Origin of the sequence: Angustibacter sp. McL0619 (assembly GCF_049994355.1) — a bacterium.
In the GTDB taxonomy this organism is placed as follows: Bacteria; Actinomycetota; Actinomycetes; order Actinomycetales; family Angustibacteraceae; genus Angustibacter.
In genome coordinates, this window is sequence record NZ_CP188257.1 from 506,567 (window position 1) to 737,252 (window position 230,686).

At 71.2% G+C, this 230,686-nt stretch carries 182 protein-coding genes, 2 tRNA genes and 1 pseudogene (2 of these 185 cut by a window edge); 105 read left to right on the forward strand and 80 right to left on the reverse strand.

Translation table 11 applies throughout. The annotated features are described in order from the left end of the window. The 10 genes and pseudogenes from ACPPVT_RS02430 to ACPPVT_RS02475 all read left to right on the forward strand — a co-directional run. Window positions 1–1,247, forward strand: partial view of a serine hydrolase domain-containing protein gene (locus tag ACPPVT_RS02430; RefSeq protein ID WP_426567034.1) — the 3' portion only. The gene continues 133 nt to the left of window position 1, outside the view; 1,247 of the gene's 1,380 nt are visible here — the last part of the coding sequence; its start codon lies beyond the left edge, outside the window; its stop codon occupies window positions 1,245–1,247. A gap of 54 nt (window positions 1,248–1,301) precedes the next feature. Beyond that, window positions 1,302–2,897 (forward strand): ABC transporter substrate-binding protein, encoded by a 1,596-nt coding sequence (locus tag ACPPVT_RS02435; RefSeq protein ID WP_426565120.1) that lies wholly within the window; start codon window positions 1,302–1,304, stop codon window positions 2,895–2,897. Window positions 2,898–2,923: 26 nt separating this feature from the next. Beyond that, window positions 2,924–3,925, forward strand: coding sequence for an ABC transporter permease (locus ACPPVT_RS02440; RefSeq protein ID WP_426565122.1), 1,002 nt, complete (start codon window positions 2,924–2,926; stop codon window positions 3,923–3,925). Then, the gene (locus tag ACPPVT_RS02445) at window positions 3,925–5,835 is read left to right on the forward strand and encodes a dipeptide/oligopeptide/nickel ABC transporter permease/ATP-binding protein (RefSeq protein WP_426565124.1); all 1,911 of its coding nucleotides are present in this window, start codon (window positions 3,925–3,927) and stop codon (window positions 5,833–5,835) included. Before ACPPVT_RS02440 ends, ACPPVT_RS02445 begins: the two co-directional genes overlap by 1 nt. Further along, a pseudogene (locus ACPPVT_RS02450) lies at window positions 5,832–6,569 on the forward strand (ABC transporter ATP-binding protein); the annotation flags it as partial. The gene ACPPVT_RS02445 and the pseudogene ACPPVT_RS02450, both read left to right, overlap by 4 nt. A gap of 29 nt (window positions 6,570–6,598) precedes the next feature. Continuing rightward, window positions 6,599–8,008, forward strand: coding sequence for a serine hydrolase domain-containing protein (locus ACPPVT_RS02455; RefSeq protein WP_426565126.1), 1,410 nt, complete (start codon window positions 6,599–6,601; stop codon window positions 8,006–8,008). After that, window positions 8,005–9,165, forward strand: coding sequence for a M20 family metallopeptidase (locus ACPPVT_RS02460; RefSeq protein WP_426565128.1), 1,161 nt, complete (start codon window positions 8,005–8,007; stop codon window positions 9,163–9,165). Before ACPPVT_RS02455 ends, ACPPVT_RS02460 begins: the two co-directional genes overlap by 4 nt. Further along, window positions 9,162–9,980 carry a GNAT family N-acetyltransferase gene (locus ACPPVT_RS02465; protein WP_426565130.1) on the forward strand — a complete coding sequence of 273 codons (819 nt, stop codon included), beginning with the start codon at window positions 9,162–9,164 and terminating at the stop codon, window positions 9,978–9,980. Before ACPPVT_RS02460 ends, ACPPVT_RS02465 begins: the two co-directional genes overlap by 4 nt. A 2-nt stretch (window positions 9,981–9,982) precedes the next feature. Next, the gene (menC, locus tag ACPPVT_RS02470; protein ID WP_426567035.1) at window positions 9,983–11,101 is read left to right on the forward strand and encodes an o-succinylbenzoate synthase; all 1,119 of its coding nucleotides are present in this window, start codon (window positions 9,983–9,985) and stop codon (window positions 11,099–11,101) included. 56 nt (window positions 11,102–11,157) lie between these two features. After that, on the forward strand, window positions 11,158–12,858 hold the full coding sequence (locus ACPPVT_RS02475; RefSeq protein ID WP_426565131.1) for a PucR family transcriptional regulator: 1,701 nt from the start codon (window positions 11,158–11,160) through the stop codon (window positions 12,856–12,858). Window positions 12,859–12,996: 138 nt separating this feature from the next. Here the strand turns inward: ACPPVT_RS02475 and ACPPVT_RS02480 are convergent, their stop codons facing one another. Next, window positions 12,997–13,797 (reverse strand): ABC transporter permease, encoded by an 801-nt coding sequence (locus tag ACPPVT_RS02480; RefSeq protein ID WP_426565133.1) that lies wholly within the window; start codon window positions 13,795–13,797, stop codon window positions 12,997–12,999. Beyond that, window positions 13,794–13,919: a hypothetical protein gene (locus ACPPVT_RS02485; protein ID WP_426565135.1), complete on the reverse strand. Its 126-nt coding sequence runs from the start codon at window positions 13,917–13,919 to the stop codon at window positions 13,794–13,796. Before ACPPVT_RS02485 ends, ACPPVT_RS02480 begins: the two co-directional genes overlap by 4 nt. 590 nt (window positions 13,920–14,509) lie before the next feature. Between ACPPVT_RS02485 and ACPPVT_RS02490 the strand changes: the two genes are divergently transcribed. Together ACPPVT_RS02490 and ACPPVT_RS02495 are read left to right on the forward strand one after the other, a co-directional pair. Beyond that, window positions 14,510–14,585 (forward strand) — tRNA-Lys (locus ACPPVT_RS02490). Between the two features lie 111 nt (window positions 14,586–14,696). Further along, the gene (locus ACPPVT_RS02495; RefSeq protein ID WP_426565137.1) at window positions 14,697–15,323 is read left to right on the forward strand and encodes a TMEM175 family protein; all 627 of its coding nucleotides are present in this window, start codon (window positions 14,697–14,699) and stop codon (window positions 15,321–15,323) included. Here the strand turns inward: ACPPVT_RS02495 and ACPPVT_RS02500 are convergent. Beyond that, window positions 15,251–15,796, reverse strand: coding sequence for an AAA family ATPase (locus ACPPVT_RS02500; RefSeq protein WP_426565138.1), 546 nt, complete (start codon window positions 15,794–15,796; stop codon window positions 15,251–15,253). The genes ACPPVT_RS02495 and ACPPVT_RS02500 overlap by 73 nt on opposite strands. 9 nt (window positions 15,797–15,805) lie before the next feature. Continuing rightward, a complete protein-coding gene (locus ACPPVT_RS02505) occupies window positions 15,806–16,861 on the reverse strand; it encodes an HNH endonuclease family protein (protein ID WP_426565139.1) in 1,056 nt (351 codons plus the stop codon). 117 nt (window positions 16,862–16,978) lie between these two features. On the opposite strand from ACPPVT_RS02505, the gene ACPPVT_RS02510 reads away from it, so the two are divergent. Next, entirely contained in the window at window positions 16,979–18,289 is a 1,311-nt protein-coding gene (locus ACPPVT_RS02510) for a chloride channel protein (protein ID WP_426565141.1), read from the forward strand. Between the two features lie 65 nt (window positions 18,290–18,354). Continuing rightward, the gene (locus tag ACPPVT_RS02515) at window positions 18,355–22,305 is read left to right on the forward strand and encodes an Ig-like domain-containing protein (RefSeq protein WP_426565142.1); all 3,951 of its coding nucleotides are present in this window, start codon (window positions 18,355–18,357) and stop codon (window positions 22,303–22,305) included. Window positions 22,306–22,312: 7 nt separating this feature from the next. Here ACPPVT_RS02515 and ACPPVT_RS02520 read toward each other — a convergent pair whose 3' ends face one another. The 3 genes from ACPPVT_RS02520 to ACPPVT_RS02530 are packed head-to-tail and all read right to left on the reverse strand — an operon-like array spanning window position 22,313 to window position 25,308. After that, a complete protein-coding gene (locus tag ACPPVT_RS02520; protein ID WP_426565144.1) occupies window positions 22,313–23,284 on the reverse strand; it encodes an acetylxylan esterase in 972 nt (323 codons plus the stop codon). A gap of 15 nt (window positions 23,285–23,299) precedes the next feature. Further along, a complete protein-coding gene (locus ACPPVT_RS02525) occupies window positions 23,300–24,307 on the reverse strand; it encodes a LacI family DNA-binding transcriptional regulator (RefSeq protein ID WP_426565146.1) in 1,008 nt (335 codons plus the stop codon). Next, window positions 24,304–25,308 carry a LacI family DNA-binding transcriptional regulator gene (locus tag ACPPVT_RS02530; RefSeq protein WP_426565148.1) on the reverse strand — a complete coding sequence of 335 codons (1,005 nt, stop codon included), beginning with the start codon at window positions 25,306–25,308 and terminating at the stop codon, window positions 24,304–24,306. Before ACPPVT_RS02530 ends, ACPPVT_RS02525 begins: the two co-directional genes overlap by 4 nt. A 176-nt stretch (window positions 25,309–25,484) precedes the next feature. On the opposite strand from ACPPVT_RS02530, the gene ACPPVT_RS02535 reads away from it, so the two are divergent. The 5 genes from ACPPVT_RS02535 (at window position 25,485) to ACPPVT_RS02555 (ending at window position 32,731) form a co-directional block, all read left to right on the forward strand. After that, entirely contained in the window at window positions 25,485–26,774 is a 1,290-nt protein-coding gene (locus ACPPVT_RS02535; protein WP_426565150.1) for an ABC transporter substrate-binding protein, read from the forward strand. A 9-nt stretch (window positions 26,775–26,783) separates the two neighbouring features. Continuing rightward, a complete protein-coding gene (locus ACPPVT_RS02540) occupies window positions 26,784–27,803 on the forward strand; it encodes a carbohydrate ABC transporter permease (protein ID WP_426565152.1) in 1,020 nt (339 codons plus the stop codon). Next, the gene (locus ACPPVT_RS02545; protein ID WP_426565154.1) at window positions 27,800–28,675 is read left to right on the forward strand and encodes a carbohydrate ABC transporter permease; all 876 of its coding nucleotides are present in this window, start codon (window positions 27,800–27,802) and stop codon (window positions 28,673–28,675) included. The genes ACPPVT_RS02540 and ACPPVT_RS02545 overlap by 4 nt, the downstream gene beginning before the upstream one ends. A gap of 64 nt (window positions 28,676–28,739) precedes the next feature. Then, the gene (locus ACPPVT_RS02550; protein WP_426565156.1) at window positions 28,740–31,163 is read left to right on the forward strand and encodes a beta-glucosidase; all 2,424 of its coding nucleotides are present in this window, start codon (window positions 28,740–28,742) and stop codon (window positions 31,161–31,163) included. After that, complete coding sequence (locus tag ACPPVT_RS02555; protein WP_426565158.1) at window positions 31,160–32,731, forward strand: family 43 glycosylhydrolase; 1,572 nt, start codon at window positions 31,160–31,162, stop codon at window positions 32,729–32,731. Before ACPPVT_RS02550 ends, ACPPVT_RS02555 begins: the two co-directional genes overlap by 4 nt. Before the next feature lie 16 nt (window positions 32,732–32,747). Here the strand turns inward: ACPPVT_RS02555 and ACPPVT_RS02560 are convergent, their stop codons facing one another. The 3 genes from ACPPVT_RS02560 to ACPPVT_RS02570 all read right to left on the reverse strand — a co-directional run bounded on the left by ACPPVT_RS02560 (window position 32,748) and on the right by ACPPVT_RS02570 (window position 35,559). Then, window positions 32,748–33,830 carry a ScyD/ScyE family protein gene (locus ACPPVT_RS02560; RefSeq protein ID WP_426565160.1) on the reverse strand — a complete coding sequence of 361 codons (1,083 nt, stop codon included), beginning with the start codon at window positions 33,828–33,830 and terminating at the stop codon, window positions 32,748–32,750. 208 nt (window positions 33,831–34,038) lie between these two features. Beyond that, window positions 34,039–34,404, reverse strand: coding sequence for a nuclear transport factor 2 family protein (locus tag ACPPVT_RS02565; RefSeq protein WP_426565162.1), 366 nt, complete (start codon window positions 34,402–34,404; stop codon window positions 34,039–34,041). Window positions 34,405–34,467: 63 nt separating this feature from the next. Next, a complete protein-coding gene (locus ACPPVT_RS02570) occupies window positions 34,468–35,559 on the reverse strand; it encodes a class I SAM-dependent methyltransferase (RefSeq protein ID WP_426565164.1) in 1,092 nt (363 codons plus the stop codon). A 123-nt stretch (window positions 35,560–35,682) separates the two neighbouring features. Here ACPPVT_RS02570 and ACPPVT_RS02575 point away from each other — a divergent pair, with 123 nt between their 5' ends. Together ACPPVT_RS02575 and ACPPVT_RS02580 are read left to right on the forward strand one after the other, a co-directional pair. Continuing rightward, window positions 35,683–38,829, forward strand: a complete 3,147-nt coding sequence (locus ACPPVT_RS02575) for an ATP-binding protein (RefSeq protein WP_426565166.1) — start codon at window positions 35,683–35,685, stop codon at window positions 38,827–38,829. Continuing rightward, window positions 38,829–39,239, forward strand: a complete 411-nt coding sequence (locus ACPPVT_RS02580; RefSeq protein ID WP_426565168.1) for an SRPBCC family protein — start codon at window positions 38,829–38,831, stop codon at window positions 39,237–39,239. The genes ACPPVT_RS02575 and ACPPVT_RS02580 overlap by 1 nt, the downstream gene beginning before the upstream one ends. Here ACPPVT_RS02580 and ACPPVT_RS02585 read toward each other — a convergent pair. From ACPPVT_RS02585 to ACPPVT_RS02595, 3 genes are read right to left on the reverse strand one after another with little or no spacing between them, the layout of a single operon-like run. Then, window positions 39,224–40,474: an MFS transporter gene (locus tag ACPPVT_RS02585; protein WP_426565170.1), complete on the reverse strand. Its 1,251-nt coding sequence runs from the start codon at window positions 40,472–40,474 to the stop codon at window positions 39,224–39,226. The genes ACPPVT_RS02580 and ACPPVT_RS02585 overlap by 16 nt on opposite strands. Window positions 40,475–40,489: 15 nt before the next feature. Further along, the gene (locus ACPPVT_RS02590) at window positions 40,490–40,843 is read right to left on the reverse strand and encodes a PLD nuclease N-terminal domain-containing protein (protein ID WP_426565172.1); all 354 of its coding nucleotides are present in this window, start codon (window positions 40,841–40,843) and stop codon (window positions 40,490–40,492) included. Between the two features lie 10 nt (window positions 40,844–40,853). Then, entirely contained in the window at window positions 40,854–42,650 is a 1,797-nt protein-coding gene (locus ACPPVT_RS02595; protein ID WP_426565174.1) for an AMP-dependent synthetase/ligase, read from the reverse strand. A gap of 94 nt (window positions 42,651–42,744) precedes the next feature. On the opposite strand from ACPPVT_RS02595, the gene ACPPVT_RS02600 reads away from it, so the two are divergent. The 3 genes from ACPPVT_RS02600 to ACPPVT_RS02610 all read left to right on the forward strand — a co-directional run bounded on the left by ACPPVT_RS02600 (window position 42,745) and on the right by ACPPVT_RS02610 (window position 45,203). Further along, complete coding sequence (locus tag ACPPVT_RS02600; protein WP_426565176.1) at window positions 42,745–43,374, forward strand: hypothetical protein; 630 nt, start codon at window positions 42,745–42,747, stop codon at window positions 43,372–43,374. A 46-nt stretch (window positions 43,375–43,420) separates the two neighbouring features. Beyond that, window positions 43,421–44,941, forward strand: coding sequence for a metallophosphoesterase family protein (locus ACPPVT_RS02605; RefSeq protein WP_426565178.1), 1,521 nt, complete (start codon window positions 43,421–43,423; stop codon window positions 44,939–44,941). A 121-nt stretch (window positions 44,942–45,062) separates the two neighbouring features. Beyond that, on the forward strand, window positions 45,063–45,203 hold the full coding sequence (locus ACPPVT_RS02610) for a hypothetical protein (RefSeq protein ID WP_426565180.1): 141 nt from the start codon (window positions 45,063–45,065) through the stop codon (window positions 45,201–45,203). 3 nt (window positions 45,204–45,206) lie between these two features. Here ACPPVT_RS02610 and ACPPVT_RS02615 read toward each other — a convergent pair whose 3' ends face one another. Together ACPPVT_RS02615 and ACPPVT_RS02620 are read right to left on the reverse strand one after the other, a co-directional pair. Beyond that, window positions 45,207–46,280 carry a hypothetical protein gene (locus ACPPVT_RS02615; protein WP_426565182.1) on the reverse strand — a complete coding sequence of 358 codons (1,074 nt, stop codon included), beginning with the start codon at window positions 46,278–46,280 and terminating at the stop codon, window positions 45,207–45,209. Then, window positions 46,277–47,230 carry an ABC transporter ATP-binding protein gene (locus ACPPVT_RS02620; protein ID WP_426565184.1) on the reverse strand — a complete coding sequence of 318 codons (954 nt, stop codon included), beginning with the start codon at window positions 47,228–47,230 and terminating at the stop codon, window positions 46,277–46,279. The genes ACPPVT_RS02615 and ACPPVT_RS02620 overlap by 4 nt, the downstream gene beginning before the upstream one ends. 224 nt (window positions 47,231–47,454) lie before the next feature. Here ACPPVT_RS02620 and ACPPVT_RS02625 point away from each other — a divergent pair, with 224 nt between their 5' ends. Both ACPPVT_RS02625 and ACPPVT_RS02630 read left to right on the forward strand, forming a co-directional pair. Then, a complete protein-coding gene (locus ACPPVT_RS02625) occupies window positions 47,455–48,075 on the forward strand; it encodes a DUF47 domain-containing protein (protein ID WP_426565186.1) in 621 nt (206 codons plus the stop codon). Window positions 48,076–48,080: 5 nt separating this feature from the next. After that, window positions 48,081–49,073 (forward strand): anion permease, encoded by a 993-nt coding sequence (locus ACPPVT_RS02630; RefSeq protein WP_426565188.1) that lies wholly within the window; start codon window positions 48,081–48,083, stop codon window positions 49,071–49,073. A gap of 66 nt (window positions 49,074–49,139) precedes the next feature. Here ACPPVT_RS02630 and ACPPVT_RS02635 read toward each other — a convergent pair whose 3' ends face one another. The 6 genes from ACPPVT_RS02635 to ACPPVT_RS02660 all read right to left on the reverse strand — a co-directional run bounded on the left by ACPPVT_RS02635 (window position 49,140) and on the right by ACPPVT_RS02660 (window position 55,414). Then, window positions 49,140–50,207, reverse strand: a complete 1,068-nt coding sequence (locus tag ACPPVT_RS02635; protein ID WP_426565189.1) for a hypothetical protein — start codon at window positions 50,205–50,207, stop codon at window positions 49,140–49,142. A 142-nt stretch (window positions 50,208–50,349) separates the two neighbouring features. Beyond that, window positions 50,350–51,126, reverse strand: coding sequence for a phosphate ABC transporter ATP-binding protein PstB (gene pstB, locus ACPPVT_RS02640; RefSeq protein WP_426565191.1), 777 nt, complete (start codon window positions 51,124–51,126; stop codon window positions 50,350–50,352). 22 nt (window positions 51,127–51,148) lie between these two features. Then, window positions 51,149–52,063, reverse strand: coding sequence for a phosphate ABC transporter permease PstA (gene pstA, locus ACPPVT_RS02645; protein ID WP_426565193.1), 915 nt, complete (start codon window positions 52,061–52,063; stop codon window positions 51,149–51,151). After that, complete coding sequence (pstC, locus tag ACPPVT_RS02650; protein ID WP_426565195.1) at window positions 52,060–53,076, reverse strand: phosphate ABC transporter permease subunit PstC; 1,017 nt, start codon at window positions 53,074–53,076, stop codon at window positions 52,060–52,062. The genes pstA and pstC overlap by 4 nt, the downstream gene beginning before the upstream one ends. A 92-nt stretch (window positions 53,077–53,168) precedes the next feature. Further along, the gene (gene pstS / locus ACPPVT_RS02655; RefSeq protein ID WP_426565197.1) at window positions 53,169–54,266 is read right to left on the reverse strand and encodes a phosphate ABC transporter substrate-binding protein PstS; all 1,098 of its coding nucleotides are present in this window, start codon (window positions 54,264–54,266) and stop codon (window positions 53,169–53,171) included. Between the two features lie 176 nt (window positions 54,267–54,442). Further along, window positions 54,443–55,414 (reverse strand): NUDIX hydrolase, encoded by a 972-nt coding sequence (locus ACPPVT_RS02660; protein WP_426565199.1) that lies wholly within the window; start codon window positions 55,412–55,414, stop codon window positions 54,443–54,445. Between the two features lie 125 nt (window positions 55,415–55,539). Between ACPPVT_RS02660 and fabI the strand changes: the two genes are divergently transcribed. After that, on the forward strand, window positions 55,540–56,298 hold the full coding sequence (fabI, locus tag ACPPVT_RS02665; protein ID WP_426565201.1) for an enoyl-ACP reductase FabI: 759 nt from the start codon (window positions 55,540–55,542) through the stop codon (window positions 56,296–56,298). Between the two features lie 41 nt (window positions 56,299–56,339). Here fabI and ACPPVT_RS02670 read toward each other — a convergent pair whose 3' ends face one another. Both ACPPVT_RS02670 and mshD read right to left on the reverse strand, forming a co-directional pair. Then, entirely contained in the window at window positions 56,340–58,520 is a 2,181-nt protein-coding gene (locus ACPPVT_RS02670) for an RNA degradosome polyphosphate kinase (protein ID WP_426565203.1), read from the reverse strand. Window positions 58,521–58,575: 55 nt separating this feature from the next. Beyond that, window positions 58,576–59,622, reverse strand: a complete 1,047-nt coding sequence (mshD, locus tag ACPPVT_RS02675) for a mycothiol synthase (protein ID WP_426565205.1) — start codon at window positions 59,620–59,622, stop codon at window positions 58,576–58,578. 169 nt (window positions 59,623–59,791) lie between these two features. On the opposite strand from mshD, the gene ACPPVT_RS02680 reads away from it, so the two are divergent. After that, the gene (locus tag ACPPVT_RS02680; protein ID WP_426565207.1) at window positions 59,792–61,687 is read left to right on the forward strand and encodes a bifunctional metallophosphatase/5'-nucleotidase; all 1,896 of its coding nucleotides are present in this window, start codon (window positions 59,792–59,794) and stop codon (window positions 61,685–61,687) included. Between the two features lie 160 nt (window positions 61,688–61,847). On the opposite strand, the gene ACPPVT_RS02685 is transcribed toward ACPPVT_RS02680, so the two are convergent. After that, a complete protein-coding gene (locus ACPPVT_RS02685; protein ID WP_426565209.1) occupies window positions 61,848–62,576 on the reverse strand; it encodes a winged helix-turn-helix transcriptional regulator in 729 nt (242 codons plus the stop codon). Window positions 62,577–62,784: 208 nt separating this feature from the next. Here ACPPVT_RS02685 and ACPPVT_RS02690 point away from each other — a divergent pair, with 208 nt between their 5' ends. Genes ACPPVT_RS02690 through ACPPVT_RS02705 form a run of 4 tightly spaced genes read left to right on the forward strand, consistent with a single transcriptional unit; the run spans window position 62,785 to window position 65,492 of the window. Next, window positions 62,785–63,024 carry a MoaD/ThiS family protein gene (locus ACPPVT_RS02690; RefSeq protein ID WP_426565211.1) on the forward strand — a complete coding sequence of 80 codons (240 nt, stop codon included), beginning with the start codon at window positions 62,785–62,787 and terminating at the stop codon, window positions 63,022–63,024. A 52-nt stretch (window positions 63,025–63,076) separates the two neighbouring features. Continuing rightward, window positions 63,077–63,880, forward strand: a complete 804-nt coding sequence (locus ACPPVT_RS02695; protein WP_426565213.1) for a hypothetical protein — start codon at window positions 63,077–63,079, stop codon at window positions 63,878–63,880. Between the two features lie 5 nt (window positions 63,881–63,885). Then, the gene (locus tag ACPPVT_RS02700) at window positions 63,886–64,485 is read left to right on the forward strand and encodes a low molecular weight phosphatase family protein (RefSeq protein WP_426565215.1); all 600 of its coding nucleotides are present in this window, start codon (window positions 63,886–63,888) and stop codon (window positions 64,483–64,485) included. Further along, on the forward strand, window positions 64,482–65,492 hold the full coding sequence (locus tag ACPPVT_RS02705) for a hypothetical protein (protein ID WP_426565217.1): 1,011 nt from the start codon (window positions 64,482–64,484) through the stop codon (window positions 65,490–65,492). The genes ACPPVT_RS02700 and ACPPVT_RS02705 overlap by 4 nt, the downstream gene beginning before the upstream one ends. A 16-nt stretch (window positions 65,493–65,508) precedes the next feature. Here the strand turns inward: ACPPVT_RS02705 and ACPPVT_RS02710 are convergent, their stop codons facing one another. Together ACPPVT_RS02710 and ACPPVT_RS02715 are read right to left on the reverse strand one after the other, a co-directional pair. Continuing rightward, a complete protein-coding gene (locus ACPPVT_RS02710; RefSeq protein WP_426565219.1) occupies window positions 65,509–66,591 on the reverse strand; it encodes an LCP family protein in 1,083 nt (360 codons plus the stop codon). Between the two features lie 83 nt (window positions 66,592–66,674). After that, window positions 66,675–67,037 carry a DsrE family protein gene (locus tag ACPPVT_RS02715; protein ID WP_426565221.1) on the reverse strand — a complete coding sequence of 121 codons (363 nt, stop codon included), beginning with the start codon at window positions 67,035–67,037 and terminating at the stop codon, window positions 66,675–66,677. A 148-nt stretch (window positions 67,038–67,185) separates the two neighbouring features. On the opposite strand from ACPPVT_RS02715, the gene ACPPVT_RS02720 reads away from it, so the two are divergent. Continuing rightward, complete coding sequence (locus ACPPVT_RS02720) at window positions 67,186–67,686, forward strand: FABP family protein (RefSeq protein WP_426565223.1); 501 nt, start codon at window positions 67,186–67,188, stop codon at window positions 67,684–67,686. Then, complete coding sequence (locus tag ACPPVT_RS02725) at window positions 67,683–68,723, forward strand: YgfZ/GcvT domain-containing protein (protein ID WP_426565225.1); 1,041 nt, start codon at window positions 67,683–67,685, stop codon at window positions 68,721–68,723. Before ACPPVT_RS02720 ends, ACPPVT_RS02725 begins: the two co-directional genes overlap by 4 nt. Here the strand turns inward: ACPPVT_RS02725 and ACPPVT_RS02730 are convergent. Next, window positions 68,720–70,183 carry a polysaccharide biosynthesis tyrosine autokinase gene (locus ACPPVT_RS02730; RefSeq protein ID WP_426565227.1) on the reverse strand — a complete coding sequence of 488 codons (1,464 nt, stop codon included), beginning with the start codon at window positions 70,181–70,183 and terminating at the stop codon, window positions 68,720–68,722. The two genes, ACPPVT_RS02725 and ACPPVT_RS02730, sit on opposite strands and share 4 nt — an antisense overlap. Window positions 70,184–70,287: 104 nt before the next feature. Between ACPPVT_RS02730 and ACPPVT_RS02735 the strand changes: the two genes are divergently transcribed. Then, on the forward strand, window positions 70,288–71,127 hold the full coding sequence (locus tag ACPPVT_RS02735) for a 3-keto-5-aminohexanoate cleavage protein (RefSeq protein ID WP_426565229.1): 840 nt from the start codon (window positions 70,288–70,290) through the stop codon (window positions 71,125–71,127). Window positions 71,128–71,185: 58 nt separating this feature from the next. Then, a complete protein-coding gene (locus tag ACPPVT_RS02740) occupies window positions 71,186–71,761 on the forward strand; it encodes an aerial mycelium formation protein (protein ID WP_426565231.1) in 576 nt (191 codons plus the stop codon). An 18-nt stretch (window positions 71,762–71,779) separates the two neighbouring features. Here ACPPVT_RS02740 and ACPPVT_RS02745 read toward each other — a convergent pair whose 3' ends face one another. After that, window positions 71,780–72,337: a hypothetical protein gene (locus ACPPVT_RS02745; RefSeq protein WP_426565233.1), complete on the reverse strand. Its 558-nt coding sequence runs from the start codon at window positions 72,335–72,337 to the stop codon at window positions 71,780–71,782. A 110-nt stretch (window positions 72,338–72,447) separates the two neighbouring features. On the opposite strand from ACPPVT_RS02745, the gene ACPPVT_RS02750 reads away from it, so the two are divergent. From ACPPVT_RS02750 to ACPPVT_RS02795, 10 genes are read left to right on the forward strand one after another with little or no spacing between them, the layout of a single operon-like run. Next, a complete protein-coding gene (locus ACPPVT_RS02750) occupies window positions 72,448–72,960 on the forward strand; it encodes a helix-turn-helix domain-containing protein (RefSeq protein WP_426565235.1) in 513 nt (170 codons plus the stop codon). Between the two features lie 30 nt (window positions 72,961–72,990). Next, window positions 72,991–73,578, forward strand: coding sequence for a hypothetical protein (locus ACPPVT_RS02755; RefSeq protein WP_426565237.1), 588 nt, complete (start codon window positions 72,991–72,993; stop codon window positions 73,576–73,578). Window positions 73,579–73,636: 58 nt separating this feature from the next. After that, window positions 73,637–75,574, forward strand: a complete 1,938-nt coding sequence (locus tag ACPPVT_RS02760) for a polysaccharide biosynthesis protein (RefSeq protein ID WP_426565239.1) — start codon at window positions 73,637–73,639, stop codon at window positions 75,572–75,574. Then, window positions 75,567–76,532 (forward strand): hypothetical protein, encoded by a 966-nt coding sequence (locus ACPPVT_RS02765; RefSeq protein ID WP_426565241.1) that lies wholly within the window; start codon window positions 75,567–75,569, stop codon window positions 76,530–76,532. The genes ACPPVT_RS02760 and ACPPVT_RS02765 overlap by 8 nt, the downstream gene beginning before the upstream one ends. Then, a complete protein-coding gene (locus tag ACPPVT_RS02770) occupies window positions 76,529–77,761 on the forward strand; it encodes a glycosyltransferase family 4 protein (RefSeq protein WP_426565243.1) in 1,233 nt (410 codons plus the stop codon). Before ACPPVT_RS02765 ends, ACPPVT_RS02770 begins: the two co-directional genes overlap by 4 nt. Next, entirely contained in the window at window positions 77,758–78,726 is a 969-nt protein-coding gene (locus ACPPVT_RS02775) for an NAD-dependent epimerase/dehydratase family protein (RefSeq protein WP_426565245.1), read from the forward strand. Before ACPPVT_RS02770 ends, ACPPVT_RS02775 begins: the two co-directional genes overlap by 4 nt. 4 nt (window positions 78,727–78,730) lie before the next feature. After that, complete coding sequence (locus ACPPVT_RS02780) at window positions 78,731–79,744, forward strand: polysaccharide biosynthesis protein (protein WP_426567036.1); 1,014 nt, start codon at window positions 78,731–78,733, stop codon at window positions 79,742–79,744. Further along, on the forward strand, window positions 79,741–80,871 hold the full coding sequence (locus tag ACPPVT_RS02785) for an NAD-dependent epimerase/dehydratase family protein (protein ID WP_426565247.1): 1,131 nt from the start codon (window positions 79,741–79,743) through the stop codon (window positions 80,869–80,871). Before ACPPVT_RS02780 ends, ACPPVT_RS02785 begins: the two co-directional genes overlap by 4 nt. Further along, entirely contained in the window at window positions 80,868–81,995 is a 1,128-nt protein-coding gene (gene wecB, locus ACPPVT_RS02790) for a non-hydrolyzing UDP-N-acetylglucosamine 2-epimerase (protein WP_426565249.1), read from the forward strand. The genes ACPPVT_RS02785 and wecB overlap by 4 nt, the downstream gene beginning before the upstream one ends. Further along, window positions 81,992–82,918: a glycosyltransferase gene (locus ACPPVT_RS02795; protein WP_426565251.1), complete on the forward strand. Its 927-nt coding sequence runs from the start codon at window positions 81,992–81,994 to the stop codon at window positions 82,916–82,918. The genes wecB and ACPPVT_RS02795 overlap by 4 nt, the downstream gene beginning before the upstream one ends. A gap of 10 nt (window positions 82,919–82,928) precedes the next feature. Here ACPPVT_RS02795 and ACPPVT_RS02800 read toward each other — a convergent pair whose 3' ends face one another. Next, window positions 82,929–84,146 (reverse strand): hypothetical protein, encoded by a 1,218-nt coding sequence (locus tag ACPPVT_RS02800; protein ID WP_426565253.1) that lies wholly within the window; start codon window positions 84,144–84,146, stop codon window positions 82,929–82,931. Between the two features lie 61 nt (window positions 84,147–84,207). On the opposite strand from ACPPVT_RS02800, the gene ACPPVT_RS02805 reads away from it, so the two are divergent. The 9 genes from ACPPVT_RS02805 to dacB all read left to right on the forward strand — a co-directional run bounded on the left by ACPPVT_RS02805 (window position 84,208) and on the right by dacB (window position 92,032). Beyond that, entirely contained in the window at window positions 84,208–85,215 is a 1,008-nt protein-coding gene (locus tag ACPPVT_RS02805) for a hypothetical protein (protein ID WP_426565255.1), read from the forward strand. Window positions 85,216–85,228: 13 nt separating this feature from the next. Further along, a complete protein-coding gene (locus ACPPVT_RS02810) occupies window positions 85,229–86,011 on the forward strand; it encodes a class I SAM-dependent DNA methyltransferase (protein WP_426565257.1) in 783 nt (260 codons plus the stop codon). Window positions 86,012–86,103: 92 nt separating this feature from the next. Then, entirely contained in the window at window positions 86,104–87,396 is a 1,293-nt protein-coding gene (locus ACPPVT_RS02815; RefSeq protein ID WP_426565258.1) for a hypothetical protein, read from the forward strand. Between the two features lie 9 nt (window positions 87,397–87,405). Then, on the forward strand, window positions 87,406–87,744 hold the full coding sequence (locus ACPPVT_RS02820) for a DUF2516 family protein (protein ID WP_426565259.1): 339 nt from the start codon (window positions 87,406–87,408) through the stop codon (window positions 87,742–87,744). Window positions 87,745–87,749: 5 nt separating this feature from the next. After that, window positions 87,750–88,127: a phosphomannose isomerase type II C-terminal cupin domain gene (locus tag ACPPVT_RS02825; protein WP_426565260.1), complete on the forward strand. Its 378-nt coding sequence runs from the start codon at window positions 87,750–87,752 to the stop codon at window positions 88,125–88,127. Between the two features lie 70 nt (window positions 88,128–88,197). Next, window positions 88,198–89,199 (forward strand): GGDEF domain-containing protein, encoded by a 1,002-nt coding sequence (locus tag ACPPVT_RS02830; RefSeq protein WP_426565262.1) that lies wholly within the window; start codon window positions 88,198–88,200, stop codon window positions 89,197–89,199. Between the two features lie 79 nt (window positions 89,200–89,278). Then, a complete protein-coding gene (locus ACPPVT_RS02835) occupies window positions 89,279–90,226 on the forward strand; it encodes an asparaginase (RefSeq protein ID WP_426565263.1) in 948 nt (315 codons plus the stop codon). A 10-nt stretch (window positions 90,227–90,236) separates the two neighbouring features. Continuing rightward, window positions 90,237–90,662 (forward strand): D-aminoacyl-tRNA deacylase, encoded by a 426-nt coding sequence (dtd, locus tag ACPPVT_RS02840; RefSeq protein ID WP_426565265.1) that lies wholly within the window; start codon window positions 90,237–90,239, stop codon window positions 90,660–90,662. A 71-nt stretch (window positions 90,663–90,733) separates the two neighbouring features. After that, window positions 90,734–92,032 (forward strand): D-alanyl-D-alanine carboxypeptidase/D-alanyl-D-alanine endopeptidase, encoded by a 1,299-nt coding sequence (gene dacB, locus ACPPVT_RS02845; RefSeq protein ID WP_426565267.1) that lies wholly within the window; start codon window positions 90,734–90,736, stop codon window positions 92,030–92,032. Here the strand turns inward: dacB and ACPPVT_RS02850 are convergent. Further along, entirely contained in the window at window positions 92,016–92,840 is an 825-nt protein-coding gene (locus tag ACPPVT_RS02850; RefSeq protein ID WP_426565269.1) for a class I SAM-dependent methyltransferase, read from the reverse strand. The two genes, dacB and ACPPVT_RS02850, sit on opposite strands and share 17 nt — an antisense overlap. Window positions 92,841–92,865: 25 nt before the next feature. Here ACPPVT_RS02850 and ACPPVT_RS02855 point away from each other — a divergent pair, with 25 nt between their 5' ends. The 4 genes from ACPPVT_RS02855 (at window position 92,866) to ACPPVT_RS02870 (ending at window position 97,787) form a co-directional block, all read left to right on the forward strand. After that, on the forward strand, window positions 92,866–95,157 hold the full coding sequence (locus tag ACPPVT_RS02855; RefSeq protein WP_426565271.1) for a TIM-barrel domain-containing protein: 2,292 nt from the start codon (window positions 92,866–92,868) through the stop codon (window positions 95,155–95,157). 86 nt (window positions 95,158–95,243) lie between these two features. Then, on the forward strand, window positions 95,244–96,500 hold the full coding sequence (gene mshA, locus ACPPVT_RS02860) for a D-inositol-3-phosphate glycosyltransferase (RefSeq protein ID WP_426567037.1): 1,257 nt from the start codon (window positions 95,244–95,246) through the stop codon (window positions 96,498–96,500). Window positions 96,501–96,509: 9 nt separating this feature from the next. After that, entirely contained in the window at window positions 96,510–97,010 is a 501-nt protein-coding gene (locus ACPPVT_RS02865; RefSeq protein ID WP_426565273.1) for a YbjN domain-containing protein, read from the forward strand. A gap of 24 nt (window positions 97,011–97,034) precedes the next feature. Then, entirely contained in the window at window positions 97,035–97,787 is a 753-nt protein-coding gene (locus ACPPVT_RS02870) for a phosphoglyceromutase (RefSeq protein WP_426565275.1), read from the forward strand. Between the two features lie 139 nt (window positions 97,788–97,926). Here ACPPVT_RS02870 and ACPPVT_RS02875 read toward each other — a convergent pair whose 3' ends face one another. Both ACPPVT_RS02875 and phoU read right to left on the reverse strand, forming a co-directional pair. Next, entirely contained in the window at window positions 97,927–98,895 is a 969-nt protein-coding gene (locus ACPPVT_RS02875; protein ID WP_426565276.1) for a hypothetical protein, read from the reverse strand. A 191-nt stretch (window positions 98,896–99,086) separates the two neighbouring features. Further along, on the reverse strand, window positions 99,087–99,761 hold the full coding sequence (gene phoU / locus ACPPVT_RS02880) for a phosphate signaling complex protein PhoU (RefSeq protein WP_426565278.1): 675 nt from the start codon (window positions 99,759–99,761) through the stop codon (window positions 99,087–99,089). A gap of 122 nt (window positions 99,762–99,883) precedes the next feature. Here phoU and ACPPVT_RS02885 point away from each other — a divergent pair, with 122 nt between their 5' ends. Both ACPPVT_RS02885 and ACPPVT_RS02890 read left to right on the forward strand, forming a co-directional pair. Beyond that, window positions 99,884–101,107: a sensor histidine kinase gene (locus tag ACPPVT_RS02885; RefSeq protein ID WP_426565280.1), complete on the forward strand. Its 1,224-nt coding sequence runs from the start codon at window positions 99,884–99,886 to the stop codon at window positions 101,105–101,107. Further along, entirely contained in the window at window positions 101,104–101,784 is a 681-nt protein-coding gene (locus tag ACPPVT_RS02890; protein WP_426565282.1) for a response regulator, read from the forward strand. The genes ACPPVT_RS02885 and ACPPVT_RS02890 overlap by 4 nt, the downstream gene beginning before the upstream one ends. A 4-nt stretch (window positions 101,785–101,788) precedes the next feature. Here ACPPVT_RS02890 and ACPPVT_RS02895 read toward each other — a convergent pair whose 3' ends face one another. After that, entirely contained in the window at window positions 101,789–102,265 is a 477-nt protein-coding gene (locus ACPPVT_RS02895) for a hypothetical protein (RefSeq protein WP_426565284.1), read from the reverse strand. Window positions 102,266–102,562: 297 nt separating this feature from the next. Between ACPPVT_RS02895 and ACPPVT_RS02900 the strand changes: the two genes are divergently transcribed. The 4 genes from ACPPVT_RS02900 to ispF all read left to right on the forward strand — a co-directional run bounded on the left by ACPPVT_RS02900 (window position 102,563) and on the right by ispF (window position 105,431). Next, window positions 102,563–103,045 carry a CarD family transcriptional regulator gene (locus ACPPVT_RS02900; protein WP_426565286.1) on the forward strand — a complete coding sequence of 161 codons (483 nt, stop codon included), beginning with the start codon at window positions 102,563–102,565 and terminating at the stop codon, window positions 103,043–103,045. Window positions 103,046–103,128: 83 nt separating this feature from the next. Continuing rightward, window positions 103,129–104,211 (forward strand): PIN/TRAM domain-containing protein, encoded by a 1,083-nt coding sequence (locus ACPPVT_RS02905; RefSeq protein ID WP_426565288.1) that lies wholly within the window; start codon window positions 103,129–103,131, stop codon window positions 104,209–104,211. Next, window positions 104,208–104,921: a 2-C-methyl-D-erythritol 4-phosphate cytidylyltransferase gene (gene ispD, locus ACPPVT_RS02910; protein ID WP_426565290.1), complete on the forward strand. Its 714-nt coding sequence runs from the start codon at window positions 104,208–104,210 to the stop codon at window positions 104,919–104,921. The genes ACPPVT_RS02905 and ispD overlap by 4 nt, the downstream gene beginning before the upstream one ends. A gap of 9 nt (window positions 104,922–104,930) precedes the next feature. Then, window positions 104,931–105,431, forward strand: a complete 501-nt coding sequence (gene ispF, locus ACPPVT_RS02915) for a 2-C-methyl-D-erythritol 2,4-cyclodiphosphate synthase (RefSeq protein WP_426565292.1) — start codon at window positions 104,931–104,933, stop codon at window positions 105,429–105,431. A gap of 108 nt (window positions 105,432–105,539) precedes the next feature. Here the strand turns inward: ispF and ACPPVT_RS02920 are convergent, their stop codons facing one another. Both ACPPVT_RS02920 and ACPPVT_RS02925 read right to left on the reverse strand, forming a co-directional pair. Further along, on the reverse strand, window positions 105,540–106,175 hold the full coding sequence (locus tag ACPPVT_RS02920; protein ID WP_426565294.1) for an MBL fold metallo-hydrolase: 636 nt from the start codon (window positions 106,173–106,175) through the stop codon (window positions 105,540–105,542). Then, window positions 106,172–107,257, reverse strand: a complete 1,086-nt coding sequence (locus ACPPVT_RS02925; RefSeq protein ID WP_426565295.1) for an S-(hydroxymethyl)mycothiol dehydrogenase — start codon at window positions 107,255–107,257, stop codon at window positions 106,172–106,174. Before ACPPVT_RS02925 ends, ACPPVT_RS02920 begins: the two co-directional genes overlap by 4 nt. Window positions 107,258–107,310: 53 nt before the next feature. Between ACPPVT_RS02925 and cysS the strand changes: the two genes are divergently transcribed. Both cysS and rlmB read left to right on the forward strand, forming a co-directional pair. Then, window positions 107,311–108,771 carry a cysteine--tRNA ligase gene (gene cysS, locus ACPPVT_RS02930; RefSeq protein WP_426565297.1) on the forward strand — a complete coding sequence of 487 codons (1,461 nt, stop codon included), beginning with the start codon at window positions 107,311–107,313 and terminating at the stop codon, window positions 108,769–108,771. Beyond that, window positions 108,771–109,790: a 23S rRNA (guanosine(2251)-2'-O)-methyltransferase RlmB gene (rlmB, locus tag ACPPVT_RS02935; RefSeq protein WP_426565299.1), complete on the forward strand. Its 1,020-nt coding sequence runs from the start codon at window positions 108,771–108,773 to the stop codon at window positions 109,788–109,790. The genes cysS and rlmB overlap by 1 nt, the downstream gene beginning before the upstream one ends. A gap of 10 nt (window positions 109,791–109,800) precedes the next feature. On the opposite strand, the gene ACPPVT_RS02940 is transcribed toward rlmB, so the two are convergent. Both ACPPVT_RS02940 and ACPPVT_RS02945 read right to left on the reverse strand, forming a co-directional pair. Then, on the reverse strand, window positions 109,801–111,060 hold the full coding sequence (locus ACPPVT_RS02940; RefSeq protein WP_426565301.1) for a DUF4032 domain-containing protein: 1,260 nt from the start codon (window positions 111,058–111,060) through the stop codon (window positions 109,801–109,803). Window positions 111,061–111,113: 53 nt separating this feature from the next. Next, a complete protein-coding gene (locus ACPPVT_RS02945) occupies window positions 111,114–112,220 on the reverse strand; it encodes an ABC transporter ATP-binding protein (protein WP_426565303.1) in 1,107 nt (368 codons plus the stop codon). 205 nt (window positions 112,221–112,425) lie between these two features. On the opposite strand from ACPPVT_RS02945, the gene ACPPVT_RS02950 reads away from it, so the two are divergent. Continuing rightward, window positions 112,426–113,448 carry a LacI family DNA-binding transcriptional regulator gene (locus ACPPVT_RS02950; protein ID WP_426565305.1) on the forward strand — a complete coding sequence of 341 codons (1,023 nt, stop codon included), beginning with the start codon at window positions 112,426–112,428 and terminating at the stop codon, window positions 113,446–113,448. Window positions 113,449–113,571: 123 nt separating this feature from the next. On the opposite strand, the gene otsB is transcribed toward ACPPVT_RS02950, so the two are convergent. Next, window positions 113,572–114,363, reverse strand: a complete 792-nt coding sequence (gene otsB / locus ACPPVT_RS02955) for a trehalose-phosphatase (protein ID WP_426565307.1) — start codon at window positions 114,361–114,363, stop codon at window positions 113,572–113,574. Then, a complete protein-coding gene (locus ACPPVT_RS02960) occupies window positions 114,360–115,826 on the reverse strand; it encodes an alpha,alpha-trehalose-phosphate synthase (UDP-forming) (RefSeq protein WP_426567038.1) in 1,467 nt (488 codons plus the stop codon). The genes otsB and ACPPVT_RS02960 overlap by 4 nt, the downstream gene beginning before the upstream one ends. A 137-nt stretch (window positions 115,827–115,963) precedes the next feature. Between ACPPVT_RS02960 and ACPPVT_RS02965 the strand changes: the two genes are divergently transcribed. Beyond that, window positions 115,964–116,392 (forward strand): CBS domain-containing protein, encoded by a 429-nt coding sequence (locus tag ACPPVT_RS02965; RefSeq protein ID WP_426565309.1) that lies wholly within the window; start codon window positions 115,964–115,966, stop codon window positions 116,390–116,392. Window positions 116,393–116,415: 23 nt separating this feature from the next. Continuing rightward, complete coding sequence (locus tag ACPPVT_RS02970) at window positions 116,416–118,023, forward strand: serine/threonine-protein kinase (protein WP_426565311.1); 1,608 nt, start codon at window positions 116,416–116,418, stop codon at window positions 118,021–118,023. Here the strand turns inward: ACPPVT_RS02970 and ACPPVT_RS02975 are convergent, their stop codons facing one another. The 3 genes from ACPPVT_RS02975 to ACPPVT_RS02985 are packed head-to-tail and all read right to left on the reverse strand — an operon-like array spanning window position 118,024 to window position 121,979. After that, window positions 118,024–119,106, reverse strand: coding sequence for a winged helix DNA-binding domain-containing protein (locus tag ACPPVT_RS02975; protein ID WP_426565313.1), 1,083 nt, complete (start codon window positions 119,104–119,106; stop codon window positions 118,024–118,026). A 22-nt stretch (window positions 119,107–119,128) separates the two neighbouring features. Next, the gene (locus ACPPVT_RS02980) at window positions 119,129–120,310 is read right to left on the reverse strand and encodes a DivIVA domain-containing protein (protein ID WP_426565315.1); all 1,182 of its coding nucleotides are present in this window, start codon (window positions 120,308–120,310) and stop codon (window positions 119,129–119,131) included. Between the two features lie 40 nt (window positions 120,311–120,350). After that, window positions 120,351–121,979 carry a hypothetical protein gene (locus tag ACPPVT_RS02985; RefSeq protein WP_426565317.1) on the reverse strand — a complete coding sequence of 543 codons (1,629 nt, stop codon included), beginning with the start codon at window positions 121,977–121,979 and terminating at the stop codon, window positions 120,351–120,353. A gap of 107 nt (window positions 121,980–122,086) precedes the next feature. On the opposite strand from ACPPVT_RS02985, the gene ACPPVT_RS02990 reads away from it, so the two are divergent. Together ACPPVT_RS02990 and ACPPVT_RS02995 are read left to right on the forward strand one after the other, a co-directional pair. After that, window positions 122,087–122,434: a UBP-type zinc finger domain-containing protein gene (locus ACPPVT_RS02990; protein ID WP_426565319.1), complete on the forward strand. Its 348-nt coding sequence runs from the start codon at window positions 122,087–122,089 to the stop codon at window positions 122,432–122,434. A gap of 51 nt (window positions 122,435–122,485) precedes the next feature. Further along, entirely contained in the window at window positions 122,486–123,433 is a 948-nt protein-coding gene (locus ACPPVT_RS02995; protein ID WP_426565321.1) for an NADP-dependent oxidoreductase, read from the forward strand. Between the two features lie 67 nt (window positions 123,434–123,500). Here ACPPVT_RS02995 and ACPPVT_RS03000 read toward each other — a convergent pair whose 3' ends face one another. Further along, window positions 123,501–127,247, reverse strand: a complete 3,747-nt coding sequence (locus ACPPVT_RS03000) for a S8 family peptidase (protein WP_426565323.1) — start codon at window positions 127,245–127,247, stop codon at window positions 123,501–123,503. Window positions 127,248–127,527: 280 nt separating this feature from the next. Here ACPPVT_RS03000 and ACPPVT_RS03005 point away from each other — a divergent pair, with 280 nt between their 5' ends. After that, window positions 127,528–128,145 carry a TetR/AcrR family transcriptional regulator gene (locus ACPPVT_RS03005; protein ID WP_426565325.1) on the forward strand — a complete coding sequence of 206 codons (618 nt, stop codon included), beginning with the start codon at window positions 127,528–127,530 and terminating at the stop codon, window positions 128,143–128,145. 49 nt (window positions 128,146–128,194) lie between these two features. Here ACPPVT_RS03005 and ACPPVT_RS03010 read toward each other — a convergent pair whose 3' ends face one another. Beyond that, window positions 128,195–128,992, reverse strand: coding sequence for a CPBP family glutamic-type intramembrane protease (locus tag ACPPVT_RS03010; protein WP_426565327.1), 798 nt, complete (start codon window positions 128,990–128,992; stop codon window positions 128,195–128,197). Between the two features lie 83 nt (window positions 128,993–129,075). On the opposite strand from ACPPVT_RS03010, the gene ACPPVT_RS03015 reads away from it, so the two are divergent. Further along, a complete protein-coding gene (locus ACPPVT_RS03015; RefSeq protein WP_426565329.1) occupies window positions 129,076–129,771 on the forward strand; it encodes a hypothetical protein in 696 nt (231 codons plus the stop codon). Here the strand turns inward: ACPPVT_RS03015 and ACPPVT_RS03020 are convergent. The 8 genes from ACPPVT_RS03020 to ACPPVT_RS03055 form a co-directional block, all read right to left on the reverse strand. After that, window positions 129,753–132,092, reverse strand: a complete 2,340-nt coding sequence (locus ACPPVT_RS03020; protein ID WP_426565331.1) for an MMPL family transporter — start codon at window positions 132,090–132,092, stop codon at window positions 129,753–129,755. The genes ACPPVT_RS03015 and ACPPVT_RS03020 overlap by 19 nt on opposite strands. 37 nt (window positions 132,093–132,129) lie before the next feature. Further along, complete coding sequence (locus tag ACPPVT_RS03025) at window positions 132,130–132,669, reverse strand: TetR/AcrR family transcriptional regulator (RefSeq protein WP_426565333.1); 540 nt, start codon at window positions 132,667–132,669, stop codon at window positions 132,130–132,132. Window positions 132,670–132,760: 91 nt separating this feature from the next. Next, window positions 132,761–133,765 (reverse strand): hypothetical protein, encoded by a 1,005-nt coding sequence (locus ACPPVT_RS03030; protein WP_426565335.1) that lies wholly within the window; start codon window positions 133,763–133,765, stop codon window positions 132,761–132,763. 63 nt (window positions 133,766–133,828) lie between these two features. Then, a complete protein-coding gene (locus tag ACPPVT_RS03035) occupies window positions 133,829–134,296 on the reverse strand; it encodes an iron chaperone (RefSeq protein WP_426565337.1) in 468 nt (155 codons plus the stop codon). 121 nt (window positions 134,297–134,417) lie between these two features. Then, window positions 134,418–135,089 (reverse strand): GAP family protein, encoded by a 672-nt coding sequence (locus tag ACPPVT_RS03040; RefSeq protein ID WP_426565339.1) that lies wholly within the window; start codon window positions 135,087–135,089, stop codon window positions 134,418–134,420. A gap of 116 nt (window positions 135,090–135,205) precedes the next feature. Beyond that, the gene (locus tag ACPPVT_RS03045) at window positions 135,206–136,471 is read right to left on the reverse strand and encodes an ATP-binding protein (protein ID WP_426565340.1); all 1,266 of its coding nucleotides are present in this window, start codon (window positions 136,469–136,471) and stop codon (window positions 135,206–135,208) included. Window positions 136,472–136,805: 334 nt separating this feature from the next. Continuing rightward, entirely contained in the window at window positions 136,806–138,068 is a 1,263-nt protein-coding gene (locus ACPPVT_RS03050; protein WP_426565342.1) for a type II toxin-antitoxin system HipA family toxin, read from the reverse strand. Continuing rightward, complete coding sequence (locus ACPPVT_RS03055) at window positions 138,055–138,396, reverse strand: helix-turn-helix transcriptional regulator (RefSeq protein ID WP_426565344.1); 342 nt, start codon at window positions 138,394–138,396, stop codon at window positions 138,055–138,057. The genes ACPPVT_RS03050 and ACPPVT_RS03055 overlap by 14 nt, the downstream gene beginning before the upstream one ends. A 177-nt stretch (window positions 138,397–138,573) precedes the next feature. Here ACPPVT_RS03055 and ACPPVT_RS03060 point away from each other — a divergent pair. Next, a tRNA-Thr gene (locus tag ACPPVT_RS03060) sits at window positions 138,574–138,646 on the forward strand. A 25-nt stretch (window positions 138,647–138,671) separates the two neighbouring features. Here the strand turns inward: ACPPVT_RS03060 and ACPPVT_RS03065 are convergent. Next, entirely contained in the window at window positions 138,672–138,947 is a 276-nt protein-coding gene (locus tag ACPPVT_RS03065; RefSeq protein WP_426565346.1) for a tyrosine-type recombinase/integrase, read from the reverse strand. 639 nt (window positions 138,948–139,586) lie between these two features. On the opposite strand from ACPPVT_RS03065, the gene ACPPVT_RS03070 reads away from it, so the two are divergent. Together ACPPVT_RS03070 and ACPPVT_RS03075 are read left to right on the forward strand one after the other, a co-directional pair. After that, a complete protein-coding gene (locus tag ACPPVT_RS03070; RefSeq protein ID WP_426565348.1) occupies window positions 139,587–140,588 on the forward strand; it encodes a Fic family protein in 1,002 nt (333 codons plus the stop codon). Window positions 140,589–141,600: 1,012 nt separating this feature from the next. Continuing rightward, window positions 141,601–142,311: a lytic transglycosylase domain-containing protein gene (locus ACPPVT_RS03075; RefSeq protein WP_426565350.1), complete on the forward strand. Its 711-nt coding sequence runs from the start codon at window positions 141,601–141,603 to the stop codon at window positions 142,309–142,311. A 27-nt stretch (window positions 142,312–142,338) separates the two neighbouring features. On the opposite strand, the gene ACPPVT_RS03080 is transcribed toward ACPPVT_RS03075, so the two are convergent. From ACPPVT_RS03080 to ACPPVT_RS03090, 3 genes are read right to left on the reverse strand one after another with little or no spacing between them, the layout of a single operon-like run. Continuing rightward, window positions 142,339–143,736 (reverse strand): MFS transporter, encoded by a 1,398-nt coding sequence (locus ACPPVT_RS03080; protein ID WP_426565352.1) that lies wholly within the window; start codon window positions 143,734–143,736, stop codon window positions 142,339–142,341. A 1-nt stretch (window position 143,737) separates the two neighbouring features. Beyond that, entirely contained in the window at window positions 143,738–144,514 is a 777-nt protein-coding gene (locus ACPPVT_RS03085) for a VOC family protein (protein ID WP_426565354.1), read from the reverse strand. 46 nt (window positions 144,515–144,560) lie between these two features. Continuing rightward, window positions 144,561–145,583, reverse strand: a complete 1,023-nt coding sequence (locus tag ACPPVT_RS03090) for an aldo/keto reductase (protein ID WP_426565356.1) — start codon at window positions 145,581–145,583, stop codon at window positions 144,561–144,563. 78 nt (window positions 145,584–145,661) lie between these two features. On the opposite strand from ACPPVT_RS03090, the gene ACPPVT_RS03095 reads away from it, so the two are divergent. After that, the gene (locus ACPPVT_RS03095) at window positions 145,662–146,540 is read left to right on the forward strand and encodes a LysR family transcriptional regulator (RefSeq protein ID WP_426565358.1); all 879 of its coding nucleotides are present in this window, start codon (window positions 145,662–145,664) and stop codon (window positions 146,538–146,540) included. Window positions 146,541–146,546: 6 nt separating this feature from the next. Here the strand turns inward: ACPPVT_RS03095 and ACPPVT_RS03100 are convergent, their stop codons facing one another. From ACPPVT_RS03100 to ACPPVT_RS03125, 6 genes are all read right to left on the reverse strand, one after another. Then, on the reverse strand, window positions 146,547–147,731 hold the full coding sequence (locus ACPPVT_RS03100; protein ID WP_426565360.1) for a ferritin-like domain-containing protein: 1,185 nt from the start codon (window positions 147,729–147,731) through the stop codon (window positions 146,547–146,549). A gap of 3 nt (window positions 147,732–147,734) precedes the next feature. Next, window positions 147,735–148,580, reverse strand: coding sequence for a DJ-1/PfpI family protein (locus ACPPVT_RS03105; protein WP_426565362.1), 846 nt, complete (start codon window positions 148,578–148,580; stop codon window positions 147,735–147,737). Beyond that, window positions 148,577–149,251: a type 1 glutamine amidotransferase domain-containing protein gene (locus ACPPVT_RS03110; protein WP_426565364.1), complete on the reverse strand. Its 675-nt coding sequence runs from the start codon at window positions 149,249–149,251 to the stop codon at window positions 148,577–148,579. Before ACPPVT_RS03110 ends, ACPPVT_RS03105 begins: the two co-directional genes overlap by 4 nt. A 66-nt stretch (window positions 149,252–149,317) precedes the next feature. After that, window positions 149,318–150,043: an HAD family hydrolase gene (locus ACPPVT_RS03115; protein WP_426565366.1), complete on the reverse strand. Its 726-nt coding sequence runs from the start codon at window positions 150,041–150,043 to the stop codon at window positions 149,318–149,320. Beyond that, window positions 150,040–150,519 (reverse strand): DJ-1/PfpI family protein, encoded by a 480-nt coding sequence (locus ACPPVT_RS03120; protein WP_426567039.1) that lies wholly within the window; start codon window positions 150,517–150,519, stop codon window positions 150,040–150,042. Before ACPPVT_RS03120 ends, ACPPVT_RS03115 begins: the two co-directional genes overlap by 4 nt. Window positions 150,520–150,624: 105 nt before the next feature. Further along, on the reverse strand, window positions 150,625–151,398 hold the full coding sequence (locus ACPPVT_RS03125; RefSeq protein WP_426565368.1) for a cupin domain-containing protein: 774 nt from the start codon (window positions 151,396–151,398) through the stop codon (window positions 150,625–150,627). Window positions 151,399–151,686: 288 nt separating this feature from the next. Here ACPPVT_RS03125 and ACPPVT_RS03130 point away from each other — a divergent pair, with 288 nt between their 5' ends. Beyond that, window positions 151,687–152,598, forward strand: a complete 912-nt coding sequence (locus ACPPVT_RS03130; RefSeq protein ID WP_426565370.1) for a ScbA/BarX family gamma-butyrolactone biosynthesis protein — start codon at window positions 151,687–151,689, stop codon at window positions 152,596–152,598. Beyond that, a complete protein-coding gene (locus ACPPVT_RS03135) occupies window positions 152,592–153,503 on the forward strand; it encodes an NAD-dependent epimerase/dehydratase family protein (protein WP_426565373.1) in 912 nt (303 codons plus the stop codon). The genes ACPPVT_RS03130 and ACPPVT_RS03135 overlap by 7 nt, the downstream gene beginning before the upstream one ends. On the opposite strand, the gene ACPPVT_RS03140 is transcribed toward ACPPVT_RS03135, so the two are convergent. From ACPPVT_RS03140 to ACPPVT_RS03160, 5 genes are all read right to left on the reverse strand, one after another. After that, window positions 153,424–154,098: a ScbR family autoregulator-binding transcription factor gene (locus ACPPVT_RS03140; protein ID WP_426565375.1), complete on the reverse strand. Its 675-nt coding sequence runs from the start codon at window positions 154,096–154,098 to the stop codon at window positions 153,424–153,426. The genes ACPPVT_RS03135 and ACPPVT_RS03140 overlap by 80 nt on opposite strands. A 124-nt stretch (window positions 154,099–154,222) precedes the next feature. After that, entirely contained in the window at window positions 154,223–156,415 is a 2,193-nt protein-coding gene (locus ACPPVT_RS03145) for a putative bifunctional diguanylate cyclase/phosphodiesterase (protein WP_426565377.1), read from the reverse strand. Then, the gene (locus ACPPVT_RS03150; RefSeq protein ID WP_426565379.1) at window positions 156,416–157,051 is read right to left on the reverse strand and encodes a hypothetical protein; all 636 of its coding nucleotides are present in this window, start codon (window positions 157,049–157,051) and stop codon (window positions 156,416–156,418) included. An 82-nt stretch (window positions 157,052–157,133) separates the two neighbouring features. Then, the gene (locus ACPPVT_RS03155) at window positions 157,134–157,475 is read right to left on the reverse strand and encodes an S-adenosylmethionine decarboxylase (protein ID WP_426565381.1); all 342 of its coding nucleotides are present in this window, start codon (window positions 157,473–157,475) and stop codon (window positions 157,134–157,136) included. Between the two features lie 340 nt (window positions 157,476–157,815). Continuing rightward, a complete protein-coding gene (locus tag ACPPVT_RS03160) occupies window positions 157,816–158,685 on the reverse strand; it encodes an HNH endonuclease (protein ID WP_426565383.1) in 870 nt (289 codons plus the stop codon). A 143-nt stretch (window positions 158,686–158,828) separates the two neighbouring features. On the opposite strand from ACPPVT_RS03160, the gene ACPPVT_RS03165 reads away from it, so the two are divergent. Together ACPPVT_RS03165 and ACPPVT_RS03170 are read left to right on the forward strand one after the other, a co-directional pair. Continuing rightward, complete coding sequence (locus tag ACPPVT_RS03165) at window positions 158,829–159,428, forward strand: hypothetical protein (protein WP_426567040.1); 600 nt, start codon at window positions 158,829–158,831, stop codon at window positions 159,426–159,428. Window positions 159,429–159,511: 83 nt separating this feature from the next. Continuing rightward, window positions 159,512–160,054: an alpha/beta family hydrolase gene (locus tag ACPPVT_RS03170; protein WP_426567041.1), complete on the forward strand. Its 543-nt coding sequence runs from the start codon at window positions 159,512–159,514 to the stop codon at window positions 160,052–160,054. Here the strand turns inward: ACPPVT_RS03170 and ACPPVT_RS03175 are convergent. Next, complete coding sequence (locus ACPPVT_RS03175) at window positions 160,051–160,533, reverse strand: hypothetical protein (RefSeq protein ID WP_426565385.1); 483 nt, start codon at window positions 160,531–160,533, stop codon at window positions 160,051–160,053. The two genes, ACPPVT_RS03170 and ACPPVT_RS03175, sit on opposite strands and share 4 nt — an antisense overlap. A gap of 127 nt (window positions 160,534–160,660) precedes the next feature. On the opposite strand from ACPPVT_RS03175, the gene ACPPVT_RS03180 reads away from it, so the two are divergent. Next, window positions 160,661–161,425, forward strand: coding sequence for an IclR family transcriptional regulator domain-containing protein (locus ACPPVT_RS03180; RefSeq protein ID WP_426565387.1), 765 nt, complete (start codon window positions 160,661–160,663; stop codon window positions 161,423–161,425). 37 nt (window positions 161,426–161,462) lie between these two features. Here ACPPVT_RS03180 and ACPPVT_RS03185 read toward each other — a convergent pair whose 3' ends face one another. The 5 genes from ACPPVT_RS03185 to ACPPVT_RS03205 all read right to left on the reverse strand — a co-directional run bounded on the left by ACPPVT_RS03185 (window position 161,463) and on the right by ACPPVT_RS03205 (window position 168,028). After that, entirely contained in the window at window positions 161,463–164,216 is a 2,754-nt protein-coding gene (locus ACPPVT_RS03185; protein ID WP_426565388.1) for a helix-turn-helix transcriptional regulator, read from the reverse strand. 72 nt (window positions 164,217–164,288) lie between these two features. Beyond that, window positions 164,289–166,196: a putative bifunctional diguanylate cyclase/phosphodiesterase gene (locus ACPPVT_RS03190; RefSeq protein WP_426565390.1), complete on the reverse strand. Its 1,908-nt coding sequence runs from the start codon at window positions 166,194–166,196 to the stop codon at window positions 164,289–164,291. After that, complete coding sequence (locus ACPPVT_RS03195) at window positions 166,193–166,330, reverse strand: hypothetical protein (protein WP_426565392.1); 138 nt, start codon at window positions 166,328–166,330, stop codon at window positions 166,193–166,195. Before ACPPVT_RS03195 ends, ACPPVT_RS03190 begins: the two co-directional genes overlap by 4 nt. Before the next feature lie 130 nt (window positions 166,331–166,460). Then, window positions 166,461–166,844, reverse strand: coding sequence for a hypothetical protein (locus ACPPVT_RS03200; protein WP_426565394.1), 384 nt, complete (start codon window positions 166,842–166,844; stop codon window positions 166,461–166,463). Next, window positions 166,841–168,028, reverse strand: coding sequence for a PLP-dependent aminotransferase family protein (locus tag ACPPVT_RS03205; RefSeq protein ID WP_426565396.1), 1,188 nt, complete (start codon window positions 168,026–168,028; stop codon window positions 166,841–166,843). Before ACPPVT_RS03205 ends, ACPPVT_RS03200 begins: the two co-directional genes overlap by 4 nt. Before the next feature lie 319 nt (window positions 168,029–168,347). Between ACPPVT_RS03205 and ACPPVT_RS03210 the strand changes: the two genes are divergently transcribed. From ACPPVT_RS03210 to ACPPVT_RS03225, 4 genes are all read left to right on the forward strand, one after another. After that, window positions 168,348–169,028, forward strand: a complete 681-nt coding sequence (locus tag ACPPVT_RS03210; RefSeq protein WP_426565398.1) for a sigma-70 family RNA polymerase sigma factor — start codon at window positions 168,348–168,350, stop codon at window positions 169,026–169,028. Between the two features lie 199 nt (window positions 169,029–169,227). Next, complete coding sequence (locus ACPPVT_RS03215) at window positions 169,228–169,791, forward strand: hypothetical protein (RefSeq protein WP_426565400.1); 564 nt, start codon at window positions 169,228–169,230, stop codon at window positions 169,789–169,791. Window positions 169,792–169,862: 71 nt separating this feature from the next. Beyond that, window positions 169,863–170,402, forward strand: a complete 540-nt coding sequence (locus tag ACPPVT_RS03220) for an IclR family transcriptional regulator domain-containing protein (RefSeq protein ID WP_426567042.1) — start codon at window positions 169,863–169,865, stop codon at window positions 170,400–170,402. 33 nt (window positions 170,403–170,435) lie between these two features. Further along, complete coding sequence (locus tag ACPPVT_RS03225; RefSeq protein WP_426565402.1) at window positions 170,436–171,263, forward strand: hypothetical protein; 828 nt, start codon at window positions 170,436–170,438, stop codon at window positions 171,261–171,263. Here ACPPVT_RS03225 and ACPPVT_RS03230 read toward each other — a convergent pair. Next, on the reverse strand, window positions 171,171–171,779 hold the full coding sequence (locus ACPPVT_RS03230; protein ID WP_426565404.1) for a sigma-70 family RNA polymerase sigma factor: 609 nt from the start codon (window positions 171,777–171,779) through the stop codon (window positions 171,171–171,173). The genes ACPPVT_RS03225 and ACPPVT_RS03230 overlap by 93 nt on opposite strands. Window positions 171,780–171,950: 171 nt before the next feature. Between ACPPVT_RS03230 and ACPPVT_RS03235 the strand changes: the two genes are divergently transcribed. From ACPPVT_RS03235 to ACPPVT_RS03255, 5 genes are all read left to right on the forward strand, one after another. Then, complete coding sequence (locus ACPPVT_RS03235; protein WP_426565406.1) at window positions 171,951–172,844, forward strand: glycosyltransferase family 2 protein; 894 nt, start codon at window positions 171,951–171,953, stop codon at window positions 172,842–172,844. A gap of 80 nt (window positions 172,845–172,924) precedes the next feature. Next, the gene (locus tag ACPPVT_RS03240; protein WP_426565408.1) at window positions 172,925–173,905 is read left to right on the forward strand and encodes a hypothetical protein; all 981 of its coding nucleotides are present in this window, start codon (window positions 172,925–172,927) and stop codon (window positions 173,903–173,905) included. Continuing rightward, a complete protein-coding gene (locus ACPPVT_RS03245; RefSeq protein WP_426565410.1) occupies window positions 173,898–175,229 on the forward strand; it encodes an FAD-binding oxidoreductase in 1,332 nt (443 codons plus the stop codon). Before ACPPVT_RS03240 ends, ACPPVT_RS03245 begins: the two co-directional genes overlap by 8 nt. After that, a complete protein-coding gene (locus ACPPVT_RS03250; RefSeq protein ID WP_426565412.1) occupies window positions 175,219–175,650 on the forward strand; it encodes a GtrA family protein in 432 nt (143 codons plus the stop codon). Before ACPPVT_RS03245 ends, ACPPVT_RS03250 begins: the two co-directional genes overlap by 11 nt. A 1-nt stretch (window position 175,651) precedes the next feature. After that, complete coding sequence (locus ACPPVT_RS03255; protein WP_426565414.1) at window positions 175,652–176,794, forward strand: UDP-galactopyranose/dTDP-fucopyranose mutase family protein; 1,143 nt, start codon at window positions 175,652–175,654, stop codon at window positions 176,792–176,794. A 37-nt stretch (window positions 176,795–176,831) separates the two neighbouring features. Here ACPPVT_RS03255 and ACPPVT_RS03260 read toward each other — a convergent pair whose 3' ends face one another. The 4 genes from ACPPVT_RS03260 to ACPPVT_RS03275 all read right to left on the reverse strand — a co-directional run bounded on the left by ACPPVT_RS03260 (window position 176,832) and on the right by ACPPVT_RS03275 (window position 186,690). Next, complete coding sequence (locus ACPPVT_RS03260; RefSeq protein WP_426565416.1) at window positions 176,832–179,792, reverse strand: BTAD domain-containing putative transcriptional regulator; 2,961 nt, start codon at window positions 179,790–179,792, stop codon at window positions 176,832–176,834. A 94-nt stretch (window positions 179,793–179,886) separates the two neighbouring features. After that, window positions 179,887–182,817: a BTAD domain-containing putative transcriptional regulator gene (locus ACPPVT_RS03265; protein ID WP_426565418.1), complete on the reverse strand. Its 2,931-nt coding sequence runs from the start codon at window positions 182,815–182,817 to the stop codon at window positions 179,887–179,889. A gap of 95 nt (window positions 182,818–182,912) precedes the next feature. Beyond that, window positions 182,913–185,807 carry a BTAD domain-containing putative transcriptional regulator gene (locus ACPPVT_RS03270; protein ID WP_426565420.1) on the reverse strand — a complete coding sequence of 965 codons (2,895 nt, stop codon included), beginning with the start codon at window positions 185,805–185,807 and terminating at the stop codon, window positions 182,913–182,915. Between the two features lie 118 nt (window positions 185,808–185,925). Further along, window positions 185,926–186,690: an IclR family transcriptional regulator gene (locus ACPPVT_RS03275; RefSeq protein ID WP_426565422.1), complete on the reverse strand. Its 765-nt coding sequence runs from the start codon at window positions 186,688–186,690 to the stop codon at window positions 185,926–185,928. A gap of 544 nt (window positions 186,691–187,234) precedes the next feature. Here ACPPVT_RS03275 and ACPPVT_RS03280 point away from each other — a divergent pair. From ACPPVT_RS03280 to ACPPVT_RS03290, 3 genes are all read left to right on the forward strand, one after another. Next, window positions 187,235–187,426, forward strand: a complete 192-nt coding sequence (locus ACPPVT_RS03280) for a zf-HC2 domain-containing protein (protein ID WP_426565424.1) — start codon at window positions 187,235–187,237, stop codon at window positions 187,424–187,426. Between the two features lie 82 nt (window positions 187,427–187,508). Next, window positions 187,509–188,255, forward strand: coding sequence for an IclR family transcriptional regulator domain-containing protein (locus ACPPVT_RS03285; RefSeq protein WP_426565426.1), 747 nt, complete (start codon window positions 187,509–187,511; stop codon window positions 188,253–188,255). A 23-nt stretch (window positions 188,256–188,278) separates the two neighbouring features. Next, complete coding sequence (locus ACPPVT_RS03290; RefSeq protein ID WP_426565428.1) at window positions 188,279–189,250, forward strand: chitosanase; 972 nt, start codon at window positions 188,279–188,281, stop codon at window positions 189,248–189,250. On the opposite strand, the gene ACPPVT_RS03295 is transcribed toward ACPPVT_RS03290, so the two are convergent. Further along, complete coding sequence (locus ACPPVT_RS03295) at window positions 189,214–191,982, reverse strand: AAA family ATPase (protein ID WP_426565430.1); 2,769 nt, start codon at window positions 191,980–191,982, stop codon at window positions 189,214–189,216. The two genes, ACPPVT_RS03290 and ACPPVT_RS03295, sit on opposite strands and share 37 nt — an antisense overlap. Window positions 191,983–192,293: 311 nt before the next feature. On the opposite strand from ACPPVT_RS03295, the gene ACPPVT_RS03300 reads away from it, so the two are divergent. Beyond that, window positions 192,294–192,884 (forward strand): GNAT family N-acetyltransferase, encoded by a 591-nt coding sequence (locus tag ACPPVT_RS03300; protein WP_426565432.1) that lies wholly within the window; start codon window positions 192,294–192,296, stop codon window positions 192,882–192,884. Between the two features lie 46 nt (window positions 192,885–192,930). Here the strand turns inward: ACPPVT_RS03300 and eccCa are convergent, their stop codons facing one another. Next, a complete protein-coding gene (gene eccCa, locus ACPPVT_RS03305; protein WP_426565434.1) occupies window positions 192,931–196,995 on the reverse strand; it encodes a type VII secretion protein EccCa in 4,065 nt (1,354 codons plus the stop codon). 83 nt (window positions 196,996–197,078) lie between these two features. On the opposite strand from eccCa, the gene eccD reads away from it, so the two are divergent. The 9 genes from eccD to ACPPVT_RS03350 form a co-directional block, all read left to right on the forward strand. After that, window positions 197,079–198,446 (forward strand): type VII secretion integral membrane protein EccD, encoded by a 1,368-nt coding sequence (gene eccD, locus ACPPVT_RS03310; RefSeq protein WP_426565436.1) that lies wholly within the window; start codon window positions 197,079–197,081, stop codon window positions 198,444–198,446. 3 nt (window positions 198,447–198,449) lie between these two features. Continuing rightward, window positions 198,450–199,811 (forward strand): type VII secretion protein EccB, encoded by a 1,362-nt coding sequence (gene eccB, locus ACPPVT_RS03315; RefSeq protein ID WP_426565438.1) that lies wholly within the window; start codon window positions 198,450–198,452, stop codon window positions 199,809–199,811. A 65-nt stretch (window positions 199,812–199,876) separates the two neighbouring features. Then, on the forward strand, window positions 199,877–200,182 hold the full coding sequence (locus ACPPVT_RS03320; RefSeq protein WP_426565440.1) for a WXG100 family type VII secretion target: 306 nt from the start codon (window positions 199,877–199,879) through the stop codon (window positions 200,180–200,182). Between the two features lie 29 nt (window positions 200,183–200,211). After that, a complete protein-coding gene (locus tag ACPPVT_RS03325; protein WP_426565442.1) occupies window positions 200,212–200,505 on the forward strand; it encodes a WXG100 family type VII secretion target in 294 nt (97 codons plus the stop codon). A 71-nt stretch (window positions 200,506–200,576) separates the two neighbouring features. After that, on the forward strand, window positions 200,577–201,155 hold the full coding sequence (locus tag ACPPVT_RS03330; RefSeq protein ID WP_426565444.1) for a hypothetical protein: 579 nt from the start codon (window positions 200,577–200,579) through the stop codon (window positions 201,153–201,155). 1 nt (window position 201,156) lies between these two features. Continuing rightward, window positions 201,157–202,926 carry a hypothetical protein gene (locus ACPPVT_RS03335; protein ID WP_426565446.1) on the forward strand — a complete coding sequence of 590 codons (1,770 nt, stop codon included), beginning with the start codon at window positions 201,157–201,159 and terminating at the stop codon, window positions 202,924–202,926. Window positions 202,927–202,969: 43 nt separating this feature from the next. Beyond that, the gene (locus ACPPVT_RS03340) at window positions 202,970–203,404 is read left to right on the forward strand and encodes a YbaB/EbfC family nucleoid-associated protein (RefSeq protein WP_426565448.1); all 435 of its coding nucleotides are present in this window, start codon (window positions 202,970–202,972) and stop codon (window positions 203,402–203,404) included. Continuing rightward, window positions 203,401–203,766, forward strand: a complete 366-nt coding sequence (locus ACPPVT_RS03345; RefSeq protein ID WP_426565450.1) for a hypothetical protein — start codon at window positions 203,401–203,403, stop codon at window positions 203,764–203,766. Before ACPPVT_RS03340 ends, ACPPVT_RS03345 begins: the two co-directional genes overlap by 4 nt. A 420-nt stretch (window positions 203,767–204,186) precedes the next feature. Continuing rightward, on the forward strand, window positions 204,187–230,686 hold the 5' portion of the coding sequence (locus ACPPVT_RS03350) for a hypothetical protein (RefSeq protein WP_426565452.1). It continues 6,464 nt past the right edge of the window; the window shows 26,500 of its 32,964 coding nt (coding positions 1–26,500); the start codon lies at window positions 204,187–204,189; its stop codon lies off the right edge, out of view.

Consider the following 230,686-nt stretch of genomic DNA (forward strand, 5'->3'; position numbering starts at 1 on the left):
CGAGCCTCGGCACGGGCGTCGCAGTGGACGCCGACACGGTCTTCCAGATCGGCTCGATCACGAAGATCTGGACGACCTCGCTCGTGATGCAGCTGGTCGACGACGGTCTGCTCGACCTCGACCAGAGCCTGCTGGACTACCTGCCCGAGCTGGTGATCGCAGACAGCGAGGCCGCCGCGGCGCTCACCACGCGCCACCTGCTCACGCACACGGCCGGCTTCGAGGGCGACATCTTCACCGACACCGGACGGGGTGAGGACGCGATCGAGAAGTACGTCGCGACGCTCACCGACCTGCCCCAGCTCTTCGCCCCGGGGGAGACGTTCTCCTACAACAACACGGCCTTCGTCGTGCTCGGACGCCTGGTTGAGGTCCTGCGCGGCAAGCCGTACGACGAGGTGCTGCTCGAGCGCCTCGCCGGACCGCTCGGCCTCGAGCGCGTCAGCCCGAGCCCCTACGAGGCGATCCGGCACCGGGCGGCCACCGGCCACGTCGCCGACGACGAGGGTGCGATGACGCCCGCGCCGACCTGGGCGCTCGCGCGGTCCAACGCGCCGGCCGGGTCGATGCTGGCGATGACGGCGGCCGACCTCCTTGGCTTCGTGCGGATGCACCTCGACGGCGGCACCACGGCCGACGGCACCCAGATCCTCAGCGCCGAGTCCGTGCAGGCGATGCAGACCCGCCAGGTCGACCTGCCCCGGTTGTCCGGCATGGGCGACGCGTGGGGTCTCGGCTGGGAGCTGTTCGACACCCCGCAGGGAACCGCGATCGCCCACGACGGCGGCACGATCGGCCAGGCCGCGTTCCTCCGCGTGGTCCCCGAGGCCGGCGTCGCGATCGCGATGCTGACCAACGGCGGTGACTTCTTCGGGCTCTTCAACGACGTGGTCGCCCGGCTCCTCACCGACCTCACGGGCGTCGTGCTCCCCGAGCGTCCGACCCCGCCGGTCGACCCCGAGCAGGTGGACGTCAGTCGCTACCTGGGCCGTTACGCCGACACCATCTACGACGTCACGGTCACCCAGGACGCCGACGGCAAGGTCTGGCTCGACCGGGTCCCCAAGGACGTCATCGCGGAGATCGGCGAGAAGCCGATGCGCTTCGAGCTCGTCCACCTCGCCGGCGACTCGCTCATCTCGGTGACGGCCTACCACGGAATCCACGTCGTCTTCGCGTTCATCGGTGACGTCGACGGCAAGGCCAAGTACGTGCACTACGGCCGCGTTGTCTGTCGTGCCGACTAGCAAGACCCCCACCACCCCAACGGGAATGCCCACCCTGCAGAAAGAGGAACGCCCATGAGGCCGGTCCGCTCGAGCGCGCTCCTGGCGCTCTCCCTGTCCGTGGCCGCCGTCGGCCTCACCGCCTGCGGTGGGTCCGACGACGGCTCCAACGGCGCAGGCAGCACGTACGCCGACGGCAAGACCTTCACGCTCGCGTCAGCCACCGACCCGGGTGCCCTCGACCCGCAGGGCTCGGCGGTCAGCGCGGCCCTGCAGCTCGGTCGCTTCGCCTACGACAGCCTGGTCGCCGTCAACCTCGACGGCCAGGTCCAGCCGCAGCTCGCGAAGTCCTGGAAGGTCGACGGGAAGACCGTGACCTTCGAGATCGGCAGCGGCATCACCTGCGCCGACGGCTCCGCCTTCGACGCCCAGACTGTCGTCGACAACATCACCTATGTCGCGAACCCGGCCAACAAGAGCCCGCTGCTCGGCGTCTACCTGCCCGCCGGAGCGACCGCCACGGCCTCCGGCTCGACGGTGACCGTCACCCTTGCTGCACCCTCGCCGTTCGTCCTCAACGGCATGGCCAACCTCCCGATGGTCTGCGAGTCGGGGATGAAGGACCGCGCCGGCCTCAAGGACAAGACCGCCGGCACCGGCCCATACACGCTCAAGGAAGGCGTGCCCGGCGACCACTACACCTACGCGGTGCGCAAGGACTACGCCTGGGGCCCCAACGGTGCCAAGACTTCGGCGCCGGGCACGCCCGCCAGCATCGAGGTCAAGATCGTCAGCAATGAGACGACCGCCGCGAACCTGCTGACCAGCGGCCAGATCAACGCGGCCTCGATCCTCGGCCCGGACGCCGCGCGGCTCACTGCCGCCAAGGTGGACGCGGAGAAGACCGAGCTGCTCATCGGTGAGCAGTGGTACAACCACGGCGACGGCCACGCGACGAGTGACCCCGCGGTCCGGACGGCGCTCACCCAGGCGCTCGACGTGGCCGAGCTGCAGAAGGTGATCACGTCCAACACGGGTGCTCCGGCGAAGGGCCTGGCCATCCTCGCCCCGGCTGGCTGCACCGGCGACTCGGTCAAGGGCAACGTGCCCGGCACCGACACGTCCGCGGCCGCCGCCGCCCTCCAGGGGGCCGGCTGGGCCAAGGGCTCCGACGGCATCTATGCCAAGGACGGCAAGAAGCTCACGGTCAACTTCCTCTACGACAGCGTGCTGGGCACCGGCGGCTCCGCGGCCGCGGAGCTCGCGGTCAAGGCGTGGACCGGCCTCGGCGTCGACGTGAAGTCCAAGGGCGCATCGACCACCGACCTGCAGCCGATCCTGTTCGGCACAGGTGCGTGGGACATCGCCTGGGAGCCAATCAACGTCAGCACGCCCGACCAGGTGGTTCCGTTCTACTCAGGTCCCGGCCTGAAGGACGGCGGCATGAACTTCGCCAGCATCGAGAACGCCGGCTACTCCTCGAGCGTGCAGACGGCGATGTCGAAGAGCGGCGCCGAGGGCTGCCCGGACTGGCAGGCCGCCGAGGGTTCGCTCTTCAAGGCCGCCGACGTCGTCCCGTTCGCCAACAACGTCCTGCAGACGTTCCACAAGGGCGCGGACTTCAAGGTCACCGGCTGGATCGAGCCGACCAGCATCCGGATGCTGGGCTGAGCGGGGTCTGATAGCGCATGGCAACCATGACACCAGCAGCCGCTCCCACCCGGGCGGCATCGAGAAGCCGTGATCTGCCAGGCGGCAGATGGACGCGGTTCGTGCTGCGCCGCACGGGGCGGCTGCTGGTGTCGCTGTGGGTCCTGGTAACCGCGTCGTTCCTGATGATCCACCTGGTTCCGGGGGACCCGGTGCGGGCCGCGCTCGGTCTCACCGCGCCGGCCGACCTGGTCGCCGCCAAGCGTGAGGCGCTCGGGCTCAACGACCCGCTGCTCACGCAGTACGTCCACTACGTCAGTGACCTCCTGCACGGCGACCTCGGCGAGTCGATCGTCTCGCAGCTCCCGGTGTCCCAGACGATCAGCCAGCGCCTGCCCGCGACGGCCTCACTGGCTCTGCTCGCCTTCGTGGTCGCGGTCGCTGTCGCCATCCCGCTCGGGGTGGCGGTCGCGGTCGCCACCAGGCGCGGTCGCCGCCGTCGTACGGAGCTCGCCTTCGCCTCGACGAGCGTCGTGCTGGGCGCAGTCCCCGACTTCCTCGTCGGAGTCGCGCTCGTCTGCGTCTTCGCCGTCAGCCTCGGCTGGTTCCCGGTGGCGGGACGCGAGGGTCCCTCGTCGTACGTTCTGCCGGTGCTCGCGCTGGCCATCGGACCGGCCGCCGTCCTCTCCCGCATCGTCCGGGTCGAGATGCTCGCGGTGCTCGTTACCGACTACATCCGCACCGCGCGTGCCAAGCGGCTGCCCGCGACACGCATCCACCTGCGCCACGCACTCCCGAACGCGGTCACGGCGACGCTGACGCTCGGCGGCATGCTGCTCGCCTCGATGGTCGCGGGCACCGTGCTGGTCGAGAACGTCTTCGCGTGGCCCGGGCTCGGCAGCACCATCGTCGCCTCGATCGTCGCCCGGGACTACCCCCTCGTGCAGGGCACGGTCCTCGTGTACGGCGTCATCGTGCTGGTGGTCAACACCCTGGTCGACGTCGCGCTGGCGCTCCTCGACCCCCGCTCGACGATCGGAGACCTGTGATGGGGCGCTGGTCCCGCGTCGTCCGGACGCCTGTCGGCATCGTCGGCGTCGGACTGCTCACGCTCGTGCTGCTGCTCGCGGTACTCGCCCCGATCCTGTGGGGCGACAAGGCCGACGCCGTCGACACCAACAACCTTTTGGCCGGTCCGTCCGCCACGCACTGGCTCGGCACGGACAACCTCGGCCGGGACCTGTTCTACCGCGTGCTCGTCGCGACCAGGTTGTCGCTGACCCTGACTCTCCTAGCTGCGGCGCTCGGCACGGTCGTGGGCCTGCTGCTCGGCACGGCTCCGCTGCTGCTCGGCCGCCGGGCCGGACGGTCGGTCGCGACCCTGGTCAACCTGCTCGTCGCCTTCCCCGGGCTGCTGCTGGTGCTCTTCTTCGCCGTCATCTTCGGCGTCGGTGCGCGAGGTGCCGTGCTGGCCGTCGGTCTCGCCGTCGCCCCAGGTTTCGCGCGGCTGTGCCAGACGCTGGTCGCCGGCGTCGCGGAGCGCGAGTACGTGGCCGCCGCCCGGATCGCAGGGGTGGGCGGCTTCCGCGTCCTGCTGTGGCACGTGCTGCCCAACGTCGCCGAACCGCTCATCGTCAACGCCACGATCACCGCCGGAGGCATCCTGCTGAGCTTCGCCGGGCTGTCCTTCCTCGGCCTGGGCGTGCAGTCGCCCTCGTACGACTGGGGCAAGCTGATGCAGGACGGCCTGTCCGGCATCTACGTCCACCCGCTCGCCGCCCTCGCGCCCGGGATCATGGTGATCCTCGCCGGACTCGCCTTCAACCTCACCGGGGAGGCGATCGCGGGCGCGTTCGGCGTGCCCGCCGCGACCGGCCTGGGCAGGGTCGTGCCCCTGGGCGACCTGCACGTCGAGACCGAGCAGACCCCGGAGAGAGAGCTCGTGCACGACGACGATGGCGACCCCGAGCTGCTGCTCGACGTCCGCGACCTCCAGATCACCTTCCCAGGGCCTGACGGTCCCATCCGGCCCGTGCGCGGCCTCACGTTCGGGATCGGCGCGGGCGAGGCTGTGGGCGTCGTGGGCGAGTCGGGATCGGGCAAGTCGCTGACGGCCCTGGCGATCGCCCAGCTCGTGGAGGAGCCCGGTCGGGTCGATGCCAGCCACCTCGCGTTCTGTGGGACCGACCTGCTCGAAGGCTCCCACGACAAGCTGCTCGGCACGTCGCTCGCGGTCGTCTTCCAGGACCCGATGACGTCGTTCAACCCGACCATGCGCATCGGCACCCAGCTCGCCGAGGTCGGTCGCTACCACCAGGGCCTCGACCGGAGGTCGGCGTTCACCCGCGCCGTCGACCGGCTGCGTGCAGTCCGCATCCGGGAGCCGGAGCGGGGCGCCCGGCAGTACCCGTTCGAGTTCTCCGGCGGGATGCGCCAGCGCGCCATGATCGGGATGGGCCTGATGGGCAGCCCGCGGCTGATCATCGCCGACGAGCCGACGACCGCACTCGACGTCACGGTGCAGAGCCAGGTGCTTGCCCTGCTCCAGGAGGTGCGCCGCGAGGAGGGCGCGGCGCTCCTGTTCATCAGCCACGACGTCTCAGTCGTCGCCGACGTCTGCGACCGCGTGCTGGTGATGTACGCCGGTCGCATCGTCGAGGACCTGCCCACGGCGGATCTGCGGACCGGAGCCCGCCACCCGTACACCCGGGCGCTCGTCGCCGCGGTGCCCGACATGACCACCGACCTCGAGGCGCCGCTCGCCACCATCCCCGGTCACTCGGTCGATCCCGCCGAGGTCCCGGTCGGCTGCGCCTACGCCGACCGCTGCCCGCTCGCCTCCGCGCTCTGCCGCGAGCAGGACCCGGCCCTGGCCGCCGGCCCCGGCGGCAGCCGCGTGGCGTGCTGGCACGCGACAGAGCGGGTCGAGGTCCTGACGGCCGAGGGGGCGAGCGCATGAGCACGCTCCAGTTCGAGCACGTGACGGTCCGTTACGGCGCGAGCACCGTCCTCGACGAGGTGAGCCTGACGGTCCCGGACGGCGAGGTCGTCGGCCTCGTGGGCGAGTCGGGCTCGGGCAAGTCCACGCTCGCGAAGGCTGCCGTGGGGCTGGCGCCGCTGCAGAGCGGCGAGATCCTGCTCGATGGCGCGCCCATCCGGCTCCGCGGCCGGCACCGTCCGCTCCGGATGGTCTTCCAGGACCCGTTCTCCTCGCTCGACCCGCGGATGACGGTCGGGGAGAGCATTGCCGAGGCCCTCCGCGGGCCTCGCGGCGAGCGGCTCTCGCGGGCCGCTCGTCGAGTCGAGATCGCGCGGCTGCTCGAGCTCGTCCACCTCGATGCGGGCCGCGCCGGCCAGCTGCCCGGACAGCTCTCGGGCGGCCAGCGTCAGCGGGTCGCCCTGGCCCGGGCGCTCGGCGGCCGGCCACAGGTCGTCATCGCCGACGAGATCACCTCCGCGCTCGACGTGTCGGTACAGGGCGCCGTCCTCAACCTCGTCCGGGAGATGCAACGCGAGCTCGGCCTCTCGATGCTCTTCATCTCCCACAACCTGGCGGTCGTCCGCTACGTCGCCAGCCAGGTCGCTGTTCTCGAGGGCGGCCGCATCGTCGAGCACGGCCCGACGGCCGAGGTCCTCGGCCGCCCCCAGCACGAATACACCCGTCAGCTCCTGGCCGCCATTCCCGGCAGCCACGACCACCGAGAGACCGAGGAGACCCGCGCATGACGACGACCCCGATCGACGCAGCCCACTGGGAGGCACGCTTCGCCGAGCTGGTGAAGAAGCACGGAATCCCGGGCGCTCAGCTCGGCATCCTGCGGCTGGCCTCCGCCAGTGACGGAGCCGGTGCCGAGGACGAGGTCTTCACCACGGCCACCGGAGTGCTGCACACCGGGACCGGCCAGCCCGCCACCACCGACTCCGTCTTCCAGATCGGCTCGGTCTCCAAGGTCTGGACGGCCACCGTGGTCATGCAGCTGGTGGACGAGGGCCGGTTCGCGCTCGACACCCCGGTGGTCGAGATCATCCCCGAGCTGTCGCTGGGCGACCCGGAGGTGACCAAGACGGTCACGGTGTGGCACCTCCTCACCCACACGAGTGGGATCGACGGCGACGTCTTCACCGACACCGGCCGCGGCGACGACGCGCTGGAGAAGTACGTCGCGCAGCTCGGCGAGGCGGCCCAGAACCACCCGCTCGGCGCCACCTGGTCGTACTGCAACTCCGGCTTCTCCCTGCTGGGCCGGATCATCGAGGTCGTCACCGGCCTGACCTGGGACCAGGCCATGAAGGAGCGCCTGTTCGCGCCGCTCGGCCTCACCCACACGACCACGTTGCCCGAGGAGGCCATGGTCTTCGGTCACGCGATGGGCCACCTCAAGGGCGGCGACGACCCGCAGGTCGCTCCCGTCTGGGGCCTCCCGCGCTCGGTCGGCCCTGCCGGCCTCATCACCTCTCGAACCGAGGACGTGCTTGCGTTCGCCCGGATGCACCTTACCGGCGGTCTCACGCAGGACGGCACGCGCATCCTGTCCGAGGAAGGCGTCGCGGCGATGGCCGCATACCAGACCGAGTGCCCGGAGAAGATCCTGCTCGGTGACTCGTGGGGCCTCGGGTGGTTCCGCTGCGACTGGAACGGTCATCGTGCGATCGGCCACGACGGCAACACCATCGGCCAGGCCGCCCTCCTGCGCCTGCTCCCGGAGGCCGGCATCGCCGTCTCCGTCAACACCAACCTCGGCAGCGCGATCCCGCTGTACCAGGAACTGTACGAAGAGATCTTCTCGGCGCTGGTCGACGTGCACCTCCCCGCACCGTTCGAGGTCCCGGCCGAGCCGGTCGACGTCGACCCGACGCCGTACCTCGGCACCTACGCCCGCGAGTCGGTCCTCGAGGAGGTCTACGTCGAGAAGGGCAAGACCTGGATGCGGACCACCGTGTCCGGACCGGTCGCCGAGGCGTCGGGCGACGCCGAGCCCGAGGTGCACGAGCTGATCGCCGTCGGCGACGCCCTCTTCGCGGTCAAGCCCGACAAGAGCGAGGCTTACTACCCGGTCCGGTTCTACTCCTTGCCGACCGGCGAGGAGTACATCCACTTCGGCGCCCGGGCCACCCCGAAGAGGCCTGCATGACGATGCTCGGCGACACTCCTCGCGCGGCGCTCGCGCTCGACGATCTGCTCGCGGACCTGCGCGAGCTCGTCGAGTGCGAGTCGCCGTCGAGCGACCTGGCCGCGGTCGAGCGCTCGGCCGATCTGGTTGCTCGGCTCGGCACCCAGCGTCTCGGCCTCGGGCCGGAGCGCATCGTGCTGGACGGCGTGCACCACCTTCGTTGGCGCCTCGGGTCGGCGGTGCCGGGACGTGTCCTGGTGCTCGCCCACCACGACACGGTGTGGCCGCTCGGCACGCTCGCCCGTGCGCCGTTCTCGCTCGACGAGGGCGTACTGCGCGGGCCGGGCTGCTTCGACATGCTCGCCGGGCTGGTGATGGCCCTGCACGCCATCGCGGACCTGACCGACCGGGATGGCGTCACGTTGCTGGTGACCGGCGACGAGGAGCTCGGCTCGGCCAGCTCGCGTGAGCTGATTGAGGACGAGGCACGCCGAGCCGAGGCCGTCCTCGTTCTCGAGGCCTCGGCCGACGGGGGTGCGCTCAAGACGGCCCGCAAGGGCACCTCGCTCTATGAGATCGACATCGTCGGCCGGGCCGCCCACGCCGGGCTGGAGCCGCAGAAGGGGGTCAACGCGACCCTCGAGCTGGCCCACCAGACGCAGGCGGTCGCGGGGCTGGGCGACTCAGACGCCGGCACGACCGTCACACCCACGGCAGCCACGTCCGGCACCACCGTCAACACGGTGCCGGCCGGCGCCCGGTTCGCGGTCGACGTCCGGGCGTGGACCACGGCGGAGCAGGAGCGAGTCGACGCCGCTCTGCGTGGGTTGCGGCCGGTGCTGCCCGGTGCCGAGGTGCACGTCAACGGCGGCATCAACCGGGCGCCGTTGGAGGAGAAGTCGTCGCTGCCGCTCTTCGAGCGGGCGCAGGCGGTCGCCGCGCGGCTCGGGTTGCCCGAGCTGACCAGGGCGGCAGTCGGTGGCGCCTCCGACGGCAACTTCGCCGCGGGGGTCGGCACGCCGACCCTCGACGGGCTCGGGGCGGTCGGCGGGGGTGCGCACGCCGAGGACGAGCACGTCCTGGTCGACCGGCTGGCCGACCGGACGCTGCTGCTCCGGGTGCTCATCGAGGATCTACTGTCCGCGTCGGGCCCACCGAACCCGGGAGTCACCCGATGAGCAGGGAGCAGTGTGAGTCGAGCGAGCCGTGGCAGTCGTACGCGGCCGCCGCAGCAACGTCCGGCGTCATCGTGCGCGAGCTCCTGACGCTCGAGGACCTGCACGACGCTGCCGCCGTCCTCGGCCGGATCTGGGGTACGCCCGACAAGCCGCCGATGGGCGCCGAGCTGCTGCGCGCGATGGTCAAGGCGGAGAGCTACGTCGCCGGCGCCTTCGACACCGAGCACCCCGAGGCCGGCCTGGTCGGCGTCTGCGTGGGCTTCCACTCGGCGCCCGCCGCCCACGCGATGCACAGCCACATCGCCGGTGTGACGGATGCGGTCGCCGGCCGGCACGTCGGGTTCGCGCTCAAGCTGCACCAGCGCGCCTGGTGCCTGGACCGCGGCATCGACGTGACGGAGTGGACCTTCGACCCGCTGGTCTCCCGCAACGCCTACTTCAACCTGGCGAAGCTGGGGGCCTGCGTCGCGGAGTACCTCCCCGACTTCTACGGCTCGATGACCGACGCGATCAACCGTGGGAACGAGAGCGACCGGATCCTCGTCCACTGGTCGCTCTCCTCGCCCGAGGTGGCGCGCGCCTGTGCAGGGTCGCCCGTCCGGGCCGCTGTGCCCGCCGGCGCAGCCGCGTCGTGGGTGCAGGTCCCGCGCGATGTCGCGGCGCTGCGCCGCAGCGACCCGGAGGAGGCCAGGGCTTGGCGCACCAAGGTGCGTGACCAGCTGAAGACCGCCCTGGACGCAGGCGGCCGCGTCGCCGGCTTCGACAAGGAGCAGGGCTACCTGGTCCTGCCACCCGAAGGAGACCTGCTGCCGTGAGTGTGAAGCTCGAAGGCGTGGAGCTGCGCCGGGTCGCGATGCCGTTGGTGTCGCCGTTCCGGACTTCGTTCGGCACCCAGACCGCCCGCGACATCCTGCTGCTGCGTGCCGTCACCCCTGACGGCGAAGGCTGGGGCGAGTGCGTCGCGATGTCGGACCCGCTCTACTCCTCGGAGTACGTCGACGCGACCGCCGACGTGCTGCGCCGCTTCTTCCTACCCACTCTGGCGGCCTCCTCCGAGGAGCTGATGCGGCATGGGGCGCACGCGGTCAACGCCGTGCTGCACAAGTTCAAGGGCCACCGGATGGCCAAGGCGGCGCTGGAGATGGCCGTGCTCGACGCAGAGCTGCGGGCGGCCGGACGGTCCTGGGCGCGCGAGCTCGGGGCGGTTCGCGACCGCGTGCCCTCAGGGGTGTCGGTCGGCATCTACGACAGCATCCCGCAGCTGCTCGACGTGGTCGGCAGCTATCTCGACGCCGGCTACGTCCGGATCAAGCTCAAGATCGAGCCGGGTTGGGACGTCGAGCCGGTGCGCGCCGTGCGCGAGCGTTTCGGGGACGAGGTGCTCCTGCAGGTCGACGCCAACACGGCGTACACGCTGCGCGATGCCCGTCACCTGGCCAAGCTCGATGACTTCGACCTGCTCCTCATCGAGCAGCCGCTCGAGGAGGAGGACGTGCTCGGGCACGCCGAGCTCGCCCGGCTGATCAGGACACCTGTCTGCCTCGACGAGTCGATCGTCTCCGCGCAGAGTGCCGCGGCTGCCATCTCGGTCGGCGCCTGCTCGATCATCAACATCAAGCCGGGACGCGTCGGCGGCTACCTCGAGGCGGTGCGCATCCACGACGTGGCAGCCGCCCACGGGCTGGCGGTGTGGTGCGGCGGCATGATCGAGACCGGGCTCGGGCGGGCGGCCAACGCGGCGCTCGCCGCGCTGCCCGGCTTCACCCTCCCCGGTGACATCTCGGCGTCGGACCGCTTCTACCGGAACGACATCACTGCGCCCCTGACCATCTCCGAGGGGTACATGGACGTACCGGCCGGGCCAGGGCTCGGCGTCACCCCGGTCCCCGAGATCCTGGAAGCCGTCACCACCTCCACGGAGTGGGTCGCCTTCTGACCCGGGCCGGAGACCAGGCGGACTCCCGGCCCGCCGGTGCGCCCTATCCTGGGGCGGTGGCCCAACGCCCCCGTGCAAGCCTGGGACGGGTTCTCGACGACCTCGGAGACTCCCTGTTGGAGCTGGTCGCGGGAGACCCGGCGCACGACGGCGAGATCGGCGGCGTGGTCATCCACGACCCTGACGACGAGCCGGTCCAGCCACCGGCGGCGCTCGTGCTCGGTGTCGGCGTACCGCCTGCGGGCCTGCCGGACCTCGTCCGCGACGTCGGGCGCCAGGGGGCCGTGGGCCTGATCGTCCGTGCGCCGGTGGCGATGAGCCCGGCGCTCGATGCGGCGGTGCGGGAAGCTGGGCTCGCGCTGCTCGGTCTGCGCCGCGGCGCGACCTGGGGCCAGCTCACGGCGCTGCTCCGCTCACTCCTCGCGGAGGGCGACATCCGGCCGGCGGAAGCGGAGTCGATCGGCGGCCTTCCGTCGGGCGACCTGTTCGCCGTGGCCAACGCCGTGGGCGCACTCCTCGACGCGCCGGTCACGATCGAGGACCGCAGCTCGCGTGTGCTCGCCTTCTCCGGCAGGCAGGACGAGGCCGACTCGTCTCGGGTCGAGACGATCATCGGTCGCCAGGTGCCGGAGAAGTACGCCAAGGCCCTCACCGAGCTCGGCATCTTCCGGCAGCTCTACCGGGAACACCGTCCGGTCGTGGTCAATCCGGCCGACCTGGGAGCCGACGCGGTCAGCAAGCAGCGGGTGGCCATCGCGGTCCGTGCCGGTGACGAGGTGCTTGGCTCCATCTGGGCGGCGATGGACGGCGAGGTCACGCCCGAGCGAAGCGCCGTGCTGCAGGACTCCGCCAAGCTGGTCGCCCTGCACATGCTGCGCGTTCGCGCTGGTGCGGACGTGCAGCGCCGCTTGCGCACCGATCTGGTGAGCACCGCTCTCGAGGGCGGCGTCGGTGCGCGTGAGGCGCTGAGCCGGCTCGGACTGGACGGAAAGCAGGTCGTCGTACTGGCAGGGGCCCTGCGCACCGAGCAGCCGGGCGACGCCTGGCTGTCCTCTGACCAGCCCGCCGGTCTCGTCCCCGGTGAGACCGGCGGTCAGACCGGCGCGCTCGAGCGGGTCGCTGACGCGCTCAGCGTCCACCTGGCAGCCTCCGCCCCCGGCTCCGCCGTCGCCGTGGTCGGCGGCATCGCCTACGGCCTGCTCGCGGTCGGGTCGGGCGCGCACGGCAGCGGGCCCGAGGAACGCGCCGCGCGGCTGGCCGAGGAGTTCTGCGGGCGGGTCGGGAGCCGGCTGCCGATCGTGGTCGGCGTCGGTAGTGCCGGCGACGACGTCCGCGGTGTGAGCGAGTCGCGGGCGACAGCGACGCGCGTGCTGCGGGTCCTGCGCGAGGGGCACGCCGGGCGGCGCGTCGCTCGCCTCCCCGACGTCCACGCCCAGTCCCTGCTGCTCGAGCTGCGCGACCTGGCCGCCGCGCGAGGTGAGCGGCCCGTCGGTCCTGTCGCCCGCCTCCTGGCGTACGACGAGCAGAACGAGTCGGACCTGGCCGTGACCCTCGGGGCATGGCTTGACGCGCTCGGCGATGTCCGCGCCGCCGCCACCGCACTCTTCATCCACCCCAACACCCTGCGCTACCGACTCCGGCGTCTCGAGGAGGTCAGCGGGCTCGACCTGGCTGACCCGGATCAGCGGTTCGCGGCGATGCTCCAGCTGCGAATCCTCGGGCCGCCCTCGAGCCAGGCCGGACGGGTTCGATCATGAATACCAGGTCTGCCGCGGCGTCACGACAGCCCTCCGGAAACACGGACAGGCGTGAGAAGGATGGCGGGCCCATGCCGGCCGTGCGCGCCAACGCCTCGACATGTGCCGAGAGTCGGGCCCAGAATCCTCCGAGACCAGCTACTTCACCTCTCGGCGGTTGCTCAAGAACAGCCCCAGCACGATAGGCAGGCCGACCCAGACCAGGACCGCGGTGAGGGTCTCCCAGCCCTTGCCGTCGAGCGTGAACTCTCCGAGCCGCCCGAAGGCCCGGAACACGTCGAACCAGGCGCCGACGTGGGAGAGCACCGTGTTGGCCAGGATCGCGAACAGGAACGGCGCTAGGAAGAACGCGGTGAGCGCGACCCCTGTGATCGGGATCAGCGCACCGAACCCGGCACCCATCAGCACGAACAGGCCCTGGGTGAAGAACAAGCCGCCCCAATACGGGGCGAAGGCACGGCCCGTCCAGGAGATCGGGTCGCCGCTGACCAGTCCCGCCAGCAATGTCGCCAGCGCGGTCACCCCGATCAGCGCCACAAGGACGACGACCATCAGCAGCAGCGCCGCGACCAGCTTGGCCAGCAGGACCGGGACCCGACGCGGCGAGAGCGTGAACGTGGTCAACGCCGTCCGCTGCGTCCACTCGCTGGTCATCGCGAGGATCCCCAGCACCGGAAGGAGCAGGGCGGCCGGAGTGATGGCGGCGTCCGTGAAGTCCTGCAGGCTCACCGTCCCCGTCGGCGCGTGCCAGGACGTCCAGACCATCCACGCCAGGGCGAGGACTCCGAGGCCGACGATGACGCCGAGGATCCACCGGCCGGCCCTGTAGTCGACAGCCTTGCGCAGCTCGATCTGGGTGAGCCGGGCGAACGACGGTCGGGCTACCGGGTCGAGACCCGCGCTGGACTGCACCGGGCCGCGATGCGTGACGGTACTCATGCTACGTCCTTGTCATCCGCGAGGGCGGCCCACGACGCGCAGGTGAGGTTGGTGTCGACCACGACCACGACCACGACCATGGCGTGGTCGTGCGTCTTCGTGAGGTTCTCTACCGTGATCACGCGATCCAGTCTCGTTTCCACGAATGCGGCGGGGCATCGCCCGAACGTCCCGACCGACCCCCGACGAAAGTCTGGGGTCTGCGCCTGCCCGTCCCGTAGCCGTAACGCTCCATCACCCCATGGGCCCGAACTGCCGCCGAGTTGAGCCGCGGCCGGTTCTCCTGCTCGAACAGTGGCGGCCCGGCGGCCCGCCCGATCACGTAACCGGTCTGGGCGCCGAGCAGGGCACGCATGGCGGCCGCGGCCAGCACCGCCGGAAGCGAGCTGCAAAGCCCCCGAGGACGCGTAGAGCAGCCCGGCGGTGAAGAGCAACGAGTCGCCGGGCTGGAAGAAGCCGATCAGCAACCCCGTCTCCAGGAACATCACGGCGAACACCCCGAGCGTCCCGAAGTTCGACAGGACGCTGTGTGCGTCCAGCGGGTTGACGGTGAGCAGGGTCGTACCGAGTGCGCTCGCAGGCGACTCACGATCGTCGAAGAGGATTGGGGGCCCATTCGGTCACGATCGCGCGAACGGACCCGGCATAATTCCGTGGAGGGTTCCGTGGAGGTATCTGCCGAGGGTTCGGTGGGTTAAACGGTGGGACCCCCGGGCCTCTAGCTCAACTGGCAGAGCAGCGGACTTTTAATCCGCGGGTTGTGGGTTCGATCCCCACGGGGCCCACCAATCGGCGACCGAGCGCGACCGGGCGCGGCCGAGAGCAGAGAACCGGGGGACCGGAGGGACGTCGAGTGCCCGCCTTCTCTGGTTTCGGTGAGGGCTGGCTAGCCTACCCAGGTGGACCAGCCCGCGACCCGTGAGAGCCACGAGCGCGAACGCGACCTCGATCGGCTGCTGACCTTCGTGGACGCGGTGGTCGCCATCGCGATCACGTTGCTCGTGCTGCCGTTGGTCGAGCTGACCTCCGACGTCACCGGCGGCGACTCGGTCGCCGACCTGCTGCACGCCCACTTGAGCCAGCTCTGGTCCTTCCTGCTCAGCTTCGTCGTGATCGCGCGGCTGTGGTTCGCCCAGCACCGCGCGATGCGTCACGTGATGGCCGCCAACGCCAGACTCGGCCACTTGCTGGCGGTCTGGATGCTGACCATCGTCTTCCTACCGTTCCCCACCGCCCTGGTGGCCAGCGCAGGGGAGCAGCCGGCCACCAAGATCCTGTACGTCGGCACCATCGCGTTGAGCACCCTCACCCTGGCGGTCATCGACGCTCTCGTCCTGCGGCACCCGGAGCTCACCGACGGCATCGCGCCCACCGGCCTGCGCTCGGCGGTGACCAGCGCTGTCCTGTTGCTGATCGCGCTCGCGATCATGCTGGCCGTCCCGGCGACGAGCTACTACCCGATGCTGTTGCTGCTGCTCGACCCGCTGGTCGAACGCGCCCTGCAGGCGTTCAGCACCGCCCGGTAGGTCCGCTCGACATCCCCGTCGACGACCTCCAGCCGCGTTGCCCGCGGACGTTGCGGCACAAAGGAATCCAGCCGGTCGTGCAGCTCGGCCAGCTGCTCGGCCGTCACCTCGACCGGCCCGCGTTCGCTGAAGCGCTGCACCAGCCCGTCCCGGTCACCGCTCAACACCACCTCGACGAACTGCGCTCCGGCCTGTGCGGCAACGCCTTCGAGCTGGTCCAGGAAGGGCGGCCGAGCGACCAGCTGCGGGACCACCACGTCGTAGCCCGCGCCGAGGTGCTCGGCAGCCATCGCCAACGCCAGCGCTCGAGCGCGCAGTCCGGCGTCCCCCGGGTCGTCCTGCCACCTGCCGAGCAGCCCGCGCAGCAGGTCGACGTCCAGATCAAGAGCGAGCGGGTGGTCCGCGACGTACCGGCGGGCCAACGTCGACTTGCCCACCGCAGGTGGGCCGTTCAGAACCAGCAGCAGGGGCACGACGCCAGGCTAGGCCCGGCGCCAGCGGTTGCGGGTGTCGGTGTCGCTCGGCTTGCACTGCATCAGCGTCCCGGCGCTCGTCCGCCCGTACGCACCCCGCGGCGAGCAGTAGGCGCCGGGGTGGACCACCGAACCGCCGGACGTCGCCGGCGTGGACGTCGCCGGCTTGGGAGTCGCCGCAGGCTTCGAGGCAGTGGCCGCCGGAGCCGTGACCTCGCGCCCACCCCCCAGCCGGAACGCCGTCCGAGCCGGCAGCCTCAGCCCGCGGCACGAGGCCAGCACCGAGGACATCGCGTTCCGCTCCGCCGCGGTCACCCACAACCCGTAGGCGCGTTTGACCGCTACCTGGCGAGCCACGTAGCTGCACCGGAAGGACTTGGCCGGGGGCAGCCAGGTCGCGGCGTCCCCGTCGCCCTTCGCCCCGTTCGTCGGCCCGTCCACCGCGACCAGGTTCAGCGAGTCGTTCGCGAACTGCTCCCGCTTGGTCGTCGTCCACGCGGACGCGCCCTTCTGCCACGCGTCGGACAGGGCTACCACGTGGTCGATCTGCACCGCGGACGACGTCGAGACCCCGCGCGCGAACGCGATCGTCCGCCCGGTGTACGGATCGTGCAGCGCGCCGCTCAGCACCAGGCAGCCCTGCGTTCCCGACTTGAGCTGGAACGACGTCAGGTCCCGGCGCAGCACGTCGTTGCGGGTGTCGCAGCCGTTGTGGTCCATGTCCTTCCAGGCCGGCCCGAACCGCTCGCGGGTGTAGCCCGTCTTCGGTGCCCGCCCCTTGACGGTCAGCAGCCCGAGCGCCGCCGCAGCCGTCCCAGCGCCGGGCGCCGGCGCCCTGGTCGGCGTCACCGAGGCGGTTGGCCTCCCCGTGGCGGTCGGCGTCCCCGAGGCGGTCGGCGTCGCCGTACCCCTCGGCGCCGTACCGCTGGGTGCGGACTGCGTGGTCCGGACGCCGGACGCCGCCCCACCCGCGTCCGCGGCCTCGCCGCCGGGCTGGCAGGCGGTCAGGGACACCACGAAGGCGACGACGAGGGCAAGCGCGACTGGTCTCGAGCAGGAGGGCACCAGATCTGATCGACGTCCGGGGGCACGGCCTTGAACGTCGCCTACGTCTCACCCAGGCCGGGTGATGCCAGGGCAGCGGCCAGCAGGCAGCGTCGGACCGAGGCGAAGGGAACCCGGATGACAGTGCAGAGCCCACCCGCCGACATGACCGGTACGGCCTATCTGCGCCTGATCCTGTACGCCGCGCTGATCGGCATCCCGGCGGCCCTGGTCGCCGCTGGCTTCCTGGCCCTCGTGCACGTGGTGGAGGGCTGGCTCTGGACCGACCTGCCGGACGCGCTCGGCGCCGACAGCCCGCCCTGGTACCTCGTCCTGGTGCTGCCGGTCGTGGGCGCCGTCGTCGTGCTGCTGGCGCGCCGGCTGCTGCCCGGTGACGGCGGGCACGAGCCACTGCTCGGGATCAACGCCAGCCCCACGCCGGTGTCCTTCGCACCCGGTGTCGCGCTCGCGGCGCTCGGAACGCTCGCCTTCGGCGCCGTCCTCGGCCCCGAGGCGCCGCTGATCGCCCTCGGCTCCGTGGTGGGCATGGTGGTCGTGAAGTTCGTCAAGGTCGGCAAGGCGGGCACCGCAGTACTCAGCACGGCCGGGTCGTTCTCCGCGGTCTCGGCCCTGTTCGGCGGACCGCTGGTCGCGGGCATCCTGCTGATCGAGGCGTCGATCGGGCTCGGCGCGGCCGCCATCCCCGTGCTGCTACCAGGGTTGGTCGCCGCCGGTGTCGGCTACCTGATCTTCATCGGGCTGGGCAGCTGGGGAGGCTTGAACGCCACCGTCCTGGAGGTGCCGGACCTGCCGCCCTACACCGGTGTCCACCTCGGGGACCTGGTGGTCTCCCTGGGGGTCGGTATCGTCGCCGGCGTCGTCGTCGTGGTCATCCGCCGGATCGCGAGAGTCGTCGCCGCGATGGACCGGCCGCGCAGGGCCGGGGGCCTGCCGATGGGCTTGCTGCTCGTCGCCGGGGGCGCCGCCGTCGGGCTGCTCGCACTGGTCGCCGACTGGCTCGGCGCCGACTCGCAGGACGTGCTGTTCTCGGGTCAGTCCTCGCTTCCGGTGCTCGTCGACCAACCCACCGCCAAGATCGTGCTGATCCTGCTGGTCGCGAAGGGGCTCGGCTACGCGGTCTGCCTGGGCTGTGGGTTCCGCGGTGGCCCGGTCTTCCCGGCGATCTTCCTCGGGGTTGCGCTGGCCTCGCTCGCCGAGGTCATCTTCAACATCTCCCCGACGCTGACGATCGCCGTCGGTGCCGCCGCCGGCATGGCGGCCATGACCCGGCTCCTGTTCGCGTCCTTGCTGTTCGCCCTGCTGCTCGACGGGCTGGGAGGTCTCGACGCCATCCCGGTCGCGGTCCTGGCCTGCGCGGGCGCCTGGGTCGTCGTGCACGCCCTCGAGCCCGACAAGCCGGCCCCGGCGCCAGCGCCCACGCCGACGTGAGCGAGCGGGGCGGCGGCCGTCCTCCGCGAGACAGGAACCGCTCCCGACGGGCAGACTCGTCGGTGATGCGCCGGATGCTGGGCGCGGCCACGGCCGCCCTGCTCGGGCTCGCGACGGTCATGGGGGCCGCGAGCCTTGACCTGGTGCGCGCTTCGCCCGCCGCCGCCGCCCCGCCGAGCTCCTACGACGAGGCCTGCCAGCACCCGAACGTGCAGATCGACGGCACCGTCACGACCCCGCTCGACGTCCCGGCCAACACCGTCGTCCTGATCACCTCCACCGGCAACTTCAGTGGCGGCGTGAACAGCTTCCCCTCCGGCGCGATCCTGTGCGTCGCACCAGGCGGGCAGCTGAACCCGCAGTGGGCCAACGGGATTGCCGGCGCGGTGTATAACCGCGGCGCCACCACGGCACCGTCGGTCGGGGTGGGCAACGGGTTCCTGTTCGTCAACGAGGGGACCATCCGGTTCCTCGCTGACGCCAACGTGACCGGCTCGGCCGAGCTGCGCAACCTGCCCTCCGGCACGGTGACGTTCGTCAACACCATGAACGCCGGCGGCGGCGCCCTGATCACCAACCAGGGCTCGCTGATACTGCAGGCCGGCGGCAACCTGAACTCCGGCTCGATGATCAACAACTCCGGCACGATCACCTCGAACGGCACGCTGTCGGTCAACGCGAACCTGTCCAACAGTGGCGTCACCACGATCACCGGCGGCCTGAACCTGAACGGCTCGGCCCGACTGGACAACGTGTGCGTGCTGACCACGACGGGACGGCTGGAGAACTCCAGCCAGAACTCCGCCAACTCCGGGCTGCTGCGGGTCGGCGGCAGCTCCGGATCGGCCGGCACCGGCGGCGAGGTGTTCAACAACAACGCCCGCTACCAGCAGAGCAGCACCGGCGTGACCATCGGGCTGGACCTCACCAACAACAACACGGTGACCGGGTTCGGGCAGTACCTGTTCGCTGGCAAGACCTTGACGCAGAACACCTTCGTCGGCGAGTCGTCGGCCTCACCCATCGTGCTGGACGACCAGACCAGGACCGGTCCGATCTTCGACCAGGCGTCCGGCAGCGTCGCCAACGTCGTTGCCGGGCACGTCGACGACCCCGGGAACGCCCCCATCTACCCAGGCTGCTCGGACGACGTCCGCCCGGCCAGCGCGGACGTCGTGGCCACCAAGACCGGGCCTGCCACCCTCGACGCCGGCAGCACGGCGACGTACACGGTGACCGTCCGGAACGTGGGTCCGTCCACTGCTCGGGCGGTCGTCGCTCGGGACGACGTGACCGGACCGCTGAGCAACCTCGGCTCGCCGGACGGCACGGTGAGCGGCTCCCGGGTGACCTGGTCGCTGGGCGACCTCACGGCCGGCGCCTCCCGCACGCTGACCGTCACCGGCACCGCCGGGCCGAGCGGCACGATCCTGGACGGCGTGTCGTCGACGTCCTCGACCCCCGACCCGAACCCGACCAACAACGACGGCAGCCAGCCCAGCGCGAAGGTCGTCACCGCGATCGTGCCGGCGCCACCGATCAACACGCTGCCGGACGTGCCCGACGTTCAGGTGGTGACCCGCGCGACCTTCCCGGTGTCCGGGACCATCGGCGCGCTGGACCCCGACCCCGGGCAGGTCGTGGCCGTCACGCTGGCCACGGCGGCGCTGCACGGCACAGCGGAGGTCCTGCCGTCCGGGGAGTTCACCTACCTCCCGACCGGTGAGTTCACCGGCATCGACACGTTCGTCGTGCGCGGCTGCGACAACGGCTCACCGTCGCTGTGCGACACCGGAACCGTGACCGTCGTCATCTACCCGGTGGCCGGCGACGTGGCGGTCAGCACGTTGCGTGACCAGCCGGTGAACATCGCGGCGACCCTGAACGACCTCGGCGACAACACCCTGCCCAAGGTGGTCACGGCGCCGCAGCACGGCAAGCTCAAGGGGCCGGACCCGGACGGCAGCTTCGTCTACACCCCGGCCGCCGGCTACGTCGGCACGGACTCCTTCAGGTACCGGGTGTGCGCCCCCGGCGCGCCGCTGGTCTGCGACATCGCGCACGTCACGATCAACGTCTTCGCGCCACCGAACCGACCGCCCTTCGTCGGTCCGCTCACGCTGCAGACCACCACGGGCACAGCGGTGAGCGGTCTGCTGACGGCCAGCGACCCGGACATCGGCCAGACCGTCGCGTTCACCCGCGTCGTGCAGCCACCGCAGCACGGCGCCGCGAGCGTCGTGGCGGGCGGGACCACCACGTACACGCCGACCGGGGCGTTCACCGGCACCGACCGGTACACCGTCGAGGCCTGCGACGACGGCACGCCTGCGCGCTGTGCGGAGGGCTCCGTGACCGTCACGGTCCTGCCGGTGCTCTCGCCCGACCTGGCGTTGATGCAGTCGGGCGGCTCGGTCGAGATCACGGTCAGCGACAACGACGAGGGGGACGTGGACCCGCCGACGCTGGTCGCCGGCTCCGGCCCGGACCACGGGACCGCGGTCGCCGTCGCCGGGCAGCCCGGCGACTTCCGGTACACCCCGGACGCGGACTTCGTCGGAACGGACACCTTCGACTACCAGGCGTGCAGCTCGGACGGCACGGCGTGCGCGACCGCCACGGTCACGATCATCGTGTTCCAGGGCGTTACGCCCGAGCCGCCGCTGGTGGTGCTGGACCTGCACCTGAGCACCGTCGTCGACGTCCCGGTCCAGGGTCACATCGCCAGCACCGAGCCCGCGACGGACCTGACGTTCACGGTCCAGGTCCCCGCCGGCCACGGCGCGCTAGAGGTCTCGGACGGGCTGGTCACCTACACCCCGAGCAACAACTACGCCGGCCGGGACGCGGCGGTCGTGCACGTCTGCCGGACGGCGACACCGAACGTCTGCTCGGACTCCCAGGTGACGATGCAGGTCCTTCCGGTCGCCGCAGACGACGAGTCCGACCTGGTCGCCGGTGGCGGCGCGCTCATCGACGTGCGGGCCAACGACCGCGGCACTGTCACCAAGCCGAGCATCGTGACCGGCCCGGCCAACGGGACGGCCTCGGTGAACGCCGACGGAGCGGTCGGCTACGCGCCGACCGGGACGTTCACCGGGCACGACCAGCTCAGCTACCAGGTCTGCGCCCCCACCCCGGACGACGACCTGTGCGCCGACGCCACCGTGCACCTTCGGGTGTACCCGAAGGCGGAGGGCGACCTGTCCGCGACACTGGCGAAGGTCCCGGTCCAGGTCGACGTGTCCGACAACGACTTCGGAGACACCGGGCCGCCGCAGGTCGTCGTCCCACCGGCGCACGGCACCGTGACCGCGGCGGCGGCCGCCCCCGCTGCCGGCGGTGGCTCCCTCGTCTACAAACCCACCGGGACGTTCACCGGCTACGACACCTTCACCTACCAGGTCTGCAGCGCCGGCGGGCCGGCCGGACCGCGGGACGGCTCGCCGCTGTGCGCGAGCGCCGCGGTCACCATCGCCGTCTCACCGCTGACCCGGGCGGACAGCGCGACCACCACCGAGCAGACCGCGGTGCTGATCGACGTCAAGGCGAACGACGTCGGGGACGCCGGCCAGCCGATCCTGTTGTCGCAGGCCGGAACCGGAGCGCCCGCACAGTTCATCGGCGGCCTCGGTGCAGCCCCGTCGTTCGGAACCGCCGAGGTGCTCTCGGACGGTCGGATCCGGTACACGCCACGGGCCGGCTTCACCGGCACCGACGCGTTCAGCTACGTCCGCTGCTCGCTGAAGGCCGTGGCGCTGTGCAGCGTGGCCGAGGTCAGCGTGCTGGTGCTGCCGGCCGAGACCCCGACACCCACCCCGACGCCGACGGACGGTGGCGGCGGCAGTACGCCGACGTCCACTGGCGGTGGCGGTTCGTCGCCGAGCACCGGCGGGTCGGCCAGCGGTCTGCCGCGCACCGGTGGCATCGCAGCGGGTGCGGTGCTGCTGGGGCTGCTGCTGGTCGGCGCCGGGACGGCGGCTCGCCGGGCCGGGCGGCGCGAGCACCGGCACTGAGCGCCCGCTAGAGCGACCGCGCGAACGCCAGCTTCGCCTTCAGGTGGACGACGCCGCCACCCTCGTGACCGTTGTAGGAGTACACCTCGATGCGCTTCGGGCCGCGGTAGTGGTTGTAGGCCGCGAACACCGTGGACGGCGGGGTGATCTCGTCGGCCAGCCCGACGGAGAACAACGACGGGACGTCGACCCGCTTCGCGTGGTTGACCACATCGACGTACGCGAGCGTGCCGAACACCGCCTCGACCCGGTCCGGATGGACCTTCAGGTATTCCGCGACCTCCGCGTACGGGTGCGAGTCCGTCACCTCGGTGCCCCGCCGGATGTGCGACAGGAACGGGACATCGGGCAGGCAGGCGGCCACCGCCACCGGACCGGACGCCGCCAGGTGCGCAGCGGCCAGCGCGAGCGCGCCGCCCTGGCTGCCGCCGGTGGTCAGCACCCGTCGTCCGGCCAGCTGCGCGAGCGTGCCGGCCACCTCGACCGCGCGGGCGGCGTCCACGAAAGCCCTGGTGTAGTAGAGGTTCTGCGGAGAGCCGATGCCCCGGGTCAGGAAGCCGCGGGTGCTGGGCGAGCCGTCGTCGCTCGGGTCGGCTGTGTCCGCGCTGCGCCAGCCGCCGCCCTGCCCGCGCAGGTCGACGACCAGGTGTGGGTGCCCGGCGGCCGACCAGGTCAGCCACTCCAGCGGGTCGCCGCGCCCGCCCTGGTACCCGACGAACTCGACCACCGTGGCCGCGCCCGGCGCAGCTGCCCGCGGCAGCAGCAGCCACGCCTTGACCGGGTCGCCGCCGTAGCCGGCGAAGGTCACGTCGAAGACCTGGACGCCGACCAGCGAGGTGTCCACCGGCACGGCGGCCACGGCGAGGTCGCGCGAGCGCGCGTGGTCCAGCTGGCGACGCCAGAAGTCCTCGAAGTCGGCGGGTTCGGCCACCTCCGGCCGGTAGTCGCGCAGCTGTTCCAGAGGCAGGTCGAACAGCAAGCCGGCTCCTCTCGCTCAGCCGAGCTCGGTGGTGGACCTGCGCCGCACCAGCTCGGTGGGCAGGGTCAGGTGGGTGGACTCGAGCGGCCGTTCGCCGATCAGCTCGAGCAGCATGTGCACCGCCTGGAAGCCCATCTCCTGGATCGGCTGGTCGATCGTGGTCAGCGTCGGCTCGCACATGGCCGACTCGGGGATGTTGTCGAAACCCACCACGGACAGGTCGGCCGGCACGCTCAGCCCGAGCGAGTGCGCGACCGCGATGGTCTGGATCGCCGACAGGTCGTTGGCCGCGAACACCGCGGTCGGCCGCTCCGGGCCCTCGAGCAGCGCGTGCGCAGCCAGGTCGGCGGTCTCCGTCTCGTACTCGGCGGCGCGGACCAGCCGCTCGTCGACCGGGATGCCGGCGGCGGCCATCGCCTGGCGGAAGCCCGTCTCGCGCAGCTGCGCCGACTCCAGGTCCGCGCGGCCGGCCAAGAACGCGATCCGGCTGTGCCCCAACGAGATCAGGTGCTCGGTGGCCAGCACGGCGCCGTGCAGGTTGTCCGACACGATGGTCGGCATGTCCGGGTGGCCGGTGTGCGGGTCGACGGCCACCACCGGAGCGCTGTAGCCGACGTCCACCACGGTTGGGGTGACCAGCACGGCGCCGTCGATCAGGGTGCCGCTGAGCCGGTTGAGGTAGCGCCGTTCCCAGCCGGGCTGCTCGCGGCCGGCGCCGCCGGCGGAGTAGGCGACCAGCTCGTAGCCGGACGACCGGACCGCCCGCGCGGCGCCCTTGAGCAGCTCGGTGCTGAACGGCTCGAAGTCGGCGACCAGGATGCCGATCACCCCGGTCCGGCGGCTGCGCAGCGTCCGGGCGACCAGGCTCGACTCGTAGCCGAGGTCGTCGATGACCCGCTGCACGCGCTCGAACGTGCTGGCGGCCACGCCGTACCGGCTGTTGATCACCTTGGACACGGTGGCCACGGACACGCCGGCGGCCGAGGCCACGTCGTGGATGGTCACGCGTCGTGCTGAGCTCACGATCGGGACTCTAACGCGCGCGCAGTGGAACCACGGCGGACCAGCGAGACAGGCAGCTGGACGTGCGTCTGCTCGGGCGCCATCTCGTCCATCAGGTCCACCAGCAGGCCGATCGCCGTGGCGGCCAGCTGCTGGATCGGCTGGTGGACCGTGGTCAGTCCGGGCGTCGTGACCGCGGCCTCCGGGATGTCGTCGAACCCGACGACGGACAGGTCGGTGGGCACGGTCAGGCCCAGCTCGCGGGCCACGTCCATCGTGCCCATCGCCGACAGGTCGTTGGCCGCGAACACGGCGGTCGGACGGCTGCGATGGCTCAGCAGCTCGGTGGCCGGCGCACGCGCCGCCTCGCGGCGGTAGTCGCCGACCCGGACGAGGTCGGGGTCGACCTCCAGACCGCCGTCGGCCATCGCCTGCCGGAAGCCCGCCTCGCGCGCCCTGGACGACTCCAGGTCCGGGCGGCCGGCCAGGAAACCGATCCGCCGGTGCCCCAGCTCGATCAGGTGCCGGGTCGCGAGCATCGCGCCGGTGAGGTTGTCCGACGACACGGACGGCAGATCCACCGGCCCGGTGTGCGGGTCGATCGTGACCAGCGGGACACCGGCGTCGGCGTCCACCACCGAAGGCGTGACCAGGACCGCGCCGCCGATCAGCGCGCCGAGCCGGGACAGGTACCGCCGCTCCCAGCCGGCGCCGCCGCCCCGGCTGGCCGCGGTGTAGGCGAGCAGTTCGTAGTCCGTGTCGGTCAGTGCCGTGGCGGCGCCCTTGAGGATCTCCGCGCTGAACGGCTCGAAACCCGCGACCAGGATGCCGATCACGTGGGTTCGCCGCGTCCGCAGGCTGCGGGCGACCAGGCTGCGTTCGAAGCCGAGCTCGCTGACGGCCTGCTGCACCCGCAGCCGCGTGCTGCCGGCGATGCCGTCCCGGCCGTTGATCACCTTGGAAACGGTCGAGACGGACACGCCGGCCGCTGCCGCGACGTCCACGATCGTCACTCGACCCATGCCGGAAGACTAAACTTCGAAAACGTTATCGACAACGATTGACATTCCTGCATGATGCCTGCAAAAGTTCCTCCCGATCCGCCCATCCCTCCCTGGCGTCGGGCCCGTCAGGTCCCCTGGTCCCCGGCCCGCGGTCGACCCAGACCATGTGCAGCTCAACGAAGAGGACACATCCCATGAAGGCTAGGAAGCTCCTGGCGGTCTCGGCCGCTGTGATGATCACTGCGGGGCTGGCTGCCTGCGGCAGTGGCGACGACAACTCAGAGTCCAGCGGCGACAAGACGCTGACCTTCTGGCACAACTCGACCACCGGTGAGGGCAAGGCGTACTGGGAGCAGACGGTCGCCGACTTCGAGAAGGCGAACCCGGGCGTCAAGGTCACCGTCCAGGCCATCCAGAACGAGGACATGGACGGCAAGCTGCAGACCGCCCTGAACTCCGGCGACGCACCGGACGTGTTCATGGCCCGTGGCGGCGGCAAGCTGGCGGACGTCGTCGCGGCCGGTCAGGTGATGGACCTGTCCTCCAGCATCGACCCGGCCGTCAAGTCGGCGGTCAGCGACGGCACCTTCCAGGCGCTGACCGTCGACGGCAAGACCTACGGGATGCCGACCTCGATCCTTCCCGGCGGCATCTACTACAGCAAGGACCTGTTCAAGCAGGCCGGCATCACCGACCTGCCCAAGTCGATCGACGACCTGAACGCAGCGGTCACCAAGCTCAAGGCCGCAGGCATCCAGCCGATCGCGGTGGGCGCCAAGGACGCGTGGCCGGCCGCGCACTGGTTCTACTTCTTCGCCCTGCGCGAGTGCTCGCAGGACGCCCTGAACAAGGCGGCCGAGACCCGCAAGTTCGAGGACCCGTGCTGGACGAAGGCGGGCGAGGACCTGCAGAAGCTGGCCGGCACGCAGCCCTTCAACAAGGGCTTCCTGACCACCTCCGCCCAGCAGGGCGCGGGGTCGTCCGCCGGCCTCGTGGCGAACCACAAGGCCGCCATGGAGCTGATGGGTGCCTGGGACCCGGGCGTGATCGCGTCCCTGACCAAGGACACGAAGCCGCTGGCCGACCTGGGCTGGTTCCCGTTCCCGTCGATCAACGGGGGTCAGGGTGACGGCACCGCGATGATGGGTGGTGTCGACGGTTTCTCCTGCTTCGCCAAGGCCCCGAAGAAGCTGTGCACCGACTTCCTCAACTTCTTCATGCAGAAGAAATACCAGGAGGGCTACGCCAACGCCTTCCACACGATCCCGGCCAGCAAGGACGCCCAGGGCGTCGTGACCGAGCCGGCGCTGAAGGACAACCTGGCGGCCATCAACGCCGCGCCGTACGTCTCGGTGTGGCTGGACACCCTCTACGGGCAGAACGTGGGCAACGCGCTGAACACCGGCGTCGTCGACATGCTGGCCGGCAAGGGCGACCCTGCGGCCATCGTCAAGGGCGTGAACGACGCGGCAGCCCGGGGCTAGTCCCGGACCATGAGCGACTCCTCAGGCGAGAGGTCCCAGGCCATGACGGTGTCGCCGGTGGCGGCGGGGGACGGTGCCGATCTGGCACCGCCCCCCGTGCGCCGGCCGCGGCGGGCCGGACAGCGTGACTGGCGCAAGCGGCTGGAGATCACCATCCTGGCCGGCCCGGCCATCGTGGTGTTCAGCGCGTTCGTGCTGGTGCCGGTGGTGCTGGGCGGCTACTACGGGTTCTTCAAGTGGAAGGGCTTCGGCCCACCCACGATCTTCGTCGGCCTCGACAACTACGTCATCATCCTCAAGGACGCTGCGTTCCACGCCGCCTTGGAGCACAACGCGTTCATCCTGGTGCTTTCGCTCGTGATCCAGGGTCCGGTCGCGATCGGCCTGGCGCTGCTGCTCAACCAGAAGATCCGCGGGCGCTCGATCATCCGGGTGCTCATCTTCGTGCCGTACGTCATCTCCGAGGTCATCGCGGCCACCGGCTGGACCCTGATGCTGGCGACCAACGGTGCGGTCAACGACCTGCTGACCAAGATCGGGCTGTCCAGCTGGAGCGTCGACTGGCTCTCCAACCCCAAGGTGGCCATCTGGTCCCTGATGCTCATCATCTCGTGGAAGTACATCGGGTTCGCCGTCATTCTCTTCCTGGCCGGGCTGCAGGGCATCCCCGGGGAGCTGTTCGAGGCGGCCGCCATCGACGGTGCCACGTACTGGCAGACCCAGCGGCGTATCACGCTGCCGCTGCTCGGCCCGACGATCCGGATCTGGGCATTCCTGTCGATCATCGGCTCGCTGCAGCTGTTCGACCTCGTCTACATCATCTGGGGCCAGTACGTGGCCTCCACGGCCGGCACCTCGACGATGGCGACCTACATGGTCAGCACCGGACGCAATGCCGGCAACTACGGCTACGGCAGCGCGGTCGCCGTGGTGATGTTCATGATCTCGCTGGTCATCGCCCTGATCTACCAGCGGTTCGTGCTTCGGCGTGACACCGATGGTGCCCTCACGGAAGGACGGAAGCGATGACGGCCACGACCCTGCGAGCCCCCCGGGACGCCTCGAGGCGGCGCAGCGGCTCAGGCATCGGGCGTGGCGGCCCGGTCACCTACCTCGTCGCGGTGGTGTTCGTCGGGGCCTGCATCGGTCCCGTGCTGTACATCATCCTGGGGGGGTTCCGGACCAACGCCCAGATCACCGTGGACCCCTCGGGTCTGCCGAACCCTTGGCAGCTGAACAACTACCTCGACGTGCTCAAGAGCAGCGTGTTCTGGCGGCAGGCGGCCAACTCGGTGATCGTTGCAGTGTTCACCACCCTCGGGGTCGTCGTGCTCGGCGTGATGGCGAGCTTCGTGATCGCGCGCTACCAGTTCGTCGGCCGGACGGCGATGTACGCGTTCTTCGCCGCCGGACTGATGTTCCCGATGACGGTAGCCATCACCCCGCTGTACATCATGATCAGGAACCTTGGTCTCACCGACAGCCTGGCGGGCGTGATCCTGCCGCAGATCGCCTTCGGCCTACCGGCCACGATCATCATCCTGGTGCCGTTCCTGCGCGCTATTCCCAAGGAGCTGGAGGAGGCGGCTGCCATCGACGGTGCCAGCCGGCTCGCCTTCTTCTTCCGGATGGTGGTGCCGCTGTCGGTGCCCGGCCTGGTGACGGTGGGCATCCTGGCCTTCATCGCCAGCTGGAACAGCTACCTGCTCCCGCTGTTCCTGCTGAACAACGAGTCGTCCTACACCCTGCCGCTCGGCGTCCAGTCGTTCGCCTCGCAGTACTCGGTGGACACCGCCAAGGTGCTCGCGTTCACGTCCCTGTCGATGATCCCGGCGCTGGTGTTCTTCTCGCTGTTCGAGCGCCGGATCGTCGGTGGTCTCACCGGCGCGGTCAAGGGGTAACGCCATCACGACCCGACGCCCACCCGCCACGGACCACCGCGACTACCGAGAAGGAGCAGCTCTCGTGCTCGACGCCGTTCCCGCTACACCTGAGGTCTCCCAGCGGGTGCGCGCGCTGCACCAGCAGATGACCCTCGAGGAGAAGCTGGCCCAGCTCGTCGGCTACTGGCTGGACCAGAACGGCACCGTGGCGCCGATGCAGTCCGAGATGACCTCCGGTCAGCGCGATCCCGGCACCCTGGCGGAGGTCACCCGGCACGGCCTCGGCCACTTCACCCGGGTCTACGGCACGCGGCCGGTGGACCCGGTCGAGCGAGCCGCCTGGCTGTGGGGCGAGCAGCGCCGGCTCAAGCGTGAGACGCGGCTCGCCATCCCCGCCCTCGTGCACGAGGAGTGCCTGAGCGGTCTGGCGGTCTGGCAGGCCACCACGTACCCGACCCCGCTGGCCTGGGGTGCCTCGTTCGACCCGGACCTGGTGCAGGAGGCCGGCTGCGCGGTCGGTGCCTCGATGCGGGACCTGGGCATCCACCAGGGGCTGGCGCCGGTGCTGGACGTGGTGCGCGACCCGCGCTGGGGCCGTGTCGACGAGTGCATCGGCGAGGACCCGTACCTGGTCGGCACGGTCGGGACGGCGTACGTGCGCGGCCTGCAGGAGGCCGGCGTGCACGCCACGCTCAAGCACTTCGTGGGCTACTCGGGATCGCGGTCCGGGCGCAACCACGCGCCGCTGGCCGCCGGACCGCGTGAGGTGGCCGACGTGTTCCTGCCGCCGTTCGAGATGGCGATCCGGGACGGCGGGGCCAAGTCGGTGATGAACTCCTACACCGACCTGGACGGCGTGCCGATGGCTTCGAGCGCCGAGTACCTCACCGACCTGCTGCGCGGGCAGTGGGGCTTCGACGGCGTCGTGGTCGCCGACTACTTCGCGGTCGCCTTCCTCGAGGTCATGCACGGCATCGCCGCGGACCGTGGCGAGGCCGCCGCCCTCGCCCTCGCCGCCGGGATCGACATCGAGCTGCCGAACGGCGACGCCTACCTGCAACCGCTGGCAGAGCGGGTTCGTGCCGGCCAGCTCCCCGAGGCGTACGTCGACCGGGCGGTGCTGCGCGCGCTGAAGCAGAAGGAGGAGCTCGGCCTGCTGGACCCGGAGGCGTTCGAGGACGAGCCGCCGACCGCGGTGGACCTGGACTCCCCGCGCCACCGCGAGCTGGCCCGCCGGCTCGCCGAGGAGTCGGTGGTGCTGCTGTCGAACGACGGCGTGCTGCCGCTGAACCGGTGGGCGGCGGCACCGGCCCGGGTTGCCGTCATCGGTCCGAACGCGGCCCGACCCGAGGCCCTGATGGGCTGCTACTCGTTCGTGAACCACGTGCTGGCGCACCACCCCGAGTTCCCCTTCGGCTTCCGGATCCCGTCCGTGCTCGAGGCGTTCGGCGAGGCGTTCACCGGCGCCGGACTGCCCCGGCCGGAGCTGGTGTTCGAGCAGGGCTGCGACGTCGCGGGGGAGGACACCTCGAGGTTCGCCGCCGCGGTCGCTGCTGTCCAGGACGCGGACGTCGCGGTCGTCGTCGTCGGCGACCAGGCGGGGCTATTCGGCCGAGGAACCGTCGGCGAGGGCAACGACTGCGAGTCGCTCGACCTGCCGGGCGTGCAGCGCCAGCTCGTCGAGCAGCTGCTGGCCACCGGCACGCCGGTGGTCATGGTGATGGTGACCGGCCGCCCGTACGCGATCGGCTGGGCGCTGGACGGCGCCAATGCCAGACCGGCCGCCGTGCTGCAGGCGTTCTTCCCCGGCGCCGGCGGCGGGTCGGCGATCGCGGACGTCGTCACCGGCCGGGTGAACCCCTCCGGCCGGCTGCCGGTGTCGATGCCGCGAGCGGCGGGGGCGCAGCCCTACTCCTACCTGCACTCCGTGCTGGGCGGGCCGTCGGACGTGACGACGAGCGACCCGACGCCGGTGCGGCCGTTCGGGTTCGGGCTGTCGTACACGACCTTCGCCTACTCCGATCTCGCGGTCGACCCCACGGTGGCCTCGGACGGCGCGTTCACCGCCGAGGTGACCGTGACCAACGTCGGTACGACGGGGGGCTGCGACGTCGTCCAGCTGTACGGCCACGACGTCCAGGGCACGATCGCGCGGCCGGTGGTGCAGCTGCTGGGCTACGCGCGGGTCGAGCTGGACCCCGGTCAGTCCGGCCGGGTGACGTTCTCGGTTCCCACCACCAGGTTCGCGTTCACCGACCGCCGGATGGTCAAGGTGGTCGAGCCGGGTGAGGTCCAGGTGTGGGTCGGCTCGCATGCAGCGGCCTCGGGCGCAGCCGGCAGCACCGGGGACACCACGAGCGGCGCGATCTCGAACACCAAGGTGGCGGTCAGGCGCGTGCACGAGGGCAGCTCGACGCCGCGGGCCTGCCTGACCATCACCGGCCGGGTGCACGAGGTGACTGGCGCGGACCCGCGGCTGGTCGGGGTCAAGGTGGCCCCCTGGTGACCGTGGTGCGCAACCCGGTGCTGGCCGGCTGCCATCCCGACCCAACGATCTGCCGGGTCGGCTCGACGTACTACCTGGTGACCTCGACCTTCGAGTACTTCCCCGGTCTGCCGGTGTTCCGCAGCGAGGATCTCGTGCACTGGCAGCAGATCGGTCACGTCGTCGACCGCGACGGCCAGCTGGACTTCGACGGCATCGCGTCCTCAGGTGGGCTGTACGCACCGACGTTGCGACACCACGACGGCACGTTCTGGTTGGTCTGCACCCTGGTCGACCAGCAGGACCCAGCCCGTGGCGGCAACTTCGTGATGACGGCGACCGACCCGGCCGGCCCGTGGTCCGACCCGGTCTGGCTCGCCGTCGACGGCATCGACCCTTCGCTCTTCTTCGACGACGACGGCCGGATCTGGCTGCACGGCACCCGACCGGCCAGCCGGCCCGAGTGGCACGACCAGACCGAGGTCTGGGTACGCGAGCTCGACCGCGCGACCTGGCAGCTGACCGGACCCGAGCACGTCGTGTGGAGCGGTGCCGTGCGCGGCGCGGTCTGGGCCGAGGGACCGCACCTGTACAAGGTCGACGGCACCTACTATCTGCTGGCCGCCGAGGGGGGCACCGAGTTCCATCACGCGGTGTCGGTCGCGCGGGCGGACTCGGTGACCGGCCCCTACTGCGGCAACAGGTCAAACCCGGTGCTCACCCACCGGCACCTCGGCCGCGGCTCGGACGTCGTCGGCGTCGGGCACGCCGACCTGGTCCAGGCGCCGGACGGTAGCTGGTGGGCCGTTCTGCTCGGGATGCGGCCGTACGGCGGGTACCACTACAACCTCGGGCGCGAGACCTTCCTGGTGCCGGTCGCCTGGGAGGACGGCTGGCCCGTCTTCGCGCCGGGCGTGGGCCGGGTGACCACCGAGGTCGAGGTGCCCTTCGCGGTCGAGCCAGCGCCCGGACCCGTTGCGGCACACCGCACCGGCTCCGCCGTCGTCCGGCCGGACGACCTGCGCTGGACGTCGTTGCGCGGGCCGGCCGCCGACTTCGCGACCCCGCACAGCGATGGCTGGGAGCTGGGGATGCGGCCGACCACGCTCGCCGAGCCGCGCACCCCGGCCTTCCTCGGCGTCCGCCAGCAGCACCTGGACGTCGAGGTGCAGGCGACCGTGCTGGCGGACCTCGCCCCGGGCGAGGAGACAGGGCTAGCGGTTCGCCAGTCCGAGGCCGACCACGTGCGACTGTTCGTCACCGGCGGCGAGGACGCGCCGGGACGTCGAGTCGTCGTGGTGCACCGCCGAAGGGGCCTCGACACCGTCCTCGGTGAGCACCGCGTTCGGGGCGGAGCCGGCGAGCCGGTGACGCTCGCGGTGTGGGCCAGCGGCCAGGAGTACTCGCTCCTGGCCGCTGGCCCTGGCGAACCGCTGACGGTGCTCGGCACCGTCGACGGACGCACCCTGGACTCCGTTGCCACCGGCGGGTTCCTCGGCCTGTGGATCGGTGTCTACGCCAGCAGCAACGGCCGGCCGACGTCGACCACGGTCCAGGTGGAAGGCTTCGAGTACCGGCCGGCTCCCTGAGCGCCAGAGGGTCCGGTCAGGAGCCGATCCGCACGATCGACCCGGGCTCGCCGGTCGGGTTCCCCATCTCGTCCGTCGGCGCGATGGTGGACGCGTACAACTTCCCGCCGCCCATTTGCACCGCGAGCGCGTTCCGCAGCGCGACGTACGGCTTCGCGACACCGTGCGAAATCGTGGAGATCTGCCCCGCGAACAGCTCGGCCACGTAGACCTTGCCGTGCGAGTCCACGGTCAGGTTGGTGGCACCCAGGAACCCGGTCGCCAGCCGGTGCACCCGCCCGGTCGACGGGTTCACGGTGTAGACGCTGCCGCGCGCACCGAGCACGGGACCCTCCGGGCCGCCTGGCAACGTGGTCACGTAGAGCAGCCCGTCCGGGCCTAGCTCGACGTCGGTCGGCACCGCCTCGAAGTTGTAGGTGACGCCCACGACGCACTTGGTCAGCCCGAGGTCGGCGGCCTGCTGGGCGGTGACCTTCAGCGGCTGCCGGGGGAGCACTGCGATCAGCGAGACCTTGCCGGTGCCGCCGTCCACCCGCACCACGTCGTTTCCGCCGGCGTCCGCGACCGCCCAGTCGCCGTGGCCGAGGCTGTCGACCGCGTACGGGTGGGAGTCGACCGCGCCCTTCATGGTCGCCCCACCGAGCGGCGCGAATGCCCGCTTGACGCAACGACTCGGGTGGTCCACGCCGTAGGTGACGTGCTGGTCGGGGTTCTTCTTGGCCTCGAAGCGGGACAGGTCGGCGATCGTCGTCCGCCCGTTGCGCTCGATCGTCAGGGACGTGCTGGAGTGGTCCTCGTTCGCCGTCGTGTAGGCGATGCCGCCGTCCGGCCCGACCGCGACACCACTGGTCTCGAACCCGTCGGGTGCATGGGCTACCGGTGACAGCGCTCCGCCATCGAGCTTGGACACTGCGCCGGTGCCACCGTCGGCGACGTACAGGCCGCCGCGGTAGTCCAGCTGGAACGGAGCAGACACGTCGTTCGTCAGCACGGTGACCGAGGGTTGGTGCGGCGCAGCGGAGGCGGCGCCGGGCGTGAACACGAAGAGGGCAGCCGAGGCCGCGACGGTGGTGCCGATCAGGAGTGTGCGCCTTGCCATGGAGTCTCCCCAGAACCTTGGACAAAGTGAGGACCGGGAGCCGGGTCGGCTTCCGGTCCTCACCGAGGTTGCCAGGCGATCTTGGACATGAGAAGACTTCTTGCCCAACCGGTACGCATCGCTACGAATGACTGCGGAACGTGTCCACCAAAGCCGGACAAGTGTTGCGAATCAATGGTTCTGGCAACTTCGCCGATCGGGCTTGCGGTCACCCGTCCCAGGCCTGCAGGGCGATCTGCCGCGAGATCTTGCCGTCACGCAGGCTGGCGATGGTGGCGCACAGCACCTTCGTGCCGTCCGGGTAGGTGCAGTACTCGGTGAACGCCAGTGCGTCCGAGGTGACCACGAGGTCTCGCACCTCGTGGGTCATGTCCCGCGCGCACACCTCGGTGAGCTGCTCGGTGATGGCCGCCGCCCCGCGCAGCACCTGCGGGTCCGACGGCGGGTGGTCGCGGTCCACCGAGGTGAAGGTCGCGTCGTCGGTATACCAGGCGGCAACCGCGGCGCTGTCGCGCTGCTCGATCCCGTTGACCAGGGTGCTGACGTCGGGCGTGGTTCCGGTGATGGTGCTCATGATCGTGTCTCCTTTGTCTCGCAACGTGTCTGTCGATGTTGAGTTGGTGGTCGTGCAGGGGTTTCAGGGCCTGGCCTCGATGACCAGGTTCACCGGCGTCTGCACGGCGACCCGCACCGAGCCGAAGCCGGCCTCGCGCAGCAGCGCGGTCAGCACGGCCGGGCCGGCCTGGGCGCCGAGCGCGCGGGCGCCGGGCTGGGACAGTGAGGCCGGGGTGCAGATCAGCGTCGACCCGGCGTAGTAGACCCGGCCGACCGGGTTGAGGTTGTCCTGCACCCGGTCGCCTGCGGCCGGCTCGACGACCATCAGCGTCCCGCCCGGCCTGAGCGCCTGACGGGCCGCCGTGGCCGCGGAGTCCGGGTCGCCCATGTCGTGCAGGCAGTCGAACATCGTGATCAGGTCGAAGTCCTGCTCGGGTGCGGCGCTGGCGTCGGCCACCTCGAACCGCACCCGGTCGCCGACCCCGGCCTGCTCGGCCTTGCGCCGGGCGGCCACGATCGAGGCCTCGTGGTAGTCGCTGCCGATGAAGCGGGACCGCTCGAACGACTGCGCCATCAGGATCGTGGAGACTCCGTGACCGCAGCCCCAGTCGGCGACGTCGGCACCGGCCCGCAGCTTGTCCACGACGCCGTCCAGCGCGGGCAGCCACGAGTCCACCAGGTTCGCCACGTAGCCGGGGCGGAAGAACCGGGCCGTGCCCTCGAACAGGTCGACGTCGTGCTCGTGCCAGCCGAAGCCCTCGCCGGTGCGGAAGCGCTCCTCGAACGAGGGTGTGTCGCGCAGCAGCGCCATCACCAGCTGGAAGGCGCCGGGGAAGAACGCCGGCCCGTCCTCGACGACGAACGCCATCGTCTGCTCGGGCGTCATCCAGAACCGCCCGGTCTCCGCGTCGTACTCGACGTAGCCGCCGGCCGCCTGGTTCCCCAGCCACGGTGCGACGTACAGCGCGGCCGTGCCGGTGCGTTCGGCGAGCTCGTCGGCCGTGGCCGGACCTCGGGCCAGCGCGGCGTACAGGCCGAGCCGGTCGCCGAGGACGACGAGCCCGGCGCTCGCGGCGCCGCCCACGTCGGTGATGATGCGGCCGGCGAGCTCGTCCATCTTGGCCTCGTCGACGGTTGACGGGTCGAACTGCGTGGCGTCGATCGTGCTGGTCATGCGGTCCACCTCCTGAGTCGGTGAGACCACGGTGCCGAGCGCTGCGTCGAGCCATCGTCAGCGCATCGTCAACGCTCCTCGCCGACCCCTGACGGGCCTGCCACGCGGGTCTACCCTGACGGCATGCTGCGGGTGTGGCTGTGCGGCCGCGTCGGTGTCGAGCTGGACGGTCAGGCACTGGAGCTGCCGACGAGCGAACGCGCGCGGGCCCTGCTCGGCTGGCTCGCGCTGCACCCCGGCGCGCACCCCCGCTCTCAGGTCGCGGCCCAGCTGTGGCCGGACGTCCCGGAGGCCAGTGCCCGGGCCAGCCTACGCACTGCGGTGTGGTCGCTGCGCAAGTCCTGGGGACCCTGGACGGACGACGTCCTGGTCGGCTCGCGCACCACCATCGGGCTGCGCCCGCAGGACCTCTGGCTGGACGCCGCTGCGACCCTCGACGAGGACGGCGATCCACCGTCCGGTGACCTGCTTCCCGGCGTGGACGACGAGTGGGCCCGGGTCGCGCGCGAGGAGCACCGCGACGCCGTCCTGGCGCTGGCGCAGCGCCGGATGGCTGCGGCGGAGGAGCTCGAGGACTGGTCGCAGGCGCTGCGCTGGGCCCGGCAGCGGTGCGCGCTGGCGCCCCTGGACGAGAGCGCGCACCGCGACCTGCTACGGCTGCTGGACCTGGCGGGGGAGCGGCCCGCCGCCGTGCTGGCCGGCCGCGAGTTCAGTGACCGCCTGCGCCGCGAGCTGGGCGTGCTGCCGTCACCGGCCACCAGGGCCGTCCAGTCACAGGTCGCCGCAGCGTCGCACACGTCGCCGACCCCGACCCTGTTCGGCCGCGCCGGCGAGCTCGCTGCGGCGTCCGCGGTCTGGTCGGCCGCCGCCGACGGCCGCGGCCAGGTGCTGGTGCTCGGCGGCGAGGCCGGGATCGGCAAGTCGAGCGTGGTCGCCGAGCTGGCCCGGCGGGTCGGCGCGAAGGGCGCTGCGGTCGCCCTGTGCGCGGGCAGCGACGTCGGCGGCCAGACCCCGTTCGCGGCCTGGCTGGAGCTGGCCAGGTCGCTGGTCGGCGTGGTCGACGCACCGCCGGCCACGGCGTCCTGGCCGGCCGACCTGAACCGGCTGTCCCGCGAGCTCGGCGGCCGGCTGGGTCACCGTGAACCGCCCGCGGCGCTGGCCGCTCCCGAGATCGAGCGGCTGCGGATCTTCGAGGCGGTGCTGCGGCTGGTCGAGTGGTCGTGCGCCCGACGTCCGCTGCTGATCGCCCTGGACGACGCGCACCGCGCGGACCTGGCCAGCCTGAGCCTGACCACCCATGTCGGACGCCGGATCGCCCGGCTGCCGGTGCTGCTGCTGCTCACCCGCCGCGACCGGCCGGCCCGACCCGAGCTCGACGCGCTGCTCGCTGACCTGAGCGGGCGCGCCGTCCCGGTGACCGAGCTGGAGCTCGGTCCGGTGCCGGACCGGGACGTCGCCGCGATGGCTCGCGCGGTCGGGTCCCTCGGCGACGACGACGCGCGGCGCGTGGTCGCTGCGGCAGAGGGCAACCCGCTGCTCGCGGTGGAGTCGGCGCGCGCGCTCTCCGCCGGCAGCAGCGGGCCGCCGCCCAACCTGCGCACCGCCGTGCGCGCGATGACGGGTGCCCTGCCGCCGTCCGGCAAGGAGCTGGCCAGCCTGCTGGCCGCCTCGGGTCGGGCGTTGTCCCGCAAGGAGATCGAGCGCCTCGGGGTGAGCGACCTCCCCATCGGGGAGGCCGCCGGGCTTGAGCTCGGGCTGCTCGCCTGGCGGCAGGGGCGGCTCGGCTACCGGCACACGTTGCTGGCTGAGGCCGCCGAGGTCGACGCCACGGCCGGCGAGACCCTGCACGAGCGGCTGGCGGCGGCGATCGACCCCGACGACCACGCCGGTGTGGCTCGGCACCTCGAGCTGGCCGGTCGCGGCGAGCAGGCCGCCGCGCAGTGGGCGGCCGCCGGGGTGGCCGCGCGTGAGGTCGGTGCGCTGGACGAGGCGGCGACGTTCCTGCGGCGAGCCACCGAGCTGGACCCCGGCAACGGCCGCTGGTGGCTGGACCTGCAGGAGGTGTGGTGCTGGGCCGCCCGGCCCGAGCTGGTGGACGAGGCCTGGGCCCAGGCGTTGCGGCTGCTGCCGCCCGCCGAGCTGCCTGCGGCCTGGTGCGCGCGGGGACGGCTCAAGCGCTCCGTCGCCTGCGACCCGCAAGCCTCCTTCGCCGCCTACCAGCGGGCCGGCGAGCTGCTCGACGACGAGAGCGACCCGTTGGTGCGTAAGGAGATGCTGATCGGCCTGGCCTGGGGGCAGGCGGTGGCCGGCGACCCGAGCCAGGTGCCGGCGCTGCTCGCGGGGGCCGGCGTCGACGTCTCGGGGGCAGGCCTCGAGCGGGACCCGCTGACGCTCACCGACATCGAGGAGATCCGGCTGCTCGGCCTGGTCCGGCAGGGCCGCTTCGCCGAGTCGGCGGACGTCGCCCGGCGGGCCGGTCCGCTGGCGATGGTGGCTCGGCTGCCCGGCCGGGCGTGGGCGCTGTGGGGGAACGCTTCCTGCGCCGCCGCCTGCTCCGGCGATCTGCCCGGTGCGCTGGACCTCATCGAGCGGGCCGTCGAGGCGACCTCGACCCAACCGGTGCTGCTCATCCCGTGCCTGGCCGGCAAGGCCCACCTGTTGGCCCGGATGGGCCGCCACGACGAGGCGGCGCGCACGGTGCAGCTGCTGCGGGAGCGGGTCGACCGCCTGGACGTCGACGCCTACCGCGCGATGAGCTGGCACGACGAGGGCCTGGTGGCACTGGCCGGCGGGCGGTATGCGGCCGCCGCCCGGCTGATCGGCCAGGCGCTGGACGCCGGCGCCGAGATCAGCCGCCCGGCCGCCCGGATGGCCCGTGCCGAGGCGCTGGCCCGCGACGGCCGGCCGGACGAGGCGGTCAGCGAGCTTCGCGCCGCACTGACCGAGCCCACCGGTCGCGCCGACCAGCCGTTCTCCCTGGTGCCTCGGCTGGCCCGGGTGCAGGGGCTGGTCGCGAAGGCGCGCGGTGACCGGGACCTGGCCAGGCGACGGCTCGAGGAGTCGGCCGCGGGCTGGGAGCGCCTGAACCGCAACGACCCCGACGTCTCGGAAGCCTTCTTCGGCGCGCTCGTCGACCTCGGTCGGCCACCGGTGGTCGGGCTGGTCGACCCGGAGTGGGAGCTGGCCCGGGTGCGGTCCGAGCTCGCCGAGCTGTCCGGCCTCCTCGACCTGGACGCCGCGACCGAAGCCAGGACCGCGGAGGTGCCGTGATGCCGGCGTTCACCCTGTCCACTGCAGTGGACGCACCGCTGGAGGAGGTCTGGAAGCTGCTCTACGACCCGTCGCGGTTCCCCGAGTGGTGGTACGGCATGGAGTCCGTTGAGCCCGGCGAGCAGGCCGGGGACTTCACGTACTGGATCACCGGCTACCCGGACTTCCCGATGCCGCAGAAGCTGCAGGCCCACCAGGGCGACCGCCGGGTCACCATCTCGTGCCTGGTCTCGTTGCTCGAGCTCGTCTGGCAGCTCGAGGAGCTGGACGGCGACCGCACCATGGTCGGCCTCGACGTGACCATCCCCGAGCAGGAGGCGCACCGGCTGGACGACCAGCGCGACTACGCCGAGCGGTCACTGACCCGGCTCGCCGACCTTGCGGCCCAAGGGGATCAGGCCAGCCGGTAGCGCCAGAACACCGGGAACCGCAGCACCACCAGCACCATGCAGGCGATCACCAGCAGGCCGCCGGCGACCACCGTACGGGCCGGACCGATGAGGTCGCCCAGCGTCCCGTGCAGCAGGTCGGCCAGCCGTGGGCCACCGGCCACCACCAGGAAGAACACCCCCTGCATCCGACCGCGCATCTCGTCCGTCGCAGCGGTCTGCAGGATGGCACCGCGGAACACCATGCTCACCAGGTCGGCGCCCCCGGCCAGGGCCAGGAACAACGCGGCGACCCACAGCTGCTGGGTCAGCCCGAACGCAGCGATCGCCGCACCCCAGGCCATCACCGCGATAGCCGTCGCCGCACCGTGCCGACGCAGCCGGGTGAAGGCACCGGAGAACAGCCCCGCGGCGAACGCACCCGCCGGGATCGCGGCGTACAGCACGCCCAGCGCGATGCCACCGCCGTAGGTGCGCTCGGCCAGCTCGGGGAACAGCGCCCGCGGCATGCCCAGCACCATGGCGATGATGTCGGCCAGGAACGAGACCAGCAGCACCGCGTGCATCGAGATGTACCGCAGGCCCTCGGTGACCGACCGCAGGCCGGTACTGGCGCGCGCGCCGTCCTCCCTGGCGGTCGGCGGCATGGCCGGCAGCCGGAACACCGCGTACAGGGTGACCAGCAGTGCCACGCTGTCGACCAGGTACAGCCACGAGATGCCGACCAGCGGGATCAGCGCCCCAGCCAGCAGCGGACCCATCACGGCGCCCAGCCCGAACACGGTGGCGCTCAGCGCGTTCGCCGCGGCCACCTCCTCGGCGGGCACCAGCCGCGGGATCGCCGCACCGCGGGCTGGGCTGTTCAGCCCGAAGAACGCCTGCTGCAGTCCGAGCAGCACGAGAACGATCCACACCTCGCGGTTCCCGGTCGCGGCCTGTGCGAACAGCGCGAACGACGTCGCGGCTATGCCGGTGTTGGTGACCAGCAGCATCTTGCGGCGGTCCACCGCGTCGGCGATGCTGCCGCCCCACAACGCGAAGAACGCCAGCGGCACCAGCGCGACCAGGCCGCTGAGCCCGACGTACGCCGAGGAGCCGGTGTCGTCGAAGATCTGCTTCGGGACCGCGACAGCGGTCAGCTGGGCGCCGACCGTGGTCACGACCGTGGACAGCCACAGCCTGCGGTAGGCGGGGTGCCGGAGCGGTGCGGTGTCGACCACCAGGCGGCGCCACCTGGGCAGGGGCGGCGCGCTCACCCCAGGAACGCTACGTCAGCGCCGCGGGTCGTCGCCGGCCGGGTCGTCGCCGGAGTCGCGCGGCGGGGGCGGGTTCAGGTGCCGCAGGAAGTCCGGGTCGTCGTCCGGCCCGCGCGGGGCGCCGCCGCCGGGTCGCGGCGCCGGCCCGCCGGTGGACCACGGACGCTGGCTCGGTGGTGCCCCGCCCTCGCGCAGCGGCCGGCCGGCGAGCAGCCAGGAGATGCTGCCCACGATCGGCAGCAGCACGATGAGCGCGATCCAGACGAGCTTCGGCAGGTTGCGCACCTGTGCGCGCTCGGTCTGGACACAGTCGATCAGGGCGTAGACCAGCAGGCCGAGCTCTGCGAGGTACATCACCACCCGGATCACCAGCGCCCCCTCACACGCGCGAGGCGTACAGCGACTCGACCTCGCGGGCGAAGTCCTCCATCACCTTGTTGCGCTTCAGCTTCAGCGTAGGCGTCAGGTGACCGGAGTCCTCGGTCCACTCGATCGGCAGGATCTCGAAGCGGCGGATCTGCTCCGCGCCGGAGACGGTGGCGTTGGCCGCGTCGACGGAGGTCTGGACGGCGGCCCTGACCTGCTCGTCGTGGGTGACCTCCGCGATCGGCGCTCGCGGCCGGCCCTGGTCGTCCATCCACTGGTCCAACGACTCCTGGTCGAGCGTGACCAGCGCGGCGACGAAGCTGCGCTGGTCACCGACCACCATGGCCTGGGCGACCACCGGGTGCGCGCGGACGACGTCCTCCAACGCCGCCGGCGCGACGTTCTTGCCGCCCGCGGTGACGATGATCTCCTTGAGCCGGCCGGTGATGGTCAGGTACCCGTCGTCGTCCAGGCTGCCCAGGTCGCCGGTATGGAACCAGCCCTCGGCGTCCAGCACCTGCGCGGTGGCCGCCTCGTTGCGCCAGTACCCGCCGAACACGTGACCGCCTCGCAGCAGCACCTCGCCGTCCGAGCCGATCCGCACCTCGAAGCCGTCCAGCGCGCGGCCGACGGTGCCGATCCGCTGGGCGTCCGCGGTGTTCACAGTCGCTGCGGCGGTGGTCTCGGTCAGCCCGTAGCCCTCGAGCACCGTGACGCCGATGCCCCGGTAGAAGTGCGCGAGCCGCGGGCCCAGCGGGGCACCGCCGGAGATGGCCAGGTCCGCGTTGCCGCCCAGGGCGGCCCGAAGCTTGGAGTAGACCAGCTTGTCGAAGACTGCGTGCCGTATCGCCAGCATCGCGCCCGGCTTGCCGGTCTCGAACGCCTCGCTGTACGCCACTGCGGTGGCCGCCGCCTTCTCGAAGATGGCTCCGCGCCCGTCCGCGGTCGCCTTGCGCCGCGCGGTCTCGTAGACCTTCTCGAACACCTGCGGCACGGACAGCACGAACGTCGGCTGGACCACCGCGAGGTCCTTGACCAGCCGGGCCGGGTCGCTGTGCGAGAGCTTGACGCCCTTCATCACCACGGCCACCTGGATCATCCGGCCGAACACGTGGGCCAGCGGCAGGAACAGCAGGGTCGAGGCGTCCGGGCGCTCGAAGAGCTCGGGCAGCGTGCGCAGCGCGCTGGAGCACTCGTCGATGAAGTTGCCGTGGGTCAGCATGCACCCCTTGGGCCGCCCAGTGGTGCCGGAGGTGTAGATCAGCGTCGCGATCACGTTGCGGGACAGCGCCTGCTGGCGAGTGGCCAGCTCGTCGTCCGAGATCTCGTGACCGGCCTTGACCAGCTCGGTCAGCCCTGGGGTGCCGTCCCCGGGCTCGATCTGCCACACGTGCTTGACGCCCGGCGCCCGGTCGCGCACCACGGACAGCCGCCAGCTGTGCGCCTTGGTCTCGACCACGCAGCCCACCGCCTGCGCGTCCCCCAGGATCCACTCGACCTGGTCCACCGAGGAGGTCTCGTAGATCGGCACCGGGATCGCCGCGATCGTCCACAGCGCGAAGTCGCACAGCGTCCACTCGTAGCGGGTCTTGGACATGATGCCGACCCGGTCGCCGACCCCGACACCGGAGGCGATGAAGCCCTTGGCCAGCGCGTCGACGTCGTCCTGGAACTCCTTGGCGGTCACGTCCCGCCAGGCCGGGCCCTCGCGCCGCCCGAAGACGACGCGCCCGGGCTCACGCTGGACGGTGGCCCGCAGGACGTCGACGAGGTGGCTGGGCCCGGACGGCGCGGGTGTGGTGTCGGTCACGGCCGATAGCGTACGTCGTGCCCCGCCCATCGGACGCCTAGCCTGCGCCGAACGGGTCCGCCACGAACGATTTGTCGGGTGGCAGGATGGTCTGGTGAGCCCATCGTCCTCGCACCCGCGCCGGCCGGCGCTGTTCGGCCCGAGCGCCCTGGAGACGTTCGAGGCGGGCACCGACCCGGCCGCCGTCGCCGAGGCCGCGCACGCCACCGCCTGGGCGATCGTCGAGGCCGGACGCCGCGCCGACGACCCCGAGCTGACCGCCCGGCTGGTGCGGTTGGTGGACGAGCACGGCCTGGACACCATCGCCGACCTGTGGTCCGAACGGCCGGCCCGCTCGCTGCCGGGTGCGCTGTGGCGGCTGTACGTCGTGCGCGAGTGGGTCCGCCGCGACGGCGTCGGCGCCGCCGTCGACTACCGGGCCGGACAACAGCTGGCGCCGGTGTCGGACGTCGTGGCCGGGGTCGCGCAGCCACCCGGGCCGGACGAGGTGCGGGCGCTCGCGGACTCGGTCCTGACCGGGGTGTACCAGGGCGAGCTGGACGTCGCGCTGGAGCGGGCCGCAGCGTTCTGCCGTGTGGTGTCGGCCGGCCGCGCCGTCCGGGCCGGTGACCTGGCCGACCACGAGGAGTCCGTGGCGCTGACCAAGCGGGCGGCGTCGTTGCAGCAGACCGCCGAGGACCTCGAGGCCGCCGCCCGCGCCTGGCGGGCGTCCGACCTCAGCTGAAGCTGTGGGTGCGTGGCCCCGACGATCGCGACAGAGTGAGGTGATCATGCAGCTTCGCCCGATCACCTCACCGCAGGGTCGACGCCTGGCCCGGCAGGTCGGCATCGGCCTGCTGGCGATCTTCGGTGCGTTGATGGGGGCCGCTGTCGCGCCCGCCGCGCAGGCTCAGGTCGGCCCGCTCACCGTCGACGTCAAGGTGCGGCCGAGCCTGAGCCCGGGGGCGACCGTGGACCTGCCACCGGTCGGGTCGGTGCAGTTCCCGACCCACTGGGCACCGGTGCAGGTGCGGGCCTCGATCCGTTCGGTGGACGTCGACGCGGCACGTGCGGTGATCGACCAGCCCGCCCAGCTCGAGAAGCTCACCGCGAGCGCGCCGGACACCGTCAAGAAGGCCGCCGCGCAGTCGTTGGCGGTGTCCCTGCTGTTCGCCTTCGCCGGCGCCGCGCTGCTGACCGGTCTGGCCACCCGCAGCTGGCACGGGGTGGGGCTGGGCCTGGCCGTGGTCGCCGTCGCGACGCTGCTGCTCGGCGGGCTGACGGCGGTGTCCTTCGACAGCGCCCAGCTGGCCGAGCCCAAGTTCACCGGACTGCTCAGCAGCGCGCCGTACGTCCAACGCCGCACGACGTCCCTGGCCGAGCGGCTGGAGTCCTACCGCTCGGGCCTGGCGGACTTCGTGCAGTCGGTGACCACGCTGTACGCCGTCGGCCAGCAGCTGCCCCGACCCGACACCGGGCTGAACGGCGACGTGACCACCGTCCTGCACATCAGCGACCTGCACCTGAACCCGATCGGCTTCGACCTGGCGGACCGGCTGGTCACCCAGTTCGGTGTCGAGCTCGTGGTCGACTCGGGCGACCTCAGCACCTGGGGGTCGACGGCCGAGGAGGGCTTCGTCAACCGGATCGGGGCGCTCAAGGTGCCCTACGTGTTCGTCCGCGGCAACCACGACAGCCAGGCCATCGCCGACGCGGTCGCCCGCCAGCGCAACGCGATCGTGCTGGACGGCGCCGTCACCAGCATCATCGGGCTGCGGATCGCCGGGGTGGCCGACCCGCGCGACCTGCCGGCCGAGGGCGCCAAGGACGACCTCGGCAAGGCTGAGGTGCAGGCCTCGGTGGAGCGGCTGGCCGCAGTCGTCGACGGCTACGACAACGAGCACCCGGACGAACCCGTGCAGATCGCCGTGGTGCACGACCCGACCCGGCTGGATGCCCTGCGTGGCAAGGTCCCGCTGATCCTGTCCGGCCACATGCACGCTCGCGACGTCACCTACACCAGCGGCACCCGGACGATGGTCGAGGGCTCCACCGGCGGCGCCGGACTGACGGCCGACGGGCTGCGCCGGCTCAGCGAGGGCAACCCCGTGCCGCTGGAGGCCACGTTGCTGTACTTCGCCAAGTCCGGCCCGGAGGCCGGGCGACTGCTCGCCTACGACGAGATCACGGTTGGCGGCCTGGGCCTGACGTCCGTCAGCATCGACCGCGTCCTGGTACCCAAGGACGAGGTCAACCCCGCTCCTACCCCCACGCCCACAACCAGTCCGTCGACCACGTCCGCCACGCCCTAGAACGGCATTCCGGACGTTCGTGTGTGCGGCGCGCCCGGGCAACGTAATGACTTGGTCAAGTCCGGCGAAATCCCAGGACTCGTGCGTACATTGGATTCAGGCCAAGGCCCAGGGAGGAGCCATGACCGAGACAGAGGACGCCCTGCGGGATGCTCCGCTGGACGACGAGATCACCCTTGTCGGCGACCTCGTCGTGGCAGCCACCTCGCATGACGGCCCACTGAGCCAGGCGGAGATCGACCACGCCCTCGGGCTCGACTGACCGCTACAGGTCGCGGCGACGCAGCAGCGCCCCCGCCAGGACCACGAACACCGCGGTGAGGATCCCGAGGTAGGCCAGCGCGTCCAGATTCGACACCAGGACGGTTCGCTGCAGGACGCCACCGTCCGGCTGGCGCTCGGTGCCGACCACCATCGCCAGACCGCCCGGCTTGAGGAACGCGATGACGTTGTTGCTGAGCAGCCAGCGCGGCCAGCCGCGGTCGCCGAACAGGATCCGCACCGCGTTCTCGGCCAGCACGAACCACGCGAACATCAGACCGAGCAACGCGGCGGTGTGCCGGGCCAGCATGGTCACCGCGGCGGCCAGCACCGCGGTGAGGACGACGAGCAGCACACCGCGGCCCTGCAGCGAGAGCAGGTCCCGCCAGAAGTGCGCCTGGTGGATCAGCGCCGGGTCGCCGAACTGCGAGGGCTCCCTGGGGTCCCAGGTGCCGCGCTGCGAGACCGCCAACGCGCCCAGCCCGAGCCCGACCGCCTGCGTCACCACCCCCACCACGGCGGCGAGGATCGCGACGGCGAGCAGCCGGGTGCCGTAGAGCCGCAACCGTCGCGGTTCCCAGGTGATCAACGTGACGATCGCCCGGCTGGCCCAGTCGGCGCCCACCGCGGTCGCCCCGACGAGGGCCATCAGCAGAGCCCCGGCCACCGCGACGGCGATCGAGATGATCGGCAGCCCATCGTCGGCGTGCAGCCGCGGGTCCGAGAAGTAGATGGACGCGTCGGGCTCGCTCGGCCCGCAGGCACCGGCCGTCTTGTCGTCGTCCGAGATGTTCGGGTCGGCCAGGCACTGGTCGCGGAACTCCTTCTGCTGGGCGAAGTCGCGCTGCGCCTGGACCTGCGCCTTCGCCCGGGCGTTCGCGATGTCCTGGCTGTGCGTGAAGTACACCGCCGTCAGGGATGCCAGCAGCGCGAGGGCGCCGACGGCCAGCAGTGCGCCGACCAGCCGGCGACGACGCAGCCGGCCGAGCTCGGCCCGCAGCAGGTGTCCCGACCCGGTGGCGGCGCGCGGCCGCGGCGAGGTCAGCGGGTCGGGCCCGGCGTCCGCCATGGTGGTCATGCCACCTCCCCGTCGCCGAGACCCTGACCTCGGGTGATCTCCAGGAACGCGCTCTCCAGGTCGGCCGTGACCGGGGTGATCTCGCTGGCCCACAGACCGCGCTCGCCGAGCAGCCGGTTCAGCTGCGCTGGGTCGGCTGTCTGCGAGCCCGACCCGGACACCTGCAGCCGGCCGTCGGCACCCGGATGGACGTCGTACCCGCCCTCACGCAGCACCGCGGTGGCCCGCTCGGGGTCGGCCACCGCCACGGTCACCGCGCCGGTGGCGTGCGCGGCGAGCACGTCACGCACCGGCCCGTGCACCAGGCAGCGCCCGCGGGACAGGATCGCCACCGTGTCGCACACCTGCTGCACCTCTCCGAGCAGGTGCGAGGACAGGAACACGGTGTGACCGTCCGCGCCGAGCTGGCGGACCAGGTCGCGCATCTCCTTCATGCCGGCCGGGTCCAGGCCGTTGCTGGGCTCGTCCAGGATCAGCAGCCGTGGGTCCTTGAGCAGTGCGGCGGCGATGCCGAGGCGCTGCCGCATGCCGAGGGAGTAGCCCTTGACGCGCTCGTCGGCGCGCTCGCGCAGCGCCACCCGCTCCAGCACCTGATCGACCCTGGTGGCCGGGACGCCGACCGACTGGGCCAGCAGTCCGAGCTGGCTGCGTCCGCTCATCCCGGGCAGGAACAGCGGGTTCTCCACCAGGGCGCCGACGTGGCCGACGACCAGCGGCAGCTCGCGCGGGACCGCGCGTCCGAACACGCGCGCGCTGCCGCCGTCCGCCCGAGCGAGCCCGAGCAAGATGCGGATCGTGGTGGTCTTGCCCGACCCGTTGGGTCCCAGGAAGCCGTGCACGCCTCCTGACTCCACGGTCAGGTGCAGGCCGTCCAGGGCCGCCTGTGCCGTCCGGCCGCGACGCCGGTAGGTCTTGCGCAGGCCCTGGATCTCGATCGCGGCAGCAGCCACGCGTCCCCCCGTCTCGGTGTGTGGTCGGCCACATCATGGCCTACCAGGGCCGCTGCGTACGGCGTGTCGGGTGGGTTCGGCTCGGTTGATGGGCGGATACGTGACAGGCACCCTCCCCGAGCACCTACCATCATCCCTGGCCGCTGCTTGCGGCCAGCCGCCCACGCGGACCAGTAGGGCGAGACCCCCACACCCCCGCCAGCCGATCTGCCCGGAGCAGCAACGTGAGATTCAGCCTCACCCCCCAGGACAACAGCTTCTATGACCTGTTCTCCCAGCAGTCGGCCCACCTGGTGCAGGGCAGCGCCCTGCTCACCGAGGTGCTCGGCGCCGACGCGGAGGCGCGGGTCCAGCTGGGCAAGGACATGAAGGACCTCGAGCACGCCGCTGACGAGTCCACCCACGAGATCCTGCGCAAGGTGAACTCCTCGTTCATCACGCCGTTCGACCGCGAGGACATCTACTCGCTGGCCTCGAACCTGGACGACTGCATGGACCACATGGAGTCCGCGGTCGACCGGATCGTGCTGTACCAGATCGGCCACCTGCCGGACGGCGTGGCGGGCCAGGTCGAGGTGCTGGTGCGGATGTCCGAGCTGACCGCCGAGGCGATGCCGCGGCTGCGCTCGATGAAGGACCTCGCGGAGTACTGGATCGAGATCAACCGGCTGGAGAACCAGGGCGACCAGGTCTACCGCCGGCTGCTCGCTGAGCTCTTCGACGGCGACCTCAAGGCCACCGCGATCCTGAAGCTGAAGGACGTCGTCGAGGGCCTCGAGCACGCCGTCGACGCGTTCGAGACGGTCGCGCACACGGTCGAGAGCATCGCGGTCAAGGAGTCCTGACCCTCGTGGACCTGCTCCCGATCATCATGGTGATCACCCTTGCCATGGTGTTCAACTACACCAACGGGTTCCATGACTCGGCCAACGCGATCGCGACGTCCATCTCGACGCGCGCGCTGACCCCTCGGGTCGCCCTGGCGATGGCCGCGGTGGCGAACTTCGTCGGTGCGTTCGCCGGCCAGAAGGTCGCCGACACCGTCGGCAAGGGGATCATCGACCCGCCGTCCGGTTCGACCGGTCTGGCGATCTGCGCCGCGGCGCTGATCGGCGCCATCGGCTGGAACCTGCTGACCTGGTGGTTCGGCCTGCCCTCGTCGTCCTCGCACGCGCTGATCGGCGGCCTGGTGGGTGCGGCGCTGGCCGGCTCGGCGACGGTGCTGTGGTCGGGCGTCTGGGACAAGGTCGTCATCCCGATGATCCTGTCGCCGTTCGTCGGGCTCGTCGGCGGCTACCTGCTGATGCTGGTCATCCTGTGGCTGTTCCGGCGGTCCAACCCGGGCAAGACAGCGCGGGGCTTCCGTTCGGCGCAGACCGTCTCGGCCGCCGCGATGGCATTCGGGCACGGCCTGCAGGACGCCTCCAAGACCGCCGGGGTCGTCGTCCTCGCGCTGACCGTCGGCGGCTACCAGACGGGTACCGGCATCCCGCCCTGGGTGCTGCTGATGTCGGCCACGGTGATCAGCCTCGGCACGTACTCCGGCGGCTGGCGGATCATGCGCACGCTGGGTCGACGGATCATCCACCTCGACCCGCCGCACGGGTTCGCCGCAGAGACGACCGCCGCCTCGATCCTGTGGATCGCCGGTCGGGTCTTCGGTGCGCCGATCTCGACGACGCACGTCATCACGACGGCCATCATGGGCGTCGGCGCGACCAAGCGGCTCTCGGCAGTTCGCTGGGGGGTGGCCACCAACATCGTGACGGCGTGGGTGCTGACGATGCCCGGTGCGGGGCTGGTGGCCGCGGTCAGCTACTTCCTCATCGCGCGCTTCATCTGACCCCCCACCCCCCGCTTGCTCCCCCCCGCCCGCTTTGCACAGCTCAACCCGCTCCGAACGGCCGAGTCACCGGTCTGAGTTGAGCAAGGTCGGGACGGCACCGTGCCGGATGGCGCGGCCGGTGAATCGTGACCGGCTCCCCATCCCTCGGGCCCGTGCCGCTCGCGCCGCCACCGCAGCCGGGCGGCTCGCAATCTCGTAGGTGCTCCAGCGGACGACGACCACGCCCAGCTCCCGCAGGCAGGCCTCGCGCTCGTTCTGGGCGACCAGCTGTTGGCGCACGTGCGTGGCCACCTGCTCGGCGCTGGCCCGCTGATCCGTGGCAGCCTCGGCGCCGGGGGCATCGGCGAGGTACTTGCCCTGGCCGTCAGCTTCCAGCGCCACGCACACGTCGTCCCACCAACCGTCGACCCGTGCGACGAAACGCCCCGACGCATCCTGGATGGTCACCTGAGGTTCGGCCATCGGCAGCCCGAGCGCGGCGAGCTCGCAGAACGAGAAGCTCTCCAGCCAGGACTCGCGTCGGGGGTCGATGCGGCTCGCAGCCAGTGCGGCGCGAGCAGCATAGGGCCACGTTTCCTGCTGAGCGATCGTCCGGGCGAGCTGGGCCGCGCTGACCTCGTCACGGCGGAGCACGGCATCGGCGACCGCGACCGAGTCCGCTATTGGCAGGTGTCGCAGCAGGTCTGCGAGCGTCCGTGGCGGCGCCGTGCAGAGCAGCTGCACCGGCTCTCCGTCGACGTGCAGCCGTACGGGCTGGACGTCCCGCTCGGCCAGCCCCGCGACCTGCACGATGCCGCGCGGCCGGCGCCTGGTTGGCCCCGCACCGGAAGGGAGCGTGAGCGTCGGGGGACCGGCGCCGTACAGGGGGAGCGGCCAGCCGAACGCCGCGGCCGCGCTCAGGTGGCTCACGGCAGCGCCGGTCGGACCGTCAGCCAGCAGTGCGGCCGCCCGAACGACGTGCTGCTCTGCGGGGTCGAGCGCGGTGAGCCGGGCGGTCTCGGTGTAGCGCGCGCGGTGCAGCAGTGTCCACGCGCCGGATCTGACCCGCGATGTGACCTGGTGCTTGCTCAGGCCGCGCCGCAGGGCCTCGTCGCGGCTGAAGTGAAGGGGAAGGTGAGGGTCGTCTGGCACGCCCACCAGGCTGCCCGGGTTGCGCGGTGCCCCGCGGACGTCGTCCACAGGGCCGGACCACCGTTGCTCCACTCAGCCCGGCTGATCGGGTGGTTTGGGCGGGCTGAACTGAGCAAAGCGGGTGGAGGGGAGCAAGGGGGGGTCAGCCGAAGCGGCCGGAGATGTAGTCCTCGGTGGCCCGCTCGACCGGGTTGCTGAAGATTTTCGTGGTGTCGCCGAGCTCGATCAGCCGTCCGGGCTTGCCGGTCGCGGCCAGGTTGAAGAACGCCGTCCGGTCCGAGACCCGGGCCGCCTGCTGCATGTTGTGCGTGACGATGACGATCGTGTACTTCGACTTCAGCTGGCTGATCAGGTCCTCGATGGCCAGCGTCGAGATCGGGTCGAGCGCCGAGCACGGCTCGTCCATCAGCAGCACCTGCGGTTCGACGGCGATGGCCCGGGCGATGCACAGCCGCTGCTGCTGACCGCCGGAGAGCCCCGCGCCTGGTTTGGCCAGCCGGTCCTTCACCTCGGTCCACAGGTTGGCGCCGCGCAGCGACTTCTCGACGATCTCGATGAGCTTCGACTTGTTCTTGATCCCGTTGAGCTTCAACCCGGCCGCGACGTTGTCGAAGATCGACATCGTCGGGAACGGGTTGGGGCGCTGAAAGACCATGCCGACAGTGCGCCGCACCGACACCGGGTCGACCTCGCCGCCGTACAGGTCGCGGTCGTCCAGCCGGATCGACCCCTCGACGCGCGCGCCCGGGATCACCTCGTGCATCCGGTTCAGCGTCCGCAGGAACGTCGACTTGCCGCAGCCGGACGGCCCGATGAAGGCCGTGACGGAGCGAGGCTCGACGGTCATCGTGACGTCCTCGACGGCCTTGAAACCGCCGTAGTAGGCGTTCAGGTCCTTGATGTCGATGCGCTTGGCCATGGTGGCTACAGACTCCTTGTGACTACTGCTTGACGGAACCGAGACGGGCCACGATCCGCCCGGCGATGCTGAGGACGAGGATCAGGAGCACCAGCGTGAGCGCGGACGCCCAAACCCGGTCCAACGCGGGCTGGAGCACCTCGGTGCGGTCCTGGTTGATCATGGTCGGCAGGGCAGCCATGAAGCCGTTGAACATGTCGGTGTTGATCGACTTGGCGTACGGCCCGAGGATCAGCAAGGGGGCCGTCTCGCCCATCACCCGGGCCAGACCGAGCAGGACCCCGGTGACGATGCCGCTGAACGCCGTCGGCAGCACAACCTTGGAGATCGTGCGCCACTTCGGCACGCCGAGGGCGAACGATGCCTCACGCAGCTCGTTCGGGACCAGCTTCAGCATCTCCTCGGTGGACCGGACGACGACCGGCACCATGAGCAGCACGAGGGCGAGCGAGACGGCGAACGCGACTCGGTTCAGGCCGAGCGTGGTCACCCACAGCGCGTAGATGAACAGTGCCGCGACGATCGAGGGGATGCCGGTCAGGATGTCCACCATGAAGCTGACCAGGCGGGCCAGCTTCCCGCGCCCGTACTCCACGAGGTAGACGGCGGTCAGCACCCCGATCGGCACCGAGATGATCGCGGTGACCAGCGCTTGCAGCAGCGTCCCGATGATCGCGTGGTACGCCCCTCCGCCGACCCGACGGGCGGTGATGCCCTGCTGGGAGTTGGTCCACCAGTGCACGTCCAGCAGTAGGTGGAAGCCCTTGCTGATGACCGTGAACAGGATCCAGGCGAGCGGCACGATGGCCAGCAGGAAGCAGGCGCAGACCAGGATGGTCGCCGTGACGTTTCGCACCTGCCGGCCACGCGAGCGGTGGGTCAGCTGATCGGTGCCGAGGGCTGCGGTCGGCGTCGGGTCCGTGGTCAGGATGCTCATTCGGTGAACTCCTTCCTGCGCTCGATGACCACTCGCGCGATCGCGTTGACGATGAACGTCAGGATGAAGAGCACCAGGCCGGCGGCGATGAACGCGCCGGCCTTCTGCGGGCTGTCGAACTCCGCCGCGTTGTTGGCGATCCGGCTGGCGAAGGTCTCGCCGCCGTTGAAGATCGACCACGACCAGGACGTGCCGCCGGCCAGGCTGCTGACGATGATCGTGACGGCGATGGTCTCGCCGAGTGCCCGGCCCAGCCCGAGCATGGCCGCGGAGATGACGCCCGGGCGACCGAACGGCAGGACGGCGGTCCGGATCATCTCCCACTTGGTGGCCCCGAGTGCCAGGGCGGCTTCCTTGTGGGCGTTCGGGGTCTGCGCGAACACCTCGCGCGACAGCGCCGTGACGATCGGCAGGATCATCATCGCCAGCACGATCGAGGCGAGGAAGATCGTTCCCGACGAGTTGATCGTGGTGTCCGAGGAGAACAACGGGAACCAGCCGAACACGCTGACGATCCACCCCTGTACGTCGAGCACGTACGGGCCTAGCACCTTGATCCCCCACAGCCCGAAGATGATCGACGGCACGGCGGCCAGCAGGTCGACCAGGGCGGCGAAGGGGCTGGCCAGCCGCTTGGGGGCGTACTGGGTCAGGAACAGTGCCACCCCGATCGCGATGGGCACCGCGATCAGCATTGCCAGGGTCGCGATGATGATCGTCGCCCACAAGAGGTCGGCGATCCCGAACCGCAGGGTGTCGCCGTCAACGTCCCAGACCCGGGACGTCAGGAAGTTCGCATGGTTGTCGGCCAGCGAGGGGATGGCCTGGCTGAGCAGGAACACCCCGACGAGGGTGACCATTGCGATGACCAGCAGTCCGGCTCCGCGCGCGGCACCAGCGAAGAGTCGGTCACCGAGGCGTCCGGTCGAGGGGCCGTCCCCCGGCTCCGTCGAGCCGGGCTGGTGCGGTTCACCGTCCCCCAGCACGTCAGCCGGGGGCGTCGCTACGGACATCTGAGCCTCTCGTCTTCGTTGTCACCGGAGGAAGCCAGCCGCCCCTCCCATGTCCCTGCGCACGGGAGAGGCGGTCTGGCCGCGTCGGTTGGTCAGTTGATCGCCGCGACGGCCGCGGCCACCTTGGCCTGCAGGTCCGCCGGCAGCGGGGCGTAGCCGAGGTCAGGCAGCGTCGCCTGGAACTCGGTGCCGGAGAAGTGCGTCAGGAAGGACTTCAGGAGCGCGGTCTGGCCGGCCTCCAGGCCCTTGCTGCAGACGACCTCGTAGGTCACCAGGATGACCGGGTAGGCGCCCGGCTCCTTGGTGGCGTAGTCCAGCTTGAGCGCCAGGTCGTTCCCGGTGCCCACCTGCGTCGCCGTCTGGACCGACTTCGCGACGGTATCGGCGGTCAGCTCGACCGGGCCGCCACCGTTGTCCACCTGCGCGATACCGAGCTTGGCGTCCTTCGCGTAGGACCACTCGACGTAGGTGATGCCACCCTCGGTGTTGGTCACGCCGTCGGTCACGCCTGCCGACTTCTCCTTGCCCTCGCCCTTGCCGGTCCACTTCTTGCCCGGGTCGGACGTCCAGGCGGCCGGTGCGGCCGCATGCAGCCACTTGGTGAAGTTCTCCGTGGTGCCCGACTCGTCGGAGCGGAAGAAGACCTTGATCGGGCTGGACGGCAGGTTGGCGTCGGGGTTGACCTTGGCGATCGCCGGGTCGTTCCAGGTGGTGATCTTGCCGCTGAAGATGTTCGCGGCCACCTCGGGCGTCACGACCAGCTTGTCGACGCCGGCCAGCTTGTAGGCGACCGCGATCGGGCCGGTGACCATGGGCAGGTTCCAGGCGGGGTTGTTCTTGCAGCGCTTCGCGGCGTCGGCCGGCTCGCCCTTGTCGGCGTTCAGCGCCGAGTCGGAGCCGGCGAAGTCGACCTGGGCGGCGATGAACTGCTTGATGCCCGCGCCTGAGCCGGTGGGGTTGTAGTTGACCTTGGCGGCCGAGCACGTGTCACCGAAGGAGGCGATGGCCTCGTCGATCGCGTTCTTCTGCGCGGACGAGCCCTCGCCGTTCAGCGTGCCCGACGGGCACGAGCTCGATGATGCGCCAGCCCCCGCGGCGTCGTTGCTGTTGTTGTCGGAGCCGCAGGCCGTCAGGGCCAACGCGCCGACGAGCGCCACGCCGGCGAACCGGCCCACTCGCTTGATCGTCACAGTTTCGTCCATCCCCGTGTGAGGTCGCGACACGGCAGGGCGCCGCGTCGCTTCGGACGTTAGGGAGGCTGGGTGAAGCGATGACTGGTCGAAGGTGAACGTCGGGTGAACGGCTGCGGGCGGGTCGTCGTCCTGTTCGCGGCCTGCGGGAAAGCGCCAGGTGAACGACCCCGGCGTCAGTACGTGTCGTGCCGCTCCACGGCCACCACCCGGGCGTCGTCCCCGCGACCGCGGACGTGTGCCACCAGCACCTCGCCCTTGACCAGTCCGGGGCCGGCCGACTCGCGCAGGGCCTCGGCGACGTCCGCGGAGTCCGTCCGCTCGGCCAGCTCGCGAAGCACGGTCGGCAGCACCGGTCGGTGCGTGCACAGGGCCGCGGGCTCGCCGTGGGCGAGCAGCTTGTCCAGCGCCTTCGACAGCCGGCTGCCGTCCTTGGCGAAGCCTTCCTCGCTGAGCGAGTGCTTGCCGCGCAGGCGCAGACCGGCGGACCGGGCGTACGGCGCCAGCGTCGCCGCGCAGCGCTCGGTGTCCGAGGTGACCAGCCGCTGCACGTGGTACGCGGCCAGCACCGGCACCAGCTCGGCCGCCCGCTCCTTGCCCGGCTCGTTGAGCGGCCGGACGTCGTCCTCGCCCTTCCAGCGGCTGCGCGGAACGGTGCTGGCGTGCCGGATCACCAGCAGCGGCCAGGAGTCCAGCGCACCGCCGTCCGCGGCCGCCAGCAGCGCGTCCAGCTGCATCTGGTCACGTCGGTAGCGCAGCGTCCGACGGGCCTTGGCGGCCGGCAGCCAGCGCACCTCGTCGACCTCCTGGGCGATCGGTCCGCCGGTCGCGATCACCTGCGCCGCCCAGTACTGCACCACCTTCGGCCGGTGCGGGCGCGGCGCGCCGACCCGGTAGCGGGCCAGCGGCAGCGGGATACCCAGCCGGGCGTGCAGGCCGGTCTCCTCGAGCACCTCGCGCACCGCTGCCTCGGCCCAGGACTCGCCCGGGTCCAGCTTGCCCTTCGGCCAAGACCAGTCGTCGTACTTGGGCCGGTGCACGATGGCCACCTCGAGCCGCTTGCCGCGCCCACGCCACAGCAGGGCGCCGGCGGCGCGGACCGTGCCGTCGTCCACCGGGACGGGCAGCGCGACCGCCGGCGCGGTCATCGCCCGCACCGGGCCGGGGCAGCAGGTCGGCCGACACTCATGGCTCGATGGTGGCATTCCCGCTCGGTATGCTCCACCACCGGCTCGTTAACTGTTCGTCACGACCAGCACGGAAAGGACGTCGCATGCTGCTGGAGGGCAAGAAGCTGCTCGTCACCGGGGTCCTGACGGACTCCTCCATCGCCTTCCACGTGGCCCGGCTGGCCCAGGAGCAGGGCGCACAGGTCGTGCTCACCTCATTCGGGCGCACGATGAAGATCACCCAGGTGATCGCCCGGCGGCTGCCCGAGCAGGCGCCGGTGCTCGAGCTCGACGTCACCGACGCCGAGCACCTCGCCTCGCTGGCCGCGCGGGTCGGCGAGCACGTCGACCAGCTGGACGGCGTCGTGCACTCGATCGGGTTCGCCCCGCCGGGGGCCTTCGAGTTCATGACGGCCGGCTGGGACGACGTAGCCACCGCGCTGCACACCTCGGCATACTCCCTGAAGGCGCTCGCGGCCGCGACCCAGCCGCTGCTGCGGCAGGGTTCGTCCATCGTCGGGCTCACCTTCGACGGGTCGTACGCCTGGCCGGTCTACGACTGGATGGGCGTCTCGAAGGCCGCCTTCGAGGCCGTGAACCGCTACTGCGCCAGGGATCTCGGGCCGCAGGGCGTTCGGGCGAACCTGGTCAGCGCCGGGCCGATCCGGACGACGGCGGCCAAGTCGATCCCGGGGTTCCAGGCGTTCGAGGACACCTGGGACGAGCGGGCGCCGCTCGGCTGGGACGTGGACAACCCGGTGCCGGCCGCGCAGGCGTGCGTCGCCCTGCTGTCCGACTGGTTCCCGGCCACGACCGGCGAGATCGTGCACGTCGACGGTGGCGTGCACGCCATGGGGCAGTAGGGCGTTCGTCCAGCCGGCGCCGTGCACCCGACTCCGGACGCCTAGCGGCGCCGGGCCCTGCGCCGCTGGCGTCCCAGCCGCTCGGCCACCACGGTCTGCAGGTCCTGCAGCGGTGCGCCCGCGTCGTCCAGGTGGTGCCGCGTCCAGGTGCCGTCCGCCCCCAGGTGGAAGGACGACGTCTCGTCGCTCATCGCGGTCTCCAGCAAGGTGCGTAGCTCGCCGACGTGCTGCGGGTTCTCCAGCCGCACCAGCGCCTCGACCCGCCGGTCCAGGTTGCGGTGCATCATGTCCGCGCTGCCGATCCAGCAGGCGGTCTCCTCCGGTTCGCGCTCGGGCGGGCCGAACATGAACACCCGCGAGTGCTCCAGGAAGCGACCCAGAACGCTGCGCACCCGGATGTTCTCGCTCAGCCCGGGCACCCCCGGTCGGATCGCGCAGATGCCGCGGACCAGCACGTCGACCGGCACCCCGGCACCGGAGGCCCGGTAGAGCGCCTCGATCAGCTGCTCGTCGACGATCGAGTTGAGCTTGATCGAGATGGACGCCGGACGGCCGGCCTCCGCGTGCGCGATCTCGCCCTCGATCTGCTCGATCAGCCCGAGCCGCAGGGACCGCGGTGCGACCAGCAGCCTCTTGAACCGGGTGCGCGGCGCGTAGCCGGACAGCTGGTTGAACAGCCGGGTCAGGTCCTCCCCGACCTTGGGGTCAGTGGTCAGCAGGCCGAGGTCCTCGTACAGCCGGGCGGTCTTCGGGTTGTAGTTGCCGGTGCCGATGTGGCAGTAACGACGCAGCCCGTCGGCCTCCTGGCGCACCACGAGCGCGAGCTTGGCATGGGTCTTCAGGCCGACCATCCCGTAGACGACGTGCACGCCGGCCTGCTCGAGCTTGCGGGCCCAGGTGATGTTGGCCTGCTCGTCGAAGCGGGCCTTGAGCTCCACGATCGCGAGCACCTGCTTGCCGGCCTCGGCGGCGTCGATCAGCGCGTCCACGATCGGTGAGTCACCGCTGGTCCGGTACAGCGTCTGCTTGATCGCCAGCACCCTCGGGTCGGCCGCCGCCTGCTCCAGGAACGCTTGCACCGAGGTGGAGAACGAGTCGTAGGGGTGGTGCAGCAGCACGTCACGTGTGCGCATCGCGGCCAGGATGTCGCCGGGCTTGCTGGTCTCGATGCCCTCGGTGAGGTCGCGGTGGGTGCCGCCGACGAACGAGGGGTAGCGCAGTTCGCTACGCGTCAGGTCGGCGACCAGGTTCAGGCCGGTCAGGTCCAGCGGCGCCGGTAGCCGGTAGACCTCGCTCTCGGACACGCCCAGCTCGCGCACCAGCAGGTCCATCACGTGGTCGTCGGTGTCGTCGTCCACCTCGAGCCGCACCGGCGGTCCGAACCGGCGTCGCATGAGCTCCTTCTCCAGCGCCTGCAACAGGTTCTCGGCGTCGTCCTCCTCGACCTCGAGGTCCTCGTTGCGGGTCACCCGGAAGCTGTGGTGGGTGATCACGTCCATCCCGGGGAAGAGCTGGTCCAGGTGTGCGGCGATGACGTCCTCGAGCGGCACGAACCGGGACTTGTACGGGTCGGCCAGGGCCGGGTCGACCCCGGTCACGGAGGCGCCGACGTCCTCCACCGCGATGAACCGGGGCAGCAGCGGCGGCACCTTGACCCGGGCGAAGTGCTCCTTGAGCGTCTTGGTGTTGCGGACCACGACCGCCAGGTTGAGGGAGAGCCCGGAGATGTAGGGGAACGGGTGCGCCGGGTCGACGGCCAGCGGGGTGAGCACCGGGAAGATCTGCTCGCGGAACATCTCCTGCAGGCGCTCCTGCTCGACGGTGCTGAGCTCGTCCCAGCGCACCACCGTGATGCCCTCGCTGGCCAGCGCCGGGCGGACATCGTCCTGGAACGCGCGGGCGTGCCGCTGCATGAGCTCCTGGGCCAGCATGCTGATCTGGTCCAGCACATCGCGCGGTTCCATGCCGGCCGCCGAACGCACGGCGATGCCGGTCGCGATGCGCCGCTTGAGCCCGGCCACCCGCACCATGAAGAACTCATCCAGGTTGCTGGCGAAGATGGCCAGGAACCGCGCCCGCTCCAGCAGCGGCAGCGCGGGGTCCTCGGCCAGCTCGAGCACGCGCTCGTTGAACTGCAGCCAGCTCGTCTCACGGTCCAGGAACCGCTCCGGGTCCGGCTCGGTGGACTGGGGCCGGCCGGCCGGCTCGATCGCGACGGTCATGACCTGATCGTGCCACCGTCACATGAACGTCCGGTAGCGCCCAACCGCTATCTGGTCAGAGCGCGCTGCGCTCGTGCCGTCGGGAGTACTGGACGTCGACGTCCCAGCGGGTGAACCCCAGCCGGGTGTAGGTCCGCACGGCCGCCTCGTTGTCGGCGTCCACGTAGAGCATCGCCTGGGTCAGCCCGACCGAGCGCAGGTGGTGCAGGCCGGCGACCGTCAGGGCTCGACCGAGCCCGCGGCCCTGGTGCGCGGGGGCGACGCCGACGACGTACACCTCGCCGATCGGCTGGTGGCCGTGCCCCTGGCCCTGTCCCTGGCCAGATCCCGCGCCGGACGGCGTCCCGCCGTGCACCTTGGTCCAGTGGAACCCGGCCATCTCGCCGTCCGGTCCGTCCAGTACCAGGAACCCGTCCGGGTCGAACCAGTCCTCGGCCATCCGGTGCTCGAGGTCGGACGACGTCCACTGCCCCTGCTCGGGGTGGTGCGCGAAGGCGGCGGCGTTGACCGCCAGCCAGGCCTCGTCGTCCAGCCCGGGTCGGAAGCTGCGCAGATGGTAGCCGGGTGGCAGGTCCTGGGCGGGCAGCTCGACGCGCAGCGACCGCCGCATCTGCCAGAGCTCACGCACCGAGGCGTAGCCCAGCGACAGCGCCAGCGCGCGGGCCGCCGGCTGGTGGCCGTGCGCCCACAGCCGCAGCCGGCCGTCGGGGGACATGGTCTGCAGGTGCTCGACCATCAGCCGGCCGATGCCGTGCCCGCGCAGGTCCGGGTGCACGACGACCTCGGCGCTGGAGCCCTCGACCGGGTCGGTGGGGTCCAGGTGGGCGTAGCCGGCCAGCCGCTCCACCCCGGTCAGCGGGTCGTCGTCCCCGACCGGGCTGGTGAACACCAGCAGGTGCCGGTCCGCGCTCGGTGCGGACGACGGCAGGTGCAGCATCACGTGCTCGCTCAGCGGGTGCAGGCCGTCCGCCTCGGTGGCGGCGGCGACCAGCGCGGTCACGGCCTCCAGGTCGTCGGCCGCGAGCTTCTCGTGCACCTCGACCCGTGCGTCCAGGTCGACTGGCTGGTCGGCTCGTCGGTCGGTCGGCTGGTCTGCTGGCACGGGCCGAGCCTAGGGCGGAGCAGACACGAACACCCAGTTGTCATCTCTTGGGCACCAGATGGTGGTGATTCGTGACATCTGCGGTCTGTCGGACGTTGCGCCGGACCGTTACGGTGCCGGACAAGTCGGAGGATCCACCCCGTCCGACCTGTCCAGAACAGGGAGTGTCATGTCATCGCGTCGCACCCGTCGGCTGACGCAGGCTCTGGCCATCACCTCGGCCGCCGCTATCGCCGTCACGTTGTCGTCGTCGTCCGCCCTCGCCGGCGGCTCGACGGCTGGAAAGGCCAAGGGTCCCGCAGCCAAGCCGCGCACGACCCAGATCCAGCTGCTGTCCTTCAACGACTTCCACGGAAACCTCGAGGCGCCGGCCGGCTCCGGCGGCCGGCTCACCACCGGCTACGTGGAGACCCAGAACCCGACCACCGGGGTCTTCTCGGCGACCGCCACGACGGTGGACGCCGGAGGCGTGGAGTACCTGGCCACGCACCTCAAGGACGCCCGGGTCGGCCACAAGGACACGCTGACCGTGGCCGCCGGTGACCTGATCGGCGCGTCGCCGCTGCTGTCGGCCGCGTTCCACGACGAGCCCACGGTCGAGGCGATGAACTCGCTCGGCCTGGATGTCACCTCGGTGGGCAACCACGAGTTCGACGAGGGCTACAAGGAGCTGCAGCGCATCGCCAAGGGCGGCTGCATCGACGACGGCCCGGATGGCGCGAACAACCAGAACTCCTGCGCCGCGCACACCTTCACCGGCGCGAAGTACCCGATCCTGGCCGCCAACGTCCGCTACACCGGCACGCTGAAGCGGATCCTGCCGCCGTACTGGATCAAGACGTTCAAGGACGGCGCGAAGGTCGCGTTCATCGGGATGACCCTCAAGGACACGCCGAGCATCGTCACCAAGTCCGGGATCGCCGGCCTCACGTTCGACGACGAGGCGACCACTGCGAACCTGCTGGTTCCGGTGCTGAGGAAGAAGGGCGTCAAGGCGATCGTCGTGCTGGTGCACCAGGGCGGCACCCCGGCGGTCACCACGTACACCGCCGAGCACGGCACCTACAACGTGGCGCCGCCGTTCGACGCGACCTGCTCGACGGACACCAAGAACGGCGTCAAGGGTGCCCAGCTCACCGGCGACAGCCCGATCCTGGACATCTCGCGTCGGCTCGACCCGCAGATCGACATGGTGATCTCCGGGCACACCCACCAGCCGTACATCTGCACCCAGGACGACCCGAACGGCCAGCCCCGGCTGATCACCAGCGCGTCGTCCTTCGGTCGGCTGTTCACCGAGACGAACCTGACCTACGACCTGAAGAAGGGCGACATCCAGCGCGCTTCCGTGCAGGGCACCAACGTCGTCGTCACCCGTGACGTCGCCAAGGACCCGGCGCAGACCTCGCTGATCAACACCTACAACACGCTGGTCCAGCCGATCGCCAGCAAGGTGATCGGGCAGGTGGCCGGTGGTGCCACGCTGCCGAAGACCGGCGCCGATGACGAGACCTCGCTCGGCCGGCTGATCGCGGACGCGCAGAAGAACGACGCGACGTTGCCGCCCGGCGGGGCAACGCCGCAGATCGCGTTCATGAACCCCGGTGGCATCCGGGCCGACTTGATACCGGCCGCCAACGGTGACGTGACCTTCGGGGCGGCGTTCACCGTGCAGCCGTTCAACAACTACGTCGTCGCGATGACCATGACGGGCCAGCAGATCTACGACCTGCTGGAGCAGCAGTGGTCCGGCGCCAACGCCTCGGCGGTGAAGATCCTGCAGGTCAGCGAGGGCTTCACGTACTCCTACAGCGCTTCGGCGCCGGCCGGGTCCAAGGTCGTGCCGGGCAGTGTCGCGCTGAACGGCACCGCGATCGACAAGGCGGCCTCGTACCGGGTGGCGGCCAACTCGTTCCTGTCGGACGGCGGGGACAACTTCCCGTCGTTCGCGGCGGCGACGGGCAAGTACTTCGGCGGGCTCGACATCGACGCCTTCGCGAACTACCTGACCGCGCACTCGCCGTACACCCCGATCGACACCGACCGGATCACCCGGCTCCCGTAACGGCGGCTTGCTCCACCCAAACCGCTTTGCTCCACCAGACCCGCTTCTCGTCGCCGAGAATGCGGGTCTCGTGGAGCAAAGCGCGCTGGGTGGAGCAACCCCCTGGGCGGGGCGGATGGGGCGGGGCGGATGGGGCGGGGCGGGGTCAGGCGGGGTGGCGTCAGGCGGGGGAGGGGACGGTGACGTCGGACGTCGCGCCCGCGCTTTCGCGGCCCGGCGGCACGAAGCGGTAGCCGACGTTGCGCACCGTGCCGATCTGCTGCTCGAACTCGGGCCCGAGCTTGGCACGCAGCCGGCGCACGTGGACGTCGACCGTCCGGGTGCCGCCGTAGTAGTCGTAGCCCCAGACCTCCTGCAGCAGCTGGGCCCGGGTGAAGACCCGCCCCGGGTGCTGGGCCAGGAACTTGAGCAGCTCGAACTCCTTGTACGTCAGGTCCAGCGCGCGCCCGCGCACCTTGGCCGAGTACGTGACCTCGTCGATCACCACGTCGCCGGCGCGGATCTCCGGCGCCAGGTCGTGCTCGGTCTCGGCGGCCATCAGCGCACGGCCGATCGCCAGCCGCAGCCGCGCCTCGACCTCAGCCGGACCCGCCGTGACGAGCAGCACGTCGTCCGCGCCCCACTCGGCGCTGACCGCGGCCAGCCCACCCTCGGTGACCACCAGCAGCAACGGCGCGGACAGCCCGGTCGTGCGCATCAGCCGGCACAGCGACCGAGCGGGGGCCAGGTCGCGGCGGGCGTCCACCAGCACGGCGTCGGTCGGCGGCGTCTCCACCAGGGCCGAGGCCTCAGCAGGCAGCACCCGCACCTGATGGGCGAGCAGGCCCAGAGCCGGAACCACCTCGGCGCTGGGCGCGAGGTCGTTGGTGAGCAGCAGCAGTCTCGCCACGTGCGGGCCCTCCTTCCGGCGACGGGATCGGGCCGGCGATGCTCTCGCGCAGTGGTGCTGGAAAACTGGCGGCGCTCGCGCACGACCCCTGTGGGGTCGGGCCGCGTTGACCGACCACTGCAGAATAGGGCACGTCGTCCCAACAGGCGGCGTTCCGTCCCGCTTGTTGAGACGCGCTGCACCGAGACCCGACCGAAGGGAGGCCGCGGTGGCCGAGGTGACCGTGCGCTACTGGGCCGGCGCCCGGGACGCGGCAGGGCGGGACGACGAGCGCCTGGCCGCGACCTCCGTGCAGGCGCTGCTGGCCGAGCTGTGCGCCCGGCCCGGCCCCCTGGCCGAGGTGGTCCGGCGCTCCTCGGTGTTGGTGGACGGACTGGTCGTGCGCGACGACCTCGAGCTGCTCGACGGGCAGACCGTCGAGGTGCTGCCGCCGTTCGCCGGGGGATGACCGGCCGCTGACCTGGCCGCTGACCTGGCCGCTGACCTGGCAGGATGCTCCCGTGACCGGCTCCGACGACGCCATCGGCGACCTCACCGTGGTGCCGACGCTGCCCGGTACGCCACGGGGCGCCATCCGCTACTGGACGACCGGCGTCGCCGTCGTGCTCGCCGGTCTGCTCGCCCTCGGCGGCTACGCCGGCGCGATCCCGCTGGCCGCTGCGGCGCTCGCCGTGGTCGTGCTGCTGGCCTGGGGGTGGCCGGCGCTGGTCGACCTGCCCTCTCCGCGCGGGACCACGACGGTGCTCTGCCTGGGCGGCGCGGCGTGCGTGGTGTCGGTCGCCGCCGCGGACGCCGAACCGCGACTGAACTGGCTCGCGCTGGCGCTGGCCGGCTCGGTGATCGCCGAGTTCGTTCACCAGCTGCTGCGGCGGGACGGCCGTCCTCGGATGGTGGAGTCGGTGTCCGGCACGATCGCCGGCCTCGTGGTGCTGGGCTCGCTCAGCGCGGTCCTCGCGCTGCTCGACGCGCCCGCCGGGGCGGCGGGAGTGCTGACCTGGGCCGTGTCGGTTGCGGTGGCCCTGCTGGCGCAGGTCGCCCCGGTCTCCTCGCGCATCGTGATCGCGGTGGGCGCTGTGCTGGCCGCGGTGGTCGGCGGCCTGCTCGGCCTGCTGCTGGACGGCATGACGCCGCTGGCCGGTGCGCTGACCGGCGTGATCTGCGGCGCCGTCGCGCTGGTGGTGCACCAGTTGCTCGCCGTGCTGCCGGCCGCCGGACGGGCGCCCGGCTGGCTGGCCCTCGCGGCCGCGCCGCTGGCCACGACCGGGATGCTCGGGTACGTCATCCTGCGACTGGCTCTGGGGTGATGGACGTGACCGCCGGTCCACTCCACCCCGGGCCCGCCCGGGTGCTGTTCGTCTGCACCGGCAACGTGTGCCGCTCCCCGCTTGGCGCCGCGCTGCTCCGCACCTACCTGGCTCGGCAAGGCGTCGACGATACCGAGGTGCACGTCGCGTCGGCGGGCGTGAGAGCGCTCCAGGGGCAGCCGATGACGCGTCAGACGGAGCGGGAGCTGCTCGCTCTCGGCGGAGTCTCCACAGCCTTTGCGGCGCGCCAGCTGCTGCCCGAGATGGTCAGGTCGGCCGACCTGGTCGTCACCGCCGAGCGCTCCCATCGGGCCGAGGTGGTACAGCTCGCCCCGCGGGCGCTGCGCTACAGCTTCACGCTGCGCGAGCTAAAGCGCCTGCTCGATGACGCCGATCTCGACGTCCTACCGGCGGACCCGGCCTCTCGGCTGCGTGAGCTGGCGCACGTGGCGTCCATGCGTAAGGGCATGGCGCCCCCGACCCCACCGGAGGACGACGACATCCCAGACCCGTATCGCGGCACCGACGCCGACTACGCCCTGACCTCGCGTCACCTCGAGCCGGCCGTCCGCAGCCTGGCCGCGGCGATCGGCGGGCGCGAGTGAGCCGGATCGAGCCGTCGAGCAGGTACGCCCGGATCGGCACGGCCGCGGTGGTGGCGCTCGCAGTGGTCAACGTCGTCCTGATCGCCCTGGCGATGAACCAGAGCGCGCAACGCGACCAGCCGATCGGGCCGGCCGCGAACTTCGCGCAGGTCACGCCCTCGCCGTCCCCGTTCGACACGCCACTGGACGCCACCACGACGAGCTCGCCCGCCTCGACGCCGACCACGACCACGACCGCGACCGCAGCGACCAGCGTCCCGGCCGTCCCGCTACGGGTCATGGTCTCGGCGGTCGGCCCGGACGTGGCCTGGCGGGTGACTTCACCGGCCTGCTCGTCGCTCGGCGTCGTCAGCGCCCAGTCGTCCGCCGATGGCGGCCGCAGCTGGCGTCCGTCGCCGCTGCCGGTCGGCGTGGTGGTGCGCCTGCAGGCGACCTCCGTCGACCGGGCCTTCGTGATCGCCGCCGACGGCACGTCGCCGCCGTGCGCCGCGCGGTACCGCTCGACAGCCAACGGGGATGCCTGGTCGTCCGGACGCGATCCCAGTCGGGCCTGGTACCGCTCGCCCGCGGACCTGCACCGGATCGCCGTGCCGGGCGGCGCGTCCGGGCAGCCGTGCGGGTCGACGCGGGACGTCGTCGACCTGCTGCCGGCTGGCAACGTCCGGGCAGCCGCCCTGTGCTCGGACGGCACCGTCGTCCAGACCGCCGACGCGGCCGCGACCTGGGCCGCCGTGGCGAAGGTCCCCGGTGCGGTGGCGATCGCCGACAACCCCTCCGGCAGCGGCTATGTGGCTGCCGTCCGCGGCGTGGGGGAGTGCGCGGGAGTGTCCGTCGTGACGGTGCGACACGCGCCTCGGCCGCTCGGCTGCATCGCGGAGCTGCCGAACGACACCGGCGCCGGCATGGTGGCCGTGTCATCGGCGGAGCAGACGGTCTGGGTCGTTGCCGGACCCGCGGTCTACGTCTCCACCGACGCGGGCCGGACGTTCACTCGCCGAGCCGGCTGAGCGGCCCCCCGGGCGCTCACATCGAGCGGGCGGGGTTCACCTTGAGGTACTGGGCGACCTGGTCGGTGAGCATCGCATCGGAAAGTTCGGTCATCCGCTTGGTGTCCAGCACGTCGATGGAGGCGCCGGCGGTGGTGGTGCCGAAACCGGTGATCGGCGCCTGCAGGAACTGGATGTCGGCGCCTCGCACCCCGCGCAGTGACAAGGCGGTGGAACGAATCTCGCCCTGGCCCAGCGTGTCGTCGACGGTGACGTTCTGCGCGCCGGTCCGGACGAGGTTCAGCAGGCGGCCGGGGTGGCTCAGGGTGTCTCGGCTGGTTCCGCGCAGCATCAGCGCCCGGACGACCTCCTGCTGGCGCTCGACCCGGTCCAGGTCACCGCCCGGCAGGCCGTGACGCTGCCGCACGTACTGCAGCGCCTCGTCGCCCTGGATGGTGATCTGACCCTTTGGCCAGTGGTAACTGCCGACGGACGACGCGTGCGCGTTGTTCACGGTCACCCCGCCGACCAGGGTGGTGAGCCGGCGCAGGCCCTGGAAGTCGATGACCGCCACATGGTCGATCCGCACGGAGGTCAGCTGCTCGAGCGTGCTGACCAGCAGGGGCGCGTCGCCCACCGAGTACGCGGCGTTGATCTTGTTCTTGCCGTGGCCCGGTATGGGGACGTACAGGTCGCGAGGGAACGCGATCAGATAGACCTTGTCCCGCTTGGCGGTCACGTGCGCGATCATGATCGTGTCCGAGCGCTCGCCGTCCACGATGGGCCCGTCCTCGCCCGCACGGGAGTCGGAGCCGATCAGCAGGTAGTTGAGCGCCTTCCCGGCGTCTCCCTCGGGCTTGGCGGGCCGGTCCGTGAGTCCCTTGAGCAGGGACGGGTCACGCTTGAGGTTCCCGCCCAGCGTCCGGTCGAGCGCGAACAGGTACCCGCACGCCGACAGGGCTCCAAGCAGCAGGATGACGGCGGCGGCGATCAACGCGATGCGTGCCCGGCGCGGACGACGGCCGGTTACGGCGTCCGGACCAGGGGTCGCGTCTGCCTGCAGGGGCAGCGACGAGGTCTGGTCTTCGTAGGCCGGATCGGCGTCATGGGACAGGGGCACGACTACAAAGAATACGCTTCGTAGTTGGCCAGTCACGCCCAGATGGCAGGTTCTTCGCAGATCCTCCCCAAGCGCGGACGCGATCAGTAGACCAGCGCCTGCGCGCCGTCGGCGAGCGACTCCTCGACGAACGCCGCGGCGCCTGCGATCCGCACGTCCGCGATGACGTCGTCCGCGCCGATCTCCCGCCGCGCGGCGCACTGGGTGCACAGGGTGACGTGACCTTCCGCCAGCACCGCCTGTAGCAGCCCGTCCAGTGGAGCCGCGTGCGGCAGCTCGAACTGCTCGGCGCGCCCCGGCAGGGCGAACCATGCGGCCTCGCCGGTGAGCCACAGGCTGACCTGCGCGCCGGCCGCCACCGCCGTGGCGGCGACCGTGAACGCCTGCGAGCACCGCTCGGGCTCGTCCGCGCCGACGGTGACCTTGACCACGAGGGAGCGCTGCATGCAGGAACGGTATCGGCGGGCGGTTACGATCGAGCCGTGAGCGCGCTCGAGATCTTCTACACCAGCCTGCTGGCGGCCAGTGCCCTGGTCATCGTCTGGTTCTCCGTCTTCGTGGTCTACCGGCTCTACCGTGGGCAGCGCTGAGCCCATGCAGCTCGACACCGACCTCCCGACCCCGCTGGTACCGCTGGCGTGGCTGATCGGTCGTTGGGAGGGCGCCGGTGTCGTCGGCTATCCGACGATCGAGTCGGCGAACTTCGGCCAGGAGGTCGAGTTCCGGCACGACGGACGACCCTTCCTGCACTACCGCAGCCAGGCCTGGCTGCTGGACGAGGCGGGCGCCAAGGTGCGGCCGCTGGCCAGCGAGACGGGCTTCTGGCGGATCGGCGCGGACGGCAAGGAGCGCGACGTCGAGGTGCTGCTGACCCATCCGACCGGCTTCGTCGAGATCTACGTCGGCGAGGTGGACGGCGCCCGGGTCAACCTGCACACCGACCTGGTCGCCCGGGTGCCCAGCGCCAAGGAGTACACCGCGGCGACCCGGATGTACGGCCTGGTGGACGGTGACCTGATGTGGGTGATGGACATGGCCGCCGTCGGCCAGCCCCTGCAGTCCCACGCCTCGGCCCAGCTGAAGCGGGTCGAATGAGCGTCCAGACCGTCCCCAGCCCGTTGCTGGGCCGCCCCGGGGCGGTCGCGGCGGAGGGTCCGGACGCCGGGGTCGCCTGGCACTACGGCGACCCGACCCGCGAGCAGCGGCTGCTCGTCGAGGGGCTCGCGGTCGTCGACCTCTCGCACCGGGCCGTGGTCACGGTCAGCGGACCGGACCGGCTGTCCTGGCTGCACTCGATCACCACCCAGGCGCTCACCGGCCTGCCGCCGCGCACGTCCACCGAGGCGCTGATCCTGAGCCCCAAGGGTCACGTCGAGCACGCCCTGCACGTCGTGGACGACGGTGAGACCACCTGGATCACCGCCGAACCAGGCACCGCGGACGCTCTGGTCGGCTGGCTGCGCAGCATGCAGTTCATGCTGCGCGTCGAGATCACCGACCGCACCGATGAGTTCGCAGTGCTCGGCGAGCCGATCGGGCGCGAAGGCGTGGACGGCGAGCCCGTGGTCTGGCGCGACCCGTGGCCGACCGTGGCGCCGGGGAGCGTCTCGTACGCGGCGGTCGACTCGGTCGAGGGAGCCGAGCACCCGGCGTCCGGTCGTCAGTGGCGCGAGCTACTGGTGCCGCGGGCCGAGCTCGAGCGGGCCGTGGGGGACCGGCCGCTGGCCGGCACCTGGGCGTCTGAGGCGCTGCGCGTCGAGGCCTGGCGGCCGCGGCTCGGCTTGGAGACCGACCACCGCACGATCCCGCACGAGGTGGACTGGCTGCGCACCGCCGTGCACCTGACCAAGGGCTGCTATCGCGGCCAGGAGACGGTCGCGCGGGTGCACAACCTGGGCCGGCCGCCGCGCCGGCTGGTGATGCTGCACCTGGACGGCTCGGCGCACCAGCTGTCGCCGTCCGGGGCCGTCGTCGAGCTGGACGGCCGGTCGATCGGTCAGGTGACCACGGCGGCCCGCCACCACGAGCTCGGCCCGATCGCGCTGGCGCTGGTCAAGCGCAACGCCCCCGTCGACGCGGTGCTGCAGGTGGACGGCGTCAGCGCCGCCCAAGAGGTCGTGGTCGCGCCCTAGCGGGCGCGCGACCCGGTCAGGCGCTCGGCCCGGATCTGGCTCTTGCGCTTGGCCCGGCCGTTACGGGTGGGTTGCGGTCGGGACTCGGGCATCACCGGCGCGTACCCGTCCGAGTAGTACGACTGGGCGTCCGGGCCCTTGGCGGGCACCAGGTTCAGCACCACGCCGAGCACCTGCGCGCCGACCGTGTCGAGGATGTCGAAGGCCCGGCTGAGCTGGTCGCGGTTGACCCGACTGGCGCCGACGACCACGACGGCGCCACCCGCGAGGCGGCTCAGTACGGCCGCGTCGGTGACCGGGAGCAGCGGCGGGGCGTCGATGATCACGTAGTCGTAGCGGTTCTCCAGGTCACGCAGCATGTCGTTCATCACCTGCGAGCCGAGCAGCTCGGACGGGTTGGGCGGGATAGGGCCGCAGGCGAGCACGTCGATCAGCCCGGTGCCCCACGGCTGCATCACGTCCTCCAGTTTGGCCTGGCCGATCAGCACGTTGGTCAGGCCGACTGCGCCCTCCAGACCCAGGTACTCGGCGACCCGCGGGCGGCGCAGGTCCGCCTCGATGAGGGCGGTTCGCGACCCGGCCGCGGCCAGCGTGATGGCTAGGTTGGCGGTGGTGGTGCTCTTACCCTCGTTCGGCAGCGCCGAGGTGAACACGATCGAGCGGGGGTGGTTCGCGACGTCCACGAACTGCAGGTTGGTGCGCAGCTGTCGGAACGACTCCGCGCGCGGGCTGTGCGGGCTGTCGTGCACGATGAGCGGTCGCCGGACGGCCCGACTGTCGAAGTTGATGCCGCCGATCAACGGCGCGTCGGTCAGCGCCAGCACGTCGGCCTCTGTCCGGATCGAGGTGTCCAGCAGCTCGCGCAGCAGCGCCAGGCCGACGCCGGCGGCCAGACCCAGCAGCAGGCCGAGTGCCAGGTTGCGCACGGGCTTCGGCGACACCGGGGACGTCGGCACGGACGGTTCGCGCACGACGCTGACCTTGACGGGTGCGGCGGCGTTCGAGTCAGTCGGCTTCTCCAGCTCGGCGACGGTGGCGCTGAAGGTCTTCGCGACCTCCGCGGCGATCGCGGCGGCCTGCTCGGGCGAGCTGTCCCGGACGGTCACGTTGATCAGCACGGTGTCCAGCGGCGCATCCGCCGTGATGCTGGTGGCCAGCACCTGCGGCGTGGTGTTCAGGTGGAGACGGTCGATGACGGGGGTCAGGACGGGCGGGCTGGTGACCAGCTCGGCGTAGGACTTGACGCGCTGCTGGGTGAAGCTGCTGCCCTGCAGCAGCGAGCTCGCGTCGTCCTTGCCGGACGTCGAGACGAACAGCTGCGCCTCGGCCTGGTAGATCGGCGTCGCGGTCAACGTGAGCACGGACGCGAGCGCCAGCATCAGCAGCGCCGCAGCAGTCACGATGCGCCAGCGCTTGCGCAGGATCCTGATGTAGTCGCGCAAATCCACCGGTTGGGTCACCTCTTCTGCCGGCGACCCCTGGCGGGCCACGATAGGTCATGGTCCCACAACGCAGAGTGTGGGTCGTTCACGAGCGATGCGGCGGCGATGGCAGGATGACCGCCATGCCCGGCACCCTGATCACCGTCGCGCCCACCGGCGCGGAGACCGCCAAGGCTGACGTCCCCAACCTGCCCACCACGCTGGACGAGCTCGTCGCTGAGGCGAAGGCCTGTGAGGCGGCCGGGGCGTCGCTCGTGCACGTGCATATCCGGGACGGCGAGCACCGCCCCACGCTGGACCCCGAGCGCCTGCACGACACGGTCCAGGCGCTGCGCGAGCAGACCGACCTGATCGTCCAGCTGAGCACCGGCGGCAGCGTGCACGACCCGTTGGAGCAGCGGCTGAGGGTGCTGGACGCCGAGCCGGACTCGTGCTCGCTGACCTGCGGGACCACCAACTTCGGCGACGACGTGTTCCTCAACCCCTACCCGTTCATGGGCCAGCTCTACCAGCAGGCCCAGGAGCGCGAGGTGGTCCCGGAGTTCGAGCTGTTCGACCTCGGGCACGTTGCCGCGCTGCGCCGGTTGATCGACACCTACGGCCTGCCCTACGGCGGCAAGGTGCACGTCGACTTCGTGACCGGCGTCCCGGGGGGCATGCCGGGCACCGTCGAGGCGCTCGTCGCCGGCGTGCAGGCCCTGCCGGCCGAGGTGACCTCGTGGTCGGCGACCGGCATCGGTCGGGCCCACCTGCCGATCGCAGCCGCGGCCCTCGGGATGGGTGGCCACCTGCGGGTCGGCATGGAGGACAACCTGATGTACGCCAGGGGGCGACCGGTGCGGGACAACGCCGAGCTGGTGGCCCGGGCCGCCGAGCTCGCATCCGTGATGCAGAGACCCGCCATCAGCACCGCCGAAGCGCGTAGCCTGCTGGCTGTACGCGACCGGCGCGCCCGTTCCTGACCGACCTGACCGACCTGACCGACCCCGACCCCCTGACACCACAGCGAGCAGAGGTTCCATGACCACCGAGTCCCTCCCGGGCGGCCGCCGTCCGATCGACCGCGTGCTGGCCGACGGCTTCGCCGACGACCTGCCCACGCTGTCGTTCGACGAGCTGCGCGAGCGCCGACACCTCGCCGAGCAGGAGGAGGTCGACCTGAGCTTCGCCCGTCGCCTGCTGCAGGGGCGTCTGGACCTGCTGCGCTCGGAGCAGCAGCAGCGCGAGCACCCGGCGGACGCACCGGTGGAGGGTGAGCGTACGGACGCCGAGCTGGCCCGCGACCTGTCGCTGGCACTGGCGGACGCGCCGCGTGCCGACCACGGCCTCGGCCGGCACATGACCACGGACCCGACCCGGGTCGGCGAGCACCGGCGGGCCGCCGAGCAGGCCGTGGACGACGTCCGGGCCAGCGACCCCAGCGCGCTGTCGGACAGCGGGATCGTCGGGGCCATCGAGCAGCTGGGCGCCCTCGAGCAGCAGATCAGCGACACCCGGCACCAGGTGCAGGCGGTGATGGACCTGATGTCCACCGAGGTCGCCCGCCGGTACCGCGAGGGCGAGGCCCGGGTCGAGGACGTGCTCACCGCCGAGTGAGCCCGTGCTGGCGTCCGCCTATTTGAGCAGCAGCTTCAGCAACGCCACCAGTGCGCCTAGCGAGGCGCCCAGCAGCGCGTCGAGCAGCACCAGCCGGGAGCGCACGCCGTTGCGCACCCCGCTGAGCAGGCCCCAGCAGAACAGCAGCACGATGCTGGTCACGATGGCCACCCAGTCGCTGGAGTGCGCGTTCTCGCCGAACGCGAGGGCGATCGACACCGCGGCCAGCTCGATGCCGCCGCCCCAGAGCACTGTGGACTCTGCGACGAAGGTGGGTCGTGCGGAGCGCCACTGGATGCGCCGGGTCGAGCCGCTCATCGCTTCGCCGAGCAGGTGGCAGTAGACGTGCGTGAGCCAGTAGACCGCGACGGTCAGCGCGGTCGCCCCGATGATGTACGGGTAGGAGTTCTCGTACTGCGTCGAGGCGGTGATCACGACCGACGCGACGATCATCCCGTAGACCAGGCCGCTCGGGTTGCCGTGCGGCTGCAACCTCCCCAGCCGCAGCACGACCCGGCGCCACCGTGACGTGCTCGCGGCAACCGGCTCCTCGTGCGTGCTCGTTTCTGCTGGCACAGGGGCCATCGAACCACGCGGTCCCGAGCAGTGGCATCCCCAGCGCACTGTGAGCGGGGTCACGGCCGCCCGAGTTGCGCTTGCTAACTGCAGCAAGCACCATGGCAAGCATGACCTCGATCCGTGCCGACCTCGGTGAGTACCTGAAGGAGCAGCGCCAGCATGCCAAGCTGTCGTTGCGCCAGCTCGCCGACGCAGCCGGGGTCAGCAACCCCTACCTGAGCCAGATCGAGCGCGGGCTGAAGAAGCCCAGCGCCGAGATCCTGCAGTCCCTGGCGAAGGGCCTGCGGATCTCGGCCGAGTCGCTCTACGTGCGGGCCGGCCTGCTGGACGAGCAGGACGCCGCGCAGGTCGAGGTCAAGGCCGCCATCCTCGGCGACCTGGGGCTCAACGAGCGGCAGAAGCGTGTGCTGCTCGACATCTACGAGTCGTTCTGCGAGGACAACGACCGGCTGGCGCCGGTTGACGCGCCGAAGGCCACCCCGCGCAAGCGGGCTACCAAGAAGACGGCGACGAAGAGGTCGACCACCGCCAAGACCACCGCCAAGACCACCGCCAAGACCACCGCCAAGACCACCGCCAAGAAGACGTCCACCGCGCGCACGACGCGCAAGCCCAGCTGACCGCAGCACCCCAACCGAAGGAGATATCCCGTGACCCTGGTCAACGACATCCGCAAGACCGTCACCGACACCACGCCCGTGTTGGCCCTCGTCGGCGCCACCGACCTGGTCGTCGAGAAGGTCCGCGCCGTGCGCACCCAGGCCTCCGGCGTCCAGCTCGAGATCGACGTGAAGTCCCTGCAGAACAGGGCCAAGCACGTCCCGACCCAGGCTGTCAGCAAGTCGATCGAGCTGGCCGGCAAGGCCGAGGAGACGTACTCCGACCTGGCCGCCCGCGGCGAGAAGCTGGTCGCCCGGATCCGTGAGCAGAAGGCCACCCAGGACCTGCTCGCGCAGGGCAAGGTCACGCTGTCGCGCGGCAAGGCAGCCGTCACCACCGTGCGCAAGGCCGCTGACGAGACCCGTACCGCCGCCAAGTCCACCCTTACCATCGCCAAGCGCGAGGTGCCCACGGCTGCGCCGGAGACCAAGAAGGCCGTCAAGCGCACCACCACCACGGCCAAGAAGCGTGCGGCCGCCACGAAGAGCGCCACGAAGGCCGCCACGACCAGCGCCCGCAAGACCGCGGCCGCAACTGCTCAGGCAGCGACCGCGGCTGCCGACAAGGTAGGCGACTGACTGTTCGGACTGCGTCGAGGGGTGGCCCGCCCGGGCCGCCCCTCGACGCTTTTCGGCGGTGCGCCGCACCGTGTCGGCGCTTGGCGCGGCGGTATGGTCTGGGCGTCGGAGGCTTGACCACTCGAAGGGAAGCATGAAACACGGGAGCACGGGCTCACGCCGCGTCGTCATCAGGATGCTGGTGCGCTGGTATCCGATCGACGCGTTGCTCTGGTACCTGGCGGTGGTCGCGGCCGTCTGGGCCCGCTACGACTTCCTGCCCGAGCTCGCGCAGGTCCAGCACGCGATCCTGTTCGCCACGGGCGCCGCTGCGCTGCAGCTGCTCGTCGGCCTGCTGTCCGGGGTCTACTTCGGCCGCTACCGGGCCGGCTCCTTCGAGGAGGCCGAGGCCATCACGGCCGGCACGATCTTGATCGGTCTGGCGCTGCTTGTCTGGGCCTTGCTGTCCGTCCCGATTCTGGTGCCGCGCAGCACGCCGTTCGTCGCGGCCGTCGTGGCCTTGACCACCTTGCTCGCCGCCCGCTCGGTGCTGCGCGGCTTCGTCTCGCGGCGGCGCGGGGTCAGCGAGAACGCCGAACGCATCGTCATCCTCGGCGCCGGCGAAGCCGGCACCCAGCTCGTGCGCAGCATGCGTAGCGACCACAACACCAAGTTCGCCCCGGTCGCGCTGCTCGACGACGACCCCGCTCGTCGGCGCCTGCGCATCGAAGGTGTGCGGGTGCGGGGGACCCGAAGCGACATCGGGCGGGTGTGCTCGGCTGCACAGGCCTCGACCCTGGTGGTCGCGATCCCGCAGGCCAGTGCCGAGCTGCTGCGCGAGATCACCCGCTCGGCGGACGCGGCCGGCGTGCACACGCTCGTGCTGCCACCGCTGGAGCAGATCGTCCGCGGCCGGGTCGCGCCGACCGACCTGCGGGCAGTCGACGTGCACGACCTACTCGGCCGTCACCCCGTTCGACTTGACCTGCGGGCCATCACCGAGCGGATCGCCGGCAAGCGCGTGATGGTCACCGGCGCGGGCGGGTCCATCGGCTCCGAGCTGTGCCGCCAGATCCACCGCTTCGGGCCGGCTGAGCTGGTCATGCTGGACCGCGACGAGTCGGCCCTGCACGCCGTCCAGCTGTCGCTCTCGGGTCGGGCGATGCTGGACGGTACCGACACCGCACTGGTGGACATCCGCGACGCCATGGCGGTGCGCGACGTGATGATCGACCGGATGCCGCACATCGTGTTCCACGCGGCAGCGCTGAAGCATCTGCCGCTGCTCGAGAGCCACCCGGTTGAGGCATGGAAGACCAACGTCGTCGGCACCGCAAATGTGCTGGACGCGGTGGACGCCGTCGGCGTGGAGACGTTCGTCAACATCTCGACGGACAAGGCCGCGAACCCAACAAGCGTGCTGGGCCTGAGCAAGCGCGTCTCCGAGCGGTTGACCGCGGACGGCGCGAGCCGCACGCAGGGCACGTACGTCAGCGTCCGCTTCGGGAACGTGCTGGGGTCGCGAGGTTCGGTGCTGACGACGTTCGAGCGGCAGGTCGCCTGCGGCGGCCCGGTCACCGTGACGCACCCCGACGTGACCAGGTTCTTCATGACGATCAGCGAGGCCTGCCAGCTCGTGCTCCAGGCCTCGGTGATCGGCTCGGGCGGTGAGGCGCTGGTGCTCGACATGGGCGAGCCGGTCCGCATCGCCGACGTCGCGCGCACGATGATCGACCGGGTACCGCACGACGGGCAGATCGAGATCGTCTACACCGGGCTGCGCAACGGCGAGAAGCTGCACGAGGACCTGTTCGGCGACGACGAGCCGCGCGACGTGCGCCCGCACCACCCGCTGGTCTCGCACGTCCCCGTGGCCGGGCTCGAACGGTACTCACTTCCGGAGTTCGCCCGCGCCGCCGAGGCGGCCAGCGTCGTGTCCTGGATGAGAGCCCGAGGTGAGTACTCGCCGCTTGCGGCACAGCCGACGAACCTGCGGGAGGAGCGCACCCGTGGCTGAGTTCCTGGCCGCGCTCACCCTGACCCTGATCGCCCTCCCGCTGGTCCGGATCGTCCTCGTCTCCCGCGGGGTCCTGGACGTCCCGAACGCGCGCTCGTCGCACGCCGTAGCAATCGCCCGCGGGGGCGGGATCGCCTGCGCGGCAGGCATGGCCGGCGGACTCGTGGTCGCGCAAGTGCGCGGCAACCAGGTGCCCTGGGCGTTGCTCGCCGTGGTCGCCGTCCTCGCGCTGCTCGGTCTGGCTGACGACCTGCACGACGGTCTGCCGCCGGTGACGCGGCTGGTGCTGCAGGCCGCGGCCGGGGCGGCGACCGGCTGGATGGCCGGGTCGTCGCCGATCGCGGCCGTCTGCGGCGCGGTCGTGATGGTCCTCGCCGTGAATGTCGTCAACTTCATGGACGGCATCAACGGGATCACCGGGCTCACGGTCGCGGTCTGGGGGGTCTCGGCAGCAGTCGTCGGGCGGCAGGTCGGCAGCGGCTCGCTGGAGGTGCTGGGTCTGGTTGCCACGGGGGCCGCCCTGGCCTTCCTGCCGTTCAACCTCCCGGCCGCGCGCTTGTTCCTGGGCGACTGCGGCAGCTACCTTTTCGGGGCGACGATCGCCACGGGCTGTTGGATCGCCTGGCGGGACGGCGCTTTGCTGGCCGCGGTCGTGGCACCGATGACGTTGTACCTGGTCGATGTGCTGACAACGCTGGTGCGGCGGGCGGTCCGGCGCGAGCCGCTGATGCAGGCGCACCGTGACCATATCTACCAGCGGGTGCTGCTGCTGACCGGCTGGCCGCACTGGGTGGTCGCCGGCTGCGCGGCGGCCGGCGCCGCCGCGATCACTCTCGCCTGGTACGGACCCACCGCGCTGGCCGTCGCCGTCACCATCGTGGTCGCCGGACTGTACGTCGCCAGCCCACGACTCGTCGCCGGCCGCCGTCCGGTCGGCTGGCTGGGATCCTCGTCGTGAAGATATCGATCGTCAGCCAGTGGTACGACCCGGAGACCGGGTCCGCCGGCGTGCCGGCGAGCATCGCCCGGGCGCTGGTCGCTCGCGGGCATTCGGTGTCGGTGGTCACCGGGTTCCCGAACTACCCGTACGGTCGGATCTACCCCGGATACCGGGTCTCCTGGCGCGCGAGCGAGGTTCGGGACGGCGTGCAGGTCACCCGGGTGCCGCTCTACCCCAGCCACGAGGCGCGTGCCGTCCGCCGCATGCTCAGCTACCTGAGCTTCGCGGTGAGCGCGGCTGTGCTCGGCTGGTCACGGCTGCGCCGCGCCGACGTCGTGCTGGTCTACTCAACGCCCGCGACGGTCGTGCTGCCCGCGCTCCTGGTGCGGTGGACCGCACGGGTGCCGTACGTGTTGCTCGTCCAGGACCTCTGGCCGGAGACGGTGACGGCCAGCGGGTTCCTGCCGGCCTCGCTGCGCACTGTCGTGGAAGCCGTCCTGCACCCCTTCTGCGATCTGGCCTACCGCTTTGCCTCCGCCATCGCGGTGACGTCCCCGGGGATGTCCGACCGGATCCTGGCGCGTCGGGTGTCCCGGCTGGCGCCCGTTCTGGTGACCAATTGGGCCGACGAGTCCATCTTCGGCCAGCGAGAGCCACGACCAGAGGTCGTCGGCTCGCTGGGGCCGTGGCGTCCATTCACCGCCATGTACGCCGGCAGCCTCGGTGAGGTCCAGGGCGTCGAGGTGCTCATCGAAGCTGCGGAGCTGCTGCGCGACAGAGACGACGTCGAGCTCGTCGTCGTGGGCACCGGTGTGCTCGAGGCTGAGCTACGCCGATCCGTCGCCGATCGGGGTCTGGACAACATTCGGTTCCTCGGCCAGCAGCCGCTCGACGTGATGCCGGACCTGCTCCAGCGCAGCGACGTCCAGATCGTCACGCTCAAGGACCTCCCGCTCTTCCGGCTGACGCTGCCGAGCAAGATCCAAGTCGCTCTCGCGATGGGACGCCCCGTTGTGGGCGCGGTCGCCGGTGACGCAGCCGACCTGCTTACGGCCGCCGGCGCCGGCTTCGTCGTCCCCCCGGGCGACGCCGCGGCGCTGGCGCGCGCCGTGCAGAGGCTGGCCGACCTGCCAGCCGAGCAGCGTGCCGAGCTCGGGCGTCGCGGACGGTCGTACTACGAGGAGCACCTCAGTGAGCGGGCCGGTTCCGCCGCCATCGAGACCATGCTGCTGGGGGCCGCGCGATGAGCGCCGGGCCCAAGGTCGTGGTCGTGGGGACCGGATTCGTCGGCTCCGCGGTCCTCGTGGACCTGCTGGCCGCAGGCGTCCAGGCCTGTGCGGTGCACGCGCCTCGGCTGACCGCCGCGCAGTGCGCGCAGGGGCCGGAGCTCCCGAAGCTGCTGGCCGAAGTTCTGAGCGGGCCCTTCGCAGGAGCGGACGTCGTGGTCAACGCCGCCGGCGACCCGGACGCGTCAAGCGGCGACGAGGCGGCCCTCGACGCGGCCAACGGGTGGTTGCCCGTGGTCATCGCGGTCGCGGCCCGGCGCGTCGGCGTCCGGCGCGTGGTGCACGTCAGCAGCGCCGTCGTGCAGGGACGCCGAGCGGTGCTCGACGAGACCGCCGAGACGGAGGCGTTCTCGCCGTACAGCCGGTCCAAGGCCGCGGGTGAGGCACGGCTCGCGGCGGCCAGGCTGCAGGGCGTGGTGATCTATCGCCCGCCGTCGGTGCACGAGCTCAGTCGACGAGTCACCCGCATGACCTGCCGTATCGCGAGCAGCCCGGTCTCCACCGTCCTAGCGCCCGGCTCTCAGCCGACACCCCAGGCGCTGCTGGGCAACGTGGCGTCCGCGGTCGCTCACCTGGCCACCTGCTCCAGTGAGCCGCCACTGTACGTCATCCACCCGTGGGAGGGAGTCACCGCCGCCGGGCTGCTGGAGGCACTCGGCGGGCGCACCCCGCGACGGGTGCCGCGCCTGCTTGGCGTCCCGTTTTTGCGCGCACTGACCGCCATCGGCCGCTTGTTCCCGCGCGCCGCTGCCAACGCGCGCCGGGTCGAGATGCTCTGGGCCGGGCAGCGCCAAGCACCCAGCTGGTTGACGCAGGATGGCTGGACGCCGCCGCTCGGTTCCACCGCGTGGCGCGAGCTGGGTCTGGCGTGCCGCGCCCGACAGTCCGGTGAACGACCCGAACCAACAGGAGAAGACCGTGGCTAGCACGATGTCGGGGGCGACCGTCCTCATCACTGGCGGGACCGGGTCGTTCGGTTCGACGATGGCGCGCGCACTGCTGGCGGACGACGTGGCCCAGATCCGCATCCTGAGCCGTGACGAGGCGAAGCAGGATGACATGCGTCGGCGCTTCGGGGACGAGCGGATGCGCTTCTACGTCGGCGACGTGCGTGATCAGGCGAGCGTGGACGACGCGACTCGCGGTGTCGACCTGGTCTTCCACGCTGCCGCGCTCAAGCAGGTGCCGTCATGCGAGTTTTTCCCGGCGCAAGCCGTGCTGACCAACGTGGTCGGCAGCCAGAACGTGCTGAATGCAGCGGGCCGCTTCGAGGTCGGGTCCGTCGTGATGCTGAGCACCGACAAGGCCGTCTACCCCATCAACGCGATGGGGATGACCAAGGCCCTGATGGAGAAGACCGCCCAGGCGTTCGCCCGTAACGCGATGACCCAGCGGACAGTCGTTTCCACGGTTCGGTACGGCAACGTCCTGCACTCGCGCGGCAGCGTGGTGCCGCTGTTCATCGAGCAGCTTCGTGGCGGGGGCGACATGACGATCACCGACCCGAACATGACCAGGTTCCTCATGTCGCTCTCTCAGTCGGTGGACCTCGTTCGGCACGCGCTCGTGCACGCCGAGCCCGGCGATACGTTCGTGCGCAAGGCACCCGCCGCGACGGTCCGGTCGCTCGCCGAGGCGGTCGCCCTCCTGCTGGGCCGCGAACCGGGCTTCTCGATCATCGGCACGCGCCATGGCGAGAAGCTGTTCGAGACCTTGCTGAGCCGCGAGGAGGTTCTGCGCGCGCAGGACCACGGAGACTACTTCCGGGTCCCGCTGGACGCCCGGTCCCTGAACTACGAGGTCTTCTTCGACGACGGCAGCCGTCGGGAGTCGGACCTGGAGGACTACACCTCGCACAACACCGAGCGGATGGACGCCGAACAGGTGGCCGCCATGCTCCGGGTCGTGCCCGAGATCATGCTCGAGGTAGAGCGGGCGTCATGAGAATCGTCGTCACGGGCGGCGCCGGGTTCCTGGGCTGGCACCTGCGACTGCGCCTGCGCGCGCTGTCGCCCGATGCCGACGTGCTGGCCATCACGCGGGCGAGTCGGTCCGACGACCTCGCGGCAGCGGTGGCCGCAGCGGACCTGGTCGTGCACTGCGCGGGCGTGAACCGCGGCTCGGAGTCCGAGGTCGAGGCCGGCAACGTCGCGCTCGCGTCGTCGCTCGTCGAGGCGTTGCGGCGCAGCGGGTCTGGCGCTCGCCTCGTGTACGCGAACAGCATCCAGTCCGGCCAGGACTCGCCGTATGGACGTGGCAAGAGCGCCGCCGCGCGGACACTCGACCAGTGGGGCGCGGCGTCCGGCGTCGCGGTGTCGGACGTCCACCTGCCCAACGTGTACGGCGAGCACGGCCGCCCCGGCTACAACTCGTTCGTGGCAACCTTCGCCGACCGGATCGCCCGCGGCGAGCCTGTCGTCGTCGACGTGGACCGGCCCGTGGGGCTGCTGCACGCGCAGGACGCCGCGCAGGCGCTGATCGATGCAGGCCGCGGTGCCGGGGGGCAGTCGCGGCCCGAGCCGGCCCGGCGGGTCAGCGTTACCCAGGTCCGCGATCTGCTGTCGGACATGCACCGGGTCTACGCAGCGGACGGCAGCATCCCCGACCTGCGCGACCGGTTCGACGTGACGATGTTCAACACGTTGCGAGCCGCCATGTTCCCGAGCCGATACCCGTTCCTGCCCGTCCAGCACACCGACCAGCGCGGGACGCTCGTCGAGTCCGTCCGGGTGCACGGCGGCCAAGGTCAGAGCTTCTTCTCGAGTACCGTGCCGGGGCAGCGTCGGGGCGACCACTTCCACCTCGACAAAATAGAGAGATTCCAGGTCGTGCGGGGTCGTGGTCTGATCCGGCTGCGGCGGGTGCTCGCCGACGACTATGTCGAGTTCGTGGTCGACGGTGCCCAGGCTCCGGTGGTGGACATGCCGACGGGCTGGTCGCACTCGATCGAGAATGTGGGCGACGACGAGCTGCTGACCGCCTTCTGGTCGCATGAGCTGCACGACCCCGAACGGCCCGACACCTATCGTGACGTCGTCGTCGACCCGGCCACGCAAAGGAGCACCGCATGACGAAGGTCATGACCGTGGTGGGCACCCGACCCGAGATCATCCGGCTCTCCCGGGTGATCTCGCGGCTCGACGACACGGTCCAGCACGTCCTGGTGCACACCGGGCAGAACTATGACTACGAGCTGAACGAGGTGTTCTTCGAAGACCTCGGTCTGCGTCGGCCCGACCGGTTCCTGTCAGTGGACACCTCCTCGCTCGGCCACGTGCTCGGCGACACCCTGATCAAGACCGAGCAGGCCCTGCTGGACGAACGACCCGACGCGCTGCTCGTGCTCGGCGACACCAACAGCTGCATCGCCGCGGTGATGGCTAAGCGGATGCGGATCCCCGTCTACCACATGGAGGCTGGCAACCGCTGCTTCGACGAGAACGTGCCGGAGGAGACCAACCGCCGCCTCGTCGACCACGTCGCCGACTTCAACCTCGTCTACACCGAGCACGCCCGGCGCAACCTGCTCGCCGAGGGCATCCACCCGCGCCGGATCCTGCTCACGGGCTCACCGATGAAGGAGGTGCTGCAGCACCACGGTGACGAGTTTGGCGCCAGCGTCGTGCTGTCCGAGCTCTCGCTGTCCGCCCAGGAATACGTCCTGGTCAGCGCGCACCGGGAGGAGAACGTCGACGACCCGGACCGGCTGGGACGCCTGCTCGACTGCCTCGAGGCCGTTCGGGATCGCTGGGGGCTGCCGATCCTGGTCTCCACCCATCCCCGCACGCGCAAGCGGCTCGAGGCGCTCGGCCGCGACGTCGAAGGCGTCCGCTGGCACAAGCCGATGGGCTTCATCGACTACGTCCGGCTGCAACAGGACGCGTTCTGCGTGTTGTCCGACAGCGGGACCATCAGCGAAGAGTCCGCGATCCTGGGCTTCCCGGCGGTGACGCTGCGCGACTCGATCGAGCGTCCGGAGGCGTTGGACACCGGCTCGATCCTGATGACCGGGCTCGACCCGCAGAACGTCCTCGAGGCCCTCGGCGTCGTCGTCCAGGACCAGAGCGCCGGTCAGGTCGTGCCGCAGGACTACCAGGTCGACAACTGCTCGGAGCGGACTGTGCGCTTCATCCTTTCGACGTACCGCCGCCACCGGAGCTGGTCGGGTCTGCACGAACCGGCAGCCGGCTCGTGAGAGTCTGGGTCGACGGCTCTGGAAGGTGGTCCGGCGGCGGGAACGTCGTGCTGTCCAACCTCAGACAGGCCGCGCTCGAGCATCCCGACGTGATCGCGCTGCTCGATGAGCCAGGTGCCGTTCGGTTGGTGCCTAGGAACGTGCCAGTCCGGCTGCGCGACCTGGCGGAGCCCTTCGTGTGGATGCCGCAGAACGCCCTGCCCTGGGGGCCACCAGCACCTGGCGAGCGGCGGCTGCAGCTGCAGCTGCGCGTCGCGTCCGAGATCGCTCGCCGGCAAGCCCGGGCGATGGTGCGAATCTGTGCCGTGCTGCCGGCCAGCCGGCGCAACACCAGCCCCGTCCTGCACAACGTGCTGGATGCCGGTTTCGACGCCGTCACCGACTGGCCGACGTCGGGCTCGTCGGGGGCCTTCTTCGCCTCCGGGTCCGCGCACTCCTACCGAAAGTACGACGGGCTGCTGCGCGGCTACGCGAGCTACCGGGCCGGCGGCGGTCGGACCTCGCTGGTCCTGCAGGTGAGCCCGGGCACCCCCGCGGTGCAGGAGTCCCTCCGGCGGCTGTCGGCAGCCGACGGGGTTCAGCTGCGCCCCGGTGGGCTACCCCGAGCCGACGTGGTCCGCGCGATGCGAGCCTCGCGGGGCGTGCTCTTCCCGTCCGCGATCGAGGCCTCACCGGTGACCCTTCTCGAGGCCGTCGCCGTCGGTGCCCCGACGGCGTGCAACAACATCGACGGCCATCGGGCCCTCGCCGCCCCCGGCAGCGCCTGGTTCGACGTGGACGACCCGACGACGGTCGCTCGGGCGCTCGCCGCATTGGACGACTCACCGGCGACGTCGCAGAACCCGCTCAGCGACCCGGCGGTCCGGGCGGAGCAGCGCAGCAGTTGGGCGGCGGCGCTGGCCGACTTCCTGCGCGCCGGTTGAGCGGACTTGCTCAGCCGAGCGCGGTGTTGGAGCGCAGCCGCATGCGAACGGAACCCACCGCGGCGACCGCGACGACGGACGCCGTGACGGCGAGCGCGATCGAGACGGCGCGTGCCGTCCCCCCGGTTGCGGCGGCTGCTGCGGCCAGCAGGATCGACGTCGAGGCGTGCACCACGCGCAACGACAGCAGTGCCTGGCTGCGCTGCTCGGCGCGCAGTGCGGTGTAGCAGACCGAGACCCAGGCCAGCGCGGCGTACTCCCACCCGGTGAACGGCAGGAGCGGCGCCACCACGCTCCAGGAGTCCCCCAACAGCAGCTCGCCCCAAGCCGCTGGCACCAGCAGGCTGGCCAAGCCGAACGTCAGGGCCGCCGCCGACATAAGCGTCGCCGCTCGCCACAGCAGCCGCCAGGTGCGACGCGGGTCGCCGTGTCGGACCGCCTCTGGCACCACGACCAAGGGGATCGCGCTGAACAGGATGCTCAGCGGCCCCATGAGCGTGCCCGCACCGCGCAGCGCTGCGACCGAGCCGGCGTCGATCAGCTGGCTCGCGATGAGCACCACCACCAGCGCGCTCGTCGCCCCGATGCCGGCCTCCAGCCCGTACCGGACGCGGTGCGCGGCGCTCGTCGTCCACCAGGTGCCCAGACCCGCGATCCTCGGGCGAACCCCATGACGCCACAGCAGCACCGAGAGGGCGAGCAGCGCACCGGACACCCAGGCCCACAGCACCTGCGCAGGGGAGAGCAGGTCGCGCCAGAACCAGGTCACGGCGAGCGCGACCAGCGAGATGGCCGCCCAGAGCCCGTCGGACCACACCGCCTGAACCTGATCCCCGCGACCGAAGGCGGCAAATCGGAGCGTGTCCTGGGCGAGCACGAGCGGCGCTGCGACCGCCAACGGGATCGCCACCAGCGGACGCCCGACGCTGCCACCGACGAGCAGCACGACGAGGGCGACGCCCACCCCGCTCGCGAGCGCGACGCTGAGCGCGTAGCCGGCGTGACGCTGCTGCTCGTCCGCTGCCTCGTGCCCGGACAGCAGCAGGGGCGTGCCGAGCGTCCCCCGGCCGATGGCCACGGCGGTCGTGAGGACGACGATGAGCAGGGAGATGAGTCCGAACTCGTCGATGCCCGACACGCGGGCGACCGCGAACACGACCAGGACGTTGCTGGCGCTTGACAGAATCTGGTCGAGGAGTCCCCAGCTCAGGCGGCGGGACCGACTCATGAACGCAGAACCCTTCCAGTCTTCCCGAACGCGGTCGCAGTCGGCACCGAAAGGCTAGGCCATGATCCAGCGACATACGTCCCGCTCCGTCCGGCTCGGGCGACGCCGGATCGTGACGCTGGTCGGCGACCCGGCACAGTTCCCTGTGCTCCTTCGCGCGATGGACACGTCGACGCCGAAGCGTCGGGCCGTGCGCTCCGTGCTGCGGACGGCGGGCGCCCTCCGTCTGCTCGCACTGGTGGGGCGCCGTCCCGACGACGCCGAGTGGGCGCAGATCGAAGAGTCGCTGGCGCAGGCCGAACTCGTCGAGGATGCGCCGGCTCTGGCCGTCTTCTGGCCGGCGGGCGACCGTGCCCACCGGCGCTACCTGCTCGCCGTGGGCGGTCGGGGGGGTGCCTCGGTCTTCGTCAAGGTGAGCACGGCCGCCGAGGTGGATGAGCGGCTGCTGGCCAACGAGCACCAGGTGCTCGCGGCGCTGCAGGTGGACCCGCTGCGCGATTGGCGGACCCCCGTCAGCTACGGCCTGCGGCGCAGCGGGACCCAGGTGAGCCTGGCGGTGCAGGCGCTGCCCGCCCAACGGGGGACCGTCACCTGGGAGCTGATCGAGGCGACCCTCCCGTTGCGCCGAACGAGTGATCTCCCGCCGCGGTCTGCGCGCCCGGTCGAGCTCGACTGGTGGCTGCGAGCGCGCCGGCACCCGTCATCCGCCGAGTTCGAGAAGACGCTGCGAGTGCTGGACGACCAGCAGGTGCCGGTCGGGCTGGTGAACGGGGACATCCGCCCGAGCAACGCCATCACCGGCCCCGACGGCGGTTGGCTGTTCGACTGGGAGTTCGCGGACTTCTCCGGACCCCTCAATGCGGACGTCGTGGGTGCCTCGCTCAACCGGATCGGCGCCGACGCGCTCACGGAACCTGTCGCCGAAGTGGTCGAGCGGATGCGGTCCGCGGCTCGCCGCCACGGCTGCGACGAATTCGATGTGGTGCTGGCGTTGATGTACCTTTCTAGCGTTGAACATCCAGGTGCTCTGCGGCTCAGGGCGTCTTGGCCCGGGTCGAGTGAGCACTAGTCAGGGGACCCGCATGCAGCACCAGGGCGATCGCCCGCCTGCCTACCGTCGCGAGTTCGCAGAGGCTGACAGTGCCGAGCGGTACGACCTCAAGGAGTACGGCGAGTCCTCGTGGTCGTCGACGCTGTGGCGGCTCGAACAGGACGTGCTCGCGACGTGGCTGGGTTCCTCGACGTTCGTGCCCCGTCGCGAGCGCTATCTCGACTTCGCCTGCGGGACCGGTCGGGTCACCGAGTTCGTCGCCGCGCACTTCACGGAGTCCGTGGGCGTCGATATCTCCGAGGCCATGCTCACGCGCGCTCGGGCGCGGGTGCCCGGCACCCGGTTCGTCGCCGCGGACGTGATGCGTGACGAGAGCCCGGTGCAGGGGACGTTCGATCTGATCACCATGTTCCGGTTCGTGCTCAACGCCGACCCGCAGGACCGTGCAGGGGCTCTGCGCTGGGCGCGCGGGCTGATGCGGGACGACACCAGCAGGGTCGTGGTCAACAACCACTCGAACCTGTGGACGCACAAGGCGCTGACCAGCGCGGCGCGCAAGCTGCGGCACCCGCGTGGCGGCGTGACAGGCAACGTCCTGTCGCACCGACAGATGACCAGGCTCGCCGAGGAGGCCGGCTTCACGGTCGAGGACCGGCACGGGCTCGGTCACTTCGGCGGCCACGTCCAGCGGTTCGTCGGTGCCCGGCGCATGGCGGCCCTGCAGCAATGGCTGAGTGGGCGCGGCGTGTTCCAGTGGCTCGGTGAGGACCAGATTTACGTGCTGGCGCCCCGGCCTGGGGCCAAGCAGCGGTGAGCAGGACGGTGCCGACCGGTACCCGGGTGGCTCCTGCCAGCACGCCGTCCGCATCGCGTCATCGCGCCCTCGCAGGAGGTGTCACGTGGGGGGTGGCCGGGGCCCTCGTCCTGGCGCTGGACACGTCCGACGCCACTGTCGGGCACGCGCACGCGCAGTTCGGCATCTCTGTCCTGGCGCTGCTGTTCGGCGTGTGGACCTTCTGGACGCACGGTCGTCGACAGGTGACGGCGGCCGGCGTCTACGGCATCGGCTCGGCCGTCTTCGTGGGCTTCGCCGGTCTGTACTGGTGGAACGACAGGGGTCGCCTGCTCCCTGGCACTCTTTTCGCGGCGACCGCGGTCTGCTACTTCACGCACGTGGGCATGTACTTTCTCTTCTGGCACCGCCAAGGTCGCGGCTTCAAGGACCTTCCGTGGCACCCGGCTGAGCGCGACGTCAGCAACGGCGGCGTACTGCTGGGGGCTGTGGTGACCCTCTGCGGCGTGGCCGCCGCCTCCCGTGGAGCGCTCATCTCGTTGTCCGGGCCGACCGCCTTCGCAGGCATCGCCCTGATGACCGTCTCGCTGTGCCGCCAGACGAACCTGCGGGCCCTCAGTCCCCTGCGGATCCTGCTGATCGGGGCCGCCTTCGCGCTGTACGCGCGATACGTGTTCACGGGCTACGGCCGCCTGAACCTCGCCGCCCTGGGCCTGATGGTGGCCATCGTTGTCGCCCGCCAGGTCCCGGGTCGCACCGTGAAGCTCGTCGGCTTGCTGGGCGTCGGTCCGGCCTTGTGGGTCTTCATCCAGCTCCGCGAGTCGTTCGGGCGCTCCCTGTACGGCGGCTCGGGATTGAGCGGCATCGGTTCGGTGGTCTCGCCCCTGCGCTTCTTCGCGCGGCTCATCGACCTGCAGGCATCCCTCCCGCTGGGCAACGGCGACACGTTTCTCGCAGCTCTCGTCACCCCCGTCCCGTCGGCGCTCTGGGCCGACAAGCCACCCGGCTTCGGCGCCGTGCTGGCCCAGATCTTCAACCCGCAGGTGCTCGGCGTCGGCGGCTCGCTCGCGGCCCTCGCGCACGGCGAGTGGTTCTACGACTTCCGGTGGTGGGGGGTCGTCGCGATGGTCGCTGTCCTGGGCCTGGCCGTCGGGTGGACGGACCGGTGGCTGTTGGCAGCGAGCAGCCGGCCGATCGTGCACCGCTGGCAGCTGCTGTCCCTTACCGGGGCCGTGCTGGCATCCGCCGGTGTAGTCGACCTGCTTTGGGTCGGGTCGCAGACGTACATGGCCCGGACCGGCGTCCGGGTGCTCGTGCTGCTGCTCCTGCTGGTGACGTGGGGGGCGTTCTTTCGCCGTGAGCGCGGTCGCCGCCCTTCGACCCGAGCGCGCGACGCGGCCCCTTAGACTCGCCCCATGTTCTCGTTGGGATCTGCGCAGGCCATCGTCTACCTCGTGCTGGCTATCTGCGCGTTCGTCGTGCAGGTCTGGGCGCTGGTCGACTGCGTGCGCCGCCGCTCGGACGCGTTCGTGGCGGCCGGCAAGCTGACCAAGCAGCGCTGGACGATCATCCTGGCCGTCGCCACGGCGATCGGCTTCCTCTCGCTGCCGGGCGGGTTCCTGGGCGCGCTCGGCTTCCTGAACATCGCCGCGTTCGTGGCGGCGGCGGTCTACCACGTCGACGTCAAGCCGGCGCTGCAGCGAGTACAGGGCGGCGGCCGTGGCACGTCCAACGGCCCCTACGGGCCCTGGTGAGCGCGATGGGCGAGCGCGACGTGACGACCCTCGACCCCCGGCCGAGAGCGTTCGTCGTGGAGCGCCCGTGGGGGCAGTTCCAGCAGCTGGTGTCCAACGTGCCGGTCACCGTCAAGGTCATCACGGTCGAGCCCGGCCACCGGCTCAGCCTGCAGCGGCACGGGCACCGCGGGGAGTTCTGGCAGGTGCTCGACGTGCCGATCGACATCTGGCTGGACGACGAGCAGTGGGTCGCCAAGCCTGGTGACCAGGTCTGGGTGCCCTGTGGCTCCACGCACCGGATAGGCAACAGCGGCGACACCGCGGGCCGTCTGCTGGAGATCGCGTTCGGCGATTTCGACGAGTCCGACATCGAGCGGCTCGAGGACGACTACACCCGCTGAACCTCAAGACGGCCGCCGCCGCGTCGATAGGCACGATGTGCGGGGTTTCATTCGACGAGCAGAGGCGGTCGTGGACGTCCGGGGCACCCCGGACGCCGCGCGCCTCGGTCGTTGGCTGCTCGCGTTCCAGGGAATCGTCGTGGCCGGCGCCGGCTGGTGGGTGGAGCGCGGGGACTCGGTCCCGCTGCTGACCGTGGTGTTCGGCCTGGCCGCCGTCCTCGCGGCCATCGCGTCGGCGGCGCTGCCCTGGTCGCGTCTGCGGCCGCCGACGCTGACGGCGTACCCGCTGGCCGGGCTGCTGATGCTGGGCGTGGTCGCCCACGTCGCGCCGTCCGTGGGTCTGTCGTTCCTCGGCTTCCTGACCCTGTGGTTCATGTTCGTCGGCCTGGTCGCTCCGCTGTTCTCCGCGTTCGTGCTGCTCGGCCCCGCCGTGCTCGTCTGGGTGCTGGCTCAGGGATCGCTGGGGCCGGACAAGATCGTCCGCATCGCCATCAACTCGGTCGTCTGGGTCGCGCTCGGCAACGTGCTCGCGCTGCAGGCGGCCGCCAGCCGGCTGCGCACCGACAACCTGGCGCACCAGGCCGAGACCGACGCGCTGACCGGCCTGCCGAACCGCCGCGCGCTGGAGGCGACACTGTCCAAGATGATGCCCGGCGACGTGGTCGTCGTGGTGGACCTCGACCACTTCAAGCAGGTCAATGACCTGGGCGGTCACGAGTTCGGCGACCGGGTGCTCGTCGACTTCGCGCAGACCCTCGCCTCGGTGGTGCGTGGCTCGGACCTGGTGGCCCGCTACGGCGGCGAGGAGTTCGTCCTGGTGCTCGCCCGCGGCGGGGTCTACGGGATCGGCGCCGCCTCGGTGCTGGCCCGGCTCCGCGGCCAGTGGAGCATGCTGCACCCGGACATCACCTGGTCGGCTGGTGCGAGTTGCCACGTGGCGGGCGAGGAGCCGCACGCCACGCTGCGCGAGGCGGACCGAGCGCTGTACCGGGCCAAGGACGAGGGCCGCGACCGGGTCGCGGTGTCCAGCAGTGCCCGCGAGCTGGTGGGCATCGCGACGCCGTCCGACTGAGCCGGCCGACCGTCCGGCTGGCTGTCCGGCCGACTGGCCCGACCTGCCGAGGTGCACGTCGTCCCAGTACCGTCGGCGCATGCCTGACGTCCCCCTCGCGCACGTCGTCCGTTCGGGTTTCGTGGAGTCCGTGCACCACGGCAGTGTGGTCGTGCTCGGCCCGGACGGCGAGGTGCTGGCCAGCGCCGGCGACCCGAAGGCGCCGATCTTCGCCCGTTCTTCCAACAAGCTCGCGCAGGCCGCGGCGATGCTGCGCAGCGGCCTCGACCTGGACGGCGAGCTGCTCGCCCTGGCAGCGGCCAGCCACTCCGGCGAGGCCTTCCACCTGGCTGCGGCGCAGCGGATCCTGGCCGGTGCCGGACTGACTGAGGCCGACCTGCAGAACACCCCCGACCTGCCCCACGACGACACCGAGCGCCGGGCCTGGATCGCGGCCGGGCGCAGGGCCGTCCCGCTGGCCCAGAACTGCTCCGGCAAGCACGCCGCGATGCTGGCCACCTGCGTCGCGGCCGGCTGGGACACCGCGAGCTACCGAGACGCCGACCACCCGCTCCAGGCGGCCATCGCCGACACGCTCACCGAGCTGGCCGGCGAACCCGTGGTGGCCACCGGCACCGACGGCTGCGGCGCACCCGTGATGGCCCAGTCGCTGACCGGTCTGGCGCGCAGCTTCCGGGCCATGGCGACGGCCGCCGCGACGTCCGAGGCGGGTCGGGTGGCGGCCGCCGTCCGGGCCTACCCGGAGTACCTGGGGGGTTCCCGCCGCGACGTCACGACGCTGATCCGAGCCGTACCCGGGCTGATCGCCAAGGACGGGGCCGAAGCAGTGTTCGCGGCGGCGCTGGACGACGGTCGCGCGGTCGCGCTGAAGATCGCGGACGGCGGGCAGCGGGCCCGCCCGGTCGTGATGGCCGAGGCGCTGCGGCTGGCCGGCGTCGCGTCGTCCGACGTGCAGTTCCTGCGGCACGCGCCGGTGCTGGGCCACGGCCAGCCGGTCGGCGCGGTCGTCGCGCTGCCGCTCGGCTAGGCGCCAGCGCGTGCGCGCGGTGGTGCAGCGGGTGGACGGGGCCCGGGTGCTGGTGGACGGCGCGGTCGTCGGCGCGATCGACGGCGCGGGGCTGCTGGTGCTGGTCGGGGTCACCCACGGCGACGGGCCCGAACAGGTCGCCACGATCGCCCGGAAGGTGGCCGAGCTGCGCATCATGGACGACGAGCGGTCCGTGCTGGACGTCGGCGGCGGGGTGCTGGTGGTCAGCCAGTTCACCCTCTACGGCGACACCCGCAAGGGACGTCGCCCGTCCTGGTCCGCGGCCGCTCCGGGGTCGGTGGCCGAGCCGTTGGTCGCCGACGTGGTCACGGCCCTGCGGGCGCGCGGCCTGCAGGTGGAGACCGGTGAGTTCGGCGCGCAGATGCGGGTGGAGCTGGCTGGTGACGGGCCGGTCACCGTGCTGCTGGAGGCCTGAACCACGGCCGGCCGGGCCGTACGACCGAGTCGGACGTTAAGAAAGCACTGCTTCGACCCGATCGTGAAGGTATGCCTCGTCGTGCCGTCCTGGTCCCTGTCGTCCTGCTCGCCAGTCTGAGCGTGGTGGGGCTGGCCGATCCATCGGCGGCCAGCTCGCCGGCCTCGGCCCGCACGGCTGTCACCGCGGCCGTCAGCGGAGCGGCCAGCGCGGCGCGCACGGTGGCTGCGCCGACGGCGGCGGACCGGCGGATCGCCGCCATGCTGTCCGCCCGGGCCACGGTCGCCCGTTTCGGCACCCAGTACAGCGGCACCGTGATCGACGTTGCCAGCAACCGGGTCGTGTGGTCCTACAAGGGCCGCGTGCCCCGCCGTCCGGCGTCCACCACCAAGCTGGTCACCGCGACCAACGCGCTCAGCCTGTACGGGCCGGGCTACCGCTTCACCACGACGGTCAAGCGGTCCGGTGCCAGCAGCGCGTTATACCTGGTCGGGGCCGGCGATCCCAGCCTGTCCGGCACCGACCTGGCCGCACTGGCCGACCAGACGATCGCGCAGCTCAAGCTGGGCAGCGTCAGGACCGTGCGGGTGTACGCCGACGACCACCTCTTCGCCAGGCCTTCGCTGGCCGACGGCTGGAAGGCAGGCTACGTGCCGGCCGACGTCCGCTGGGTCCGCGCCCTGGTCGTGAACGGCCATCACGCCCAGGACACCTCGCTGGACGCTGCTGCAGCCTTCGCCCAGAAGCTGACCAATCGCGGGCTCAAGGTCAGCACGGTCGGCCGAGCCATCGCCGTCAAGGGCGCTCCGGTGATCGCGAAGGTGCAGGGCGACACCCTCGCCTCGATCGTGCAGCAGATGATGCTGGTCAGCGACAACGACCACGCCGAGGCGCTGCACCGGCTGGTCGCCCGCAAGGCCGGCTACTCGACGTCCTGGCTGGGCGCCCGGCAGGCCCAGCGCGTGGTGCTCGCCCGCGACGGGGTGCTGCTGCCCGTCGCCACTCTGCGCGACGGCAGCGGGCTGTCCCGCCTGGACCGGCTCACCTCGACCCAGCTGGCCCGGGTGGTTGACAACATCCTCGAGAGCCAGCAGGACGACCTGGCCGTGCTGCGCAACGGCGCCCTGCCCGTCGCCGGTCGGACCGGGACCCTGGCGCACCGCTTCGCGACCCCGCAGTCGCGATGCGCCGTCGGCCGGGTGGTCGCCAAGACCGGCACGCTGAGCGACACGGTCACGCTGGCCGGCTACACCTACGGCACGGACGGCCGGCTGAAGGCGTTCGCGTTCATGGTCGACGGCCTGGCGCCCAGCGCCACGCTGCGCGGCCGGGTCGACATGCTGGCCGCCACGGTCAACGGCTGCTACTGAGCGGCGCCACGGCCGACCAGGCCACGCCCACCTCACCCAGCCGCCAGCGCGTCGGGCCGTCCAGCACCGGCCATCCGTCCGTGCGCAGCTGGCCTGCCGTGGCCAGGAATCGTTGCCGCACACCGAAACCAGCCAGTGCGGCCGCCCGGTCCCATGCGGCGTCCAGGGCCTTGAGGTAGTCGTGCACCCGTTCGCCGGGCACGTTGCGGTGGATCAGCGCCTTCGGTAGTCGTTCGGCGACCTGCGACGGGCGACCCAGACCGCGCAGCCGCAGCGAGAGCGTCAGCGAGAGCGGACCGTCCTCCTTGCCGACCGCGATCCAGCTGGCGCGTCGTCCGACCTCGTCGCAGGTGCCGTCGACCAGCACGCCGCCGTCCGCCAGCCGTTCGCGGACCGTGTCCCAGCTTGATGCGACCTGGGCCTCGTCGTACTGGCGCAGCACGTTGAACGCGCGGACCACGATCGCTCGCCGGCCGCGTTCCAGCGGTATCTCGAAGCCGCCGAGCGCGAACGCCAGCCCCGGGCCGGCCAGCGGCTGGGCGTCGGCGACCCGCTGCGGGTCGATCTCCAGCCCGCGCACCTCGACGTCGGGACGCACCGCGCGCAGCCGCGCCAGCAGCTCGACCGCGGTCACCGGTGTCGCGCCGTAGCCCAGGTCGACGACCAGCGGGTCAGCGGCAGTCCGCCAGCGCGCCGCCAACGGGCCGGCGATCCAGCGATCCACCCGGCGCAGCCGGTTCGGGTTCGTGGTCCCCCGGGTGATCGCGCCGACGGGTCGGGCGGCGCGTCGTCCCGGCTCGTGCTGCACAGGTCGAGGGTGACATGCTCCAACCGTGCGCCGCGCCACCCGGGTCCTCGTCTCGGGGGTGGCGACCGCGCTCGCCTGCGCGGTGGTCCTGGTCGCCGCCTTCGCCGGCCGGCTGCCGGGCCTGCACGGGGACCGGGACGCCAGCGACCTGGTCCCCGGCCTGCTCCAGGTCCAGCCGGGGTTGCGCGGCGCGGTGTCCCTGGGCAACGGGGTGTACGTGCAGTTCGGGCTCGGCGGCCTGCTGGTGACCCGTCAGTCGGCCACCGTGTGGCGCGGGGTGGACCAGGCCTCGCCGTTCACCGCCGGGCTCGGGCACCTCGCCTGGAGCGACGCGGGAACGTCCGAGTCGTCCGGCTGGGAAGCCCACGACGGCCCGCACTGGCAGGTGCGCGAGCAGGTCGACCGCACCCTCGGCAACCTTCAGGTCACCGGGCGCACGCTGAGCGATCGCAACGTGGTCTACACCGGACGGATCTTCCACGACCAGCCGCGTGGCGCCGACTCCCTGCCGTTCCGGCTGACCATCACCCGGCGCGAGCCCGACTCGCGGATCGTGATGGACGTGCAGGTGCCCGGCGCGGACGCGGTCGCCATGCACGCCTACCGCCGCCCCGGCTGGTCCATGCGCGGCGCCGGGGTGCAGGGCGACCAGGTGCTGCTGCGCGACGGCCGGTACCCGATCCTGGTCCGTGGCACCGGCGTGCACGACACGGCCGGCGCCTCGCTCGGGCCGGTCCCGATGCTGTTGAGCAGCGCCTCAAACGGCTTCGCCGTCGACGGGACGGGCTACACCACCCTCGACCTGCGCCACCAGGGGCGGGTAGATACCACCGTCTGGCAACCCGAGCTGTCCGTGCGGCTCTACGACGGCACGCCCGTGCAGATGGTCAGCCAGCACAGCAGCGACGCCGGTCGCCTGCACCCGCTGCCGGTCTGGGCCACCTCAGGGGCCGTCGTGGGCGTGCGCGGCTCGACGCAGCGGGTGCTGGACGCCGCGGTCCAGCTGCTCGACGCAAACGCCGTGCTGGCCGCAGTGCTCGTGCAGGACGGTGGAGAACGCCCGCGGTACCCGGGCTGGCACGCCCTGGTCGACCGGCTCTCCGCCAAGGACGTGCGGGTGCTGACCAGCGTGAGCCCCAGCCTGGCGCTGCGCGCCCGCGCGTCCCGCCCGACCGACGAGCAGCAGCTGCTGGCCACCGCTCGCGATCGCGGCTTCCTGGTGACCGACGCGAGCGGCCGGTCGGTGCAGGTGCGCACCCCGGACCCGGACGTCGGGTCGGTGCCGGGGGCGCTGATCGACCTCACGAACCCCGCCGCGGTCACCTGGTACACCACGGTGCTGGCCGACCGCATGCGCGACGAGCGGCTGTCCGGTTGGCAGGTGCTCGGCGGCGCCGAGCTGCCCCCGAATGCCCGGCTGGCCGAGGGCAGCGCCGCCACGGAGCACAACGCCTGGCCGGCCCGCTGGGCAGCGATGACCCGCCAGGCCTGCGTTGACGCCGGGCGGCCGGACTGCCTGCTGCTGCAGGACACCGCCAGCGAACGGGCCACCGACGTCGGCGCGTTCGGGCTGGGTCAGCTGGCCACCGACTGGTCCCAGCGCGGCCTGGGTGCCGTGCTGCCGGCCACGCTGAACGCCGGAGTGGCCGGGCTGACCGTCGTCGCCGCGCCCGTCGGCGGTACCAGCACCGTGACGAGCTGGTCCGGACGCGCCCAAGAGCGAACCGACGAGCTGCTCGCCCGCTGGGCCGAGCTGGCCTCGATGGGCTCCCTGCTGGTCACCTCGGACGGCGACCGCCCCGACGCGAACAAGCAGGTCTGGGACTCGCCCGCACGGCTGGCGGCCTTCGCCCACACCAGCCGGGTGTTCGCGGCCCTCGCCCAGTACCGGCGATCGGCCGTCCGCCAGGCGGTGGTCGACGGGCTGCCAGTCGTCCGTCCGCTCTGGCTGGAGGACCCCGAGCTGAGTCAGGACCGCACCGCCGAGCAGTTCATGTTCGGCGACTCGCTACTGGTGGTCCCAGTGCTGAAAGCCGGTCAGCGGGCCGTCCAGGCCAGCCTGCCGCCAGGCACCTGGGTCGACCTGTTCACCGGCGAGCGGCACGTCGTCGGTCCGCCGTCCGCCGTCCCCAGCGCCCAGGCCTCGACTGCGACCGACCTGGCGACCCCGCAGGAGGTCACGCTCGCCGCCCCAGTGGGCCGAGCCGTCGTGCTGTACCGCGAGGGGGACGACGACGGCGCGGCGGCCCGGCGGGCGCTCGCGGGCGCCGACTTGCTGGTGCCGACCTCGCCGCCGGCCAGCGTGCCGCAGCCGTGAGCGGAACAGCCGGGCCCCTCACCGGCGTTGCGACAGGCGTGAGTGAGCACCCTGCGGCCGGGACGGCCCAACCCCACCGCGTGGCGATGCTCGCCGTGCACACCTCGCCGCTGGCCCAGCCGGGCACCGGCGACGCCGGCGGGCTGAACGTGTACGTGGTGCAGACGGCTCGCCGGCTGGCCGAGCGCGGCGTGCAGGTCGAGATCTTCACCCGGGCCACCAGCAGCAGCCTGCCGCCGACGTCCGAGCTGGCGCCCGGGGTGCTGGTCCGGCACGTCACTGCCGGGCCCTTCGAGGGCCTCGGCAAGGACGACCTCCCCGGCCAGCTCTGCGCCTTCGCCAGCGGCGTGATGCGCACCGAGGCCGCGCGTCCGGTCGGCTACTACGACCTGATCCACTCGCACTACTGGCTCAGCGGGCAGGTGGGCTGGCTGGCCGCGGACCGTTGGCAGGTGCCGCTGGTGCACACCATGCACACCATGGCGCGGGTCAAGAACCTGACGCTGGCCGAGGGTGACGACCCCGAGCCCTCCGGCCGGGAGATCGGCGAGCAGCAGGTGGTGGAGGCCGCCGACCGGCTGGTCGCGAACACCGCGGACGAGGCCGGCCAGCTCGTCGACCTGTACGGCGCGGACCCGGGCCGGATCAGCGTGGTCCCGCCGGGCGTCGACCTGGACCGTTTCACCCCCGGTGGAGCGGACGGCCGGCAGCGCGCGCGGGCCGGACTCGGCGTCCGGTCCGATGCCGTGCTGCTGCTGTTCGTCGGCCGGATCCAGCCGCTCAAGGCGCCGGACGTGCTGCTGCGCGCCGCCGCACACCTGATCGAGCGCCAGCCGGACCTGCGCCGCCGGCTGGTGGTGGCCGTCGTCGGCGGGCCCAGTGGGTCCGGTCTGCGCGAACCCACGATGCTGATGCGGCTGGCCCGTGAGCTCGGCATCGCGGACTGCGTGCGCTTCGAACCGCCGGCCGACGGTGACGCCCTGGTCGACTGGTACCGGGCGGCCGACCTGGTCGCCGTCCCGTCGTACAGCGAGTCGTTCGGGCTGGTGGCGCTGGAGGCGCAGGCCTGTGCGACCCCGGTCGTCGCAGCGGACGTCGGCGGGCTGCGGGACGCAGTCGCCGACGGGCGCAGTGGCCTGCTGGTGCCCGGTCACGACGCGGACGTGTGGTCCCGGCGGCTGGGGGAGCTGGTCGTGGACGACGCGCGCCGGGCCGAGCTGGCCCGAGGGGCCGTCGAGCACGCCGCGCGGTTCAGCTGGGACGCCACCGTGGACGGGCTGCAGCACGCCTACGCCTCGGCGGCGGCGACGTTCGCCGGCTCGCTCACGGGCGTGGCGCTGTAGCGTCGCAGCGTGTCGACCCGAGACGAGACCGAGCGGCTGCTGCTCGACCTGCTGGCCGCTGCGGGGATCGACCACGAGGCCGGTGGACGTCCGGGTGAGGTCGTCGCCACCCTGCCCGGTGAGCACAAGCTGCGGACCACGGTGTCGCTGCTGGTCGGTGACCACTCGCTGTCCGCGTCCGCGTTCGTGATCCGGCACCCGGACGAGAACGCCGAGCAGTTCTACCGCTGGCTGCTGCGGCGCAACACCCGGCTGGTCGGGGTCGCCTTCGCCACTGACGACGCCGGGGACGTGTATCTGGTCGGCCGGCTGCCGCTGGTCGGGGTGGACGCCGCGACGGTGGACGCCCTGCTCGGGTCCCTGCTGGAGGCCGCGGACTCCTCGTTCGACCCGCTGCTGACCATCGGCTTCCTCAGCTCGATGAAGCGCGAGTGGGACTGGCGGGTCTCACGCGGTGAGTCGACCCGCAACCTCGAGGCGTTCCGCCACCTCCTGGCCCCCGACGGCTGAGCGGCTGTCGATAGGCTCTGCGCCATGAGCGACGCGCCGCACACGCTGATCCTGCTCCGCCATGGCGAGAGCGAGTGGAACGCCCGCAACCTGTTCACCGGCTGGGTGGACGTGGCGCTGTCCGACAAGGGCGAGGCCGAGGCGCGTCGCGGCGGCGAGCTGCTGCGCGACCGTGGCCTGCTGCCGGACGTCGTGCACACCTCGTTGCTGCGCCGGGCGATCACCAGTGCGAACATCGCGCTCGACGTCGCCGACCGGCACTGGATCAACGTGCGGCGCAGCTGGCGGCTGAACGAGCGGCACTACGGGGCGTTGCAGGGCAAGGACAAGAAGCAGACGCTGGACGAGTACGGCGACGAGCAGTTCATGCTCTGGCGCCGCTCGTACGACGTCCCGCCGCCGATGCTGGACGACGACTCCGAGTTCTCCCAGTCCCGTGACCCGCGGTACGCGGACCTGGGCGCCGCCGCCCCGCGCACCGAGTGCCTGGCCGACGTCCTCGAACGCTTCCTGCCCTACTGGCACAACGGGATCGTGCCGGACCTGCGAGATGGCAAGGTGGTGCTGGTGGCCGCCCACGGCAACTCGCTGCGCGCCCTGGTCAAGCACCTGGACGGCATCTCGGACGACGACATCGCCGGCCTCAACATCCCCACCGGGATGCCGCTGGTGTACCAGCTGGATGCCGAGCTGACCCCGCTCGAGGCGGGTGGGGAGTACCTCGACCCGGCCGCCGCCGCCGAGGCAGCCGCAGCCGTCGCCAACCAGGGCCGCTGACCCCCTGACCCACACCCTGACCCCGCCCGCCCCGCCGTCCCGACGTCCCGACGGGAGTCCATGCCCGCCATATCGATGCAGCCGTGGTTGCAGCCAGGCGGGGGTGATCACCCCCACTTCGCTGCGACCACGCCTGCGATCACGTAGCGATTCCGAAGGCCCGTGGGATCATCCGGACGTCGGGCCGCAGCCGACCCGAGGATCGTGCGGTCGCGTAGGTGCGCTCGATCCTGCGTAGGACGTCGCGAGGCTCACGCCGGATGGACCGTGGAGTGAAGCCGAGCACCAGGATCCCGGCCTGGATGAGCTGACCATCCGCCTCGACAGTGCCCTCCCAGTCGGCGTCTCGGCTGTGGTGCGTCCGCGAATGCACCATCACCGCCATCCCGATGTCATCGAACCACGCGTCGGGTGAGATCAGCCGCGTACCGTCGGCGAGCTCGAGCTCCGGGTTGGGCCACGCGTGCGGCAGCACCCGGCTGCCAGCGCAACTCTGCAACAGATCGACTTCGGGCACGGACCACGCGCCGGTGTTGGCCTGGGCCAGGGCCCGCCTCGCCAGCGCGCTGCCCTGGCGAGGACCTGCCTCGACCTCGTGCATCACCTCCGGCAATGACGTCAGCCTGCGCTGAGCTCCTTCGATCACGATGCTCGCGGCCTCGTCCAGGCTGGTCGAAGTGCGCGCGGCATCGGCGACGGCTCGTGCCGGGCTAGCGATCCGGATGCTGCCGACCTGGACGGTGCGGGCGTCGGGTCGGGTGGTGCGCCGGATCTGGGCGAAGCCGACGTCCCGGCTGGCCTGCCGCGACGGCACGAGTACCAGCACGGGCCGGTGGCCGCGGGCGTTTCGCAGTCCATGCCACAGGCAGGCATGGTGGCCACTGATGACGCCACCCCCGGCCTCGAGGGAGGCCGCGATGAGTAGGCGGCCGTGCGTGAGCTGGCCGACGGTCGGCCGAAGGTCGACGACGCTGGGCAGGACGAGTCGCCAGGACCGACCGAGCCGCCAGCGCAGCTGCTCACGGGTGACTCCGAGCCGGGTCAGCTGCGCGCGGGTGAGCAGCCCCAGCTGGTCATCGGCGACCGTCGTCCAGGGCTCATCGGGCATGGCCTCGAGTCTGTCCGAAACACGCCTTGGAGCGTGGAACGCCTGTGGAAAACACCCCCCGTCCGCGGTCGGGCCGAGCACGATGCAGCCGTGGTTGCAGTCAGGTGGGGGTGATCACCCCCACCTGACTGCAACCACGGCTGCTACCACGAGGGCGCGGCGGTGGTGCGCAGGCGCGGGCGGCGGTGGCGTCAGGGCGTGTGCGCGGCGGTGGGGTCGTAGGACTCGTGCCACTCACCGGTCACCAGGTACACCACGCGGCGCGCGACCGAGACCGCGTGGTCGGCGAAGCGCTCGTAGTACCGGCCGACCAGCGTGATGTCGACGGCGGCCTCCATGCCGTACGACCAGCCGCCGCCCAGCAGCTGGGCGAAGATCTGCCGGTGCAGCCGGTCCATCTCGTCGTCGTCCTGCTCCAGCTGGACGGCGAGCGCGACGTCCCGCGAGGCGATCACCGATCCCGCCTTGGCCACGATCCGCTCGGCCACCTGGCCCATCTCCAGCAGGGTGGCGCGCAGGGTGGCCGGGACGGCGGAGTCCGGGTAGCGCCGGCGCGCCACCTTGGCGACGTGTCGGGCCAGGTCGCCCATCCGCTCCAGGTCGGCGCTCATCCGCATGCTGGTGACGATGGTGCGCAGGTCGGTGGCGACCGGCTGCTGGCGAGCCAGCATGTCGAGGGCGAGCTCGTCCAGCTCGCGCTGGATCTGGTCGATCTGCTCGTCCGCGGCGATGACGCTCTCGGCGATCGCCAGATCGGCGTCGAGCAGGGCCGTGGTGGCCCGGGCGATCGCCGAGCCGGCGAGCCGGGTCATCTCGACGAGCTGGTCGGAGGTGTGGTCGAGTCCTTCGTGGAACGCATTGCGCATGCGGCGAGGGTGCCAGCGCCTGGTGAACGGACTCCGCTGCCGAGGTGAACATTCGCTGAAGTCGCAGGTCAGCGGGTCGCTGCCGACTCGGGGCGCGGCGCGGGCATGCGTACGCTGGGCACGTGGATCCTGCAACGGCGGCGACACTGGGCGGTGTCGCCGGACTCGCGCTGGGCGGCTGCGCCCTGCTGGCGGTGCGCTGGTCCGAGCGCGCGCAGCGGGCGATGCCGGCCCAGCCCGAGCCGACCCTGCCGCGCGGCGTGGCCGACGTCCTGGCCGTGCTGCGCGAGAGCGCGGTGGTGGTGGCCGGGGACGACTCGGTCGTGAAGGCCAGCCCCGCGGCGTACGCGTACGGGATCGTGTCCGGCAAGGACCTGACCCACCCCGAGCTGCGCCACCTGGTCCGCCAGGTGCGGCGCGACGGCGTGATCCGCGAGAGCGAGCTCGAGCTTGCTCGTGGCCCGCTCGGCCCGGCCCGGCTGACCGTCCGCGCCCGGGTCGCCCCTCTCAGCGCCGGGCACCTGCTGCTGCTCGTCGAGGACCGCACCCAGGCGCACCGGGTCGAGGAGGTCCGCCGCGACTTCGTGGCGAACGTCAGCCACGAGCTGAAGACGCCGATCGGCGGGCTCTCGCTGCTGGCCGAGGCCGTGCAGGACGCCAGCGATGACCCGGCCGCGGTGCAGCGGTTCGCGGCACGCATGCAGGTCGAGGCGAGCCGGCTGTCCCATCTGGTGCAGGAGATCGTCGACCTGTCCCGGCTGCAGGTCGCGGACACGCTGCACCCGCCACGCCTGGTCGTGGTCGACGAGGTGATCGCCGAGGCGGTGGACCGCTGCCGACTGGTCGCCTCCGCCAAGGACGTCGAGCTCGCCGTCTCGGGGGAGCCCCAGGCCCGGGTCTTCGGTGACCGGGACCTGCTGATGACCGCGCTGCGCAACCTGGTCGACAACGCGATCGCCTACTCCGGCGCCGGCACCCGCGTCTCTGTCGCCGTGACGATGCACCACGGACTCGTCGAGGTGAAGGTCACCGACCAGGGCGTGGGCATCTCCGAGGAGGAGCAGGCCCGCATCTTCGAACGCTTCTACCGGGTCGACCCGGCACGCTCGCGCAGCACTGGCGGCACCGGTCTCGGCCTGGCCATCGTCAAGCACGTCAGCGCCAACCACGGCGGTGAGGTCACGGTGTGGAGCCAGCCCGGCGAGGGCTCGACGTTCACCGTGCGGCTGCCGGCGGCGCCTGGCGACCTGGTCCCCGCCATCGACCAGCCAGCCGTCGGGGTGGTCGCGTCCGACGACGTCCTCGATCCCGCCCACCAGAGCAACGCCCAGGAGGCCCGCGGATGAGCCGCATCCTCGTCGTGGAGGACGAAGAGTCCTTCTCCGACCCCCTGTCGTACCTGCTGCGCAAGGAGGGGTACGAGGTCGCCGTCGCGGCCGACGGGCAGCAGGCACTCGACGAGTTCGCCCGCGCCGGGGCCGACCTCGTGCTGCTCGACCTGATGCTGCCGGGGATCTCCGGTACCGAGGTCTGCCGACGGCTGCGCGCGCAGAGCCAGGTGCCGATCATCATGCTGACCGCCAAGGACTCCGAGATCGACAAGGTGGTCGGCCTCGAGCTCGGAGCGGACGACTACGTGACCAAGCCCTACTCCAGCCGCGAGCTACTGGCCCGGGTCAAGGCGGTGCTGCGCCGGCTCCAGGAGCCCGAGGACCTGCTCTCCCCGACGTTGCACGCGGGCCGGGTCAGGATGGACGTCGACCGGCACGTGGTGACCGTGGACGGCGCTCCGGTTCCGCTGCCGCTCAAGGAGTTCGAACTGCTCGAGCTGCTGCTGCGCAACGTCGGCCGGGTGCTGACCCGGATCCAGCTGATCGACCGCGTGTGGGGCAGTGACTATGTCGGCGACACCAAGACGCTGGACGTGCACGTCAAGCGGCTGCGAGCCAAGATCGAGCCCGACCCGGGACGCCCCACGATGCTGACCACGGTGCGCGGGCTGGGCTACAAGCTCGACGCCTGATCGGTCAGTCGGCGGTGGGCGTCACCGTGGCGAACGGCCCCTCGGCCGGCAGCACCGGGACCGGCGTCACGACCTGGCCGCCGGTGGGGGTGCTGATCGTGACGTCGAGCATCGAGCCGGCCTCCACCGTCAGGTTGCCCACCACCACGTTGGTCTGGTCCTCGCCGTTACCCAGAGTGACCAGCGCCCCACCGGGGAGGCTGACGGTGACGGGCTGCGGCTGGCCCTTGGCGGTGATCGTCACCGAGGCGTCGTCCGTTCCGTTGTTGACGATGGCGCCGGACAGCAGCCCCTGTTCGCCCTTGCTGCCGACCACCAGGAGGTCGCGGGCGACGATCTCGCCCAGGTTCGCGGTCACGCCGTCCGCCGCGTCGTAGTTCTCGTTGGTCGTCTTGGGTGAGAACACGGCGCACGACGCCAGCAGGGTCATCGATCCGACGACGGCGAGGGCCACCAGACCCCGGCGGATGGGACGCATCACGGCGACGACTCTCCTCGGACTGGACTGCCGGTTCGGGGGTCCGGCCGACAGCTGGCTGGACCCGTCGCACAGGGTATCGGGCGGGCGTCGAGCCGCGCCTGCCGGCCGTCCGCGCCCGCCGGGCACGACGACCCTCGCCGACCTCGTGTTCGCGGCCCGAGCATGCGCCCAGCCGTCTGTCAAGAGCCCTTGTGGTGACAAACAGGGGCTCTGACCTGCACCGATACAGTTCTGACTCCTTCTGCGGGACGCGAATCGCGTGATATTCTGGAGACCCGCGAAAGGGGAAAAGAGCACATGGTCTTCACAGTCGGCGAGACGGTCGTGTACCCGCACCACGGTGCGGCAGTGATCGAAGAGGTCAAGACCCGCACGATCAAGGGCGAGGACAAGATGTATCTCGTTCTCAAGATCGCCCAAGGCGACCTGACCATCGAGGTACCCGCCGAGAACCTCGACCTCGTCGGCGTCCGTGACGTCGTCGGCCAGGAGGGGCTGGATCGAGTCTTCGAGGTGCTGCGCACCCCCCACGCGGAGGAGCCGACCAACTGGTCGCGCCGGTACAAGGCCAACCTCGAGAAGCTCGCCTCCGGCGACGTGATCAAGGTCGCCGAGGTCGTCCGCGACCTGTGGCGTCGCGACAAGGACCGTGGCCTGTCCGCCGGCGAGAAGCGCATGCTCGCCAAGGCTCGGCAGATCCTGGTCAGCGAGCTGGCCCTCGCCGAGCACACGAACGAAGACAAGGCCGAGGCGATCCTCGACGAGGTCCTGGCCTCCTGAGTCGCCATCGACGTCGCTGACGGCGGGCCCCCTGACGGGGTGTCCCGCCGTCGCACGTTTCTGCGTCCGACACACTGATGCCCGTGAACCCTCGCCCCATCCGAGTGCCCGCCGGGGTCATCGAGCTGCTGCGCCTGTTCGTCGTGGTGTTCTTCGCCGGCCTCGGTTACCAGATCGCGGTGGCCACCGACCCTGAGCAGCTGCAGCTCGGCCCGCTGGACGCAGTCGGTGCGGGGGTGCTGCTCGGCGCGGCCGTCGGCTACGTGCTCGGCGGCGTGATCGCCCGCCTGACCGTGCGATCGGTCGCCTCGGCCGAGCGGAACCTGCGCCAACGCTCCACGGAGCAGGTGCTCTCGGGCATGATCGGGGCCGCGATCGGTGTGGTGCTGGCCGCGGCGGTGACCTGGCCGCTGCTGCTGATCGGCAGCCAGGTCGTGATGCTTCCGCTTTTCGGCTTCATCATCGTGACGCTGGCCCTGCTCGGCTACCGGGTGGGGGTGGCCCGTCGGCACGACCTGCTCGCGCTCTTCGGGGCGCAGGCCGGCCTGTCCGAACCAGCGGCAGGTCGCGCCGGCGAGCGCGTGCTGGACACCTCGGTGGCCATCGACGGCCGGATCGTGGACGTCGTCACCGCGGGCTTCCTGGGGGGCAGCTTCCTCGTGCCGCAGCCGGTGCTGGACGAGCTCCAGGGTCTGGCCGACGCCGGCGACGACCTGCGCCGCGCCAAGGGCCGGCGCGGGCTGGAGGCGCTGGACGCGCTGCGCCGCCAGCGCGACGTCGACCTTGAGGTGATCCCGGACGGCGCCCGCGAGATCCCCCAGGTGGACGCCAAGCTCGTCCGCATCTGCCTGGACCGCCGAGCCAACCTGGTCACGCTGGACACGAACCTGGCCAAGGCCGCCGCGCTGGCCGGTGTCTCGGTGATGAACCTGCACGCGCTCGCCCTGGCGCTCCGCCCCCCGGTGACCGCCGGTGACGTCGTGCGGGTCAGCCTGATCAAGCCGGGCAAGGAGTCCGGCCAGGCGGTGGGCTACCTGGACGACGGCACGATGGTGGTCGCCGAGCGCTCCCGTGAACGGATCGGCCAGGACGTACCGGTCGTCGTCACGAGCGTGCTCACCACGGCCAACGGCCGGATGGTCTTCGGCCGCTCGCAGGTCACATGAGCGCGGCCGACATGGGTCTGGCCGACGAGAGCGCGGCGCCGCTGGTCGGCGCCGTCGTGGTGGCGGCCGGGTCGGGCACCCGGCTGGGCGCGGGGCGCCCCAAGGCCTTCGTCGAGCTCGCCGGGGTCACCCTGCTCGAGCACGCGGTGTCCCGGGTGCGGGACGGTGGCGTCCGGCACGTCGTCGCCGTGGTGCCGGTCGAGCTGGTCGCGCGGGCCGGCGAGCTGCTCGGCGACCGGGCGCAGGTGGTGGCGGGCGGTGAGCGGCGGCAGGACTCGGTCGCGGCCGGCCTGCGGGCGCTGCCGGCCGACGTCCAGGTCGTCCTGGTGCACGACGCCGCGCGCTGCCTGGCACCGGCCTCGCTGGTCGCCCGGGTCGCCGCGGCCGTCGGGCCACACGCGCCGGCGGTGGTGCCCGGGTTGACCGTGGTGGACACCCTCAAGGAGGTGGACGACGCCGGTCACGTGGTCGCGACGGTGGACCGCGAGCCGCTGCGCCGGGTGCAGACCCCGCAGGGGTTCGACCGGACTGTCCTGGAGCAGGCGCACGAGACGGCCGGGGACTCGGCCGCCACGGACGACGCAGCGCTGGTCGAGCGACTTGGTCTCGCGGTGACCGTGGTGGCCGGCGACGAGCTGGCCCTGAAGGTCACGACGGCGCAGGACCTCGCCCTCGCCGAGTGGCTGCTGGCCCGCGGCCGCGGTGACTAGGCTCGCGCCGTGACCTCCCCCTCCACGCCGCTGCCCAGGGTCGGCGTCGGCACCGACGTGCACGCCTTCGCGCCCGAGGGCAGCGACCGCGAGCTGCACGTGGCCGGGCTGCACTGGCCGGGCGAGCGCGGGTTGGCGGGTCACAGCGACGCCGACGTCGTGGCGCACGCGTGCTGCGACGCGCTGTTCGCCGCGGCCGGCATCGGAGACGTGGGCACGCACTTCGGCAGTGCCGAGCCTGCGTGGGCAGGCGCGGCAGGCGTGGTGCTGCTGGCCGAGGCCGCGCGGCGTGTGCTGGAGGCGGGGTTCGAGATCGGCAACGTCGCAGTCCAGCTGGTCGGCAACCGACCGCGGCTCGGTGCCCGCCGGGCCGAGGCCGAGGCCGCCCTGTCGGCGGCATGCGGTGCGCCGGTCTCGCTCAGCGCGACGACGACCGACGGGCTGGGCCTGACCGGTCGCGGCGAGGGCGTTGCAGCGATCGCCACGGCACTCGTCGTCCCCCGCCCCTAAACCCTTGCTCCACCGAACCCGCATTGCTCAGCCCAGACCGGTCGAGAGCGCTCCCACACCGGTCTGAGCTGAGTAAAGCGGGTTGAGGGGAGCAACCTTGGGGGCGGGTCAGTGGCCGCGATCGATCCAGGCGTCCAGCTGTGGGGCCTCTGCACCGATGGTGGTCACCTCGCCATGGCCGGTGCGCACGACGGTGTCGCCCGGCAGGGTGAGCAGGCGCTCGCGGATCGAGGCGATGATCGTCGGGAAGTCGCTGAAGCTGCGTCCGGTCGCTCCCGGTCCGCCGGCGAACAGCGTGTCCCCGGTGAACACGGTGCCCAGGGACGGGACGTAGAGGCAGACGGCCCCCGGTGCGTGGCCCGGGGTGTGCAGTACCTGGACGTCGGTCCCGGCCACCGTGATCACCTGGCCGTCCTGCAGGTCGCCGTCGGGCATCCGGCACGGGTGGGTGAGCCGCCAGACGGGCAGGTCGTCCGGGTGCAGCAGCACCGGCGCGCCGAAGTGGTCGGCCAGCGCCGGCGCGACCCGGACATGGTCGTCGTGGGCGTGGGTGCAGACGATGGCGAGGACCTCGCGGTCGCCGACGACTTCGGCGATCGCGTCGAGGTCGTGCGGGGCGTCGATGACCACGCACTCGTCGTCGTCGCCCAGCACCCAGAGGTTGTTGTCGACGTCGAAAGTCTGCCCGTCCAGCGAGAAGGTGCCGGACAGCACGGCGCGGTCGATCCGGACTTCGCCGCTCACAGCACGACGACCGAGCGCAGCACCTCGCCGCGGTGCATCTTCTCGAACGCCGCCTCGACGTCGCCCAGGCCGATGGTCTCGCTGACGAAGCCGTCCAGGTCGAAGCGCCCCTGCAGGTACAGGTCGATCAGCATCGGGAAGTCCCGGCTGGGCAGGCAGTCGCCGTACCAGCTCGACTTCAGCGCTCCGCCGCGGCCGAACACCTCGATCATCGGCAGCTCGATCTTCAGGTCGGGTGTCGGTACGCCGACCAGGACGACGGTGCCGGCCAGGTCGCGGGCGTAGAACGCCTGCTCGTAGGTCTCGGGGCGACCGACCGCCTCGATGACGACGTCCGCGCCGAAGCCGCCGGTGGCCTCCCGGATGGCCTCGACCGCGTCGCGCTCGCGGCTGTTCACGGTGTGCGTGGCGCCGAAGCGCTTGGCCCACACCAGCTTCCGCTCGTCCACGTCCACCGCCACGATGGTCGTCGCGCCGGCCAGCCGGGCGCCGGCGACGGCCGCGTTTCCGACCCCGCCGCAGCCGATCACCGCGACCGTGTCGCCGCGCCCGACGCCACCGGTGTTGACGGCGGCGCCGAAGCCGGCCATCACCCCGCAGCCGAGCAGCCCGGCGGCGGTGGCCGGCGCGGCGGCGTCCACCTTCGTGCACTGCCCGGCGTGCACCAGCGTCTTCTCCACGAAGGCGCCGATGCCGAGCGCGGGGGACAGCTCGGTGCCGTCGGTCAACGTCATCCGCTGGCTCGCGTTGTGCGTGGTGAAGCAGTACCAGGGCTTCCCCCGCAGGCAGGCCCGGCAGGTGCCGCACACGGCGCGCCAGTTCAGGATCACGAAGTCGCCGGGGGCGACGTCGGTGACGCCCGCGCCGACCGACTCCACGACGCCGGCCGCCTCGTGCCCGAGCAGGAACGGGAACTCGTCGTTGATGCCGCCCTCGCGGTAGTGCAGGTCGGTGTGGCAGACCCCGCACGCCTGAATCTGGACGACGGCCTCGCCCGGCCCGGGATCCGGGACGACGATGTCCACCAGCTCGACGGGTGCGCCCTTGGCGCGAGAGATCACTCCTTGCACGGTCTGCGGCATGCCGCGAATCTACGGGTCACGAGTGCCCCCTGACCACCGGTAACCTTGACCGGGTGAGCCTGCGCCTGTTCGACACCGCCACCCGTGAGCTGCGCGACTTCGAGCCGCTGCAGCCGGGCCGGGTCGGGCTGTACATCTGCGGTCTGACCGTGCAGGGGGCGCCGCACATCGGGCACGTCCGGTTCACCGTCGCGTTCGACATCCTGCGTCGTTGGCTGACCCACGGACACCACCTCGAGGTCACGCTGGTCCGCAACGTCACCGACATCGACGACAAGATCCTGGCCAAGTCGCAGGCGGCCGGCGTGCCGTGGTTCGCCTGGGCGTACGCGTTCGAGCGGCAGACCTCGGCGGCGCTGGACGCCCTCGGCGTGTTGCCGGCGACCTACGAGCCGCGGGCCACCGGGCACATCCCCGAGATGCTCGAGCTGATCCAGACGCTGGTGGACGGCGGCTACGCCTACCCCGGGGCGGACGACGGCAACGGCGGCGGCGAGGGCGCCGGGGACGTCTACTTCGAGGTGAAGTCCTGGCCGCAGTACGGCGAGCTGACCCACCAGAAGATCGACGACATGAACCCCGCCGAGGACGCCGACCCGCGCGGCAAGCGGGACACCCGCGACTTCGCGCTGTGGAAGGGCCACAAGTCGGGCGAGCCCGAGTCGGCGAGCTGGGACTCGCCGTACGGCCGTGGTCGCCCGGGCTGGCACCTCGAGTGCTCGGCGATGGCCCGCAAGTACCTCGGCGACACGTTCGACATCCACGGTGGTGGGGTCGACCTACGCTTCCCGCACCACGAGAACGAGCAGGCTCAGTCGCACGCCGCTGGTCTGGGCTTCGCCCGCTACTGGCTGCACAACGGCTGGGTCACCGTCGGCGGCGAGAAGATGAGCAAGTCGCTGGGCAACTCGCTGATCGTCAACGAGGTGCTGAAGTCGACGCGGCCGTTGGCGTTGCGCTACTACCTCGGTGCCGCGCACTACCGCTCGATGATCGAGTACACGCCCGACTCACTTCGCGAGGCTGAGACCGCGGTCGAGCGGATCGAGGGCTTCCTGACCCGGGCCGCCCGGCTCGGTGAGCTGGCGACCACTGCCGTTCCGGCGGCGTTCGCCCAGGCGATGGACGACGACCTCAACGTCTCCGGCGGGCTGGCCGTCGTGCACGACACCGTGCGGGCCGGCAACACCGCGCTCGACGAGGGGGACGAAGCGACCGCGCTCACCGCTGCCGGCGCCGTCCTGGCGATGACCGACGTGCTCGGCGTCAATCCGCTGGACCCGATGTGGCACAACGGTTCTGGCGTGGACGATGATCGCGCCACCGTCGCGCTCGGCGCGATGGTGCAGGTCGAGCTCGACGCGCGACAGGCGGCCAGGGCGGCCCGGGACTTCAGCACGGCGGACGCGATCCGGGACCGGCTGGTCGCCGCGGGCATCGCGATCGAAGACACACCGGCAGGGGCCCGCTGGTCGTTGCTCCGCAGCACCTCCGACCCCGAGAGCGAGTCCTGATGGCCGGCAACTCCCAACGCAAGGGCGCAACGCGCAAGGGTGCATCCCGCAAGGGCCCGCTGGTGGGCACCGGCGGCCAGCAGCGAAAGGGCCTGCAGGGCAAGGGCCCTACGCCGAAGGCCGAGGACCGTGACAAGCACATCGCGGCCAAGCGCAAGCGCGGCGCCGAGCGTCGTGAGGCCGCGCTGGCCAAGGGCGGCCGCACCAGTGCCGGGCCGTCCAGCCGTGGGGGTCGTGCGCCGGGTCGTCCGGTGCGGCGCACCGGCAAGGCCAGCAGCGAGATCGTCGCCGGTCGCAACAGCGTGGTCGAGGCGCTGCGCGCCGACATCCCGGTGACCGCGATGTACGTGGCGAGCCGGATCGACTCCGACGACCGGGTCAAGGAGTCGCTGAAGATCGCCTCCGCACGCGGGCTGAACATCCTCGAGACCCCGCGCGGCGAGCTGGACCGACTCACCGACGGGGCCATCCACCAGGGGCTGGCGCTTCAGGTCCCGCCGTACGAGTACGCGCACCCCAGTGACCTGCTGGCCGCCGCGGACGACGCCGGCCAGCCGGCGCTGATCGTCGCCCTGGACGCGGTCACTGACCCGCGCAACCTCGGTGCCGTCGTCCGCTCCGCTGCCGCGTTCGGCGGGCACGGGGTGATCGTGCCCGAGCGGCGGGCCGCGGGGATGACCGCGGGCGCATGGAAGACCTCCGCGGGTGCGGCCGCGCGGCTGCCGGTGGCCCGAGCCACGAACCTGACCAGGGCGCTGGAGTCGTTGCAGCAGGCCGGCTGCTTCGTGATCGGGCTGGACATGGAGGGCGACCTCGAACTGCCCGAGCTGGCCATGGCGCACGACCCGCTGGTCATCGTGGTGGGCTCAGAGGGCAAGGGCCTGTCCCGGCTGGTCCGCGAGCAGTGCGACATGATCGTGTCGATCCCGATGCACGCCGCCACCGAGTCCCTGAACGCCGGGGTGGCTGCGGGAGTGGCGCTCTACGAGGTCGCACGGCGGCGCTCGCACGGCGCGTAGCGTCGCCGCGCTAGCCCTCCCGTGGTGCGACGACGGGGATGGCCTGGGTGTCGACGCCGAGGATCGCCGCCTCGTCCGGCTTGTGCGGCAGCACGTTCGTGACGTAGTCGTCGGCCGCCTTCTTCGAGCTGACGTCGTGCCCGGCCCGCTCGCTGAGGTACCAGCGGTGCTCCAGCACCTCGTGGAAGAGCTCAGCCGGCTCCAGCTTGGCGCGCAGCGACTTCGGCACCTGTCGAACAACCTTCTCGAAGACCTGGTTCAGCCAGTCGTGGGCGACGATCTCCTCGTCCTCGCTCTGACGCCCCTGCGCGGCGGCATAGCTGTCCAGGTCGTTCAGCAGGCGGCGGGCCTGGTTCTCCTCGACGTCCAGCCCGGTCAGCCGGAGCAGGCGTCGTGAGTGGTGCCCGGCGTCCACCACCTTGGGCTGGATCTGGACCGTGGCGCCGTCGATGTCGGTGGTGATGGCCAGCTCGCCGACGTCGAAGCCCAGCTCGTTCAGCTGCCGGATCCGCGCCTCGACCCGCCACCGGTCGCCGTGCTCGAACGACTCCGTCCCGGTCAGCTGCTCCCACAGGCCGCGGTACCGGTGGATGATCAGCTCGCTGACGTCGACCGGCTCGGCCTCGGCCTCCAGGAGGCCGCCGGCCTGCAGGTCCATCAGCTCGCCGGCGATGTTCACCCGGGCGATCTCCAGGTCGTGCTCACGCTGGCCGTCGCTGAGGCTGTCGTGCAGCTCGCCGGTCTCGGCGTCCACCAGGTAGGCCGCGAACGCCCCCGCGTCGCGGCGGAACAGCGTGTTCGACAGGCTCACGTCGCCCCAGAAGAAGCCGGTCAGATGAAGACGGACCAGCAGCACGGCCAGAGCGTCGACCAGCCTGGACGCGGTGTCCGGGCGCAGGTTCTGGCTGAACAGCGCGCGGTACGGCAGCGAGAACTGCAGGTGCCGGGTGACCAGGCACGGGTCCAGTGGCTTGCCGTCCTGGTCCGTCCGGCCGGTGACCACGCCTACGGGCTCGACCGACGGGACGTCCAGGCGGTTCAGCAGACGCAGCAGCCCGTACTCGCGGCGGGCCAGGTCCTCGCGGATCTCCTTGATCGCCACGACCCGCCCGGACAGCTTGGCGAAACGGACGACGTGCCGGGAGATGCCCCGTGGCAACGCTGCCAGCCGCTCGGCCGGCCAGTCCTCGAGCGGGAGGTCCCAAGGCAGGTCGAGCAGCGCCGACTCCGGTCGAGCCGCGGTGATCTGCAGGGAGCTGATGGGTGCCATGACTGCATCCTTCCTGCTGCCCGACGAGCGCCGGGCAGCAGGAAGGATGAGGCTCAGTCGCCGATGCGCTCGCCGGTCGTGGCGTTGAACATGTGCACGTGGCCCTCCTTGGGAGCCAGGTAGATGGTCTGGCCCTTCTCCGGCGGCTTGCGCCCGTCGACCCGAGCGATGAACGGCTTGGTCTCCGCGCCCTCGTCGGCGTCAATGACGTGCTGCTGGGCTGCGGTGCTGCCGTAGATGTACGCGTCCGCGCCGAGCTCCTCGACGACGTCCACGGTGACGGCCAGGCCGTTGCCCTCGGTGGTGAGGGTCAGGTCCTCGGGACGCACCCCGACCGTGACGGTCTTGCCAGCGGTCGCGAGGTGCTCGCGGGCCACCGGGAAGGTGCCGGAGCCGAACTGCACACCACCGTCGGTCACGGCCGTGTCGATCAGGTTCATCGCGGGCGAGCCGATGAAGCCGGCCACGAAGACGTTGTCCGGGTGGTCGTACATCCGGCGCGGGGTGTCCACCTGCTGGAGCAGACCGTCCTTGAGCACCGCGACGCGGTCGCCCATCGTCATCGCCTCGACCTGGTCGTGGGTGACGTAGACGGTGGTGATGCCCAGGCGACGCTGCAGGGACGCGATCTGGGTGCGGGTCTGCACGCGCAGCTTGGCGTCGAGGTTCGACAGCGGCTCGTCCATCAGGAAGACCTGCGGCTGGCGGACGATCGCGCGGCCCATGGCGACGCGCTGGCGCTGGCCACCGGAGAGTGCCTTCGGCTTGCGGTCTAGGTACGGCTCGAGGTCGAGGATCTTCGCGGCCTCCTCAACCCGCTTGCGGATGTCCGCCTTCGGTGTGCCGGCGATCTTGAGGGCGAAGCCCATGTTGTCGGCGACAGTCATGTGCGGGTAGAGCGCGTAGTTCTGGAAGACCATCGCGATGTCGCGGTCCTTGGGCGCCTCGTGGGTGACGTCGCGGTCGCCGATGAGGATGCGGCCGTCGTTGACGTCCTCGAGTCCGGCCAGCATGCGCAGGGAGGTCGTCTTGCCGCAGCCGGACGGCCCGACGAGGACGAGGAACTCGCCGTCTGCGATGTCAAGGTTGAGCTTGTCGACTGCCGGAGTGTCACTGCCCGGGTAGATCCGGCTCGCGGCGTCGTAGGTGACAGTAGCCATGTCAGGTCAATCCCTTCACCGGCAGGTACGTGCCGGACGATCCGTCGTGGAGGGTGAGCGCCTACATCCTGTCCTACGACGCCCGCGACGTACAGGGTTTGCGGTGGACTTTCGGTGCTGGGAGCACGAGCGGCCGTATGCTCTTGCTGCAAGTTCTTGCGGACCGAGACGACGGATGCCGGCCCCGGCCGGGAGAGGACGGGGAATGGCAGCGCGCCTGGCGGACATCGCCACCCAGGCCAAGGTCAGCGAGGCGACCGTCAGCCGGGTGCTGAACGGCAAGCCAGGCGTCGCCGACTCGACCCGGCAGCTCGTGCTCACCGCTCTGGACGTCCTCGGCTACGAGCGGCCCACCCGGCTGCGTCGCACGAGTGCGGGCCTGGTCGGGCTGATCGTGCCTGAGCTCGCCAACCCGATCTTCCCGGCCTTCGCCCAGCACATCGAGACCGCGCTGGCGCGGCACGGCTTCACGCCGGTGCTGTGCACCCAGACTCCGGGTGGCGTGCACGAGGACGACTACACGCAGATGCTGCTCGAGCGCAGCGTCAGCGGCATCATCTTCGTCTCCGGCCTGCACGCCGACTCGCTCGCCGACCACGAGCGCTACCGACAGCTGATCGCGCGCGGGCTGCCCATCGTGCTGGTCAACGGCTACGCGGACGACGTCGAGGCGCCCTACGTCTCGTGTGACGACCTCGCCTCCTCCGAGCTGGCCGTCGCGCACCTGCGAGCGTTGGGGCACACCAGGATCGGGCTCGCCGTCGGGCCCGAGCGCTTCGTCCCGGCGATCCGCAAGATCGCCGGCTTCCGGCAGGCGATGGCCTCGGTGGTGCGTCCGGACGAGATCGAGGACCTGATCGAGCGCTCGCTGTTCACGGTGGAGGGCGGGCAGGCCGCGGCGCAGCGGCTGCTCGAACGCGGCTGCACCGCGATCGTCAGCGGCTCGGACCTGATGGCCCTGGGTGCGATCCGCGCTGCTCGCTCGATGGGCCTTCGGGTGCCGCAGGACGTCTCCGTGGTCGGGTACGACGACTCGCCGCTGGTGGCGTTCACCGACCCGCCGCTGACCACGCTGCGCCAGTCGGTGCAGGCGATGGGCGAGGCCGCCGTCCGCGCGTTGGTCGACGAGATCAGCGGCCAGCCGGCTCCGCGGGCCGAATACGTCTTCCGGCCCGAGCTCGTCGTCCGCGGGTCGACCGGCGCTGCCCCCGAGCACGTCCGGCGCTAGCCCGCCGTTCGCCGTCCGGCGCTAGCCCGCCGTTCGCCGTCCGGCGCGGCACTTGTCGAGGGTTCCTGCCACTTCTCCAGGGCTCTTGGCATGGTTAAGCAGCAGGTCGAGCACATAACGTGGTCAACCGCCGGGGCGCTGGCGGGACAGCAGGGTGGGCAGGGCCTGCAGCAGCTCACGGACGGCGACCGGGTCGGCGATCCGGTGCGCCGCGGCCGTCTCGCCGGCACCGACCTTCACCCCGACGTCCTGGTCGTGCAGCAACGCGAAGACCGTCTCGTCGGTGACGTCGTCGCCCAGGTACAGCACCGCTTCGGCGCCGAGGTGCTCACGCAGCCGGCTGATCGCAGCGCCCTTGCTGGCCTCGGTCACGGCGACCTCGACCACCTCCTTGCCCCGGGTGACGTGCGCGCCCGGCACCTCGGCCACGGTCGCCAGCGCTGCCGCCGTCACCATCGCCGCGTCGGCCGGCGGCAGTCGGCGGGTGTGCAGCACGGCCGCAGTGGGCTTGTGCTCCACGAACGCGCCGGGATGTTCTGCCGCAACGGCTTCCAGCCGTACCTGGACGGCGGCCAGCCGCCCGCGCGTGGGCTCGTCCAGGCCGCTGCCGCGGTCGTCGGGGTGCAGCGCCAGCTCGGCGCCGTGGCTGCCGACCAGCACCAGGTGCTCGTCGTCCAGCGGGACGCCGGTCCGCTCGGCCAGGTCGGCGCGCGCCCTGCCGGACACCAGAGCAACCGAGACCCCTTGCAGCGCAACCAGATCGCGGACCGCCGCCATCGTCCCAGGCAGCGCGACCGCCTCCGAGGGGTGTGCCACGAACGGTGCCAGCACGCCGTCGAAGTCGAGCCCGACCAGAAGCTGCTCGTGCTCGGCCAGGCCGCGAAGAGCCTTCTCCAGCAACGGGTCCACGGTCACGGTCGCTCGGGAGCGGTCTGCAGGGCCTGCAGGAAGTCGTCGGCCCAGCGCTGCACGTCGTACTCGGCGACCCGTCGGCGCATGGCCCGCATCCGGCGCCGCTTCTCGGTCGGGTCGGCCGCCATCGCATGCCGGATCGTCGCCTTCAGCCCGTCGATGTCGTGCGGGTTGCAGATGTAGGCGCGGTCCAGTTCGCCGGCGGCTCCGGTGAACTCCGACAGCACCAGGGCGCCGCCCTCGTCGCTGCGGCAGGTCACGTACTCCTTGGCCACCAGGTTCATCCCGTCCCGCAACGGGGTCACCAGCATCACGTCCGCGGCGAGGAACATCGCGGCCATCTCCTTGCGCGGGTAGGACTGGTGCAGGTAGTGGATGGCCGGCCGGCCGAGGTGGCCGTAGTCGCCGTTGGCCCGACCGACCGTCACCTCGACCTGCTCGCGCAGCTGGACGTAGGCCGTGACCCGCTCGCGGCTGGGGGTGGCGACCTGCACGAGTACGGCCTGCGGTGGCGACAGCGTGCCGTCCGACAGCAGCTCCTCGTAGGCCTTGAGCCGGTGCCGGATGCCCTTGGTGTAGTCCAGCCGGTCCACGCCGAGCAGCAGCCACTCGGGGTCGCCGAGGTCGCGTCGGATCTGACGCGAGCGCTCGATCACCTCGGGTTCGCGGGAGAGCTCGGCGAGACCGGAGGCGTCGATGGAGATGGGGAAGGCGCTGGCCCGCACCACCCGCACGCTCTCGTCCGGGCCAGGTACGTCGACGGTGCCGCCGCGGGTGCGCAGCCCGAGCAGCCGTCGGCAGACCCGCAGGAAGTTGTCCGCGTCCGCCTTGCGCTGGAAGCCCAGCAGGTCCGCGCCGAGCAGGCCCTCGACCACCGCGCGCCGCCAGGGCAGCTGGGCGAACAGCTCCACCCCCGGGAACGGGATGTGGTTGAACCAGCCGATCTGCACATCCGGACGCAGCTGGCGCAGCATCGCCGGCACCAGCTGAAGCTGGTAGTCGTGCACCCACACGGTCGCCCCCGGCGCCGCGAGCGAAGCGGCCACCTCGGCGAACCGGCGGTTGACCGTTCGATAGCCGTCGAACCAGCGGCGGCGGAACCGCGGCGGCACGATCACGTCGTGGTACAGCGGCCACAGCGTCTCGTTGCTGAACCCCTCGTAGTGGTCCTCGACCTCCTGCTCGGACAGGCCGACCGCGTGCAGGTGCATCCCGCCCTCGTCGAAGGGCTCCGGCGCGGGACCCGGGTCGCCGGACCAGCCGACCCATGCGCCGTCCTCACCGGACATCACCGACTGCATGGCGGTGACCAGCCCACCGGGGCTCTGTTGCCAGCGCACGCTGCCGTCGTCCTCGGTCACCCGGTCCACCGGAAGCCGGTTCGCCACCACGACCAGCTCGTAGGTGCCCTCGGGCGGCGCGGATCGGCGACCTCCGCTCGGGTCGGTCTGCACGGCCGGGCGGATCACGAGGTGGGCTCCTCAGAAGGGGGACGGTCACGTCAGCCTATGGCCGGTCCGCGAATCTGTCGCCGTGGCCGGGGACTCGCTACGGTGAGACGACAGCCGACCCGGGCACCGAGCAGGCACAGGAGGCGATTGTCATGCGCATCACGGACGTGATCAGGCGCAAGGGGGCCGAGGTCGTGACCGTCCGGCCGGACCACACGGTGTCCGAGCTGCTCACGCTGCTCGCCGAGCACAGGATCGGTGCCCTGGTGGTGTCCAGGGACGGCGCGTCGGTCGACGGGATCGTCAGCGAGCGCGATGTCGTCCGCACCCTGCACACCCACGGCGCGGCCGTTCTCGACATGCCGGTGTCGGACCTGATGACCGCCGAGGTCACGACCTGCGGGCCGGATGACGACGTCGAGCACCTGATGCGGCTGATGACCGACCAGCGGGTCCGGCATATCCCGGTGGTGGTCGACGGGTCGCTGCACGGCATCGTCAGCATCGGTGACGTGGTCAAGCACCGCATCGACGAGCTGCAGGTCGAGCGCGACCAGCTCGTGGGTTACATCAACCAGTAGCTCTCCTCGCGTACCGTGTGCGCATGGCCATGGGGGAGCGCGTCGCGGAGCAGAGCACGCGCATCGGCCCCTACCGGGTGCACGGCCGTCTGGGCGAAGGCGGCATGGGCGTCGTCCACCTCGGACTCGACCGGGCCGGCCGCGCCGTCGCCATCAAGGTGCTGCGACCGCACGTCGCGCACGACCCGGAGGCCCGGGCCAGGCTGGCTCGCGAGGTCTCGACCCTGCGCCGGGTGCGCCACCCGCTGGTCGCCGAGGTGCTGGACGCCGACCTGGAAGGCCCCCAGCCCTACCTGGTCACCCGCTTCGTGCCCGGTTCCGGGCTGGACGCGGTGGTGCGCGAGCACGGCGCACTGTCCGCGCCGCAGCTGCTGCGCCTGGGGCTCGGCCTGTCCAGCGCGCTCGGCGCGATCCATGCGGCCAACGTCGTGCACCGTGACCTCAAGCCCGGCAACGTGCTCGTGCTGGACGGCGACCCGGTGGTCATCGACTTCGGCATCGCGCACGTCGCGGACGACATCCGGCTGACCTCGACCGGCCTGGTGATGGGCACGCCGGGCTACCTGTCGCCCGAGGTCATCGACGGCGGCCGGGTCACCGAGGCAACCGACTGGTGGGGCTGGGCCGCGACGCTGACCTTCGCAGCCAGCGGGCGACCCCCATTCGGTCGCGGACCGATGGACGTGGTGATCGACCGGGTGCGCCGTGGGCAGGCCGACCTGGACGGCGTGGACGAGCGGCTGCGGCCGCTGCTGGCGGCCGCGTTGTCGGCCGACCCGGCTCGGCGGCCGGGCCACGGCGAGGTTCTCGAGGCGCTCGACCGGTACGCCAGCGGCGAGCCGGCGACCGCGACGCTGGCTCTGCTTCCCGGTTCGACCCGGGTGCTGCCCGAGGCGCTGCCCGCCGCACCGACCGCCGTCCGGCCGGCACCGGTCCCCGCCGCGCTCGCCGCGACCGCACCGCCTCCGTATGCCGCGCCGATCCCGTCCGCCGCGCCGCCGCGCACCTACGTCAACGCGCACGGTGAACCGGACGTCGACCCCGACGTCACGCCGGCCGGGCGTCGTCCCATGGTGGTGGCCGGCCTGCTGCTGGCTCTGGTGGCCGGCGCGCTGGTCGCCCCGGTCGTCTGCGCCGCGGTGGTCGCGGCGCTCTGCGTGCTCGCCCGGATGGTCGAGCGCAACCGGTTCTCGCTGGCCAGGCGTCGCTACGAGCGAGGACCGCGGCGCTCCGACGCGTGGGTGGCGACGGTCAGCTCGCCGTGGCACCTGGTCCGGTCTGTGCTGGTCACGGCGCTGGCGTCGATCCAACCGGTGCTGCTCGGGGTGGCGACCGCGTTCTGCGTCGGCCTGGTGCTTCCGATGAGCGACGGGTCGGCGCACCCGGCGTCGTTGCCCGCGGTCGGCGCCGCTGCCGCTATCGCGCTGCTGACCGCGTGGTGGGGACCGGGCGGCGGGTCGCTGCGTCGAGGGACGAGCACCACGTTGCGGGTGCTCGTGCCCAGCCGGCACCGCTGGACGTGGGCGCTGGTGCTGCTGGTGGTCGCCGGCGGGCTGGCATGGACCGCCGTCAACGCCGGGGAGCCGCTCTGGTGGCCGGTGCGCCATGCACCGTTCGGCCTGCTCAGCTGATCAAGGGTCCTTGGACCGGACGACCGCCGGCTTGGCCGGCAGTCCCAGGTAGCTGAGCACCGCGGCCGCGTCGCGGACGAGGGCACGCTGGACGGACGCCGGGACCGGCTGCAACGTGCTGATGGTGAGCGTGCCGTCGGCCAGACCCCAGGTGGCCACGACCTTGCCGCGCACCAGCGCGGTCGGCCGGAAGAGGCCGTTGCTGGTCACCACACCCTGGTGGTCGCCGACGACCGGTAGGCGGGACCGCCAGCCGTGCAGCAGTGGGTCATATGGCCCGAGCAGCCGCGGTCCGGGGACGGGCGCGGGCTTGGGTGAGTCGGTCAGCCAGGTCAGGCCGTCAGCGTCGGACGACGTCTGCGCGGCGATCGCGGCGAACCCGCGGCGGGCATCGCCGAGGGTGCAGCCGGTCCAGTAGGCGAGGTCGTCGACCAGGGCCGGGCCGTGACCGGCCAGGTACCGCAGGGCCAGCCGGGCCAGCGCCTCGTCGCGGTCCAGGGCGGCGGGCGCCGCGCCGAGCCACTGGGCCGCGCTGACGAAGGCCTGCTCGCCGTCGACCACCGGGCCGCGCACCAGGTCGTGACTGAGGCAGGTGGCGAGCAGGACGTGCACGAACGCCTGCCGCTGGGTCGGGACTCCGTTCTCGTCGAGCAGGCCGCGCAGCGAGTCGCGACTGCGTGGACGTTCGGACACCGCCTGTGCGATCAGCTCGGCGCCGCGAGCCGCCTGCTCGGGGGATACGCCCTCTTGGGCCAGCCGCCTGACGCTCGAGCTGGCCAGCTGGGGGGTGGTGAGCGGGTGCAGCCACCAGTAGTCCTCGGCCGGCACCAGGTGCAGGGTGCCGCGGTTCAGCCAGCTCACCACCATGGACCGGCGCTTCGTGAGGGCGGTCTCGACGTCCGCCGCGGCCAGGCCGGTGCTGCGGGCACGGATGGCCAGCCGCCAGCCGCGCGGGTCCTGCGCCTGCACGGCGAGCAGCCGTCCGACGACGTCCTCGGGGGTGGTCGCCGGCTCACCGCTCAGACCCTGGGCGGTCAACCGGCGAGCGGCCAGCAGCTGGGCTGCCGGCCGCTCGCGGGTCACGGGTACTGCTTGCCGAGGAGGGTCAGCGGCCCTTGGCTGCGGCCTTCGCCTCGTCGGTCCCTTCGGCGCCCTCGCCGTCGTCCGAGTCCTCGTCCGAGTCGTTGGCCGAGTCGTTGGCCGAGTCGGTGGCCGAGTCGCTGATGTCGATCTGCTCCTCGGTCTCGTCGCCGGCCCCGTCCGTTGCGCCGTCCGTTGCGCCGTCCGTTGCGCCGTCCGTTGCGCCGTCCGTTGCCTCGTCCGTCCGGTCAATGACTGCGTCCGCACCGTCGTCCTCGGGCTCGCCGTCCTGGTCGAGTGCGGCCAGCGCGGCCGGCGCGGTGCCGGACAGGGTGGCCAGCATCTGGCGCACGTTCGTCAGCTGCGCGTTGATGCTGTCCCGGCGCTGGGTGGCCGCGGCGAGCTCGCGCTCGGACTCGGCCCGGATGCGCGTTGCGCGCTGCTCGGCCTGGGAGACGATCTCCGCGGCCTGGCGGCGGGCGTCCGCGACCTCCTGGGCCGCCTGGGTCGCGGCCTCGCGCTGGCTGCGCTCGGACTCCTGGCGCAGCGCGTCGCTGCGTCCCTGCAGCGCCTCGAACTCGGCCTCGGCGGCCGCGCTGCGCTCCATGAACTCCTTCTCCGAGCGCTGCCGTCGCTGGGCCAGCGTGGTCTCGAAGTCGGCGGCCGCACGGGCGGCGTTGGCGCGCTGGTTCTCGTAGACCGCCTCGGCCTCCTCGCGGCGGGTCGTCGAGGTGCGGTCGGCGTCGTCCAGCATCTCGTCGGACTTGCGCTTGGCGTCCTCGAGGATGCGCTCCGCCTCGGCGTCCGCCGCGCCGCGCTTCTCTTCGGCGTAGCGGACGGCGTCCGAGCGGGCCTTGTCGGACTCGCTGGACACGTGGTGCTGGATCTCCTCGGCATCGGCGTGCGCCTTGGCGCGCAGCTCGGCCGCCTCGTCCTCCGCAAGGCCGAGGATCTGCACGACGCGGGCGCCCAGCGACTCGAAGGACGGGTTCGCGTCGGCGGCCGGCTCGGCCTGGCGGACCGCGGCCTCGCCCTCGAGCTGGCGGACCCGCGCGGAGAGCTCCTCGGCGCGAGCGTGCGTCTGACCGGCCTGGTTGGCGGCCTCGCGAGCGCGCGTGAGCTGCTCGCGCAGGTCGCGGAAGGTGGCGTCGACCTCGGCGGGCTCATAGCCACGCAGCACTGTGCGGAACTGGGGGGTGTCGCTCATGTCCGTCTCATTACCTCGGGTTGGCGGGAACTGCAGGGTCTCAGGTGGGCGGTTGGTCTGCTCGGTGGGAACTGCCGTCGGCCATGTCGTACTCGCTGACATCGACCTCGTCCAGCCCGGTGGCGGGCTCGCTGGCGGGCTCGCTGGTGGGCGCGTCCTCGGCGGTCTCGGAGACGGCCAGCGCCTCGATCACCCCGGACAGGCTGCCCAGCTCACGCTCGATCGCTGCCCGGCGCTCGGCCAGCGCGCCGACCTCGGCCCGGGCGCTGGCCAACAGGTCGCGGGCCTCGGCTCGGATCTGGTCGGCCTCGGCACGGGCCGACGCCAGCATCTCGCTGGTCTCGGCGCGGGCGTCGCGGCGCAGCGCGTGCGCCTCGACCTGGGCCTTGGACAGGTTGTCGGCGGCTCGCTCGCGGAGGCTGCGGGAGCCGGACTCCGCCTCGTCCAGGCGACGTTGGGCGCGCTCGTTGGCCCGCTGCTCGTCCTGGGCCGCCTGCGCGGCCAGCCGCTCGGCCTCGCCGGAGATCTCCTCGCGGAGCCGATCGGCGTCCCGGTTGGCCTGCTCGAGGGTCGCGTGCGCTTCGGCGAGCTGGCGGGCCAGCTCGGCGTCGTGCTCCTGCTGGCGGGCGTCCCGCTCGGCCTGGGCGTCGGCGACCATCTTCTCGGTGCGTGCCCGGGTGTTCTCGAGGTGGTCCGCGGCAGCCAGGTCGGCCTGCTCCTTGGTGCGGGCGACCTCGGCCGCGGCCGTGGCCAGCAGCTCGTCCACGGTGCGTTTGGCCCAGGCCAGCTGCTCGTCGGCCTCGGCCACCCGGGCGGCAACGTGCTTGTCCGCTTCGTTCTGGTGCTGCTCGATCTGGTGGGCGGCCGTGGCGCGCTCCTCGGCGATCTGGGCGCGTAGCCGCTCTGCCTCGGCGAGCGCCTTCGCCTCGTGCTCGTCGGCGTCCGCCTCGGCCTTGGCTAGAATCCGTTCGACCTCGTCGTCGAGAGCCTCGCGGCGCAGCCGCTCGGACGTCTCGAACCCCTCATCGAGGTCGCGGATGCGCTCGGTCTGCTCGAACAGCCGCTGCGCCGCCAGGTCGCGGATCATCGTGGCCTCGTCGCGCGCTGCAGACTGTGCGCGGGCGGCCTCCGTCTCGGCGCCGTCCAGGCGCGCGTCGGCCTCCTGCCGGCTGTCCGTGCGCAGCCGACGGGCCTCGTCGCGGGCGGTCGTGACGAGGTCCTCGGACGTCGCGTCCGCGGACCCGAGGGTCAGCGAGGCCTGCTCGGCGGCGTCCTCGACCAGGTGGTGGGCCTCGGCGCGGGCCGACTCCAGCACCCGTTCGGCCTCGGCGCGGTGCAGCTCGGCCTCGCGGGCGGCGCGCTGTGCCCCGGCGTGCATGCGTTCCATCTCGGACCGCTTGGCCGCGGTGTCCTGGGTCAGCAGGCTGGCGTCCTCGCGGGCCGTCCCGACCAGCCGCTTGACCTCGGTGTCCGCCTCGACCCGGACCCGGTTGGCGTGCTCCTCGGCCTGGGCGACGAGCCGGTCCGCGTGCTGCTGGGCGCGGGCCAGGATCTCGACCGCCTGGTCGGCGATCTTGGGGCGCTCGTCGGGCGGCGCCGTGGGGACGAAGGGCACCGGTCCGGACGGCGCAGCGTCCGGTTGCCCGGTGCTGTGCGCGTCACCACTCATGCACACATCGTGTCAGATGCCGCCCGCCCGGCGGCACCCCCGGGTGGGTGGATCACTGGTCGGTCCTGCGATGGTGCAATGCGCGCAGGTCAGGGATGCTGGCGAGCATGACAGAGCTGGATGAGGTGGACCCGTCGGTGCCGCCCAGTGGTACTGGCTGCCTGGAGTGCGAAGGGGCCGACGGGTGGTGGGTGCACCTGCGACGGTGCACCGCGTGCGGCCACATCGGGTGCTGCGACACCTCACCCGGCCAGCACGCCACCGCGCACTACCGAGCGACCGGCCACCCGATGATCCGCAGCTTCGAACCGGGCGAGGACTGGTTCTTCGACTACCGCGACGAACAGATGTACGACGGGCCGGACCTCGCGCCGCCGACCGAGCACCCGGCGGACCAGGGCACACCCGGTCCCCGTGGTCGGGTGCCGGCTGACTGGCGTTCGAAGATCCACTGACCGCTCAGTCGGGCGCCGCCGCCGTCCAGTTCCAACCCGAAGGAGAGCGACATGCGTGCGCTGAACATCCCCGCTGCCGGTGCGCAGCCTCAGCTGTCCGAGCTCGCCGTCCCCGAGGTCACCGAGGGGACCGTGCTGGTCAAGGTGAAGGCCGTCGGCCTGAATGCGATCGACAACGCGATCGCCGTCGGGATGCTGGCCGCGATGATGCCGCACGAGTATCCACTGGTGCTGGGCCGTGACGCCGCCGGCGTCGTCGAGGCCGTCGGCGCCGGAGTCGACCACGTGGCCGTCGGTGACGAGGTGATCGGTCACGTGCTGCTGGTTCCGCCGATCCAGGCCGGCACCCTCGCCGAGTACGCCGTGCTGCCCGCGACCGCGGTCACTCCCAAGCCCGCCGGGCTCGACTTCGTCACGGCTGCCGCACTGCCGCTCGCCGGTGCCGCCGCGCTGGCCTCGATAGACGCCATCGAGGTGCAAGCCGGGCACACCGTCCTGGTCAACGGGGCCAGCGGCGGCGTCGGCTCCTACGTGGTCCAGCTGCTCGCAGCCAGGGGAGCCACCGTCGTGGCCACCGGAACGGCGGACGACGTCGAACGACTCACCTCGCTCGGCGCGCACATCGTCGTCGACTTCACCGCCGACGCCGTCGCCGACCAGGTGCGCGCCAGCTACCCCGACGGGGTGGATGCGCTGATCAACCTGGCCGGGTTCACCACCGACGCCGTACCGCTGGCCGCCGTCCGCGCGGGCGGAAGGGTGGCCACCACCACCGGTGCACCGGACGCCGATGCCCTGGCCGCCGCTGGGCTGAGCGGCACCAGCGTGATGGCCGGGCCGGTCCGTGAGGTCGTGGCGCCACTCGCCGAGCAGGCCGCGGCAGGGACCCTGAAGGTCGACATCAGCACCGTGCTGCCGTTCGAGCAGGCTGCCGACGGCCTGGCCACGATCGCCAGCGGCGCGGCCCGCGGCAAGATCGTCGTCCAGATCGCCGAGTGACCACCTGGCAAGAGCACCGGCGAAGGCCCGCTCCCACATCACCAGGAGCGGGCCTTCTGCCTGAGGGCTACCGCACTGCGTAGGCGTCGATGACGTCCTGGCTGACGGCGCGCCCCGCACTGTCGGTCGCGGTGACCCGAAGGCTGGCGGTCTTGCCGGACCGGTTGGTCACCTGGACGCCGCACGAGGTGGCCCCGCACTTCGTGGTGCGGGCGACCTTCCACGTCCTGCCGTGGTCCCAGGAGACCTGGATGCCGCGCTTGACGACTGGCAGGGTGCGGACGCCGTCCGGCATCGCGAAGGCGACGCCGAACGTGTAGCGACCGGCCGGCGCGCTGTTGGTGCTCGACAGCGCCATCCGGTAGTCGACGCCCAGCATCGGCAGGATGTCCCGCTCACCCTTGGGGGTGTCCGAGGTGAAGCCCCATTGGGTGCGAACCCGGGTCGACAGCTGCCAGAACGGGTTCTGGCGCTTGGTGTCGGTCACGACGCGGAACCGGTGCTTACCAGCCGGCACCGTGGTGTTCATGAACACCGACGCCGGCATGTCCAGCTCCAGCCTGCCGTCGGTGTAGATCTGCCCGCTGAACTCGGTGTCGTTGAAGAGGTCCGAGTTCGCCATGTGCCCGGCGGCGTCCGTGAACGCCCCCATCGACAAGAAGAGCTCGTCGCCCTCGCGGACCGGCGGCGGTGCGCCGTTGGTCACGGTGAACAGCGGCGAGACCCGAGAGGCGACCGGGCCGCCGAACCAGCTGTCGTGGGTCGTGCTGCCACCGGCGAAAGTCCGGCGGGGCGCCCACAGCCGCCCGTACTCGCCGTAGTACGCGGTGTCCTGGACGATGACCGAGCGCTCCCAGACCGCTGCAGTGGAGACGTAGTGCGTCACGGTGGAAGGGAACGGGACCCGACGCACCAGACCGATGTTCGCGACACCGCCGCGCTCGGGCACCCAGCCGACCAGCTCCTCGACCACCTTGGCGCCGACCTTGCTGGTGCTGCCCATCCCGTTGTAGTGCTCGACCAGGGCGGCGACCGAGCGGCCGGTGCCGTTCACCGTGCCGCCGGCCGGCACCTTGTCACCCCAGAACCGCACCAGGTCGTACATGTACCCGGGGCTGGCGTGCGTGACGAGCTTGACGGGACGAGAGGTGCGCAGCCGAGGGACGTCGAACGGCCGAGCCTGCAGGGCGGGCAGCGTCGCCGACGGGTCGATGGTGCCGGCGCACTGGCCGCCCGGCCCGGCGTAGGCGATCAGCGCGACCGCACCGGCCTTCTTCAGCTGCGACGCAGCCGGGGTGAGGTCCGAGCAGGTCCCGGACACCAGCGCGACCGCACCTCGGACGGTGCGGGTCCGCGGAGCAGCAGCGCTGCCGGCGTCCACGACCCGGAAGTGCCCGTCGAGCCGCGGAACCGCCGTCTCGGTGAGCTCGCCGGCCGGTGCGGTGACTGGCCTGAGCGCGACCGGCCGACCCGACGTCGTCGTCAGCAGCGCCTCGGGCTCGCTGAGCAGCCAGTTCGAGGCGATGGTCGCCGAGCCGCCGGTGAGGTCCTTCGAGGGGCGGGCGTAGACCCGGTCCGCGAAGCCGTAGTAGGTGTAACCGGTGTAGCCGGCGTCGCCGTTCCATCCGATGTCCAGGATGGCTCCGTCGTCGACCACGGGGCGGTCGACCTGGTAGGCGAACCGACGAGTGTCGTTCTCGTCCAGCACGATCTCGGTGTTCCTGGTGACCGTGATGGACGGCTGGTAGGTGACGACCCCTTCGCGGGCACCGTCCTTGGCCGTGCCGAACGAGATCGCGCCGGTGGCGTAGGTGCCCGGCGGCAACCGGAAGGTCACGCTCTGCGCGTCGGGGGACGCGTCGAAGGTGCGCTGCTCGTAGATCCACGGATCCGCGTAGCCAGACAGACCGAGCTGGTGGGTGACGCTGCGCGAGCCGGCCCGGGGCTTGATGGTGACCTTCACGTCGTACCGCTCAGGCTCGAGCAGGTACGCCAGTCCGGTGCGGACCGTCTCGCCGCCGTCGTCCGGGGTGGCCGTGACCACCGCGGAGTAGGAGCCGGGGCCGGCGACCGTGGGATCGAGGACGACGTCGACGGAGGCGGTGCCGTTCGCCGGGACGGTGACCGTGTCGGCCGCCAGCCGCATGGAGCCGGTGGGCTCGGCTGCGCCTGACTCGCCGGTCAGCGCGAGCGACAGCCGGACCGGGGCGTCGGCCGTGTTGGTGTACGTCAGGGCGGTCCTGGTCGCAGCGAGGTTCGAGTACGGCCAGGCGTACGAGCCGAGCGACAGGGACGCCGGGGCGAGCACGTCCTGGTGGATCGCCTTGAGCGCGTCCACCCGACCGGTACCGGCGTCGAAGCCGGTCGCGTCCGCCACCGGCACGGTGCTGTTCGCGATCGCCGACTTCAGTCGTTCGCCGTCCCAGGTCGGGTGCTCCTCCTTGAGGATCGCGGCCAGGCCGGCGACGTGCGGGGTGGCCATCGAGGTGCCGCTGATCGTGGTGTACAGGTCGTCGACCACCGGCCCGAGGGCGGTGCCCGCCGCGCGGGCCGCGGTCACGTCGACGCCGGGGGCGACCACCTCCGGCTTGAGCGCGCCGTCCCGCAGCCGGGGGCCGCGGCTGGAGAAGCCGGCCATGACGTCGTGCACGTCGACGGCACCGACGGTGAGGGCCGCGTCGGCCGCACCGGGTGAGGACACGGTGGAGGCTCCGGCCTCGCCGCTGTTGCCGGCCGCGATCACGAACAGGGTGTCGGACGACGCCGAGAGCTCATTGACCGCACGGGACAACGGGTGCGTACCGTCGTCCGGGTCGCCGCCCAGGCTCATGCTGATCACGTCGGCGCCCTGGTCGACGGCCCAGACCATGCCGGCGAGCACCCAAGAGTCCTCGCCGTAGCCGCCGTCCGAGAGCACCTTGCCGACCCACAGGTCGGCCCCGGGCGCGACGCCCTTGCGCAGGCCGTTGGAGGCCGCGCCGCTGCCGCCGACGGTCGAGGCTACGTGGGTGCCGTGACCGTTGCCGTCCGTGACGGTGGCGTCGGTGGTGAAGTTGGCCGTCTTGGTGACCCGGCCGGCCAGGTCGGGGTGCGTGGGGTCGTAGCCGGTGTCCAGGATGGCGACCGTGGCGCCCTTGCCGTCGAAGCCGGCGGCCCAGGCCTGCGGTGCGTGGATCTGCGGCACCGAGTCCTCGAGGTCCACGTGGACCCGGCCGTCCAGGTCGACGTGTGTCGCGCCGTCCGCGAGCCCGGTCGGGTTGCCCGCCGTGTCTGCGCCGGTGGTGAGGTCCTTCCAGAAGGCCCGGGCGTGCTTCTTGTCGGCGTGGAAGGCGGCGATGCCCAGCTCGGGCACCGTTACCGTCCGGTCGGCCGACAGCAGCGAGGCGCCCTTGGCCTCGGCGGCCGCCGTGCGGCCGGTGCCGTAGTCGACCATCACCGGCAGCGTGGGCCGGGACGCGTCGTCGTACTTGTCGTCGAGCAGGGCGGTGACGTCGAACAGGTCCCGGTCGATCTTGTTGGCCGCGAGCAGGCCGAACGCCTCGGTGGGCACGACGTACAGGTGGTTGTGGACCTGGTTGACGGCCGCCTGCGGGATGGTGCCGTCCGGCCGGGGCTGCAGGGTGACAGCGTGCCGACCGTCCCCTCCGGTGGAGACTCGCACGACGTCGCCGGTGATCAGCGTGACGGTCTTGACGGTCGGTGGGCCCGCGGGTCGAGCCTTGTGGGCGGACTCCGCGCGCGCGGCCGTCGCAGTGGAGGTGAGAGCGACGGTGGCGGTCAGTGCTGCGACCGCCAGGCAGGCCGTGGTTCGCACGACTCTCCGGCTGGTCCCCCGTCCGCCACTGTTCGTGGCGAGGGCAGGTGTGGACGACGGCATTCAGAGGGTCCTCTCGGATCAACGCGACACCGTTGTCGCGTTCCCGGTGATGCGGTGAGCGGCAGCTGGCCGAGCGCAGGGATGCCCGGCGAGCTGCTGGTCTCACCATGAGTCAGTCGGACGACCGACTTAAGGAAGGTAGGTCGATGTTCACCCGAATGGCAATGCTTCCAGCGTGAAAGACTCCGGATCGGGGTAACGATTTGGAGGCGGGGATTTGGCGTACGTCAAGGCGTCCGAGCGCAGGGGTCAGCTCGTGCGGGCCGCTCGTGCCGTGTTGCTGCGTGAGGGGGTCGGCGGGGCGACTCTGCGGGTGATCGCCACCGAGGCCGACGTCCCGTTGGGCACCCTGCACTACGTCTTCCCGTCCAAGAACGATCTGCTCCGGGCTGTCATGGAGGAGGTCATGGAGGAGATCGCCGGCGTCCTGGACGACGTCGCCCAGGTCGGGTCGGGCCTTGAGCACTTCCTTCGAAACGGCCTCGACAAGTACTGGATCCGTGAGGTGGTAGGCAATCCCGAGCTCCAGCTCGTGCAGCAGGAGCTGACGAGCTACGCACTGCGCACCCCTGGCCTGGAGTCGCTGGCCCGCTGGCAACACGATCGCTACAGCCGGATCGTGGCGGCCAGAGCGCAAGAAGCGGCCGCGACGGCGGGGGAGATCTGCGCGGTTCCGTTCGACACCCTGTCGCGAGTGGTCGTCGCGACCGTCCTCGGGCTGATCCAGCAGTTCCTGGCCGACCCGGACGAGGCGCGTTCGGCGCGGGACGTGCTCGCCACGGCCGACATGATCGTCAAGCTCGCCGACCCCCGGCCCGCGCGCGCAGACGGGTGACCTTCGTCCCCTCCGGCGCCCCGATCCAAACTCGGTCGAGCGACCGAGTCTAGCTGGTCCGGACGCGGTCCTCGGGCTCGATGTGGTGGCGCCGGACGAGCAGGATCACCGCAATGACGAGGTATGCCAGGATGGCCGCGAGTCCTCCCGGGTAGGCCTTCTGGTCGACCAGGATCGCCGTCCCGGTGAGCAGCGAGAAGTCGAAGAGCCCGTGCAGCACGGAGTTCAGGGCGTTGCCCCCTGAGCTGCGTCGGGTCAGGTAGAAGAAGTAGCCGGCGAAGCTCACCGCGATCGCCTGCGGGATGGCTCCGGCACCCTGCCCGAACGCGTTGGACAGGTGGACGGCGCCGAAGATGACGCTCGACCACAGCGCGACCTTGCCCTCGGACAGACCGTGCAAGCGCAGGGTGGTGACCCCGATCCCGCGGAACATCCCCTCCTCGCCCCAGCCGACGAACTGGGTCGCGACTAGCAGAGAGAGGACGTACGTCAGGTTCTTGTCCAGCAGGTCGGCGTAGTCGATGCCGACCACGATCGATGCGATCAGGATCAGCGGGACGATCCGGACCCAGCGCTGAACTGGCCGGTCGTCGTGCAGCACCGGGCGCCACCAGTGCAGAGCGGCGACGACGGCGTAGGTGAACACCAGCGCGGAGCCCAGCGGCACCCACATGTTCACCAGGACGTCTCTGGTCGTGACGAAGGAGTTGTCTACGTCCCAGACGTGCCTGGCCAGCACCCCGACTCCGTGGATGATCGCGAGGTAGACCAGCACGATGACCGCGAAGGCCCAGTAGGGCAGTGCCCGCACCGGTGGCGGCCCGTCCGAAACGTCCGGGTTGCTCATGATCGGCACGCTAACAGCCCGGCCGGGGGTGACATCGACACCGAACCGGCGCAGACTCGAGTCACCAGACGCCACGAGAACCGGTGAGGCCCACCGTGCTGAAGAAGACTGGTCAGATTCCCGATGTTGTCCCGACGCTGTCGGCCGGCAAGCACCGCAACCCGCGCAAGGGTGCGTGCTTCATGGAGATGGCCTCGTTCCTGGCCGGCGAGAGGTGGAGCGATCAGCCGAGCTGCACGCATCCGCTGCTCGCGCAGCTGGCGCGCGAGGTCAACGACCACGTCGGCGACGGCTGCCGGCAACGGCTCGTCCCGCTGGTGCCGTCGGCGATCGGGCTGACCAGCGACGACCCGCACGTGGACGTCGGCCTGGCACTGCTCGCCGCCTCCACCGCCCTGCCGGTCGCGCCGGAGCCGACCCAGCGAGCCTTGGCGGTCGGCATCCTGACCGGCACGAAGGTGCTGGCGGCGCTGGACGGTTTCGACCCGGTCGTCGCCGAGGCGAGTTGTGCGGCCACGCTGGCGAAGGCACCGCTGGCCGCGGTCTGGGCCAGGCGGTTCTGCGACGGCTCGTCCCCGTCGGTCCAGGCGTTCCGCCGGTACGCCGCGCCGCACACCGTACGGGTCGCGGTGCGAGGCATCTACCGGGCGGCGACCCCGGAGCCGGAGACGCTGCTCTGCGACCTGCTGGAGCAGTCCGTCGCGATGTTCCCGACCTGGGCCGGCTGGGCTCCGGTCGACCCGTCACCCAGCCGGCTGGTTCAGACCCGAGCCAGCTGAGCGTCGTCCGAGTCCTCGGACTCGTCCGCGGTCTCGACGTGCGCCGAGGCGGGCAGGTGCTCGAGCAGGCTCTCGCCTTCGACGTCCACGTTCGGCAGGATGCGGTCCAGCCAGCGGGGCAGCCACCACGCCTTCTCGCCCATCAGGTACATCAGGGCCGGGATGAGCGTCATCCGCACGACGAACGCGTCGAAGAACACCGCAGCGGCCAGCGCGAAGCCCATCGACTTCAGGATCGGCTCGTCGCTGAGCATGAACGCGGCGAACACCGAGATCATGATCATCGCGGCCGCGGACACGACGCGGGCGCTGTTACGGAACCCGTCCACGACGGACTCGCGGAACCCGGCCCCGTGCACGTGCGCCTCGCGGATCCGGGTCACCAGGAAGACCTGGTAGTCCATCGCGAGCCCGAACACCACGCCGATCAGGAAGATCGGCATGAAGCTGACGATCGGCTGGCCCTCCATCAGCCCGAACGCGCCGTTCTGGAAGACGGCGACGGTCGCGCCGAGGGTGGCGAGCACCGAGAGCAGGAAGCCGAAGGTCGCGGTGAGCGGCACCAGGATCGAACGGAACACCAGCATCAGCAGCAGGAACGCCAGCCCGATCACGACGGACAGGTAGATCGGCAGGGCGTGGGCGAGCCGGTCGGACACGTCGCTGCCGATCGCGGTCAGGCCGGTGACACCCATCGTCGTGCCGGTCTTGTCCTCGATCGAGCTCTGCCCGTCGCGCATGGTGGTCAGCAGCGCCTCGGTCGGCGCGTCGTCCGCCGCCGACTTCGGGGTGACCAGGATCTGGACGCCCGTGCCGTCGGCGTTCGCGGCGACCACCTGGGCGTTGGCGACATCGTCCAGGCCGGCGGCCCAGCCGGCGACCTGCCCGTACGCCGCGCCGCGCTCTGCGGCAGGCACGTCACGGCCGTCGACGACGACCAGCAGGGGCGCCTGACGCCCGGGACCGAAGGAGCCGGCGATCAGGTCAGCGGCCTGGCGCTGGGTGGTGCTCGAGGCGGCGGTGCTGTCGCTGGGCAGCGCCAGGTGCAGGCCCTTGGCCGGGATGGCCAGGGCGCCGAGCCCGGCGATGACGATGAGCAGCGTGACGACCGGTCCGCGTCCGACCAGGCGAGCCCAGCGCACCCCGTTGTTCAGCACCTTGCCGGAGTCGTCCCGGCGCGGGACGTAGCGGCGGACCCGGCCGGCGAAGGCCTTGGACTTGAACAGGCCGAGCAGGGCCGGCAGCAGGGTCAGGGCGACGAGCACGGCGATCAGAACCGTTGCGGCAGCGCCGATCCCCATCGCGGTGAGGAACGGGATGCGGATGACGGCCAGCGCCGCGAGCGCGATGATCACGGTCAGCCCGGCGAAGGTGACCGCGGAGCCGGCGGTGCCGACCGCGCGGCCGACTGCTTCGGCTCGCCGCTTCTCACCGAGCAGCTCGAGCTCGGAGCGGTAGCGGGCCAGGATGAACAGGGCGTAGTCGATGCCGACCGCGAGGCCGATCATCGTGGCCAGACCCGTTGTGCTGGAAGAGATGTCGGTGAAGGCGGTCATGGCCGTGATGCCGATCATGCCCAGCCCGACGCCGATCATCGCGGTCAGCAGGGGCAGTCCCGCCGCGACCAGCGAGCCGAAGGTCAGTACGAGGACGACGAGCGCGAAGGCCACCCCGATCAGCTCGGAGGCGCCGCCGGCCTGCTGCTGCGCCTGCATGCCGGTGCCGTTGGCCTCGACCTGCAGGCCGCCGTGCCGGGCGTCGTCCATCGCCTTCGTGACGGCGGCCTGGGTGGCGGGCTCGACGTCAGTGGGGGTCTTGACGTCGAAGTTCCAGCTGATCAGCCCGACCCGACCGCCCGGGGACAGCGGCAGCAGCGCGGCGGCGTTCGCCTCGGCCTGCGCCTTCGGCGTGCCGGCCTTCACCGCGGCGTCGACGAGCTGGGTGCGCATCCCGGCGGCGGTGTCGACCGGGTTGGCCGGCAGCGCGTCGGCCGGCATCTGCGGGACCGTGGCCAGGTCCGCGACGAGCGCGTCGACCTGCTTGCGGTACTGCGGCTCGGTCAGCGAGTGCCCCGCGGGCGCGGCGACCACGACGGTCGCACCGGCCTGGTCCATCGCGTTTACGGACGACGGAAAGAGCTCGCCCTGCAGGTCGGCGGCCTTCTCCGACGCGATGCCGGGGATGGAGAAGGTGTCGCTCATCGGCTTGGACATCGTCGCGGCGACGGTGCCGATGCCGACCATGGCGACGAGCCAGACGGCGAGGAAGATCGGCCAGCGCCGGAAGGCGGTCTTGCCGAGGCGGTAGAGCAGCGAGGCCATGCGGAACTCCAGGTCGGATCGTGGTGCGGTGGAAGGATCAGGCGAAGGCGGTGCGGGCCCGACGGATCGCGTCGTCGAACAGACCCCGCAGGTCGCCGTGCGGGTCGGCGATGAACGCGGTCAACGCCAGGTCGAACAGCACCGCCAGGACATGCACGACGACCCGCGCCTGGGCGGGGTCGTGTCGGTCGCCCTCGCGTGCCGCGATGAGCTCGACCACCTCGGCCCCGATCGCGGCGAAGCGCTGGTGGGCGGCGGCCATCAGCCGGGGCTCGGTGGCGAGCAGGCGGCGTGCCCGGGCGACCTCATCGCGGTTGATCTCCCCGGCGTCGAACGTGGTCTCGATCAGCGCGACCATGTCGTCCACCAGGTGCCCGGTCGGGCCGCCCGCGACGAACCGGTCGGTCAGCTCGGGGTCGAGCTCGAGCGGGTCACCGAGGACTGCGTCGTCCTTGCCGGCGAAGTAGTTGAACAGAGTCCGCCGGGACACGTCGGCCGCTTCGGCGAGGTCGTCCATGCTGAAGCCGTCGAGGCCGTGCTGCTCAGCCAGCTGCTGGGCGCAGGTGTGGATCCGCATGGCGGTCTCCCGGCGGCGCGTTGCCCGCCGATCCTGCGTTGCACTTTCTGGCATGGAGTGCAGTCTTGCACTTTGAATGGTCTAGTGCAAATCACTGGCAGGCGCGCTGCCACGCGGCGCCGATGAGCGTGCTGAAGTCCACCCCGACGTTGCCGCTGCTGGTCACCCGGTTGTCCGGGCTCGCGGTGACCAGTCCGACGTACCCGACGCCGGTGATCTGGTCCGGCGGCAGGCAGTGCCTGACCTTGACGGTGACCGCGAAGCTCCGGGTCTGCCCGGCGTGCACGATCGCCGGCAGGGACGGCGTGAACGACCACGAGTAGTCCTTCGACGGCGTGCCGCCGTTGGGGTCCAGGCTCACCCGGACCGCCTGGTCGGTCGGGTTGCGCATGGTGATCCGCGGCGACCGGAGCGTTCCGGCGAGCGCGACCTCGAGCGTGGGATCGTCCTGGCCCCCGACCTGGCAGAAGTTTCCGTCGCCACCGACCTGCAGCGGGTTGAGGGTCTCGTCGAGGATGGCGACGTCGTGGTCGCGGCCACTGGCGTCGCGCACCCTGAGGCCGGGGTGGATCCCCGGGGCGCCGGTGGTGCAGTCGACTGCGACCCGCAAAGACACGTTCAGACTCTGCCCCGCCTTCACGAGAGTCGGTCCGGCGAGCAGGAGCGAGACGTCGCCGGCCTTGGACGCGCCGGTGGCCGTCGTCAGGACGCGGACCGGAAAGCGGCCGCCGTTGTGCACCCGTGCGTCGATGCCCACCGACGCCAGCGCCGAGGTACTCGAGCTGAAGTCGGTCACCTGCCCGGCCGCCTGCACGTCGATGGTGGCCCGCTCGGCCAACGTGTGGTGGTGGTCGGTCCACACCGCTCCGGCGGCGACACCGACGGTTGCCGCGGTCGCGATGGCGACCCAGTGCCGGCGTTGCCAGACGTGTGCGGGACCAGGCCGGACGGCGGCGGGCTCGGCGGGTTCGTCAGGGCTGCCCAGGAGGTCGAGGCCGTCGAGTGCGAAGACCTCGACGTGTCCGTGCGGCATGGCTGACGGCGGCGGCGTTGGCGCGGAGCCCTGTCCGGCAGTGTCGAGCAGTTCGAATCCCACTGCGGCAGTATGAGGCTCAGCGCCGCGCACTGGGGGACGTTCGGCGGAGCGGGTTCCGAGCCGTCAGGAGATCGCGGCCTTGACCAGCGCGGCGACCCGCTTCTCCACCTGCGGACTCCACTGCAGCAGCGCGTAGCTCGTCGGCCAGACGTCGCCGTCATCGAGGTTCGCGGTGTCCTGGAAGCCCAGGGTCGAGTACCGGTAGTTGAACTTCCCAGAGTCCTGGAAGAAGACGACGACCTTGTCGTCCGCGTTCGCGTAGGCGGGCATGCCGTACCAGGTCTTCGGGGTCAGCTCTGGGGCGGTCTCGACTACCGTCACGTGCACGCGCTCGGCTATCGCGCGGTCCTGGGGTGTCATCTTCGCGATGCTCTCGAGGACCGCCTCGAGACCATCGGCCTTCTTGGCGCCCTTCTTCCCTTCGGCTCGCAGCTCGGCGGCGCGCGCCTTCATCGCGGCGCGCTCGGCTGCGGAGAAGCCGTCGGACGCGGGCTCGGCAGTCTTCGCGGGCTTGGCAGTCTTCGCTGGCATGCGCAGGTTCCTTTCGGGTCTGGGGCTCGGCGGCGTGCCGGCCTTTCGTCAGAAGGCTAGACGTGGCCGCTGGGGGAGTGCTTCTCGATTCCTGATGGCTTCCGGCTCTACGCCAGCGGTGTCAGAAGCTGCTGACTCCCTTGCCGATCATGACCACGCCGATGACCAGCAGCAGCACCGCCATGACGACGGCGTTCTCGTGCAGGAGCCATCCCCGCAGGGACTCCAGCGGAGCCGCCATCCGGCCGGACGCCACGAGGTAGCCCAGGACCGGCACCGCGACGGTCATCGCGGCGATCACTGTGTAGATGACGATGACACCCGCGACCTGGCTGCCGTCGAGGTCGCTCGAACCGAGGATGATGCCCGCGCCCGCCGACATGATGAGGTTCTTGGGATTGACGGCTGAGAGCAGGAAGCCGAGCCCGAGCCCCTTGGCCGGGCTCATGGTGTCGATGGCCGACATCCACTTCGGCAGCGCCGCCGTCGCGTCGCCACGAGGTCGGCCGCGCCACTGCTTGACCGCTAGTAGCAGCAGGAGCACGCCCAGCACCAGCTTGAGCGTGCCAGCAACCGGGTTGGTCGCGTCGGCGTCCTTCTGCGGCAGAACGGAGGACAGCACCGTGAACGCCGTGACGGCGACCACGATGCCGACGACCCAGCCGATGAGGAAGCCGATACTGGTTCCCTTCGCCTTGGGCGACAGGAGCATCAGGATGGCGGCGATGATCGGGACGGGACTGATCGCGACGCCCAGCGCAAGCGGAAGGATGTCGCCGACGACAGCTGTCATGGCCGCATAGTGATCGTTGCTGTGGGCGCCGTCGTCACCCTGTTGGGGTGATGGCGTGGCCAACGCGTGGTGGAACGACCCGTCGTCCGTGTGCCGACGGACGCCCGCACGTCCCGTCAGCTCCAGAGCGCGGAGTACGGAAGTGCCCAGAGCCGGTCGCCGAAGGGGACGGCATCACGGCCGGTGTGGAGCACGACGCCGAGGGTGAATCGGTCCTGCAGCTTGTCGCGGAGGAACGTCAGGCCCTTGAAGTCGCCCCCCGAGACCGCGCCCGCGGCCTTCATCTCCACGCCCGCGACGCGGCGGTCGTGGCTCTCCAGGACGATGTCGACTTCGAGACCGTCGCGATCACGGAAGTGAAACAGACGGGCCGGGGTGTTTGCCCAGACGAGTTGGCGTCGCAGTTCGGCGGCGACGAAGGACTCCAGGAGGCTCCCGGCCGCCTCGCTCACGGAGCCTGGAACCATTGCGGCCGCAGTGACGTGGTTCAGCCGCGCCGCGACTCCGGTGTCCAGGAGCGAGACCTTGGGGCGGCCAATCACCCGCTTGGTCAGATTGTCCCCCCAAGCAGGCAGCTGGTGGATGAGGTACAGCGTCTCCAGCAGGTCCAGGTAGGGAGTCAGACTGGTCTCGGGGATGCCGGAGTCCTGCGCGACCCGGCCCTTGACGAGTTCGCCGGATGTGTTGGCGGCCAACAGACGTAGGAGACCGGGGAGCCGGTCGAGGTGGTGCAGCCGGCTCAGGTCCTGCACATCGCGGGTCAGGATGCGGCTGATGTAGTTGTCGAACCAGGCGTTTCGGCGCCGGCCCTGCCGGGTCAGTGGTTCGGGGTAGCTGCCGGCACACACGATCTCGAGGTATTGCTCCCGGGTCAGGGTTCCGGTGCGTGTGCTGAGCTCCTTTCCGTCCCCTGCCAAGAGGCGATCGGTGAAGTCCTCGCGGTGTCCCGTCAACTCGCCATGGCTGAGCCCGTACAGCACGATCGTTTCAGCCCGACCCGCCAGACTCTCCTCGGTTCCGGGTATCTCCAGCAGGTTCGCCGACCCAGTGATCAGGAACCGTCCCGGTCGCCGATCCTCCTCGACAGCGTCCTTCAAGGCCCGGATCAGCTCGGGGACCCGCTGGACCTCGTCGATCAAGAGCAGACCGTCGCTTTGGCGCACGAATGCGTCCGGGTCCGCCCGCGCAGCCTCATAGATGGCGGTGGCGTCCAAACTCACTACGCGCGCAGCGCGGCCTCCGACAACGCTGCGGGCCAGTGTGCTCTTACCGACCTGCCGTGCACCCTGGATGACGGTGATGGGGGTATCCGCCAGGGTCTCCTCAATCAAGTCCTGAGCGAAGCGTGGACGCAGCCCGGCGGGAAGCCTAGAGGTCGTCATGCCGCTGACTCTATGCTGTTGACCTGCTGAAACAAAGATCATTTCGCGGATTCGCGGGATGTAAGTCGCGGATTCGCGGAGTCTATCTCGCGGATTCGCGGGCTCCAGATCGCGGGTTGCACAGTCGAGAGACGGCTACGCGTACCGCCCCAAGGACGGCGTGCACCTGGTCTCTATCTCTATCCTCGGGCCCCAACCTCACGACGTCCGCACGCCCGTGGGGGCCTCTCAGATCACTCAACGGCCAGATCCATGAGGCAGAGGGTCGTCCCGGGCAGGTGTAGATAATGGCAGTCGTTCTCCCCGTCAGCGAACCCATCCGCGAGGTGATGCCTCAGCTGTGAATCTCGAAGGCGTAGGGGTTGAGGATCTGCCGACCCCACAGGTACTGGCGCTCGTCGGCGGTCAGGCGCGTTTGGTCGGCTGCCTGTTCCCACCCGTCGCGGATGGCCGAGACCTGCTGGTCGACGATCTCGCTGGCCTGCTGGGGCGACAGTCCATAGGAGGCAGCGGCACTGACGCACAGGGCGAACCTGCTGTCGCGCCGGCCGTCGGCGGTGATGTCCATGGCCTGGCGGGCCTCGGTCCCGTTCCGCAGCTGCGGGCACAGGTCGTAGGCCGGTGTGAGCTCGAGCTCGCGCCCGTCCCAGAAGGCGGCATGGTTGCGGGCGTGGTCGTCGGTGTTGCCGACAGCGATGTTGAACACGATCCGCTCGAACAGGGTGCGGCCGGCGGTGTCCCCGTCGCGGCCATGGCGGCGCAGCACGTCGAGAACCTCTAGGTAGGAGGAGTAGCGCGCTCCGAGGAAGTCGCCGAACTCGAGCATGGTTAGCGCGGAGATCATCAGGCGTCGGCGCCCACCACCGGGTCGGTCGAAGCGTTCGACGAGCAGGACGTCGCGGCCCAGGGAGGTCGTCACCGAGGTGTGGGCCACGTCGAGGCCGACGTGAGTGGCCAGAGCCATCGCGACCGCCTCGGCCTTGACGACGGGGTAGGGGTCGCTGGAGGTCGACAGCTTCGCGATCCACTGGGTGGCCTCGTCACGGACCAGCACTTTGGGTCGTGCGCCACCGACCGCGGTGCCGTGCACGAACGCATCGGACAGGACAGCCGACAGCTCTCCCTGCTGCAGAGCCTCGGCTGCGGCGTGCAGCTCGTCCAGGCTCGCGTCCTCGACCCGAGGGACGTACTCGGTGGCGCTGCGCTGGAAGTCCAGGGCGCCGATGCGGTCCGACCCGGACTCCAGCAGGTAGGTCAGCTTGGACGCCGTGACCAGGTCGGCGGCATCGCCGTACCTGCCGCCGGCCAGGCGCACGTCGATGACCCGCTGACCCCACGAGTCTGGGCTGGCATCCGAGAGGCAGCCGGCCATCTGCAGGCCATCCGGTGGGTCGATCCAGCCGCGGCGCAACGGAAGCTCCGGCCCGTACAGGCTGATGGCGTCGGGGCGATCCAGATAGCTGCGTGCATAGATGAACGCGTGCCGGCCGTCGGCGCTGCGCAGCCGGCCGGCGACAACCGGGTCGGTCGAGCCTGGCAACCAGACCCACGCGAACGCTTCCGTCGCACGCGCGGCGAGCAGGTCAGAAGTCGTCATCGCCGTCTTGACTGGCTCGTGCGGCACGCGCCTGTTTGGGCAGCAGGGCCAGGGTCTCCTCACCGCGCCGGCGCGCCAGCGCCAGCTCGTCGCCATCGAGGCCGAACAGGTTCACGCCCGCCGTGAACGCGGCGTTGAACGCGGTCCCGATCGCCACGTTCGGCGACCCGGCCTCCACCGCAGACAAGGTCCGGGCATCGACCCCGATCCGGCCAGCAAGCTCCGCCTGGGTCCACCCGCGCACCAGACGTGCCTTCTTGACCTGCGACCCCAGAACGGCCAGGGCATCCCGCGACGCCCGCGACACGGCGACTGCCCGCTTCGGCATAGAATCACCCTCTATAAAATGCATCTAAGACCATCTCAGGTACGTTTTATTGTATGTAGACGGCTCTCTCTGTCAAGAGGCCGAACCGACCTGGCGAGAGCTACTCGCCCGGTTGAAGTGACCCAGGTCATACGGTTGTTGTCCCGAGCTTTCTCCCGACTAAACTCCCCAAGTCCCGCCGGCATGGCGCAACTGGTAGCGCACCCGACTTGTAATCGGAAGGTTGCGGGTTCAAGTCCCGCTGCCGGCTCTGTGTTGAGTTGATCATCTCGTGCTCAGCTACCCCTGCTGAAGCCATCGGTCCTCCTCTTTCGCTCTTTCGTCGATTGCTGAAATCTCACGGGGATCTCACGATCGCTTCTCGCCCAATCGTTCGTCAGCGCGTCCGACGCGGCGGCGAGGGCCGACGGCTGGGAGTGCGCATATGTACGGAGCGTGAAGGCAGCGTCGGCGTGACCGGCCCAGGCTGCGACCACCGGTAGCGGAACGCCTTGAAGGGTCATCAACGTCAGCGCGGTGTGGCGTAGGTCGTGCAGCCGGATGCGGTCCACGCCGGCGAGTGCGCGGATGCGGTGGAATTCCTAGGAGTAGGCGTCGGGATGGAGCGGCCGTCCCAGCTCATCAACGACGACATGTCCGGAGGGCTTCAGCCCAGGCACCTTCCTTGCCTCCTCGGCCTGCAGCTCACGAAGGTCGATGAGTGCAGAGGCCGCAGGCTCGCTCAGAGGCAGCTCGCGCTTGCCCTTGTGGGTTTTGGGGGTGCTGGTACCTCGCCACGCCGCAGTCCCATAATCGACAGCAGCCGTGCCGCGTACAGGCGTTGGTCGCGCGCGACTTTGAGAAACGTCGCGACCTGCTCCCTGAAGCGCCCCAGGTTTGATGCCGCATCTTTCTGAGTTGCCAGATCGCCGCGGGGACCTACAGGTCCTGGAAGGACACCAACTGGCCGGTCGCGACCCGCACCCTGTCCGACGCGCAGGTCCTCGATGCCGTCCGCGACCTGGCCTGGGCCGTCGACGATCAGGGGCGGCGCACGCTCACCCCGGAGGGGCCCTGGAAGCCCTAACGGAACCTACTAAACACACTAAGTTGATCTCCCCTTGGTATGTTTAGACGATTCTTTGGGAGGTTCAGTGCTGTCGTTCTCGTCCGTAGATCGGATCCTCGAGTCGGTCCCGAGCAGGCTCGTCATGCGCCTGAGCAGGATCGACACCGGCCGCGGCCGAGAAGAGCTGTTCCGCAACCAGCTTCCTGCGCTGTTGACCGAGCTCGCCGTGCGCGCTCGGGTGGCGTCCATCACTGCGTCCAGCGCGCTCGAAGGTGTCGTGGTTCCCGACCAGGCTCGCGCTGCGCAGATCATCGACGGCAAGGTCGCCACCTTGCGCAACCGCAGCGAGCAAGAGTTCGCCGGCTACCGAGTCGCTCTGGACTACCTCTTCAGCGAGGACTGGCGCCCACTCAACGTCGGCCTGCTCCTGCACTTGCACCGCAAGCTCTTCGAGTACACCGAGCTCTCTGGCGGGACTTTCAAGGTCAGCGACAATCTCGTTGTCGACCGCTCCCCGGACGGAACCCATGAAGTTCGGTTCGTCCCCGTCCCCGCCTCCAGGACGGAGTTCTACGTCACGGAACTGATCACCCGGTACGACGCCGAGCTCAACAAGGGCGAGCATCACCGGATCCTGCTCATCGGCCTGTTCATCCTGGACCTACTCACAATCCACCCGTTTGACGACGGGAACGGCCGGGTTGTGCGCGCTCTAACCAACGCACTCCTCGCTGATGCCGGCTACGGCGTCGGCAAGTACGTCTCGCTGGAGCAGCTCCTTGCCACCACCGCGGACGACTACTACGCCGCTCTGCTCGCCTCCACGCACGGCTGGCACGAGCAGCAGCACGACCCGTGGCCCTGGTTGAGCTACTTCGTCACCACGCTGTCCTCGGCGTACGAGACGTTCGAGCTGCGAGCAGCGTCCGACCGGTCCACTGGAACCAAGCAGGACCGCGTTCGTGAGTACGTCCTTCACCACGCCCCGATGCTGTTCAAGATCGCGGACGTTCGCATCGCGCTGCCAGGCATCAGTGACCCGACCATCCGCCTGGAGCTGACCGCGATGAGGGACGACGGACTGATCTCTCCTGAAGGCACAGGCCGAAGCGCGATGTGGCGTCGGCACCCGCAGTCGCGGTGAGCGAGCGAGAAGGAACCTCCCTCTGATCAGCTGTACAGTCGGGCCGCTAACTGGGTGTGTCCCATTTTCGGCGCACGCCCCAATCGGCCGCAACCAGGCGCGCCACGTCCGCTCACTGCCTGCGGGTTCAGGCGGTCAACGCAGCGCCTGCGCCAGTGCTTGTGATGGTGTCTTGAGCTGCAGGGTCTGTCGAGGGCGTCCGTTGAGCTGGTCGGCGATGGTGTCGAGGTCGGCCGGCGCCGCGTGAACACCCCCTGGAGGCCTCGGTCGGCGCGGGTCGTGCAGGTCAGGACCCCCAACACTGGCGCGGTCGAACCTTCTGATTGACCCCGCCGATCGAGCTCTGCGAACCCCATCATGCCGCCAGCACGCGCGGCGAAGGGATGACCGGCAGCCCCCGCTCGGGCCTGCCCACCAGCCGAGGACACCGGCCTTGACGAGCGCCCCCCGGCAGGAGCCGCACCTCGTAGCGATCTCCACCGCCCAATGCTCCGACGACCCAGGCGTCGACCTCAAGGCCCTACGGCCGCTACGCGGTCGGGCAAGCCCGAGCCCTGACCCCGACGTCCGAGTCGACGTGCCTCAGCTACCTGGAGACCATCAAACCAAGCACCGAGGCGGCGCTTCACCCTGCTTGCCCGCGTGGTCGCCCGACCAGCACGAGACTAATCAATGCATTGGCCGCGTCATCGCCACGACGCAGGGTGGGTAGGACAAGCGGGATCTCGGTTGACACCTCGGGCATGGCGATAGGCCCGGGCGAACCCTCCCAACGAACGGGCCCACGGGGACGCTCGCGTGGCCAACGCCTTGCCTGTCCGTGAGCCATTTGCGCCTCCCGGCCGTCCATCCCATGAACGCCCGCAGCCCCGTCCTCGACGGGGGACATGGGCCCGTTGAAGACCAGATGCCCCTGTGCCACCAGTGGTTCGGCTTCCTTGAGGCGAGCCCGGTCGGCGCGGTGACGCAGCCGTGCCGCTTGCAAGCGGGGCGCGCGAACGAAAGGTACATCGTGATTGGACACATCCGGCGCCGACACCTGCTGACCAGCTTGACCGCTCTCGCGGCCGGCGCCGCCGTGGCAGGCGGGTTCACCCTCCCCGACGGCGGTTCCGCCCAGGCCACCGTTCCGCGCTATGAGGTGACGACCGACCCGATCGCCGACCTGCACGCGGTCGACCCCCGCTGGTACGTCGCCCGCCACAGCCTGATGACCGCGGCGGCGGAGTACCGGGCATTGCTGGCCGAGAAGGCCCGGATCAGGGCCGCACGGATCAGGGCCGCCCGGATCAGGGCAGCCCGGATCAGGGCAGCCCGGATCAGGGCAGCCCGACTCCAGGCAGCCCGACTCCAGGCAGCCAAGGAACGCGCCGAGGCCCGCAGGAGGGCCGCCCGCACAGCCGAACACCGTCGACAGCTGAGGATGGACCCCCGCTCCGCGGCCCGCGCCCTGCTCGGCGACTCCGGGTTCGCCTCGGGCCAGTTCGGCTGCTTGGACTCGCTGTGGCAGAAGGAGAGCGGCTGGAAGCTGCACGCCGACAACCCGACGTCCAGCGCCTACGGCATTCCCCAGTCGCTACCTGGCAGCAAGATGGGCTCGATCGCGAGCGACTGGCGCGACAACCCGGTCACCCAGATCACGTGGGGGCTGCAGTACATCAAGAGCGCCTACGGCACCCCCTGCGCCGCGTGGCGCCACAGCCAGTCATTCGGCTGGTACTGATGGATCGGCGGGCACGTCCGATGAGTCTCACGCGCCGCTGGTGGCCCGCCGTTGCGTCCGGAAGGCCGCCGCCACGCCGGCGATGGCCGCCACGCTGAACGCGCAGAGCACGGCGCCGACCTGGGATAGGCCGGCGAGGGGGCCGAGTACGGCGACGCCGAGCGCGGATCCGGCCTGTCGCCCGGCGTTGAGTGCGCCTTGCGCCACGCCAGCGATCTCGCCGCGTGCCTGCATGGCGACGTGGGCCGTGGCCGCCGGGATGACCGTCGTGCTCGCGAGCACCAGAGCGATCTCGGCACCGATGATCCAACCCAGTGCCCCCCCGGTGCTGGTCGCGCCGAACAGCAGCGCACCGGCCACGACGTCCAACGCCAAGCCCACGAGAATGACCCGCGGCGCGCCGTATCTCGCGACTAGGCGACCTGCGAACACCGGCAGGATGCACATGGGAAGCGTCATCGGCACGAAGGAGAGGCCGGTCTGGAGCGGGGTCAGCTCGAGCTCGCGCTGGAGCCAAAGGGTCAGGGTGTAGAGCACGCCGTAGAAGACCAAGGTCGCGACGGCGGCGGCGGCGATGCTCGCGGTGATGTCACGCCGCGCGACGAGAGCCGCGGGAAGGACCGGGTGACTCACCCGGCGCTCGACCGCCACCAGGATCGCAGCGGCCACCGCCGCCACCGTCAGAGCGATCCATGCAACGGGCTGCGACCAGCCATGGGTACCACCCTGAATGAGGCCGAAGGTGAGGGCGGTGAGCATGACGATGGACAGCCCGATGCCCGGGATGTCGAGCGGCCGCACCGCGGATGCCGTCACTGCCGAGGCTCGCCGGGACAGCAGCAATGCCACGAGGGCGATCGGTGGATTCACGAGGAACACCAGGCGCCACCCGCTCGCGGTCACCAGCAGTCCACCCAGCACTGGGCCGAAGAGCAAGCCGCTGCTGGTCACGGCGGCCCACGTGCCGATCGCACGGGCACGCGCGGCCGGGTCGGGGAACATGCTGGCGAGCAGCGCGATCGATGCCGGCACCATGAACGCGGCCGCCGCCCCGAGCAGCACCCTGGCCGCGATCAACAGCTCGACGGTAGGGACAGCGGCGCACCCAAGGGACAGCAGACCGAACGCGAGCAGCGCGCGCCGGTAGACGCGCTTGGCGCCGAACCGGTCCGACAGTGCGCCAGCGGCCAGCAACAGACCGGAGAAGGTGATGGTGTAGGCGACAACCGTCCAGGGCAGGGCAGTAGCGCTCGCCTGCAGGTCGCGCTGCACATCGGGCAGCGCGACGTTGAGGATCGACGTATCGAGCAAGACGAGGAAGTTGCCGATTGCCAGTCCTGCGAAGACCAGGCGCGAGGGCCCAGCGGAAGCGGGCCGCTCGGACGTGATCGGGATGGTGGCGCTGTGCTGACCAGGAAGCGTCATCTCAGGCACCGATCCCGTCGGGCAGAACACCGGTGCGCGCCCAGGCGGTCAGTGGATCCGCGGCCTGCGCACCGACGTACTCGATACGGGTCCCGTACCGGTCGGGCCTGGTGATGATGGCGAACGGGGTGCTGCCCTGTTCCATCCGGAACACCGCCTCGACCCCCGGCGCTCCCGGCTCAGTGAGTCGCTCGAGCCGGGCGTCCATGTCGTCCTCCCAGTAGCCGTGGTAGAAGATTTGGCCGCACTTGTCGGCCGAGATGATGCCGTCGCCCGCGGCCTGGATCAGCTCCAGGAACGGCGCCTCGGTCATGGACAGCACCGCAGTCAGCTCGAAGGGGTGCGGATCCGGATCCTCCAACCTGGGGATGTCGAACGTCCCCGGCTCGGTGAACCGCACCCCGAGGGAGTCGCTGTAGTACTTGACCGCCTCCTCCAGGTCGTCGACGACGATGCCAGTGTGGAAGTACGGCGCGGACCTGGCCTGGTTGAACGCATCGACGAACTGCACGACTGCTGGCGGCTCGTCAAGGTGTTCCAGCAGTAGCGGGATGAACGTCGCCAGGTACGGCGCACGTTGGTGCGTCTCGAGCGCCGCTCGGTCCCGATAGCTCTCGATGACGAGCCGCCGACGCGGGTTCTGCGGCTCGACCACGTAGTCGAACCGGACGCAACCCGGCTCCTGCTGCATGATGTCGGTGGTGAGGTCCGCCATGAGGGCGTCGACTGCCTGTTCGTGGCCGGCCTTGACCAACTGCTCGGCCGTAATGGTGATCACGAGTACTCCTCTGCGAACGAATGGTGTGAGCGTTCGGTGCTCGGCACTAGCTGGACGCCCGGGCGGTGACCGGTACCGCGAACGAGGCCCGATCGCCGGCCCAGGAGCCGGGCGGGGCTTCTCGGTCCATCTCGGCCAGGCGCGCGGGGTCGAGCAGCAGCTCGGACGCGGACGCGTTCTCGCGCGCCCGTTCGGCACGTCGCGTGCCGGGGATGGGGACGACGTCAGCACCCTGGGCCAGTAGCCAGGCGAGGGACAGCTGAGCTGTCGAGACCCCCCACTGCCCGGCCAGGCTCGTGAGCGCTTCGACTTGGGCCAGGTTGGCGGGCACGTGGTCGACGCCGAATCGTGGGTCGTTCGCCCGAAACGGACTGGCAGTCATGGTCCCGACATCGAGGCCGCCTCCTAGCAGGCCCCGGCCGAGCGGACTGTAGGGCACCAGGCCCATGCCCAGCGCTCGCGCGATCGGGATGACGTCGTCCTCCGGCTGCCGCCACATCAGCGACCACTCGGTCTGGACGGCCGCGAGGCGGTGCACCGTATGCGCCTTCAGCAACTGCTCGACGCTGACCTCGCTGACGCCCAGCCACCGCACCTTTCCTGCCTGGACGAGCTCGGCCATGGCTCCGATGCTCTCCTCGATCGGCACGCCAGGATCGACCCGGTGCAGGTAGTACAGGTCGAGGTAGTCCACGCCCAGCCGTCGCAAGGAGTCCTCGCAGTAGCCGGCCACCCGATCCGGGTGCGCGTCGAGGTAGACGCCGGTGTCACCGCGGACGATCCCGAACTTGCTGGCCACCTGGACCGTGGTGCGGTCCACACCGCTGGATCGCAGAGCCGCGCCCAGCAGGCGTTCGTTGTGGCCCGCTCCGTAGCTCATCGCCGTGTCGAACAGCGTGACGCCGGCGTCGAGGGCGGCGTGAACGGTGGCAGTCGACTCGGTGTCGTCGACCGGGCCATACCCCTGGGACAGCCCCATGCAGCCGAACCCGATCGCCGAGGTGACCAGAGGGCCGAGGTGACGGGGAGGCGCCTTCGCGGCAGGCGTGGTCAGCGGTCGAGACGTCATATGGCTAGCCTTCCGGTCGGGCATTGATAGGTCAAAGACAGGTTCCTGATGTCATTAAGAACGAGATACGATGAATCCGTGGAGCTGCGTCAGCTGGTGTATCTGGAAGCCGTGGTCCGGTGTGGGGGCTTCACCCGGGCTGGGGAAGAACTGCACATCGCCCAGCCGGCCATCTCGGCACAAGTGCGTCGGCTCGAGAAGGAGCTGGGTGTCGAGCTGCTGCGCCGGACGACGAGGTCCGTGGTCCTCACTGTGGCCGGTCGCCAGTTCCTGCAGCACGTCACGGCCGCTCTGGGGTTGCTCGATCGCGCCCGCGCCGAGGCTGAGGGCCATCGGACGATGGCCCTGGGACACGTCCGTGTGGGCACCACGCCCATCACGGGCGACCTTGACCTCGTGGCCGCGCTCGCCGGGTTTCGGGAGCGCTACCCCGGGGTCAGGCTGTCGTTGCGAACCGGCTTGGCAGACCCCTTGCTGGATGAGATGCGGCGAGGATCTCTCGACGTCGTCGTCGCTCCCTCGCACAGCACGGACGATCCGTACCTGCGCGTCGTCCCCGTGGCCCGCGAGCAGCTCGTTCTGGTGACACCCCTGGCCGATGACCGAATCGTCGAGACGATGGCTGACGTCGTCGACGACGTCTTCGTCTGCCTGCCCCAGAACAGCGGACTGCGCCGCCTTTTGGGCGCGGCCTTTGCTCCCCTGGGCGCTACCCCGCGCGTGGAGTTCGAGACGTCCACGCCAGCCAGTATCCGCGAGCTGGTTGCTGCGGGCTTCGGCTCAGCCCTGCTCGCGGCGTCCGTCGTAGCGCAGCCCGGCCCAGCCGTGCGCGTACACCACCTTCCCGATCTGCCTGAGCACCCACGGATCTGCGTCTACTCGGTCGAGCACGGCGGCCCGCCAGCCGCCCGGCGCTTCGTCGACGAACTCGTCAACGGGTCGACCAGCCGAGGGTGAGCCTGTTCACAGGCCACGGTTCTCGAAGCGGGGGCCGTAGTAGACCGGTGCGCTCAGATCGGTGAGGGCGCCCAGCTCCATTGCCTCCTGCGGGTAGAGCTCGGTGATGCGGCCGACGACGTCCCCTGGCACCTGTTGACGGACGATCTCGAAGCACGAGATCACCCGCAGCTCGTTCATCTCGAGCACCGCGCGACCGAGTGCCGGCCATCCTTCTTCCGGCGGACCGTTCCACGCGTCGTCCAGGGCGGCCAGCATTCGGGTGTATGCCTCGTCGAACTGTCGCAGCCGGGGTTCCACCTCACCGCGGCGCGGGTCGACCGCCAGCAGAGCGCGATAGCCGTCACGGGGCACTGCCAACGTGTTGATCACACGTGGCCAGGACAGGGATGGGCCGCGGAACCAGCGACGCTGTCCTTCCGAGCGCCTACCCGGCCCCGCGGCCTCGTGAGCCGCGGGACCGGTGTACCCGCGCCCGTACCGCAGTTCGGCGAACCGGGCGTAGTGCGACAGCTCCTCATCCGACGGCGGTCCGGCCGATCGGGTCGAACCACCGGCGCCCTCGCCCTGGTCGATGACCAGGTCGATGCTGGCGAGGATCTGCTCGACCGGGTCACCGGTCGGACGGACGACGCGGTACCCGAGGTTGCCGCCCACCTGGTTCGCGTGCTGTCGACCCCGGCAGGCCGCGGCCACCGCCGCGGCGTTCTTCTCCACCGCCTCCCGGATCGCCCGGTAGAACGCTCCGATCGAGGCATACCCGACTCGGTCGTCCGCCGGCGGCGGGCTGAGCTCGTCCGGGCCTTCGATCGACATGAAGACCTCGAGCTGGCGCCGTGACAACGGCGCGAGCCGGGCGCGCAGACCCGTGACCAGGCCCGGCAGGCCATGGAGCACCGCGGACGGGTCGAGGGATCGGATCCGTGGCCGACCCCCGACGGCCGCGAGAGCGTTGCACATCGCGGCCATGTGCAGCATCTCCTCCATCAGCACCGAGCGCAGCGTGTTGTACGCCGGGTAGTTCTGTACCTCGAGGGAGTACATGGCTGCGGAATAGAGCGGCATCGTGGCGTGCTCGATCGCGATGGCGCTCTGCAAGGCCCCGCGGATCCAGTGCAGGTCATGCGGTCTCGCCGTCGCTGGGACCGGCAGGCTCTGCTGGTGGCGGCGTGCGTCGCTGGTCGTGGTCATGGCTCACTCCGGCGGAAGCAGCATGGGCTGGAACAGGTCCTGGAAGCTCGACTCGAGCGCCTCGTGCTCGAAGAACTGCGGGCCGATCGGATCGAAGACGGCCTCGCCGATGCCGGCGAGGGTGTCGAACATCATGGAGACGATGGTCCCGACCTCTCGGCCGAAGTAGTACGCGACGATCGCCACGGCACTCGCGTTGACGCCGTAGGAACCGGTCGCCGTCCACACCCTGCGACCGGGGTCTCCAACCCACATGCGGCGGGTCGCGGGCGCGTCGAACCCTTCCTCGCGCAGTCCACGGCCGATTGCGGCGACGCTGGTCACGGTCGCGTCGTCGAGGATGCCGGCCCGGGCGACGACGCCGACGCCCGAGCAGTTGGCGGCCACCACACGGCCGGCTGCGTGGTGCCCTCGGATCAGCTCGAGGACCCGCTCGTCGGTTGCGATCGCGCCCGACCCCACCCCGCCCGGGATGTAGAGCAGGTCGTACAGATGGTCGGGATCCAAGGTGCGGTCGGGAACGACCTGGGTGCCCATCTGCATCGTGACCACGCCCGGTTCGAGGGAGACGAGCTCCACCGTGAGCTCTTCAGGAGCCGCCTCCCGTGGCCACGGGGCGATGTCGCCCCGTAGCACGAGAGTCGCGCCCTTGAAGATCTCCACCGGGGTCAGGCAGTCCTGCTCGCTGACCTTGTCGTAGCCGAGGACCCCGATCGACCGGATGACGTCGGTTGCCTGGCCGTCGGAAGGTGTGCGGTCGACCACGTCACGGCGGCGCGCGCCAGGTCCGGTGCCGTTCAGGTCCGGCCGGCCGGTGTCACCGACGTGACGCTCGACGTAGACGTTCATCCCAGCGCCTCCAGCGTCAGCTCGGCGACGCGAACAGCCGAGGCGGGGTTCTGCCCGGTCACCAGGCGCTGGTCACTGACGGCGAACGAGCTGAAGTTCTCCGCCTGTTCGTGCTTGGCGCCCCGGACCTCGAGCGTGCCCTGCAGCAGGAACGGCACGACATCGGTGAGCCCGACGGCGGCCTCTTCATCGTCGGTGAAGGAGGACACTCGCTTGCCCTCGACCAGCATCGTGCCGTCGGGCAGCCGCAGGTTGACCAGGCCGGCCGGACCGTGGCAGACGGCCGCAACCACGCCACCGCCGTCGTAGATCGCAGCTGCCAGCCCCGCCAGAGCTCTGTCTCCAGGCAGATCCCACATCGCCCCGTGGCCGCCGGCGTAGTAGATGGCGGAGTAGTCCGCGGGATCCAGGTCCGCGGCGATCGGCGTGCTCTCGAGGGACTGCGCCACCCACTCGTCAGCCAGGAACGACCGCGTGATGGTGTCGTCGTCCTTGAGCCCGTCGAGCGGGACCCGGCCGCCGCGGACCGAGACGAAGGCGATGTCGTACCCCGCCTCCTGGAACACCCGGGCCGGGTGCGCGAACTCCGGCGCGTACGCCCCGGTGGTCCGGCCGGTGTCGCCCAGCTCGGCGTGGCTGGTCAGTGCGAACAAGATGGTGCCCTTGCTCATGTCAACTCCCTGTCTGCTTGTCGTGATGGTGGTGAGGGCGTGCGGTGCGTTGTCGTAGTGCTGCGGTCACGCGGCGTCCCTCAGGCGGCTGAGTCCGGACAGAGTCACGGCTTCCACGTTGCGGGCCGAGGCGAGGCCCACGTCCTCGCTGCTGTGGTAGCCCCAGGTTGCCCAGACGGCGCGCACGCCGGGTGCGGCGGACACCGCCAGGACGTTCTCGACGTTGTCGTCGACGAACGTGGACGCCGCGCCACCGGTCAGTGCGGACACCGCAGTGGCCTTGTCCGCGCAGTCGCCGATGACGGCGCGCACCAGATGACGCAGCTGGAGGTGCTGGAGGATGGTCGTGATCGAGTCGGCGTCCTTGTTCGACACGATGGCCACCCACCCGCCGTGCTCGATGAGGTCCTGGACGCCGGGATAGACGGTGTGCAGGGCCAACCACTCGTCGCGGTGGTCACGGCGCCACACCTTGCGCGCCGCCGTCGCCAGCTGCGCCTGTCGTCGCAGTTCGGACGGACCCGCCGTCACCCGCGCGGCCGTGAACTCGTCACGACAGGTCACTGGCGCTTGCACGACGTTCGCGACCATGAAGTCCACAAGCGTCCGCGAGTACGGACGGACGCTCGTGAAGCGGTCGATGAACTCGGGCGTCAGATCGGCTACGGCTTGCGACAACGGCGTCGCCGAGCCCTCTGCCTGACCACCGGCGCGCGTCACGGCAGCGCATTCGATGAGGGCGTCGCAGACCACTCCGTCGAAGTCGAGTATCAGCCGGCCTGGCGAGCTCACGCGACCTCCATCCGCGAGTTCAGCTGAGCGACCGTGTCGAACACGGCACGCATGAACTTGCCCGCGTACGCGTAGTAGGACGACGTGATGATGTGGTGGTCGACCACGACGTCGCCATCCACGACATCGGCACCGGCGTTGACGATGTCGTCACGCAGACCGATGTAGGCGCACGCCTTTCGTCCCTTGAGCACTCCCGCGCTGACCATGATCCACGGGCCGTGGCAGAGGCCGGCGACGACCTTGCCCGCGCTGTCCATGGCGCGGATGAAGTCGAGCACCGAGCGGTCCTGGCGGACCCGGTCAGGTGCCTCGTGTCCGCCGGTCAGGATGACGGCGTCGTAGTCCTCGACATCCAAGTCGGTGTAACCGATGAGTGGTCGGGCCGTCTTGTCCATCGGAAGTGGCACTCCGTACTTGCCCACCGTCGGGGCGGCGTCCTTGGTGGCGATATCGACGTGCCATCCCTCCTCGATGAGCCGGTAGTATGCGTAGACGACGTCGTGGTCCTGGAACCTTGTCCGGTGATGATGACCGCGTTGTACTTCATGCTGATCCCCCCTGGTATGGCTGTGGTTGTCTCAGTCGACGAGTCGAACGCCGAGGTAGTAGCTGTCCAGCTGTGGCGCGCGGTCCGGACTGGCGTACCGGCTGAGCACGTGCACGTTGTCGAAGGCCAGGTTCTCGATGCCGAGCGGAACGAGCAGCTCGGCCAGGCCGAGACCGCGGTAGTACAGGTCCATCCCGGCGATGACGTCGAACTGGTATCGGCCGCACGGTGAGCCACTGCGCATGAACGCGTACGGCAGGTAGGGCAGTCGGCGCATCCGCGTCGGCCCCACCTGCGACCCGGACTCGTACCCGAGCCGCGCGCGGGCGTACCCGTCGCGAAGGCGCAGCAAGTCGTACTTGTTGCGGGGCGCCTCCACCTCGATGAGGTCGAGCCGGTCGGTGGCAGAGGCGTTGCGGGTGCTGTGGAACGAGCCCTTCGCGATCCGCACTACATCCCCGGTCCGAACAGGAAACTCATCTGTCAATGTCGACAGGACACCCTCACCAGCCAGGCAGACCAGGTAGGTCAGCTTCCGCGGATGGTTGTGCATCGAGGTGGTATGCCCGACGTCCACCTGGAGCTGCCATACATCGAGGAAGTCGTCGACGTACGCGCGGTACTCCAAGCCCCAGGGCTTGGGCACGATGTCGTCGAGGTGGACATCGACGCCGGGCTGCTCGTTCCCCGTCCTGGCGCCGGCTCTCAACAGGGAACGCATCGCCTCGACGTCGGCGTGCGAGATATCGACACGGATCTCACGCGACAGGCCCGCGTCCGACCCGTGATGGATCGTCAGATCCACCGCTCGTGCATGCTCTCTGCGGCTCGTCAGGTCCGCTGTCGTGGTACTAGCCATCTGGTCCCCCCAGGTGAATGTCTGCGAGCGACCCCCCGCTCACGACATCCAGGAAAACATACCGTACGGTCGGTTTGTCAAGGAATTCCTATGCCCAGCACTGGACTCCAGCTCAAGTCCTTGGTTGCGTGTGTTGTCGATGCGGTGCCAGACTTGAGCGTCGGGATGAGCCGGGGCGGGGGCTGGGCTCACCGCCTGTGTTGGCTGACCTGACACGACCCGGGGGGGTGCGGCATGTCTGTTGTCGGCGACGCTGTCCGGCTTGCCGGTGGCCCGGCTCAGCAGGCGATTCCGCGGCGTCTGGTGCACCGCAGCAGCATCGCCGAGGTGTTCGTCACCGGGGTCGAGGTGGTGGGCGGAAACGTGCGTGTGGGCGCCCAGTGGCCCCGGGCGAACCGGTTCCACCTCGAGGCGGACGGATTGCGCTATGACCCGCTTCTCGCGGTGGAGACGTTTCGGCAGGCGGTGATCGCCGCGGGCCACGTGGTCGACGCGGTGTGCGCCGAGGACCGGTTCGTGATGGTCAGGACGCGCCTCGCGTTCTCAGCGACGGGGTGGACGGTGGGGGCAGAGCCCGGCTGCGCTGTGCTGGAGCTCGCGCGGTCCGGGGATTCAGGTCGCCGCAGCACCGCAGAGGTTCGGATCAGCTGTGAGGGTGCGGAGGTCGTGATGGGGATGGCCGAGGTAGTGGTGCTGGAGGCGGCGGACTACGCGCGGCTGCGCGGGTCTCGGCCACGTGTGATCACTGCGCCCGTCCCGATGCCGGCATCGCAGGTGGCGGCCGAACGCGTCGGGCGCCACTTCGACCAAGACGTGCTGGTCGACCAGGATCCCCGTCCGAGCGGCGGCTGCGCCCTGCGTGTGGATCCGACGCATCCTGTTCACTTCGACCATCCGCAGGACCACGTGCCCGGCATGCTGCTGATCGACGCGGCACGGCAGGTCGCCCTGTTGATGCAGCCGCAGCATCGGATGAGTGGGCTCGAGGTCCAGTTCACGCGGTTCGTCGAGCTGGGCCAGACCTGTCACATCGTCGCGTCCCTGGTGACCAGTCCTGCTGGCCGTGCCGCGACGGTCGTGCAGTCGGACTTCAATCAGGGCGGGCAGTCGCGGGCTCGGATCCGGGTGCGGGTCGAGCCGTGCTGACGGTCTTGGTGGTGGGGGCCAGTGGGTTCGTCGGATCCGCGGTGGTCCGCGCGGCCGCCGGGCGCCCGGATCTGCGTGTGCGCACGATGTCGCGGACGGTGCTGCCCGGCGACCACGTGTGCGGCGACATCATCGAGGCGAGCGATACGAGGGCTGCCCTGGTCGGGGTCGACCTGGTCGTGCACTGTGCCCACGCGTCACCTGGCGATCCGGCGGCGATGACGACAAGTGAGCTGGGTACCCAGACTCTGTGCAGGGCGGCGGGTCGGCAGGGTGCCCGAGTGGTCCTGGCCAGTACGACTGCGGTCTACGGCAACGGACCGCATCGAAATCTACGCGAGGAGAGGGCACCGGTTCGACCGGTCTCACCGCTCAGTCGAGCGCGCGCTGCAGCCGAGGAGGTGGTGCGGTCCTACCGGGGTCTCGTTGTCCGTGCGCCGCTCACCTTCGGCCACGGCGATCGGTGGTTGATCCCGACGGCGATATCGGTTCAGCGCGCGCTGGGTTGGATCGACGCGGGCAGGTCACGGCACACCGTGATCCACGTGGACGACCTCGCCGGCGGGCTGTTGGCGCTGGCCCGGTCCGGTGGGGCCGGCGCGACCTACCATCTGGGAAATCCGAACCCGGTCTCGGTGCGCACGCTGCTCGAGGCCGTCGCCAGCTCGCTGGACATCGGGCTGAACCCTCGCGATATCAGCCGGGCGCAGGCCGAGCAGGTTCTTGGTCCCCGTCTGGTCAGCCTGCTCGCGGACGAGCACACCTACGACAGCTCAGCCGCCTGGGCGAAGATCCCGACCGGCCCGCGCCACGATCCCACCCGGCCTACCCAGGACGAGGTGGCCTGGTACCAACGCGTTCTGGCGGAACCCGCGGCCCTCGCACGACCCGGCGCGGCGGAGTGAGCCGCAGCGTCTCCAGGTGTTCGGCGGTCAGGACCGAGGGGAGCACCAGACGCCAGAACAGATACAGCCGCTTCTCAAGGTCCTGGCGGTCCGTGAGGGCCTCGGACGTCAGCTGAATCCCGGTGATCGAGGCGGTCAGGCACTCCGCGACGGCCCCCAGACCACGGCCCTGCCGCAAGTGCCCTTGGGCTCTGGCGCTCCGCAGCAGTCGATGGACCGCGTCGGCCCACACCCGGTAGGCCTGCGCCGTACGCCCGTCGAACGTCCCCGTCTGAACGGTGAGCCGGATGCTCGCCCGCAGCATGACGTCCTCGCGCAGTCCGGCAGCGAACGCGTACGAGCCGTCAACGATCACCTGCACCGGACTGCCGGTGCCCTCGCCCACGTCCGCCAACCACGACCCCTGCTCGGCGATGATCGCATCGGCGACCGCCTCCTTGGACGGGAAGTGGAAGTACAGGGCACCCCTCGTGCAACCCGCCGTCGCGACCACGTCGCTGATCGTGGCGGCGTCATACCCCATCTCGTCGAAAACGCGGGCTGCGGCCTCGAGGATGCCCTGCCGGGTCGCCTGAGCGCGAGGATGCTGAGCCACAGAACCTCTTGTCATAAAACGCCCGCCACCAGACGGGAGAACGGGGTGCGATCCTAGCAACCTGCACGGGTCAGGCAGCGGAAGTCGGTTTGCAGACGTCGGGGGAAAGACACACGGCGTCCGCTCACAGCAGGAGCCGGGACTCTCGCCACGTGGCGAGCGCGTCCGCCGTCATCGGCGCGGAGAACCTGTACCCCTGCAACAGCTCGGCGCCCATGTAGGTCAGCGCGGCGGCCGTCGCGTCGTCCTCGACGCCCTCGGCGACGACGCGCAGGCCGAGGCGGTTCGCCAGCTGGATGGTGCTCTCGACGATGTGGTGCGTGCGGTCGTCGGTGAGCATCCGGCTGACGAAGGACCGGTCGAGCTTGAGCTCGGTGACCGGCAGCCTCTGCAGCCAGGTCAGTCCCGAGTACCCCGTGCCGAAGTCGTCGATGGACACCTCGACGCCGTGGTCGGCGAGGTCGTGGATCCGGCTGGCCGCGATGGTGGGGTCGTGGATGAGGAGCTCCTCGGTCAGCTCCACGGTGATCAGCGCCGGGTCGAGCTGGTGGTCCTCGATGGCGGTGAACAGCGCCAGCATCCACTGACCGCTGAGCAACTCGGGCGGGTCGACGTTCATCGAGACCCGCAAGGGGGTGCCTCGGGCAACCCAGTCCGCGGCCTGGGCCATCGCGAGCCGGATCATCTCCAGGCTGAGCGGCAGCATGAGGCCGGCGGAGCGGGCTACCGGGAGAAACTGGTCCGGCGTCAGCAGGCCGCGCGTGGGGTGCTGCCACCGCGCGAGCACCTCGATGGCTTCCAGCGTCCCGTCACTTGCGCGCACCTGTGGCTGATAAAACGCGCGGAGCTGACCGCTGCCCAGCCCGTTGCGCAGGTCGTCGATCAGGTGGCGGTTCTCGGTCGAGAACAAGTCCGTTCTCGAGTCGTACCACCGATAGCCCCTGCCCTCGGACCTCGCCCGGTACATGGCGACGTCCGCGCGGCGGAGCAGTTCGGTGCCGTGGCAGGTCGTCCCGTCGGTACGGGTGATGCCCACGGCCATGGTCACGATCAGCGTGCGTTCGCCGATCTGCATTGGTTGGTGCATGGCGAGGAGCAGCTGCTCGACTCGCGCCATGATCAAGTCCTCGGGAACGTCGCGGTAGACGATCGCGAACTCGTCGCCGCCGACGCGGGCCAGTACCTCGGCGTCCCCGACGATGTCCTGAAAACGGCGGCCGATCTGTTCCAGCACGCGGTCGCCGACCTGGTGGCCGAGGGAGTCGTTCACGGCCTTGAAGCCGTTGAGGTCCGCAAGCACCACGGTCCGGGATTCGCCGTCGCTGCTGTCGAGAACCTCCATGACCGCTCGCCGGTTGCGCAGGTCCGTCAGGTCGTCCTCGCGCGAGAGTATGTGGGCTGCTGCTCCGCGCCGGGCGTCCCGCAGACTGATGAGCAGCAGTCCGAGCAGCAGCAGGATGGTCGCGGCTGCGGCGATGTGGGTCGGCCAGGTCGAGGGAGCAGGGTCGAAGATCAGAACGAGCAGCGCGATCAAACCGGATGCGACCGGGACGACCGACCCGATGCTCTGCCGCGTGGTCGACGTGCTGCGGTGCACGCAGACGGCATCGACGAGCATGGCCAGGGCGACGGCCCAGAACAGGTCTTGGACAGTGCTGAACGAGTACCCGCCGCTGCCGGGACTCAGCGGCAAAGAGATGTCGACGGCCGCCAGGGTGATGAAGCCGCCGAGGAGCAGGAGGCTACGTCGGTCACGAGCCCGGGATCTGGTAGCCAGCTGGGTGAGCAGGATGGTGAGCAGAGCCAAGTCTGCAACGGGGTAGATCAGGGCCACGAGCAGATCGGTGCCCCGCAGGTCTAGGCGTCCCGAGAAAGGGCTGACCACGGCGAACAGGGCTCCCGACAGGATTCCGCCGGCGACCACTCCGGTCTCGAGGACCGTGCGCGGGTCGCGGATCCGGCGTCCGTTGGTGTCCATGACGAGGAAGCCGGTGAAGCACACGTAGGCACTGGCGAACAGACCCTCTGCGGGGGAGGGGAACCTCAGGTCGGTCGCGGTCGCGAGGACCAGGCTGCCGAGCCCGAACAACACCATGCCCGCCGTCAGGCTCAGCGCCGGTGCGCGCTTGCCCGGCGCTGCAGAGTGCGTCGCGCAGGCGGCCCTTATCGAGACTGCGAGGAAGAACGCCGCGATGGCTGCCGGACGGGCGAAGGGCAGCGTCGACGCGAGGCCGGACGCGGCAGCGACGGCAACCGCGGCGACCCACGGGGCCCACCTGACCACCTGATCGAACGCGCGCCTGCGCTGCCTGCGCATCTAGACCCGCCCCGAGCGAGGCGTTGGCCAGTGGTCGGCGCGGTAGATCCCCGGCCGGGTCCAGCACTCGTCCAGACCGGGGATGCGCGTGCCGTGAAAGGCCTGCGCATGCACTTCCGTGAACCGGTCCGCGTGCTCGGCGTGCAGCTCTGCGACGTGACGGTAGACCGGGACGCTCGCCGGCGACCCGAGGTACGGGGCGGCCAACGCGCCGGGCAGGTCGTGCATCCGGAGCCCGAGGCCGGCCAGCGATCGGCGCGCGCGGGTGTCCAGGATCGCCACGAAACTCGTCACACCGTTGTCGCGAAACGCTCCGAACATCACGCTCATCAAGGCGATCGTGATCCGACGACCCGGCCCCACGGTGTCCGAGTCGACGCCGAACGTCGCGACGTCCCAGGTGTGCTCCGCAGCCAGGCCGGCAGCCAGCCGGGTCCGTGCGACGGGCAGGCACCAGGGCTGACCGGCAGCGTCGCGCAGCGACTTCAGGCCCCGTTGGCTCGGCCGCAGGAGGCGGACCGCGGCCACGGCGGTGCCGTCGCCGAGGAGCACCGCGCCGAACTCGCAGCCGTGCTCGTAGCGGCCGTACGCATCGGCCAGGTCCCGCCTCGTGTTGCCGTAGTGCCGACTGAACACGCGCAGCTCACAGGCCCGGGCAGCCGTCAGATCCGCACCGCGACAAGGGAAGCTGGTACGCAGAGCGGGCTGAGCCGGACTGTCAGAAGCCATGGGAGACGATGTCCGTCGCGTCGAAGTATTCCGCTGTGAACGACGTCACCGCCGCCGGATCGAAAGCCTTACAGGTGTAGATGTCGACGCTGAAGAACAGCCGCGGCACGTCCCAGGCGTAGAAGTGCGCGCCCGAGGTCTCCCAGTGCACCCAGGCGGCCCAGCCGTACAGCGGGGACTTGTGGGTGACCGGTTCGGCCAGCACGCGCATCTCGGTGAGCGACCCCAGCCGGATGAGATAGGCGACGATCCCTTCGACGTCGATCGCCCTGGGAACCGTGCCTTCGACGACGAGGCGTTGACGGTGGATGTCCGGTGCCAGATCCCGCACGTTATACCCCCATACTTCGCGTATCACTCCCCATCGGCCGCCCGACAAAGATGCTGAAGTGGCTGCACCGCAAAACCTTCGCCGCGTAGCACGCGGCCCTTGGGTCGACGGTCCGATGGTGCGTCACCTGCGACACCGTTCGCCGGAGGCGCACAACACCCGATGTGAACCGCCAGCACGGGGGGTTGCCTGGTCGCCGACTGCCTGGCCGACCTCCCCGCCCGCGCGCCCATTCGTGCAACGGGCGGAACGGTCAATGGCGGCTATCGGTGGGCTAATATGCTGACAAATCACCACAATACCCTGCGCGGGCGAGATGCGCGATGGCACCGACGCTGACCTACCTGGGCGCCGAACTGTTGCAGGGGAACACTTTCTCTGCGCATATGACAGCCGACGCGGTCTGGACCTCCCTGGGCCCGTCCGGCGCGGGGCGTCGATGCTTGGGCCAACGCTTCCCCGAGCGAACCATGCTGATCGTCGACGTCGAGACGTGGAACACGGCGGCGAGCCGCGCAGCCGGCTCGGTCGAGCGCCGGATGACATCGACGGACTCCCAGGTCAGCTTGTGGTTCCAGTGGTCCTCGCCAGCTGGCATCACCTCGAGCTCAACCATTCGTCGGCCCCGCTCTTGCGCGCACTGCCTGGCTAGGTGGGCGAGTGCGACACAGTAGGGCTCGCGACAGGTGCTGACGATGCACTGGCCGCGGTCGAGCGGCCCGAACGCCTCGCTCCAGACCGCACGTTGCACACTCCCGCTGTTTCCCGATACGGAGATGCGCGGCGGACTGACCGAGGCGCCCGCCCTGGTCAGAAGGAGGTGGCTGCCCTCGGGCACCGCCCGCCGTCGGACCCGTTCGCTCACGGCTGTTCGACGCAACTCGCTCCAGGTGGCCAGAGCCAGGTGGTTCAGCAGGATGCAGCGCCGGACCTCACAGAGGTGTCGGCAGGTCACACCTTGAGGGATCGGTCCGTGAGTCTGCTCCCATACGACCCGCGCACAGACGTAGGTGCGGTCGCGATGTCGAAGGACAGGATGCCCGCCGACGTTGAGCGTCCGGTCCCACATCACGTGAGGTCCGTCGGCGCTCGTTCGTTGGCCGATCTTGTCCATGAGCTCAGCCATAACCGTTGGTGGCACAGGGGACGTCGCGCGTTTGGCCCCACAGACCGCCGATCCGATCGAACTTTCACCAGGTTGCTCGACCATCGCCCCCCCGGGTACATGAGCTGGTTCGACTCGGACAGAACGGTACAGAACTCAATGGGCGGTATGGGCGAAATGGCCCTATCTGCTTGCTTCGGCGGTCACGGTGGATGAACCCTCGAAATGGTCCGCTCGTTGTGACCGACATGACAACGGACGGCGTCGTGCCGCGGATTCTGTGCCTGCACGGCTATCACGGCAGCGGCGCGATCCTGCGACGGCAGCTGCTCGATCTGGCGTCCGCTCTTCCGGACCCGGTGGAGCTCGTGTTCACCGACGCGCCCGCATTGGCCCGAGGCGACTTCGGCTGGTGGCACGAGGGATTCGCCGGCTGGGAGGGCTCCCGTGATGCGGTGCTCTCCCAGCTGCGAATCGGCGGCTTCGACGGGGTCTTCGGCTTCAGCCAGGGCGCCGCGATGACGGGGCTGTTAAGTGCCGTGCAGCAGACCGATGAACCATCGCAGCTGTTCGAGTTCGCGATCATGGTCGGTGGCTTCACCAGCCCGCTGTCGCAGCACGCCCGGCTGTTCCAAGCCCCCATCAGCCTGCCTTCACTGCACATCGTCGGGCGCTCGGATGTCATTGTGCCTCCCCGAGACTCGGCCGACCTCGCCTCGCGGTTCGCCCAGCCTGAGGTGATCGAGCATTCGAGCGGGCACGTCATCCCGTCCTCGGCTCACATCGCACGTCAGGTCGGCGACTTCCTCCGTCGTCACGCGGTCGCACGAACGGAACCAACCCGATGACCGAGGAAGATGTCCCGACACCTGTGGGTAGGGCGCGCCTCACCTGGTTCCCGGCCACCTCGCCGGCGCGCGCGGTACTGGTCATGGGCCACGGAAGTGCCACGGGAGTAGAGGCCGCGGACTTGCAGGCCGTCGCGCGGACACTTGCTCGAGCCGGTGTGACGGTGGCGCTGATGACACAGCCCTATCGCGTCGAGCGCAACAGGAGCGCGGCTGATCAGGCGTCCCTCGACATCGCCTGGGCCTCGACCTGGTCGCGGGTCAGTCGCGAAGGTGTCCCGGTCATCGCCGGGGGCCGATCGGCTGGAGCGCAGGTCGCGTGTCGAACCGCCGGCGCCCTGGGCGCCATCGGCGTCGTTGCCCTGGCGTATCCGATTCGCGGACCGGGTAGCCGTTCGGAGCTCCTGCGAACGGCGGCACCGACCCTCATCGTCCAAGGCGGCGCGGACCCGTTCGGAACCCCGGCGGAGTACCCGCGTCTGCCTCCGCGGTTCGAGCTGGTCGAGGTACCCGGCGCTGACCACATGTTCGACGGTGGAGCAGGTGGACTCGAGGGCAATGTCACAAGAGTGACGAGTGCGGTTCGATCGTGGGTTGATCGGCTGCTGTTCGAGGACAGCCCCTAGCCCACCGCGACGGGATCGAGAAATCGAAGCCAGGTAACCCGGATCAGGGCGGCCTGCTGGCGCTCCCTCAGGGTCTCTCCGGTCGTCTCTGGCGCAGCGGCCGCACCGTGCGACTGGATGCCGATCGGGTACCGGTCCACCAGTTTGTCCAGCTCGGCGGACAGCGCCAGCTGCTCGCCGACCGCGCGCATCGAACGCCGCAGGTGCAGCTCCACGTTGCGCGCTCGGCGGATGCCGACGAAGGCCGTGTTGGAGTGGCCACGAGTGCCATAGCCGATGATGGAGATCTCGACGCGGTCCCCCCCGGTGCTGGCGTGTCGCACGATCTCGGGAACGATCGCGCTGGCCAACGCGGCGATCTGGGCCTTGGCGGGCTCGTCGAGCCGGATCGGGTCGCGGGCCCGGTCGGTGGGCGGGAAGCGGACCGTGGTCTCGCTGTGGCTGACAGCTTCGAACGGGGTCCTGAGTTGTTGGGGCACAACGCGCAGAACGCAAGGTGTCGGCGTCCGGTTCAGGGCTCGGAACGACTGAACCGCGCGCGGTCCGCGCACGTCCCACAGCTCAAGTGCGGGCACCTCGAAGCGTTCGCCCGGTCAGGGGGTGCACATGTGGCAGGAACCACGACCTGAGGCTGGGGCCGCCGGGACGACGGAGGGCGCGGCGGTCCAGCGTGCCCTCGCGGTGCTCGCCGCACTCGACGCCGACGGCGGTGCGCTCCCGCTCACCGCGCTCGCGCGGCGGCTGGGCTGCGCGAAGTCCACCATCCACCGCACTCTGGCCGCGCTGGTCGCATCCGGTCTGGTCGACCGCGATGGGCTGCGGTATGCGGTGCGAGTCCGGCCGAGCGATGGTGCCGCGGTCACCTGGGCCGTCCACCGCGGCCAGCTGCGGCGCGCACTCTCGCCGGCGGTGGGCGAGCTGTTCGCTCGGCTCCGGCTGACCACGAGTGCTGCGGTCCTGGATGGTGGTCAGGTCGTCTACCCCTACCGCATCCACGGCCCCGACGGCGGGTGGACCACCTCCGACGAGACGGGCCGGGCGCCGGCGTTGGCCACCGCCTCCGGCGCTGCGCTGCTGGCCTGGAACCAGCCTGCCGCCCAGCAGCTGGCCACGGCGGCGGCCCTGAGCGCCCGGCAACGCGCCCAACTCTTCGGCTGGCTCGCCGAGACGCGGCAGGCCGGTGTCGCGGTGCGCACCGACTCCCGGTCCGGACTGGTCTGCCTGGCCGCGCCGGTCGTCGACCAGCAGGCTCGACCCACTGCGGCACTGGTCCTGCGCGGGCACGTCCGCGGCGGCGACCTTGCGGCTGCGGTGCAGCAGCTGCGTACCGTCGCCGAGTCCGCCACCCTGCCGGCCGTCCAGGCTGGGTGACGCTAGCAGCGCCCCGCTCAGCTCCGCGGCGCCCTGCTCAGCTCGCCGGCGCCGCGACCAGGTCGCGGAGCTGGTTGCGGGACGTGACGCCGAGCTTGGGGAAGGCTTGGTGCAGGTGGAACCCGATGGTGCGGGGGGACAGAAACAGGCGTTCGCCGATCTCGCGGTTGGTCAGGCCGTCGGCCGCGAGCCGAACGATCTGCTGTTGTTGTGCGGTGAGCTGGTCCAGCGCGCTCGGGTGGTGGGATTCAACGGCGACGCCGGCGGCCTGCAGGTCGGTGCGGGCGCGGTCGGACCAGGGGGCGGCGCCGATGCGGTCGAACGTGGTCTTGGCGGCGCTCAGCTGGGTGCGGGCTTCGGTGATCCGTCGGGTGCGGCGGAGCCATTGGCCGTAGTCGAGCTGGGTGCGGGCGTGTTCGTAGGGCCAGCGGGCGGCGTCTGGGCCGAGGGCGCTCTGGTACTGGGTGTGGGCGGTGTCGGGGTCGTCGGTGAGCAGGGCACTGGCGTGGTGGGTGAGCAGCTGCAGGCGGGGTGACGCGACCCCGAGCAGGCGGTCCCGAGCGCGGTCCAGGATCGGGCGGACGGCGGCCGACCGGCCGGTGCGCACCGCCGCGTCCGCCAGGTCCACCACCGCGTAGTACGCGTGGAAGTGCCGCGCGTCGCCGTCCGCTGAGAACAGCGCTCGAAGCCGCTCGAACGCCTCGTCGTACTCGCCCTCCCCGGCAGCAGCTAGGGCATGCACCCGCTCCGCGTCCGCCGCGATGCCGCCGAGCCCAGCCAGGTCGGCCACTTCCTGGACCCGGCCGGCTTGTGCGCGCGCCTGGTCGTAGTGACCCTCGAGAGCGTTCAGCTGCGCGGTCCCGACCAGCGCCAGCAGCTCGGCCATCCCCAGCTTGCCGGACGTCAGCGCTGCCTCGGTGAGCGCCGACAAGGTGTCTCTGGCATCCGTCCAGCGACCCGCGTCCAGCTGCGCGGTGCCCAGGTGCACGATGCTGACGCTCATCGTGGACTTGCTTCCCCAGGACTCCAGATTGCTCGGCGCGCCAGAGTCCTGGAGCTCGTTGAGCATGTACTCGGTCCCGTCGACGAGGATGGCGACACCGAACAGGATCGAGCCCATGTTCAGCGATCGGCTGGCCTCCGAACCAAGTAGCGCTGCGAGCTCGTCCGCGGCGGCTCGGTGGTTGGTGATCGGGTCGGGCATCGTGCGCAGGAAGAGCCGGTAGGGAGCGAGCTCGTCCGAGGTGCTCGCGGTCTGCGCGAACAGGTCGGCGGTGCGGTCGGTCAGCTCTTGGTCGTTGGCGAAGTCCCCGATCGCGGCGGTCATCGCGAGCGCGTGCACGGCCAGGTCGGTCTGCAGGGAAGCCTCGGCCAGCGGCAGCAGCATCGCGGCCGCGAACCGGGGTTGCAGGTCGGCGTAGGCCAGGTTGCTGCGCAGCAGCGTCAGCCACGCCTGCGTGCCGGGATCGGTTGATGCCGCCATCGCCTCCGCGGCGAGCCGCTCTCCGTTGCCCTGACCGCTCATCATGGCGACGAACGCGGCCTTGGCGAGCCGGCGACCGCGGTCTGCCGGTTCGGGGCTGAGGCGGGCCGCACGCTCGTAGAAGGACAGCGACTGCACCGCGCCGCCGCGGTCCTCCGCGCTGCTCGCGATGGATTCCAGTGCCGCCGCGACCAGCTCGTCGGGACCGACCGCAGCCGCCGCCCGGTGCCAGACCTGCCGATCGGGAGAGCCGGTCAACGCCTGCGCCACGGCCAGGTGCGCGGCCTGTCGCTCCTCGGGCGATGCGGCCCGGTACACGCCCGAGCGTGCCAACGGGTGACGGAAGTCCAGCGTGCCTTCGTGCAGGACGACGATCCCGGCCTCGACCGCCGGCGCCCAGATCGCGAGGTCCGAACCCACGATCGGGGTCAGCTCGTCCAGATCTCGCTGGTCAGCGGTCGCCGCCAGCAGCGTGGCTCGGCGGGTATCGTCCGGCAGCGCGCGCCAGGACCCTGCGAACGCGTTCTCCAGCCGATCGGTCAGCAGCACTCCTCCGGGCTCCCAGGATGTGTCCTGGCTGTCCCCACGGGCCAAGGCCTTGGTGAGCTCCACGATGCCCAGGGGATTGCCGGCCGCGGCGTCCAGCAGCCGTTGGCGTTGCGGCCCGGTCGGGGCGCCGGGCTGGCGGTCCAGCAGCCGCTCCGCCTCGTGCACCGCGAGCGGGCCGATCTCGACCACGGTGGCGTCCCGGACCAGTGCCGCGGGCGGCGCCTCCCCTCGAGCGGCGGCCAGCAGCGAGATGGGCTCGCCCTGCAGCCGACGGGTCAGGAACGACAGAGTGCCCAGGGAGGCCTCATCCAGCCACTGCACGTCGTCCACGACCAGGAGCACCGGTCCGTCGTCCGCCATCCGCGAAAGCAGGGACAGGGCCGCCATTCCGAGGGTCAGCGCATCCGGGGCTCCGCCGCCGGCCCGCAGACCGAACGCGGTCAGCACCGCGAGCCGCTGCGTGTCCGCAAGCTCGTCCAGGTGGGCCAGCGCGGGCCGGAGCATCTGGTGCAGACCGGCGTAGCCGAAGTCCGCCTCGAGCTCGCTGCCGCGCGCGGAGAGCACGCGCACTCCCGCTGCTCGTGCCTGCTCGGCGGCCCACCGCAGCAACGTCGTCTTGCCGATGCCGGCGTCCCCGACAAGCACCAGGACGTCAGAGGTCTCGACCGCCGGCGGGACGAGCTGGCCGACGGCCGCCAGCTCGGGCCCTCGGCCGACGATGTCATCGGGTGCGCTCTGCGGGCCGCTCGGATGGCTCATCTGGTGCTCCTCAACGATGGCAAACGTAGTCCCGTGGGTGGTGCGGCTGCTACTGCGGTTCTTCGGAGGCTGCTACTGCGCCAGTCGGCTCGGCAGTGCCACTCGCTCACCCGGCCCGCAGCTGTCCAGCCAGCGCTCGATCGTGTCCGCCGGCACCGGCTGGCTCAGCAGGTAGCCCTGTGCCAGGTCGCTGCCCAACTCGGCCAGCTGGTCGAACTGCTCGTCCGTCTCGACGCCCTCCGAGATCACCGTCATGTCCAGGGTGTGGGCCAGCTCGATCACCGACGACACGATCGCCCGGTCCGGACGGCGGGCGCCGCAGACCCCGCGCAAGAACCGCCGGTCCACCTTCAGGACGTCGAACGGGTAGCGCTGCAGGTAGGCCAGCGAGGCGTACCCGGTGCCGAAGTCGTCCAGCGACAGCCGGACGCCGAGCGCCTTCGTCCGTTGCAGGTTCTCGCGCGCCGCCGCGTCGTCGGCGAGCAGCACGCTCTCGGTGATCTCGAGGTGCAGCCGCGCGGGGTCGACGCACGTCTCGCCGATCACCCGGGCCACCGTCCCGCTGAAGGTCGGGCAGGCCACCTGCACGGCGGACACGTTCACCGAGAGCCATGGGGTGTCGGCACAGCCGTACCGGCGCTGCCATCCGGCGGCCGTGCGGCAAGCCTCGTCCAGCACCCATTCACCCAGCCTGCCGATCTGGTCGCTGCGCTCGGCGACCGGCACCAGCACGTCCGGCATCACCAGCCCGAAGGTCGGGTGCTGCCACCGCAGCAGCGCCTCGACGCCCACCATGGTGCGGTCCGGCACCCGGACGATGGGCTGGTACAGCAGCTCGAGCTCGCCGCGTCGACGGGCCGACCGAAGGTCGATCTCGAGCCTGGTCAGATGGTCCGCGGCCAGCACCGTGCGGCCGTCCGACACCTGGTGCCGGCCACCGACGGCCTCGGCCTGGTGCATCGGGGGGTCCACCGCGCGAAGCAGGCTCGTCGGCGCCGTGCCGCTGAGGGTTTCCGCGACGCCGACGCTGCCAGAAACGCGGATCCAGCGGTTCTGGACGTGCAGCGGCTCGTCCAGCGCAGCCGCCGCTCGCTCGGCGACCAGCCCTGCCTGAGCCGGCGCGTTCAGACTCTCGCAGAGGATCACGAACTCGTCCTCGCCGAGCCGGGCGAGCGTGTCCCCGGGCCTCAGCACGGCGCTCAGGCGCTCCGCCACCGCCTGAAGCACCCGGTCGCCGAACGTGTGACCGAAGAGGTCGTTGACCGCCGTGAAGTCGTCCAGGTCGACGAACAGCACGGCGGTGCTGCGCTGGGAGCGCCGGTCGCGGGCCACGGCCGTCGCCAGAAGTTCCTCGAACAGCGGGCGGTTTGCCAGCCCGGTGAGCGGATCGTGCAGCGCGCGGTGTCGCAGCAGAGCGATCTGGGTGACGGCGTCCTGCCGGTCGAGCGCCGTGCGCAGGTGACCGGCCCCGAGCTCGGCAACGAGCTCGAGGGTCGGCACGAACCGCGCGGGCAGCCGATGCTGGTCGTCCAGGTACAGAGTGAGCACGCCCAGAGCGACACCCTCGACTGCCAGCGGGACTGCGACGACCGACCGGATACCAGCGTCGGCGGCGGCCGGTGCGAAGCGCGGGAAGGTCACCCCGTCGCCGAGCACCGCGACCACCGTGTGGCCGCAGCGTCGGGCTTGCGGTCCGGGACCTTCGGCCAGCCCGGCCTGCAACGTCTCGAGGCCCGCGACGGTGGCGTCCGACGTCGCGAGCATTGCCGGCGTGCCCGCCGTGCCGGTGGTCACCGAGACCCCGACCGCCGGCAGCAGGGTCATCAGCTGCTCCACGAGCGCGTCGGCCACGTCCTTCGCGCAGTGGCCAGAGGTCAGCGCGCGGGAGAGCTCGACGGAGATGCTGCTCAGCAGGTCACCGCGCCGTGGCCAGACCCGTTCCAAGAGTCTGAGCTCGACCATCGCGGGCCCGGCGCTCATGGTGGCCCCGGCGTGAGCTGGCTCAGGCGAGCGGCCGGCCGCGAAGCCGGCTCGCCGGCCGCGTAGAGGTCGCGCCGCAGGTCGCTCCGGCAGGTGAAGACGAGGATTGTGCCGAGTTCCGTGCTGCGGTTCATGTCGGCCCTCCGGTCCGTTCGCACGTTAAAGTCCGTGTACGGCGCGCTTGGTCGTAACGAGCCGTGGCGCCCGAGGGTTCAGGGCTGCGCCGTCGCCTGCCCACACTGTGCAAGCACGTTGGGCACGAGGTCAGACGCGGAGTCGGAGTCCTGTCATGGTGCCGTCCTCGATCGCCTCGGACTGCGTCGAGTCCTTGGGGTCGACGTAGTGGGTCCGGCAGGTTCCGCTGAAGCCGTCGAGGTCCACCGTGAGTACGAACGTGACGTCCCGGCGGCCGAGCAGCAGGTGAGTCTTGCGATCGGCGAGGAACTCGGCGAACCGGCCGCGCACGACGCTCCCATCGGCTCGCCAGACACCGACGCCTGCGCTGTCGCTGCTGTCGGCATGACCGGCGTCCGGGTTGGACTGAAGCATCGTGCCGTCGGCGTGGAACAACATCCCGTGGTACGCGAACGGCGCGCCGGTGGCCTCGACGACCCAAGCGCCGACGATCGGATGCGGCAGTGCGCTCACTGCTCGAGGCCCAGGACGCTGGCCAACCTGCCGACAGCGCCCGCGATGTCGGCGGCTGGTGGAGCCGCGAAGCTCAGTCGCAGTGCGGACCGGCCGTGGCCGGGTTCGGCGTAGCAGCTTGCGCCGGGCAGGTATGCCACTCCCACGTCCAGTGCCGCCGGGAGGGCCCGCTCGGCGTCGAAGCCGTCCGGGCCCTGCAGCCACAGGAACAGCCCGCCGTCCGGCACGTCGAAGGCGAACCGGTGGTCGAGCTCGGCGCGCAGCGCCGAGACCAACAGGTCCCGCTTGCGGGAGTAGCTCGTGCGCAGTGCCTCCAACTGGGCGGGTGCGGCCGGGTCCGTCAGTGCCTCCGTCGCAATCGCCTGGGTCAGAGACGAGGTCTGCATGTCGATTCCCTGCTTCAGCGCCAGCATGGCGGGCATCAGGGCGGGCGGCGGCACCACGATGCCGATCCGCAGGGCCGGGGCGACGGTCTTGGACAGCGAGGTCAGGTAGATCACGTGCTCCGGAGCGTAGGCGGCCAGGGCCGCCAGCGCCGAGCCGCTGTAGCGCAGGTCGTAGTAGACGTCGTCCTCGACCGCGAGGGCACCGTGGTCGCGCAGGACGCTGGCGACGGCCTGGCGACGCTGCGCCGAAGCGGTTCTGCCCGTGGGGTTCTGGAACGTCGGCATCAGGTACACCAGCTTGGGCCGGTGCTCGGTCAGCGCGTGGTCCAGTGCGCCCGGGATGATGCCGTGCTGATCGCTGGGCACGCCCACGACGTGGGCGCCGAAGCTGCGGAACACCTTGACGGCCGGCGGGTAGCTGGGCCGCTCGACCAGCACGACGTCTGCCTCGTCGAGCAGTGCCTGGCACGCGGTGGCGAGACCGCCCGAACCGCCTGTGGAGATGTGCACCGCATCAGCCGTGACCGACAGTCCGCGCGCGGCGAGCAGGGGCAGGCACGCCTCGCGCAACGGGGCGAAACCCTCGGTCGGCCCGTACTGCAGAATTCGGGGGCCCCAGCGGTCCAGGGCCCGCTGGGCGGCCGCGGCCACCTTTGGGACCGGGAGCAGGGCAAGGTCGGGCGCGCCGGCCGCAAACGAGACGACGTCCGGCCGGCGGGCCACCGTGGCGAACAGCTCGTCGATGGGTCCGACGGACGTCGACAGAGCTCGCCGCGCCAGGTACTGCGTGTGGTCCATGCCGGGATCGTGGGTCCGACCGGTGCCGGACGACAAGCGCGGCGGAACGCCAGTGAACCTGTTGGCCGCCGGACTCGTTCGGTACGTGAGGCCGGTGTTTGGGCAGGGCTGACTTCCACTCCGACCAGCTGCTGCGGCGAGGCTCGACGCCCGCCTGAAGCCTGACGCGAGCACGACCAGTGATGCCGTACGCCCCTGTGCAATGTGGAACAGGTGACCGGTCTAGAGACCAGTCACGTGACAGATGCATGCACAGCGGACGCCGAGCACTCTGAGCGAGTCGGGAGTTTCGGGCAGCCGACGCGTGAGGAGCACATCGATGACCACGGACCAGCGGTCGCCGGAGAGCGACGACAACGGCGCCGATATCATCGCCAGGCTGTTCGCCGAGCACGGTGGGGCGGTCCTGGGATATGCCACCCGCCTGACCGGCGATCGCTACCTGGCCGAGGACGTCGTCCAGGAGGCGATGATCCGAGCCTGGCGGCATCGCGACAACGTCCAGCCCCAGCCCGCCGTTCAGCGGGCGTGGCTGCTGACCGTGGTCCGGCGCATCGTGATCGACCAGGCACGCGCCCGCGCGGCCCGGCCGGCCTTGGTGAGCTCCCCGGTCACGGACGACCGTGTCGAGCACAACGCTGCGCGCTTCCGTGGCCGACGCGGTGACGAGGGCCCGGACTTCGTCTCGCAGATCGCCGATGCGCAGTTCCTGGACTCCTTGCTCAGCCGGCTGTCACCTGCGCATCGGGAGGTGATCGTCGAGGTGTACTACCGCGGCCGTACGGTGACCGAGGTCGCGGACGAGCTGGGCATTGCCGTGGGCACGGCGAAGTCACGCTGCTTCTATGCCCTGCGGGCTGTGCGCGACATGATCCAGGGTCAGGGATGCGAGGTGGATCTGCGACCAGAGCTGGTGCAGACCCAACGAGTGCTGACCCCCGAGACAGCGCCGCGCACCCGGGTGGCGGCCGTCGGGACGCCCCAGCCGGCGGAGTGCTGACGGCGCACCATCCCCACAGATCCGCGTGCTCGGGGTTGCTGCGCCCGATGGTGGCCCCGGGCACGTGGTCGCCCACGCTGATCCGAATGAACTAAACCGCTCGCTGGTACGTTGCTGGACTCAGCGACGAGCGAGCGGCAGGCTTGTCTGCGATTCTGGCTGCTGTACCGTGCGGTGCGGATCGACAGGACGAGGTCGGATGAACGAAGCCGGTGGCCGTGCCGAACACGAGGCACAGCTCGCAGACCTGGCTCTGTTCGTGCTCGGCGCCCTGGACCCGGTGCAGGAGCCGGCGACCCGGGCGCACATCGCCGGCTGCGTGCTCTGCCGGGACGTCCAGCCGGGGCTCGAGCTCGCCATGCTGGCTCTGTCCACCGTGCCCCCCGAGCTCTTCGTCGACGGACCAGCGCCCAACGCGACGGACCTGGTGCGCAGGACGCTGGACCGGCTGCGGGAGCAGGACGTCGAGCTCTCCGGAGTCGCCACCAGTGCGAGCTCGGCCGCACAGCTGGGCTACACGCTGAACGGGGCCGCAGGCTGGGTCCGCGTCGCGGTCGCGGGCACTGACCTGCCGCCTGGCATCTACCGGCTGTTCGTGGTGTCCCGCAACGGTTCTCGTGAGCCGGCGATGAGCTGGGTGGTGGACGCTGCTCAGCGTCCGGCACCCACAATCACCGGCTCTGCGGCGGTGGCGCTGGCCGACGTGGTTGCCCTGGAGCTCCAGGACGGGGCGGGTCGGGTCGTCGTCCGCGCCGACCTCTGACTGTTCTCCACGCGAGGCGATGAACCGGTCGCTCCCTCGAGCCGTTGCACAGGCGAGGAGTGGTGAGCGTGATGGACCTGGACGTCGGCAGAGGGCGGTGGGCGGTGCGTCGGGACCTTGCTGGCCCGGTTGGCGAGCTGTTCGTGCGGACCCGGTTGACGGTCAGTGCCGCGATCCTGACGAGCGCGGGCGTGGAGTTCCCGTACCGGATCCACGGCGGTGACGAACTCTGGTCGTTCTCCGACGTGACCCGGCGGGCCGCGGTCTGCGACACGGCTGCTGGCGACGTCCTGATGGCTTGGGACGACAAGGCGGCGGCCGCGGTGCTGGCCGGGCTCACCGCGGACGAGCGCCACGCTCTCATCGGACGTCTTGTCACGGTGCGGCGCAACGGTTTCGCCATCCACGCGAGCTCCTCCCCGGCAGCCGTCTGCGTCGCGGTGCGGCTGTCGGCCGGGGACGGTGAAGCGGCCGCGCTGACGGTGCGCGGACGCCGCGGGCGGGTGGATGTCCCGTTCCTGGTCGGTCAGCTTCAGCTGGTCGCCGAGAGGTTCCGGTGCACTCGCTCAAGCGTTCACCGGATGCCAGACCGACTCTCGCACGGAAGGTGAGGAACCATGGCGGGTGGAACAGATACTCCACCGGTGTTGATGTCGAGTCTCGATACCGGTGTCGTGCTCGGCGTCTTCTCCGCACTCGCCGTCGCTGCATTCGTGTGGGCGATTCGTGACTCGATTCGGAGGCGTGACGTCTTGCCTGTCGCCGCATGCGTCGGCGCGCTCATCTGTTCCTTGAACGAACCGATCTACGACTTCCTTGGGAAGCTCGTCTACGCGCGGGACAACCCAGTCGCGTTCACGGCCTTTGATCGGAGCATCCCGTGGTTTCTGGTCTTCAGTTATGTGCCATGGGTCGGGTTGCTGCCGTACCTGATCGCTCGGGCCATTGGAGCAGGGATGAGTCGCGGGCGCCTCCACGCAGTAGCTGCGGGATCCTTCACCTCCGTGGTCGTCGTCGAATTCATCGGAACGAGCCTGCACACTTGGGGCTACTACGGCGTGGTCCCGCTGAAGTTTCTGCCGGTGGCTCCGCAGATGGCTGCCGCCCCTATCGTCACGGGTTTCTTGCTTTACACGTCCGATCAGCTCTTGCGGGGGTGGCATCGGATCTTCCTGGTCGTGATCCCGACCTTGGCGTTTCCGATGGTGTTCGCGTCGGTATCCTGGCCGCTCTACGTGGCAAACCATTCCGACCTCGCCCCGGTCGCCAACTGGCTCGTCGCGATAGTGATGCTCTGCCTGACGGTGGCTGTCATTGGCGGGACGACGGCTCTGGCGGCGCGTTGGCGAGAGATGGCCAGTTACGTTCCCGTCACTCGCTCAGGCGTTCACCTGGTTGACCATCGCGGTGAGGTCGACACCCTCGTCCCGCACGGCCTGCCGCAGGGCACTGAGTGCGTAGAACGCCCGTGACTTGACGGTTCCGGGCGGGATGCCGAGTCGCTCGGCGGCCTGGTTGACCGTGAGGTCGCCGAAGTACAGCAGCACCAGCACCTCACGATGCACTGGGGACAGCCGAGCCAACAGGTCGACGACGGTGATGCGGTCGACGACGCCGTCGGCGGGGTCTTGCAAGGCCCGTGCCTCCTGGAACCGCCCCCTGGCCGCGACGGCGCCGATGACGTCGTCGGGCGGCGGCGTGGAGACGATCGGCGGCCGTGCCTTCCGGGCCCGGGCCTGGTCGATCACGATGTTCCGGACCACGGTCAGCAGCCAGGCGCGTTGTCGGCGGTCGAGCTGCAGCAGGGTCTCGCGGTGGGTCCAGGCCCTGGCCAGCGCCTCCTGGACGACGTCCTCCGCCTGGCTGCGGTCGCCGGTGAGCCGCGTCGCGTAGCCGAGTATCGCTCGACCGTGCTCCGCGACGAGGGTTTCGATCAGCTCCCGAGCCAGCGGCTCTGGGTTCGTCTGGCATGTCGTGGGCCGACTCATGATGGGCTCCCCTGCGATCCCGGGATGCGGTCGATCTCGGAAACCTACGACGGCCCGATCCGCGATTTCTCCGCAACTTCTCCTCGCCGGCATGAACCGTCGTTGCCGACGCAACGTCTAGGCATGGTCCGCACCGGACAACCAGAGCGACTCTCGCAAAGGAGGACCACCATGTCGCGCATCACCTCGATCGCACTGCCAGATACAGGTCTCATCACGCGAGCGGTGGCAAGCCCCGAGCTCGCCATCGTCATGCCCGCGCACAACGAGGGCGAATGTATCCGTCAGGTGGTCGCAGAGTGGCTTGCCGTCCTTGACGCGCTGGGTCTGACGCAGCGCTCGATGGGTCGGATCATCGTCGTCAACGACAGCTCCACCGATGACACGTCGCAGACCCTGACCGAGCTGGAAGCAACCGACAGCCGAGTCAGCCATGTCGATCAAGCCTGCGGCGGACACGGCGCAGCAGTCCTGCACGGATACCGGCTCGCCCTGCAGTCCGGCGCGCAGTTCGTCTTCCAGGTCGACTCCGACAACGAGTTCGACCCGGGCGACTTCGCCTCGCTCTGGCCGCATCGGCACGGCTTCGGCTTCGTGTTCGGCCTTCGCGTGCACCGCAGCTCGCCCCGTCATCGGCGACTGATCTCGCTCTGCTTGCGCTTCCTGCTGCTCCTGATCTTCCAGGTGCGCACGCCGGACGCGAACGTGCCCTACCGGCTGATGGACCGCGGCCACCTGGCCTTCGCCCTGCAGCACATCCCGACAGACGTGTTCATTCCCAATGTCTTCATGTCGATCGTCGCGCATCGTCAGCGGATCTCCGTGCACTACGTGCCGATCTCACATCGCCAACGAACGACAGGAAAGGTCTCCATCCACAGCTGGCGTCTGCTGCGCGCGTGCGCCGACTGCCTGGCCCAGCTGGCCGCTTGGCGACTGCGGTTCCGCTCCGTGCCGCCACTGACCCTTTCTGTGCGTGTCCCGGACGACGGCGCGGTGACCGTCCCGCAGCTGGCCCCCGCGGCGTTGTCGATCCCGCAGCAGCGGGTGGACAGCGTGGCCTGATCGGCATGGACCGGGGCGTCGAGGACCCGCGTGAGGGGGAGTGGATGTCCATCCGCGATCGAGCACCCGCGGCAGGGCGGATGGCAGCATTCGCGCTCGTTCTCGCGCTGCTGATCTGGACGACGCTGCGGATCGGCGTGGCCATCCACGAGAGCTCGCACCTGCTGGTCAGCGGGCTGTTCGGTGCGTCGTTGAAGGGCATCAAGGTGCCGGCCTTCGGCGACGGCTACGGGAACTTCTCGTTCGCCCCGGCCGTCGGCAGGCTGCCCAGGTTCCTGTCCTTGGCCGTCGGTCCGGTCTCTCAGGTCGTCGGCGGTCTGACCGCGCTGGCCCTGAGTCGCCGAGTCGTCAGGCGGCGTTGGCTGGAGCTGTTCCTCGTCGTGTACGGCGCGGCCAACCTGTTGTTCGGACTTCAGTACGCGGCGTCCGGGCTCTACTCCGCTTATGGAGACCCGGGTTTCGCACTCATCGTCCTGCTGCCGCCCTGTGAGCCCAACGCCCTGAATCTGCTCACCTGGACCCTGGTGGTGGTGATCGAGTCTGCGATCCTCGTCTCGTCCTACGTCTTGGCGCGCAGGTACTTGGCAGTCCAGGACCGGTGGTTCCCGGTCGCCACCGTCGGCGCCCGGTTGCGGGTGGCCACGCTGACCGCGGTGCCCGCCGTGGTGACCTTCGTGGCCGTCTTCGTTCTCGCCAGTCTCGGCACCCCGAACTTCTTCTTCGGCAGCGATCCCCGATGGAACGTGCCCGCCCGGGACTACCGGATCGCGGCCTTGATGTCGGCCGATGGGGCCACCGGGTCGACCCCGGCCGCAGCCTGCCAGCGGGCGGTCGACAGCTACGTCAACCAGCTGATCGGCGATCGGGAACAGATTCACTCTTCGACCGTCGAGCAGCTCCAGGCGCAGGGCGTGCGCCCGCCGCCGACCGGGCGCGTCCCGCTGCTCGCGGTGAGCGCTGGTCTGGTGACGGTGGGCGCAGGCGCAGCCCTGCTCCGGACCAGACGCCGCAGGACCCGTGACGACGAACGCGACCTGAGGGTGGGTGTCCGCCATGACTGAGGAGCTCAGCGCCGCCTACCTGGCGTGGAACCGGTTCCACCGTCAGCGTCATCGAGTCGTGGCTGCCTCGCGCGAGCCTGCGGACCTGGCCGCCCTGAGCCACAGCCTCGGCACCCTGCTTCCGCGAGCCCATGGGCATTCGTACGGAGACAGCTGTCTGAACGCGGACAACGCCCTGTTGGACACCCGCGACCTGAACCGCATCCTCTCCTTCGACCGTGACTCCGGCGTGATCCGCTGCGAGGCGGGCGTCAGCATGGGGGCCATCCAGAGCCTCGCGACCGATCGGGGTTGGCGGCTGGCGGTGTCGCCGAGTACGCAGCACGTGTCGGTCGGCGGGGCGGTCGCGCACGACGTGCACGGGCGCAACCACGTCGTCGCCGGATCCTTCGGCCAGTACGTCAGCGCGCTCGACCTGCTCCGTACGGACGGCTCGCGTCAGACCTGCAGCGCGACCGAGAACGCGGACCTGTTCCGAGCGAGCGTCGGTGGGATGGGCTTGACCGGTCTGATCACCGCCGTCGACATCCAGCTTCGCCGAACGGCGACCTCGTACATCGAGGCCGAGACCATCGGTTTCAGCGATCTGGTGTCGTTCATGGAGCGGTTCGAGCAGTCCGCCCACACGCACGAGTACGCCACCGCCTGGCTGGATCTGATGACCGGCCGGCCGTTCGCCGGGATCCTCGAGCTCGGCAACGAAGCCAGCGAGGAACAGACGCACGCCCTTCCCACCACTGCGTCGGCCGGCCGGACGCTGAGGGTCCCGTTCGACCTGCCGAGGCACCTGATGAACAGGACGACCGTTCGGGCATTCAACCGCTTCTACTACGGGCGAAGCGCGGGACGGCCGCCGGGCCTGGTCCACTTCACGAAGTACTTCTACCAGCTCGACGCGGTGGACGACTGGAACCGGGTGCTCGGCCGCCGGGGGTTCCTGCAGTACCACTTCGTCATCCCGACCCAGCACGTCGCCGCGGGTCTGCCACGTCTGATCGAGCTGGTCCGTCGCTCCGGGAACGTCTGCTTCCTGGCGATCCTCAAGAGGTACGGCTCTGGCACGTTCCCCGGACTGATGTCGTTTCCCGTTCAGGGGCTCGGCGGCGCGTTCGACTTCGTCAACCTGGGGCAGCGGACGATCGACCTGTTCCATGCGCTGGACGAGCTGCTGGTCGAGCTCGAGGGAAAGGTCTACCTGGCGAAGGACTCCTTGCTGACGCCGGACTGCTTCGCGGTCATGTATCCGCGCTGGAAGGAGTTCAGCGACTTCATCGACCCGCGGTTCTCGTCGTCGCTCTGGCGCAGGGTCACCCGTGACCAGTGACCGCACCCTGGTGAGCCCCAGGGTGCCTCGCCTCAGCCGACAGATCGTCAGGTTCGCTCTTGTCGGTGGCGGCTCGGTGCTGCTCCAGCTGGCGTTGTACTCGACCGCGCGCCTCTGGTGGGGACCCCTGCCGTCGAACCTGGTGGCACTTGCCGTCTGCACGGTCGTCAACACCGAAGCGAACCGGCGCCTGACGTTCGAGCCGACCCGACGCTCGCACCTTCGCGTGCAGCTTGAGGGCTTCCTGGTGTTCGTCGGCTACTACTCGCTCACCTCGGGGGCCCTGCTCCTGCTCCATCACCTGGTGAGCGACCCGCCGCGATGGTCCGAGCTCGTCGTGCTGGTCGCGGCCTCGGCGATCGGCACCGTGGCTCGTTTTCTTCTGCTTCGTTCGTGGGTGTTCCGACAGGAGGTCGGTTGACATGAGGTTCGGTATCGCTGGAGCAGGTTTCTCCGGAGCGGTCGTCGCGCGTGAGCTGGCCGAGGCGGGCCACTCGGCCGTGGTCTTCGAGACCCGCGACCACGTCGCGGGAAACTGCCACACCGAACGGGATCCGTTGACCCAGGTCATGATCCACCGCTACGGACCGCACATCTTCCACACCGGGAACGAGCAGGTGTGGGAGTACGTCAACCGGTTCGGCACGATGGTGCCGTACAACCACCGGGTGCGGACCACGGTCGGCGGTCACGTGTTCCTGCTGCCGGTCAACCTGCTGACCATCAACCAGCTGTTCGGGACGGCCCTGAGTCCTGAGCAGGCCAAGGCCTTCATCGCAGAGCAGGCCGACACCTCGATCACCGAGCCGGCCAACTTCGAGGAGCAGGCGCTGAAGTTCATCGGCCGCCGGCTGTACGAGGCGTTCTTCCTCGGGTACACCCGTAAGCAGTGGGGACTGTCGCCGACCGAGATCCCCGCGGCCGTGCTGAGGCGGCTGCCGGTGCGCTTCAGCTACGAGGACTCGTACTTCAACCATCCCCACCAGGCGATTCCGCTTGACGGATACACCGCGATCGTCGAGGGCATCCTCGACCATCCGGGAATCGAGGTCCGGCTCGGCACCGCGTACACCGAGGCGGACCGGGGCGGCTTCGACCACTCGGTGTGGACCGGCCCGCTCGATGCCTGGTTCGGCCATCGTTTCGGTCGGCTCGGCTACCGCACGCTCGACTTCGAGGAGATCCGAGCCGAGGGCGACTACCTCGGCTGCCCCGTGATGAACTTCGGCGACGTCGACGTCCCTTACACCCGGATCGCCGAGCACAAGCACTTCGCTCCGTGGGAGGAGCACGAAGGCACCGTGTGCTTCCGCGAGTTCAGCCGGCTCGCAGGGGATGATGACATCCCGTACTACCCGATCCGGCTCGCCAACGACAAGAGCCTGCTCACCCGCTACGTCCAAGCGGCACGCGCAGAGCCCCGGGTGACGTTCCTCGGCCGGCTGGGCACCTACCGGTACCTCGACATGGACGTCACGATCGGCGAGGCGCTGGCCGCCGCCGCCGGGATCCTCGAGGCGGTGCGCGAGGGCGTTGCCGTTCCGGCACTCTTCGTCGACGCCTGACGGGGCAAGCGCATGCGAGCGGTCAGGCTGGCACCGGTCAGCGCGGATCCTGCTCCGCCGTCAGCAGGGCCCTGGCGGACAGGTACTCCTTGGTCTCGAGGCTCCCCAAGGACTCGAAGGCGGCCACCGCGGCCCGGGCGTGCTGGAGCGCCGACGCGCCGTCCCCGGTGGCCTGCTCGGCCTGCGCGAGCAAGGAGAGCAGGCAGGCGTGGTCGTAGGGCATCAAGGCGTCACCAAAGCGATCGAGCGTCCGGCGGACATACTCGGCGCCCCGGGCGGGGTCCACGTCCATCAGAGTCTGCGCCGCGCTCTCCGCCGCAAAGCTGGCGGCTTCGAACGCGGCGTAGTAGCCACCGGAGCCGGCGCGCTCAGCGACCTCGAATGCCTGCGCGAGGTCCTGATCGGCGAGCTCGACCTGGCCCGTGGCCCAGAGGGCCCGGAACAGCATGACGTAGGAGACCGAGAGCAGGGCGTCATCACCCAGCTCGGTGGCCAGTGCCAGCGAGTCGTCGAGCAGGGCGAGCGCCTCGTCATGCTGACCGACGTCGAGCAAGGACTCGCCGAGGTGCTGCATCGTGATGACCCGGAGCGGCGCTAAGCCGGCCCGGGCGGCGGCAGCATCGGCCCGGCGCATCACACTGATGCCCTGCTGGGGGTCATCGTGCCGCTCGTACAGGACTGCCAGGTTGGTCAGCACCGTGGCCTCGGCCAAGTGCTCACCGGCCTTGGCGGCGGCGGCTGCCCCGGTGCGATGGCTGATCTCGTGGGCCCGGGTCTCGCCCAGGTTGGCCAGCAGTAGGTAGCCGATGAGGCCCATCGGGATCTGCCAGGCCGCCGGGTGGCCGCGGTCGGCGGCGACCTGGACGCAGGCCATCAGGTCGTCCAGGGACCGGCTGAACCAGGCGGTTGCTGCGTCGGCATCGCCGAGCCCGAGCTGCTCGGCGCTCTGACCCGGTGCGGCCATACCCTCGCGCAGCGGCGTGCCCAAGGCCACCCGCCCGGCGCTGGAGGCCGCGGCGTACCAGGCCAGCACCCGGTCCACCGCCGCGCCGAGCACTGCCGGGCTGTCCTGCAGGTCGGCTTGCGCGCGTGCGTGCTGGCGCACCAGGTCGTGCATCCGATGCTGCACGCCGTCCGGCTCGAGCATGTGCCGGGCCGCCAGGGCGCGCAGCAGCTGGTGCGCCTGGTCCGGCGGGCAGTCCAGCAGCCGGGCCGCCGAGTGCTGGTCGAAGTGGACCGTCGGCCCCGCGCCGAGCAACCGGTAGAGCGCGGCTGCCCGCGGGTCGGCGGCGGACAGCCGCTGGTAGGACCAGGACAGCACCTGGCCCATCATCATCGCCGGGTCCTCCTCGGCGGTGCCCAACCGATCCAGCAGGCGGTCACCGGCCCGGGAGAGCTGACCGCAGACCTCGTCCAGTCCGAGCGCGGCGTCGTCGTGCTCGAGGACCTGCTCGGCCGCGATCCGCAGCGCCAGCGGCCAGCGGCTGCACAGCTCGATCAGCTGGCCGACCCGGTCCGGCTGCCCGGCCACCAGTTCGGCACCGAGCAGGTGCGACATCAGCTCGACGCATTCGGCGTCGGCCATCGGGCGAACATCCAGCCGGCGGGCGCCCTCGCGAGCCACCAGGCCGCCCATCCGGTGCCGGCTGGTGACCAGCACCGCGCAGCCCGCCGCGCCCGGCAGCAGATCCTGGACCACCTGCCCCGAGGGTGCATCGTCCAGGAACAGCAGGATCCGGCGGTCGGCGATCACCGTGCGGAGCATCGCGCTCTGCTCGGCCGCCGCCGCGGGCACGTCCTCGTCCAGCACGCCCAGCGCCCACAGGAAGCCCGGCAGCACGTCAGCGGCCACCAGCGCCGGGTGTGCCGGGTCGAAGCCGCGCAGACTGGCGTACAGCTGACCATCGGGATAGCCGGCCGCCACCAGGTGCGCCGCCCGCAGACCCAGGCTGGTCTTGCCGATCCCGCCCGGACCATGCAGCACCACCACCCGCGGACCAGCCCGGCCCTTCGCCGCGCCCACGTCCTGAGCCTGCGCTGCGTCCTCGCCCTGAGCCTTCGCTGCGTCCTGGTCCTGGGTCAGCCAGCCGACCAGCTGCGCGGTCTCGCCATGACGGCCGATGAAGTCCCGCGAGGTCGCCGGCAGCTGCGCCGGCTTGGGCACCGGTTTGGGCACCGGCTTGGGCACCGGCGTGTCCACCCGGGCCGGCGGCCGTTCAGGGTCGCCACCACGCAGCACCTTCTCGTGCGCGGCGCGCAGACCTGGCCCCGGGTCCAGCCCCAGCTCCTCGCGCAGCGCGTGCCGTACCCGGTCGAACTCCGCCAACGCCTCCGGTCGTCGGCCCAGCTGGTGCAGTGCGGTGATCAGCAGCTCGCTGAACCGTTCGTTCAGCGGGTCGTTGGCCGCCTCGGACCGCAACGACGACAACGCCTCCATCGCCCGGGACAGCTCGATCAACAGCTCGACCCGGGCCGCCACCAGCTGGGTGCGCAGGTTCTCCAGCTCCGCCCGGGCCAGGTCCGCGGCCACCCCCTCGACGTCGGACAGCGGCGAACCGGTCCAGTACGACAAAGCCTGCTCCGCGCCGGCCAACGCCTCCTCCGCTGGAGTGTCCCGGCGCTGCACGTACCCCGCCAGCTGCCGGACCCGCAGCACATCGCACTCCTCCACCCCCAGGCTGAGCCGATACCCGTCACCGACTCGCTCCAGCCGGTCCGGCCCCAGCAGCCGGCGCAGTGACCACACCAGGGTGTGCAGGCTGTGGCTCACCGTCGAGGGCGGCTGCTCACCCCACAAGAAATCCACCAGCACCGACCGGGACAGCGCCAGGCCGGCGTTGATCGCCAGCACCGCCAACAAGCTGCGCTGCAGGCGAGGACCCGCCGGCACCTGCATCCCGCGCACCGACAGCGTCACCGGACCCAGCAACCGCACCTGCAGATCCGGCTCACCGGCATCCTCGCGAGCGACCGAACCCTCACCCGCCGTCGCACCCATCAGTCCGCACCCCTCAGGTTCGGACCATCCTTCACCGGTACCGCCACGGTAGGCCGAGCACGCTGCAGTGTCGAGGCCACACGGGCTGCAGCCGTCAGCGCGGGTCCTGCTGCGCCGTCAGCAGGGCCCTGGCGGACTGGTACTGCTTGGTCTCGAAGCTCTCCAAGGACTCGAATGCGGCAACCGCGGCCCGGGCGTGCTGGAGCGCCGACGCTCGGTCCCCGGCGGCCTGCTCGGCCTGCGCGAGCAATGAAAGCAGGCCGGCGTGGTCATGCGGAAGCAAAGCGTCACCAAAGCGATCGAGCGCCCGGCGGACACACTCGCCGGCCCGGGCGGGGTCCACGTCCATCAGAGTCCGCGCCGCGCTCTCCGCCGCAAAGTTGGCGGCTTCGAACGCGCCGGCGCGCTCAGCGACCTCGACTGCCTGCTCGAGGTCCCGGTCGGCGAGCTCGACCTGGCCGGTGGCCCAGTGGGCCCGGAACAGCATGACGTAGCAGTACGAGACCGATGCGTCATCACCCAGCTCGGTGGCCAGTGCCAGGGATTCGTCGAGCAGGGGGAGCGCCTCGTCATACTGACCGAGGTTGACCAAACAGAGGCCGAGGTTCTGCATCGTGACGACCCGGAGCGGCGCGAAGCCGGCCCGGGCGGCGGCAGCATCGGCCCGGCGCGCCACTTTGATGCCCTGCTGGGGGTCATCGAGCCGGTCGTACAGGGCTACCAGGTTGTTCAGCACCGCGGCCTCGGCCAGGTGCTCACCGGCCTTGGCGGCGGCTGCTGCCCCGGTGCGGTGGCTGATCTCATGGGCCCGGTTCTCGCTCAGGTTGGACTGCTCCAGGTAACCGAAGAGGCCCAGCGGGATCTGCCATGCCGCCGGGTGGCCGCGTTCGGCGGCGACCTGGATGCACGCCATCAGGTCGTCCAGGGAGCGGCTGAACCAGGCGGTTGCTGCGTCGGCATCGCCGAGTCCGAGCTGCTCGGCGGTCTGATCCGGTGCGGCCATACCCGCGCGCAGGGCCCTACCCAGGGCCACCCGCCCGGCGCTGGAGGCCGCGGCGTACCAGGCCAGCACCCGGTCCACCGCCGCGCCCACCGCTGCCGGGCCGTCCTGCAGGTCGGCTTGTGCGCGTGCGTGCTGGCGCACCAGGTCGTGCATCCGGTGCTGCACGCCGTCCGGCTCGAGCATGTGCCGGGCCGCCAAGGCGCGCAGTAGCAGGTGCGCCTGGTCCGGTGGGCAGTCCAGCAGCCGGGCCGCCGAGTGCTGGTCGAAGTGGACCGTCGGGCCCGCGCCGAGCAACCGGTAGAGCGCGGCTGCCCGCTGGTCGGCGGCGGACAGGCGCTGGTAGGACCAGGACAGGACCTGGCCCATCATCATCGCCGGGTCCTCCTCGGCGGTGCCCAACCGATCCAGCAGGCGGTCACCGGCCCGGGACAGCTGACCGCAGACCTCGCGCAGTCCGAGGGCGCCGTCGTCGTGCTCGAGGACCTGCTCGGCCGCGATCCGCAGGGCCAGCGGCCAGCGGCTGCACAGCTCGATCAGCTGGCCGACCCGGTCCGGCTGGCCGGCCACCAGCTCGGCACCGAGCAGGTGCGACATCAGCTCGACGCATTCGGCGTCGGCCATCGGGCGAACATCCAGCCGGCGTGCTCCCTCGCGAGCCACCAGGCCGCCCATCCGGTGCCGGCTGGTCACCAGCACCGCGCAGCCCGCCGCGCCCGGCAGCAGATCCTGCACGACCTGCCCCGAGGGCGCGTCGTCCAGGAACAGCAGCATCCGGCGCTCGGCGATCACCGTGCGGAGCATCGCGCTCTGCTCGGCCGCCGCCGCGGGCACGTCCTCGTCCAGCACGCCCAGCGCCCACAGGAAGCCCGGCAGCACGTCAGCGGCCACCAGCGCCGGGTGTGCCGGGTCGAAGCCGCGCAGACTGGCGTACAGCTGACCGTCGGGATAGCCGGCGGCCACCAGGTGCGCCGCCCGCAGGCCCAGGCTGGTCTTGCCGATCCCGCCCGGACCGTGCAGCACCACCACCCGCGGACCAGCCCGATCCTTCGCCGCGTCCTCGCCCTGAGCCTTCGCTGCGTCCTCGCCCTGAGCCTTCGCTGCGTCCTGGTCCTGGGTCAGCCAGCCGACCAGCTGCGCGGTCTCGCCATGACGGCCGATGAAGTCCCGTGAGGTCGCCGGCAGCTGGGCCGGCTTGGGCACCGGCTTGTCCACCGGCTTGTCCACCCGGGCCGGCGGCCGTTCTGGGTCGCCACCGCGCAGCACCTTCTCGTGCGCGGTACGCAGACCTGGCCCCGGGTCCAGCCCCAGCTCCTCGCGCAGCGCGTGCCGGACCCGGTCGAACTCCGCCAACGCCTCCGGCCGCCGACCCAGCTGGTGCAGCGCGGTGATCAGCAGCTCGCTGAACCGTTCGTTCAGCGGGTCGCTGGCCGCCTCGGACCGCAACGACGACAACGCCTCCACCGCCCGGGACAGCTCGATCAACAGCTCGACCCTCGCCGCAACCAGCTGGGTGCGCAGGCTCTCCAGCTCCGCACGAGCCAGGTCCGCAGCCACCCCCTCGACGTCGGACAGCGGCGAACCGGTCCAGAACGACAAAGCCTGCTCCGCGCCCGCCAACGCCTCCTCCGCTGGAGTGTCCCGGCGCTGCACATACGCGGCCAGCTGCCGGACCCGCAGCAGATCGCACTCGCCCTCGCCCAGGCTGAGCCGATACCCGTCACCGACTCGCTCCAGACGGTCCGGCCCCAGCAGCCGGCGCAGTGACCACACCAGGGTGTGCAGGCTGTGGCTGACCGTCGAGGGCGGCTGCTCACCCCACAAGAAATCCACCAGGACCGACCGGGACAGCGCCAGGCCGGCGTTGATCGCCAACACCGCCAACAAGCTGCGCTGCAAGCGAGGACCCGCCGGCACCACCGCCCCGCACACCGACAGCGTCACCGGACCCAGCAGCCGCACCTGCAGATCCGGCTCACCGGCATCCTCGCGAAAGACCGAACCCTCACCCGCCGTAGCACCCATCAGTCCGCACCCCTCAGGTTCGGACCATCCTTCACCGGTACCGCAACGGTAGGGCGAGCACGCTGCAGTGTCGAGGCCACCCTGAGCCGCCGCCGTCAGCGCGGGTCCTGCTGCGCCGTCAGCAGGGCCCTGGCGGACTGGTACTGCTTGGTCTCGAAGCTCTCCAAGGACTCGAAGGCGGCAACCGCGGCCCGGGCGTGCTGCAGCGCCGACGCGCGGTCCCCGGTGGCCTGCTCGGCCTGCGCGAGCCAGGAGAGCAGGCAGGCGCGGTCGTAGGGCATCAAGGCGTCACCAAAGCGATCGAGCGCCCGACGGGCATACTCGCCGGCCCGGGCGGGGTCCACGCCCATCAGAGTCCGCGCCGCGCTCTCCGCCGCATAGCTGGCGGCTTCGAACGCGGCGTAGTAGCCGCCGACGCCGGCGCGCTCAGCGACCTCGAATGCCTGCTCGAGGTCCCGGTCGGCGAGCTCGACCTGGCCGGTGCCCCAGTGGGCCCGGAACAGCCCGACATACGAGGACGAGCGCAAGGCGTCATCACCTAGCTCGGTGGCCAGTGCCAGCGATTCGTCGAACACGGCGAGCGCCTCGTCATGCTGACCGACGTCGACCAAGGACTCGCCGAGGTTCAGCATCGTGACGACCCGGAGCGGCGCAAAGCCAGCCCGGGCGGCGGCAGCATCGGCCCGGCGCGCCACACTGAGGCCCTCCTGGGGGTCATCGAGCCGCTCGTACAGGACTGACAGGTTGGTCAGCAGCGCGGCCTCGGCCAAGTGCTCACCGGCCTTGGCGGCGGCGGCGGCCCCGGTGCGGTGGCTGATCTCATGGGCCCGGGTCTCGCCCAGGTTGGCCAGCTCCAGGTAGCCGATGAGGCCGAGCGGGATCTGCCAGGCCGCCGGGTGGCCGCGGTCGGCGGCGACCTGGATGCACGCCATCAGGTCGTCCAGGGACCGGCTGAACCAGGCAGTTGCTGCGTCGGCATCCTCGAGTCCGAGCTGCTCGGCGCTCTGACCCGGTGCGGCCATACCCACCTTCAGGGGGGTGCCCAGGGCCACCCGCCCGGCGCTGGAGGCCGCGGCGTACCAGGCCAGCACCCGGTCCACCGCCGCGCCGAGCGCTGCCGGGCTGTCCTGCAGGTCGGCTTGCGCGCGTGCGTGCTGGCGCACCAGGTCGTGCATCCGGTGCTGCACGCCGTCCGGCTCGAGCATGTGCCGGGCCGCCAAGGCGCGCAGTAGCAGGTGCGCCTGGTCCGGTGGGCAGTCCAGCAGCCGGGCCGCCGAGTGCTGGTCGAAGTGGACCGTCGGGCCCGCGCCGAGCAACCGGTAGAGCGCGGCTGCCCGCTGGTCGGCGGCGGACAGGCGCTGGTAGGACCAGGACAGGACCTGGCCCATCATCATCGCCGGGTCCTCCTCGGCGGTGCCCAACCGATCCAGCAGGCGGTCACCGGCTCGGGACAGCTGACCGCAGACCTCGTCCAGTCCGAGCGTGCCGTCGTCGTGCTCGAGGACCTGCTCGGCCGCGATCCGCAGGGCCAGCGGCCAGCGGCTGCACAGCTCGATCAGCTGGCCGACCTGCTCCGGTTGCCCGGCCACCAGCTCGGCACCGAGCAGATGCGACATCAGCTGGACGCATTCGGCGTCGGCCATCGGGCGAACATCCAGCCGGCGTGCTCCCTCGCGAGCCACCAGGCCGGCCATCCGTTGCCGGCTGGTGACCAGCACCGCGCAGCCCGCCGTGCCCGGCAGCAGATCCTGGACCACCTGCCCCGAGGGTGCATCGTCCAGGAACAGCAGCATCCGGCGCTCGGCGATCACGGTGCGAAGCATCGCGCTCTGATCGGCGGCGCCTAGGGGCATGTCCTCGTCCAGGACGCCCAGCCCCCGCAGGAAGCCCGGCAGCACGTCAGCGGCCACCAGCGCCGGGTGCGCCGGGTCGAAGCCGCGCAGACTGGCGTACAGCTGACCGTCGGGATAACCGGCCGCCACCAGGTGCGCCGCCCGCAGACCCAGGCTGGTCTTGCCGATCCCGCCCGGACCATGCAGCACCACCACCCGCGGACCCGCCTGAGCCTTCGCTGCGTCCTGGTCCTGGTTCAGCCAGCCGACCAGCTGCGCCGTCTCGCCGTGACGGCCGATGAAGTCCCGTGAGGTCGCCGGCAGCTGGGCCGGCTTGGGCACCGGCACCGGCTTGTCCACCCTGTCCGGCGGCCGTTCTGGGTCGCCACCACGCAGCACCTTCTCGTGCGCGGTACGCAGACCTGGCCCCGGGTCCAGCCCCAGCTCCTCGCGCAGCGCGTGCCGGACCCGGTCGAACTCCGCCAACGCCTCCGGCCGCCGACCCAGCTGGTGCAGCGCGATGATCAGCAGCTCGCTGAACCGTTCGTTCAGCGGGTCGTTGGCCGCCTCGGACCGCAACGACGACAACGCCTCCACCGCCCGGGACAACTCGATCAACAGCTCAACCCTCGCCGCCACCAGCTGGGTGCGCAGGCTCTCCAACTCCGCCCGGACCAGGTCCGCGGCCACCCCCTCGACGTCGGACAGCGGCGAACCGGTCCAGAACGACAAAGCCGCCTCCGCGCCCGCCAACGCCTCCTCCGCTGGAGTGTCCCGGCGCTGCACATACCCCGCCAGCTGCCGGACCCGCAACACATCGCACTCGCCCACCCCCAAGCTCAGCCGATACCCGTCACCGACTCGCTCCAACCGCTCCGACCCCAGCAGCCGGCGCAGGGACCACACCAGAGTGTGCAGGCTGTGGCTGACCGTCGACGGCGGCTGCTCACCCCACAAAAAGTCCACCAGCACCGACCGGGACAGCGCCAGACCGGCGTTGATCGCCAACACCGCCAACAAGCTGCGCTGCAAACGAGGACCCGCCGGCACCACCGCCCCGCACACCGACAGCGTCACCGGACCCAGCAACCGCACCTGCAGATCCGGCTCACCGGCATCCTCGCGAAAGACCGCACCCTCACCCGCCGTCGCACCCATCAGTCCGCACCCCTCAGGTTCGGACCATCCTTCACCGGTACCGCCACGGTAGGCCGAGCAGGTAACAGTGTCGACCCACGCGGGCTGCAATCACGGCGCGACCCGTCTCGTGACAGCCTCACCGACGGCGGCCACGCCTCCGCGAAGCCGATGGGGCGTGCATGTCGTCCCGGATGCGTCGCAGGCTGGTGGACATCGCCGCGGCGGCTGAGCGCAGCGGCGCGATCACGTCCATGGTGCGGGGGGCAACGGCGGGTGCTACCACCGCGATCGCCCCGTTGACGCCGTCGTGGCTCTGTACCGGCACGGCGATGGACCACAAGCCGAGCAGGTGCTCCTGCAGAGTTCGGGCGACGGCAGTCTCGCGGATCACGTCCAGCTGGCGTTGCAGCAGAGCAGGATCGGTGATCGTGAACTCGGTGAACGGGCTCAACGAGCTCAACACGGACCGGCGCAGCTCGGGATCTGCGAAGGCGAGCAAGGCTTTGCCCACTGCCGTGCAGTGCAGGGGCAGGAGCGTTCCTGGCCGGTGCGGCGTGGCCCCGACCCGGGGTGATCGCAGCCGCTCGACCACCAGTGCGCCCGGGCCGTCCAGCACCGCGAAGTGGACGGCGTGGCCGGTGGCGATCGCCACGTCGTGCAGGTGCGGCAGCACCGTCTCGCGCATCCGGGTTGTCGTGGACAACAGACTGAGCCGCCACGCACCCTCGCCGATCTCGTACGAGCCGTCGCGCCGGCGGACGAGCAGGTTCGCCTCCGTCAGCTCACCGACGAGCCGGTGGGCGGTCGGCATCGGCAGCCCTGCTCGGCGAGCCACCTGAACGAGCTTCAGCGTGCGGTTCGACTCGTTGAAGACCTGGAGCACGGCGATGGACCTCGCCACGGCCGACCGGCTGTCGTCATCTTGGCGCCGCGGCATGCCGGGGCCTCACTGTCGCTGCCTGCTCGCCGACCGAAATCATCGAAGCGCTTGTCACCCGATCACCTTTCAGGAGAGGGACTCGGTCGCCCGACGAGCCGTCTCGTGCTGTGGTCCTTCGACATCGTGTCGCCGGGAGGCCGCGACCATGGTGGACCGCGGCAGGGGGGCGCCCAATCCACGCCGCGACCTCCCGGCTTGTCCCCGGCGCCGAGCATCTCGGCGGGTGACACAGCCAAGGACGCCTGGCCCAGCGCCGTGGTTCAGTCCGCCGCAGGTCGTCCCGGCCAAAACCCGAAATCGGGCTGACGCGAGGGGATCACTTGCTTGCGCGAACCTGGCATACTGGACATCGATCCGGTCCCCTCGTAGGCGCCGTCGCTGGTGCGTACGACCCGCTGGCGGGTCTGGGGCCGGGGGCTGGTGGGCGCGCCGATCGGGGGGCCTCATGGACGAGCCAGGGCCGTGGAGACGAGCGCTGCGGCGCATGGGATGGCGGGCGGGGCGAGTGCCGGGTCAGACGATCGATCTCAGCCACCAGGAGCTGCGAGATCTTGCGGCTGCCTGGCTGATGGGCGGGCTGGACAGCGCTGAGGCGCAGCGCTTCGCCCTGCACCTCGGAGGCTGCGATGAGTGCTACGCGACGGTCGTGCAGCTGAGCGACGCGTTGGCCGCGCTGCCGGTGGACGACGAGCCTTAGCCCGGGTGCGCCCACTGCAGGCACACGGCTGAACCCGCGACGAAGCCGGAACGTCCCAGGGTGAGCCGCGAAAGGTGGAACGATGACAGGCACTCGGTCAGGTACCACGCGCCCGGCCAGGGACGAACGGACCCAGGCCGTCGTGGACGCGTTGCTTCGCGACGGCCGCGCGCTTCCGCTGTCCGAGATAGCCCGCCGGCTCGATCTCGCCAAGTCCACGACGCATCGCACGCTAGCTGCGATGGTCGCTGCCGGCGACGTTGGGCGCGAGGGAAGGCTGTACCGGCTGCTGGAAGGGGAGCCGGGCCGAGCGAACCAGAGACTCACGGCCCGGCGCGCCGACGCCCGGCGCGCGCTGTCCGCTCCGGTCGGCAGGCTGTTCACTCGTACCCAGCTCACCGTGAGCGCCGCCGTGCTGAACGGGCGGCTGGTGGACTACGCATACCGGATCCACGGCCGGGATGAGCTCTGGACGGGCTCGGACCAGACGGGTCAGGGGCCGGTCCTGGGCAGCGCCGCCGGCTGCGCCCTGCTGGCCTGGGACCCTCCTGCGGCGCTGCGGGTGGCCGAGCGGCATGGGCTGCACCCGGGGGAGCGCGCCCAGCTGCGCCGCGAGCTGGCCGACGTGCGCCGCGCCAGAGTGGCGGTGCACGCAGACCCGCAGTCGCACGCGCTGTGCTTCGCGATGCCGGTTTTCGACGCGCAGGCCCGTCCTTGGGCTGCGCTGGTCGTCCGCGGTCGACGGGGCCGGGTCGATGTCAGCGGGGTCGTCCACCTGCTGCGCAGCGCCGCGCGGTCCGCCGGTAGCGCGATAAGCGCCACCGGGTGAAACTCGCCCGCGGAGCGGATCCGATGCCCCGACCGACGGCCCTGGGCGCAGCCGTGCGGTGGAGCATCACGGCTGGTGCCGTCCTGGCCTGCGTCCTCGCCGCGCTCCTGGACCCCGGGCAGGCAGCATCACCGCAGGCGCCGACCAGCACGGCGTCGCCAATCAGTACCGCGCCGACGACCAGCACGGCGCCGCCGACCAGCACCGCGCCGCCGACCAGCACCGCGCCGCCGAGCCCATCGTCGTCCGACCTCGACTCCCCGGGACGCAAGGAGCTGGCGATGGAACTCGTCTCCAGCGCGGAGGACTCGTCGCTGGACTGGCGAGCCCAGTACGAGTCCATCGAGGACATCGGCGACGGCCGCGGCTACACCGGCGGAGTGGTGGGATTCTGCTCCGGCACCGGGGACATGCTTCGCGTCGTCGAGTTGTACAGCCTCGCGAGGCCCGGCAACGCGCTGGCACCGTACGTGCCAGCCCTGCGCGAGGTCGATGGCACGGCCGACCACAGCGGCCTCGGCCCAGGTTTCGTCCAGGCGTGGCGGCTGGCCGCGCGCGACCCGGCCTTCCGCAGGGCGCAGGACCGCGTCCGGGACAGCCTGTACTTCGACCCGGCGGTGCGGTTGGCCAAGGCGGACGGCCTGCATGCGCTGGGGCAGTTCGTCTACTACGACGCGGCCGTGATGCACGGACCCGTCGGGCCGGGCGGCGAGTTCAACGCGATCCGAGCGGCGGCCGAGCGTCGTGCGCAGCTGCCGGCTCGGGGTGGCAGCGAGTACGGCTACCTCGAGGCGTTCCTCGATGCCCGGGTGGCTGAAATGCGCACGGAGACAGCGCATCGGGACACTTCGCGGGTCGACGACGCTCAGCGAGTGTTCCTGCGCGCCGGAAACCTGGGCCTGGAACCACCGTTGCTCTGGAGCGTGTACGGCGACTGGTACTCGATCCGGAAACTGCCTCAGCCGGCCTCGCGGTCGATCAGGTCGCGCAGCTGAGTCCGAGAGGTGACGCCGAGCTTGGGAAAGGCCTGGTGCAGGTGAAACCCGATGGTTCGGCGTGACAGGAAGAGCCGTTCGCCGATCTCTCGGTTAGTCAGTCCCTCGGCGGCGAGGCGGACGATCTGCTGCTGCTGGGCCGTGAGCTGGTCCAGCAACGTGGGCCGGCTGGGCTGGACGTGGATCCCGGATGCGCGCAGCTCGCCCCGGGCTCGTTCGGTCCAGGGCGTGGCGCCGAGTCGCTCGAACGTGGCCAGCGCCGCACGCAGCTCGGTGCGAGCCTGGGGGGTGCGGCGGTTGCGGCGCAACCACTCGCCATAGGCGAGCTGGCTCTGGGCGCGCTCGAACGGCCATCGTGCGCTGGTCGAGTCGAGCGCCGCAGCGAAGCGCGCCTCTGCCTGGGCGGGGTCAGTGGCCAGGACGGCTGCGGCACGGTGGACCAACAGCTGCAGCCGGGGTGAGGCGACCCCGAGCAGGTGCTCTTCTGCCAGCGCGAGCAGGGGGCGTACGTCGTCCTCGTACCCGGTGCGGATCGCGGTGCTGGCCAGGTCGGCGATGGCGTAGTAGGACTCGTGGTGCAGCGGGCGTCCGTCGAGGTCGAACAGGCCCCGCAGGCCTTGCAAGCAGGTCTCCAGCTCGCCGTCCGCCAGGTTTGCCAGCGCAGCCGCCCAGGTGGCTCGGACAGCCACCGAGAGCACCTGCTCGGCCTCGACGGCGGCCAGTACTGTCGCGGCGTGGGATCGGGCCAGCTCGGTCTGCCCGCGCTGGGCGGCCAGCACGGCGGTGATCGTCAGCGCCCGGACCTGAGCGAGCGTCGGAGCCGGGCTGCTCGACCCGCTGTGCGCGAGCGCGGCCACGTTGGCACCTGCTTGACTCCACCGCCCGCTGTCGAACAGTCCCCAGGCCAGGTCCACGATCGACATCGCGTAGTAGGAGTCCCAGGCCTCGGTGAAGAACGGGTCTCCGATCTGGGCCAGCGCCTGCAGGATCTGCTCGGTCTCGTCGATCAGCAGCGCGGCGCCGCCGAGGACCGTAGCGTCGGCCTGGTCCAGGGCCGCGTCGGAGGCCAGGGCCGTGCCCAGCATGTCGGCGACCTCGTCGTGGGCGGAAACGGGATCCAGCGCGGCCCGGACGTACAGTGCGGCCTGGAGCGCTTCTTCGGGGATCCTGCCCAGCTGTTCGAACGCCGTAGCCACCTGCTCGAACGCCGTCGCCACCTGCTCGAGCGGTTCGGGACGAGCCCAGCAGTAGGCGATGTGCGACAGGGCCGTGAGAGCGTTCGCGGCGAGGCTGCTGTCGATGCCGCTCCCGGTCAGCGGGAGCAGGATGGCCGCCCCACGAGTCGGCTGAAGTCGAAGGTAGGCGGCGGCCCCACCGAGCAGACTGACCCAGGCCAGCGCCGCTGGGTCCGTCGTGCCCGCGCTGGCGCGGGCGGCGAGGTCGTCGGCCTGCTGCATCCGGCCAGCGAGGAAGGCCACGAACGCCGCCTTGGCCAGCCTGCGGCACTGGTCGGCGGGGTCCGGGCTGAGCTGACCCGCGCGCTCGTACAGGGCCAGCGACTCGATCGCCCCGCCGCGGTCCTCGGACCGGCTGGCGGCGGCCTCCAACGCGGCCGCGACCTCCTCGTCCGGGGACGTCGCCGCCGCTGCGCGATGCCAGACCTGCCGGTCGGGTGCACCCTCCAGCCGGGCGGCGACCGCCAGGTGGGCCTGACGTCTCAAGGCCGCCGGCGCGGCCCGGTAGATCGCCGACCGCACCAGGGGGTGGCGGAACTCGATGCTGCCCGGTCGCACCACGACCAGGCCGGCCTCCTCGGCCGGTAGCCAGGTCTGGTCGGCCGTCGCACCCGTGTCCGACGCCAGCCAGACCTCCGTGCTGTCGGCGGTCGCCGCCACCAGGACCGCCCAGCGGGTCGCCTCGGGCAACGCCTGCCAGGAGCCCGCGAAGGTTCGTTCGAGGTGGTCGGTCAGCCGCAGCTCGTCCCGCTGCCCGGTGATCGGCTGCGGGTCGACCTCATCGGCGGCCTTGGCCAGCTCGACCACGCCCAGCGGGTTGCCGGCCGCCCGTTCCAGAATTCGCGCGCGCAGGGTGTCGGCGGGCACGTAGGGCTGAAGATCCAGCAGTCGCTCGGCGTCTGCGGGCGACAACGGTCCGAGCTCGACCAGCGTGACGTCGCGGTCCAGACCGGGTGGTGCCGCGGCGCCGCGCGCCGCGATCAGCATGCTCACCGGCTCACCCTCCAGCCGGCGGGCGATGAAGGACAGCACACCGCGGCTTCCGTCGTCCAGCCACTGCGCGTCGTCCACCAGGACCAGCAGCGAGTCGTCGTCGGCCAACCGGGACAGCAGCGTCAGGGCTCCCAGGCACAGCATCAGCACGTCGGGCGCGGATTCCTGATGATGCAGGCCGAAGGCGATTCGCACCGCTGTGCCCTGCGGCTCCGGCAGCGAGTCCAGGTGGGGCAGCGCTGGACGCAGCAGCTGGTGCAGTGCAGCGAATGCCAGTCCTGACTCGTGCTCGCTGCAGCGCACCGACAGCACTCGCACCCCCAGGCTCCGCGCCTGGTCGGCCGCCAGTCCGGCGATGGTCGTCTTGCCGATCCCCACCGGTCCGACCAGGACGACTATGTCGAGCCGACTGGGAACGGGAGGCAGGATCGCCGCCACCAGGGCAGTCTCGCGTTCCCTGCCCACGATGGCCGCATGAGTGGGACCGTCCGCCATCATCGGCATGATCGACACCCCAGGGTTCGATTCAGAACGCGCGCGGGGTCGTGCGGGTAGATCACCTGTGTACACCCCGACCTCCCAGGCCCGCTACGCCTCCGTCGGGTTCTCGTCCGACGCCTTCTGTCGGGCGGCTTCGCGTCGGCCGGCTCACGATCCGGGAGGCTCTCACGGACGACATGCTGACACGGTCCGCGGCAGCGCCCCCACTGCTGTTCCACCCAATGAAAGCAGCGGTCACGGGCTTGAACGGGATAGGACAGAAGGAAACAATCGGGCGGCAGCCGCCGGCCTTCTGCGGCGCGGAGGGAGCCGGTGTGGAGCAGGCAGGACCGACTGTCGAGCGGGTGCCGGCGGGACGGGTCGACCAGGCGGTGGCCGCGTTGACCGTGGCGTTCGCCGACGACCCCGTCAGCCGCTGGATGTACCCGAGCGCGCAGGGCTACCTCGCGCACTTCCCGGCGCTGGTGCGGGCCTTCGGTGTCTCGGCCTTCGAGTCCGGCGGAGCTCGGTCGGTGCACGCGATGGCCGGCGTCGCGCTGTGGCTCGCGCCTTCGCTGCATCCGGACGAGGTGGCGCTGGCGGCGATCCTGCAGCGGGACGTCCCGGAGTCGCTCCGAGACGAAGCCGGGGCGCTGTTCGCGCAGATGGACGGCTACCACCCGCACCGGCCGCACTGGTACCTGCCGCTGATCGGTGTCGACCCGATGGAGCGTGGCCGCGGGTTCGGATCGCTGCTCCTGGAGGCCCCTCTGGTCGAGTGCGACCGAGCGCGGCAGCCCGCCTACCTGGAGTCCACCAACCCACGGAACGTCTCGCTCTACCAGCGGCACGGCTTCGAGGTGCTGGGCACCATCCGGGTCGGTTCGGCACCACCGATGATCCCGATGCTGCGCGAACCGCGCTGAACCGCGGCTCGACAAACCCGGAGCAGAACGTGCGGACACGATGCCTCTACGCCCTTCCGGCCGTTCGGGCGATGGTCGAGGGCGCCGGCGCCGACGTCGCATCGGCGGGCTCGAGCGCGGGCACCCGAGCGGTCTGAACCAGCCGTCCACCGCGCCGGGTGCACAACAGCGCTCGTCCCGCGGGAAGCTGACGGGGCTTGATGCCACCGAGCAGCGGACCCTCGCTGGGCGGACAGGACAGCACGACGTCCGGGGTGTTCAGCTCTTGCAGCCGACGTAGCACCGGGTCCATCGACAGTCGCATGGCGCCGGCCGCAGCCCGAGTCAGCACGACGTGCAGGCCGATGTCTGCCGCCTGCGGCAGCAGGGGGAGCAGCGGGAGCAGCGGGTTGTCCGGGCCGGCGATGAGGTCGTAGTCGTCCACCAGCACGAACAGCAGGGGGCCGGTCCACCAGTCCCGGCGACGAAGCTGGTCGGGGCTGACCTCCGGCCCGGGCACCCTGGTCGAGAGGCCGGCGACGGCCTCGGCGACGGCCTGCCGGGTGGAGTCGACTGAGACGGCGTACCCGAGCCGGAGCTCGTCGGGGACGTCGTCGAAGAGCTGCCGGCGGTAGTCGACCGCGAGGATCCGGGCCTGCTCCGGCCCCAGCCGCTGCCGGATCGCGCGGGCGGTGAGCCGCAGCAGGTTGGTCTTCCCGCTCTCGTTGTCGCCGAGGCAGGTCAGGTGCGGCAGTGTCCGGAAGTCGTGCCAGACCGGCGCGAGGGCGGCCTCGTCGACGCCGAGTGCGATCGCGAGCTCGCCGGTGGCCGGCGGCAGGTCGTCGGCCGGCAGGATCGAGGGGAGCGTGCGCACCCCGGCCGCGCGCGGACCGGTCCAGTACTCGGCGACCGAGGAGACCAGGTCGCGCAGCCCCTCCTGGACGTCGTCCCCAGAGCTGTCCCCGTCCAGGCGCGGAAGCGCGGCAAGGAAGTGCAGCTTCTCGGGGGTGAGCCCGCGCCCGGGCGCGCTCGGCACTGTCGCCGCCGCACGCAGGTCGATCACGGACTCCACCGGGTCGCCGAGCCGCAGCTCGAGGCGGGTGCCGATCTTGTCCCGCATGGCGTGGTGCATTTCGCTCCATCGCGAGGCCGTGAGTACCAGGTGCACGCCATAGTTCAGGCCGTTGGTTGCCAGCTCGCGCAGCCGTGCCTCGGCCTCCTCGAAGTCCTGACGCAGCGTCGACCAGCCGTCGACCACCAGGAAGATGTCGGCGCCCTGGTGCGGCTCGAGGCCGATCCCGCGCAGGCCGCCGCTGCCGCGCAGGCTGCGCAGCGCGGCCATCCCGGCGACGGCGTGCTCGGCGAAGACGTGCTCGCGCTGGGACATCAGGGCGGTGACCTCGGACACCGTGCGGTTGACCCGTTCGGGGTCGTGGCGGCCGGCGACCCCACCGACGTGCGGCAGGTCGACGAGGGCGCTGAGCAGGCCGCCACCGAAGTCGAGGCAGTAGAACTGGGCCTCGGCGGGCGTGCAGCTCAGGGCGACGGCGGCAACCAGGGTGGCGAGCATGGTGCTCTTGCCGCTCTGCGGTCCGCCGGCGATCCCGACGTGGCCACCCACGCCGGACAGGTCCACGGTCAACAGGTCCCGAACCTGCTCGAACGGACGGTCCACGATGCCGAGTGGGACGGACAGACCGGCCGCCCCCGGCACGCCGAAGCCGCGCACGTCATCCGGCACGATCGGCGGCAGGACCTGGTCCAGCGTCGGCGACTCGGACAACGGAGGCAACCAGATCTGATGGGCCGGCGGGCCCTGGTCGACCAGCCTGGACACGATGACCGAGATCACCGACGGCGCCTTGCGGCTGCCGGCAACGGGCTGCGGCTGCTCGTCGGTGGGGTCACCGGAAGGGGCCTCGGCGGGGTCGTCGCTCGGGACCGGCGAGCGCACCGGCGCCGGCTCGGTGCCGAAGGGCACCACCTGCGTCTGGAGCACCTCCTGCTGCACCCGCACCGAGCGCAGCCGGTACGGGGCCGACACGTACGCCGCCTTGAACCGGTGGATCGTCGACACGTCCGAGCGCAGGTACCCGTTGCCCGGGGCCGACGGCAGCTCGTAGGCGTCCGGAATCCCGATCACCGCGCGGGACTCCATGGCCGAGAAGGTGCGCAGCCCGATGCGGTAGGACAGGTGCGACTCCAGCTGGTGGATCCGACCGTCGTCCAGCCGCTGCGAGGCCAGCAGCAGGTGCACCCCGAGCGAGCGCCCGAGTCGACCGACCATCACGAACAGCTCGATGAAGTCGGGATGGGTGGCGATGAGCTCGCTGAACTCGTCCACCACGAGGAACAGGGTCGGCATCGGCTCCAGGGCCGCACCCTCGGCCCGGGCGGCTTCGTAGTCGCGCAGGGACGCGAACCCGCCGGCCGCGCGGAGCACCTCCTGACGCCGGACCAGCTCGCCGCGCAAGGCATCGCGCATCCGCTCGACCAGCCCGGCCTCGCCGGCCAGGTTCGTGATCAGCGCGGACACGTGCGGCAGCGTCTCCAGGCCGGCGAAGGTGGCACCGCCCTTGAAGTCCACCAGCACGAAGTTCAGCGTCTCCGAGGAGTGGGTGGTGGCCAGGGCGAGCACCAGGGTGCGCAGCAGCTCGCTCTTGCCCGACCCGGTGGCTCCGATCAACAGACCGTGCGGGCCCATGCCTCCCTCGGCGGACTCCTTGAGGTCCAGCTCGATCGATCTGCCGTCGACGTCGACGCCGATGGGCACCCGCAGCCGCGCCGAGGCACTGCGGTCCGCCCACAGCTGGTGCGCGTCCAGCCGCTCCAGGTCGTGGATGCCCAGCAGCGCCGGCAGCTCGGTGTCGCCGACGGTGTGCGCGGTGGCCTCGGACCTGGCCATGGACGCACCCACCGCCGTGCCGGCCATCAGCCGGGCCAAGGATCTCGCGCCCTCCATCGAGAGTCGATCCGGCCGGGCCAGCGGGGTGCGCACCTCCTTGCCGAAGCGGTCCCGGGTGATCCGTTGCACCTCGTCCGCGCTGATGTCGAGGGTCAGGGCGGCCGGTCCCTTGGCCGGCCGGTCGGCGACCTCCAGCAGCACGGCGTTGCGGTACCCGGACTCGAGCAGGCGGGGCCGCGACCCCAGCGACCCACCATCCAGGACGATCACGACGAACGGCTCCCCGCGGCTCGGCTCAGCGCCGGGCTCGAAGCGTTGGCGGCCTCGGAAGTCGTTGCCCAGCAACGCTTCCAGGTCTTCCAGGGACGATCGGACCAACCGGACGCCGCCGGCGGCGTCCCGCTCCTCGCCGTGCTGGGCGTGGGGCAGCCACTTGACCCAGTCCCAGTCCGGCAGGCGCTCCTCGGCCACGCAGAACGCCACCTGCACCTCGTCCGGGCCGTGGAAGGTCACCAACTGCGCGATCATGGCCCGCAGCACGTCCCGGGCGGCGTCCACGTCGCCGGTCAACCGGATCTGCGCGAAGCCGCGCAGGTACAGGGCGACGGGCAGGTCGGGCACGACCGAGTAAGCCCGGATGAACCGGCGCAAAGCCTTGGCGGACATCGGCTCCAGGTCGTCGAGCGGCCTGCTCTGCGGGGGCACCAGGCGCACCGCGAGCTGCTGGGCGCCGGTGCCGACCCGCAGCTCGCCGAAATCCGGGTGCGAGGGACGGCGCTCCCACAGCCGGCTCGTCATGGCCAGCGACCACAGGGATCCCGGGTCTGGGTGCAGCCAGGCCAGCGCGCCGCGCTGCTGCTCGGCCATCAGCCGGACCTGGCGGCGGGTCTGGGACAGGTACCGCAGGTAGTCCCGGCGCGATCCGGTGACCCGGTACTTGCGGTCCCCGCCGCTGGTCAGCAGGGTCCCGACCAGCATCACCACCATGCCGGTGCCCATCAACCCGATGAGCACCAGGCTCGAACCACCCGCAACGCCCGCGCCGCCCCGGGTGAACATCAGCAGCATGGCGCCGCTCATCAGCATCGAGGGCAGCACGACCGTCACGGCCCGAAAACCCTGGGGTTGCACCTCCGGCAGGGCAGGCGGCTCCTGGAGCTGGATCTCGCCCTCGGGCAGGTCCGGGCCGCTTCGTCGGGCCGGACGGCGGAGCGTGCGGGTGGTCATGCACCCACACACGGCTCGCCGGGCCCCGGCGGTTCATCCGGACCCGGCTGAACCGCGTTCGCGCTGGGCTCGTTACCTGCTTCATGAGCGCAGGGACGGTTGCCGAGACCTGCCGGCTGGTGGTGCGCGGTCCGGACCGCAGCATCGACCTGTCGGTCCCGGTCGACGTTGTGGTCGGGGACCTGCTGCCCGCCCTGCTCACCAACCTCGGCACGGACTTGGCCGACCGCGGCCTCGAGCACGGCGGGTGGGTGCTGCAACGGATCGGTGAGCAGCCGGTCGCGGAGGACCGCACCGTCGCCGAGCTGGACCTGCTGGACGGCGAGACCCTGTACCTGCGGGCGCGGGCGGACCAGATCCCCCCGATGGACTTCGACGACCTGGTCGACGGAATCGCCACCGGCGTCCGCGGCCGCTCCGGTTTGTGGCTGCGGCGCATGTCGGACGCCGTGGGGTTGGGCCTGGCTGGACTGCTTCTGGTCGGTGCGTCGATCACCCTGCTGCCGCTCGGGCCGCTCGCGATGGGCGCGGCGTCGGCCGGGCTGCTGGTCGCGGCGGCCCTGGTCCACCGCCTGCGGGACGCCCGACCGGCCCGCCTGCTCGCGGTGATCGCCGTGCTGGACGCGCTCGCCGCGTTCGTCCTGGTAGCTCGCTGGCCTCGGGTCGGAGCGGGTGACCTGCTGCCGGCATCCATGGCCCTGCTCGGTGCACTGCTCGTCGTCGTCCTCGCCGCACTGGTCGCCGCGCCGCGGTCCGCGCTCGAACCGGTCGGCCTGGCCTGTGCCTCGATCGCAGTCCTGGGTGCCGCGGCCGCCGGCGTGGTGCTCAGCGGCGGGACCTGGGCCGCGGCCGCCGTTCCAGTGCTGGCCGCGACGCTGCTGGTCCGCCCGCTGGTTCCGTTGCTCGCGTTCAAGCTGGCCGGGATGCGCCTGCCGCAGCTGCCCACCGGTGCCGCCGACCTGCAGGAGGGGATCGAACCTGAGCCGAGTCGCGTCGTGCTGGAGCAGACCGCGCGGGTCGACCGGTTGATGACCGCGCTCTACCTCGCGATCGGGCTGCCGGCCCTGGTTGCGGTGGTCCTGCTGGCCGGCCAGGATGCCCGTGCGGCGCAGGCGCTCGCCTGCGCGGTGTCGCTCACGCTGCTGCTGGCCTCGCGCGCCACGACCAGCCTGTGGCACCGGCTGCTGGCAGCGGCTCCGGCGACCGCAGCAGTGCTCGTGCTCGCCTTCACGCTGCCGGTCATCCCCTGGGCCAGAGCGGCCGCCGCGGTCGCGATGGCGGTAGCGGCTGCGCTGAGCGTGCTGGCCGGCTACCGGTTCTCCGTTCGAGCCCCGACGCCGTTGTGGGGGCGGCTCGGCGACATCGTCCAGCTGCTCAGCGGCCTGGCGATCATTCCGCTGGGCCTGCAGGTGATGGGTGCCTACGACGCCATCCGGGCGAGGGTGGGCTGAGCCATGCAGTCCCGTCGCGACCAGGTCGAGGCCCAGCGCTACCTGATTGAGCGGCTGAACGCCGCACTCGTCCTCGGCGAGCCCGACGCCGTCGAGTCACCCACCAGGCGGGACACCCGGAGCATCATCGGCAGCCTGGTGATGGGAGCGCTCGCCTTGGCCGGCGCCGCCGGCTACGCGCTGCTGACAGCCAACGGTTCGACGGCCTGGAAGCAACCCCAGACGCTGATCGTGGACAAGGACACCGGCAGCCGGTTCGTACTCGACGGCGGCCGACTGCGACCGGTGCTGAACCTGGCTTCGGCACATCTGGCGCTGGGCGCGCAGATGAACGTCGCCACGGTGTCCGCCAAGACGATCCGTGCGGTGCCTCGCGGGGCACCGCTCGGCACGGCCGGCGCCCCGGACGCGCTGCCCTCGCCGTCCCTGGTGAACGCCGGGACGACGCGGGTGTGCGCGACCGAGGCGAAGACCGCTCCCCGGTTGGCCCCGCAGGCTGACCTCGTCGTCGAGGTGGGCACGACTCGCCAGCCCGAGGCGCCGGCGATGGTGGTGGGCCAGGGTGAGGTGACCTGGTTGCTGTCCAAGGGGAACAGGTTCGCACTCTCCGGTCCGTCGGCCGCGAACGTCCTCGGCGTGGGCGACCTGACGCCGCCACAGGTGCCCGCCGCGTGGCTGCGGCTGATTCCGCAGGGTCAACCGGTCGTGTCGCCGTGGGTGGCGATCACCGACGAGGCCGGCCCCGAGCTCGAAGGCGTCCCGACCCAGGTCGGTCAGCTCGTGGAGTCACCGATCGGGGCGTTCGTCGTCGTCCGCGGCGGGCTCACCCCGTTGACGGAGCTGCAGCACCTGCTGGCCAAGGCCGACCCGCGCTTCGGCGACCCGCTGGTCGTCACCGCGCGCGCGGTCAGCGAGGCCGTGCAGATCCCGCCCGCCAGTCAGGTGCTGGCACCGCTGCCGGCCACCGTCCCGACGGTCCAGCAGCCCGATGACGGTCGCGCACCCTGCGTCCAGGTGTTCCCGGGCAACAGCGGCGTGACCCTGACCGCCTCGTTGCCGGACCCGTCGGCGCAGGAGCTGGCCGACAGCTCGGGGGCGACCGGGGCCGATCGGACGGCGGTCAGCGTGCGGCCCGGCGGCGGCGCGCTGCTGGCGGCGATCCAGCCCACGACCGAGACCGCCGGGGACGTCTCGCTGGTCACCGACTCGGGCGAGGTCTTCGAGGTCGCCGACCAGCAGGCGCTGACCTCGCTGGGCTACCAGCTGGCGAACGTCGCGGTCATGCCGACCGACTTCTTGTCGCTGCTCCCGCACGGTCCGACCTTGGGCTCGGCGGACGAGGCAGGGGGTGGCCAGGGCACGTGACCCGAGCCCGGGTCCCAGCTCGCAAGGAAGCAACGGATGTCACACCACGATCGAAGGGAAATCCCATGTCAAATGCACGCGTCGTCGACGAAGCGACGACCGCGGCCATGGTCAGCGCCTTTGACGACGCCTATGCCGAGTGTTCGAACGCGACCTCCAAGGTCGAAAGCGCTTCGACTGCGCTGCTGACCAGCTGGACGGGTGACGCGGCGAGAGCCTACGGCCGCAGTCTGGACGACTGGCAGAACGGAGTGGCGAAGGTCAAGTCCGGCCTGGAGCGACTGAGTGAGGCCATGGCCGGCTACCGGCAGATCACCGCTGCTGCCGAGGGCGCAAGCCAGCAAGCGGCCGGCTCCTGGGCCGCCGGCTGATCCAACACGCGACGAGAGGAACCAACCCGATGGCTTCATACAGTTTCGACCCGGATGCGGCAGAGACTGCCGAAGGCGAATTCAGGGGCAGCACCAACAAGCTCGAGCAGATGATCGATGCCCTGACCACCGCCGTCAACAACTTCAAAGCCCACAACGCAGGTGCCGCCATCGCGAGCTACGAGCTCGCCCAGCGTGACTGGGACAACGGACAGCGCGAGATGAATGAGTCCCTGACCAAGGGCATCAGCGCGCTGAACACCGCGCGTGGCGAGTACATCCATGCCGACCATCGTGGTAAGGCCACGTTCGGCGGCCACTGAGCGAAGCCTTGACCGGGCGGCCGGCTGACGTCGGCCGCCCGGGTCGGGCCTGGGACGGGAGGGAACACGAGATGCCAGAGCAGCAGATCACGATCGACGAGCATCGGCTGGACGAGCTCAAGAGTGAGTACACCGCGCACCAGGCCGACGCGACGCGGGCAGGCAAGCTGTACCCGTGGCCGACGGACGCCGGCGGCGCCGTGAGTGGTGACCTGTCCGTCGTCCTTCCGCTGAGGCTGGGGGCGGATGCGTTTCCGGAGGGCGTCAGCCTGAAGTCCAGCGCGGACGCCGTCCGGCTGGCCCTGGCGGCGCGGGTGGCGGCCTTCGCCGACGCGGCGTACCAGTTGGAGTGGGGATTGACCTTCCTGCTGCGCGACGCCGATGCGACCGAGACCTTCAACGAGATGACGGCACAGCAGTTCGCGAGCTACATCCCGGTCACGCCCGGCGGTTCGGGCGGCAGTGCGGCCCCTGCGTCGGCGGTCACTGCGTCGGCGGTCACTGCGCGGGCGGGCGCTGCGCCTGCGGGGGCTGCACCTGCGGGGGCTGCACCTGCGGTCCCTGCGCCGGCCGTCGCTACGACGGCGGTGCCTGCACCTGCGTCAGCACCTACAGGCAGCAAGTCGAAGCAGACCTCAGGGGGCGAGTGACGTGGCGGCGGCACCGATGGCCACGATCGAGGACGTCCTGGGCACCGTGCTCGGCCATCCGGTGCCGCCCGGTGCGCGCACCCAGACGGTGGTCTCCAGCACCGGGACGCCGTGGCTCGTCGCCGACTACTACGAGTCGAAGGTGACGGCGAACTGGCGGCCTCCGGAACAGCCGGGAAAGCTCGTGTTCTGGCGCTGGGGCAACGGCCGCGACATCCAGTGGACCGAGGTGCAGCTCTCCGGCGCCGAACGCAGCCACGCGACGCAAAGTGGCGACGACGTGTTCACCACCATCCAGCGAGCGTGGGCGGACGTCGTGGCGCAGGCGCCCAGCCTGGTCGGCCCAGGGGGCGCACTGGATTCCCAGAGCCTCGCGGACGCCGCTGCGCTGCTGGGCGCCGTGGGTACCTGGAGCCAACGCAAGGCCGATGCGCTGTCGACCGACATTGCCGGCGTGCAGACCAAGGACTCGGGGTTCAAGGGATCGGCGATGGAGGCGTTCGTCAACCAGGTGCAGGCAGCGCAGCGACAGGTCGCCGACCTCAAGGCTCAGACAGCCGGCTTCCAGGGCCCGCTGCAGGCCGCCGCGGCCGCCGCAGCCAAGTTCGCGCGTGACCTCAACGACTCGCTGACCCAGCTAGTCACGCGCGACGGCGGAGTCTGGGGCTCGCCGTCCCGTGCCGTGGTCTACATGTTCGACCACGCCGAGATGGGCGGCAATGCCGGTGGTGGCAACGAGCTGCAGAACATCGGCACCGAAGGTGTCGGGCACCAGGTGAACGGCTCTGAAGGGTGGCAACCGCTCTACATCAGCTTCCCCGGGATCTTCCCTGGTGTCTGGGACGCGTTCCAACCGGGGGTCTGGCCGCAGATCGACCAACAGGTGCGCACCAAGTGGGCGAACACGGTCACCGAGATCTTTCGCGCGCCGGTCGCCTCGGCCGCGGCGTTGCAGCAGGCCATGACAGCCGCTTCCCAGGCCCTGGTCCTCGCCGCCCCGGACCCGACCGACCCCTCGAAGGCGCCCGCCGGCCTGGACCCGCTGGCTGACCCGGCGAGCGGCGCCGGTGCGGGCGCCGATCTCGCCGGCCTCGGCGACGCGGGCGGCCTCGGCGACGCGGGCGGCCTTGGCGACGCGGGCGGCCTCGGTGGCCTCGGCGACGCGGGCGGCCTCGGTGGCCTCGGCGACGCGGGCGGCGATCTCGGCGGCCTCGGCGGTGCAGGTGGACTCGACCCATCGCTGGCCGGCCTGGGGGCCGGCGGCGCGGGAGCGGGGAGTCTCGGCGGGCTGTCGGCCGCGAAGCTGGGCGGGTCGGGCAAGGGCAAGCCGGCTGGTTCAGGTTCCTCTGGTGGCCTGAAGCTGGGCAGCGCCGGAAAGCCGCTGTCGCTGCCGGTCCGGACCGGCAACGGTGCGGCCGGTGTCCACTCCTCCACCGGACTGGGTGCTCCGCTGCCACCCACGACGTCCGCGCTCGGCGTCCAGAACGGCCAGGTCGCCCCGGGGGGCAGCGGGATGCCGTACCTCCCGCCGATGGGCGGCATGGGTGCTGGAGGTGGTGCGGGACAACAGAAGGACCGCGAACGCACCACCTGGCTCACCGAGGACGAGGGGGTCTGGGGAGTGTCGTCCGAGCCGGTGACGAATGTCATCGGGCGCGACGAGGTCTTTGCCGAGGCGGACGACGCGACGTGGGACGACGGCGCCGACGAGGCCGCCCCGCAGCTGCCGGAGCGCTCCCAGCCGCAGCCGACCCGAAGGCAGCAGCCGTAGGCCCACGCCAAGCAGCACAACGCATTCCTGAGAGGAGCCCGCAGTGCCGACACCTGAGGACGAAGCGGTCGAGGCAGCCATGGCTCGGCTGGCGCAGACCAGACGCTCGCTGGACCGGTTGCAGAAAGAGACGCTCGAAGCGGAGACCACCGTCCGATCGCCCTGCCGACGGCTGGGCGTGACGGTCGGGGCAAAGGGAGACCTGAGAGCGGTCCGCTTCTACGGCGAGACCTACCGTTCGCTGCCACCGGCCGAGCTCGGCACCCTGGTGGTACAGACCGTCGGCCGCGCCCGGCAGCAGGCCCTGGAGCAGGCGCAGAAAGCGCTGGATGAGATCCTGCCGCAGTCGTCGCTGCGGTTGGACGGCGGTGCAGGCGGACTGGACGAGATGCTGGAACGCTTCCTGGGCTCGGGGGACTACGGGCTGGGCGATGCTGACCGGGCGATGTTCCGCCGCAGCTGGGCGGGGGAGTCATGAGCGAGGAGTCCCTGGGGAGCGACGCGGACCAGCTGGCGCAGGGCAGGGCCGCGTTCGAGCAGCTCCAACCCTTGCTCGACGAGGTGAATCGCCTGGCCGGGCACCTGCCCGAGCCCGTCCCCCGCGACACGGACGAGCCGATGGCCCTGGAGTTCCGGGAGCGGATCGAGCAGTGGCGAAATTCGATCATCACCGTCACCAACTCGCTCGGCGATGCGCTGGGTGGACACGGCGACGGGGTGGCCACGGTCGCTGGCATCCAGGACGCGGCGGAGGACACCGCGACGAAGAGCGCCGGCTGGTCCGACCCGACCACGGAGGGGGCTGCGCCGAAGAGCGCCGGACCGATCGAGATCGCCTGAGCCGCCGTCAACCCTGCTGAACCCAGCGCGACCGCACGGCCGTTAATAGCGCTGGGTGGACTGGCCAGTTGATCCCGTCCGGCGGAAGGGAGGTGTGCGGTGGCGACTGGCCTGCCGGGTTGGGTTCGGATGTTGATGTTGGCGTCTAGTGGTGTGTCGCCTCCGGATATTGATGATCGGGCTTGTTTGGCGTTGGCTGCCTCGTTTGAGCGGCTTGGTGTGGATTTGGAGCAGCAGGTGGGGCCGGCTATCCGCACGGCGGTGGGTCAGGCCTCGGGTGGGATGGGTGGGCGGACGCGGCGGGCGTTCTTGGCGTCGATGGAGCGGTTCACCGGTGGTGACGGCGGCGGCGGTGGTGGTGGTGGGTTTGTGGGGGTGGCGGCTGGGCAGGCGCGGGGGGCTGGGGGTTACTCGCGGTCGATGGCCACCCAGGTGACCCAGCTGAACTGGAACTGCTATTTGACGATGCTGTATCTGTTGTTCGAGCTGGTCAGTGCCTATGTGGAGTCGTTTTTTGACCCGGTGGGGGCGGCGGCGCGGGAGGCGGCGGCGCGGGAGGTGGCGGCGGCTTCGGTGCGGGCTTCGGTGCGCTCGTTCGCGATGGGCGCGTTGCGGTCCGAGGCGCAGATGGCGGTTTTCGACGCCGGGTTGCGGTTGGCGATGGATGCCTCTCGGCAGCTGTTGCAGATCGCTGAGGGGATCCGGTCGTTCGGGGTGGGCGCGTTGCGGTCCGAGGCGTACATGGTCGGTTTCCAGGCGGGCATGGACGGGACCGTGCAGCTGCTGCAGATGGCCGACGGCACCCGGGACGGCTTCGACGTCGGGGAGCTGGCGGGCGCGGCCGAGCAGGGTGCGGTGGCTGGGCTGGCGGTGATCGCCACGGTCGGCCCGGCCGCTCAGGTTCTGGCTGGGTTGGCCCGCGCGGCTGGGGTGTCGGAGGAGCTGATCGAGCACGGCGCGGAGCTGGCCGCCGAGAGCGCGGGCGAGATGGTCGGTGGCGCCGCGGCCGGGTTGGCGGCGTCCGGTGATCCGTCGACCGGTTGGTATGACGCGACCTCTGGGGGTGTCGAGGGAATGGCTTCGATCGCCGGTCACAAGCTGGGCCACCGGGGTGGGGTCCATGGCGCCGCGACGACCGAGGGCCCCGACGCCCCGCAGATCCCCGACATCCCCGACATCCCCGAGTTTCCGCTGAGTCCCCAGATCGCCCAGATCTTGGACAGTCCCGCACCGGCAGCCGGACCGGTTGACGCGCCGACCGCCCCACCCGCCACCGACCCCAGCGCAGCGCCGACCGCGCTACCCACCACCGACCCCAGCGCGGCGCCGACCGCCGGACCAGCAGTGGCACCGGAGGTGGCCGACCCGGCCACACCGTCCCTGCAGGCCCCCGACGGTGTCGCTGCCACCGCGCACCATGTGTCGGCCGAATCCGTCCCCAGCCACGCCGGCAGCGACACCAGCAGCGACACCGACTCCGCGTCGGTGACCTCCACGGACACCTCGGACACCTCGGACACCTCGGACACCTCGGCGACATCGGTCGACCCGGGCGGGGTCACTGCCGACGCGTCGGCGGACCAGCTGGCATCGCCGCAGCCATCGCCGCCGCCATCGCCGCAGGCCCCCGACGTTCTCGCTGCCACCGGACACCACCACCCGGCCGAATCTGTCCCCAGCGACACCGGCAGCGACACCGGCAGCCACAGCGACTCCGACTCCGCGTCGGTGACCTCCGCGGACACCGTGGACACCTCGGCTACATCGGTCGACTCGGATGGGGTGACGGTGCAGCCGTCGGTGCACCAGTGGGTGCACCAGGCCGCCCAGCAGCTGGACCTCGACCTGCCAGCGGTCCCCGGATCGGCAATGTCCGTCGAGCCCCAGCTGCGGTTGGAGGGCAGCCCGGACGGGTCGCTGCAGGTGCACGTGCCAGGCCGAGCCGACCCCCTGGACCTGGGGTATGTGGCCGCGATGCTCGCGGCGGCGTCCGGACGTCCGGTTGAGGTGGTCGCCGATGGCGGCCCGAGCCCGGTGCGCGTGGACGTCGAACCGTCGCATCCCCAGCCCGGCGCCCCGACCACGGCCGAAGCCGACCCACCGGCGGGAGGACCGAGCGCCCTTGAGCGTCGGGTCGCGGTCGCCGCCCAGCGGCTGTTCGACCTGCCACCCGTCCTAACCGAGCCCGGCCCCGAACGCGCCCGCGCCGAGCTGCGCAGCACCGCGCTGTCCGCGATGGTCAGCCACCTTCAGAGCAACCCGGGGTCCGAGAAGGCTGAGCCTCCCAAGGATGAGGTCGTCCGAGCCGTCGTGGAACGATTCGGTGACCTCGCCGGCCTGGTCCGGCGTACCACCGCCGAGGTCGCCGGCCTGCTGGCCGGCGGGGGACGCGTCGAGCCGAAGCCGCTCGAGTGGGACGGCGGAGCCTTGGGGTTCATGCCCAGTCTCGACCCGGTGGTCGAGGAGGCGGACGAGGAGGCGGACGAGGAGGCGGACGAGGAGGCGCACTCGGCGGCGGACGCGGCGGACTCGGCGGCGGACTCGGCGGCGGAGCCGCAGCCGCGGCTGGACGAGCTGAGGCGCTACCTCGATCTCACCCTCGGCACCACCGCGGCGGAGGACTACGACGACGTGCACGACGTGCGCGCCGCACTCGTCGACGTCCTGGCGAAGGCTGGACGCGAGCTCATCGACCCGCTCGAGGACAGGGTCAGCGACCTGGTGGTCCGCCACCTGGGCGAGCTGCTCAACGGCGGCCGGACGACGACGGTCAACACCCGAAGCCGTGGCCGTTCGTGGCTGGGCCGCCTGTTCGAAGGGGCGGAGAGCTGGGATGTCACGGTGAAAGCATCCCTCAGCCTCCTGGGTGATGGGCAGCACCCGTGGAAGCACGGCTCCGGCTTGGCAGTCGGCAGCAAGCACGAGGTATTCACCGCCAAGAGCCAGAACCAGCAGCGGGTGCACAGCGCCCGCCCGTTCCTCAGCGTGCTGCGCGGTCATGGTCCGGTCGGCGGCCTGGTCATGGAGTCCGGCCTGTCCCGGTTGCGCGCGCGCGGGAGCTCCAATCAGCAGCAGGACGCCACCAACCGACGGCTGCACTGGGAGGGGGCGAGCGACCGGACACGGGCCGAGCTGTTGGTGCGGATCGAGGTGCGACCGTCGGTGGGAAACGACGGTGGCCCGCAGCCGACCACCCAGCCCGTGGAGCACGTCGAGGTGCCGATGACCGTTGCCCTGGTCACCCACCCGGGAGTGCTCCGTGGCCAGTCCTTGAGCGAGCCCCGTCGTCAACTGACCTCGGAGCAGGCTCGGGCACTGGCCGGCTCGACGAGCCTGCTGGCCGAGGGAGTCATCGACGACCATGGCCTGTTCGCCGGGCGCGCGCGCCGGGCCGGCCTGAGGTGGCAAGACAAGGGGACACCCGGGCGCCTGCACCTGCAGTACTACAGCGGACACGATGCGCTGAAGGTGCTGATCACGCCGATGCTGCAAGGCTCCACGCTCTCCCCGGAGCTTGCTGGACTGCGTCATGGCTCGACGGCACTGCGGACGACCGCGCGGATCCTGGACGTGCAGCCGATCATTGTGCAGCCGGACGGCCGATCGAGGTCCGAGGAGATCAGCGAGCAGAGCGTCAGCGCGACAACCCGTCGGCGCCTGACCGCGGACATCCGACCGGTCCCCAGCCTCAAGCTCGGCTGGGGCCGGATCTCGTTCACGATGCGGGTGGTGCTGCAGGGCGGTCTGACCACGGAGGCACTCACCGAGCGCCGGGTACAGACCCAGCAGTCGTCGGCGACCCAGGAGCGGGGTGCGCGGCGGCTGTATCGGGCCAGGATCGAGCTGACCGAGCGCTGGTTGGATCGCAAGCGCAACCAATGGGTGACCGCGCTGAACCGCAGCCAGGACGACGGCCGCGGCGTGCACGTGGTCGACGTGCTGCTCAGCGTCACAGCAGCCGAGGCAAGCAGGCTCGCGCTGCCGGCCTCCGGCGTCGGACCCGCTACCGAGTACGCGGCCAGGCGTCTGCCGGACTGGATGGACCTGTCCGCGCTCGCGGCGATGACCCGGACCCGACTCCCCGTCGGCACGTCGGAGGTCGTCCGGGCCGAGCTGGAGCGGCTGCTCCAGCAGGTCGGCGCGGCCGACCTGCTGGCCTGGCGTGACGACAGCCGCCGGCAAAGGCAGCGCCGCGGCGTGTTCCAGCACGAGTATCAGGTCAACCAGATGCTGAACTCGTTGAGTCGCATGGTGCCCCGGAAGGTGGTGCTGCAGCGCCGCCTGGGCGGCCTGGTGACCGAGACCGTGACGGTCACCGTCACGCCGGTGCGTGGACCGGTCACCTACGACCGGACCGTCAAGGGTGCGCAAGTCCGGTCGGCCGGCCAGGTCAGCCGACGTTACGCGGCCCGCCGCACCCAAGGTTGGAGCCCTGCGAGCGGCTTAGAGGCGCGGGCCGGCAGTGAAGACCACCCGTTCGGCATCGTCGGCGTACGAGCTTCCCGCGACCGGTCCAGCGCTCTCGAGAGCCGAGTCCGGTCCTGGCGGCGGGCAGAGAAACACGGGACCAAGACGTCGGTAGTGTTCACCGGCCCCGTCGAGTTCCACCTCAGCGTCGTCGTGAAGGGCGTCTGGCGTCGGCCGGTGCAGAACTACCGGTGGAGCAAGCTCGCGGCCGTGGCTGCGGGCCTCCCCGCCCCGCCGTCCGGCCGGCTGCGCCGCCAGGTGACGGGCTCGGTGGTCATCGAAGGCGTCGAGACGTTCGTGACCCGGGCGCTCACCCAACCTGCGGGGCGAGTGTCACCGACCCGATCGGCGGCGGTCGGCACTCCCCGGCACAACCTTCCAGAGCCCGCGGTCGGCACCCCTGAGCGGAACGCGCTCAACGAGACGGGCGTGGACGCGGAGGGCGACACGGTGATCCACGTCGCGCGGCCGGACCTGGTGCTGGAGTCCGTCCGCCAGCTGGTCGAGCAGCTGACCGGTGCCGATGCGCTCGCGCGCGTCGAAGACGACCTCGAGGCCAGCTTCGGTGAGAGCGCGGTGGCGGCGCGGATCACCACCCGCGGGTGGAGCGCCTCGACCGGCCGGGTCGTCGTCTGGGTATGCCCGACCCTGGGCCCGCCCCGACGGCTGCAGCTCCTTAAAGAGGAGACCTCCACGTGGGTGAGCTCGGCCGGTGGCTTTGAGTTCGAACGCAGCGACGCCGAGTCCAGCACACTCGGCGGCACCGGCGCGCTGCAGGCGTCATTGCCGGTTCCGGGGGGCGCGGTCGTCGTGCGTGGCGACGCCACCTACCGGTACACCAGGGGGAAGACGTCGTCGGTCCTGCGCAGCGGCGAGGTCGGCCGTGGCCTGCAGACCTACGAGGGCGCGCTGCGCGTCCTGACCCTCCACGACCTTGGATGGAAAATCACCGTCGACATGCTGTCCCGCAGCGGGCTGCCGCGGTGGCTGCTGCCGGACATGAAGCGCCAGCGCGCCGAGGCCAGCGTGCGCGTCGCGGGGGCTGTCGTGCGGTCGATCGAGGGGCCCGAGGCCGCTCGTGCCGGGCTGCTCGAGGACCTCGAGGAGCTCCGCCGGCGCAACGACGATGCGCTGCAGGAGCTGGGAATCAAGCTGCCGGATCGGCTCGACCCACCCGGGCGCGCACGCGTCCTGCTCTCGCCACCGAGCACGATGCAGGCGGACGGGCCGCAGACGATCGGCGTCGGCCGGCTGGTCGACGCACCCGACCTGGGCCACCTGCTGCCCCTGCTCATCGAGGCCCTCGGCGAGCGGGCTGAGCGCTACTTCCCTCCCGAGAACGATCATCGGCAGAACTCCAACATCGCCACCCAGTTCCTGTCCTTCGCGTCGATCGCCGGGCATCTCGGCGACCTGGGCGACGGCGGCGTCGCGATTCCGCTCGGTACCTACGGGCGGCGCAACCAGTCGGCCGAGCTTCGGCTCGAGGTCGAGTTCGGTGTCCCTGGCCCGGCCGAGGTGATCTCGGACGGCGCCATGATGTCCGCCTCCTACGGGACCTCGCTCGGCAAGTCGGCGAGCACCGCGGCGGAGCACGGCGGCGAGCTCGGCGGGCTGTTCCTGATGAGTGGCAACTCCCCGGTCACCCACGCCTGGCGGCTCGGTGGCACCGGACTGCTCGTCGGCTCCGCAGCAGCGGCCTGGTTCGACGTCAGCAGCGGCCGCTCCAGCCATGACACGGTTACCGTCCTGCGCAGCCTCGGCCCCAGGGGAGGGTTCCAGGCCTGGGCCACGGCGACCCTCAGCCTGTCGGCCCCGGAGATGCCGGTCGTGTCGGTGACCTCGCGGGCGGACAAGCCGTTCGTGCTGGAGGTGTCCGCGGACGCGCTGCGGGTGGCCGACGGCACGCCGCCGCACGGGTCGCCGAAAGCGAGCATCGCCTCGGATCGCCAGGTGCGGTCGGACGAGGACTGGGGCGACGGCGGCCGCGACCTGAGGCCCTCGCTGGTTGAGATCGACCGGACGACCGCTCGTTCCCTGCAGGATCCTTCGCCCTGGCTGCATCCGCGTGCCTTCGTGGAGTCGGTGCGCGGCGCTGCGTTCATCCGCAAGCGGTTGGCGCAGACCGCCGCCGCCGCGATGGTGGACCCACATCCGGTCGAGCGGCACGAACGCGAGGCGACGGCCTCACGAGGAGCGACCAACGGCGCCTGCCGGTCCTGGTTGCAGGAGGCGTGCGAGGGACCCGTCGACCTGCTGGGTGACGGGCTGGTGATCCGCGCGCAGCTCTCGGGCGGTGTCCTCGAGGACACGATCGGCGTGGAACCGATCCGGCTCTACGACCCCGCGGGTGACAAGGTCCTCGCCGACCTGGTCGAGCAGACCGGTCGGACCGAAGGGGAGAGTTCCGCCAGCGTGCTCAGTCACTCCGCTGCCCCGCAGGCGGCGTCAACGCTTAACCCGCTGGACGTGAGCGGCTTGGTGCCGTTGGGCAGCGCCGCGATGACCGGCCGGTCCGACTCGCGGATCACCGACTCGGGGACCAGCAACCCGGTCGTGACGAACTTCGTGGACGAGTGGGCGGTACTCCTGTACGACCTCACGCTGGCGGCGACCGGTGGGGCAGCGCGGTCCAAGGCCGAGCTGCCGTTCGAGGGCACCAAGGCCTTGCACCTGCCAGGCGCCGTACGGGTGCGAGTGCCCCGCTCAGCACTGGCCGACGGAAGGTTCCGCCCACCGCCCGGTGACCGCGGGATCAGCGTGCCGGAGGCGGCCTGGCAGCCCAAGGCCGAACGGGCGGCCTTGGGCGAGTCCGGCGTGAGGGTCGCGGCGGCCGAGACGGCCGTGTACCTGGCCGCGGAGCGGACCGGACGAGTGCTGGACGACCCGGCCGCGGATCGAGAGACCCTGGTCGAGGCCCGAGTCGCGTTGCGGGAGAGCGAGGACGCGCTGCAGCGGGCGCGTTTGGAGTACGAGGCGACGCTGGTCGCATGGGCTCGGGCCAAAGCCGAGGCCGACGCCGCGCTGCCCTCCGGCGGGCTGGCAGCCGGTTCGTTCCGGTCAAAGCTGGAGCTAGAGTCAAAGCCAGAGCCAGAGAACGGGCCGGAGCGCGGCCGACCTATCGCCACCGCCCCGACTGCAGACTCGCTGCGCAACGACATGGAGCTCTTCGTCCGCTCCACGGCGGAACGCCTCGGTGTCGCGGACCTGCTCGCCGCGCGCCCCGGCGAGGAGCCCCCGCTCGAGAAGTTCTTCGACCGGTTCGCGGCCACCGGGCAGCCCGCCGCGTTGCATCGCCAGCAGAAGAGCGTTTTCGGCAAGCGCAGGCTGGTGGTCGACGTCGTCGCCGCGACACCGGAGGGCTCGTACGAGGTGGTCGTGACCGCCAGCACGGGAATGCGTCACCGGTTCCGTTGGCTGGACACCCCGGGCCTGCGGCCGCTGCTGCTCGCGAACCCGTTGGAGTACGGCGGAAGCGACAGGCGCTCGTTCCAGGTCGACCCGAACTCGCTGCCGACGACGGCTCACAGGTCGCCGGAGTCGCCCACCGCGTCAGCCCTGCCGGCCACGGACGAAGCCGTGGACCGGTTGGGCTCTGCGGTGCTGCGCCTGCGCAACGAGAACGACCTGGAGCCCGTCGTCCAAGCACTGGCCGCGGTGGCCGACGCAGCGGACCGGTTGGGCAGCCCGCTGGCGACCGGGTCGCTCCGCCATCTGCAGGAAGCCATCGTCAGCGCGCCAGGTGAGCTGCTCGGCAGTGGTCGCACCTTCCGCCTCGACACCGCCTCTGGCCGCGAGCTGCGATGGCGCACGCTGGTTCGACACGTCAAGCGCGCGACACTGGACGTCACGGTGACGGGTCGACCGGACACCCTGGAAGGTCGGGACGTGCTCGCGCTCGACGTCCAGGTGTCCGACCCGGTGGACCCGCAGCTGTCCGTGCGCGAGCACGGCGTGGCGGCGCTGCGGGTGCCCCGCGGACATTTCCGGGAACCGAGCCGGCTCACCCGGCTGACTGCCGAGGACGGCGCCCCGCGTGCCGTCCTGGATCGAATGGTGGCGTCCGAGAGTCTGAAGGTGCTCCGGGTCGGTGGGGTGGTCGGTCGTCCGGGGGAGGACCTGGGACCGAAGCTGCTGGAGCAGCGACTCGCGGCGGTCGGGCCGCAGGTCGCGGCTCCTGGTTCGGTCAACGCGACCGCGCTGCGGGCCGCCTCCTCGACCCGGGCGCTCGCGGTCGGTCTGCCCGGGATGCTCGACGGCTGGCACCACCCGCCGGCCATGGCCGGCCGCGGAGCGTCGTGGGCCGCCATCCGCACCCAAGCGAGCCTGGTTCAGATCGACCGGGTGGGTGTGCTGGACGACGGTCGGCTCGCCTACCGCGGCATCGCCCGGATCACCGACGAGCACCTGGCCGGCGGGCGTCGTCCCCGATGGTCCGCACTGGCACCGGTCGACACGGACGTGTGGGTCTCGCTCAGCCGGGCCGACGCCGTCGCGGCCGGGCTGCCCTTGCCGGCCGGGCTTGGCCCGGCAGGCGAGCCTGGCCCGTCCGGCGAGCCCGGAACCGCAGCTGTCGGGCGACCGCTGCCGTCCTGGCTGACCGCCGAGTCGGTGACCCCCGCCATGCGGGTCGCACCGGCACCGGGAGCGACCCGGTCGGTCGTCGTCGCGACCCGCGAAGCGTTGGCCCGCGTCGCCGCCGCCGACCTGCTGCCCGGACCGGCCGAGCCGGCCGACGAAGCTGCGTCGCGGGGTGCGGGTCGGCTGCGCCGGGTGCGGGTGGACGTGCGCGAGCAGCGGGAGAACGAGCTGGCACTGCAGGCCCTGGCCGCCCAGGCGTTGCGCACCGGCCTGGCGCAGCAGCTGCGACTGCAGCTACGCGACGCCGGGGAGGACGTTGAGCTGGCGCTCTACCCGGCCACTGTGGCGTCGAGTCCGCGCGCGCCGGGCGTGTACGAGGTCGGGCTCGGCCTGACCGTCCGTGCCACCGCGCGACCCGCCGGGCTGACCTCGACCCCGGACACCCTCAGCCGGGAACGGCGGGCGCGCGCCGACGTGCTGACCACCGGGGTGCTCACCGTCGCGCGTGGACTCGGCGAGCAGCAGGGCACGGTCCCGGAGCTGCCGGAGGCCGGAATCGCCCGGCAGGTGCGCGCGGCCCTTTGGGGGTACCCGCTGCCGTCCGCGACGCCGGCCGGCCCCTTGCCGCTGACCTCGCGGCAGCTCGGCGAGCTGGTCCAGCTGGCCCGGCCCTCGACGGCACTTCAAGCGGTCGCGCAGGCCGTGCGGGAGCTGTCCGGTGCCACCGTGGCCCAGCAGCTTCAGGATCGCCTGCACGAGCTGTTCGGACCGCAGGCCGTGGCTGCTCGGGTCGATGCCCGGCAGCCGATGCAGTGGGTGCACGACCTGGGGAACCTGCGGGTCCACGTGCGGGGCGTGGTCAGCGAAACCGGCCCGGTCCGACACCGCGCGCTCGGTGCGGACGTTGCGGTGCAGCGCGACCTGCGCTGGGACGTGCGGCTGGAGCGGGTCAGCCGCCGGCTCACCCGCGCGGCGGTGCCCGGACCGGCGACGCGGCTCGTCGTCCGGGCCAGCCACGCCGTGTCCTACCTCGTCCCGGGGGGTGCGGTGCATGCCGCCCAGTACCCGGCGCGGGTCCGCGACTGGCTGGCGACAGAGGGGACGTCCGGACGAACCGCCGAGGCGATCATCGGCGCCGCTGCTCGGGCCTCGGCTCTCGAGCGGGCCTGGCGCTCGGCCGAACCCAGTCTGCCGACGCGGCTCTGGGAGGTGCGGCACTACCCACCGGCCGTGCGGGTCGCGGCGGCCCGCCACGTCCGGGCGCTGGCCGAGGCCGACCGGCAGGGGCGCCCCTCGCCCGCCAGACCCGGGCTCGACGAGCTCCGGTCCGCCGCCGCTGCCGTCGCCGCCGAGGCGTCGTCGGCGCGGTCCGGGCAGCCCGGGCGAACCGCAGCGGAGCCGTCGGGCAGCGACGCCCGGCTCAGCGCGTTCGGCGCGTGGCAGCCGTCCCGGCGTGCGCTTCGTGGGCTGCTGGACGAGCTGCTCGTGCGAGCGCAGCAGGCGGCCGACATCCTGCCGTCGGGCAGCGACGTCTCGCCGCTGGGGGTGCCGGCCGAGGTCGGCGAGGCGCTGTGCAGCGTCGCGGTGCGGCGGTTGCTGGAGGCGCCGGCGCTTCAGCCGGAGCGCCGAGTCCAGGTCGAGTCGGTCGCCGGGCCGTTGACGGCCGGGCCGTTGACGGCCGAGCTGGTCGGGTCGGATGACGAGCGGTTGATGCTGGCTCGCGTGGAGGAGGCGGCGCGGGTGGCATTGCGGCGCGTCGACCCGGACGTCGAGCCGGTCCGGCTCGACGTGGCCGGGTCCGTCCGCTCGAGGGTGGCCCCGGACGGCACGGTGGAGCTGCGGCTCGGTGTGCGGTACACGTCCTGGGGTCCGGTCGACCTCGCCTACGTGACCAGCGCGGCGGCACTGGCCGCTCGGCGGCCGGTGCGGCTGCGCATCGCGGACAAGGGGCGGTCCCGGCTGCAGATCCCGGCCCCGGTCGGCGGTTGGGCGGCGTTGGACGGTCCGGTCGAGGCGGTGCAGCCGCGGATGGCCGAGATCGCCGGCCTTGCGGCGCGGCACTTCGCGGTGCCGCTGACCATCGACTCCGCAGAGTCGGCTCGACAGGGCCCGGACCGGCTGGCCGGGGCCATGTGGCAGGTGGCGCTGGCATCGCGGGCCCTTCCAGGCGCTGAACTGCCGGTGCTGGTGCAGCGGTTCGGTCACCTTGCCGAGCTCGCTCGATCGTCGACGGACCCGCGTGCTCGGGGCCGTGGCGGCGCCCGACCCGAGCGTTGGTCCGGTCAGCCGTTGACCGCCGCACAGCCGTTGACCGCCGCACAGCCGTTGACGTCAGCACAGCCGTTGAGCGGCGCACAGGTCTTGCGGATGAGGGCGGTGCTGTGGCTGTTGCAGCTGTCGGCCGCCGCGCGCATCTCCCAGACGCGTTTGTTCGCCTTGGTCGACGGACCGGTCGACGGGCCGGGCGACAGATTGATCGATGGGCGGGTGGACGAAACGGCCGCGCGGGACCGGCTGTCGACGCTTTTCGGGCTGTCGGCAGTGGCGCGGGCGGTCGCGGCCGGGGGAGAGCCGTTGGCCGCGGTGGATCCCGGCGACGTTGTGTTGGAGAGGTTCGCCCGGCGGGTGGCGACCGAGGAGCCGCTGGCGGGCAGGTGGGTGGCTCTGGCGTTCGAAGTGAACTTCCAGGCGGCCGACGCCGCATGGCAGGGCGCAGCCGAGGTGAGCACCGCAAGGGTGGTCTCGACGTCGACGCTGCTGATGGAGCGGGTCCTGGAGGCGTGGTGGACGGTCGAACGGGAGGGCGCGACGGGACGCGTGGTGGGGGCCGGCGGGGCGGTCGGCGCGCTGGGTGTGCTGCACGATCCGGCAGGGGAGGGGTCGGTGCTGCTTCGGGTCGGTGACCGGGACGGTCGTCTTGGGGTGCCGGCGCTGGGGTTGGTGGCTGCCCGGCTGGCGCTGGAATCCCACCTGGCGGTGCGGGTGGTGCGCGGGGTGGCGGCCGAGTCCGTTCTGAGCGTTCCGGCCCCGTCCGAGATGGATTGGTGGTGGGAGGACGGAACGTGGCAGCCGGCAGGGCAGACCCCGCAGTCGCTGCGTCGCGATGTCCAGCGCGACGTCACCGCGTGGTTCGCTGCGCCGCTGCGCCCTGGCGGCCGGTGGGACGCCGGAGCAATCAGTTGGTCGACAACGATGTTCGTGCAGGCGGTGCTGGTCTTCCTGGGTGGCGCCGGACCGCTCTTGGCGGTGACCGACGCGGTGCGGGCGCTGGGTGAGGTGGCCGGGTTGACGCCGTTGCCAGGCCCGATCCGGGCCGCCTCGCTGCTCGCGGAGGTGCAGGACGTGGTGAGGCGGCTTTCTGACGAGGCTCTGGACGGAAGGGGCCCTGGTGGATCGCTGTTGGCCAGCGCCCCGCGGTTCACGATGAACGGCACCTGGGATCACAGGGGTTTGACCGTGCGAATCGCGCTATACGACCGGCTCGACGTCGCGGAGATCGCAGATTCCGACCTGCTTTGGGTCGCCTGTAATGTCGCGGCCGGCGTCCGCTGTGGCGTCGTGATTGAGCCGGCCGTCGCGTGGCAGCAGGCCACCGTGGCAGCGAGCGTTCGCGCCCCGCAGGATGCCGAGCTCGTTGCTGCCTTTCTTGACTTGCGGACCGACAATCGGCCTGACCGGCTGGACGCGGTCGGGCGGGTGGCCGACCAGCTGTTCGAGCAGCCTGCGGAGCAAGGCCGGAGCCCTCAGGAATGGCAGCAGCTGCGGGCCTATCGGCAGATGCTGTATGCGGTCACGCTGGACCTTCGTACCAGGAGGAACGACAGGCCGCAGGCAGTCTTTGACGCTGTCACCAACTTCGGTGACCGCGCGGGGTTCCGACGTCGGTGGACCAGGACGGAGCCGTCGGAGGGGCCACTCCGGCTGCGCGGTGGTGCGGGCAGCGACGTCTCGCCGCTGGGGGTGCCGGACGAGTCGGTTGGCGAGCCGTTGACGGCCGAGCCGTTGACGGCCGATCTGGTCGGGTTCGATGACGAGCGGTTGATGCTGGCTCGCCTGGAGGAGGCGGCGGGGGCGGCATTGCGGCGCGTCGACCCGGGCGCCGAATCGGAACGCAGCGAGATGGCTGGGTCCGTGCGCTCGAGGGTGGCCCAGGACGGCACGGTCGAGCTGCTGCTCGGTGTGCGGTACACGTCCTGGGGTCCGGTCGACCTCGCCTACGTGACCAGCGCGGCGGCACTGGCCGCTCGGCGGCCGGTGCGGCTGCGCATCGCGGACAAGGGGCGGTCCCGGCTGCAGATCCCGGCCCCGGTCGGCGGCTGGGCGGCGCTGGACGGTCCGGTCGAGGCGGTGCAGCCGAGGATGGGCGAGATCGCCGGCCTGGCGGCGCGGCACTTCGCGGTGCCGCTGACCATCGAGGCCACCGAGTCGGCTCGAGAGGGCCCGGACCGGCTGGCCGCAGCCATGTGGCAGGTGGCGCTGTCATCGCGGGCCCTTCCGGGCGCTGAACTGCCGGTGCTGGTGCAGCGGTTCGGTCAGCTTGCTGAGCTCGCCCGATCGTCGACAGACCCGCGCGCTCGGGGCCGTGGCGGCGCCCGACCTGAACTCTGGTCCGGTCAGCAGTTGACCGCCGCACAGCCGTTGCCTTCAGCGCCGATGCGGCTGCGGGGCGGTGCGGGCCCCTCGCCGGTGGCGGTACGCACCGAGCCGAGCCTGGTCGACCTGCGGATGACGTCGGTGAGCTGGCTGTTGGCGTTGGCGGAGGCCGCTGGCATCACCGAGGAGCGCCTGTTCGCGCTGGTTGACGAACCGGTCGTCGGACCGGTTTACGGACTGTGGGACGAACCGGCCGCGCGGGACCGGCAGGTGGTGTTGGCCGCGCTGACGGCGATGGTGCGTGCGGTCGCGGCCGGGGGGCAACCGTTGGACCGCGGCAACGGCCGGCGGGAGGCCTTCGCCCGTCGGGTGGCGAGCCGGGAGGGGTTGGCGGGCAGGTGGGTGGCGCTGGCATTCGAGGTGAACTTCCAGGCGGCCAACGTCGAACCTCTGGTCGTCGACGAGCTGAGCGCCCGAACGGTCCTGTCAACCTCCGCGCAACTGCTGGACCGGGTCTTGCCGGTGTGGCAAGCGGTCAAACGGGGCGGGACGACGGGAAAGGTGGTGGCGGCCGGCGGGGCGATCGGCGCGCTGGGAGTGATGCACGATCCGGCAGGCGAGGGGTCGGTCGTGCTTCGGGTCGGTGACCAGGACGGTCGTCTCGGGGTGCCGGCGCTGGGGTTGGTGGCTGCCCGGCTGGCGCTGGAATCTGGTCTGTCGGTGCGGGTGGTTCGCGGGGTCGCGGCCGAGCCCTTCTTGACGGTCCCCGGGCCGGCGGAGCTGGGCTGGTGGCGGCAGTACGACGCTTGGCAGCTGCCGGGACGGGCCGCAGAGTCACTGCGTAGCGGTGTCGAGCGCGATGTCGGCTGGTGGTTCGGTGCGCCGCCGCGCCCTGGCGGCTGGTGGTACGCCGGTGCCACCCGCTGGTCGGCAGCGGCGCTCGTGCAGTCGGTGCAGCTGTTCCTGGGTGGCGCCGGGTCGGTGTGGGGGGTGACCGACGCGGTGCGGGCGCTGGGTGAGATGGCCGAGTTGGCGCCGTTGCCGGGCCCCGTCCGGGCGTCGTCGCTGCTGGCGCACTTGCGCGAGCTGTGGACCGGCGATGGCGGACTGCGGCGGACCCTGGCGCGAAATCAGGTGGTGGTCGCCGAATCTCGTCGAGTGAGGATCGAGGGCATCCAAAGATGGACGGGTCTGAGCGTGGAGGTGCAATTGCTCGACCCGCTCGACGTCGCCGAGATCGCCGGCGCCGACCTGTACTGGGTCGCCAGCCAGTTCGCGGCCGCTATCCGGGGTGGCGTCCTGGTCATGCCCGATGTCACGCGGCAGCAACACGTCACCGGGCAACAGCCATCGGCGCTGGTGACGATCCCCGTTCCGCGGGATGTCACCCAAGTTGCTGGCTACCTGAACGTGGTCGACGACCTTCGGCCGACCACGCTCGTAGTGGTGAGCGAGGAAGTCGGCGCACTGTTCGTGCAGCCGCCGACCGACGACCAGAGCACCCTGGGCAAGCAGCGGCTAAATGCGTACCGCGAGCTGCTGTACGCGACCGCGCTGGAACTTCGGGCCAGGAGGTGCCACACACGGCAGGCGGTCATCGAGGCCGCCGCCAGGTTCGGTGACCGTGCCGGGCTGCCACGCCTGGAGGAACCCTTGCGGCTTCGCGGCGGTGCGGGCGAGCCGATGACGGCCGAGCTGGTCGGGTCCGATGACGAGGGCTTGACGCTGGTACGCGTGGAGGAGGCGGCGCGGGAGGCACTGCGGCGCGTCGACCCGGACGCCGACCCGGACGCCGAATCGGAACGCAGCGAGATGGCCGGGTCCGTCCGCTCGAGGGTGGCCCCGGACGGCACGGTGGTGCTGCTGCTCGGTGTGAGGTACACGTCCTGGGGTCCGGTCGACCTCGCCTACGTGTCGAGCGCCGCGGCGCTCGCTGCCCGCCGGCCGGTGCGGCTGCGCATCGCGGACGAAGGGCGGTCCCGGCTGCAGATCCCGGCCCCGGTCGGCGGCTGGGCGGCGGTGGACGGTCCGGTCGAGGCGGTGCAGCCGAGGATGGCCGAGATCACCGGCCTTGCGGCGCGGCACTTCGCGGTGCCGCTGACCATCGAGGCCACCGAGTCGGCTCGACAGGGCCCGGACCGGCTGGCCGGGGCCATGTGGCAGGTGGCGCTGGCATCGCGGGCCCTTCCGGGCGCTCAACTGGCGGTGCTGGTGCAGCGGTTCGGTCACCTTGCTGAGCTCGCTCGATCTTCGACGGACCCGCGTGCTCGGGGCCGCGGTGGCGCCCGACCCGAGCGCGCTGCGACCGGAAGGCCCACGCGAGGACAGTGGTCCGGTCAGCAGTTGACCATCGCACAGCAGGACTGGCTGGAACGGACCGCGCAGCGCGCCATCAGTGTTCAAGGGGAAGCCGATGCGCTTTTCTGGGCGATTGCGGAGTCGTACCGCCAGCAGGGTGGTCCCGACTACTCGCTGGCTGACCTTCGCGAGCTGGCGGCTGCTCAACTCGAGGAAGGGCCAGAACGCTACGCGCATCTGCTCTGGGATCCGGTAGGGCCATCTCGCGTCGACCCCGTCCAGCGGGCCGCTCAACTGCGGACGGCAGGCGCGTGGGAAGACTGGTTCGAGCAGGCCGTGCCAGTGTTGCTGACAGATGCCCTCGGCCACCCTGTCGTGGTGGTCGACCCCACCGGGATCACCGAGTCGCCGGACGACGTCGGCACGACGACGGAGTCGGGCCAGATCGCCGTCCTGCGAGTGGGCACTTCGGGTGCCGCGTTCGCGGCCGTGGCGTCGCGTGCTGCGCCTCCGGTCGTACTGCCCGCCTGGCCTGTTGCGGTGAGTGAGGTGGGCAATGATCTGAGTCGCACCGTCGTGCGGATGACGGCGGTTCTGTGGCTGTTTGACTTGTCGGCCGCCGCGGGCGTCGCCGAGGAGCGTTTGTTCGCCTTGGTGGACGGACCGGGCGACCGGGAGGCCGACGGGGGGGTGGACGAAGCGGCCGCGCGGGACGGCCTGTCGGCGCTGTCCGAGTTGTCGGCAGTGGCGCGCGAGGTCGCGGCTAGGGGAGAGCCGTTGGCCGCGGTGGATTCCGGCGGCCGGCTGGAGGCGTTCGCCCGGCGGGTGGCGTCCGAGGAGCCGGAGGCGGGCAGGTGGGTGGCTCTGGCGTTCGAGGTGCAGTTCCAGGCGGCCAACGCCGAATCGCAAGTCGCCGCCGAGGTGAGCGCCGCAACGGTGGTCTCGACGTCCACGCTGCTGACGGAGCGAGTCCTTGCGGCGTGGCGGACGGTCGAACGGGAGGGCACGACGGGAAGCGTGGTGGCGGCCAGCGGGGCGATCGGCGCGCTGGGTGTCCTGCATGATCCGGCAGGCAGGGGGTCGGTGGTGCTTCGGGTCGGTGACCGGGACGGTCGTCTTGGGGTGCCAGCGCTGGGGTTGGTGGCTGCCCGGCTGGCGCTGGAGTCCAAAATGGCGGTGCGGGTGGTGCGCACGGTCTCGGCCGAGTTCTTTCTGAGCGTTCCGGCCCCGTCCGAGCCGGGATGGTCGTGGAAGGACGGACCGTGGCAGCTGGAGGGGCAGGCCCCGGAGTCGCTGCGTCGCGATGTCGAGCGCGACGTCGCCGAGTTGTTCGCTGAGCCGCCACTCCCCGGTGGCCGGTGGGAGGCAGGCAAAATCAGTTGGTCGACGACGATGTTCGTGCAGTCGGTGCTGCTGTTCCTGGGTGGTGCCGGACCGCTCTTGGCGGTGACCGGCGCGGTGCGGGCGCTGGGTGAGGTGGCCGGGTTGACGCCGTTGCCGGGCCCGAACCGGGCCGCGTCGCTTCAGGCGGAGGTGTATGACGTGTGGTCCCGGCGCGCTGACGCGGGTCCGAACACCGGGGTCGATGGAGCGCTCTCGGCCAGTTGCCCGCGGTTCACGATGAACGGCACCAGGAATGGGTCGCGTTTGACCTGGCGGATCGCGCTGCACGACCCGCTCGACGTCGCGGAGATCACCTCTTCCGACCTGCATTGGGTCGCCTGCAATGTCGCGGCCGCCATCCGCTGTGGCGTCGTGATCGAGCGGGCCGGCGCGGAGCAGCCGCCCACCGAGGCAGCGCACATTCGCGCCCCGCAGGATGCCGAGCTCGTTGCTGCCTTTCTTGACTTGGACGACAACAATCGGCCCGACCGGCTTGCCGCAGTCGGCCAGGTGGCCGACCAGCTGTTCGAGCAGCCTGCGCTGCAGCAGGTGAAGGCCTATCGAGAGATGTTGTATGCGGTCACGCTGGACCTTCGTTTCAGGAAGAACCACTCGAGGCAGGCAATTACTGACGCTGTCACCAAGTTCGGTGACCGCGCGGGGTTCCGACGTCGGTGGACCATGGCTGAGCCGCCGCAGGAACAGCCGGCGGGGGAACCGATGCAGCTGCGGGGTGGTGCGGGCGGTCCCGCCAGCTCTGAGACGACGCACGTGACCTGGGCGCAACAGAAGTGGCTGGACCGGACGGAGCGAGAGGCCCGATCCGTCCCACCGGGCGTCGACTCCCTGTTCTGGGCGCTCGCCCAGTCGATCATCGAGCAGGGCGGCGCGCTCTACGCGCAGCGGGACCTGCGCGCGCTCGCCGCCGACGCGCTCGTGGGGCAGCCGCAACAGTTCGCCTACCTCCTGGCCGGCCCGGGAGAGCCACCGGTCCTCGACGTCCGACGGGGAGCGGAGGACCTGCGCCGCCCGGGCCACGTCGCTGACTGGTTCGACGAGGCCGTCCCGACTTTGCTGGCGCACGCGCTGCGCCGTCCGGTCGTGGTCGTCGACGCAGACGGCATCAACACGACGTTCCCGGGCCCCGCCGGGCGGTACCTTGAGCGCCCGGTCGTGGTGCTTCGGGGCGAGGGGACCAACCCGAGATATGCCGCGGTCGCCTCCTCGAACCCGCTGGTGGACGCCGATCGAGAGCTGGCCCGGCGCTGGCTGTTCGCACTGGCGTCCGCGGCGGGGATAGGTCATGCCCAGCTGGTCGGCCTGGTGTCCGGAGCAATCGATGTCGCAGCGGGAGACCGGATCCGTGCGGCACTGGCAGCCGTCAGCGGCGCCGTCGCCCTCGGCGGCAGTCCGCTGGATCTGGACGGCGCTTCCGGTGACCAGCTGGCTGACCTGGTCGCATCGACCGAGCTCCAGACGGTGATCGAGCTGCCCGACGGCTGGCTGGAACTGGCGCAGCGGCTGGGAATCGATCGGGACGGGGCGGTGGCCGGCAGGTTGCGCACCGTCCTGGTGCCGGCGCTGCGGCTCCGGGGAGGAGCCGACGGCGATCCCGTGGAGCAGCTCGTGACGCCGGCGCACGACGGGGACCGTGCCGAGCGCGAGCGGACGGTGCGGTGGTTGCTCGGCCTCGCGCGGGCCGCCTCGCTGGATCTGGCGCTCGTGCACCAACTGGTCATAGGCAATGATCCCCAGGACTTCATGAGTGTGGCCGTGCTGCATGCGCTGTCCAGGGCGATGCGGGACGTGCTCGCCGGCACGATCCCGGTGTCACTGGACGGGGCGACCGCGCATCACCGGCAGGTCCGCTCCGCTCTCGTGGAGCGCACGGTTCGGTACGCCGACGGTCCGCGGCTGGCTGCGTGGGCCGCCGAGGTGACGCTCCGCGCGGGTGAGGGTGATGGCCGGGGTGACGAGCGGCAGCGGCTCGCCTCCTTGGTACACGACCTGGCGATGGGGTGGGACCAGGCCCGGCTGGCAGTAGGTGAGACGGTCGGGGTAGGCGTCTGGGAGGGGTGGGCGCGGGCGACAGTGGCCCGCATCGAAACGGGTTCGGGCGCGATGGTGGTGCGCCTGCATGATCCGGACGACGTGCGGCTGGGTCGGACGGCGTGGGGTTACCTCGCGGCCCAGCTCGCCGTGCACGCCGGGACGCAGGTCGATGTCGTCAGCGACCTGCTCGGCGCGCCCGCCACCCCGCTGGCTGCCGTCGGTGCGCCAGAGGGCGCCGGGTGGCGTCGGGTCGGGACGCAGTGGTCCGGCGACACTCGTGCCGAGCAGGAGCTGGCCTGGGTGCGGGATGCGGCCGATCGGCTCTTCGTGGCCGGGTCTGGTGCCGGATCGACTGCGCAACGGACCCCCGCCATGGTGCTGCTCGCGATGCTGCTCTACCTGAAGGGCCCGGGTCAGGCGGACTCCATACCGGTCGCCGTCCGCCGGTTGGGCCTGTGGTCAGGGCTGGTCGAGCGGGACGGGTCTGCGCGGATGAACGCCCTCGGGCTGGCGGTCAACGGCATCCAGACCCGGCACCACGAGGGAGATCGGGTCACGATCAAGGCCGGCCCGTCCGGGCTGGACCTGGTGCTGCAGGATCCCGGCGACGTGGCCATGGACCAGAACCACCTGCGGCTGGTGGCGGCGTCGCTGGCGGCCAGGGCCGGCCGGCCGGTCCAGGTGGTGGACGCGCGGCATCCCGGCGTCGCGCTGATGAGCGTGCAGCGGGATCCGGCTCGTCCGGGCTTGCGGACGCAGGTCGAGGCCGCAGCCGCCCAGATCTTCGACCCGAGCGAGCCCGATCGCGGCGTGCCGGCCAGCCTTGCCGCGGCGCGGCATCGCGATCGGATGACGGTGCTGGAGCTCTTCACCGCGGGTCTTCCCGACCTCGGCGTCGAGAACGTGGTGCAGGGGGTCGGGGGGTGGCTGGGGCTTCGGCACGCCGGCCGCATCCAGCCGCAGCCGGCGGAGCCTCGGCCTGCGCTGGTTCGGGCGGAGCCGTCCAGGCAGCAAGCCGAGTGGTTGGCCCAGCGTGGGCTGGCGGCGGCACCGGCGGTGGACGCGGACCGGTTGTTCGCCCCCCTGGTGGAGTCGCTGGGCCCCGACATGATCGCGCCGGGACCGCAGGGCGTGCAATGGCTGCGCGACCGGATAGCGAACTCCGTGGCGGACGACTGGGATGAGTTGCAGGACTGGGCCATCGGACTTGGGTTCGCTGACCCGGCGGCGATCCGCGCGGTGCTTGTGGCAGAGCCTGGCGTGGTGGAGCCCGCGGCTGCGGCTCGCCTCGATCCGATGGTGCTGAACCAGGTGGCCCGGCTCGTTGGTACCGACATCCGCCTGGTCGATGCCGATGGGGCCGAGACGACCGTGCAGGCGACGGGTGCCCGGTCGAGCACGTCGGTGACGTTGCTTGCCCTGGGGCCTGCGGAACGGCCGAGTCACTACGTGGCGGTTCCGCAGGTCGACCCGAGTGTCGAAGCCCGCCTGCGTACGGCGGAGCGGGTGCGCTGGGTGCTGGCGCTCGCGGACGCTGCCCGAGTCGACGAGGCCCGGTTGGCAGCCTTCGTGGACGGTGCAGACGACGACGCGGTGCGGTCGGACCTGTTCGACGTTGCCGGTGCCGTCGCGGCCGGGCGGACCCGGCTGGCGATCGGCGGCCGCAGCGAGCAACAGGCGGAGTGGTGGCGCGTCTTTGCCGAGCGGGTGGCGGCCCTGGACACGCTCGCCAGCCCGTGGTTGGACCTGGCTCGCGAGCTCGAGGGCGCCGTGCCCACCGACGATGAGGCAGTTCTTCGGCTGCGTGGGGGTGCTGGCAGCGACTTCAGTGCGGACTCCGAGCCAATATTCGAGCCGGCCGCCCCGCCGGCCGCCCCGCCGACCACCCCGTCACAGGCACAGCAGGACTGGTTGGCCGAGCGAGGGCTGGTGGCGGTGCCACCGCCCACCGATGCCGACGACGTGCTCGCGGCCATCAGCGCGTCGGTTGGTCTCCATCCGCACCTGGCCACGTCGGCTTCCGCGCTGCAGACGTACGCCGAGCACTCGCTGCGCACCCGCTGGGTCGACCTCGAACCCAGCCTCTCGGCGCTGGACCTCGATCTGAACCGGGCCATCGACCTGCTGGCCCAGGGCAGAGCCGGCACGGTCCCGCGGCTGCAGGAGATCGTGGCCGTCCTGGTCGGGCAGGCGCTGGGCCGCGGGATCGAGGAGATCGATGAGGACGGTCGGAGTTGGACCCTCAGCTCCGACGCCGAGCCGCGCCCGGTGCTGAGCGTGCTGTCCGCGCGGACGGACCACGGCGTGCGATGGCTGGGGGTGCGGCCGGAGCGCACCGCCGATGTCACTGTGGCGATGGACGTCGACGACGCCCCGGGGACTGAGGTCGAGGTCGCCTGTGTGCTGCGGGTGCTGCCCGACCTGGGTGAGGCGGACGAGCTGCTGCCCGATTCGGCGGCGCGGCAACGGCTTGACCACGCTTCACCGATCGGGTGGCGGACGCCCGCCCCGCTGGTCAGCTCGGGGGCCTCGGTGCAGGTGAACGCGTTCCGGGAGGCGACGCGGACCGGCCTGACTGAGGCGCAGCGACGATTTGGCCGGTTGCCGATCGACGTGGCGACCGTTCCCCGAGTCGTGCGGGCCGCGGTGCTGTGGTGCGTCGCCTCCGGTGGCCTGTTCGAGGACTGGTTCGCCCAGCTGGACGCCGGGCACGTGGTCGGTCTCGATGACCTGGGCGACCTGTTCACCCGGGACATGCTGGACGAGTTCCTGGCCGTCGACCTGCCTCGACGCGTGCCGAGCCCGACCGACCTGACGGTGCACCTGTTGCAGACCCCGCAGGTCGGGGCGCTCGCCGACCAGCTGTTGCTGCACCTCGCGACCCGCCCGCAGACGACGATGCTGGACGCCGCAGAGCTGGTTCGGCGGATCTGGACCGATGTCTGGCGAGCTGCACCAGACGTCGTCCCGGAGCCGGTCGAGGCGATCCCGTTCGAGCAGCGCGTCGTCGACGTCGTCCAGGCCCACCTGCACCTGGGGCTGCTGCGCGAGCGGGCAGCCGTGCTGTACGCCTACACCTGGGCGCGCCATCGTGGGGCAGGTTCGGTCGAGGTGCCCTTCCGGACGTCCGGACCGCGCGCCGAGGCGGAGCAGGCGCTGGCGGACGCGCTCGGCGAAGGGGTGCTCGAGGCGGCGGCCGAGCAGGCGCTGACCGAGTTGTCGGCGGCGCGACCGCACGAGGTTGCGGACCTGATCGACCAGGCGCGTTCATGGGTGGGCCGAGACCCGTTCGTGTCGCTCGAGACCTTCAGGGGCGCGCCCGCGCCGCTCGCCCCGGCCCCCGTCTACGACGAGCAACCACCGCCACCGGGGTACGCCGGCTCGTCGCAGCAGGCGCCCGACCTGATGTCCGAGACGCAGGACCCCGGCAGCGTAGGCCGCCGGCCAGCGGGCGAGATGTCCGAGCTTTCGGGCGAGGCGAGCGGGGGCCTGGAGGTCGCGGTCTGGAACGCGGGCTTCCGCGCGGGCGACTACTCCGTGACCACCGCTGGTGTACCGGCCGACACCCAACAGCTGGCTCTGTTGTTGCTGGCGACCTGGGCCGAGGTGCCCACCCCGGCCCCACCGGCGACGGCTGCCGAGGTTGATACCGAGGTCGCTGCCGAGGTGGTCGCCGCTCCTGCCACGCTGAGGATGACCCGTCGCCAGCTGGCTCCCCGCGACGCGGCTGCAGTCCGAGGCCAGACCTGGGACGGCCTGTCGATCCTGCTGGGCACCATCGAGGATCTTCGCTCGACCGTGGAGGAGCTCGACGTCGTGGTCCGCGATGTCGTGGACGCGGTGTTCACCGACGAGGACGACGTGGGCGAGCTGATCCGCCGGCTGGTCGCCGCGTCGGACCGGGACTCGCTAGGACTTGCCGGCACCGTTCTTGGACGAATCGCCGCGGAGGTCGAGCGGGTCTGTAACAGTGACCGGACAGCGACCGTGCCGCTGCGGCTGCACCATGCGGGCGTCACGGCGGCCGACCTGATGCGCCGCCACATCGGCACCGGCACACAGCTGCTGGACTGGTTGCACTCCTTGCACGGCTGGGTCGAGGCTCAGTGGCCGGGGGCGGTTCGCAAGCTCCGCGAACCCGACCTGCCCCCGCCGATGACCTCGACGTACGTCGCGACCATGCTGGCCGGGTACCCGCCCGAGGCGCGGATCGAGCTGGCGCGGCAGGTCGACGCCGACCCCGAGGACCTGGCCGAGGCCGACGCGGTGCTGCAGAGGTTCGACCCCGGAAGGGTTCGCCAGTATCTCGAGGCCCTGGCGCCGCGATCACCGCTGCCGGGAGGCGTCGAGGCCGAGGAACCTGCTGCGGCCGGCCCGTTCGCGATGCCATTGGCGTCCGAAGGGCAGCTGACCTGGCTCGGCGACCGGGCCCTGGTCGAGGTGCCGGTGGCCGCGGACGGCGACTGCCTGTTCGCCGCGGTAGCGGCCTCGATGTTCGAGCAGGGCGAGCCGATGACGACGGTGCAACAGCTGCGGGAGCTTGCGGCCGCTCAGCTCGAGTACGGCTGGGAGCACTACGAAGACTTCATCGATGGCCGGTTGAGCGCGCAGGATGCTGCGGGTCTGATGCGGAGACCGGGCTTCTGGGCCGACCAGCTGGGCGATCTCGTGCCCGCGCTGCTGGCCGATGGCATGGGTCGTCAGCTGGTGGTCGTCGACGAGGGCGGCGCCGTCGCGGCGCTCGGCCCCGAGGCTGCGCGGCCGCTGGTGGTGCTCCGGTTCGAGGCCGGTGGCGGCCACTACGCCGCGGTGCGTCGGACGGACTCGCCGCCGGTGGCGGATGCGCCCCGCTCGCTCACGGTGGACGCCGAGCGGGTGGCCGACTCGCCGCCGCTTGACTCCGCAAACGAGACCGTCTCGTCGCTGTACGAGGCCGCCCTGGCGGCGGCAGTACCGATCGTGAACCCCCAGGCGGCCAGGGGCGAGCCCGATACCACGAGGGTGCTGGTGCAGCCGCGGACCGACGAGAACCAGGTCCAGTGCTTGCAGGTGCTGCTGCGCGATCCGCACGACGTCCGGCTTCCACCGCTGTTCCTGGGCTACCTGGCGGCCCACCTCAGCGCCTCCACGAGGTGGACGGTCGAGCTGCTGGACGGTCGTGGCGCCCGGCCGCTGTCCTTGCTCACTGTCTCGCCGCCTGGGGCGGCACAGCCGGGCGCCGCCGAGGCCGCGATCGAGTTCGTGCGGATCCACCAGCGTGCGACGGAGCAGTTCGTGCTGCCCCGAACGGCGATCGGCCCGGACCACGGGTCCGTCCGCGGAGACGTCGCGCGGACCTGGGTATGGACGGTGCTCTGGGCCATGACGTTGTACGTGCGCGCCTTCCCCGAGGCGAACGCCGCCGAGGTGGTGCAGGAGTTCGGTGTGCTCGGCGAGCTCCGCGAACAGCAGCGGGTCAGCGCCGACGAGGTGCGCTCCCAGACGCAGGCGCTGCTGCGCACGATCTGGAACCGGGTGAGCGTCGACGAGGACCACGGTGCGGACCGGCCGTCTCCGTGGTCGTTCGAGGCAGAGCTCGTCGCCGGCTGGGTGCAGGTCACGGTGGATCAGGAGGAGAGCGAACCGCACGGCCCCGGTCCGTCCCAGCTGGATGCCGGCTGGCTGGCGAGTCGGCTGGCCATCGATCTTGGACGACGGGTCAGGGTCGTCGATGGGCTCAGTCCGACCGCGAGCTCGCTGGCCGAGGTGGACCTCCCGCCATTGTGGCCCGCCCCAGCGGTGCCACATGACGAGCTCTGGGCAACGGTCCAGCAGACCGCGGACGAGGTGTTCGGGCCGGCCGACGAGGCGGAGGAGCTGCGCCGGACCAGGCCGATGGAGGTCATGGCGCACTACCTGGCCTCGGTCCCGGGAGCGGACCTTGAGGAGGTGGTCCGGCGGTTCGGCGCGCTCTCCGCTCTGGGGAGCGACTCGCCACCGGCTCCCGCGACCGCGTTCAGCTCGTTGAGCCTTCACGCCACCTCGACCCTGTACGAGTCGGCCAGTCAGTCGCTCGCGTCTGCGTTGGCGGGGACTCGCGGGCGCGCGGGGTCAGCGGCCGGGTCCAACCGGTTCGCCCTCGTCTTTCACCCAGACGTCCCCCTCACCGTGCAGCTGGTGCTCAACGATGAGCAGGACGCGCAACTGCCCGAGGCGCTGCTGGGGTATGTAGCGAGCGCGCTGGCGGCCGGCGAGGGCCGGACGGTGCAGCTCGTGGACGGGACCAGTGACACACCGCGCCTGCTGCTGACCGTGCCGGCTCCACCGGCCGCTGTGGTACCCGACGGCGATCCCTGGGCTGGCGCCGCCCGCGCAATGTTTGCGTCAGTTCGGTCGATCTTGATGGATCACGTGGCATTTCCGGATGAGCCGATAGGCCCATCCCCCCAAGGGGCCGCGGAGTCGCGCCAGCGGCGGCACCTGCGGACCACCTTGTGGGCCATGGCCGTCTATCTCTGCGCGAACCCCGATGTCGACCCGATCGATGTGGTCGCTGAATTCGGTGGCCTCGCTGGACTTCACCCGCTGCCGGAGGCCGACCTCGATGTCCTTCGCGCCCAGCTGGATCAGCGTCTCGACACCATCTGGGGCTGGCATCCGGTGGGCCAGGGCAGGCCCGGCGACGACTGGCAGTGGCTCTGGCCGGTCACGATGGAGCTGGTCGAGGGGCGAGTGCACGTGACCTTGGGACGGACCCTGCCGTCACAGCCGGGCACCGGTGTCAGCGCGCTGGACGCCGCGTGGCTGGCCAGTGGGCTGTCGCTGGAGACCGGACGCGTGGTGCGGGTCCTGGACGGTTCGGACGCTCGGCGTGCCCCGCTCGCCCGGATCGAGGCACCGGACACCGTTCGGACGGCTGGTCCGAACCATCAGGACGAGCTGCGCTCGGGCCTCCTCGTCGCCCTTGACGAGCAGTTCGGTACGGCGCTCGACGACGCCGCTCAGTCCGCGCGCGAGCACGTGCGGGAGCTCTTGGTGCAGTACGTCGGCTCTGTCCCCGCGGCGGACGTGACGGACGCCGCCCAGCGGTTCGGCATGCTGTCCGGCCTGGCTGGCGAGCCGTCGTCCCGGCTGCCGGTGGTCGGTGCCGCCGTGCAGGTGTCCGGGCTGGCCTCGGTCCGTGGTCGCTACGGTCCGCGAGCGTTCGAGGTGCGCCAGCACCTGCCCGGCGTGGACGGGCCAGTCCTTCCCGAGATCCTGGAGGTGACCCGCCGCGACCGGCTGGTCCCCGAACCGGGCTTCGAGCAGCGGCTGCCTCCCTCGGCGCTGCGCGAGCTCGCGGCGCGGATCGAGGCCCGCGCGACCTGGCGAGCGGCGACGGACAACACCGTCTGGGTGCCGACCTCACCGGCGCGGGAGTCAGAGGACGGGATGGCCACGTCGACCGGACGGTGGGTCCGGGTGCGCTGGGAGGGCGTGGTCGGCGACCGGCTTCCGGAACCAGTGCACGGCCTCGTGGTGGTGCTGCCGGCCGGTCACGCCGGGCCGCGCCGGCCAGGCAGGGTGC

What these genes read in the sequence shown, in the direction of transcription:
- ACPPVT_RS02435 (WP_426565120.1), top strand. Translation starts at nt 1,302, where the DNA reads ATGAGGCCGGTCCGCTCGAGCGCGCTCCTGGCGCTCTCCCTGTCCGTG.
- ACPPVT_RS02440 (WP_426565122.1), top strand. Translation starts at nt 2,924, where the DNA reads ATGACACCAGCAGCCGCTCCCACCCGGGCGGCATCGAGAAGCCGTGAT.
- ACPPVT_RS02445 (WP_426565124.1), top strand. Translation starts at nt 3,925, where the DNA reads ATGGGGCGCTGGTCCCGCGTCGTCCGGACGCCTGTCGGCATCGTCGGC.
- ACPPVT_RS02455 (WP_426565126.1), top strand. Translation starts at nt 6,599, where the DNA reads ATGACGACGACCCCGATCGACGCAGCCCACTGGGAGGCACGCTTCGCC.
- ACPPVT_RS02460 (WP_426565128.1), top strand. Translation starts at nt 8,005, where the DNA reads ATGACGATGCTCGGCGACACTCCTCGCGCGGCGCTCGCGCTCGACGAT.
- ACPPVT_RS02465 (WP_426565130.1), top strand. Translation starts at nt 9,162, where the DNA reads ATGAGCAGGGAGCAGTGTGAGTCGAGCGAGCCGTGGCAGTCGTACGCG.
- ACPPVT_RS02480 (WP_426565133.1), bottom strand. Translation starts at nt 13,797, where the DNA reads ATGAGTACCGTCACGCATCGCGGCCCGGTGCAGTCCAGCGCGGGTCTC.
- ACPPVT_RS02510 (WP_426565141.1), top strand. Translation starts at nt 16,979, where the DNA reads ATGACAGTGCAGAGCCCACCCGCCGACATGACCGGTACGGCCTATCTG.
- ACPPVT_RS02515 (WP_426565142.1), top strand. Translation starts at nt 18,355, where the DNA reads ATGCGCCGGATGCTGGGCGCGGCCACGGCCGCCCTGCTCGGGCTCGCG.
- ACPPVT_RS02530 (WP_426565148.1), bottom strand. Translation starts at nt 25,308, where the DNA reads ATGGGTCGAGTGACGATCGTGGACGTCGCGGCAGCGGCCGGCGTGTCC.
- ACPPVT_RS02535 (WP_426565150.1), top strand. Translation starts at nt 25,485, where the DNA reads ATGAAGGCTAGGAAGCTCCTGGCGGTCTCGGCCGCTGTGATGATCACT.
- ACPPVT_RS02540 (WP_426565152.1), top strand. Translation starts at nt 26,784, where the DNA reads ATGAGCGACTCCTCAGGCGAGAGGTCCCAGGCCATGACGGTGTCGCCG.
- ACPPVT_RS02545 (WP_426565154.1), top strand. Translation starts at nt 27,800, where the DNA reads ATGACGGCCACGACCCTGCGAGCCCCCCGGGACGCCTCGAGGCGGCGC.
- ACPPVT_RS02560 (WP_426565160.1), bottom strand. Translation starts at nt 33,830, where the DNA reads ATGGCAAGGCGCACACTCCTGATCGGCACCACCGTCGCGGCCTCGGCT.
- ACPPVT_RS02565 (WP_426565162.1), bottom strand. Translation starts at nt 34,404, where the DNA reads ATGAGCACCATCACCGGAACCACGCCCGACGTCAGCACCCTGGTCAAC.
- ACPPVT_RS02570 (WP_426565164.1), bottom strand. Translation starts at nt 35,559, where the DNA reads ATGACCAGCACGATCGACGCCACGCAGTTCGACCCGTCAACCGTCGAC.
- ACPPVT_RS02575 (WP_426565166.1), top strand. Translation starts at nt 35,683, where the DNA reads ATGCTGCGGGTGTGGCTGTGCGGCCGCGTCGGTGTCGAGCTGGACGGT.
- ACPPVT_RS02580 (WP_426565168.1), top strand. Translation starts at nt 38,829, where the DNA reads ATGCCGGCGTTCACCCTGTCCACTGCAGTGGACGCACCGCTGGAGGAG.
- ACPPVT_RS02605 (WP_426565178.1), top strand. Translation starts at nt 43,421, where the DNA reads ATGCAGCTTCGCCCGATCACCTCACCGCAGGGTCGACGCCTGGCCCGG.
- ACPPVT_RS02610 (WP_426565180.1), top strand. Translation starts at nt 45,063, where the DNA reads ATGACCGAGACAGAGGACGCCCTGCGGGATGCTCCGCTGGACGACGAG.
- ACPPVT_RS02615 (WP_426565182.1), bottom strand. Translation starts at nt 46,280, where the DNA reads ATGACCACCATGGCGGACGCCGGGCCCGACCCGCTGACCTCGCCGCGG.
- pstB (WP_426565191.1), bottom strand. Translation starts at nt 51,126, where the DNA reads ATGGCCAAGCGCATCGACATCAAGGACCTGAACGCCTACTACGGCGGT.
- pstA (WP_426565193.1), bottom strand. Translation starts at nt 52,063, where the DNA reads ATGAGCATCCTGACCACGGACCCGACGCCGACCGCAGCCCTCGGCACC.
- pstC (WP_426565195.1), bottom strand. Translation starts at nt 53,076, where the DNA reads ATGTCCGTAGCGACGCCCCCGGCTGACGTGCTGGGGGACGGTGAACCG.
- ACPPVT_RS02660 (WP_426565199.1), bottom strand. Translation starts at nt 55,414, where the DNA reads ATGACCGCGCCGGCGGTCGCGCTGCCCGTCCCGGTGGACGACGGCACG.
- fabI (WP_426565201.1), top strand. Translation starts at nt 55,540, where the DNA reads ATGCTGCTGGAGGGCAAGAAGCTGCTCGTCACCGGGGTCCTGACGGAC.
- ACPPVT_RS02670 (WP_426565203.1), bottom strand. Translation starts at nt 58,520, where the DNA reads ATGACCGTCGCGATCGAGCCGGCCGGCCGGCCCCAGTCCACCGAGCCG.
- ACPPVT_RS02680 (WP_426565207.1), top strand. Translation starts at nt 59,792, where the DNA reads ATGTCATCGCGTCGCACCCGTCGGCTGACGCAGGCTCTGGCCATCACC.
- ACPPVT_RS02715 (WP_426565221.1), bottom strand. Translation starts at nt 67,037, where the DNA reads ATGCAGCGCTCCCTCGTGGTCAAGGTCACCGTCGGCGCGGACGAGCCC.
- ACPPVT_RS02720 (WP_426565223.1), top strand. Translation starts at nt 67,186, where the DNA reads ATGCAGCTCGACACCGACCTCCCGACCCCGCTGGTACCGCTGGCGTGG.
- ACPPVT_RS02725 (WP_426565225.1), top strand. Translation starts at nt 67,683, where the DNA reads ATGAGCGTCCAGACCGTCCCCAGCCCGTTGCTGGGCCGCCCCGGGGCG.
- ACPPVT_RS02735 (WP_426565229.1), top strand. Translation starts at nt 70,288, where the DNA reads ATGCCCGGCACCCTGATCACCGTCGCGCCCACCGGCGCGGAGACCGCC.
- ACPPVT_RS02740 (WP_426565231.1), top strand. Translation starts at nt 71,186, where the DNA reads ATGACCACCGAGTCCCTCCCGGGCGGCCGCCGTCCGATCGACCGCGTG.
- ACPPVT_RS02750 (WP_426565235.1), top strand. Translation starts at nt 72,448, where the DNA reads ATGACCTCGATCCGTGCCGACCTCGGTGAGTACCTGAAGGAGCAGCGC.
- ACPPVT_RS02775 (WP_426565245.1), top strand. Translation starts at nt 77,758, where the DNA reads ATGAGCGCCGGGCCCAAGGTCGTGGTCGTGGGGACCGGATTCGTCGGC.
- ACPPVT_RS02780 (WP_426567036.1), top strand. Translation starts at nt 78,731, where the DNA reads ATGTCGGGGGCGACCGTCCTCATCACTGGCGGGACCGGGTCGTTCGGT.
- ACPPVT_RS02785 (WP_426565247.1), top strand. Translation starts at nt 79,741, where the DNA reads ATGAGAATCGTCGTCACGGGCGGCGCCGGGTTCCTGGGCTGGCACCTG.
- wecB (WP_426565249.1), top strand. Translation starts at nt 80,868, where the DNA reads ATGACGAAGGTCATGACCGTGGTGGGCACCCGACCCGAGATCATCCGG.
- ACPPVT_RS02800 (WP_426565253.1), bottom strand. Translation starts at nt 84,146, where the DNA reads ATGAGTCGGTCCCGCCGCCTGAGCTGGGGACTCCTCGACCAGATTCTG.
- ACPPVT_RS02805 (WP_426565255.1), top strand. Translation starts at nt 84,208, where the DNA reads ATGATCCAGCGACATACGTCCCGCTCCGTCCGGCTCGGGCGACGCCGG.
- ACPPVT_RS02810 (WP_426565257.1), top strand. Translation starts at nt 85,229, where the DNA reads ATGCAGCACCAGGGCGATCGCCCGCCTGCCTACCGTCGCGAGTTCGCA.
- ACPPVT_RS02820 (WP_426565259.1), top strand. Translation starts at nt 87,406, where the DNA reads ATGTTCTCGTTGGGATCTGCGCAGGCCATCGTCTACCTCGTGCTGGCT.
- ACPPVT_RS02825 (WP_426565260.1), top strand. Translation starts at nt 87,750, where the DNA reads ATGGGCGAGCGCGACGTGACGACCCTCGACCCCCGGCCGAGAGCGTTC.
- ACPPVT_RS02835 (WP_426565263.1), top strand. Translation starts at nt 89,279, where the DNA reads ATGCCTGACGTCCCCCTCGCGCACGTCGTCCGTTCGGGTTTCGTGGAG.
- dacB (WP_426565267.1), top strand. Translation starts at nt 90,734, where the DNA reads ATGCCTCGTCGTGCCGTCCTGGTCCCTGTCGTCCTGCTCGCCAGTCTG.
- mshA (WP_426567037.1), top strand. Translation starts at nt 95,244, where the DNA reads ATGCTCGCCGTGCACACCTCGCCGCTGGCCCAGCCGGGCACCGGCGAC.
- ACPPVT_RS02870 (WP_426565275.1), top strand. Translation starts at nt 97,035, where the DNA reads ATGAGCGACGCGCCGCACACGCTGATCCTGCTCCGCCATGGCGAGAGC.
- ACPPVT_RS02875 (WP_426565276.1), bottom strand. Translation starts at nt 98,895, where the DNA reads ATGCCCGATGAGCCCTGGACGACGGTCGCCGATGACCAGCTGGGGCTG.
- phoU (WP_426565278.1), bottom strand. Translation starts at nt 99,761, where the DNA reads ATGCGCAATGCGTTCCACGAAGGACTCGACCACACCTCCGACCAGCTC.
- ACPPVT_RS02890 (WP_426565282.1), top strand. Translation starts at nt 101,104, where the DNA reads ATGAGCCGCATCCTCGTCGTGGAGGACGAAGAGTCCTTCTCCGACCCC.
- ACPPVT_RS02900 (WP_426565286.1), top strand. Translation starts at nt 102,563, where the DNA reads ATGGTCTTCACAGTCGGCGAGACGGTCGTGTACCCGCACCACGGTGCG.
- ispD (WP_426565290.1), top strand. Translation starts at nt 104,208, where the DNA reads ATGAGCGCGGCCGACATGGGTCTGGCCGACGAGAGCGCGGCGCCGCTG.
- ACPPVT_RS02925 (WP_426565295.1), bottom strand. Translation starts at nt 107,257, where the DNA reads ATGCCGCAGACCGTGCAAGGAGTGATCTCTCGCGCCAAGGGCGCACCC.
- rlmB (WP_426565299.1), top strand. Translation starts at nt 108,771, where the DNA reads ATGGCCGGCAACTCCCAACGCAAGGGCGCAACGCGCAAGGGTGCATCC.
- ACPPVT_RS02940 (WP_426565301.1), bottom strand. Translation starts at nt 111,060, where the DNA reads ATGGCACCCATCAGCTCCCTGCAGATCACCGCGGCTCGACCGGAGTCG.
- ACPPVT_RS02945 (WP_426565303.1), bottom strand. Translation starts at nt 112,220, where the DNA reads ATGGCTACTGTCACCTACGACGCCGCGAGCCGGATCTACCCGGGCAGT.
- ACPPVT_RS02950 (WP_426565305.1), top strand. Translation starts at nt 112,426, where the DNA reads ATGGCAGCGCGCCTGGCGGACATCGCCACCCAGGCCAAGGTCAGCGAG.
- ACPPVT_RS02965 (WP_426565309.1), top strand. Translation starts at nt 115,964, where the DNA reads ATGCGCATCACGGACGTGATCAGGCGCAAGGGGGCCGAGGTCGTGACC.
- ACPPVT_RS02970 (WP_426565311.1), top strand. Translation starts at nt 116,416, where the DNA reads ATGGCCATGGGGGAGCGCGTCGCGGAGCAGAGCACGCGCATCGGCCCC.
- ACPPVT_RS02980 (WP_426565315.1), bottom strand. Translation starts at nt 120,310, where the DNA reads ATGAGCGACACCCCCCAGTTCCGCACAGTGCTGCGTGGCTATGAGCCC.
- ACPPVT_RS02985 (WP_426565317.1), bottom strand. Translation starts at nt 121,979, where the DNA reads ATGAGTGGTGACGCGCACAGCACCGGGCAACCGGACGCTGCGCCGTCC.
- ACPPVT_RS02990 (WP_426565319.1), top strand. Translation starts at nt 122,087, where the DNA reads ATGACAGAGCTGGATGAGGTGGACCCGTCGGTGCCGCCCAGTGGTACT.
- ACPPVT_RS02995 (WP_426565321.1), top strand. Translation starts at nt 122,486, where the DNA reads ATGCGTGCGCTGAACATCCCCGCTGCCGGTGCGCAGCCTCAGCTGTCC.
- ACPPVT_RS03010 (WP_426565327.1), bottom strand. Translation starts at nt 128,992, where the DNA reads ATGAGCAACCCGGACGTTTCGGACGGGCCGCCACCGGTGCGGGCACTG.
- ACPPVT_RS03020 (WP_426565331.1), bottom strand. Translation starts at nt 132,092, where the DNA reads ATGGCCTCGCTGCTCTACCGCCTCGGCAAGACCGCCTTCCGGCGCTGG.
- ACPPVT_RS03025 (WP_426565333.1), bottom strand. Translation starts at nt 132,669, where the DNA reads ATGCGGATCCACACCTGCGCCCAGCAGCTGGCTGAGCAGCACGGCCTC.
- ACPPVT_RS03035 (WP_426565337.1), bottom strand. Translation starts at nt 134,296, where the DNA reads ATGCCAGCGAAGACTGCCAAGCCCGCGAAGACTGCCGAGCCCGCGTCC.
- ACPPVT_RS03040 (WP_426565339.1), bottom strand. Translation starts at nt 135,089, where the DNA reads ATGACAGCTGTCGTCGGCGACATCCTTCCGCTTGCGCTGGGCGTCGCG.
- ACPPVT_RS03045 (WP_426565340.1), bottom strand. Translation starts at nt 136,471, where the DNA reads ATGACGACCTCTAGGCTTCCCGCCGGGCTGCGTCCACGCTTCGCTCAG.
- ACPPVT_RS03050 (WP_426565342.1), bottom strand. Translation starts at nt 138,068, where the DNA reads ATGACGACTTCTGACCTGCTCGCCGCGCGTGCGACGGAAGCGTTCGCG.
- ACPPVT_RS03055 (WP_426565344.1), bottom strand. Translation starts at nt 138,396, where the DNA reads ATGCCGAAGCGGGCAGTCGCCGTGTCGCGGGCGTCGCGGGATGCCCTG.
- ACPPVT_RS03070 (WP_426565348.1), top strand. Translation starts at nt 139,587, where the DNA reads ATGCGCCTGAGCAGGATCGACACCGGCCGCGGCCGAGAAGAGCTGTTC.
- ACPPVT_RS03080 (WP_426565352.1), bottom strand. Translation starts at nt 143,736, where the DNA reads ATGACGCTTCCTGGTCAGCACAGCGCCACCATCCCGATCACGTCCGAG.
- ACPPVT_RS03090 (WP_426565356.1), bottom strand. Translation starts at nt 145,583, where the DNA reads ATGACGTCTCGACCGCTGACCACGCCTGCCGCGAAGGCGCCTCCCCGT.
- ACPPVT_RS03100 (WP_426565360.1), bottom strand. Translation starts at nt 147,731, where the DNA reads ATGACCACGACCAGCGACGCACGCCGCCACCAGCAGAGCCTGCCGGTC.
- ACPPVT_RS03105 (WP_426565362.1), bottom strand. Translation starts at nt 148,580, where the DNA reads ATGAACGTCTACGTCGAGCGTCACGTCGGTGACACCGGCCGGCCGGAC.
- ACPPVT_RS03110 (WP_426565364.1), bottom strand. Translation starts at nt 149,251, where the DNA reads ATGAGCAAGGGCACCATCTTGTTCGCACTGACCAGCCACGCCGAGCTG.
- ACPPVT_RS03130 (WP_426565370.1), top strand. Translation starts at nt 151,687, where the DNA reads ATGTCTGTTGTCGGCGACGCTGTCCGGCTTGCCGGTGGCCCGGCTCAG.
- ACPPVT_RS03145 (WP_426565377.1), bottom strand. Translation starts at nt 156,415, where the DNA reads ATGCGCAGGCAGCGCAGGCGCGCGTTCGATCAGGTGGTCAGGTGGGCC.
- ACPPVT_RS03160 (WP_426565383.1), bottom strand. Translation starts at nt 158,685, where the DNA reads ATGGTCGAGCAACCTGGTGAAAGTTCGATCGGATCGGCGGTCTGTGGG.
- ACPPVT_RS03165 (WP_426567040.1), top strand. Translation starts at nt 158,829, where the DNA reads ATGACAACGGACGGCGTCGTGCCGCGGATTCTGTGCCTGCACGGCTAT.
- ACPPVT_RS03170 (WP_426567041.1), top strand. Translation starts at nt 159,512, where the DNA reads ATGGGCCACGGAAGTGCCACGGGAGTAGAGGCCGCGGACTTGCAGGCC.
- ACPPVT_RS03180 (WP_426565387.1), top strand. Translation starts at nt 160,661, where the DNA reads ATGTGGCAGGAACCACGACCTGAGGCTGGGGCCGCCGGGACGACGGAG.
- ACPPVT_RS03185 (WP_426565388.1), bottom strand. Translation starts at nt 164,216, where the DNA reads ATGAGCCATCCGAGCGGCCCGCAGAGCGCACCCGATGACATCGTCGGC.
- ACPPVT_RS03190 (WP_426565390.1), bottom strand. Translation starts at nt 166,196, where the DNA reads ATGAGCGCCGGGCCCGCGATGGTCGAGCTCAGACTCTTGGAACGGGTC.
- ACPPVT_RS03195 (WP_426565392.1), bottom strand. Translation starts at nt 166,330, where the DNA reads ATGAACCGCAGCACGGAACTCGGCACAATCCTCGTCTTCACCTGCCGG.
- ACPPVT_RS03205 (WP_426565396.1), bottom strand. Translation starts at nt 168,028, where the DNA reads ATGGACCACACGCAGTACCTGGCGCGGCGAGCTCTGTCGACGTCCGTC.
- ACPPVT_RS03210 (WP_426565398.1), top strand. Translation starts at nt 168,348, where the DNA reads ATGACCACGGACCAGCGGTCGCCGGAGAGCGACGACAACGGCGCCGAT.
- ACPPVT_RS03215 (WP_426565400.1), top strand. Translation starts at nt 169,228, where the DNA reads ATGAACGAAGCCGGTGGCCGTGCCGAACACGAGGCACAGCTCGCAGAC.
- ACPPVT_RS03220 (WP_426567042.1), top strand. Translation starts at nt 169,863, where the DNA reads ATGGACCTGGACGTCGGCAGAGGGCGGTGGGCGGTGCGTCGGGACCTT.
- ACPPVT_RS03230 (WP_426565404.1), bottom strand. Translation starts at nt 171,779, where the DNA reads ATGAGTCGGCCCACGACATGCCAGACGAACCCAGAGCCGCTGGCTCGG.
- ACPPVT_RS03235 (WP_426565406.1), top strand. Translation starts at nt 171,951, where the DNA reads ATGTCGCGCATCACCTCGATCGCACTGCCAGATACAGGTCTCATCACG.
- ACPPVT_RS03240 (WP_426565408.1), top strand. Translation starts at nt 172,925, where the DNA reads ATGGCAGCATTCGCGCTCGTTCTCGCGCTGCTGATCTGGACGACGCTG.
- ACPPVT_RS03245 (WP_426565410.1), top strand. Translation starts at nt 173,898, where the DNA reads ATGACTGAGGAGCTCAGCGCCGCCTACCTGGCGTGGAACCGGTTCCAC.
- ACPPVT_RS03255 (WP_426565414.1), top strand. Translation starts at nt 175,652, where the DNA reads ATGAGGTTCGGTATCGCTGGAGCAGGTTTCTCCGGAGCGGTCGTCGCG.
- ACPPVT_RS03260 (WP_426565416.1), bottom strand. Translation starts at nt 179,792, where the DNA reads ATGGGTGCGACGGCGGGTGAGGGTTCGGTCGCTCGCGAGGATGCCGGT.
- ACPPVT_RS03265 (WP_426565418.1), bottom strand. Translation starts at nt 182,817, where the DNA reads ATGGGTGCTACGGCGGGTGAGGGTTCGGTCTTTCGCGAGGATGCCGGT.
- ACPPVT_RS03270 (WP_426565420.1), bottom strand. Translation starts at nt 185,807, where the DNA reads ATGGGTGCGACGGCGGGTGAGGGTGCGGTCTTTCGCGAGGATGCCGGT.
- ACPPVT_RS03285 (WP_426565426.1), top strand. Translation starts at nt 187,509, where the DNA reads ATGACAGGCACTCGGTCAGGTACCACGCGCCCGGCCAGGGACGAACGG.
- ACPPVT_RS03290 (WP_426565428.1), top strand. Translation starts at nt 188,279, where the DNA reads ATGCCCCGACCGACGGCCCTGGGCGCAGCCGTGCGGTGGAGCATCACG.
- ACPPVT_RS03295 (WP_426565430.1), bottom strand. Translation starts at nt 191,982, where the DNA reads ATGCCGATGATGGCGGACGGTCCCACTCATGCGGCCATCGTGGGCAGG.
- eccCa (WP_426565434.1), bottom strand. Translation starts at nt 196,995, where the DNA reads ATGACCACCCGCACGCTCCGCCGTCCGGCCCGACGAAGCGGCCCGGAC.
- eccD (WP_426565436.1), top strand. Translation starts at nt 197,079, where the DNA reads ATGAGCGCAGGGACGGTTGCCGAGACCTGCCGGCTGGTGGTGCGCGGT.
- eccB (WP_426565438.1), top strand. Translation starts at nt 198,450, where the DNA reads ATGCAGTCCCGTCGCGACCAGGTCGAGGCCCAGCGCTACCTGATTGAG.
- ACPPVT_RS03320 (WP_426565440.1), top strand. Translation starts at nt 199,877, where the DNA reads ATGTCAAATGCACGCGTCGTCGACGAAGCGACGACCGCGGCCATGGTC.
- ACPPVT_RS03325 (WP_426565442.1), top strand. Translation starts at nt 200,212, where the DNA reads ATGGCTTCATACAGTTTCGACCCGGATGCGGCAGAGACTGCCGAAGGC.
- ACPPVT_RS03330 (WP_426565444.1), top strand. Translation starts at nt 200,577, where the DNA reads ATGCCAGAGCAGCAGATCACGATCGACGAGCATCGGCTGGACGAGCTC.
- ACPPVT_RS03345 (WP_426565450.1), top strand. Translation starts at nt 203,401, where the DNA reads ATGAGCGAGGAGTCCCTGGGGAGCGACGCGGACCAGCTGGCGCAGGGC.